The sequence below is a fragment of the Gilliamella sp. ESL0441 genome, from assembly GCF_019469185.1.
Classification (GTDB): Bacteria; Pseudomonadota; Gammaproteobacteria; order Enterobacterales; family Orbaceae; genus Gilliamella.
Map to the genome: position 1 here is coordinate 1,036,608 of NZ_CP048264.1, position 230,686 is coordinate 1,267,293.

Here is a 230,686-nt window from a genome sequence, read left to right on the forward strand (position 1 = left end):
CGGCTACCTTCTTCTTCTGCCATTGAGATGAGTTCTAGTGTTCGTAACGGTTGACCATAATGTTGATGTAAGTATTGCATGGCAAGTAACGCAGCAATAATACCAAGTTGCCCGTCAAGTTTGCCACCGTTAACAACGGTATCAACATGCGACCCAGACATAATGACTTCATTCGGATATTTGCTACCTTTGAATCGTCCATAAAGATTGCCTATTTCATCAAAGTCGCTTTCCATACCGATTTGCGTCATTCTGTCTTTTAAGGCATTTTGGGCGGCCAGCCATTCTGGTGTATATAGCAGTCGGGTGGTACCGCCTTGTTCAAGCCCCCCAAAACTCGATATCCATTTAACTGCATTAGCCACATCATCATACAAGATATTCATAAGCGTTTACCTATCATTAACCATTCGTTTAGAAAAATTGCTTTAACTCTTTTTAACTACTCGTTTTTAATTAGGCTTTTAGTTATGGAACAAATTCGATAATTGTTTATTTGCCGTTTAGACTATCTATTAATAGCAGAGAATAATGTGATCAAACTAACTATTTTAGATTTATAAAATTTAATTAAATTAATGGGTTATTATTATAAAAAATTTTTTAATAATAATTTATCTTCATGATTATATTCATATTTATTTAATGATATAGATGATTGTTTTGTGACTTATGACCTATTTATTCCGCTTTTTTTACGTAATATATAAATATAGTCTGATAGTTAGATTTAATAGGTTAACGCAATATTGTTGTTGTAAAACAGATTCAAAGCGGATAGCAGGGTATGACTGAGTAGGATAATTTATCGCGTCAATGAAAATGTCTTTTAACATCTAGCAAGCGCATATCTATTTATTTCCAATTACCATTACAGCATTTATTACAATAATTTAATAACTGAGAGGTCCAATTCTCATGATTCAATCTTTCATAAAAAAAGGTAGTTTTCAGGATTCTGTTAGCCTCATGTTGATATCTAAAAAGCTGAGTAACCTTGAAGAAGTCGATGAAGTTTCCGTTATGATGGGAACACCAGCCAATAAATCATTGCTTGTCGCCACGGGATTTTGGAGTGATACTTTCAATCAAGCAACGCCTAATGATATCTGTGTAGCAATTAAAACGCATGATGATGCTAGCGATGCCATAGATTTAATTCGTTCACAACTTGAAGAGGCTTTAAAAAATATTGCTCAGCAACAGCAGGGGGGCAGTAAATTACTTAAAGCAAGGCGTTTTGCAACCGCTAATCGAAAACTCCCTGATGCTAATTTGGTGCTTATTTCAATTGCCGGTGAATATGCGGCAGAATTGGCAGAACAAGCGTTAGATGAAAATAAAAATGTCATGATATTTTCCGATAATGTGTCGCTTGAAGATGAAATCCGTTTGAAAAAAAGCGCAGCAGCAAAAGATCTTATTGTCATGGGGCCGGATTGTGGAACGGCAATCATCGCTGGGGCGCCATTGGCATTTTCTAACGTGATACCTAAGGGTAACATTGGGGTGATTGGGGCATCGGGAACCGGTATTCAAGAAGTGATTTCACAAATTGCATTACTCAATCAGGGAATTACACAAGCAATTGGACTTGGCGGACGTGATTTATCGCAAGCAGTAGGGGGGATTAGCGCATTAACCGCATTAACTATGCTGGCGGCTGATAAGCAAACGCAAGTCATTACTTTTATTTCTAAACCGCCAGCTGAAAGTGTCCGTATAAAAGTGATTAATGCAATGAAGCAAATAGCTAAACCTATTGTGGCGCTCTTTTTAGGTTCCCGTATTGATAAACGGCAAGACGATAATATCTTTTTTGCCAGCACGTTAGATGAAGCAGCTAGATTAGCTTGTTTATTAGCCAAAGTTGAAAGTGCGATGAGCACGTTGCCTAGTGTGGCTCATCAAACCATTATGGGATTATATACCGGTGGTACATTAGCATCGGAAGCCGCAATGTTGCTGGCTAATCAACTCAATCTTTTGCTCAGTGATAATCACGACAAAGGCATCATGTTCGATCAGCAAGGTCATAAAATTATTGATCTGGGCGATGACTTTTATACCGTTGGGCGCCCACATCCCATGATTGACCCATCCATACGTGAACATGCAATAGCACAATTGGGCGAGCAAACAGGGGTGGGGGTATTGTTACTGGATCTGGTCATAGGCTATGGCGCAAATGCGAATCCGGCTGAATCAATAATCACAGGTTACAACAAGGCTATCGCTAAACGATCTTCTCATCATCCCTTAATTGCTATTGCCACGGTGACAGGATCTGAATCCGATCCACAATGTCGTAGTAAGCAAATTGCAGCACTTCAATCGGCAGGTATTACCGTAATGGATAATTTACCCGAAGCCATTTTATTAGCCACAAAATTAATTACGCCAGCAAATAAGATTGATTGCTTAAAACCTTACCCTTTACTTGATCATATCAGTGTGATTAATGCCGGTTTGCGGAGTTTTGCTGAAGATCTGCAATCATCAAATATTCCTGTGGTGCATTATCAATGGGCACCGATAGCTGGTGGCAATCAAAAATTAGCGGCTATTTTGAAAAAATTAAACTAAGAGGTTGTAACAATGAACTCATCAATTAATGAAGCAAATCAGGCCATTATTGAAATAATTAAAGCGGCAAGACCGCATTGGGTTGGTGTTATTGCTGCTAAAGAAGTGATCCCGACTTTGGCACAAGGTTACAAATTATTACATGCAGGCCCACCGATTATATGGCAGGACATGACTGGACCAATGCAAGGTGCCTGTATTGGTGGCTGTTTATTTGAAGGCTGGGCGCAAAATGAAGAACAGGCACTAGCTTTGCTAACGACAGGTAAAGTGGAATTTATACCTTGTCATTCGGTTCATGCTGTTGGCCCTATGGGTGGTATTACTTCGGCAAATATGCCTGTTGTTGTGGTTGAAAATATTACTCATGGCAACCGAGCTTACTGCAATTTGAATGAAGGTATTGGGAAAGTCATGCGTTTTGGTGCCTATGGGCAAGAGGTGTTAAATCGTCATCACTGGATGAAAACGTCATTAGCGCCGGCGCTTAATGAAGCATTAAAATTATTTGAAAAAGGAATCGACTTAACCGCACTGATGGCTCAAGCCATTTCAATGGGGGATGAATTTCATCAACGCAATATTGCTGCATCGGCATTATTACTTCGTACCTTATCACCTAAATTAGCTCTGCTTAATCGTAGTAAAGAAGAAATGGCGAAGATTTTTGATTTTTTAAGTGTCACCGACCAATTCTTTTTGAATTTAGCCATGGCATATTGTAAATCAGTTATGGATAGCGCAGCACAGATCCAAGCCGGCACTATTATTACTGCGATGACACGTAATGGTAAAGATTTTGGCATTAAAGTCAGTGGACTGGGTGATGAATGGTTTACTGCACCCGTTAACACACCACAAGGACTTTTCTTTACCGGATACTCCCAAAAGGATGCGAACCCCGATATTGGTGATAGTGCAATTACTGAAACATTTGGTATTGGTGGGGCGGCAATGGTTGCTGCACCAGGGGTAACCCGTTTTGTTGGCGCAGGTGGCGCGGATGTTGCATATGAAGTATCAGAAGAGATGAGCGAAATCTTTTTAGAACATAATATGCAACTACAAATACCGTCTTGGAACTTTCAAGGATGTTGTATGGGATTAGATCTGCGTCTGATTGTAGAAACCGGTATTACGCCCTTAATTAATACAGGAATTGCCCATAAACAAGCAGGTGTGGGGCAAATTGGTGCAGGAACGGTGCGTGCGCCGTTAGCCTGTTTTGAAAAAGCGCTTGAGGCATTAGCGATAAAATTGAAAGTGTAATTTATGAATCAGGAACTTGCCGATTGTCATCGTACCGATAAACAAGCTGAAAATCAGCAATGGCTCTTACCATTCTCTGCCGATTTTAATCGGCAGGGACTTTGCCATACATCAAAACGTATTACGCAATCTATAAAGCCATTGCTTAAAAGTGCCCATGTACCAATTACTGTGAGTGACTTAACACTATTTAGTCTGCATGAACATACCATTAATCTGATTAATAATGCAAAGCAGCTTATCACTTTATACCGTTATGGTCACGGTTTGTCGCCAATGGGTTGGGTACTAAAAAGTGCTCAATTTGATTTAATCAAACAGACACTAACTCAACGTCATAAACCAATCGAACAATTAGCAACGGGTGACTTAATTATCGGACATATTCAAATTAGTGCGAAAACACACATCTGCTCTTTGCAATTACTTCCTTATCCGCTTACCAATTATGATAAAAATGGAGTTGCTCAATTATTCAAGCAGATCGATAATCCTACAGGATTGTTTGGCGAGTTAAGACAAAATATTACTGAAGAAAGGGCGCCTGAATTGTGCCAATTTTGTGACATAATTGACGCATTATTAAATGGATATTCTGATGATATTACCCCTTTTATTGGTCTAGGAGCAGGATTAACCCCCAGCTTTGATGATATTTTGATTGGCATGATTGCAGTACTATTAAGTGATCAGCGTTTTTATCGTCGATGTAACTTGTTACAACGTGCCATACTTAAGCTTGATCTTGATTCTTTAACGACAACTATTAGTGCGACTTTTTTACGTCATGCCCTGCAAGGAAGATTTTCATTACAAGTACTGCAAGTAATAACCGCACTCAATCAACAAAAATATCAACATCGATCTTTGGCTGAGATATCAAATTATGGTCATACTTCAGGGGCTGATCTGTTGCTTGGTATTTGGCTTGGTATCGATCGTTTTGTCATAAGGGATTGAAGTATGTTAGATACAGAAACCATGCGCACATTTACTAAAGTTGTTGAGTGTAACAGTTTTTCTAAAGCCGCAAAGTTATTATATAAAACCCCAGCCGCAATTAGCTATCGAATAAAATCATTAGAAGCTGAACTCAACACTCAGCTATTTGAACGAACCACTCGAACGGTTTCACTTACGCTTGCCGGTCAACACCTTTATGAGCACTGTAGTCAGTGGTTATTATGGTTAAATTCAATGCCCGAAGAGTTACAACAAATTCGTGATGGCGTTGAACGTAGAGTCAATTTAACCATTAATAACCTATTATATGACAGCGACGCTATTACAGAACTGCTAGATTATCTACTGGAAAAATTTCCTTTTACCCATTTTACGATTAATCGCCAAGTTTATATGGGGGTGTGGGATTCATTGTTACATGGAGAATGTCATCTTGCTATTGGGGCAACAGGCACGGAATCACTGGATAATATGATTAATATCTTCCCATTAGGCGAAATAACTTGGGCATTTGTAGCAGCTAAGCATCATCCTATCACTCGTATAGATACTCCTTTATCAAATGATGCACTGCGTAAATATCCTGCAATCAATGTTGAAGACACCTCTATTCACATGAATAAACGTGTGGCATGGTTATTGCCAAGTCAGACCGAAATCATCGTACCGGATATTTCAACTAAATTGGCTTGTCATTTAAAAGGGCTTGGTATTGGATTTTTGCCTCGCTCTTTGTGTCAACCCTATTTGGACACGGGGGAATTAATTGAATGCAAAGTGATTAATGAACGCAAACCCTCACCACTTTCGTTAGCATGGAAAAAATCGAATATGGGTAAAGTGATGAATGAAATCGTCAATTTGTTTAAATATCATCATCCTATTGCGCTTCGTTTTTTAAAAAACATTGATAAAAAAAGGTAATCCAATTCGTTCTTAAAGTAGACATTGTTAATTAACAAATTTGATATTAATAAAGGAAAAATAATATGTTAGACCTAGATAAGTATGATCAAATTAATCCGCCAATGCGTTTACTCATGGGACCGGGGCCAATTAATGCCGATCCAAGAGTGACCCGTGCTATGGCTGCGCCATTAATTGGTCAATTTGATCCAGTTATGACGGATTATATGAATCAAACAATGGCACTGTATCGAGATATTTTCAAAACCACCAATGAGCAAACTTTTGTGATTGATGGCACAGCACGAGCAGGAATTGAAGCGGTCTTAATCTCAACGATTCGTCCGGGTGATAAAGTTTTGGTACCGGTTTTTGGTCGGTTTGGATTATTGCTATGCGAGATTGCCCATCGTTGTCGGGCACAAGTCCACACGATTGAAGTACCATGGGGTGAAGTGTTTGATCCTAATGTGATTGAAGATGCGATCAAAAAAGTGAAACCGAGATTATTACTTTGTGTTCAGGGCGATACTTCGACAACGTTACTTCAACCGCTTGATAAAATCGGTGAAATTTGTCGCCGACATGGTGTGTTGTCGTATGTTGATGCGACAGCTTCAATCGTCGGTAATACTTTGGAAGTGGATAAATGGCAACTCGATGGGGTATCAGTCAGTTTACAAAAATGTTTAAGTGGCCCACCGGGTGTTGCACCATTAACCTTAAGTCCTGCGATGGTCGACGTTATTCAAGCTCGCAAATGCGTTGAATTAGGCATTCGTGCAGAGGGTGATACCAGTGGCAATGACGAAATCATCTATTCTAACTATTTTGACATCGATATGATCATCCGCTATTGGGGGGTGGAACGCATTAATCATCACACAGAAGCAACTTCGATGCTTTACGCTGCAAGAGAGTGTGCCCGTATTGTGTTACAAGAAGGACTAGATAATGTTATTGAACGTCATCGTATTAATGGCGAGGCAATGGTCGCAGGTTTGCAAGCGATGGGGCTTAAACTTTTTGGCGATCTTAAATACAAAATGAATAATGTGGTTGGGGTTATGCGTCCTGAAAATATCGACGACCAACAAGTTCGTAACCTAATGCTGAATGATTTCGGTATCGAAATAGGGGCATCTTTTGGCCCACTTAAAGGGAATGTTTGGCGCATTGGCACAATGGGATATAACGCCAGAAAACAGTGTGTTTTACAAACCTTGACCGCATTTGAAGCCGTGTTAAACCGTCTTGGCTTTAAAACCATACAAGGTGCTGGTCTTCAAGCTGCCTGGAACATTTATCAAAATTCGTAATATATCGTCATCGTTATAAAGCTCACTAAGGTGAGCTGATCTTATGACTATTAAAAGTATTAGATACACCATTTATATCGAAAAGTAAGTTAGTTGTTATTGGTTGCAATAAAAGCAGATTATCAAATTAGCGTCTAAAAGCGTTGTGATTCGTTGCTCATTGATTTGAGTGATGGAGGACAATAGCCTAATTATACTTAAGGAAATGCTATGAGTATCTTAACAAATAAAGAGCCGACATCGGGATATCATCCTAAAAAGTGGAAAGGTCGTTATAGTATCCTGTTGTTATTATGGTCTGCTTGGTTAGTATCATTTCTCGATCGAATGGTGATGAATGTATCGCTTCCCTTTATTGGTGACGATTTAGGGTTGGATAAAATAGAACAAGCATCAATTATCAGTGCTTTTTTTATTGGTTATGCCCTTTTTCAAATACCGGGCGGGTATTTATCCGATAGATTTGGATCCCGTAAAGTCATGGCATTCGCCATCATTTGGTGGTCAGTTTTTACTTTTTTTACAGGTCTAATCTATATTCTGCCTTTAATGTTATTAGTCAGATTTCTGTTTGGTCTAGGAGAAGGCGGGTTTCCTGCTTCATCATGGAAAACCATTGCCACTTATTTTCCTACTAAAGAACGAGGTCGAGCCACTGCGATTCAATCTTCTGTCAATACATTAGGGCCTGCTATTTCGGTCATCGTTGCGGTGACAATTATCGAATGGTTAGGTTGGCGTGCCGTTTTCATTCTGTTGAGCCTGCCCGGATTAGTATTAGGTTATCTTATCTACCGTTTGATACACAATCATCCTGCTGAAAATCCCTTAATCAAGCCTGAAGAACTGCATGAACTACAAGAATGCAATGACAATTTTAATCCCCCTAATCATAACGTCAATTTGCGCAATAATAGCCAGTCGCTAGCGGATGTGTTGAAAATGCCTTTATTATGGAAGCTGTCGCTAATTTGGTTTTTATTTGATATTACTTTTTGGGGATTTACGACTTGGTTACCCAGTTATTTACTGGAAGCAAGAGGATTATCGTTATCTAAGACTGGGATATGGGCCGCTATCCCATTTTTATTTGGTGCAGTAGGTACCTTGATCGGTGGCTATCTTGCCGATAAATTTGTACAACGACTCAAAATTATTTATGGCGTTACCGCAATCTTATCTGCTAGTTTTTTATTTCTCATGTTTAACGTTGAAAATCTTGATGCAGCCATTGCTTTTCAATGTATTTCAGCGTTGTTTATGTTTATTGCCTTTGCTATTTTTTGGGGAATGTTAATGCAACTTATTCCAACGGTCATTATGGGTAAAGCTTCCAGTATCGTTAATTTTGGCGGACAAGTTGCCGGAATCATTTCACCCTTTATCATCGGTTTTTTAATTGAAAAATCAGATGGTGGATACCAAAATGGTTTTTTATTTATGGTGCTATCACTGATTGCATCGGCAATTTTAACGCTATTCATTCAAAAAATAACACGTTAAAAAAGTAGAGCAATGCGCTGCTTTTTGTTATTGCTATTCAATTAATTAATATGGTTGCCATAAGGTTTGATTAAACAAGTGGAATAAAAATAGTCAGAATAACTAAGAAGAAATCTATAAGATTAACCTAATCGGAAAAGTAAAATTATTTTATTTTCTCTAAAAATCATCGTATTGTAAAAGAGATAAAAGTATCTGCGAGATTTATTGATTACTATTTGATTCAAAAATAAGTCAGGTTAAAGTCACGCATTAATTAGTTAACCAATGAAAATAGGATAATTATAAAAGGAATGTTAGCGATATTTTTGAACGTGAATAAAAAAACCGTTCCAAAGAGAACGGTTTTTATTTAACTAAAACACCAGACTAAGCTTTATATTTTTTCATGACAATTGAAGCGTTAGTCCCACCAAATCCAAAGCTATTCGACATGACTGTCGTTAATTCACGCTCGGTTGGTTCAGTGATGATGTTCATGCCAATAGCGGCTTCATCCAGTTCATCAATGTTAATACTTGGCGTAATAAAGCCATGTTCTAACATTAATAATGAATAAATTAATTCTTGTGCACCTGTCGCACTTAACGAGTGACCAGTCATTGATTTAGTGGATGAAATCGCCGGGATATTATCACCAAATACTTGCTTGATAGCCCATAGCTCTTTAACGTCACCAACAGGTGTTGATGTACCGTGTGTATTAATATAATCCACAGGCACATCTAAATCTTGGATCGCAAGTTGCATACAACGCATTGCACCTTCACCAGATGGGGCTACCATGTCATAACCGTCAGATGTAGCAGCATAACCAACCAGTTCACCGTAGATATGGGCACCACGAGCAAGCGCATGCTCTAACTCTTCAACTACAACCATACCAGCACCGCCGGCTATAACAAATCCATCACGGTTGGCATCATAGGCACGAGATGCTTTTTCAGGTGTATCATTGTATTTAGTTGATAACGCACCCATTGCATCAAATTCACATGACATTTCCCAACAAAGTTCTTCACCACCACCGGCAAAAACGATATCTTGCTTACCGAGTTGAATCAGCTCAGCAGCATGACCAATACAGTGTACAGACGTTGCACAAGCTGACGTCATCGAATAGCTAATCCCTTTGATTTTAAAAGGTGTTGCTAAACAAGCTGAAATTGCTGATGACATTGATTTTGTCACCGCATAAGGCCCCACGCCACGTAACCCCTTTTCTTTCATACCTGCAACGACATTATATTGAGTTTTGGTTGAACCACCATAGCCAGCAATTAAACCAGTTCGAGGATTTGAGACTTGTTCAGGAGTCAATTTTGCATCATCAATAGCTTGTTGAAGAGCAAGATAACCATAGATAGAAGCATCATTCATAAAGCGCACGATTTTGCGATCGATAAGCCCTGTAGTATCTAATTTAACATTACCGCAAACATGGCTTCGCATTCCGCTATCTTTCATTTCTTGAGAAAAAGTGATTCCGCTACGTCCAACTTTTAACGATTCTAAAACCTCTTTAGTATTGTTTCCAATACTCGAAAGAATACCTAATCCGGTAATAACAACTCGTTTCATTTAATATTCTGCTCCTAAATTATCTGGCTTCATAAGAAAAATTGATGTGATTATAGCGTACACTTGTAAGCTGAACAATACCTTACGTATCTATTTTATTTGTTTTAGTGAATTTATTTATTTCAATAAATAAAAAAAATCTAGCAATTATACTTTCGGTTAGATCCATTATTACCCATTCACAGCTTAAGATTAAAGGCTTTTTCGATACTAAAATTACACTTTTCTGATTGTTTATTTACTTGCTAATTAAAAAGTGATTAGTATAATACTGTTCGTTTATACAGTATTAGGGGTTGGCTATGAATGAAAAGATGATATCAAAGCTTGAAATATTAGCTGAATCAGCAAAGTATGATATTTCTTGTGCTTCCAGTGGCTCATCTCGAACTAATAAAAATAAAGGGATTGGTAGTGCTCATCGCTGTGGAATATGTCATTCATTCACTGCTGATGGCCGTTGTGTCTCCTTGCTAAAAATCATGTTAACCAACTATTGCATGTTTGATTGTGCTTATTGTATAAATCGCCAAAGTAATGATATTCCTCGAGCAGGATTTACGCCCAAAGAATTAGCCGATTTAACCATTGAATTTTATCGTCGCAACTATATTGAAGGACTTTTCTTAAGTTCTGGCATCGTCAGAAGCCCTGATCACACGATGGAAAAAATGATTAGAGTCGTAAAAATATTGCGTAATGAACATGGATTCAATGGCTACATCCATATGAAAGCGATTCCTGGTGCCAGTAATGATCTTATTGTTCAGGCTGGTTTGTTGGTTGATCGAATGAGTGTTAACTTAGAAATCCCAACAGAAAAAAATCTAAAGTTATTAGCGCCCGATAAAGATCATCAAAGTATTTATCAGCCAATGCGACATATTCATCAAAACTTACTTGAAAATATTGAAGATCGAAAAAAAATTAAGTCTACGCCAAAATTTGTCCCAGCAGGGCAGAGCACTCAAGTCATTATCGGGGCAACAGATGAGACAGACAGCCAGATTTTACAACTAACGGCTAAACTTTATAAACGACCAAGTATGAAGCGAGTTTATTATTCAGGTTTTATTCCTGTTAATGGTTATGATAAAAGATTACCCGTATTGCAAGAAGTACCAAGAGTGCGAGAAAATCGCCTTTATCAAGCTGATTGGTTATTGCGGTTCTACGATTTTAGTGTCGATGAAATTGTCAATGATCAATATCCTGATCTTGATTTAACTGTTGATCCTAAACTGGCTTGGGCTATTCGAAATCCCCAATTCTTTCCAGTCGATATAAACCGTGATAGTTATCAAAAAATTTTACGAGTACCCGGTATTGGTGTTAAATCGGCAAAATTAATTGTTTTAGCAAGGCGACACCGTAAACTAAATTTAGAAGCGCTTAAACGTATTGGCGTTGTACTAAAAAGAGCCCAATTTTTTATTATTTGCCATGAAATGCGAAAATTTAAATTGCTAGATTCATCCGAAGAGTATATTCGGCTTTCCTTGCAAGAAAAACCGTTGCTTGAAGTCAAAAACGATCATATTCCTCAGCAATTAGTGATGGGTTGGTAAATCATGTTAGCTTTTCAATATGATAAGAGTTTTGAAGGATTGCTATGCGCAGTGTTTGATGCGTTTGAGCAAAAAAAGATGCCCGATTGTTTGTTGGCGCATAATGAGCTTGTGCCTTTGTTAGTATCCGATACGCATCATGTGGAACTGCGTAACAGTAAATATGAACGGGTACAAGCAGCCTTGAACAAAAAGTTATCTCACGTTGCGCTTAATCAATTAAAGTATGTTTGGCTTTCTGAATTACCAGAAAGTGATTTTGTTATTTTTCGTTATATCTGTAAAGTTTTCAAATCAAAGCATGCTATTGAAACCGATTTTGGTGATCCTGATGTACTAACCGTTCATGACATAGCTAAAAAAGTGAGTCGGGAACGGCATCATTTAATGCAATTTGTTCGCTTCAATACAATTGAAAACCCAATTGATAATCTCAATGAGAGACAAAGTGAAAAGATCTATTTTTCGGTTATTGCTCCTATCTATAACGCCTTGCCTTTAGTCTTAAATTTTTTTAAAGATCGTTATGCCGATCAGAAATGGGCGATTTACGATGAAAAACGTAAATATGGTTACTTTTATGATCTCGACAAACTTGAAAAAATTTCTTTGGTTGATCATGATGAGTTGATCGTAGATAGTCAAGTGAATCAACAGTATCTCACCAAAGATGAAAAACTGTTTCAAACCCTATGGCATCGTTACTTTAATGCGTTATCTATTAAAGAAAGAGAAAATCCTAAATTACAACGTCAACAAATGCCAAAACGATTTTGGCACAATTTACCTGAAATGAAGGGCAAATAAAAAACCGCTATTTAAACAGCGGTTTTGTATTTATATATTATGATGAAACAAGTTATTGTGAATCGATATCATTAATAAAGCTATCGATACTTTCTTCACGTTTTTGTTGTTTCTTTTGGTCGACCTTTCCACCTGAAGCATTAAAATCATTACGTTGGAAGTAAGCATTACGCATAAAGTTATAAGGATCATCACTATTTTTTATCAGATCTTCATATTCAATAGCCGCAGCACGAGCCTCAATACCATCAAATACTCCTCGTGCTAATGCCCATTGCCAATCTAACCATGCTAAAGGTGGATAAAGCGTATCGACTAAGTCGCCACCTTCTTGTCTAAGTGTCGCAGAGCCATAGAAAGGTAGAACTACATATGGGCCATAAGGTACTTCGTAGTGACCAAGTACATCACCAAAAGAGCGTTTATTCCCTTTTTGTAATTGAGGATCGGCTAAACTTGCCACATCAAATAAGCCCGCAAAACCAAAAACAGTGTTTAAAAAGAATCTTGCTAAATGTTTACCTGCTTGTTGAACCTCACCTTGTAGAAGGTTATTTACCATTGAAGCTGGTTCAGAAAGATTCGAAGAAAAGTTTACAAATCCTTTACGAATTGGCGAAGGAACATGATCTTTCCAAACGACAGCAGCCGGACGCAAAATATAAGGATCTAATGCATAGTAGTTGACGTTAAACATTGCTTTATTAAATCCAGATAGCGGATCACTGTATGAATTGCTTTCAGGATCATATGATGCGCAACTTGTAAGCGTCATAACAGAGAAGAGCATAGCAATTATTTTTTTCTTCATAGGATTTTCAACTAAAAATAATTCAGGTTATTGATTTCGTTATTGTATCATGTTTACACATAATACAAAATTTTTCGTTATTTAAATGGCATTATTTTTTTAAATTTATTAAAATAAACGCCCTTTATGACCTCATAGTTAAATGGATATAACGAGCCCCTCCTAAGGGCTAGTTGCAGGTTCGATTCCTGCTGGGGTCGAATATATTTCTAAAACTTTCATTCAATAATAGCAATTAAAAAAACCATATAATCAATAAGTTAATGACTTGTCATACTCTATCTTGAATCGTTTATCATTAATTTGTTGGGTGTACTTTATTAAATTTTTGTTACCTCTACAACTATAATTATCATGTTAAAATTTTAAAATCTATAATAATTTGCTCATATTGCATCAATTTAACGTGTATGAAAAAAGAAGATTATTGTCAGTTTCTTGATATTATGAAGATTTTATTGAATGATTGCGCTATTGAATAAGCTTTATTGAGCGATACGCTGGTTTAGAAAAAATTTTCTTATGAGTGGATTGGAAAAAAGATTATTTTACTAATCATTTTTATACACTGTCTTGACCAACCTCAGGATGCTTTTTCGTCTTTTTTAGCTTGTATTAGGCTCTGTTTAAGTAAGTCATCTTCTTATCGGACAATTAGTTTTATACGATCGATCCGAACTATTTTTATCTTGTATGGGGGGATCTTTAGTGGATTATATTTCTGACATGAACCCATTTAAAAATAGGTACTATAAAGTCTAATGCTTTAAAGTGAAGCAACACTAGCAACATCTTTTATCATAATCATTAAATGGTTTATTGTTATGATTTTAATGTCAGGGGACATAATATTATTGAACATTTATTTCACTGCTATGAATAAGGTAATATTTAGGTAATTTAAGATTTGCACACTAACGTTATTTAATTTTAATTTAATAGGATTGATTACTAACTTTCTTAATAATCCTAATAATACTTTCTGTGAGAATAGATAATCAGAAAAGAAACATATCTAATATAAAAATTAACTTTACAAACTATCTAGTTTTTTAAATTAGAGTAAAGTTTAAAAATCTAGCAATTTATCCCTATGTATATAGGGAACACTGTGGTAATTTGAGCTTGATTACAATTTGCCATAAATATAAGCGGTAGTATAAAGATGATTCTAGGTATTAATTTCAATGTATTCACCTTTCTAATTTTTTTCTCTGTTTTACTATAAACTAATTTTTACGCATATATGCTCCTGTTTGAGCTTTAAGTGATTCATTTTTTGGTTCAATTGGATTTTCTCCCCTAATCCAGCCAACCATAGTATCTCGGTCATCGAAATCGTTAATTTGAATGCTCGTACTTAAGTATCGATCGGGTAAGTGATAGCAGTAATAGTGTAAATCAAATTTTTCTCGATACTCTCTTTCCATTTTCTCGCTCATTAAATTATCTTCTAAATATTGGCTGTTTTTTTCGTGAAAATCTTCTATTGCACTTTTAACCCATTTCGTAGGTGCCTTTATTTCTCCTGTATAAGAATAGATAGTACCGTTCAAATCAGTGATGATTATTATCCTATCTAATTTGACATTTTTTTTGTAGAAATAATAATCTTCATCAGCTAATCGAACTAAAATATAAGTATAACCAATCATCTCATCATCATCAGGTGATGTCATTTTTCCTAAAGGTTCTTTGTAGTATTTACCCTTAAACTCAGACAAAAGAGTATCGATAGGGACGGAAAAATCGAGGTGTCTAATATCAAAAGGTTTTCCACTGATGATTTTAGAACTTTGTGGCTGTTCGGCTTGATTGCATCCGATCATTAAAAATACTGATATACAAATTATAAGTTTTTTAAGCAGCTTCAATGTATTCTTTTCCTGAATTATAAATTTCGCTTTCATTAAATAATGTTAATGTGTTTTTTGTTTATCCCTGTGTATACAAGAAATACATTATATCGTATATATTGTTTTATATCGATTCCAGTTTATCCCTATGTATATAGGGAACACACCAAGAGAAGACATCATCGAAGCCGCATAGCCGGTTTATCCCTATGTATATAGGGAACACAGAGAGATTATAAAATTTATTATAAAATAAAACGGTTTATCCCTATGTATATAGGGAACACAATGTCGAGCTAATAACATCAATCAAAAATGACGGTTTATCCCTATGTATATAGGGAACACAGGGAATGCTAGTCGTACATTTTGGAGTTTTACGGTTTATCCCTATGTATATAGGGAACACTCTAATTATAACTCATTGTTTATTAATTAAAATAGGGAAGATAAAATTTCTACCGTTTCTTTTGCTGTCTTTTTAGACAAATGATGTTTTTGCATCTTAATCTTAAATCTATATAATTATCAATTAGTTATACTAAAATAATAAAAACTTTTTACGGTATCCATCCAGATGATTTTTCAACGCACCGCCAACTTCTGGTCATTACATGCTTCTTTTGCTTGATTAATGTTCTATGACTATTAATTTAGACTGATAAATTTAACCAAAAAAGAGTTTGGTGTTAAGAAGCGTTTTTCAGACTTATAATCGATCGTGCCCCCAACTATTTATAGAGACACATAAAAAACAAATGCTAAGGATTATATTTACTATTTATGCTGTGGATTCGGAGGAATATCGAATTAATTATATAAAATTTAACTGATTCTATTAAAATTAAAAAAATAATTGCTATAATTTGCTTCTATTTAACCTATTATTTTGATTTAAAAAATTCTGCATAGACAGATAAAAAGCATTTGTTCTAAGTTCATTAAACCTATTCTATTATGCAAGGAAGTTAAAATAACCTCATGAAAAAGTTACTTACAATCCTAATTTTAATCATGTCTATGATACCCTCCAGCTACTCTCAATCCATGAAAGATTTTGACCTTTATACCAAAACGTTTGACTTAAAAACATTCAAAGAAAAAATCAAAAACACTAATAGAGATAGTTATATCTATTATTTAGATAATAATATTTGCGTTTATCAATACATAGAGCCAGATCATTATATAAGAGAAATTATTGATCAAGAAGGAAGTCCTTATCGTATTGAAAGAAGATATTATCCTAATGGAAAATTATTTACAACGGTTAGACAATTTTACGGCTTTGATATTGGGGATTTTGTATCATTTTATGAAAATGGTAATCGCAAAAATGTGATTAATTGTGATTATCTGTATTCTTTTACGGTAGAGGATTTGATACAAAAAATGAAATCCTTATACGGCATTGATTTAAGCGTTAGAACAGAAGGAATTTTTGTTGCCAAACATCTAACTTCTCCTAAAGATGATATTAAACCTTTGTACGCCGTGTATTATTCCATAATAGAAAAAGATTCCATTTATCGAGACGGAGCTATAGTTAAAGATCGAACCTTTTATATAGACGGCAGTAATGGAAAGGTAACGATAGAAGATTACGTTGAATTGAATAGTTATTTAGAAACAGAAGGAGAAAAAAAAGGTTTGTACGTAACCGCTCGGTATTATACATTTAATGAAAAATGGAGACCTATAAAAATCATAGAAAAAAAATTATACTGGTATGGCAGTAAAGTGATGGGACCGGAAATTTTGGAAGAAAAGAAGATTTTCGAATCATACAGCCAATAAGGAAGGTAACCAAATTTATGTAATAAAGCTATATAATAGAACAGTAATGTAAATGTAAAGAAGATTAAGAATTAATAATTTAAAATTATTTGCTTATGAAATCTAATGGATTTTCCTTAGACGAAAAGAATTTTTTCACTAATATTTTTAACCGACTGCAAGACATTCTGGTGTTAATATCACATTAAGCTTAGATGTAAAAGTCAATGGTTTTAAACAACAAAGAAGAAGACTAAATTTTTATTAAGGAAGGAAAACTTGAGATTGATGAAAAATATTATCTACATGATTAGCCGTAACATAATTATATTACTGCTCACAAGTTTTATTTCATTGGCATTCGCAACAAGTAATAATGAAATAGAAAAAATTAGCTTGAAACATGCTTAAAATTCCACTATAAATAATTTCGAAAATAGACCTTATTATCTAATAAATGTAAAGAGTTATGCTGTTAATTTTGATATAAGAGTGAATGATTTACCTTTATTAAAATTTTTTGAAAAGTCTGGTGGAATGAATATGGAGTTTCCAATAAATACAGGGATATTGGAGTCTGGTGATCAGATTTTAACAATAAAGGTATACCCTCTCAAAGATAATAACACGATATTACCAAATAGTTATTTTTCATTAGAATTAAATAAAAAGATAGATGCATGGTCATTTACTAACAAAAGAGAAATTATTTTAAAAATACCTGATATGATAGTTCCTAAAGAAGGACTGCCTTATTGGGAGTTTCAAACCAAATTTAGCGTTTATGTCCCTTATCAATTAACAGGATGGAAAAATTCAGAATCTATTGAAAATACTGAAAATATTAAAAAAGAATTAAATATAGCATATGAAAAAATAATAAATGCTATTGAAAAGAAAGATAATTCTGCTTTTAGGTTATTAGTTAAAAATAAAATTTTCGAAGAATCAGTATCATTATATGAAAAACAAGATGACGAAATAACGCCTTTCCCAGAAGAAAAAATATTACCATTTACGAATTGTGAAATAAGGTTTTATGGTAATGGTAAATTGGCTAGATTAGAAGATAATAATGGTGAATCATGTTTAAAAAGTGAAATAATTAAGAATGGAAAATCTGTAATTTATACTTATCCATTATTTTATCATAAGCCAAAAAACTCCAGTGAACTAGAAATAATAAGGTAAATAAAAGAGTAGGAAATTTTATGTCAATGATTAATAGATATTTATTTATAATATTAATAATTTTTAATTTTTCTTGTAATGCAGGAAAAAATAATATTGACTTTAAAGATAACATAATGAAAGATAATGTTTTTTATTTTATAGAATATGACTACAATAATAAATGTGGTTTTGAAATATATATTAATGATATTTTAGTTAAAAGTTATTTAAAACCAGTGAATATTGATAACTACATAACTCCAATTAATCCATATATTATAAATTCGGGAAAACAAGAAGTTAAGATAATTTTATATTCCTACGACAATAAAGAAATACCTAATGATACTGATTTTACGCTAAAAGTATTTAGTGTAGTAAATAATGATAATAATGTTATAACTTCATCAAATCAAGGAAAGATAATTTATGTATTACCAAAACTTACAATAAATAAAAATTTAAGTAGTTGGAATATTATAGATTCTTTTGATATAAATAATTTACCTTATACCGTTGAAGGCTGGAAACATTCCAAAGATTTAACTAAAATCAATGATATTGAACAAAAAGTAAAAGATAAATTTTTATTCCTAAAAAGTACTATTGATAATAACGATTCAAATCTATTTATAAAAATGTTTAAAAAGAGTATATCTGAATCAAAAAGATTCTATTATTTAACTGATCAGCAAGAAAAAAATAGTATAACAGAAATTAAACAATTAATATCCAAAACCAATATCCATTGTGAATCCATTAGTAATACATTAATTAAGTTTTATGCTAATGGTCGATTAGTTACTTTGGAAACTCAAGATCAAAAACCTGCTTTAAGATTAATTGAAAAAGGAGAAAATTACTCATCTGAGAGTAATTTCCCTATTCTACTGCATATACCCGAAGGCTCTGACGAATTAGAGGTAATAAGATAAACAATTAATTTATAATAAAATTAAAGCAGATCGTTATTTTAAAATTACTGCTAATCCTAATTTCGATTGGGATAATAAAGTTGATTGGAAAACGGGAATTTTCAGGATTAATGGTCACCGTATACTATAGGGGTTTCAAGAAAGAGGATCTCATGACAAACCAAAAGAATTAAATCCAATTAAACTTATTCCAAGTTACAAGAACTCAACTGCAACAACCTATAAAATGGATTAAATTTTATTATTATGAATAAAACAATGAGTATAATTTTTGCTTTTTTATTATTAATTAATATCTCTTGTAGCAAAGCACAAGATAAATTGAAACCAATAATAAATTCAAAAACAATGAATGAACAACCTATCTATACTTTAAAAGTTACTTCCAGTAATCCGTATGAATCTTACATAAATAACATGGTTCTGGAAAAAGATTATTTAACTGGTTCGAGTGATAGTGAATTAATTATTAATGATCTTATACTAAAATCGGGAAAACAAAAATTACAAATTGTCTTATTACCAAATGATGGAAATAAAACGGTAGATAAATTGGGTATTGATTACCTAACATTAAGTATTTATAGATATAATAATGGATATTCATCTTATGTAGAACGAAAATCTACTTTAATTTACGAATTCAAATTGGATGATCCACATGTAGAAATGCCACTAATTACCAAAGAATGGATTTTCAATATTGATGTTCCGTACAAACTAAAAAATTGGGAACACAGCATAGATTTGAGAAAAGAAGATGAGGATAAATTACTTAAAGAAGTCGTAGATTATTATAACCATTTAGCTAATATAATTAATAAAGGCGATAAAAAATCTTTCTTGACCATTATGAAAGTTAGAAATTCCGAAGTCTTTAAATCATTCTATAATGATGCTGAATTAATTAAAGAAGATGAACGATATATAGACAATAAATTATCTAAAAGTATAGGAAATATACAACCGCTCGAAAATTATAACATTATGTTTTATGGAAATGGAAGAATAGTAACATTAGAAGACAAAAAAGGCGAAACTCCGCTGTTTGCAGAAGATAAAAATGATATTTACTCATATCAAATCTATCTCCATCGCCCTTATCCTAATGCACCATTAGAAGTAATACGATAGGTTAGTAATGAAAAATTAATCAATGTGTTTTTATTTAGTCGTTTTCAATTTTTGCGGACAAGAAAAACAAAAGTATGAAATAAAGAAGATTAAAATTTAACTAATTAACTATGCCATAAAGACATTAAGTGCTATAATTTGTTTTTCTTTAACCTATTATTTTGATTTAAAAAATTCTGCATAGACGGATAAAAGCGTTTGTTTTAAGTTCATTAAACCTATTTTATGCAAGGAAGTTAAAAATAAAATCATGAAAAAGTTACTTACAACCCTAATTTTAATCATATCTATGACAGCTCCCGTCTACTCTCAATTCATGAAAGATTTTGACCTCTTAACAAAAACGTTTGATTTAAAAACATTCAAAGAAAAAATCAAAAACACTAATAGAGATAGTTATATCTATTATTTAGATAATAATATTTGCGTTTATCAATATAACGAAGGAGATAATTTTATTAGAGAAATTATTGATCAAGAAGGAAGTCCTTATCGCATTGAAAGAAGATATTATCCTAATGGAAAATTATTTACAACGGTTAAACAATTTTATGACTTTAATATTGGGGATTTTGTATCTTTTGATGAAAATGGTAATCGTGAAGAAAATATTAATTGTGATTATCTGTATTCTTTTACGGTAGACGATTTAATCCAAAAAATGAAATCCTTATACGGGATTGATTTAAGCGTTAGAATAGAAGAAATTTTTGTTGCCAAACATCTAACTTCTCCTAAGAAAGATATTAAACCTTTGTATACTGTGTATTATCCCATAATAGAAAAAGATTCCATTTATCGAGACGGCGCTATAGTTAAAGAGCGAACCTTTTATATAGACGGCAGTAATGGAAAGGTAACGATAGAAGATTACGTTGAATTGAATAGTTATTTAGAAACAGAAGGAGAAAAAAAAGGTTTGTACGTAACCGCTCGGTATTATACATTTAATGAAAAATGGGGAACTATAAAAATCATAGAAAAAAAATTATACTGGTATGGCAGTAAAGTGATGGGACCGGAAATTTTGGAAGAAAAGAAGATTTTCGAATCACACAGCAATAAAGATGATTAAAAAATATAGTAAAAGCATATTTCAATTTGTAGCTAAAGTTAAGGTCGGATGACAAACCGTAAATAGCAATGGATAAAGCCAGTATCTAATATGACCACGCAGTTCTACCGTGATAAGCTTACGTTATATGTTAACGTAGAATCTGAATGCAAACTGATATTTTGTGATGTCCCCTTATTGATTAGATTATCATTATGAACCTAACCGCTCTATTTACTAAAAATATTAGATGGTTAGAGTGAAGTGACTGATATGCTCAATATAAATGAGTATTTTAATCTTTAACCTATCCAAAATAACTCTTCTCAACAAATCTTTTTATTCTAAATAAAAACTACACTGTAGTAATCAAATAACTTTTTTCGAGACTTATGTCACATAAATGAATTTATTTATACCTGAAGTTAACAAATGATAATATCATGAACTAATGATCATTTGGTTAAATTAAAGGAGAATATTATGAAGCCCATAGCAATTGGCGCAGACGATGCAGCATTTGAATTTAGAAATAGTATTGTTGAATATTTGAATAATCAATGTATTGAGATTATTGATTATAGTAGCGATAAACAGTCACATAATCCTTTGTATCCTGATGTTGCTCACGCTGTTGCATGTTCAATAAAAGCGGGTAAGCATGAGCGTGGTATCTTGATTTGCGGTACTGGAATTGGGGTAGCGATAGCTGCAAATAAAGTACCGGGTATTCGTGCTGCTCAATGCCACGATATATTTTCAGCTGAGCGAGCAAGAAAAAGTAATAATGCTCAAATTATGACAATGGGAGCAAGAGTAATTGGTATTGAATTAGCAAAAAAATTGGTTCAAGCATGGCTGCAATCGGAGTTTGAAGGAGGGGGATCAACGCCAAAAGTTGAGCGAATCAATTATTATGATGAACTTTATAGCAAATAATAGTAACACATTTTAAAACGACTTTTTCAAATATTAATGTTATAGGATAACAGTATGAATCAATTAGAAGAATTTAAAAAAATAACCATTGTTGTTGCCGATACAGGTGATATCGATTCCATTAAGCAGTTTTCTCCTGAAGATGCCACGACTAACCCTTCTTTAGTTTTAAAAGCTGCTCAACTTCCACAATATCGTTATCTGATTGATTCTGCTGTTGAGACAGCAAAAAAATTAGGGGGTAGCAAAGAACAACAATTAATTAATGCTTGTGACCAAGTTGCGGTTAATATCGGTGCTGAAATATTAAAAACGGTACCGGGACGTATTTCGACTGAAGTGGATGCCCGTTTATCTTTTGATACACAAGCTTGTATCGAAAAAGCCCGCCGAATTATAGAGCTTTACCAGCAAAAAGGTATCGATAAATCACGAATTCTGATAAAAATTGCATCCACATGGGAAGGGATAAAAGCTGCCGAAGTTCTCGAAAAAGAAGGTATTAATTGTAAGTTAACGTTACTCTTTTCATTTGCTCAGGCACGTGCTTGTGCAGAAGCGAATGTCTTTCTTATCTCGCCTTTTGTTGGTCGTATTTATGATTGGTATCAAGCTAAAAAAACGATTGACCCTTATATTGCCGATCAAGATCCAGGAGTGGTATCAGTACGTAATATTTATAACTATTATAAACAACATGGTTATAAAACAATCGTCATGGGGGCAAGTTTCCGTAAAGTTGAGCAAATTTTAGCATTAGCCGGTTGTGACCGATTAACGATTGCGCCAAATTTATTGGCTGAAATGCAACAATCAAGCGCTCCAGTAGTGCAAAAACTTAATCCTAATCAAACCGTCATAGAAAGACCTGCACCGATTACCGAATCTGAATTTAGATGGCAACACAATAGTGATGCCATGGCAGTAGAAAAACTAGCTGAAGGGATTCGTGCCTTTGCAGTGGATCAAGGTAAATTAGAAGAGATGATCTGCACATTATTATAATTTAGGGGAGCAAGCTCCCCATTATCCTCTTTTTGATAGTTAATCATCTGAATCAAATCTGCTGTTAAAGTCTATTTTTCTATTAGAAGTATCCCTCTATCTATCTTTTTGTTTAAAAATCTTAAATAGTCAAAATAATTATTTAATATCTTTAATATTTAAATATTTAGATCTAAGTCACAAATTCATGACAAAACAATTTTCTCAGCTAGTTTATCCGTTATAATCGAACAAAAGATAGGTTGTTAAACATTTGTTCGGAGGCTTCATGGTTAGTATAGTTTTAGTATCGCACAGTAGAAAAATCACCGATGGATTAAAAGAAATGATAGAAGAAATGGTTGATACAACCGGTGATGTAAAAATTTATTCCGCAGGTGGTACAGATGATGGTCGGTTAGGTACCGATTCGGTTGCAATATATAACATCATTCAACAATCTAAAAATCACCAAAATATACTTATATTTGCTGATATTGGTAGTGCTATTTTAAGCACAGAAACTGCAATTGATTTAATTGAAGATGATGATTTAAAAAATAAGGTCACTTTAGTTGATGCACCATTAGTTGAAGGTGCTTTTGTTGCTTCGATTCAAGCCATGGTTGATAACGATGTTGAAGGTATCTTAGCTGAATTACAAAATATTTAGAAAGAGAGAATTGCGATGAAATTTTTTCGAAGCTTTATTGGTTACGGAATAGCAGGAATGATTGTTATGTCCGTTTGGTCTCAGTTAGGTGCTTATGGAATTTTTGGCGGATTCCTCGCCGCAATAATTATAATTGGACCCATGTGGTATATGAACCATTACATCAATTTAACCGGTAATGAGGATGATGCCGCCTTTGTTGATATGGGATTAGCGATCGCTGTTTGCGGAATAATGCGGGATACTTTTCTTCAAGGTGGTAATGCACTTGTTTCTTCTTTGCCGACGATTTTGTTAGTGAGTGTTGGAGCAGTGTTAGGGGGGATTACTGCCGCATATATTGAAAAAGATATGGCTAAAAAGAAAGAATTTATTAATGAAAATCCAAGAGAACCAGGGTTAAGGCGTACAGATTTTGAGAAATTGAAAGACGCGAAAGAAAAAATTTTACGTAGCAAACAAATAAAAGTTTTCCAAAAAAAACGATGAATATGGGAATGTAAGGAGTGAATGGTTATGTCAATAAATTATGCTATCGCAACATTGATGGGTGGTTTTATCTTTCCATTTGTTATTCGAATGACTTGGGGACGCATGGTTGATAATTGGGGACCAATTGGTGGTTGGATGGCAGCTGCATTTGTGGTTGGAACGGTATGGTGTATTAATCATGGTATTGCCACGCCAATGATTACACAGAGTGGTTCAGTATGGGTTGATCAAGGGCTAGCAGCAGGGGTTGGTGTTTGGGTCGCATCAGCATTAACTGGAGGTAATAAACGAAAATCAATAAAAAATATTCTTGCTGCTGTAGTCTCAGGTGTTGTTGGTGGTTTTATATTGTCACTTTTTTTAGTTGGATAAGAGATACTGTAAGAATTTGTCGTTTAAAGGATAGATAGGGGTTATAAAATGAGAAGATTAATAAATGATGGGTATGACGTTGTTGAAGAAATGTTAGAAGGCTATTGCTTAGCACACAGTGAATATGTCGAACTTAAAGAAGACTGTCATCGTGTTGTGGTAAGTAAAAAGATCAGTAAAGAACCCCGAGTAAGAATAATCATTGGTGGTGGGTCGGGACATGAACCTGCTTTTTTAGGTTATGTGGGTCAAGATTTTGCTGATGCAGCAGCGGTTGGTAATGTTAATACTTCCCCTTCTCCGGAATATTGTTATGAGGCGGTAAAAGCGGTTGATTCAGGTAAAGGATGCCTGTTTGTTTATGGTAATTATGCTGGTGATGTCATGAACTTTGATATGGCAGTTGAACTAGCAGCAGATGAGGGTATTCGTGTTGAAACGGTAACTGTGACGGATGATATTTATTCATCTAAAAACATCAGTGACCGCCGAGGAGTCGCTGGCGATGTATTTGTATTCAAAGTTGCCGCGAGTGCTGCCGCAAAAGGTTATGATTTAGATAAAGTTAAAGCACTTACTCAAAAAGCAAATGCAAATACTTATTCTATGGGCGTTGCATTGTCATCTTGTACTTTACCTGTGACGGGTGAACCCATATTCGAAATGCATGATGGCGATATGGAAGTCGGTATGGGAATTCATGGTGAACCCGGTATTGAAAGAACTAAATTAGCAAAAGCCGATTTTGTCGTTAGCCAATTAGTTGACCATTTGCTACAAGAATCAAAAATACAATCGGGTGACGAAGTACAACTACTTATTAATGGATTAGGGGGCTTAGCTTTGATGGATCAATATATCTGTTATCGAAAAGCTCATCTTTTATTGGCACAAAAAGGAATAAAAATCTATAAACCATTGGTGGGTAATTATGTCACTTCAATGGATATGGTTGGAATGTCCATTTCGCTTATTAAGCTTGATGATGAACTAAAACAGTTATTAGCTCATCCATGTGATGCTCCTTATTTTAAAATTACCAATTAAATTTCAAGGAGAATGTTGATGAGTGAACGGATGTTAGAAAAATCGTTTTTTATTGAGACCTTTAAAAAAATTGCGATCATGGCTGAAGAAAATCGTGATCATTTGAGTAAATTGGATTCGGATATTGGTGATGGTGATCATGGTATCAATTTGACCATTGGTTTTCGTGAAGTCGAAAAACAACTTCCAGCTTTGACCGATTCAACCGCAGATATAGCAGAATTAATGAAAAAAGTCGGTATGATTTTGTTGAGTAAAGTAGGGGGAGCATCAGGCCCTTTATATGGTAGTTTTTTTATGAAAATGGCTAATCATACTGTAGGCAAACAAGCGGTAACATTTAAAGAGTTTTGTCAAATGTTCCAAGATGGTGTAGAAGCCGTACAAATGCGAGGAAAAGCGGAACTTAACGATAAAACGATGATTGATGCACTAATTCCTGGACTTGATGTTTTGAAGAATTATCAAGCGTCCGATGATCCAATCACGACCTTACAAAAATGTGTTGATGAAATGAAAAAAGGTTCAGACAACACCATTGCGCTTGTTGCTAAAAAAGGACGTTCAATGCGATTAGGTGAAAGAGCAATCGGGCATCGAGATGCCGGTTCTGAATCAGCATGGATGATAATGAATCAATTTTTAGAACAATTGAAACTGGAGAAGTAAAAAAGTTTTTAAGCAATGTGTCGATCATTATTTAATTTCTGATAATGATCAGTAAGTCAAAAAAGTGTATAAGAGGTAATTACGATGGATAAGGTATTTGTGAGTCCAAACAGGTATGTGCAAGGTAAAGATTTGCTTACACGAGCTGAAGGGTATGTTAAACCTTTTGGAACAAATTTTTTAATTCTTGCAGATAAAAATATTTGGAATATTGCTGCTAATCAGCTTGCTGATTCATTGCAAAAATCGGGATTAGAAATTACCAAAGCTGTCTTTAACGGCGAATGTTCAATGATTGAAATTAATAGACTATTTGATGAATATAAGGATAAAAAATTTGATGCAATTATTGGTGTGGGTGGTGGAAAAACGTTAGATACGGCAAAAGCATTAGCTGCAAAATATAACCTACCAAAAGTCTGTGTACCGACGACAGCTTCAACAGATGCACCAACTGCGAAAGTTTCAGTTGTGTATACTGAAGATGGGGTTTTTGATTTCCTATGGCATCATTATAAAAATCCTGATTTAGTTTTAGTGGACACACGCATAATTGCCAATGCACCAGTAAGATCGTTGAAATCGGGTATTGCCGATGGACTTGCAACTTGGGTTGAAGCCAGAACCTCAATTCGTAGTTGCCATAAAACAGATGCCGGTGGAATAGCAACAATTGCTGGGGAAGCGATTGCCAGAGAATGTGAAAAAACAATTTTTGATTATGCCTTGTTAGCGGTAGAAGCGAATGAGAAAAAATTAGTTATCCCTGCACTAGAAGCGGTAGTTGAAGCCAATACGTTATTAAGTGGATTGGGGTTTGAGAATGGTGGATTAGGTGCAGCTCATGCTATACACAATGGTTTTACTGCTGTTTCGGGGGATGTCCATCATTTAACACATGGGGAAAAAGTTGCTTATGGCACAATAGCTCAACTAGTATTAGAAGGGCGTCCAATTGCTGAACTGGAGCGGTATATTGATCTATATATTAAACTCGGTTTACCCATTACCTTAGAAGAAGTTCATTTAGATAAAATTACTGAAGAAGAGTTTCAATTAATCGGTAATAAAGCAGTAGATCCTGTCGAAACTATTCATAGCTTACCTTTCAAAGTTACTGCAGATGATGTAATACAAGCTATTAAAGCGACGGATTATCATGTAAAAAACTACAAAAAACGTTTAGGAATTAAATAAACATCTCACAGCACTTCTTTCTAGCATTGTTTAAGTTGCTTGAAAGAAGTGTTACATAGCTGATAATGCAGTTTTTAATGATGTATTTAACCACTATTATTTAAACCCCTTCTCTGATTATCGACAGGAAAAATTATGAAGAAAATATTCATAGGTACCAGCTGGAAGATGAATAAAACACTAGCAGAAGCACTATTATTTTGTGAACAATTAAAAACGTTTTATCCTGAGAGTTTGAACAATCATATTCAACCTTTTGTTATACCCCCTTTTACCTGTGTTCGTGAGGTTGCCGGTTATATGGCAACAAATAAAATGAACTGTCTAACAGGTGTGCAAAATATGCATTATGAAGATTCAGGGGCGTTTACCGGTGAAATTTCACCAATAATGGTCAAAGATACCGGTGCAACGATAGTTGAGATAGGGCATTCTGAACGCAGAGAATATTTTGGCGAAAATGATTTAGCTATCAATAAAAAAGTAAAAGCAGCACTAAAACACGGATTGACGCCATTAGTATGTATTGGTGATAGTCGTGACGAAAAATCGTGGGGGGTGTCTGCTGAAGCGGTGATTAAACAGATGAAAATAGCCTTGTCTGGTATTGATAAACAGCAAGCCACACAAGTCATTATTGCTTATGAACCTATTTGGGCAATAGGTGAACATGGCACTCCAGCGACGCCGACAGAAGCGGAATTAATACATCTTAAACTTAGATCGGCATTAATAGAATTGTATGGTGAAACTATCGCAAATCAGATGATTTTACTTTATGGTGGTAGTGTTAATCTTGAAAATTCAACATTACTCATTACTAAACCTAATATTGATGGATTATTTATTGGTCGTAGTGCATGGCAAGCAAAAGGTTTTTGTAATATATTATCGGCTATTAATCAGCAAAGTTAATATTTTTACGAAAGGCTATACGAATGGATGGATTTAAAAACAAGCAAGAATCAGAGCTGCTAACTGAAATTGCGGTTGCTTATTATGAGTACGAGCAAACTCAAGAAGAGATAGCCAAACGGTTTGGTATCTCAAGAATTAAAGTTGGTCGATTACTTAAAAAAGCAAGGTCTGAAGGAATTGTTGAAATTAATGTTAAATATCATCCTATTTTTAGTTCGCAAATGGAACTTCAATTTGTCAATAATTTTGGCATCAAACGCGCCTTGATCGCTTTAGATCACCAAGATGAAGATGAACAGCGTAGACAAGTTGCGGCATTGGTAACCAATTATTTATCAAGCACTTTAAAAAATGGTATGACGGTTGCGGTTGGTCAGGGGCGAAATGTTGCCGCTGTTGCAAGTCACGTTGGTATATTCCCTGAAAAACAATGTAAATTTATTTGTGGAATTGGAGGGACATTACGTGTCGGTGAGTTAATTGATGCCGATCATATTAGTCGAAGTTTAGCCAGAAAATTTAACGCCACGAGTGAAACGCTTTATGCGCCTGCTTATGTTGAAAATCGAGAACTTAAGCAAGCTTTTATTCAAAATCGTGTTATAAAAGATACCTTAGAACGAGCCGCGAAAGCCGATATTGCATTGGTTGGACTTGGAGATATGAACGAAAATTGCTATATGGTGCAATTAGGTTGGTTTACACCACAAGAAGTCACTTTTGCAACTTTGCAACAAGGTGTCGTTGGCGATATTGCTGGTTACGGTTTTTTTGATATCAATGGCATGCCTGTTGATACCGTCATGAACGATCGTGTTATAGGTCTAAGTATTGAGGAGTTACGCAATATTCCATGTGTTATTGCTATTGCTTCGGAAAATACTAAAGCGACAGCTATACTAGGCGCACTACGCTCTGGCGTTATTGATATCATTGCAACGAGTGCTTCAAATGCCAGAACGGTGCTAAGCTTGCAACAAAATAGAAACTGATGATGAATATCTCGTCAAACCTTTGAAGCTATAAAGATTAGATTTAACTAAAATCATTTATTGCTATTTTTAAATGATTTTTAAATTTTACTCTTTATAGCTTGTTTTTAGTTGATGCTTTACTTACTGTTTATCGCTTATTTCTTTATAATAAGCGTTTAATAATTCGATCAACTCGTATGCGGGTTAATCTTTTAATTAATTTATGGACATGATTTGGATAAAATTGACTTGCTTGAATTTGTTGAAAATGCGTAACTAATGTTGTTTTTTCACGAATTGTATCAAGCTCTTTATTAAACTGATCTTTTAGTTCTTGATTCGGATCGTGTATTAAGATACCGTTTTCAAGATCTAGTCGCCAAGCTCTTGGATTTAGATTATTCCCTGTAATTAAATACCATTCCTCATCTACCCAAATCCCCTTAAGATGATAAGTCTGTTCTCCATCTTTCCATAAACGAATAATAAGTTGCTCTTTATCAATAAAAGACTGAAGCCGTTCTATAAAATTTCGTAAATTAATTTCGTATAAATAAGGTAATCCACCCGAAATATTGAATGGTTTATCTTCTGGAATATAAAAATCATTAGCCGTTTTATCGCCAATAATGATTTCGACTTGACGACCTTTTCGTAATAGACGAATGATATCCCGAACTAAAATATTGGGTAAATTAAAATACGGAGTACAAAAAACAATTTTTTGTTGAGTCGCATTAATTAAATGGTGGATGGTTTTGTTCAGTAAATTATTATTACGACCTAAACCAGAAATTGGAGCTACTGAAAGCGATTGGTTATCTGCATCCCCATTATATTGATAATTAGCATTCATCAATTGTTGACGGAGCGATTTAATCTCAGGTTTAATTTGCTTTCTCGTTTTGTGTGTTTGACCATCTAACCGTTGCAAACCATTTTTCGCAAGAAAATAGGTATCAATATAGTCAACCATACTGTCTGCCAATAGTTTGTTGGTGATAAAATGATATCTATCATATCGGTATTTATCGAATTTATGTAAATAAACATTATTAATGCTTGCTCCACTATAAATCACCGTGTCGTCAATAATAAAGCCTTTAAGGTGTAGGACACCAAGTACTTCACGGTGATTAACAGGAACACCATAAATCGGAATATCGATATGAGGGTTTTCTTGTTTGAATTGATAATAAAAACGGGCATTTGTTTTGCTTTTATCTTCGCCAATTCGCCCACGTTGAGCTCGGTGCCAATCGACAAATATTTTTATATCTAGATTTGGTCGTTGTTGTTTCGCGTCATAAAGTGCTTTAAGTATTTCAGTTCCTGCTTCATCTTGCTCTAAATATAATGCAACAATATAGATGCGTTTTTTTGCTTTATCGATTGCATCAAGTAAAGCAAGACGATAAGTTTGAGGATCATAGACAATACGATATTGATCGGCTTGTTGAGGAATTTTAGCAAATTCTTCAAGTTGCTTTTTATGATTATATCTTATAAAAGGTATTCGCATGATTTTTATATTATTAAATCTGACACACATCCTAAAAAATAGAGTGTTTGTCAGATAAATAAATCTCCTTTTTATACAACACATTAAAATCTAACTTAGAAAATTATTTCAATTAAAAATATAATGTTTCTGTTTATATATGTTTAAGATTGCTCACTAACCCAAGTCTGAATGATTTTGTAGGTTAAGGCTAGTACTACCGGGCCGATAAATAATCCCATCATACCAAAACCAAGTAAACCGCCAATAACACCAAATAATATCAACAAAAATGGTAAATCCGCACCTTTTTTAATTAAATATGCACGCATAACACTATCAAGTGTTGTTAATACAATAGCGACGATAATTAAGATAATACCCGCTACAGTGTGACCATTCCAAAATTGCCAAATAATACAGCCTAGCATGACAATGACAGGGCCAATTTGAGCCACACAACAAATAAATAAGATCAGTGTTAAAATACCAGCTAACGGCATCTTAGTTAACATAAAACTTAAGCCACCGATTAATGCTAAAGTAATTGCCGTTACTACTACGCCCAGCGCGACAGCACGAATTGATTGTCCAGCTAACGTTATTGTCGTTTCGCCATATTGTTTTGATAAACGATTAGCAAACACATAAACATTTTTAGTAATACTCTCTCCTTTTAAGAAGAGTAATAAACTAAAAGTAATCATTATACCAGCATGGAAAATAAATATACCAATATTAGTTACTTGTGCAATAAGCCATTTTATCATTGTACCGATATAAGGTTGAATGGTTGTGATCAAATCTGAACCATCCGTTTTGATTAAATCTAGCCATTTTTGATGGAGTTCTTCCCCGAACATTGGTATATTATTTAACCAATCTAAAGTTGGTAATTCATGATGAGATAACGTTTTCGCCCATTCAATAAGATAGTGACTATTTTGAGCAACACTACTAAAAATTAAAATAAACGGAATGACACAAACAATTGCCAATATTAATGCCATAACTAGCAAAGACAACCATCTTTTGTTAAAGAGTTTCTTTTGAATTTTTTTCATTAATGGCCAAGTCGTAATGACGACCATTACAGCCCAAAAAAAACCGAATAAAAAAACCTCAACTATTCGGTAAGTTATAATAATAAATAATCCGATTATTAGAAGATTTAGAATTAACTTCAATAAATCACTATTATTTTTTTCTGTTTGCATTTTCTGTCCATAGTAATTAACAAATAAAATGTTATTATACGCATAATAACTGAAAAAGCATATTATGCATTATTAATGAATTAAGTTACATTGGAGATCTATAAATGAAAAAATTGATGCTTGTTTTGCTAACATCAGCTGTTCTTACAGCTTGTTCTACAACACCAACTTTACCGCAAACTGTACAAAATGCTAACGACATTGCGCCTTATCCTCAAGCAAGTGAAGGTTATGTGCGTTATGCGATAAATTTACCTCCTTTAGCTAATGAAAATAATGCCCGAGTTGAACTATTAATAGGAAAAGAGATAAATGTTGATTGTAATGTTAAACGCTTAACTGGAACAATCAAGCAAGAAGAATTAAAAGGTTGGGGATACTCTTATTACGTGGTTGAAAATGTTAATAGCGGTATATCAACGATGATGGCGTGTCTTGAAAGTACTAATAAGACTGAATTTGTTACAGTGGATCATAATTTAGGATGGCTAGATTATAATAGTCGGCTACCAATCATGATTTATGCGCCAAATGATATCCAAGTTAAATATCGTATATGGCAACCAGATTCTAAAGTATTGCCAGCCAGAGTTGAATAAAGTTTAGCTACGTTAAGCAGACAATTTAATCGAAGAAATGAGTGGATAAAATATAGCCATTTAAGCTTAAAATGTAAGATATTTTACATTTTAGATGGACTTCTTTAAAAAAAAAGGTATTTTATCCCACGTAATGCAAGGAATGCACCTATACCCAGTTGTATGTTAATGGTAAGTTGTTTCTTGCTTACCTCGGTTTCGCCAAACTATTTATATAGGTTGTTGGTAAAATTTGGGGGTCCATTATGTTTTTCAATGGGCTTGTGTTTAACATGTAATATCCCTATTTTAGAGGAGAAGTGGTGAGCATGTTTACTCAACGTAAAACAATTCTTTCAATTATTGCTGGTGTTGCACTAGCGTTATCTCATTCTGCTATAGCTAAAGATCGTGTCGTACATTTTTATAATTGGGCCGGTCAAATTGGTCATGAAACTATCAACGATTTTGAAAAATCAACGGGTATCAAACTTGTTTATGATGTTTATGATTCTAATGAAGCGCTTGAAGGAAAATTAATGGCCGGTCATTCAGGCTTTGATGTCGTTTCACCTTCAGATAGTTTTTTAGCAAGGCAGATCAAATCAGGTATTTATCTACCGTTAGATAAAAGTAAATTACCAAATTGGAAAAATCTTGATCCTAATTTAATGAAATTAATGGCGACCCACGATCCAGATAATACTTATGCGATTCCTTATGTGTGGATGACAACGGGTATAGGATATAACATCGATAAAGTTAAAGAACGTTTAGGTGATGATGCGCCAGTAAATAGCTGGGATTTAGTGTTTAAACCTGAAAATATGGAAAAACTAAAAGATTGTGGTGTGGCATTTTTAGATGCGCCTACTGAAATTTTTGCCAGTGCGTTACAATATTTAGGTAAAGATCCTAATAGCACTGATGCCAAAGATTATACTGGTGCGGCTTATGATCTTTTAGCAAAAGTAAGACCGAATATTCGTTATTTTCATTCATCTCAATATATAACTGATCTTGCTAATGGTGATATTTGTGTCATTTTAGGTTGGTCTGGTGATATTTTACAGGCTCGAGATCGTGCAAATGAAGCTAGAAATGGCGTTCATATCGGTTATCAAATACCTAAAGAAGGGGCGTTAGTCTTTTTTGATACTTTTGCTATCCCAAAAGATGCAGCTAATGTCGATGAAGCTCATGAATTTTTAAACTTTATCATGAAGCCAGAAATTGCTGCGCAAGTCACAAATGATGTCAATTTTGCGAGTGCAAATAAAGAAGCAAATGACAATTTTGTTAAGCCGAGAATTAAAAATGATCCTGCTATTTATCCTTCACCAGAAGTGATGGAAAAATTGTTTACATTAAAAGTTAAAGAACCTAAACTTGAACGCGTGATTACTCGTACGTGGACAAAACTTAAAACTGGTCGATAAAGTTTTAATAAACAATTGATTATCTAGTGTTATTTATTATAGACGGAGAGATTGATTTAATCTTTCCGTTTCGTTTTTTATGGCTTGTTGTTATGAGGAAAAAAGAGTGAATAATAAAACAACAATTCAGGTTCAGCCTAAAAAAAAGATGGTTACTCCGCTATTGGAGATCAAAAATTTAACCAAAGTTTTTAATGATGATTATTATGCCGTTGATGATATTAATCTCACTATCTATACCGGTGAAATTTTTGCCTTGCTTGGTGCTTCAGGAAGTGGTAAATCGACACTTTTACGTATGTTAGCTGGATTTGAACAACCAACATCTGGGCAAATTATTTTAGATGGTAAAGATTTATCACAAGTACCACCTTATAATCGTCCAATTAATATGATGTTTCAATCGTATGCTCTCTTTCCTCACATGACGGTTGAGCAAAATATCGCTTTTGGTCTTAAACAAGATAGATTAGATAATAAAGAGATCAAACATCGCGTTGAAGAAATGCTAGCGCTTGTTCATATGGAACAATTTGGAAAACGTAAGCCACATCAATTATCAGGTGGTCAAAGACAACGCGTTGCCTTAGCTCGTAGCTTGGCAAAACGTCCAAAATTATTGCTACTTGATGAACCAATGGGGGCGTTAGATAAACAACTTCGTGACCGCATGCAACTTGAAGTTGTGAGTATTTTAGAACAAGTTGGCGCAACTTGTGTGATGGTTACCCATGATCAAGAAGAAGCCATGACTATGGCTGGACGTATCGCTATCATGAATAAAGGGCAATTCGTTCAAATTGGTGAACCGGAAGAAATTTATGAACATCCAAATAGCCGTTATAGTGCGGAGTTTATTGGATCGGTAAATGTGTTTGATGGCATCTTGCAAGAAACACTTGAAGACGGCTTGGTTATTAGTTGTCCGATGATTAAGCATCCATTAAAAGTTGATTACGATTCCCCTGCGGTGGAAGGTGTTCCTATTCAAGTTGCACTTCGTCCCGAGAAAATCAAATTATGTGACGATATTCCTGAAGACGGCTATAACGTTGCGACTGGTGAAGTGGTTGAAATTGCCTATTTAGGTGATTTATCGATTTATCATGTTAAGTTATCAAGTGGGCAAATTATTATTGCACAACTACAAAATGAGCACCGTTATCGAAAAGGAATGCCGACTTGGGGGGATACCGTTAACCTAAGTTGGGATGTTGATAGCTGTGTGGTTCTAACCGAATAAACAAAAGAGGATATAACGATGCGTTCCATTTTTTGGAGTGTAGTATTAAATGCATTTGTCTTGCTCTGTGTTTATTGGCGTTTTGTCACCACAGATGCATTTGATAACTTATTTTTAGATGCGGTATTTAGTGCATTAATATTAAGCTTTTTAACATCATGTTTTGGTTTATTTTTAGCAAATTATAAGCCTTCTAAACTTGCTTATCGAATGATTATTGCTGGGAGTATTTTATTTATACCAGCCGGTTTAGTTGCTATCTATTTTGCTGTTAAAAAAATTCAAAAACAGCCTGAAGATACAGATTTGATGACACTTTATGGTCGCTTAACTGTCATTGCCATTCCTTATTTATGGATGCTGTTACTGTTTTTATTACCATTTTTGATTGTTTTTAGAATTAGTTTTTCTGAAATAGCTTCCGCTGTACCGCCATATACGGATTTATTAAGCTTTGAAGATGGCTTGTTAAATATTACGTTGAATTTTGGTAATTATCTCAATTTACTGACCGATACCATTTACTTTGATTCTTATTTGCAGTCATTAAAAATTGCAGCTATATCAACAATTTTATGTATTTTAATTGGTTACCCATTGGCTTGGGCAATTTCACAATGTAAACCGTCAACGCGAAATATTTTGTTGTTACTGATTATTTTACCTTCGTGGACATCATTTTTAATTCGTGTTTACGCATGGATAGGTATTTTAAATCCTAATGGACTATTGAATCATTTTTTAATGTGGTTAGGGGTCATCGATCAGCCATTAATCATTATGAAAACGTATTTTGCTGTGTACATAGGGATTGTTTATTCTTATTTGCCTTTTGTTGTTTTACCGATTTATACATCGCTAACCAAAGTTGATTCAACATTAATTGAAGCGTCGTTGGATTTAGGGTGCAAACCGATTAAAACCTTCTTTAAAATTATTGTGCCATTAACCAAAAATGGGGTAATAGCAGGGGGAATGTTAGTCTTCATTCCTGCCGTCGGTGAATATGTTATACCAGAATTATTGGGGCCATCTGAAGGTATTATGATAGGAACTCAATTATGGACAGAATTCTTTAATAATCATGATTGGCCAGCAGCGTCAGCGGTGGCATCAGTGATGTTATTGATATTAATCGTCCCTATTTATTATTTTAATAAGTTTCAAAACCGACAAATGGGGGGCAAATAAATGAATAATTTATCAATTATCATTCGGTCTGCCTTGATTGTATTTGTCTCATTGTTGATCGGTTCTATTATATTAACTGTTTTGATTTCATCTTCAGGATTTGAACTCTTAACTCATGGCAGTTTGTACTTTGGCTGTTTTGTTTTCAGCTTGATTGTCACTATTATCGTAACTTTAGCATTATTTTTCCGAAGCCTTAAAGGACTTATTTTATTGGTGGTATTCTCTTTTTTATATATCCCAATGATTATTTTGATTATTTATTCATTTAATAGTTCTCGTTTAGTCACCGTTTGGGCGGAGTTTTCAACAAAATGGTACTTTGAATTAATTCATAATCAAACCTTACTTAAGGCTGTTGGTCTAAGTTTAACCATTGCGGCTTGCGCAGCAACATTTGCGATTGTACTTGGTACCTTGGCTGCTTTTGCCGTTATTCGTTTTAGACGATTCCGTGGTTCAAATCTGTTTTCTTTTATGACAACAGCACCATTGGTTATGCCTGATGTAATAACGGGTTTAGCATTGCTATTGCTCTTTGTTGGAATGGGGCAGGTGCTAGGTTGGCCAAAAGATCGGGGTGCTATCACGATTTGGATGGCACATACAACCTTCTGTACTGCCTATGTGACAGTAGTAATCAGTGCAAGATTAAGAGAATTGGATAAATCTATCGAAGAAGCTGCATTAGATTTAGGCGCAAATCCATTAAAAGTCTTTTTTGTAATAACGTTACCAATGATAGCACCTGCTTTAGTATCGGGTTGGTTGCTCGCATTTACATTATCACTTGATGATGTGGTTATTGCTAATTTTGTGACTGGACCTGGTGCCATGACCTTACCAAAACTCATCTTCTCTAAAGTTCGGTTGGGTGTTGATCCTCAAGTTAATGCACTTGCCACAATTATTCTATTAATTGTTGGCATTATAGGGTTTATTTCATGGTTATGGATGCGTAAGTCAGAACGTCGTCGATTGCGTGAAACACGTATGCATTAAATCCTTTTACATTCCATATTGCCGCATTATGCGGCAATATTTTTCTTTTTAAAATATCCGTGTTTTTTTCTTCAGTTTTGTATTATAGTGTCGAGTGTTAGTTAACTAACAAAATTCTCAGGGCGGGGTGTAAGTCCCCACCGGTGGTATAGCCCACGAGCGCTTAATATTTGGGTCAGCAAATATAAAATTATTTCCATTGTTTGGCGAAATGATTTGACGTGTATTTGAGGATGATTAATTTATATTAAGGTCTAGCAGATTTGGTGAAATTCCAAAGCCGACAGTTAAAGTCTGGATAAAAGAGAGTTGCTTATCTTTTCTTAATTTGCTATTTGTTGCATATTTTGCTACTTAGCAATATCACTATGGTCAAGCACAGCCCTGATTCTGGTATTGAGTTTATTTTTATTTAAATTAGCTTGAAATTCAATTGATGAGTATTCATCTTGGATTATTAAGATAATTTAGAAAATAATAAATATATTGAAAAAGGATCTAGGTATTTACCATGAATCAGTTTAATTTAAATGAATTTGGAACACCACTAGAACGTGTCAAAAAAGCGATTGAATCCATTCAAGCAGGGCAAGGTGTATTAGTTTTGGATGATGAAGATCGAGAAAATGAAGGCGATATTATTTGGGCTGCACAAACCATAACCCCAGAGCAAATGGCACTTACTATCCGTTATGGAAGTGGGATAGTTTGCTTATGTATGCCAAAACAACAGTGTGATAAATTGAATCTACCCATGATGGTATCAAATAATACCAGTAAAAATCACACAGCTTTTACAATTTCAATTGAAGCGGCTAAAGGTGTTTCAACTGGCGTATCAGCGGTAGATCGCGTTACGACAATTAAAGCCGCTGTTGCTGATGAGGCTAAGCCAAGTGATTTAAATCATCCTGGGCATGTTTTTCCGCTGGTTGCTAAAGAGGGCGGAGTACTTGCTCGACGAGGACATACCGAAGCATCTGTCGATTTGGTCAAATTAGCTGGATTCAAACCTGCTGCGGTAATTTGTGAATTAACCAATGATGACGGTTCGATGGCAAGAGCACCACAAGTGGTTGAATTTGCTAAACAGCATCATCTTCCAGTAGTGACGATCGAAGATATTGCAAGTTACTTAAAATCATTATCGAAATAAACTAATTTCCCCCTTTTATATGGGGGAGTAAATGTAATTTAAAACATAAATGATTAAGTTAGTTTAGTTGCATTAACCGTTTTCAATAAGGATAATCTCCGCCATCAATAATAAAAGTCAAATTATTGAATAATCATTGTTGACCTTGCCATTTAAATATCTTCATTATAGAATTGTAAAAGATAAGCAAAGTAAATTAGTAGCTAATTATCAAAATGTTTTAGTGCGACTTAAGCTAGTTTAATATTAAACCACGTATTTTTCTGCATAAACATTATGATCTTTCGGTGGCAAAACTTCATGTTTGCGAACCATCCTTTTTTTTAACCATATACATCGGTAGAAAAAGCAAAATCAAGCAATAAATAAAATGATAGCAGTGAGGTAGCTATGTTTAGCATTAATAAAGAGTGGGGATTTGTTATATTAACCTGCTTTTTTGAAGTATGTTGGATTCTAGGATTCAGTCTTGCAACTGAATTTTGGCATTGGATAATTATTATCGCATTAATTATTGTCGATTTTTCATTTTTAACGAATGCTTGTAAAACCATTCCAACCGGGACGGTTTATGCCATATTTTCTGGCGTGGGTGCAGTTGGTGCAACAGTGATAGATATGGTGTTTTTTGGAAAAGAGATCAAATTGATGCAACTCTTTTTTGTAGCACTAATTATTATTGGTGTTGTGCAACTTAAACGTACAGACAGCTAATCGACAAAATTGAGGATTATTTTATGGGATGGCTTTTAATTTTAACTGCATCATTTTTTGAGGTAATCGGTGCAATTGGGCTAAAGCTCTACTCTCAGCAAAAAAAAGCGATAAGATTGATGTTATATTGGGGGGGATTTTTTGTTTCTTTTGTTCTTTTCTATTTTTCCCTTCATTACCTTGAATTAAGTATTGTTTATCCAGTTTGGGTTGGACTCGGTACATCCGGAGCAGTATTTGCCAATATGTTCTTTTTTAATGAACCCAAAAATTCAGCTCGATTATTGGGCTTGATTATCATTATTATTGGGGTTGTAGGGTTACATATGACGATGTAAATACCTTGCTAAAAGGTTATTGGGAATTGTGCCACTTTAATATCTGATACCCTTCTGGAATAAGGGATTGTTTTAAATTAATGAGTAGTATTTCAAACGAGTTGACTTAAAGCTTCAGAACTTGTTTAAATTCGAAACTAAGCTTATTCAATAAAAAAACCGGAGTGTTTCCCCGGTTAATTAAGATAAATTGAACTGAATTTGTTTAAAATGATTAAAGTTCGTTAGCGTGTTGTTTTAAATAGCTCGCCACGCCATTTGGATTGCCTTGCATACCTTGTTTGCCTTTAGTCCATTGTGCAGGACAAACTTCACCATGTTCTTCATGGAATTGGAAAGCATCAATAATGCGAATCATTTCATCAATGTTACGTCCAATTGGTAAATCATTGATCGTTTCGTGACGAACAACTCCTGATTTATCAATAAAGAATGATGCACGAAGCGCAACGCCTGCTTCTGGATGCTCAACGCCATAAGCTTGCATAATCGTGTGTTTGATATCAGCAACAATTGGGAATTTAACTTCACCAATACCACCTTTATCTTGTGGTGTGTTACGCCATGCGTTATGAACATATTCTGAATCCATAGAAACACCTATAACCTCAACGCCACGTTTTTTAAACTCTTCTAGACGGTGATCGAAGGCAATAATTTCTGATGGACAAACAAAAGTGAAGTCCATAGGCCAAAAGAATACGACAGCATATTTACCTTGAATATGTTGAGCCAAGTTGAAGTTATTTACAATCTCACCAGACCCCAATACTGCTGAAGAGGTAAAATCTGGTGCTTTGCGAGTGACTAATGTCATGATGTTTCTCCTTGTTTAAAACTTAAAAATCAAATCAAAATTTGAATTCATTATAGCAATTAACACTAATAGTCCAAGTCATTATGAACAATCGATTTCATAAGTTTAAACTATAAAGATTATATTTTTTATTTAATTTGTATAATTATAAATCTTTAAGGGCTTGTTTTTTAGGCTTTCCTTTGTTTTTAGTATCTCGCAATCTTTGTTTAACTTTTTTCTTTTTCGATTCTTCAGATTTTTTTATTGAGCTTTTTGATTTAGCTTTTTGTGATGGTTTTTTCTTCGTAACCGGTTTTGGCGCTTTTGTTTTTGGACGTAGCTCATCAATTGTTCTTAGCTTAATTGGTTCTTGAATATAACGTTCAATTTTTTGTAATAATTGGTTATCATGCGCTTCGACAAGCATGATGGCGGTGCCTTTTTTTCCTGCTCTAGCTGTTCGACCAATTCGATGCAAGTAAACATCAGCTGTTTTAGGAGCATCAAAATTAATAACATGTGTTACATCATCAATATCAATACCGCGAGCAGCCACATCGGTGGCAACAAGTACATTAACTGTATTATTGCTGATCCTTTTTATCGCTTCATTCCGTTTAGCTTGAACCATTTCGCCTTCTAAATAGCAACTTTGAATACCGGTTTGATGTAACCAAGAGACTAATTCATGAACTCGTTCACGTTTGCGTACAAAAACAATACTTTTCTTGAACTCATCTTGCTTGAGTAAATGGGTTAATAAGGCTACTTTATGAGTTAGATCGTCTGCTCGATAATAAAACTGCAATATTTTTTTTCGTTCTTTACGTGATGGCTCTGCATTGATCTCAACAGGATTATTTAAAATACGTCCAGCAAAATTATATAACCCTTCTCCTTCAAGCGTTGCAGAAAAGAGTAAAGTTTGTTTACGCCAACGTGTTTCAGCGGAAATAGTTTCGACATCCTGTGAAAAGCCCATGTCTAACATGCGATCGGCTTCATCTAAGATCAACATTTCAACCGCACGACAGTCAAAATTTTCTTCTTTAATATATTGTAATAATCTTCCGGTTGTCGCAATAACGATATCTTGGTTTTTACTGAATATCTCAGCATGATTCATATAGGCGACACCACCAGTAATGGTGGCAATACTTAAATGGGTTGATTGAGTTAGATTCTTTGCTTGTTCCGCAATTTGCATAGCCAGTTCACGGGTTGGTGTTAAGATTAAAATTCTTGGTGGCCCAGGCTTTCGACGTGGAAAATCTAACAGATGTTGGACAGCAGGAATTAAAAAAGCCAGCGTTTTGCCTGTTCCCGTTGGAGCGGAACCTAATATATCTTTACCATCTAAAGCTACAGGAATAGTTTTTGATTGAATAACAGTAGGTGAAGTAATATTTTGGGCTTCGAGATTATGAATTAATACATCGTCTAACTCTAAATCAGAAAAAGTTTGCGTTGTCATAATGACCTTTATAACTAGAAATTTGAAACACATTATAACGGCAATCATTATAACTACAACCTTATAACGACAATCGTTATCATTCTAAATGTATTCAGGCGATAGTTATCGATCTATTTTATCCAAAAAATGGGCTAGTCTTATCGTTAATTTAATATTCGCAACACATAAAAATTAGATTGATTATGTGATATTTTATTTGAGATTCAAGCCTCATTAACTTCAGTACTAATTAAAACGTTTTACGACATAACAATAGTGAAGTTAATAAATTATTTAAATTTACTTAATATCAGTTGATCATAGCGATTCGTACACACTGTCACATTCAAGCCTAGTGCTTATCAAAAAAAGTGGTTTATGTTAGAATTAACGATAAAAGTGAATTTATATAAATTTTGATATTGATGGATAGAGTTAATTAGCTTTTAAATATCATAATTTTGTTGATAGCCTTTATTTAGATTGGCTAAATTTCTTGTACTCAATAATATTCCCAATAATCTAATTGATCTGATAATGAAAATGACAAACTGTTTTTCAACCGATATATATCATCAACAACTTGAAAAAAAAGCAGCAAATTTAAAAGCGCTTTTATCCGATTTTTCACTCCCTGAGTTAACGGTGTTTTCGTCGCCGATTAGTCATTATCGAATGCGAGCAGAATTTAGAATATGGCATGATAAGGATGATCTTTATCATATTATGTTTGATAAACAAACAAAAAAACGTATCAAAGTAGATACTTTTCCTATAGCAACAACCTTAATTAATGATGCTATGCAGGCAATAATACCGCTATTAAAGGATAATGCATTACTTCGGCATTTACTGTTTCAAATTGATTATTTTTCTACGTTAAGTGGTCAACTACTCATTACTCTTTTGTATCATAAAAAATTAAGTGATGAGTGGCGAGAAGAAGCTAGAAAGTTGAAGCTCTTATTAGCTCAACAAGGAATTGAATGTAATATTATTGGTAGAGCAAGTAATCAAAAAATCACAATTGATGTAGATTATGTCGATGAAATATTGCCTGTAATGGGTAAAAATCTTATTTATCGCCAAGTCGAAAATAGTTTCACTCAACCTAATGCAGCCGTCAATATTAAAATGCTTGAATGGGCTATATCAGTTACTAAGGGGTTATCAGGGGATCTTTTAGAGTTTTATTGTGGAAACGGAAACTTTTCGATTGCTTTAGCACAAAACTTTCGAAGAGTGTTAGCAACTGAAATAGCTAAAGCCTCTGTTTATTCAGCACAACATAATATTTCAGTTAATCATATTGATAATCTTATTATTGCTCGTTTATCAGCAGAAGAGTTTACTTCTGCTATAAAAAAAGAAAGGAGTTTTAATCGATTAAAAGGTATTAATCTTGACGAATATCAATGTGATACGGTGCTTGTTGATCCCCCTAGGGCAGGGCTTGATGATGCTACGATAAATAACCTTAAAAATTATAAAACAATTATTTATATTTCTTGTAATCCGCATTCATTGTATGACAATCTTCAACAGTTAACTCAAACGCATTCTGTAAGTCATTTTGCTATGTTTGATCAGTTTCCCTATACGGAACATGTTGAAACAGGTATTGTTTTGAATAAAAAGTAAGTGAATCTGATATTCAAAATACTTTAATTTTGTTAAAATACTTGGAATTTACGCCAATTGGTTATTATTTCGAGTATTTTTCTGGTTTTCATTTTTTATAGTTAAAAAAAAACCCTAGGTAAACTAGGGCTGCATTAAATTGCAAGGAATGGATGAAAGGAAATAAAACAATGAAACAATAATGTCTAGCCTCATGAATCATTGTGTGGATACTATAACAAACATATCCAAACCAATTAATGACAGAAAGATTACAAAATAGTCATTGAATTATCATGAATGTTTTTGCACTTTTCCTATATTATAGGAAAGCTATTATGCAAGTTAGATAACCAGATATATTGGCATAGGAAATACTCAAAATGAAATTGTTAGTTGTTGAAGATGAACAAAAGACCGGGGAGTATCTTCGTCAAGGTTTAGTCGAATCTGGCTTTATTGTTGATCTAACCAAAAATGGTTTAGATGGTTACCATAGAGCAATGACAGAAGATTATGATTTAATAATATTAGATGTAATGTTGCCCGATATTGTCGGTTGGAAAATTGTTCAATCACTTCGAGAAGCAGGTAAAGATACCCAGATTATAATGTTAACAGCTATGGGTAGTGTAGAAGACAAAGTTAAAGGGCTAAATTTAGGCGCAGACGATTATTTAGTTAAACCATTTTCATTTGCTGAGTTATTAGCAAGAATCAAATCATTATTAAGAAGAAATGTTCCTCAAGTTAATAATTATCAACTAAGTATAGCAGATTTAGTCATGGATTTACCCAAACGTACTGTGACTCGCTCTGATAAGCGCATCGACCTAACAAATAAAGAGTTTCTTTTATTGGAATATTTTTTACGATATCCTGGTGAAGTGTTACCCCGCTCATTAATTGCTTCACAAGTTTGGGACATGAATTTTGATAGTGATACCAATGTGATAGATGTCGCTATCAGACGTTTACGTAATAAAATTGATGCTGGATTTGAACCGAAACTTATCCATACAGTGCGTGGTATGGGCTACAAGATAGATGTATTGGATGAAGCAGAATAAATTAATATCATTTCGTTTACCGCTTATAGTTTGCCTGCTTACTTGTGGGCTACTTTATTGTTTTAGTCATTTGATTGAGCGATCGTTTGAAAAGTTTTCCATCAGGCAAAATGTGACTGAACTCAATTCCGTTATCACATCTATCGAACGTGAGCTCACTTATTATTCTCCAAGTGATAATCGTGATGAATTTATTCAAAACCTTTTATTAATTCTTACCGGTCATCATCATTTATTTGTTTATATTATTGATGATATGGGAAAAATCGTTTATCGCACACGCGGTCCTAATTTAGCGATTGCCCTTACTCATGAAGAATTTGAACGCATCATTGAAGATGAAAGTACTTCGATTGAAAATATTGATAAGTCTTCGTATCGAATTGCAGCATCAAGAGTAACAGGGGAAAATGGTCAGCAGTTTACCACTATTGTGGCCGTTCGTCGTGATGTACAACTGGAGTTTATCAGCCGATTAAGAAACGGTTTAGGGTTATTAATTGTTATATCCTGTGTGTTAGCATTAATTGGCTCTTTAATTAGTATCTATTACACTCAAAAACCGATTAATCGTTTGATAAGGAAAATAGAGAGAATTAGTTTAAAAAATCTAAACTATCGTATACCAACATCATCCGTACCCGTTAAATATGTTAGCTTGGTAAAAGCTTTTAATAATATGCTAAATCGTATGGAAGATGTTTTTTCTCGTCAGCGAAACTTTACGGCAGATATCGCTCATGAAATGCGAACACCAATTACAAATCTGACAACTCAAACACAAATTGTATTAAATAACGCTCGTACTACAGAAGAATATCGTGAAATTTTATATTCTAATCTTGAAGAATATGAAAAGATGTCACAAATGATTTCTGATATGTTATTTCTTGCACAAGCTGATAATAGACAATTGGTACCGAAACTGATTGATATTGACCTACAAAATATGATTCTTATGATGTGTGATTATTTTGAACCATTGACGGACGAAAAAAATATCACACTTAAGCTTGAAGGGAATTGTTCACATATACAAGGCGATAAAATGATGTTAGGTCGAGCAATCGGTAATATTTTATCGAATGCTATTCGTTATACTCCTGTTAATCAGATTATAACGATAACGTTAAGCCAAATGAGCGAAAAACGTATTAAAATTGTTATATCAAACCCAGGTGAAAAAATCGATAAAAAACATTTGCCCCATCTTTTTGAACGATTTTACCGTGTTGATGAATCTCGTCATCGTAGTGATAGCTCAGGTACTGGTATTGGTCTTGCAATTGTTAAATCAATTATTGAAGCGCATAAAGGAACTATTTATGTTGAATCGGATGATGTATCAACGCGATTCATCATTAATTTACCAACCGCTATTTAATATCATAATCACTCATTAATAAATTAGCCGCTGCATAAGCGGCTTTTAGTTTGAGCTCATCTGGAACGTTTTCATTTATTGCCACTTCATTTAAAACTTGCATAACGGCACCTAAAGCATCATCAAGGTAACCAAGTTCATTACTACCAATTTGAGCATATTTTTCACGTATAAGATCACAGTATTTGTTCATTAACTTGATTCCTTTAAATAATCTATTGTTTAAATTGAAATTATATAAATTCAGCTAATTGTTGATAAACTTCTTTAGCTGAAATAGTTTTCATATTTTGTTCAGGCGAGATAATACTAAATTGGTTTTTTCCATATCCCCCGATTAATTTTGGATCAGTTTCACCAAATAAAGTGATATTGGGTCGATCGAGCGCTGCGGTTAAGTGGCTTAAGCCCGTATCAACTGAAACCACTGCTTTTGCTCCAGCTAGTACCGAAGCAACTTGTGAAAGTGATAATTTGGGTAATACTTCGACATGTTCAAATCCTTCAGCTAAACGATTAGCTCGACGTTGTTCATGGGGCGCTCCCCAAGGTAATTTGATTTTTAATCCGGAAGGTTCAACTAATTCGATTAAATCCCGCCATGCATTTTCAGTCCAGTGTTTTTCAGGCCTGGTTGTCGCATGTAAAAATACCAAATACTGTCCATGATCTAAGGGTAAGTCGGTTAAAAAATGGCGTGCTATAGCATAATCCCCGATTTTTTCGGGTAAGGTATAACCAAGACTTTTTGCAAAAAGTAATCTTACACGTTCAATGGCGTGCATGGATTTAGGAACATTATGTTTAACATCATAAAACCAACTAGCTATGGGTTCTTTAATGCTTTTTCGATCTAAGCCGTGTTTAGTTCCTAATGCTTTATGAGTAATTAAGAAAGCACTTTTTATTAGTCCTTGTGCATCGATAATACAGTCGTATTCACGTTCTCGGAGTAATTTTATGAATTGATGGCGCTCTTGACGGATAGATTTAGAAAACCAATTTTTGCGCCAACGTCGAATAGCGACAGGAATAACGTTATCTACTGCAAAATGCCAAGCAGGAATTTGCGCAAAATTTTCTTCAACAACCCAATCAAATGTAATATCAGGTAAGCAATTGAATGCATCAGTTAAAGCGGGGAGGGTATGAAGTACATCTCCCATAGATGACGTTTTGACAACAAGTACACGCATAATTAGTTACTCTTTTCACATCGAGCAATAAGTTTCATTAAGGTTTCAAAAACACTTTCAGGCTTGATATCGATTAAACTTTGGTGATAACCATGTTCAGCATCTCCTTTACGAACTCTGTGATAACCCGTAATTAAACGTATTATTTCTGCTTTTTCGGTTAAAGGAGGCGTAAAATCCGGACTACTTGGACCATAAAGTGCAACAAGCGGTCGGTCTAAAGCTGCTGCGATATGCATAAGCCCCGAATCATTAGTCACGATTGCTTTACAAGCCGCAATTAAATTCACAGCTTGCTCTAGTGTGGTTTTACCTGCTAAATTGATGCACGCATCGCCATGAGCCATTTGTGCAATGATTCTTTCACCAACAAGACGATCATTGTCAGAGCCAAAAATGATAATTTTGGCATGTTGCTTAACTAGCATGTCACCTAGCGCAGCATAATGATAGTCTGGCCAACGTTTAGCTGGCCCAAATTCAGCACCTGGGCAAAATCCAATTAAAGGTACATCATTAAGGATATTGAAACTTGCTAACGTTTCCGTTATTTCATTATGTTCAACGTTTAGTTTTGGCCATAAGAGAGGCTTGGGTAATTGATCTGCGTTTTGAATTTGATCTTTAGGGTAAGCAAGAGCAATATAGCGCTCAATCATCAGCGGATAAGCGAGTTTATCCAGCTTACGGAGATCATTTAATAAGCCATAACGCATTTCACCTTTCCAACCAGTGCGCTTAGGAATTTTCGCAAAAAAAGGAATTAATGCTGATTTAAAGGAGTTGGGTAAAACAATTGCCTGATCATAGTTATTTTTGCGTAATGATTTTCCTAATTGATAACGTTTAGATAAAGCAAATTCTCCATGACCTAATGGCATCTGAATGGTTTGACTCACTTCAGGCATTTTCTTTAATAATGCTTGACACCAAGCAGGAGCCATAACATCAATTTCAATATCGTCGTGAATCTGTTTTAAAGTACGATATAAACTTTGCGACATCATCATATCGCCAACCCATGATGGTCCAATAATCAGAGTTTTCATTAAACGCCCTTTTATTGTTCATTAAGCCATTTCATATATTCGCTTGTCCCTTCACTGACGGTTTTAAATTCAATAGGACACCCTGTTTGTCTAAATTTAGTTAAATCTGCTTGAGTAAAGGTTTGATAGTGACCTTGGAGATGAGCAGGGAAGGGAATATAATCAATTTCATTTGTTCGATGATAATTTAGCACGGCATTAGCAACGGATTGGAATGACTCAGCTCGACCAGTTCCACAATTGAAAATACCCGAAATTTTATTTTTCCAAAACCATAAATTTACATCTACAACATCATCAACATAGATAAAGTCTCGCTTGAAATTTTCACTGCCTTTAAACAGTTTTGGTTTTTCGCCATTTTTTATCTGGGTATTGAGATGAAAGGCAACACTTGCCATATTACCTTTATGGTTTTCATGAGGTCCATAAACATTAAAATAACGAAATCCACAAACTTGTGATTTAGCATGAGGTAATTTTTGTCTAACATATTGATCAAATAAGAATTTAGAGTAACCATACACATTTAGTGGTTTTTCATAGGCTCGCTCTTCGATAAAGTTATTTGTCCGACCACCATAAGTTGCTGCTGAAGAGGCATATAAAAAAGGAATACTTTGTTCTAAACAATAATCTAATAAAATTTTAGAGTAGTTGTAGTTATTTTCCATCATGAATTTGCCATTCCATTCAGTAGTGGAAGAGCAAGCCCCTTGATGAAATATGGCTTCTATCTCAAATGATTTACCAATCTTGTCAGATATGACAAACTCATCTTTATCTATATAATCGACAATATCTAAATCCACTAAGTTTGCAAACTTAGTCCCGTCAGTAAGATCATCAACAACAAGGATATCTTTAATGCCTTGTTTATTAAGTCCTCTGACAATATTGCTTCCAATAAATCCAGCGCCACCGGTTACCACGATCATAATGATTTTCCTTAACTCTTAAAATTAATTTTCATATCATACCGATTTATGTCTCATTTTTCGAGTGGAGTTTTTAAAAAAGCTTGTTTGGTACTGGTTTAATCCATTAATTTAGTTTTTTGCAGTAACTAAAATATATCTTGCTAAGTGTAAATAAGGTTCCGTTTTACAATATTGCTTTTCCAGTTCAAGTAATTGTGAAAAATGCGTTTCAATCTTAGCTTTATTATTAAGATAATCATGAAAAATACGAATTCCCGTTTTTTCAATAATTTGAAAATTGAGGTCAGTTAACCAATTATAGACTTGTTCAGGTATTCTTGGATAATCGGGTGATAATGTCTTTTTTTTGCGTTTAGCCAGACCTGATTGTGTATAACCAAAATTGCCAAGCGTCACTGTTTTGAACAACAAAGCATGATAGTTATAAAACATAAGTGATAAATAACCATCAGAATTAAGATATTTTTTTAATGACTGTAAAACATCAATTGGATCTGCCACCCATTCTAAAACGGCATGACAGATAACAATATCAAATTGACCTTCAATGACATTTTCAAGCTGCTGAATCGAACTGCAAATATAATTGATAGTTAAATTGTCTTCTTCAGCTTTTTTTCTAGCTAACTCAAGCATTTGTACTGAAATGTCACAAAGTGTAACCTGATGACCTAGTTTAGCCAATCGACAAGCTATTTGACCTTGTCCTCCTCCTGCATCAAGAATATTTAATGGTTTGTTTGCTGGAAAATGAGTTAAAATTTTCTCTAACTCATGCCAAACAATTGCTTCTCTAATTTTTCCTTTACTGGTGCCGTAAATATTTTGGGCAAATTTAAGACTGATATCATCAAAATTGCGGTCTTGGTTATTCATAAATTATTGTTGATTGTTTAGTTGTTGTACTTCTTTGTTTATTTGAGAGAGTTTGTCAGCCATTTTTTGATAACATTCTTCCATTAATGCTCTTGCATCTTCTTTGCGTAAAGACGCCGTTTCAATAGGGTCGAGCATTTCAACAATCATATGACCATTGTTTAAACGATTTAACTCGATATTGTTGGTATCAGAAACACAAATTGGCACAATAGGCACGCCTGCTGCGATAGCTGCTTTGAAGGCACCCGTTTTAAATGGTAATAATCCACGTCCACGGCTTCGTGTTCCTTCCGGAAACATCCAGATTGAGATGCCACGGTTTTTGATTTCTTTCACTACTTGCCCAATGGTGTCGTGAGCTTTTGATTTATTATTGCGATCTATTAAGATATTGCCTGTTAGATAATAGAGTTGACCAAAAAAGGGGATCCACGCCAAGCTTTTTTTACCTACTGTGACTGTTTTAGGTTGAACAATATCAGCCGCAACAATCATATCAAAATTATTCTGATGGTTTGCTATATAAACACAACTTCCTAATTTATCTATTCCAGAATAAAGACGAGTATCAACTTTTACGCCCAAAATAGGTTTGAAGAAAAAACTGAATAAATGTGCAAATCTTGCTACATTTTTTGGATTTCGAGGGTTGAATAAACAAAAAATGACGCCCAGTACGCAAACAATAATACCGATGATTACTACAGTAATTAAGCGGAAAAGAAAAACCATAATTTACCTCATAAATTGATTTAGCGTATTATATACGTAAACTGTGTCAATATACAGTTTGATCGACTTCAACTGAATAAAGAGGCGTCATGGAAAAATCGACAATTATTTGGAACGAAAACAATATTCCAATTTCTACTTATTACGATGATGTTTATTTTAATACTGAAGGTGCAATTGCCGAAACTAAATATGTCTTTATTGACGGGAATAGGTTATATGAACGTTTCATTGCGTATGAAAAAAATATTTTCATTGTTGGCGAAACAGGTTTTGGTTCTGGTTTGAATTTTTTGCTTTTATGGCAAACATTTTTGGAATTTAAACGACACTATCCTGACCATATTTTAGAGGGAATTAAATTTTTAAGCGTTGAAAAACATCCGCTATCACTTAATGAAATTAAAAAAATGCATGAAAAGGTAATCCCTAAAGAGAATGAACTTTATTCATTAGCTAAACAGTTACATGCTCAATTATATGAAAATAATAATGTGTTAAATAATATTGATCTAACCATACTGTATGATGATATTTGTTGTTTTCCCGATTTTTTAGCTCAACAAAATTTATTAGTTGATGCTTGGTTTTTTGATGGATTTTCGCCAGCTAAAAATCCAGATATGTGGTCTCAATCTTTATTTAAACCATGTTATAAATTTACAGCATTAAAAGGGACTTTTGCTACATTTACCTCTGCTGGATTTGTTCGTCGAAATTTGCAAGCAGCAGGATTTAATGTTTATAAACGAAAAGGATTTGGAATAAAACGCGAAATGTTGACAGGTTGTAAAAATGAAATAACCTTACCAAACTAATTGGTAAGGTTATTTTAATTCAAAATAGGAAATAGGTTAGAACTCAAATTGATAGATAAGATCTAAAGTTTGTGCCAGTCCTGATGTCGCTTCCAGATAAAGACTTGGAATCAAGCGATAACGTAAAGTGAATGTGGCTAATGAGTCAAAAATACCCACGCCATATTTAAGTTGTAAATGTGGCAAAATATAGCCACTGACTACCACTTTAGAATTGTTCCCCGCGCCTTGAGTATCCAAAGACAGATTTTTGATACCAAAAACATTTCCAATATCGCCAATATATTTGCCTGTTTTAGCCGTGCCAATACCGACTAATAATGCTGTCATCATATCGTTATCACTTTGGTCATTACTTTCAAGTCCTTGTCCTCGAATTAAATAGGATAACGCTTCTTGCTGTGACATGGCTGGATCTGAAAATATTTCAATTTTGGGTTCTTCTGATGATCCTGTAACTCGAATACCCGCTGTAATATTACTGTTTTCAATTGAGTCTGGATTGCGAATGGCTTCAATATCTAACAGTGCTTGGTCAGTGGGGCCTGAAAAGGTAATTATGCCTTTACGAATCACTAAATCTTGACCATAAGCATGAAATCTTCCTTTCGGAATTAACACTTCACCGTGAAGATCTAACCCCTTGTTGGTTTGTGCCACCATCAAATTCCCTTTTAATGAAGCGTTTAAACCAAACGCATCAACACTGACTTTATCACCGATAACAATTTCAAGATGGCTACTAATTTTAGTACCAAATTTTTGTGGTTCTATAACTTGGTAATTTTTATCCAGCATGACTTCATCAGGTGATACATCAACACTGGACGGTGGCAATGATTCTACTGTTATTTTTCCTTTAGGAATATTTACTTTACCGAATAGAATCAGCTCATCTTGTGATGCATTAATTTTAATGTCTGGAACAACTGTCATTACAATCATAGGAGGGACAGTTACTTCCATTGCTGCACCATTAATGGTCAGTTGAGCTTGCCATTTTTCAATGGTATTCCAACTGGCATTACCATTGATATTTATATTGCCTGATTGCGTGGTTAATGTCCCTTTTAAAGTGGATGATTTACCATTGAAATCAATATTAAGTTTTGCTGATTTCAAATCGATAGGAAGTTGGCTAGATTTAATTTCGCTATGTTGTAAGTCAATACCACCAGTTAAATAGGGATCCATTAATGATCCAGAAAACTTCACTGAGCCATCGATGGCACCTTTAGCATAATCATTTTTATCCAGTAATGGATTGATAATGGCTAAAGCGAGATGATCAATATTTAATTGCCCACTTAATTTTTTTTGTTCAATTGGATCGATAATTGTTAAATTACCACTGATTTTTCCCAATTGTTTTAAACTAAATAGCCAATCTAAATTAGCTTGTTGTTCATTAAATTCAGCATTGATATTAAATATATCAAAAGGGATAGGTAATGATTGTGATGTAATCATTTGCTGTACATATACCTTGTCGCCTTTAATATTTGCTTTGATAGTCGGTATTTTGTTATTACTTGTAAATTTAATATCAGCATGTCCATTGATGGTACCTGTAATTTTAGTTTCACCATCATTTGGAATTGGAAGCTTAGCAAGATCAATATCTTTTAAGGTTATACTTGTTTCGGTATTTGGTTTTAATGATAAGGCTTTATCTAAACAAATACTTGATTGATTATTATGCCAACAGTGTGCATCAATGGTAGGAATCTGTGTGGTAATATCATAAGACAAAGGTAATGATTTAGTTAATTGCCAATGATTTTTCTCACCTAACGTTAAGAGTGCTTGTGAGACATTACCAACCCATTTAGTCCGATTATTATTAATTTCGCCAATGAGCTTGGTGGAAAATGAGGCAGGGGTACCAGCAAGATTGATATCCAATATATGATGATTTTCATTTCCAGAAAGGTCAATATTTGCTTTTTTTATGATCTGATTAGGCAGTGAAATGTTTTGACCAGTTATCTTTAATTGACCGCTAACTTGCTGTTGATATTTAACTTTTCCGTTAATCATTGCCGATGCAATTGATATGTCTTGTAACATTAATTTATTAACAGTAAGATTGGTATTGATAATCGGATCATTAATATCACCATTGAATTTTATATTTCCAGCAATGGTACCTTGTAAATCATCTAAGAATAATGAAAGTGATGCCAGGTTAATTTTTGCTTCTAAATTTCCTTTATCAGAAGCTCCATCAATATTAATTCTGTTGTTTCCCCATAAAATTTCGAAGTTTTTAGCATTGATAACATTTTGAGAATTGATTTGTACATTTCCGTTTGATGCAAAATTGGCTTGTTTGATATTTCCCTTTAACTGAAAAATAGGCAGATTTAATTGCCATTTATTGCCTTCAAACATACCGGTGGTTTTCATTTTACCATTTAATCGAATTGGAAAATCGGGGAATTCTTTGGTGATATCAACATTGGACAACGTTATACTGCTGTCCCACTGAAGTGCTTTTTGCCAATCGATATTTCCAGAAATATCGATTTTGCCTTGTGGAAATTTTATCATGCCACGATCAAATGTTGCGGATTGATTTGTTCCATTTCCAGAAAAATCAAAGGATGTGTCAGGCAAATTTTGTCCTTTGATGTCACCATTAGCTACTAATTTATAACGTTGCACATTTCCATCTATCGATAAATCAAAATTGTTCAATTGATAGATTGAATTACCTTCGATTGGCCATTGAATATGCTTGCCGTTAATTTTTACCATAACTGGCAGATAGTTTTCGATAAAATTGATATTTCCATTAAGACTAACGTTGTTAACACCTTTAATCGACAGGTTAGTTGCCAATACGCCAAATAGTTTGCCAGAGAACTTTCCATCAAGTTGATCGTTTGCCGTGTTAACTTTAACTAAAGCATCTAAAGGCCAATCATTTCCAAGTGTAATTTTTCCTGAAACAAAAGCATGTCCATTGACAAAAGGTGTTTTGGCATCAGTATCAACCTGTTGAACAATAATATGATTATCCTTGATTTCAGTTTGAATGGTGACTTGATTGAATCGATAATCTTGTCCTCCAATATGGAGTAGCCAATTATCGCCAGTTAGGCGATTTACATTGATATTCAGTGGAATACTAATTTCCGGAAGAGATTCAATTAATGGTTGATTAAATAATTGATTAATCTTTTTATTAAGAGGGATATTATCCTCAACGGAGTGAGTGACCAAGGTATCTTGAGTTTGATCAGCAAAAATAGCACTTAAATCTTTGGCTACCGTTGGAAATACATAGATTTTTTCATTTACCCAAGTTGCTTCACCAGTCAAATCGGTCAAGCTAAATTGCATATCGTTCACGTTAACTTTAATATTTGTTAAATGTGTTTTTTTTAATTCAATTGGAATTGGGGTTTTAATCAGTTCACTCTTTTGTTCAATTGGTTCGTCAGGCGTTTTACTCAATTTTTCAGTATTTATCGAGACAGTTACACCATCAGTTTCAAAATTGTTAATGCAAACTTTAGTTTTTATCAAACACAATCCAGATAATTTTAATGATGCATCATTAACTTTAATATCGATACCAGGTAGTTCTAAACTCATTCCGTTAATATGTAAATCACTTAACGTGCCTTCTACTTTCTCAATTTTTAGTTCAGGAAGACTTTTTTCTAAAATAAAGGTCGTGATTTTTACACCCAAACTGGTGTAAAGCATCATAACAATAGATAGAATTAAAAATACAAAAATGGATAAAACCACAATACTTCGTTTTTTCCATTTACGTATACGCTTTATTTTTTTTATTTTTTTTTCTCTGATTGGATTTTTAGCCATATTATAATTCAGTTCCTAAACCAATATATAGGTGAACAGAACCAGTATCTTTTCGATTTAGCGGCGTCGCTAAATCAAATTTTATTGGTCCAACTGGTGAAGCCCAACGCACCCCAATACCACTGCCTGTATAAAATTTAGTTTTATCAACTTTATCAATCGCTTCGCCAGTATCAACAAAAACTGCTCCCCACCAAGCACCGGTAATATTATATTGATATTCGAATGATCCCGTAATAAGTTTAGAGGCACCTTTTAATTTACCATTTTTATCTTCAGGGGAAATGGATTGATAGCTATAACCACGTATAGAACGATCCCCACCAGCAAAAAATCTGAAAGATGGTGGCACACGATCAAAATTACTCGCTTGTATGATGCCAAAGTTGCCGCGCAGTATAAATCGGTGAGAATTATACAACGAACGAATCCAAGTTTGTTGAGCCTGAAAACGAATTAAATTGATGTCAGAACCTAATGCTTCACCAGCCGCTTCAACTGAATAACGTTGGGAGTCTCCCCACATTGCAAGGACGTTACCATCGCTTCGAATTCTGGAAAAACTAAGAGAAGGATAATATAAAAAAGTTTTAAAACTTGAATCTGCTTGAGTAAAATTATCTCGCAACATATTCAAACCTAGTGCGCTTTGCCATCCCTCAAAGTTATCCCAATTTCTGACAACACCAAATGTGTAAGATCGTGAATAGGTATCATTATTATCAATCTTTTTGTAACCACCTTGAATAGTATAATATTGTTCAAGAGGCGATTTTTTTAATGGTATTTTATAACTCATTGTAATGAGTTGTTCCGGCGATGAAAGTGATAGATTACTTTGAAAACTTTGTCCTCGGCTATTTATCCAAGGTTTATTCCAACCTATTTTGCCATGTACTCCGTTATCCGTTGAAAAACCAAGCCCTAAATCCATGTTATTTTTTTTTCGAGGCGTGGTAATAACATCAATAGGAAGTGATTTATCACTTGTCACATGAGGAAAATCAGGAGAGACCACAATAGAATTAAACCAATTTGTTAAGGCTAATCGTTTATTGAATAGCGATAATTGCTCGGCAGTATATTCTTCACCTTCTTTAAAAGGGACGATGTTTTTCAAATAGTCATCTCTAATTTTTGTATTGTGAAAATCAATTTTGCCAAATTTATAGCGTTGACCTGTATCGAAATCAATATTCCAAAAAGCTTGGTGGTAGTCAGTCGATACGGCTAATTGATGCTTAGTCATATTTGCATCAAAATACCCTTTTTTTAGGGCTAAATTTTGAAGACTTTTTTTGAAAGACTCATAAGTTCCATGATTTAAGATATCGCCAGTCTTAGGCAGATTATTATCAAGCAATTTTTGATAATCTTCATCTTGTTTGCCTTCGCCATCAATACTGATATTTAATTGTTTAATTTTTACCGGTTCACCCGGTAAAATGGTCACAGTCAGTATTTTAGGATTTTTCGTATCATATTGAAATATAGGGTTATAATAACCTAAAGCTCGCAGTGCTTTTTGGGCTTCACTTTCAAAATAGCGTTTGAAATTTGGTGTATCACTGACTTTATCGGGAGTGATTAACGAAATGCGAGCATCAACATTGTCAGCAAGTTCCCCTGATAACCCCTTAATAGATAACTTCATGTCAGCATAACTCGATGCTGAAACAAGTGTTACTGCTAAAAGTAAACAAAATGAACAGGAAAATCGTGACACAAAAACCTCGATATTTTAAAGTTTAATAATTATTATTTGAATGAGTATATAGGCTTGTTTAGATAACAAATTTACCATATTTAATGTTTGATCGTCTATGAAATGCTATGAAAATTAAGATTTATTGGATAAAAATTTCTCTAAAAAGTTTTATCTTAAATTTGTAAATCTAATCTTTTAAAAGATTAAATAAAATTATTTTTACATAACTCGATATTTTTTCTTAATTTTAGAATTGTTAGCTGATGTTTTCAATCTAAAATTAAGCTTCAATCAGGCATTAAAAAATTTAACTCTTTGATTGATGCTTGAAGCAGTGATAGTGAAAGACACGTTCTAATGAATAACAGATTTAAATAATTTTTTATCTAAAAAGTTTAACTCATTTAGAAAACCTAATATTTAAGCCTCTTTGTATTAGCGAAAAGGCTATTTTTTCTGAACAATAGACCTATGTTCAAAAATTGCGATTACTAGGCTACATGACTTTTATTTCATGAAATGCAGAACGATTAGTAATTAATTTTTAATGATGAAGCTGTCGATTTTGGTTAATTAATGCATTAATGTGCATTAGTTTCAAAGAAATCTACTAAATTAAATTTAGTAGATTTTCATCAATTTTGATTTAATCTTCAAGCAATGTTACCTGACCAATATAAGGTAAATGGCGATAATGTTGAGCGTAATCAATACCATAACCAACGACAAACTCATCAGGAATTGAAAAACCAATATATTTTACCGGTACAGCCACTTCACGACGGGAAGGCTTGTCTAAAAGCGTACAAATCTCAATACTACGAGGATGGCGTAATTTCAAAATAGCCATGACTTTACTTAACGTATTACCGGTATCAATAATATCTTCAACAATTAACACGTCTTTATCACGAATATCTTCATCCAAATCTTTCAATATTTTGACGTCTCGATTACTGACAACTGCATTACCATAACTTGATGCTGTCATAAAATCAACTTCATGACCGACAGTAATTGCACGGCTTAAATCTGCCATAAAAATAAACGAACCACGTAGCAGACCAACTAAAATAAGCTCATTTTGGCTATGTTTATAATCTTGGCTAATTTGTTGTCCTAGTTCTTTAATCCGTTTTTGAATATCATCCGTTGATATCATCATGTCTAAAGTGTGTTTCTTCATTACTAATACTCAAAAAATTTAAAAAATAAGTTAGATTTTAACAATTTTCATTGATAAAAAGAATAACCAAGCTTCTTTTTATCTGCTAAGTTTAAGGTTTGATAACCGGATGCTAATTAAAGCATACTTTTATTGATCAATTTATTAGCATCAATCTTGGCTGCTTTTTTTTCTAAGCGACGTTTTTTGAAAAATTGACTGAGTAGCAAGCTGCATTCATCAGCTAACACGCCCCCTTGCACTTGCGCAACGTGATTAATTCCTTGATAAGATAGAATATTAATAAACGAGCCAGCAGCCCCCGTTTTATAATCACTTGCTCCATATACCACTCGTTTAATTCGACTATGGATTATTGCACCAGCACACATAATACAGGGTTCAAGTGTGACAAAAAGCGTCGTATTGATTAAACGATAATTATTGATAGATTTACCTGCTTGCTCGATAGCAAGCATTTCCGCATGAGCGGTCGGATTATGGGTCAATATCGATTGGTTAAAACCTTCACCAATAACTTGATTATCTTGATCGACAATCACCGCACCAACCGGAATCTCACCTAAGGATTCAGCACGCTTGGCGAGCGTTAATGCGTATTGCATCCAATCTTCATCTGACATAGCCATCATTTATAAATTGTTCAAATTTAATACGTCTCGCATGTCGTAGAGTCCAACAGGCTGTTTTGCAAGCCATAGTGCAGCACGGACAGCACCATTGGCAAATGTCATACGACTAGATGCTTTATGGCTAATTTCAACACGTTCGCCTATATCGGCAAAAATTGCCGTATGTTCACCAACAATGTCTCCCGCTCGAATGGTTGAGAAACCAATTGCCCCTTTTGGTCTTTCACCGGTATGACCTTCACGACAATAAATTGCACGATCTTTCAAATTACAATTTAAAGCTTGCGCTATCGATTCGCCCATAGCAAGAGCCGTACCCGATGGGGCATCGACTTTATAACGATGATGAGCTTCAATAATTTCGATATCGGTATAATCACCCATGATTTTTGTGGCTTTTTCAAGTAATTTAAGGACTAAATTTACACCTACACTAAAATTCGCAGCAAAAACGATGGCAATCTTTTTTGCAGCATCCGTAATAGCTTGCTTACCTGCATCATCAAAACCTGTTGTTCCGATGATCATCATTTTTTTATGTTCAACACAAAAATTTAAATGAGCAAGCGTACCTTCTGGTCGGGTAAAATCAATTAACAAATCAAATTGATCCTTGGCGAGTTCTAAATTATCCGTGATAGTGACTCCACAAATCCCTATTCCAGCAAGTTCACCAGCATCGCTTCCAATCAGTGAAGAACCTTGTCTTTCAAATGCAGCACCTAGAGTTACCCCTTCGATTTGTGCCACAGATTGAATTAATTGACGTCCCATTTTTCCACCTGCGCCAGCAATAGCGATACGGATGAGGTTTGTTGACATAAAATTTTCCTTATCTTTTTTTGATATAATTTAAATATTATATCGGAAAACATAATACTTATACACTGCACAAAAATTAAAATGCCATAATTTAAATAACGTTTTGTAATAATTTAAATGAGCATTCTCATATATCGTTAATGATATTTGGGATGAAATATGATTGTCGCTGTTCTTAATTTCAGCAGTAGTTAACGTTAAAAGATTATTGCTATTGGCGTGCATTTTTCTGGCAAAAATTGGGTTAAAAAAGGACGCTTAAATGCGTCCAATCATTTTATAAAACTTTTAGTAATTCAACATCAAAAATCAAAGTACTGTAGGGTGGAATTGAGCCGCCCGCACCTTGTGCACCATAAGCAAGTTCTTGAGGAATATAAAGTCTCCATTTGGAACCTTCAGGCATCAGCTGTAATGCTTCAACCCACCCCTGGATAACGCCATTAACCGGAAACTCAGCGGGTTGTCCTCGTTGTACAGAGCTGTCAAAAACAGTTCCATCGATCAATTGTCCCGTATAATGAACTTGAACACGGTCTGTTGATTTAGGTAAAGCGCCAGTACCTTCGGTAATAATTTCATACTGTAGGCCTGATTCAGTTGATTTAATGCCATCTTTTTTGATATTTTCTGCTAAAAAATCTTTACCCGCTTGCGCAATTTTTTCAGCTTGTTTGGCTTTTTCTTCTGTGGCTTTTTCATGCATATGACGTAATGCGTCATGTAATTCATGTAATGGTAACGCTGGCTGATTATCGGCTAAAACGTCTTGCATTGCAGATTTTAATGCGTCAAGATCTAAATCATTTAAACCCGATTCCTTTAATTGTTGACCAATTTGTAATCCAATAGCATAACTTGCTTTTTGATTTATCGTTTCTAATTTCATTTTTTACCTTTTGAGTTGTAGTTTATAAATATATGTTAAAACTTTATTAAGTTTGTAGATACCAAGATAAATGTCAAGTAATAAATACCTTTATCTAATTAACATTACCTATTTATTACATAATTTATAAAGAATTTATTATTTTGGCTAGCGCTTAGTTAAAATATCAGCGATAATAGGTAACATTGTATTTTCAAAATGGATTAAGTTTAATGCAGTTACGTAAATTTACTTCGCTTGCAATTGTGACAAGTATTTTGTTAACCGGTTGTTCAACCATCGATCGTTTGGTTTATAGACCAGATATTAATCAAGGTAATTATGTGACACAAGATGCAGTTGATTTACTAAAAGTTGGACAAACGAAGGAACAGGTCGTATTTATAATGGGATCACCTATGTTAACGTCAGTTTTTGGTGATAATGTTTGGTACTATGTTTTCCGTCAACAACCACAGCATGGCAGTGTCAGCCAAATTACTTATTCTATTTATTTTAACGAAATGGGTACAGTTTCTGATATCAAAACTTCTTCATTAGAAGGTTCGAAGACTTTACAAGAAATGGATAAACAAGAATCGTCTGAACAAGTTGATTCGAATACAGATAGTGAAAACGTAGAATAAATTACTCAGTTATTATGTGAAATATAAAAACCTCGCCATTTGACGAGGTTTTTTGTTAAGTGAGTTATATTTCTTTAGGGGATATTTTTTCAACTATTATGCTAAAAATATAATAAAAAGTTACAGAACTGAAAGTATCTACGATAAAATTTCTAAAATGATTTTAAATTGATTGCATTAACTAAATTATTTTACCCTTTGAGACAAAATATTTACTCATAGGATAAAATAGGGGAGATTACATGCCAGATTTGTTAATCCTATGAAGAAATTATTTTCTATTTATCAACGTTTAATATTAGTGAAAAACTTCATCAGCAAAACGCCTTTTTTATGATAAAATAACTCAAAAGTGATTAATCTAAAATTCAGTTATTCAATAAGTTAGGGATTCGTAAAAACAGAACTAACCTAAAGTAAATGAAAGAATAGGATGAAAAATCCTATATACTCTATTAAAAATTCAATTCCTCTATTAACACTGGTATATCAATGAATTCAACACTAAATAAATTTTCTGTAGCGCCTATGTTAGATTGGACCGATAAACATTGTCGGTATTTTCATCGGATATTGACCAAACAAACTTTACTGTATACCGAAATGGTAACAACAGGAGCAATCTTATTTGGTAAAGGGAATTATCTTGATTTTAATGTCGATGAACATCCTATTGCTTTACAACTTGGCGGAAGTGATCCCAATGCATTAGCACAGTGCGCTAAATTAGCTCAAAATCATGGTTATGATGAAATAAATCTTAATGTTGGCTGCCCTTCAGATCGCGTTCAAAATGGCATGTTTGGTGCGTGCTTAATGGGAAATGCTGATTTAGTGGCTAAATGTGTTGCGTCAATGCAAGAACAAATTGATATCCCCGTAACGGTTAAAACCCGAATCGGGATCGATGATTTAGATAGCTATGCTTTTTTATGCCAATTTATTGAAACAGTTCTACCTTATACTAACACGTTTATTGTACATGCACGTAAAGCATGGTTATCGGGACTTAGCCCTAAAGAAAACCGTGAAGTTCCGCCACTTGATTATGAACGAGTTTATCAACTCAAACGAGATTATCCTAACTTAACCATTGCCATCAATGGTGGTGTTAAAACGATTGACGAAATAAAGCACCATTTAAATTATGTTGATGGCGTCATGGTGGGACGAGAAGCCTATCAGAATCCCATGTTATTAGCACACATTGATTCCCAAATCTTTGGTTTAGATACGCAACCCATAGATCCAATAAAGGCAATACGTTGCCTTTATCCCTATATTGAACAACAACTTTTACAAGGTGCTCAACTTAATCACATTATGCGCCATACATTGGGTATTTTTAATGGACAAAAAGGTGCAAAACAATGGCGACGCTATCTTAGCGAAAATGCACATAAAAAAGGGGCAGGGATTGAAGTTGTCGAACAAGCTTTGAACTTTATTCAGTAACATTGCCAGCGTCATCCTGTTGTTATGTTTGTTTAAAAATCAAGCATAATTGCAGGTAACGAGCAAATCGTTATATACTATTAAGCCATTTTCATAAAGGTTTAAATTCTGTGCGGTTAAATAAAAGTCAGCAACAAGCTGTTGAATATGTTTCTGGCCCGTGCCTGGTCTTAGCCGGTGCAGGCTCGGGAAAAACTCGGGTTATAATAAACAAAATTGCTTACTTAATTCGTGTTAAGGAATATTTGCCACGCCACATTGTTGCTGTAACCTTTACCAACAAAGCCGCGCGTGAAATGAAAGAGCGTATTGCTCAATCACTCAGCAAACAAGAGGCAAGAGGGCTTAAAATCTCGACTTTTCATACACTGGGTTTGGATATCGTTCGTCGAGAATATAAACATCTTGGCATCAAAGCTAACTTTTCTTTATTTGATGATCATGATCAAACGGCATTACTCAAAGAACTGACTCAACAATGGTTAGATGGCGATAAAGATCTCATTAACCAACTACGTTCAACTATTTCGAATTGGAAAAATGATATTGTCGACTCAACAATAGCCATGGCTAGGGCACAAACCAATAAAGAAAAATTATTTGCTCATTGTTATCAGCTTTATGAAAAACAATTAAAAGCTTGCAGTATATTGGATTTTGATGATCTTATCTTATTGCCTACCTTATTATTAAAAAATAATGAAGAAGTTCGAGAAAAATGGCAAAATCGAGTTCGTTATCTACTCATTGATGAATATCAAGATACTAATACCAGTCAATATGAATTCATTAAATTATTAGTCGGTAATCGAGCCAAATTTACTGTTGTAGGCGATGATGATCAATCGATCTACTCATGGCGAGGAGCCCGCCCTAAAAATTTAGTTTTACTCCAACAAGATTTTCCTAATCTAGAAGTTATAAAACTCGAACAAAATTATCGATCTTCCGGGCGAATTTTAAAAGTTGCCAATATTTTAATTGAAAATAATCCCCATATATTTGAAAAAAAACTATTTTCAGAACTGGGTTATGGTGAAGAGCTTAAAGTTATCTCTGCCGATAGCGAAGAGTCCGAAGCGGAAAAGGTGATCAATGATTTAATTGGTCATCGATTTGCGAATAACAGCCAATATGGTCAATATGCAATTTTATATCGTGGAAATCATCAAGCCAGATTGATCGAAAAAATGTTAATGCAATACCGGATTCCTTATCGAATTTCGGGGGGGACTTCCTTTTTTGCTCGAACTGAAATTAAAGATCTCATGGCCTACTTGCGATTATTGACAAATCCCGATGATGATAATGCGTTCATACGCATTATCAATACGCCAAAACGTGAAATAGGGCCAGTCACGATCCAAAAACTAGGGGAATGGGCAAATCATCGAGCTGTCAGTTTATATCAAGCAAGTCATGATATGGGACTTACGGAAGTATTATCTGGCAAACGAATGGAAACGCTACAACTCTTTATTCAATGGTTTGATTCACTAATTCAAAAATCCCATAATGAACCCATGGAAGCCATTCACGAGTTACTGCATGGAATCCATTATGAAAGTTGGATTTATGAAACATCACCTTCACCAACCGCAGGACAAATGCGAATGCGCAATGTAGAGCAATTAATCAGTTGGTTAAATGATATGTTACAGGGTGATGACATTGACGAGGGTATGACACTTGAACAAGCCGTAGCAAGATTTACCTTACGGGATATGCTAGAACGTAACGAATCTGAAGAAGAACTCGATCAAGTTCAGCTTATGACACTTCATGCATCTAAAGGATTAGAATTCCCTTATGTCTATTTGGTTGGCATGTCTGAAGGCGTTTTACCGCATCAAAACAGTATTGATGAGGACAATATAGAAGAGGAGCGTCGTCTTGCTTATGTTGGCATTACCCGTGCACAACAAGAACTCACTTTTTCCTTTAGTCGTCAACGCAAACAATTTGGCGAAACAGTTTACGTAGAGCCAAGCCGTTTTTTGCTGGAACTCCCTCAAGATGATCTCAATTGGACGGATGAACGAACAAAATTATCCCCAGAGAAGAATATGCAACAAGGACAAAGCAGGCTTGCTATGTTAAAAGCGCAGATAGCCAATGCTAAATAAATATCAATTACAATTAAACTTAATTCGAAAAAATTTAAAAACAGGCGGAAAGAATAAGCAGATAGAAATTTAGAATTAAAATTTCCAAATGGAAAATGTTTAAGTGATCGATAGAAGTTAAATAAAACCAATAAACAGATAACCTACAAATACCGTTATAACGATTAGCAAATATAGACAAATAAAACGATAAATTGATGATATTTTGATAATCTAAGCAGACAAACGACTAAAAATCATTGACGGATCGAAATAGCTTTATATAATACACAGCGTTAAATCAACAAATCAATGATAACATGTCTCCTTAGCTCAGCTGGATAGAGCAACGGCCTTCTAAGCCGTAGGTCACAGGTTCGAATCCTGTAGGGGACGCCATTTCATCAATGACTCACAATACCCGACCAAGATTAAATCCCATTTTTGCTTGATTTTTAGAATTTTTAACACGATCTAATATGATTCTATAGGATTGACAACACCAATCTATTAACAGTGTCGTTACGGTATATTCTAATACAGCAATAAAAAATACCGTAAAAGCCATTGAATCTGCAAAACCCAAGACAAACATCCGGTAGAACAAGCCAAATAATCCACCTAAATTCACCACGTATGTGCAAAGTAAGGCAAAAATTAATTTCGCAGTTTATTAACTCATAAATTTTCTAAAACCTATCTTTGATTTTCACATTAACAAAATTTTTATTAATCATAATCACATCTAAAAAGCCTTATAAAGAGGACAAAGTATATAGGATGCTCGCCTTTTCGAGTTATCAGTATTCATAAATTCACCCGTAAATAATTTTGTGAATAATGTATTTGGCTGTATATTGTATTTTATTTATACACGAGAAATAGATATGAATATATTTAAGAGATTAGTGAAAGGCGATCTAGGCCTAGCTGTAACTTTTTGGGTGTTCGGTGTTTTATTTAGTGTGATTTTAGCTGCAATTTTCTTTGCAATGACTTTTATTTTCAACGCATATCACGTTCCAACATCGTTTAGAATTAGCGTAATCTTATTTATTTATTCAATTAATTTTTTAAATTCGATTCTGGTTCTTGTCGGTTTATTTAATTTATTAAAAAATGGTGGCGTTACTTATTGGAGAGTGATAGCTTTGGTTGTTTGGTTATGTGCGACAGCATATTCAGTCTATGATGATAGCTGCGATATACTACATTTAGTTACGCAGTAGCCTTGCAACTGTTTACATCTGTATTTTTTAACCTGTAAGCACATTAAAGTGTTATAAATCGCAATTACAAGCAGTTCCCTAAAATATTAAGCCAACAGTTGAGGCTGATTGACTGGTGTTAATTTTGGTCCACCGAGCTATTTGGTGCATGAATTTGCGTTTTTCTTCAATGATAATACAGTGATAAGGTCATTATTACCTATTTATCGTTATTAGAGAAAATAATCGATATTCCTTCGATGGCTAATTGTGTATAATTACAAAAAAATCAATTAACAAAAGGAAATTATACATGTTCAAGAAGTTACTAGCTGTATTTGTTGTTAGTTTTGTTTTAGTTGGATGTGGTGATGGTTCACCTAAAGTTGACGCTTCATCTAAGTCAGCATTTCAAGCATCAATGAAAGAAATATCTGAAACTTTAAAGGGAGAGGATAGCGATAATTTCAAAAAAGCAATATTGAAGATTGTTTTAGCTGCTAGTTTTGAAACTGGAGGTGATGAAGCTAAAATTCAGCAAATATTGGAAGAAAAACTTGATGGTAAAACGGCAAAAGAAATCCTAAAAGAGTATAGCAAAAGTCAACCATAGTAAAAGATTAAAAGCTCGTTAAATGCGAGCTTTTTTTGGCAAAATAAAGGACTAAAAAGTAAAAATATATAATTTTTTCATGATTACCTATCTTATTACCTCTAATTCGTCAGAGCCTTCGGGTATATGGAAACGGAATAAATAATTTCCAGTAGTCTCCTTTTTATCTTCTTTAACAATTGCTTTAAATTTGATTCCGTCTGTAAAACTATCCCCGTTTTTTTGTCTTAATTTTACAAGCCTATTATTGGGTTCAAGTATTATCTGATAGTCTTCAATCGGTAAAATTTGTATATCATCAAATATCTTTGAAAACTCCCCACTGGTTAAAGAGTATTCTTGAAAATAATTTTCAATTTCTTGTTGTGTCGCATATAAACAGATAAATTTTTCTTTCAATTTAGGCATAACTGCTTGAAAGTAAGCTTCTGTATCCTTATTTTCTAAAATAGTACGCAACGCCTCTATTTTTTTAACTACTTTTTGTTCCAAATCGGGGACTTTGGTTAAATCTTTAGATTTTGTCCAACCTGTCATTTGATAAGGCACTTCCGCTTCAAATTCAAACGATTTTTCAAAATAAGGTAAATCTTTAGTCTGTTCATAAGGCAGTTCGAAGTTTAGTATATGGATTTCAGGAATTTCTTTATCCCTAAAATTTTTTCTATAATATAATCTCATTCTAAAAGAGGCATATTTGCCCAAAACAGCCTGTTCATTCGGGGGATAAATGCGAAAGGTTATTTTTTGTTTACCACTGCCCAATATTCGATAGTTTAATGGGACAATGGGGCTGGTAATTTTACCTTGATAATGGGCAAACATTTGTACATCATTAACAAATAGTTCCCATTTAATATTAGCGCTGTAAATTCCGACATAATAGGCAGGTTCTTGTTTGTACTGCTTTGGCACTTCAATTGCTTGCATAGTTTCTTGAATTATTTGTTTATCTGTTTTTTGTGCTTGTCCGCAAGAAAACAGAAAACAACTAAGTAAAAATAAACTGATTAATTTTTTCATCATTACCATACCTTTAACGCATTGCTACCTTGTGGCATATATAAGAAAATACGATCACCTCCTTCTATATCTCTTTCTTCTCCTTCATCATTTTTTATATGTGCTTTCATATAAAGCATTGGACGTAGATTTTTTTGCCAAAGAGCCGCAATTTTACCGTTGGCATAATATTGAATAGTATAGTTTTCGATCGGAATGAATTCCCGATGTAATATTCGAGGGTCATTATCCACAACACCCATTGTCTTTTCGGTGCTTTTCTTAATTTCACTATATGTATTATTGTATAGTACATTTGAAAAATGTCCCGCAGTATGAATTAATTCTTTTAAAAAACCTATTTGATCTAAGTTAATACATAATTGTCTTAATTTTTCATATTTTTCGACAATTTTTTGTTCGATATTTGGGACATTTTTTAAATTAATAGATGTAGCAAGCTCCTGATCGTAAGTAAAGGGTACATCGACATCAATCATCAATTTAGCTTCATAATAAGGTAACTTTTGCTCTTCCAACCCTTGTGGCAAGTTAAATTCGGCAATTTTTTGATACTCACTTAAAGAAGTATCCTTGTCGGCTGCTCGGAAAATGGTAACAGATGCATTAGCATATTTGGTTATATACTCTTCTCCATCTCTCGGGAAGATTTTGATAATGACAATTTTTTTGCCGGCATTAAGTAATAATAAGTTTAATGGCAACATGGTTGATTGACCTGTATTATCTACGAATCTATAATCGGTACTTCCTTCTACTTCAATAATAAGTTTGCAACCGTTTTTAGTTACTTGTGCGCCGAATGCTGGACGATGATTATAGGTATGTGTTAACTTTAATCTTTGTTGTATAAATCCTTCCATTTGTTTTTCTTGGTTTTCTTGTCCGCAAGAAAACAGAAAACAACTAAGTAAAAATAAACTGATTAATTTTTTCATCATTACCATACCTTCAACTCATTGCTACCTTGTGGCATATATAAGAATATAGGTCGACCTCCTTCTATATTTCTTTCTTCTCCTTCATCATTTTTTACATGGGCTTTCATATAAAGCATTGGGCGTAGATTTTTTTGCCACAGTGCCACAATTTTACCATTCGCATAGTATTGAATCTGGTAATTTTCGATCGGTAAAAATTCACGATTCGTTATTCTAGAATTCGAATCGGTTAACATAGGCTTTCTTTTATATGAATTTTTTATTTCCTCATAAGTATTTTCGTAGGTTGTGTTTGATACAATACTTGAAGGATGTATAGATTCCTTATAGTACTTAATTTCATCTTTGTTAATGCATATTGTTCTTATTTGATTATATTTTTCGACAATTTTTTGTTCGATATTTGGGACATTTTTTAAATTAATAGATGTAGCAAGCTCCTGATCGTAAGTAAAGGGTACATCGACATCAATCATCAATTTAGCTTCATAATAAGGTAACTTTTGCTCTTCCAACCCTTGTGGTAAGTTAAATTCAGCAATTTTTTGATAATCTTTTAAAGAAGTATCCTTGTCGGCTGCTCGGTAAATGGTAACAGATGCATTAGCGTATTTAGTTAGATAGTCTTCTCCATCTCTCGGGTAAACTTTGATGATGACATTTTTTTTACCGGCATTGAATAATAAAAAATTTAAAGGCAACATGGTTGATTGTCCAGTATCATCAGTAAATCGATAATCTTGTGATCCCTCGACTTCAATAATAAGTTTGCATCCGTTTTTGGTAACTTGTGCGCCGAATGCCGGGCGATGTGTGTAATTTTGCGTTAAGGCTAATTCTTGTTGTATGATTTCTTCCATTTGTTTTTCTTGTCCGCAAGAAAACAGAAAACAACTTAATAAAAACAAGCTGATTAATTTTTTCATGATTACCTATCTTATTACCTCTAATTCGTCAGAGCCTTCGGGTATATGGAAACTGAATAAATAACTTCCATTAATCTCTTGTTTATCTTCTTTATCAATTGCTATAAATTTAATTCCGTCTATATAATTATTATTTTTATTTTTCTGTCTTAATTTTACAATCCTATTATTGGGATCAATTATTATTTGATAGTCTGTGATCGGTAAAATTTGTATATTATTAAATAATTTTGAAATTTCCCCACTGGTTAAAGATTTTTCTTGAAGATAATTTTCAATTTCTTCTTGAGTGGCATATAAACAGATAAATTTTTCTTTCAACTTAGGCATAACTGCTTGAAAGTAAGCTTCTGTATCCTTATTTTCTAAAATAGTACGCAACTCCTCTATTTTTTTAACTACTTTTTGTTCCAAATCGGGGACTTTGGTTAAATCTTTAGATTTTGTCCAACCTGTCATTTGGTAAGGCACTTGCGCTTCAAATTCAAACGATTTTTCAAAATAAGGTAAATCTTTAGTCTGTTCATAAGGCAGTTCGAAGTTTAGTATAGGGATTTCAGGATCTTCCTTATCCCTAAAATTTTTATTGAAAAATAATCTCATTCTAAAAGCGGCATACTTGCCTAAAACAGCCTGTCCATTCGGGGGATAAATGCGAAAGGTTATTTTTTGTTTACCACTGCCCAATATTCGATAGTTTAATGGGACAATGGGACTGGTAATTTTACCTTGATAATGGGCAAACATTTGTACATCATTAACAAATAGTTCCCATTTAATATTAGCGCTGTAAATTCCGACATAATAGAACGGTTCTTGCTTGTACTGCTTTGGCACTTCAATTGCTTGCATAGTTTCTTGAATTATTTGTTTATCTGTTTTTTGTGCTTGTCCGCAAGAAAACAGAAAACAACTAAGTAAAAACACGTTTATTAATTTTTTCATGATTACCTATCTTATTACCTCTAATTCGTCAGAGCCTTCGGGGATATGGAAACGGAATAAATAACTTCCATTAGACTCCTTATTATTTTCTTTAAAAATTGCTTTAAATTTAATTCCGTCAGAAAAATCATCTTTGTCTTTTTGTCTTAATTTTACAATCCTATTATTGGGTTCAATTATTATCTGATAATCTTCAATCGGTAAAATTTGTATATCATCAAATATCTTTGAAAACTCCCCATTGGTTAAAGAACTTTCTTGAAGATAATTTTCAATTTCTTGTTGAGTGGCATATAAACAGATAAATTTTTCTTTCTCTCTGGGCATGATTGCTTGAAAGTAAGCTTCTGTATTATTTTTCTCTAAAATAGTACGCAACGCCTCTATTTTTTTAACTACTTTTTGTTCCAAATCGGGGACTTTGGTTAAATCTTTAGATTTTGTCCAACCTGTCATTTGATAAGGCACTTGCGCTTCAAATTCAAACGATTTTTCAAAATAAGGTAAATCTTTAGTCTCTTCATAAGGCAGTTCGAAATCTAGTATATGGATTTCTGGATCTTCCTTATCTCTAAAATTTTTATTGTAAAATAATCTCATTCTAAAAGCGGCATATTTGCCTAAAACAGCCTGTCCATTCGGGGGATAAATGCGAAAGGTTATTTTTTGTTTACCACTGCCCAGTATATTATAATTTAGTGGGACAATGGGACTGGTAATTTTACCCTGATAATGATCAAACGCTTGTGTATCATTAATAAATAGTTCCCATTTAACATGTGAACTGTAAATCCCGACATAATAGGCAGGTTCTTGCTTGTACTGCTTTGGTACTTCAATTGCTTGCATAGTTTCTTGAATTATTTGTTTATCTGTTTTTTGTGCTTGTCCGCAAGAAAACAAAAAACAACTAACTAAAAATAAACTGATTAATTTTTTCATCATTACCATACCTTCAACTCATTGCTACCTTGTGGCAAATATAAGAAAATACCTCATCCTCATAAGGAGACGAAATTTTTTCTAAAGATTCTTAATTATAATTACCCTTAAATTTAGATGAAAAGATATCGATAGGAACGAAAAAACCGAGGTGTCTAATATCAAAAGGTTTTCCATTGATGATTTTAAAACTTTTTGGTTGTAGGACTTGATTGCATCCGATCCTCAAAATAAAGTCATACAAATAATAAGTTTTTTTAAGTAGCTTCAATGTATTCTTTTCCGGAATTATAAATTTCTCTTTCATCATATAATGTAATTTGTTTTCTTTATATAAGTCATATGTTTTCCTTACTCATTTGTATATTTTTATCGTTATTTTAGTTCTCCCCAAATTATTGTCTGGTTTAATTGTTTATCAATTTTATTTTAACTTAACTGACTCATGATCATCATTCTCTAAGAAAAAGCGGAAATTAAATTTCCGCTTTTTTGATAAATCAACCACTTTATAATTTTAATGCCTGTACACTTTGTACTAAGTCAGCTAATTGGGTAACAATTTGGTTTCCGGTATTCGCTTCGTCACCACCTAGTGTTTTATTGCGCATAAAGTCAGCTTTGATTTGTTGCCAACGTTTAGTTTGTTCTTTTGTTAACACACCTCGAATTTCAGCAAGTTTAAGCAGATTTTCTTCTGCGCCGTTGGTCAGCAGTTGTGCCTCGCCCAAGTAGTGATCTTCAATAATTTGATTGAGTTCTTCATCATTCATTACTGAAGAGACTTTTTCAGCAAGTTTGTTCATGTTTCGATAACTACCTTGTAACTTGAACGGCGGTTCTGTTCGGTATTTATCTGATTGCGCTGCACTAATAATATATTGCTGATTGACTTTAAAGACGACTTCTCGAATTTTCAGTAAATGACGCAGTACGGCTACAATTTCGCTAATTTCCGCTTGGCTATAGGCATAGCTAAGTTCATTGCTGTTTAACGGTTTTCCTTGCGCATGGTCGATAAATTGATATAAGTCATTAAGATCACGCAGTGCCAATGGCGATAATACCGGATTTGATGTTAAGCAGTTTTCAATATAACTTGATGCGAACACTTCATCCATGCCACCTAAAACTTCCCCTAAGTTGTAAATATCTGCACGGTTGGCTAGCATGTCAGGGATTTTGAAAACCTCACCTGATTCGGTATAAGGGTTACCCGCCATAATGACACAGAATTTTTTACCTCGAAGATCATAAGTTTTGGTTTTATTTTTCCAAACCCCTTCAATACGACGAGAACCATCACATAATGAAATAAATTTTTGTAAAAATTCAGGATTAGTATGTTGAATATCGTCAACATATAACATGACATTATTACCCATTTCCAGCGCTAAATTCAGCTTTTCAAGTTCCTGGCGAGCGGTAGCATTTGGCGCTTGCTGAGGATCAAATGATAACACGCTGTGTCCTAGTGCTGGGCCGTTAATTTTCATAAAAATTAAGCCGAGCCGATTTGCAACATACTCCATGAGAGTTGTTTTACCGTAACCTGGCGGAGAGATGAGTAATAATAAGCCCATTAAGTCAGTACGACGACTTTCTCCAACTGTTCCCATCTGTTTGGCTAGATTGTCACCTATAATAGGTAGGTAAACTTGGTTAATCAACTTATTACGTACAAATGAGCTTAGAGGTTTTGCTTTGAATTCATCTAAGTGTAAAAAGTCTCGTTGTTCATCTAGTACTTCTTGACGAAGGCTTTGATAATGTTGGAATTCTGGAATGATGACTCTAGATTGCTTACGCATACGGCTAAAGAAGTCATCTAAATTAATATTTAACACGCCTTGAGAAATACTTGAGTGTTCACCTAATAAGTCATTAACTGTAATATCAAGCTCAATTTCGCTAATTTCCAAGGCTATATTACTTTCTTTATCAAACATGCATAAGATCGTTGCTTCAGCAATATACCCTGATAACTTTTGATAATCTGGAAGGGTACAGAGTCCTTTAAACCAGCTTTCAATCAGATTCCAACGATCCGCTAGTCGTTTTTTAAGATTGCATTGAGATTGGTTAAAGTCTCCGAGTATGTGAGATTCTTCAAGTCGAGCTTTTAATCCTTCATACAAATAGCTACTATATTTACTTAAAGTAAATTGTAGAGGCGTTTCAGCTAAAACATAACTTAGGTACTCAGTTGCTTGTTTGATATGATAATGCTCATGTTGAATTGGATATTTTTCCAAAAATTGAGAGAGTTCAACTGACATTTCAGCTTGTAAGTTTTTTAATCCTTCATCATGACCAAATAAAGCTTGAATATCTTTACAGGTTTTTGCTCGTTCAGGCCATAATTTAGCGATATCATTTTTTTGATTATTATGCCAAAAGAGCATTGCTAAGCTACGTGCAAGAGGGTTATAGCGTAGTAATCCAGCCGCTTCACCTAAAGGAATTAATTTTGATAATATTTTTACCGCATCATGATCATGAATACCTTTTTCGTAGCCTTCACGATATCGCATCGCTGCATAGTCACGAACGGTTTTATTTAACATATCAGGTTGAGTTAACTGACTGGATAAATCTTCGTAACTAAAATTATGTTCCTTTTTTAGCGCCGAATTGATAATTGAGTAGGCTAGGTACTCTGCTCGGTATACAGTTGGGGATTCCGATTCTAATGAAATTGTCCAGAAAGGTTTAAAACTTTCTAATTTTGGATGGTCAATTTTTTCTTGATAATCTGTACCTGTTAATTGTAAGTAAAGATGATGTTCTTTAGGTACAATAGTAAGATCGAGCTCTTGAGTGTTAACGCTAAATTTATGTCTTGGACCAAGTTTAATGACATTACCACCCGATTCAAAAATTTCAGATTTGTCACGTAAAGAACGTATTGCTTGATCTCTAGCACTTTTGAATCGAGATTCAATATCATCAGCTTTGACATTATCAAAAAGCGCACGTAATTTTTCAACTATTTCACGAATTTTGAGCGCTAAAGGATCGGCAACAAAAAATGCATTAAGTTCGTTTTGATCTGAAAATTTTGCTGTTCGTCGTGGAATACTGTCTAAAATTCTGTCAGCAGCAGTCAGTAATGTTTCGGTTCGTCTTGTTCGATCTTCAAGTAGCGCTTGTTTGTGCGTTTCGAATGATTCTAAGATTTCTTCACGTTTAGCCAGTATGTCATTTAAGAACTCTTCACTTTCGCTAAATTGGTTTTCGAGTTCTTCAAGTTGAACTAATAGCCTTGATAGTTCATCGTCACATTTTTCAGGTGTCGTGGCTAAGCTTAATGCGCTGGCAATACTTTGACTAAAGAGTTTGAATTGAGCACCAAATTGCGCCACCATTTCAACGCTGGAAAGATTTTTCCGTTTTTGGTTAATGCGTGCTTTCGTTTGGTTGAGTTTGGCATAAACTTCGGCGATCGATTCAATGATTTTTGTTTGTAATGTGACATCATCAAATTTTAATGACGCCATTAATTGAGAAAGCATATCTAAGTTTTCTGACATTTGGTCAGCGGTTTTTATCGGTTCGACAAGTTTGGCAACTGTGTCCGCTTTAGTAAGATACTTTTCAATTTCCTCTATTTTAGATATGAATGGTTCTAATGCTTTATCACTGCCTAAAAATTTGGCTGTTGCTAATGAAACTAAAGTTTGACGTTCTTTTAGCTCATTTTCCATTATATCTATTTGATTTAAATCTATATATCGATATGTTTGTAATGTAACCAAACTACCTAATTGCAATTTTATCGCATTAAGTGCATCGACGTATTCATGAGTTTCATGCCAACTATCTGGATATAATTTTGCTAATAAGTCTTGTTGATTGGTGATCGCTTCACGCATCGCACTATCCGATTGACGGCGTATGCTTTCAACTTTTTCATATTCATCAAGGACTAATTCACTTGTTTGCGAGATATTACGTAAAATTGGAGAGAATGATAAATTCTTTTCATCAGAAAGCCAGAAATAGCTATCAAAAAGTCGTTTAGTATCCTCACTTAATTTGCTATAAAGTTGAGATGAAACAGATTGGTTATCTATTTCACGCGATATAAAGTAAAGATCAGATATACCGCGTACTAATTCAGCGTTACCGATTTTACCTAAAAAGCTGTTATTTGTTGGTTGCGTCGCAGCATATTCGTCACTATAAAAAGGCGTTTGCCAAATTTGCATTGGATGAACTCGTGTTGGTTCATTATTTTCGCCTTCAAATACGACCATCCTTCCATCTTCAAAAACTGCATAACCGTGACCTAGAATAGGGTTATCAAGTTTTCGTTCAATCATGTTGTAATTAAATAATGCTAAACGACCAGAATTTGGATCATAAAATATATAAAGAACATCTTCACCGTTTGGTGAGCGCCTGATGCGTCTAAATCGCATACCTGACATAGACTGATCAAAGGTTTTATATTCACCATTTTGCAAATAATAACCACCAGGAAAGATTACACCATGATCTTCAGGTAGCTGAATACAAGCTTGTCCAATAAAATCAATTCGTTGGGCTTTTTGGGTGAGGGTGTTATAGATTAAATAACGCCAGTTTTCTTCACGATAAGGTAGAACTTTGATTAGAATTAATGATCCAACTTTTGCGTATTCAATTTTTGCATCGTTGATCGATTGGTTTTTATCAAGCACTTCTTCACGATAAATTCCTAGTCCATCATTCGTATTGTTTTCACATTTGATGGTTAGGTCACCACCAATAGTTTCAACAAAAACAGTATCTAAGATATTAATATGTGGAAATCGACCATTGACAATATTTTCTCGTGTGGTTTCTATCCATTCAAAATCATAAGCAGGAGGAAGTGCAATATCACGTTCACCACGATTATCAATATAATTAATGGTTTTTTTATCGCTCGAAATTGACCATCGGAAAACCCGAATATCGCTGACTCGTTCACCAATCTGGAAACTTGCAAGTAGTTTTCCATCGCGTTCCACTAACTGGAGTAATTGAGCGTTTTTATAATAAGTATAAAGTTCATTAAAATCTTGAACAAATCGATCAATATTTAAAAATGTATTAGATAGATCAACTGAATCGGCTTCATAATTTCCATCCCGCTCAACAAGTTGATAAAGTGAAAATACATCTTCAATTTTGGTTTCTTTTTTTAATCCTAGAAAAACGTTATAACCGAAAAGTAACCAATCACCAAAACGGACAATATCTCTTGCTATACAGTTATTTTCAGTTCTTATACGAATTCGTCCAATAATGGACATATCACTTTTACCAAATTCAGTAAGACGCTGTAGATTTAACGCTTCTGTTTTTTGATTTAATTCTTGTCCTAATGAGGTTAGACGTTTTCGAAGGATCTCATAAGCTCCGCCTTCAGCGACCGCTTTATCAAGTGTTGTTTGTTGTTCGTTTTCTTGTTCTATTTCTGCCATTTTAAACTCATTGATCATTATACAGAAAGGGAAGCTGTTTTCGATAGAAACGTATTTTCTACCGAAAACAGATGATAGTGATAATCATTATGTACGATTATCTTTAAAGTGAAGCGTTATTCACTATCACTTTGTTTTTTATTACTATCGGATGGTAAAAATTGTTGTGCTAACGCTTTTAGATCAGTATTTTTTAGCGTTTCTTTTAAATTGATATCTTTATTGCCTGATAAGCGTGATAGCACAGATTGCAATGCTGATTGAAGGACAGGGCTTTGATTAACAGTTCCTTCAATTGCTTTACCAACACTAATTGCTTTGGAGAAACTATTAAAGAAGTTGTCATTACCTCCAACAATTTCAATGTTTGCTTTACTGAATGCAGCAGCAAGAACTTCAGCTTGTTCTCTAGCAATTTCTTTATTAGCAGCAATTGCAGCCATAGCTTGTTCAAAGCCTTTTTCAAGTGCCAAGCGGAACTCTTCATGATTTTTAGATTGCTCATTCATTGTGCCCATTGCTTGGAATTTCTCAACTAAACCATTCGCTTCAGCAGTTAGGCGTTCACGAATAACTAAAGCTTCGGCAAGACCTTGCTCTTTGGTAGCAGCTGCTTTAGCAAAACCAATTCGCTCATCACCACGAGCTTGAGCTGATAGTTTTTCTTCAAGAACTTTTGCCTCAGTTAAACCTTGTTTTTCGGTCGCTAAAGCTTTTGCTTCAATCACTTTTGCTTCGGATAATCCTTTTTCTTGATTTCCTCTGGCTTCTGCTAATAAGGTTTCGGCTGTAATGTTAGCTTTGACTAATCCTTCTTTTTCTTCAGCTTCTGCACGTGCTTTACGTACTTTTGCTTCAGCAAGTCCAATTGCGGCTTCTTCTGCTTCAATTCCTTGAGCAAGTTGTTTTTTAGCTTCAGCTTGTTTAGCAGCAGCTTCAAGCTCTGCTTGAGCCATAGTACTAATTTCAATAGCACGATGTTTTGAAGATTGCTCATCGGCTTCTGCTTGTTTAACTTGTCTTACTAATTCTTGTTCAGCTCTAGCTTCAGCTTCAATAATTGTGGTTTGTTTATCACGATCTGCTTTTGAAACTTCACGGACTTCTTTAATATTTTCTTCTTCAACGGCTACTGTTTTTTCAACAGCGACACGTTCACGAATAACGTTAGCAATTATTTTCTTTTCTTCTTCAAGAACTTTGTCTTTTTCGATACGTTGTAATTCAACTTCTCGTTCACGAGCAACAACTTCTAATGATCGCGCTCGTTCTACACGTTCTTCTTCAATTGCGATTGCTCTTAGGCGATTTTGTTGAGCAACTTCAACTTCACGCAAACGATTTTCTTCACGCACTTCAATTTCTTGTTGTGATTGAATTCTAGCTTGTTCTGCTTTTAAACGTTCTTCTTCTTGAACTTTAAGTGTTTCAGCTTGTTCACGGGCACGGATTGTTTCGATTTCACGTTTTTGACGAGCCTCGGCATCTGCTTGTTGGCGTTCAAGTTCCAATTTAGCTTCAATTGTTTCGGTATCTTTCTTTTTTAAAGCTAACTCCAAATCTCTTTCACGCTTATTTGTTTCGTCTTTATGAACAGCAGTGATAGCGGTAATTTTATTAATACCTTCAGCATCAAATATATTATCTGGATCAAGTGATTTGATAGGTGTTTGTTCTAAGTAATCAATAGCAACATCTTCTAAAGCATAACCGTTAAGATCTTTACCAATGACGTCTATAATACGTTCACGGAAATTCATACGATCTTCAAAAAGTTTCGCTAATTCAAATTGTTTACCAACTGTTTTTAATGCTTCAGAGAATTTAGCACTGAATAGGGTACTAACCGCTTTTTGATCAGATGCACGATCTACACCAATCGATTTTGCTACTTTTAATACATCTTCAGTGGTTTCATTTACACGAAGGTAGAATGCAACACAAATATCTGCTCGAAGGTTATCTTTACAGATTAATCCATCTTTACCACGACGTTCTACATCGAAAGTAATTAATGAAATTTTCATAAATTCTTTTTTGTAGATGACAGGATAAACTAAAGCACCGGTAAAATGTACTTTAGGCTTTGAGGTCATATCATTTACGATAAGAGCGGTACCTTGTGGAACTTTTATATAAAATGCTTTAAATAATAAGAAAAATCCGATAATTACAAGGAATGCTATTCCTACAACTACCAGAAAAAACATTATAGTATCAGAATCGATTGACATAATTTACTTTCTCCAAAAAAATATACTTTACTAACCATTAAATTCTTCTATGCTAATTATTTCATAGCTGTTATTTGTTTGATCATAACGCAATAAGATGGCTTTATCTCCTCGTTTGAATTGATGAGAATCATGACATCTTACTTGCAGAATTAGACCAGCTCCTCCGTCTTCATAAATAGCTTCACCTTTGGTTTCATTCACAGAACTTGTACGAATTTCAACGGTTTGACCCAATAATGATTTGTGATCATTGGCAATATTAAGTTTAGTAAAAATGGGACGGAGAGGTTTTATGATATAAGCAGTAAGATAAACTGCAGAAATAAAGGCAATTATGAAAATGAAGGTACCCATTATGTAATAGTACAATGTAATATGACATAGCGGTAGGACTAAAAAACGAAAGGAAAAATAACTAATAGAAAAGCCTAACAAAGATATTAGTGTAATTACTAATGTCATTGGAACTTCATTAAATCCAAATTTCATTAATAAACCACCAAATCCTGATGTTGGCATATCAGTTGGCAGATCATCTATATCAAAATCAAAGTCGAAATCTAAACAATCGACACTTAATATACCAATTGCCGCGACTAACCAATACAAGACACAAAGTGTTAATAGCCCACTAAAGATAATCACAGGAAAAGAAAAAAATATTCCCCAGAAAAGCTCCATTGTAATTCCTTATATTTATTTCCAAATTAGCTAAAAAACTTAGTTAATTATATAATTGCTTTTTGTATTCTAACTTAAAAATTATCTTTGCTAAATAACTTATTTAGCTTGCTTTTCTTTTAATCTAGCTAATATAGCTGCTGCATTTTGATTACCAGGTTTTATTCCTGCTGCTTCAAGTTTATTATCTAGTGAGCTTTTGTTTTCATCAACAGCCAGTTCATTTTTTGCTTCAATAATTGCTGCTGTTTTTTCTTGACGTTTTTTGATACGTTCTAAAGAATCTAAAGCAGTTTGTAATTTAGCTGTAGAACCACCATAACGCTGTGCAATAGCTGACTGCGCTTTTTGTACACTTTCAGTTGCTTTGACGATATCCACTTGTTGTTTTAAATTACGGATGTTAATTTCAGTTTGTGAAATTGTTTGACGTAAATTTTTAGCATTTTCAGTAAAATAAGTTGCTTGTTTTTTGTGGTTATCATATTCATTTTCAAGAATCGATAATTTTTCAGCTACTTCTAAAGCTAATTCTTCATTTCCTGAATCTAAAGCTTTTAAAGCGTAGCTTTCGTATTCAGCAATTTTCTCTTGAGATTTTTTAACTTCTCTATCGGCTAATTTTTGTTGAGCAAGTATATTAGCAAGAGACTCTTTTGCTTGTTTTAATTCGTTGTCAGCATCACGAATTTCTTGATCAAGTATACGTAAAGCTTGTGAATCGACAATTGATTCTCCAGCCTCATTAATACCACCTCGAAGTGCTGTTACCAGTTTTTTGAAGATAGTCATTGTTAATCTCCTTATTAATAAATTCAGTTAATTAGTTAATATTAATGTAATGATCATAAGCTTCAGTGGCTTTGATTACATTATCAGATAATGTTTCTAATTCGTAAATGATGTTACTAAGTAATGAAGACGAACTTAAAGCACCATACATAATGTAGTTCACCGATCCATCACCAGAATTTTCAATAGCAATAGTTGATAAAGGGAAGAGTTTTCGAGAATGTAAAACCTCTTCATTAAATTTTGTTTGCTCTTTTATAACTTTAGTCGACCAGAGTAACGCTTCAACAATTATTTGTTGATTTGAAACACTTAAAAATAATGGTAAATCGCCATATTCATGCATAATAATATGTAAACATGCATCAACACCATCTATAATTTCAACGGTTGCATAACCTTGCTTAACTAATTCAGAATTATTCAGTTCTTCATAAAGATCTGTAATTAACCAAATTTCTTTTTTCTTCATTTCATTATATTCCTGTATATCATTTTTAAAACACTGGTTGTTTACTAACAAAGGTTCACGAAATTTTTTTTCAATTTCTAGTAACTTTGACGTATTTTCTGGCAAAATCCAAACTTCCTTTTTTATAAAACCTTGGTTGCGCAGTCGCTCACGATACTGCTGTTGGTAAAATGCTGAACTTTTGGTTTCTTTAGTTTTTTTCATAAAATTGATTTTGGATTTATTTCATTAATATTGACTATATGTTAACAGAAAAATATCACATGTAAATATTACATGTGATATTTTTATTGTTTAATTAGACTGAATAATTTCATTAAATCTTCAATCAATTACCCGATAGATGTTGAATTGATATTTCAATTTAGGTTATGGCACTAACGGACTTACGCAATCTTAACATAAAATTAAAAGATTTTTTAACTAAATTTAAGTTCTGTAAAGATGTGGTGTATGAATGAAGATAAAATAGTCAAAATAGTTTCATGGCAAGCCCAGCTAAGTGGGCTAGTTAGAGTGAATTAGGTTTGATTTAAAAATCAATATCTAACCCAATTTGGAAAGTTCTACCTGGTGCAGTGAAAAGATCGAGATATTTGTGATCTGAGTTACGATACAATTTATTATTACTTAAATAATCCCAATATTTTTGATCTGTAACGTTATACACACCACCATTTAATCTTATGTTTTTAGTTACGTTAACATAACCTGTAAAATCAATAACACCATGTCCTGCTATTCGGAAGTATTCTTCTTTTGAATCAGTAATTGGTTTGCCTTCGTTGTTATAGGATTCACGTGAAGTTGGCTTGGTCTTTTTACCTTTTTGGAAAGTTGCAGTTAAGGCCAATCCATAATATTTATTAGGATCATCCCACGCTAGTCCTATGGTACTTTTTAATGGAGCAATGCTATCCATTTCTATATATTTATCACCTAAATAGCTTGATTTTGATTTACCTTGATTATAACCAATTCCCAATCTTGCACTTAGACCATTTACTTGTTCAAACCATGATCCAAAGTTAAATTCACTACTCAATTCTGCACCATATATATATGCTTTATCACGGTTTTCAGCTTGATACACAAGTCGGTTGCCAGTTCCAACAAAATCTTTTTTATACCGTGTATAAGCGATAAAATTTTTGTATTTATTGTAAAAAGCCGCTGTTGATAAGGTTATCCCTGTTATTGGATGACCCTTCAGACCTAGTTCAAAATTATCACTTGTCTCTGTTTTAAGATTCGAATCACCTACTAGAACATACATGGTGCTATGAGCTAAGTATGAACCGTATAATTGATTCTGATTAGGCATCTGAGCACTTCGTTTGTATTGCAGATAAGCGGTAAAAGTCGGATTGATGTCATACATCAATGCTAAAGATGGTAAAAGTTGAAAATCACTATTACTGTTATATTGCTTACCTAATTTAGAAGCATCAGCGATAGTAACTGCCATGTTTTCTAAATTTCGAGGTTTAGTGTTTTGATATATTGCTCGAATGCCAGGCACGAGGTAATAATTATGATCTCCATTGAAATTGAAACTTATTCTATCTTCAAAAAAACCACCTATTTGATAAGTACGACTGTCAGCTTGTGGTTTGGTATAATCACCATCAGGGAAAAGCTTTCCATACCTTGGTTTAGCAGAAGTATAAAAAGGGGATTCATCTTCACTCCATTTTGCATTCAAACCAGCACTAATTCTATGATTATCCTGGTTTTTTAGCAGTGTGGAAATAAAATTATACGCTTTGGTATTATAATTAGTTTGAATGTTATAGTTACCATTAGTCGTATGTCGAAGATACGTGCTGTCATACACATTAGTACGTTGATAATTAAATTGAGTCGTTAGACTATCGATCCAGCTAATGTTAGTTGGAATCCATTGATCTTTGATTGCTAAATTAAAACGGTTATTTTTACTACGTTGGTGATCGTAGGATTCAATTTTTTTACCATACTTATCCCATGTATCATAATGGGAATTTTTTGTTTTATTGTTGTAATCAATAGTGGCATTTAAAAGATGCTCATCAGTCATTTGCCATCCAAAACCAGCAAGTATTGAATTAGAATGCCAATTTTCAGGATAATTATTAATTGAATCACCATGATTTCTACCTTGTTGTCCATCACGACGACTTAAAACAATAATACCGTTTAGATAATCATCTCCGCCTGCCATCGTTATTCCTTGATGATAACTTCTATCGGAGCTGTCATAGTTATTTAGAAAACCAAAATAGCTCGTTTTTCCAGGATAGAGATAATAACTTGCTGTTTTAGTTTGGAACGAAACCGACCCCCCAAGCGCATTGTTTGCGTTACTAACAGAAGTAGCGCCCGATTGAATATCAACTTTGTTATACATATAGGTATCGATGTAATCACGTCCTATCCCATAGGATCCAAAACCGGCTCGACCAACTGAATTTACACGACCTTGTGCAATGGGTAATGGCATACCATCAATATCGATAGATACACGGTTTGCATCTAACCCTCGAATGTTGTAACCCGTAAATCCACCTCTATCCCAGCTACTTTTGCCACTGCCTGAGCCAGATATGTTACCTGGAGCTGATATCAAAGGTTGATAGCGCATGAGGGTACCGAAATTTGTACCACCATTTCGTCTGATATCATTTTCAGAAATTTCGGTATTGGTACCCGGTTGTTTAATCGATTCATGTGCTGTAATTGTCATGATATCGCTAATTTTTTCATCATCATGTTTTTCAGTCGCTAATGCTGGCATTGTTAGTGTTAGACCTAAAGCTAACGTGCCAGTTTTTTTCAAATTTTTAATGTATAACATTTTTAACCTTCAATCTTAAAAACTAAATAAACTAAATTTTTTCAATATTTCATACAGATTTGATAATGTATTTAACTTAGCTGTATTGATTTTCTAATCGTTAATTAAATTTCACTTAAAATTTTTTTAACTTTTGGATTATTTATTTTCTGGGTAAAAACTTTGATAAAGTATATCTGCAACTTGATCCACTCTAGGTCCAATACCAAAAAGATAGCTGTCATCAATTGCTTTAATTCTCTGATTTTTATATGCTGAAGTTTCAGTTATTCCTGGTATAGTCTCTATTTTGTCAATTCCACCTAATTGCGTAATGGAATGAGAATTAAGTAAAATAACGTCAGGATTCATCTTGATTAACGATTCAGCACTGAATGTTTTGTAGCTATTGTGCTTGGCTAAGTTTTCGCCTCCAGCAATGGTTATGAGGGCATCAGCAGTGGTATTTTTTCCTGCAACAGAGTTACTTCCCCCCATACTCATCATAAATAATACTTTGGGCTTTTGAGGGTGAGCTGAGATTTTGTTTTCTAGCTGAGAAAGATTTGTTTTTATTTTTGTAATAAGTTGTTTACCTTCATTTTGCTTATTCAACTTTTCTGATATTTTTTCAATGTTTTGGTAAAGTAAATCAACTGTTCCTGGCACTCGTTGTAATGAAAGTATATCGACGTTGGTTTGAGATAATTGAGAAAATATGTAGTCTGGCTCAATATCGTTAAATGCAATAAATAAAGTTGGGTTAAGAGAGAGAATTCCTTCAATATTGAGTAGTTTCCAATAACCGATCTGAGGTAAATTTTTTGTTTCACTTGGATAATTACTGGTTTTATCTACGCCAATAACTTGATTACCATCGCCTAATGCAAAAACAATTTCAGTTAATGAACCACCCGCAATAACAATCCTTTCCTTGGCATAACTTACATTAAAAAAGCCGTTAAGAGTAACAACAAGTAAAGCTAGACAAAAGGTTGTATATATTTTTTTAATCATTACAAAATCCTTATCACAAAAATACATCTATATAACACTATATTGAAAATGAGAACTATTATCAATAGAATTCTGATGATATTTTTATGATTTTTTTCGTTAGTCTTAACTTAGAATTGAAAGCTTGCTTCAAATTTCAGGAAAAAAATAATTTTGGAGATTTTTTAAGCGCTAAAAAACAGACGAACCGTTTAAAAATTAGTTTATACTCTTGAAAACACCGATTGGTATACTAGTAATAATCATCAAAATATCAAGTAATTACAAAATAATCAATAAAATATATTGATAAATGATAATAATTATTATTTAATCTTTACAGTTTTTTTAATTAAAATGGTTGTTATGAAATCACTTGATGTTAGTCCTTTTTATGCGTTAAATTCCGCTCTTCCTTTCAAAGATCGCTGGGCAGTAATGCCTTTACAAGCTAGTTTACCTATAGCTCCCCCTGATATTGAACAAAATTGGCAAATTATTCAAAATGCAGATTTAAGTGGGCGAAAACGACTTATTTACATTCACATTCCTTTTTGTGATATTCATTGTCAATTTTGTGGCTTTTATCAAAATCCTCTACGCAAATTCGACACCAAAACTTATATTGACTATTTGTTACAAGAGATATCACTTGAGATTAATAATAATGCAATGCAATCGGCGCCAATACATGCGATTTATTTTGGTGGTGGCACTCCCTCAGCCTTAGCCGCAGGGCAATTAGCACGAGTCATTCGTTATTTGAAGCAACATGCACCATTAGCGCCTGACTGTGAAATCACTGTAGAGGGACGAATTTCGGATTTTGATGATGAAAAGGTGGATAGTTATATTGAGGCTGGTGCCAATCGTTTTTCAATTGGCATACAAACTTTCAATACGACTATCAGACAAAAGTTAGGACGCCAATCTACAGAACAAGAAATTATCAAAAATTTTGAGCGTATAGCCTCACGTGATAGCGTTGCGTTGGTGTGCGATTTAATGTTTGGATTACCTAATCAAACCGTTGAGACTTGGCAACGTGATTTAGAAATAGCAAACAATCTTCCTTTAGATGGTGTCGATCTTTATTCACTAAATTTACTTCCAACTACGCCGTTAGCAAAAGGTGTCGAAAATAAACGGATTGAATTACCATCAGTGAGTGATAAATGTAATTTTTATCATCAAGGTGCAGAATTTTTAGCAAAACAAGGTTGGGTTCATTTGACGAATGCTCATTGGTCTAAAACTAGTCGAGAACGAAATTTATATAATTTCTTAATTAAGCAGGGCTCACATTTTTTTGGTTTTGGTTCGTGTGCAGGAGGAAAATTAGATACACATTCTTATATGTTACACCGTGATTTAAATCAATATTACGCCCAACTTGATCAAGGTAAAAAGCCAATAATGATGTTAACCGGAAAATCATTATTAGGTGATTGGTTACATCAGCTACAAGCAGGTATTGAGAAGGGGAGAGTAGATCTGACTAAATTGACAAATTGTGCAGATTTATTTGATCCATTAATTAAGCAATGGCATCAAGTTGGTTTGTTGCAAGATGAAGATCATTGTTTACGCCTAACATTATCTGGACGTTTTTGGTCAAGTAATATTTTACAGGCTCTACAACAATTACTACTACAACTCAACAATCCAGAACATATTGAGTTACAGCAAAAAATGGCTCAGGCAAAACAAGCTATGAAGGGGCATCCTGTTATGCCTGGTGCGCATTCTGACAAGAAAAATAATCAACATATTTCACATCAATAAAGGATAATAAAATGGTAGATAAGCAAACTCATCTCACTAATCTTTCAACTTATATGCAAACTAATCCAGAGGAATTATTGGAAAAAATTGCTCAAGATTATCAGGTAACGTTAACGCAAGTTATTCAAGCCTTACCAGATGCTAAAATTGTTGATGGTTCTAATTTTGATATGATTTGGGAAGAGGTGACTACTTGGGGAGATGTGCTGTTTTTAATACATACTGGTGATATCATTGCTGAAATCTCGGGTGAATTACCACCAGGTAATCACAGCCAAAAATATTTTAACTTACGTCATCAAAAAGGATTAAGTGGGCATATTAAAGCTGAGCATTGTCAATATATTGCTTTCATTGAACGTAAATTTATGAAGATGTCAACAGCATCAATGATTTTTCTAAATCATATGGGACAATCAATGTTTAAGATTTTTGTTGGTCGTGATGAAAAACATCAATTAAAACCTGAGCAATTAGAAAAATTTAGAGCTCTAGCCCAAAAAGTCAATTAATTTTGAGATGATAATAGAATGAAAACAGTATTAGTTTTTGGCGTAAGTCCAAAATTAGGAACAGGTTATCAGATTTGTCAGTTAGTTAAACAGTGCCAACCAAGTTGGCGTTGTATTGCATTGGTACGAGACGAAACATTTGCCAAACAGTTAACTCAAGAAGGTATTGAATGTCACGTCGGTGATGCGACCGATTCATCCATGGTTAGCCAGCTTTGTGCATTAGCCGGATCTGAAGCTACAATTATTTCAACGTTGGGGGGAGAAACCGGAAATTATCTAGCACAACGTATCATTATTGATTGTGCTGAACAAGCCAATATAAAGCAGATGGTATTAGTTACATCATTAGGTTGTGGTGAAACATGGTCAACATTATCTCAGCGAGCCAAACACGCTTTTGGACATGCTGTACGTGAAAAATCATTAGCTGAAGTTTGGTTACAAACTAGTGCACTGAATTTTGTAATATTAAGACCAGGTGGATTACAAAATGGTGAGCTGACAGGAAATGCAAAATGCTACTATCAACAAGAAGTTCATGGACTGATTCATCGTATTGATTTAGCGAAAATTATCATCGAGAAAATAGCCAACCAACAATTTGATAATAAGGCTTATAGTGTTATTGATCCCAATCTTAAATTTGAACGTTAAAACAAGATGAGTGTAATTACAACAATATTATCGGAGAGGATAGTTAGTGCAGCGTTATAGTCATCGTTTTTTGTTATGGGGACTATTTGTCATTCTTTTGGTCTTAATCATTATTTCATCTAATGCTGGACCATTGAAATCTCCATTTTCACAATTATCTTCATTATCATTGGATTTTAATTCATTAAACATCTGGCTAAATATACGTTTACCTCGCATCCTTTTAGCCGTGATTGTCGGTATGGCATTGGCAACCTCGGGTGCTGTTATGCAAGGATTATTTCGTAATCCTTTAGCAGATTCTGGTTTGTTGGGTATAAGTAGTGGGGCTGGATTGATGGTCGGTTTGTCAATTTTGTTCCCGGCAATCTTTCCTCCAATTATGATGTTATATGGGAAAATGGTTGCTGCTTTTTTAGGCAGTTTATTCATCTGTTTACTCATCTATATCTATAGTCTCAACGCCCAGTGCAATTTGGCAAAAATGGTATTATTAGGTGTGGCAATAAATGCAATCCTTGGCGCTGTTATGGGATGTCTTAGTTATATCAGTGACGAAGCTCAATTACGTCAAATATCATTGTGGTCGATGGGGCATTTGGGCAAGGGATCTTGGGAATTGGTTTTTGTTGCCGCATCTTTAATTATTCCTGCCTTATGCGTAGTTTTTTTGCTTTCTCATCAACTTAATATCTTACAGTTAGGAGATGAAGATGCCCATTACTTAGGTGTTAATGTCCTTCGCCTAAAACGATATTTATTGGTGCTAAGTGCTATATTGATAGGAACTTCGGTTGCAGTAAGTGGCAGTATTGCCTTTGTTGGTTTAGTGGTTCCTCATATGATTCGTTTACGTATTGGTGCAAATCACGCTGTGTTATTGCCTGCGTCTGCACTTGCTGGTGCAAGTTTGCTTTTATTAGCCGATACTCTGGCTCGAACAGTGGTTGCACCCACTGAAATACCCGTAGGACTATTGACAAGTTTAATTGGTGGTCCCTATTTTCTTTGGCTTATTTTAAGACATAAATAACGGTTAAAAGTAAAAGATGTTAACAGCTAAAAATATAACGTTTTGTTCAAGTAATCGCCGATTGATTGATGACGTTTCTTTAGAAATCAAAGCAGGAGAGATAGTCATTATTATTGGTCCAAATGGTGCAGGAAAATCAACCTTATTACGCCTTTTAACCGGTTATCAAATGCCATCATCTGGCGAAATTTACCTACTCGATAAAGCTGTATCACAATGGCGAGCCAAGCAACTTGCAAAAGTGCGAACGGTAATGTTACAAAATAGCCAATTGACCTTTCCTTTCAGCGTAAAAGAGGTGGTCGCTATGGGGCGAGCACCTTATGGTAGGTTGCATTGTGATAAAGCTATTAACGAAACCATGAAGCAAACGGATTGCTTAAAATTGGCAAACCGTGATTACCGTAGCTTGTCTGGCGGTGAACAGCAACGCGTACAATTAGCTCGAGTGCTTGCTCAATTATGGCAACCCGAACCTTCGGAAAAACTATTGTTTTTAGATGAACCTACTTCTGCATTAGATCTGTATCATCAACAACACACGTTGCGATTATTGAAACAACTTGCTAAAGACCAAAGATTAGCTGTTTGCTGTGTATTGCATGATCTTAATCTTGCAGCATTGTATGCGGATAAAATAATTTTACTAAATCAAGGCAAAATAGTTGAACATGGTACACCTTCTGAAGTATTGACCGTTGAAAAAATTAATCGTTGGTATGGGGTCGAATTAGGTATTATTCCTCACCCTAATAATGCTTTGACTCCGCAGCTCTATTTAATGCCTTAATTTTGATAAATTAAGTTAATCAATCGCTCCATTTTTAAGCAATTTCAGTATATAATTAAGAAAACTTAACAAATGGGGCTTATAATGACGAATGAAAATAGTGAAAATTCCGTTCCTGTTTCAGATCTTATATCAGCAAAACCTGTTTTTAGTTGTCAATTTGATGGTAAAGGTAAAGCCAATCCTTTAAGTAATGATTGCCAAGCAACGGTGCAAAAGCCTTGTTGGATCCATCTGGATTTTGCTAAATCCGAAACAATAAAGTGGATTAATCAGACAAAATTGATTCCAGATTTAGTTAAAAATGAGTTAATTAAACCCAACCAAATATCAAAAGAAATCCGTTTTGATACAGGTATTTTAGTCGTATTAAAAGGTGTAAATTATACGCCAAATGAATTACCCGATCCGATTGTTACTTTCCGTTTTTACATTACCGATAATTTAATTGTTTCGACCCGACATCAACAAATCGATGCGATTTTCCAATTAAAAGATAATTTAGAAAAAGGGATAGGGCCGGTTGATGTTGCTGATTGGTTAATCCAAGTATCCGAACTTATAAGTGATCAAGTCAATTTATCCTTTGATAGTGTACATAACAAGATTGTTAAACTTGAAGATTTAGTATTAAATCAACGGATTCTTTCACATAAAGAAATTGGTCGAGTACGTAGACAGTTGATTATACTTCGTCGATTATTATCACCGCAGCGGGATATTTTTGTAAAAATCTCAACCGAAAGGATTTCTTGGATTGATGATAACGATCGCCAACGTCTACATGATATATCAAATCAACAAAGCCATTATGTGTCTGATATTGACAGTTGTTTATTACGTTTAGCATCGATTATGGAACAGATTAATAGCTTCTTAGCCGAATCGACCAATAAACGAATCTATTTAATGTCACTGTTTACCATTATATTCACACCAATCACTTTTATAACGAGCTTACTGGGTGTCAATCTTGCTGGTATACCGTTTAGTGAGCATCCGTGGTCTTTTGTTGGATTGATTTTAATTCTTATTGTTATTTCCATCGTTTCTGCCATTTGGCTTAAGTACAAAAAATGGTGGTAGAAGTAATGGATTATTTTTTAACATGAATGAATAAAAACAATCTTATTTAACATTACTGATAATCAAATTAGTAACGTCATTGTGGATGTTTTTAATCAAACTTAATTGCAAACTTATAGGCAAAAAACATTATTTATGCATTCATCTGTATTTTTTTACAACCGAGTTTAGTAAGTGAACTAACTTGGCTATTTCTAGTTTGATGGGATGATTAATCAGGATTGGTTTAACCCTGTAATAGTCTCAGATAATAACCATTTTGCTTATTTGTTTGTAAATAATGAACACTATCATCAATAGATTATTACGCTTGAATGTGCTAAAGACTTATGTAACAATTTTCAACTTCATTTAGCATTTGTGACACTGTCATCAGGATTAATAATTATAAAGGATAATATGATATTTTATAGTGCGTTAACTTATTTGGCATATCACTATCGTATTGAATTTGAACGGGCAAAAGTTATACCAAAAAGCCAAAAACAACTGGTTGCAATTTGCTTTTCAAAACTAATTTCAAATTGTCTGTATCGTCAAAATTTGGCTTACTTGAATGGTTATAATAAGTTTTCCATGAAGATAGATTATAGACTGAATAAATCCTGTTAAGCTTATAAAGCTTGAATTTTATGATTAAGAATAATAATTATGCAATCTAATCAATCCTATCGTCTGTTTATTGCAGAAAAGCCTAGTCTAGCTAGGGCAATTGCCGATGTTTTGCCTAAACCGCATCAAAAAGGAACGGGTTTTATCAAAGCCGCTAATGGCGATATTGTGAGTTGGTGTATTGGACATCTTTTAGAACAAGCGACTCCTGAGGTATATGATGAGCGCTTTAAAAAATGGGTGATTGATGATCTGCCCATTGTTCCAGAAAAATGGGTCTTGATGCCAAAAGGCAGTACAAAAAGCCAATTTGATATTTTGGTTGAGTTGATTAAATCTGCCGATCAGATTGTACATGCAGGTGATCCAGACAGGGAAGGGCAATTATTAGTTGATGAAGTTTTAAATTATTGTCAATTACCACCAGATAAACGCAAAGCAATTAAGCGTTGCTTGATTAGTGATTTAAATGCCAGCGCAGTTGAAAAATCACTTGAACAATTACGTTGCAATCAAGATTTTATTCCGCTCTCTACGTCAGCGCTAGCAAGAGCCCGTGCTGATTGGTTGTATGGTATTAATATGAGCCGTCTTTGTACATTGGTGGGGCAACGAGGTGGGTATCGAGGGGTATTATCCATTGGGCGTGTACAAACGCCTATTCTTGGTTTAGTAGTAAGGCGTGATTTAGATATCGAAAAGTTTGTGCCAAAGCCGTTTTATGAAGTTTTTGCTATTCTTCAAACTCAGCATAATGAAACATTTAAGGCTAAGTGGCAACCTAGCGAAGCCTGTGCACCCTATCAAGATGAAGAAGGGCGAGTTTTAGTTAAAGCATTAGCCGAAAATGTTTGTAGAAGAATTAAAGATCAGACAGGTATTGTTGAAAAAGTCAGTAACAAAAAGAAAGAGGTTGCACCGCCAATGCCATTTAATTTATCCGCTCTGCAAATTGAGATGGCTAAAAAAAATGGGTTAAGTGCACAAGATGTACTGGATATTTGCCAGTCATTATATGAAAAGCATAAACTAATCACTTACCCGAGATCTGATTGTCGTTTTTTACCTGAAGAACATCTTACCCAAATAACCAGTGTAAAATCAGCCATTGAAAATAATTGCTCTGATTTGAAGTCTGCTATTGAAAATGCTGATTTTAGTTTGCGTACCAAAGCTTGGAACGATAAGAAAGTTGAAGCGCATCATGCCATAATTCCAACACAGCGCAAGGCAAGAATGGAAAATTTAAATGATAATGAAAAATTAGTTTATCAAGTGATTGCAACCCAATATTTAGCACAATTTTATCCCGTATATAAATACGCTGAACTCCAAATTGATGTCGATATCCAAGGCGGAAAATTTATTGCTAGAGCTACGCAAATGCTTGATGCAGGCTGGAAAGTGTTGTTTGGAACGAAAACTTTACAAACTGATCAAGCCGAAGCGGATTTAGAGAATAATGGATTGTTAACTAAATTAGTGAAAAAAGGGGAGGCAGTACAATGTATTGATGCTGAACTAATCAGCAAAGAAACTCAACCGCCTAAACCCTTTAATGATGCAACCTTACTTTCTGCAATGACGGGCATTGCAAGATTTGTTAAAGATCCGGAGATCAAAAAAATATTACGTGAAACTGATGGTTTAGGCACAGAAGCAACTCGAGCAGGTATAATAGAACTGTTATTTAAACGTCAATTTTTAACACGACAAGGCAAATCGATTCGTGCCACCCCTGTTGGACGTAAATTAATTTTATCTTTACCGGATATTATGTCTATTCCAGACATGACCGCGCATTGGGAACGGCAATTGGATGAGATTAGTAAAAAGGCATTTTCTTATCAACAATTTATGGGGCAGTTAAATCATTCCTTACTTGATCTTGTTGAAAAGCTTAAAAATACACGATTGAATATTCGTTCTTAATACCCATATAAAAGGATGACTTAGTCATTGTCTTACCTTGTCATCCTTATAATACTTATTAATAATGAAAAAAGTTACTTTTAAGACTATTAATCTTGTTGTTTTGTGTCTTGTTCATTCATTGCGTCATCACTTGTGACTTCATCAGAAATCAAAGGTGTAACTTGGTTACATTCTTCAATTATCATCGATAATTGAACGTTTGCTCGCTTTAGAAAATCACGATCTTTCAAAATTAACCAATATGTTTTAAGTCTTTTCAACGGGCTAATACTAAATAATCCCGCTATCACAGTGACTATAAGTATTGTGATTATTGCAATGACAATGTTTACTAAATCTGTCGATCTAAATAACATTTTTAGATTTGAGATAATAATCAACACTCCCAATAGCAATGCTATACCCCCGAAAAGTACTTCTTTTATCAAAAAAAGGTTAATTGGGATGATTTTATTTTGTTTTATTTTAAAGTACTGTGTAAGTAAATTTAATTGTGGTAAAGCAATAATATTATGCATATCTGCATTGATTAACGATATCGCAATTCTTTCTTTATTGATGTTACCTGATTGATAAAAACAAACCTTTTCCCAAAGTAACTTCTTCTTAAGATTATTGATATAATCTTTTTGATATTTTGGCTGTGGTGTTTTTTCTAGAATATCGGCGTATTTAATAATATTGTCAAAATATTGTTTTTTTGTCCTTTTTCTGTAAACAAACCCGATAAATGAAAGTACAAAAATTATAATCAAATTTAATGCGTTATCATTCAATAATGTTGTTATGTCCATTTTTTATATTCCTAATTTTCCAATGAGATGATAATTGTAACTGATATTCGATAAAACATGTATTAATTCTAGACAAAATAGAACTTTGTTGGGGCTTTAAGTGCTTTTTTTAAGCATTTACAGGGGATATTTAGGATATTGGGTTGACATGTTTTGTTTAAAGGCGTATAAATTGCCCGCCTTTGAGCTTTTCTTACTTTTTTAACTATTAGGTGGTTAAAAATGAGGGCTGAGAAAAGTTGAAATACAAAGTGTTGAGTTCAATTTTACAGGAGAACTATGGACGCTCAATCGGGTCACCCCATATATGGGGAGATAAATTCAAAAACAAATCATTATCGGTTAATGAACCTGTCTAAATAATCATTTTTTCAGTTCACGGGCCGAAATTGATCGAACGGTAATGGTGAACGATATGCAATTTTTTTCACGCTATCACACAAATTCAAAACATCATTGCGCACACATTTTAATGTTGTGTTCATTACATATTTCAGAAAAGCATTTAGAACCACCGAGTTGTATCTAATTCTTAATTACTCTTTTTGCTAATTTAATTTTTTTAAGCTCAGCAATTGTTTTTTGAGCAAGCTCTGCTTTGCATTAAATCCTTAGCAAATTTACTCATTTAAGTTCTTGTTGTTATTAATTAACAATGAGTAGGCATATTTTTGTCTAAAATATTATGAATATAGGTACATAAAATGACCAAAAACACAACCAATGTTAACACAGAAGATCGTTTAGAAATAAAAGCGATTACTGAAGCTCAAAACAGCTTAGATAGTATTTTATCTAAATTTCAATCTAGCTTATCAGGCTTAACCCAAGAAAACGCCAAATCCAGATTAGAACAATATGGCAAAAACGAAGTAGCTAGAGAAAAAGTTCCATCAGTTTTAATACAATTACTGATGGCTTTTAATAACCCCTTCATTTTTGTTTTATTAATACTTGCTATTGTCAGCTTCTTTACTGATTTTTGGTTACCTTTACAAAAGGGAGAAGAGACAGATCTTACCAGTATTATCATTATTCTAACGATGGTTTCGTTGAGTGGTTTGCTTCGTTTCTGGCAAGAGTTTCGTTCAAACAAAGCTGCTGAAGCACTTAAATCCATGATTCGGACAACTGCAACTGTATTAAGACGTCCACACAAAGATGTGAATCCTGAACACATTGAAATTCCGTTAAGCGAAATTGTCCCAGGTGATATCGTTTATTTATCTGCCGGCGATATGATTCCAGCAGATATTCGATTGATTGAGTCTCGAGATCTTTTTGTTAGCCAAGCCGTACTGACAGGCGAATCCATACCTGTTGAAAAATATGATACTTTAGGTGCGGTATCCCAAAAAACAACGGAAGAAGTTAATGTCTCGAACATAAATAAAGACAATATCTTAGACGTGAATAATGTCTGTTTTATGGGGACAAATGTTGTCAGTGGAACGGCTAAAGCAATTGTCGTTGCAACCGGAGCCGATACACATTTTGGTTCGTTGGCAAAATCGATCGTAGGTTCACGTGCAGAAACATCGTTTGATCGCGGCGTTAATAGTGTCAGTTGGTTACTGATTCGCTTTATGCTTATTATGGTGCCAATCGTTTTTGTTATTAATGGTATTTCGAAAGGGGATTGGGGTGATGCAGCCTTGTTTGCCTTAGCCGTTGCAGTAGGCTTAACACCTGAAATGCTACCTATGATTGTCAGCGCAAATCTTGCAAAAGGTGCGGTTGCGATGGCTAAACGTAAAGTGGTGGTTAAACGATTAAATGCCATTCAAAATTTTGGTGCTATGGACATTTTGTGTACTGATAAAACAGGCACATTGACCCAAGATAAAATCATATTAGAGCACCATCTTGATATTAACGGGCAAGTGGATCCCGCTGTGTTGGAATATGCATGGTTAAATAGTTATTATCAAAGCGGTATGAAGAATCTTATGGATAAAGCGATTATTCGTTTTACAGAAGAAAAAACCAGTGTCAAAAAAGTTGGAATTGGACTCTATAAAAAAATTGATGAACTGCCATTTGATTTTGTGCGTCGTCGTTTATCTGTTGTTGTTCAAAATGGAGATGATAACCATTTAATGATTTGTAAAGGGGCAGTTGAAGAAATGCTGTCGATTTCAAGTTATATTTATGAAAATGGTGAGTATTTGCCACTAGATGAGCAACGAAAACAGGCATTAATTGAACTTGCACATAATTATAATAAAGATGGTTTCAGAGTTTTAGCCGTTGGTTTAAAAAATATTCCTGCATCACAAACTAAAACACAATATAGTGTTCAAGATGAACAAGCGCTTGCAATACGCGGATTTTTAACCTTTTTAGATCCCCCTAAAGAGAGTGCTTATGAAGCTATTTCTGCGTTGAATGAGCATGGTGTCGGGGTAAAAGTACTCACTGGTGATAATGAAATTATCACGATTAAAGTCTGTCGAGAAGTCGGCTTGGAACCCGGTATTCCACTTCTGGGTACTGAAATTGAAAAAATGGATGATGATGAACTCAAAGAACAAATTGAGCAACGTACTATTTTTGCTAAATTAACACCTTTACAAAAATCACGAATCATCCGTTTATTACAAGAAAATGGTCATACAGTAGGCTTTTTAGGCGATGGTATTAATGATGCGCCAGCATTACGTGATGCTGATGTTGGGATTTCGGTTGATACAGCAACTGATATTGCAAAAGAATCCGCTGATATTATTTTACTTGAAAAGAGTTTAATGGTTTTAGAAGAGGGTGTAGTTTGTGGTCGAGAGACTTTTGGAAACATTATGAAATATCTCAATATGACTGCAAGCTCAAACTTTGGAAATATTTTTTCTGTCTTAGTTGCTAGTGCATTTTTACCCTTTTTGCCAATGCTTGCTATTCATCTGTTAATACAAAACCTATTATATGATATTTCCCAATTATCATTGCCATGGGATAAAATGGATGATGAGTTTTTACAAAAGCCACGCAAATGGGATGCGCAAAATATCAAAAGATTTATGATTTGGATTGGACCAACTTCATCTATTTTTGATATCACAACTTATGCATTAATGTGGTTTGTTTTCAGTGCAAATAGTATTGAAGCACAATCATTATTCCACTCTGGTTGGTTTATTGAAGGGTTACTTTCACAAACATTAGTGGTGCATATGCTAAGGACACAAAAAATTCCATTTATACAAAGTACAGCCGCTTTCCCGGTTATTGTGATGACCATACTTATTATGGCTATAGGAATTTATATTCCATTCTCACCAATAGGAAATTTAATTGGACTACAGCCTTTACCTTGGTCTTATTTCCCATGGTTAATTGCAACACTATTGTCTTACTGTTTTGTTGCTCAGTTCATGAAGCGAATCTATGTGAAACGCTTTGGTCAATGGTTCTAACTTCCATTATTAAAAGTAAAACGACAGGGATGTCGTTTATAAAATCGTCAAAATAATTGGTAATGTCTAAAATTTATGCTAAAGTAACCGCCAGCTAAAAATTATTGGAATTTAATAAAGAGTTCTCGCGTTAGAGAAAGCTAATAACTTTTTTTGAAAACCAAAATCTGGTGGTGTAATAATAACAACAAAAAGAGGAAATCTAATAATGAAAACTCCACACAAAAATATTATTGTATTAATTAAAAGCCGTAAGAAAAAAAGTACGCAAGCGGAAAAAAATTAATCACAAGTTCGAATTTTTTCAAGTCAATTATAATTAAGTTAGTTAGATTATATAAATAAACCCCTTTTTGGGGTTTATTTTTATAAAAGGTCAAATTTAAGTAATTTTAATCACTTTAAATGTGCTAAATTACCCAATAATAGTGTTCAGCTAAAAGTCCTTAAATAAAAGCATAAAATACCTATTCATTATTTTTTAAGATAGCGTGTATTTCATCTTTAAGTTTTAATTTCTGTTTTTTTAGATTTTCAATTGATTCTGATGTATCGACTTCAATCCCAGATTCAATATTTTTTATTTTCTGATCTAAAGCATTATGTTGATCAAACAGTTTTTGAAAACGTAAATCATTATTTTTCAATTTAGAAATTAATTCTCGATATTCTGGAAACATAGTCACTCCTTATGTTGGCTAACAAATGATTAAATAGAAGTTACTGCTATTTAAGCTTACAGTATTACTGATTGTTTTAATAGCAATTTTAATGAGGATTTAATATATGACTGAATCTATCGTGATTGCCAAAAGTAATGGTAAAGACCTATCTATTATAACCGCCTTAGCTAATCGTCATGGTTTAATTTCAGGGGCGACGGGCACTGGCAAAACAGTGACGCTTCAAAAGATGGCGGAAAGCTTTTCTAATATAGGTGTGCCAGTATTTTTGGCCGATGTTAAAGGAGACCTTACCGGTTTAGGAGAAGAAGGGATTTTAACTGATAAACTTAAAGATAGGTTAATCAATATTGGTGTCACTAATTGGCAACCAAAATCATCGCCAATCGAATTATGGGATGTTTTTGGAGAAAAAGGAATTCCTGTTCGAAGTACGGTATCAGACATTGGTCCTATCTTACTAGCTCGTCTTCTCAATCTTAATGATATTCAATCAGATGTATTACAATTAGTTTTTAAAATATCGGATGACAATAATCTATCTTTACTTGATTTTAAAGATTTACGTGCCTTAGTGCAGTTTATTGGTGATAATGCAAAAAAATTTACTTCGGAATATGGCAATATTTCGCTATCATCGATTGGCGCCATTCAACGTAGTTTGTTATCGCTTGATCAAGAAGGAGCTGAATATTTTTTAGGCGAACCAATGCTAGATATTCAGGATCTGATGCAAACCAATACTGATGGGCGCGGTATGATCAATATTTTATCAGCTGATAGATTATATAATTCCCCAAAATTATATTCAGTTTTCCTTTTATGGTTATTATCAGAACTGTTTGAACATATGCCTGAAATTGGCGATCCAGATAAACCAAAATTAGTGTTCTTTTTTGATGAAGCCCATTTATTGTTTAACGATATTTCACCTGCTTTACTTCAAAAGATTGAGCAGGTGGTAAGATTAATTCGTTCTAAAGGGGTTGGCATTTATTTTGTTACTCAAAATCCTACCGACATTCCAGACACTGTCTTGGGGCAACTTGGTAATCGTGTACAACATGCTCTAAGGGCATTCACCCCTAAGGATCAAAAAGCGGTAAAAGCAGCAGCCCAAACAATGAGAGCTAATCCTGATTTGGATACCGAAAAAGTGATTATGGAATTAGCTGTCGGTGAAGCGTTGATCTCTTTTTTAGATGAGAAAGGGCGCCCTAATATGGTAGAGCGAGGCTTTGTGATTGCACCAAATTCGAAAATAGGCCCAATTTCACCTGAAAAAATTCCAGAAATTATTCATCAATCGCCATATTACAGTAAATATGCTAATACCATTGATCGGCAATCCGCTTATGAACGAATAAAAGCGGGATTTACATTAAATGAGGGGAGTGAGACTCAATCATCAGATAATGAAAACTCGACAACATCCACAGAAAAATCAAGTAGCGGTAATTGGTTAAATATGTTAAGTTCTCTTTTTTTTGGGACTAAAGGACCACGAGGTGGGCAACAAGATGGTTTTGCCCAGAAAGTTGCAAAAAGTGCAACAAGACAAGTCGCTAATGAAATAGGTAGACGGATTACACGTGGTATTTTAGGGGGATTTAAAAAATAAATTAACCCTATCTTAGGATTAATCCGATATAGATATTAATTAAAGTAGAAGCAAAATAGGAGTGTTTGCAATGTTTAAATTATTCTTGGACTGGTATAAAAGACGATTCAGTGATCCTCATGTAGTCTCTTTGATTATGGTCATTGTTTGCCTTTTTTTTGTCCTTTATTTTTTTAATAAAATACTATTACCCGTTTTAATTGCCATTGTCCTGTCCTATTTGCTTGATACACCTGTTAATTACCTACACAAAAAAAGAATTCCAAGAACGTTGGCAGTCATTATTGTATTGTTTGTTTTTCTGTTTTTTGTTTTAGCTGGATTTATGATACTTGTTCCTTTAGTTTGGAATCAAAGTATTAGCTTAATAACGAATATTCCGAAAATGTTAAATTTTGCCAATAACTTCCTCAGTTCACTGCCCGAACACTATCCGGAACTTATTGACGTAAAATTATTTGATTCTATGATTCAAGGAATAACCAGCAAAGTGGTACAAACGGGTAATTCTTTATTACAATTCTCTATCGTTTCACTTTTTGGGCTTGTTTCGGTTGCAATCAATGCTGTTCTTGTGCCGATTATGATGTTTTTCTTTTTGAAAGATAAAGCAAAAATATGGGGTTATTGTTCTCGCCTCCTTCCTAAAAATCGTGGTGTCTTAAATAAAGTCGCCGCAGAAATGGATACGCAAATTGCTAATTATATTGTAGGCAATGTCTTGCATATTCTTATTCTCGGGATTAGCGTGTATATTCCATTTTGGTTTTTTGGTTTAGATTATGGATTATTATTAGCCGTGATTGTTGGGCTATCGGTTCTGATTCCTTATATTGGCATAATTATTTCCAGTATTCCGGTTGTTCTTATTGCGCTGTTTCAATGGGGAATTAGTCCTGAATTTGGATATTTAATGCTCTTTTATGTATTGATTCAAGCTTTAGATGGTAACTTGTTAGTGCCTTGTCTGTTTTCTGAAAAATTGAATCTTCATCCTTTAGTGATAATTTTAGCAGTCATTGTTTTTGGTGGGTTATGGGGATTTTGGGGAATATTCTTTGCAATCCCTCTGGCTACTTTGGTCAAAGCCATTATAAATGCATGGCCTAATCCGGATGAAATAAATAGTCGTAATAAGGTAAAAGCAGATTAGGCTAATCTGCTTTTGCAAATTTTATTTTGGGTGGTTTTTGAGATAATCTAAAACCACTTCATGATGATTACTGGTTTTGAAATCATCAAAAACTTGTTCGATTTTTCCATCTGTATCAATTAAGAAACTGATACGGTGAATACCATCATAAGTTTTTCCCATAAACTCTTTTTGACCCCAAGTACCAAAAGCCTCACATAATTCGTGATTTTCATCAGAAAGCAAAGTAAAGTTTAAAAGCTCTTTTTCTGAAAATCTTGATAATTTTTCGGGCTTATCTGTACTAATACCAATGATTACAACATTATATTTTTTTAAATCCTCGGCACAGTCTCGTAAATTACAGGCTTGCACGGTGCACCCTGGTGTCATGGCTTTGGGATAGAAATAGATCAACATACGCTGACCTTTAAAGTCTTTAGAGCTTATTTGCTCTCCATCTTGGTCAGGCAACGAAAATTGAGGTGCTTTTTCACCTTTTTTAAGTGGATTAACCATAAATTAATTACCTATGTTAATAGTTTAATATTCTAATCGCTAAAGGTATCAAAACTTTGTGTCATCAATTTAACTTATCTTACTAAAAAAACGACTTGCTGCTTCAATCGTATGATTGATTTCTTTATCTGAGTGCATAAGTGACATGAAACCTGCTTCAAAAGCTGATGGTGCAAAGTAAACACCTTCAGTGAGCATATGATGATAGAATTTTTTGAATAATTCAATATCACAATTCATTACATCTTGATAACTGCTTACTTCGAAAGCATTTGTAAAGAAAAATCCGAACATAGCACCAGCTTGATTGACAACAAAAGGGATTTTATGCTGTTTGGCAGCCGATAAAAGCCCATTGGTTAGCGTTTTGGTTTTCTCCTCTAATTCTTGATAAATACCTACATCCATTAATTTGGTTAAGGTTGCATAACCTGCTGCCATAGCCACTGGATTACCCGAGAGCGTGCCTGCTTGATAAATTGGGCCTGTCGGGGCAAGTTGTTGCATAATATCGGCTCGACCACCAAAAGCGCCAACCGGCATCCCTCCACCAATAATTTTACCTAGACAAGTCAAATCGGGGACAATGTCATAATAATCTTGCGCTCCACCTAGTGCTACCCTAAATCCTGTCATCACTTCATCAATAATTAACAATGCCCCATATTCATCACAAAGCGCTCTTAATCCTTGTAAAAACGATTTTTTAGCAGGTATGCAATTCATGTTGCCGGCTACAGGCTCAATAATAATTGCTGCAATATCATTTGGGTATTGTTCGAATTGCTTTTTGACCGATTCAAGATTGTTATAATCACATACTAAAGTATGTTTTACAAAATCATTAGGAACACCAGGTGAAGTAGGGTGACCGAAAGTAAGCGCTCCTGATCCAGCTTTGACTAATAGATAATCTGCATGTCCATGATAACAGCCTTCAAATTTAATGATTTTATCTCGCCCCGTAAAGCCTCGAGCCACACGTATTGCGCTCATTGTTGCTTCGGTACCAGAGTTTACCATACGGAGCATTTCAATCGATGGCATAATCTCTGTGACTAAATTTGCAACTTTAGTTTCGATTTCGGTTGGTGCACCAAAACTGAGTCCATGATGAACAGCTTGAATAACTGCGTTAGCAACATCAGGATCATTGTGTCCAAGAATCATTGGTCCCCATGAACCTACATAATCGATATAAGCATTTTGATCAACGTCATATATATAAGCACCATTGGCACGTTCAATAAATAATGGCGTTCCACCAACACCATTGAAAGCCCGTACCGGTGAATTTACTCCACCAGGCAAAACAGATAAAGCTTGGTGAAAATATTTTTCGGATTTTAATGACTTTGTTAACATATTCTGTGTTCTCATTGAAGAAATATGGTGGTATTTATTCATAGTTTTAAAATTATTTCAAGCAACCTAACAAAAATTTAAATAATAGAATTTTTCATTTTGTAATTTCATTTTTGGACAGTATATAATAAGCAGATCTAGATAGTAGGAGAAGAAAATGAGCAATGCTTTACCAATTAACTTTACTGATGCTGCTGCAAATAAAGTAAAGACTCTAATTACTGAAGAGGAAAACCCAAATCTTAAGTTAAGAGTCTATATCACTGGTGGTGGATGTAGTGGGTTTCAGTATGGTTTTACATTTGACGAAAAAGTAAATGAAGATGATTTGGCGATCGAAAAAAATGGTGTCTCATTAGTTATCGATCCTATGAGTTTACAATACTTAGTTGGCGGAACAATAGATTACGTAGAAGGTCTACAAGGTTCACGCTTTGTTGTCGATAATCCTAATGCAACAACGACTTGTGGTTGTGGCTCTTCATTTAGTGTCTAATGACTAGACTACTTGTATTGAATTTTCTAATCAAATTTATAAAACATTGATTCAGAAAAGTGACAATGTCACATTTGACTGGTTATCTATTCAAATTTTATCTCATATCAACTGCCATATGGCAGTTTAGCCAAAGTTTATTAAGTTTTCATCCAGTAATTAAAGTAAATTTTGTAGGATAACTTAAAGCGAATGGTTATGGGCAGCGCTGTTTTCTTAGAAGAATTAAATGTAATCAATATCTAAATAGTGATTACAAATATTCGCAAACAGATAGACACCACCTTACAAATAGAACCGGAAGACGAAACCATTTAAATCACCGCCGCCCCCTTTTTACACAAAAGATGGCTGGAAAGACGCCACCGACCTCACCGAACAAGACCAAATACAAACCAAAAATAAAAAATGGTATCGTGTAAAAGGGCAAAACTTTCTTTATACTAAGAAAAAAGTCTATAATTTTGAAGTTGAAGATTGGCACACCTACTTTGTCGGCAAACTCGCTTGGCTGGTGCATAATGCTAAGCCTTGTTTTTCTACAATGATAAGAGAATCCCAAACATGGTATCTCTTGGTGATAAGGTTTACCTCCATGTAGATAATATGAAGGGTTATCGGGGGATATTTTAAAATATGCATCTAAAAAGGTGTAAGTATAATTGATGATATTTCAGTATTATTCGAAAAGTGATTAATGATGAGCAAATATAACTTTCAGTTTAAAGAATACAATTGGATAAAAAAGAGTTTAAATTCAGAAGAAAACACACTCAACAATATCAAAGAAAACTATTTAGATAATAATCTTAACAAAGAAGAATTAGAGTTAATTAAAAATCCTAAAAAATGGGCTGAATATGCCTTTTCAAGCCACAATCATCAACAATATTATGTGACAATCTTAGCCGGAGAAACTCCCTTAGCTTGCATAAACAATTCATTTTATGGAATTGACATTAGCTTTTTAGAATATAATCACGAAGGAGAATTGGTAAAATATTTATGGATGGTATACAACAGATACAATATGGATTTATATTTTAAAACAAATAAATTAATAAATTGGGATGATAATAATTTATTTTTATCTCAAGTGGAGGTAACAAAAGAAGATACAAAAAATAAAATCCATAATAAAGCATTATTTAAGTATAGTAAAAAATTGCTAAAATGGACATCAGTTCTTAATAATAAACAAGATGGTACTTATAAACGAGAAGATAAAGAAACAAAAGTCAATTTGACTGGTAATTTTATTCGTTCACCTAAACATTATTTAGATTACGAATATTTATTAGATTATCAAAACATTTTAAAACCTGAATATTTAAATTTACCATAATATTTTATTGTGCATTCTTTTAGTTATTAAAAAAACCGAACGTAATGCGGAAAAATTTTCAAAGAAGTTTTAAAATGAACTAAAAAGAATTAAGAAAATCATTATGATAAAGGTTGAAAATTTAATAGGATTATCCATAACGCAGTTTTTCTGTAAAAAATTTGATTCCAATTCGACAGGTTATACTGAAATAGTCGTGCAAATATCAAACTATTATCTACAAATTACTGTGAATGATGATACTGATGAACTTATCGTTCATATTCCTTCCCTAATAGAAACTAACCAATATTTTATTCCAGATTGATCAAATAATTTAACAAATAAATCCCTAATGCAACTTTGGGGCATTGAAAATGAAAAAAGATATTCTGATTTACTCTGTCTAGGTATTGATGAAGTCATACCTAGTATCGTATTTTCATCTTTAGCTTCTGAAATAAAAGTCGGATTAGTCAATTATGGTTCAGTTTAATGACAGCAATTAAAGAACTGATAAATAATACAAAAACTGAATTTTATTTCCTCGATCAGCCACTAAAGTGATTTTGGAGAAGAAAGATCATCACCTTTCAATAATAATATATAATGATAAGAAAAATTTTGAATTTCTTAATCCTTTTAGGACACCAGTTGTATGAATATAGAAGAATTAAAAGCGAAGTATGAAAAATACATTGGAACAGATGAGTTTATGGATCATGTTTTTGAATTAAAAAAAGATTTGTTAGCGTCAGATTCCAATGAATTTTTAGAATATCATTATTTATTAATGAACAATAAGAATTTGGATAGTGGTGAAAGAGACTTAATAAAATCTTTCTTTTACTCAGAAGTCGTTAATGAAAGAGATAAAACTAAAGTCGGTGAGTTTCTATTAAAAAAATTTGAACAAGAAAAAACACACCAAAAGCAAGCAGAATTGATTAAAATTTTAGGACATCTAAGATATTCTAAAGTCAAAAAACTCGCCATCCAAGAAATAAAATCGCCTGAATATGAGTTACGCTTTGCCAGTATCATTGTATTGGGCTGGATTGGTAATTCAAAAGACTTAGGGTATTTGAATGAACGTATGTTAAATGATCCGGAAGGAACATTACGTCAATGTGGCGCTGCTGCGATGAGGCAAATTTGGTTTCGTCATAAATCAACGAAATTAAAAATAACCCAATATATCAATAGTGCGATAAGAAATGAAACAAATCCCGATGCTTTAACCGGCATGATTATCACGATTCAAGATTTATATAGAAAGAAATTAGGAATTAAAGAAAGTCATTATGGCGATCTATCGGGAGATGTTACCAAAGCAAAAGAAAAATGTATTAAAGAGTTAGATAAAATTGAGTTAAAGATGAAATTATTTTTATATGACATTGAAACAGAAGAAGAAATAGAACCCGAAGAATATACATTAGATGAAGCATTAGATGAATTTTATTACCTGTCGGAAGAGGAAGACTCTTTTTTAGGAATTATAGATGATGAAGATAGATGTATTCAGTTTCTATTTGTTTCCGACAATAAATGGTTGGTAGACATTCCGCGAGTTGCTGAAAATTATACCCTACAAAAATATGCAGATTATGATGAATGTGTAGATATGATTGAAAAAGTATATGAATTAAAAGAAATAGTCCAGTTTTCGGGAATGAAAAAAGTAGAATTAAGGAAAATCAATGATTAACCTTATATTAAATACATCATTATGAAATTTGATTTAATCATTGAAAAACCATTAACGAAGCTAACTGACTTTAAGTTTGAGTTATATGATAAAGATTCCTTAACAGAGGCACTTTCTATCATTGACGATGCTATTTATGAAACTCATAAAATAAAGTTTTATTTCAATTCACTAGGTGAAGTATGGAACGTTACTGTATTTGGAGATCTCTCTGTTTTTCTGGAACAATTAGCTGATATATTAAAAGTCACAAAAGGTATTAAAAAACAACATATCTTAGATTTTTACGAAGTAGGAACAAATAGAAAATTACTTTTAATTCATGATAAAAAAATAGTTGAAATTAAAAACATTTCAACTACTGGTTGGACCCCTTCTATAACCGCTGAAACACAAGATAATTTAGATATTCAAATATTATTTTTTGTTAACAAATTGAAAAGTATTATAGAAATAATATGCCCAGAAGTGAATCAAATAGCTAAAATAAAAGAATGGTATAATTCATTTCAATAAAATGAAAATACAAAACATAAAATATATTGATGAACTCACTAATAAATATGCTTCCGGTACGGTTATTTAAAATACCGAACATAATGCGGGAAAAATTCTGGAGAAGTTTTAAAATGTGCTAAAAAGAATTAAGAAAATCATTATGATAAAAATCGAAAACTTAATAGGATTATCCATAACTCAGTTTTACTGTAAAAAATTTGATTCCAATACCACAGGTTATATTGAAATAGTAGTACAAATATCCAAATATTTTTTACAAATTACTGTGAATGATGATACCGATGAACTTATTGTTCATATTCCTTCCCTAATAGAAACTAACCAATATTTTATTCCAGATTGGGCAAATAATTTTACAAATAAATCCCTCATGCAACTTTGGGGCATTGAAAATGAAAAAGGATATTCTGATTTACTCTGTCTAGGTATTGATGAAGTAATACCTAGTATCGTATTTTCATCTTTAGCTTCTGAAATAAAAGTCGGATTAGTCAATTATGAAATTGAGAATTGTAAAATTAAATGAGACAAGTAGAAAATTGGCATACCTACTTTGTCGGCAAACTCGCTTACCCGGTAAAAACAGCAAAACCGGCAGGGAGGTATTTGAAAGGATGATGCAAGGATTAGAAAGGCAGGAAATCAGCGAATTAAAGAATTTTGGGATAAACATTCAAATATATGGAGAAATAAAAAAGAAGCAGATATGTCCCATAAAGTAGACGCCGTAAGTTGGTGGAACAGAGTAGGACGAAAATTTGGCGCCAAAAGCAAAGAAGTACGCAAATGGATGTTAGACAGCAAAAATTACGAACTCGAATATTATAGAATTAACCGTAGCAGGGGAGGAATGTTAAACGAAACGTATAAACCTCCGCTAAAATAAAAACAGAAATAAAAATTATGGCAAGTATAGAATTACCGGAAGAACTACAAAGTAAAATTAATACATTAGTTTTAAAAGCAAGAGATAGCATACAAAAGAAACACTATTCAGAATTTATCAAATTCCAATATGAAAAGTGGGATCTATTACCTGAACATAAAAGTCAATGGGAAAAAAGTTATAGAATAGCAAAAACAATGATTACATTTTTCATAAAATATAATATTAATTTTTCAGAAGCTAAAAAATGGTTAATGACGTTAAAAAAACTAGATGATATCCAAAAACAACATCCAGGTGAATTTTTTTTAATGAAAGGTAAAATTGAATATGAGGAAAAAAAATATGATGAAGCTTTTAAATCTTTTTCTATTGCTTTTACAAAATCAGAAGGTCATTGTTTTGGACAAGAAGATGGAATTTATCAAGAGTTTTATTTAGAATACAAGAAGTAGTAACAAATATACCTACAAACCTCCGCTAAAATAAAAAAGGGATAAAAATTATGGCAGTATTGGACAAAAAATTACAGGATGAAATTGAAACATTAACCGATTTGGCCTATGAAAAGTTTCTAAACAATGAAATTGAAGAATCTTTTATTTTATCAGAACAAGCATGGGACTTATATCCAGATCCCAAAGAAAATTGGAATGAGGCTTATAATACAGCTAGTTCAATTGTTGATGATTGTCTTAAAATTAAAGATTTTGAACGTGCAAAAAAATGGCTTAATAATATGATTATGGTTAATAACAACTTGCATCTTAATGATGAAGACTTAAATTTCTATCTTGGAAAGTATTTTTTTGAAATAGGTGATTATTTAAAAGCTAAAGAAGAATGGGATAATGCTGTATCTTTAGCAGGATATAGAGTTTTTGAAGGTGAAGACCCTAGATACATAGATTTTTACCGACATCCTGAAAAGTATTTAAAAAATTAAACATATAAAGGATATAAACGATATGGAATTAACAGATGAATTATACATTCAAATTGTTTCTGAATTAGAAGAAGGAGACCTATACGCCGAAGCAGGAAAATTTAAAAAAGCGATTGAAAAATACGAATCTGCTTTAAATTTAGTTCCTCTCCAAAAAGAAGACTGGGAAATTAGTTTACATATTTACACGGCAATGGCAGATAGTTATTTCAATCTAGGCAATTTTCAACAAGCCAATAACAACTATGAACAAGCTTTAAAATGTCCTGACGGATTAAGAAACGGCTATGTATGGTTAGGGCTTGGAGAAACGTATTATGAATTAAATAATATAGATAAAGCTAAAGATGCATTGATGAGCGCTTATATGCTTGAAGGAAAAGAAATATTTGAAGACGAAGACAATAAATACTTTTCTCTAATACAAGATGATATTTGATAAATAATTTGTTTATTAAACTCTGGTAAATGGTAATTCTAAAAAATAAGAATAAAGACCATAAACTAAATGTAGAAGATTATGGTTATCCATTTTCCAGAGAATATTGGGATTCTAATTGGCTCAGTATTAATATTGAAATTAAAGATTTCAAGACAATCTTTTTTTGATAATAAAGACAATTGTCTTTTAACAATAGAATTAGTTAAATTAAAAGAATGGTTAAGTTATTTGAAAAATATTAATTTTGATGAAGCTGATGAAATTCATTTTATGGAACCCATCTTATCGATTAAATTTAAGAATAATCAGTTTGAAATAGTTTTAAGGTATAAATTAAACCCTAAATACATAGAGGATTTTGATTCGGAATATTCATTGTTCTTTAGCGTTAATCAAAAAGAAATACTGAATATCATTGTACAACTAGAACGCTATATTAAAAAATATCCGGAAAAACAAATATGAACTATTCAGAATTTAAAGAAAACCTAAAAAAATAACGAATTAAAATGTACCCGTATTTGTACCCGTAAAAAATTTAGATTGATAGAAAAGTGATTAAATGGATTAGGATAGTCGAAATCTACAACGCTTTATATAATATAAGTTTTGCAGAGATATGAATAAAAGTGAAGAAAAATAAGAAAATTATAATGGTGCCCGGGGCGAGACTTGAACTCGCACGGCCAAAAAGGCCGAGGGATTTTAAATCCCTTGTGTCTACCGATTTCACCACCCGGGCTCAAAACTGATTACTAAAAAGTAAATGCGTTTTGAATGGAGAGCATTTTACCCATCTTAATTTTAACGTCAATAGAAAAATTAAAAAAATTGATTAATTGCACAATGTTTATCATTATTTCGGTTAAGGATTGAAGAATTTTCTAATCTGGTTGAATTTATCAGCGATAAAAACAGATGAACGATGTTAAGGAAAATAAACAATAGCTTTCTAACGAACAAAAGAATGGCAAAATAAAAAAATGAGTTTTTGAACTTTAGTAATTGAAAGTGTCATCAATTATAAATATTTATTGAAACTATAGTTATTTTGAACCTATTCATCGAGTGATTTAACTATAAATAATCGAGAGTAAAGTATATACTTCTAAAAAATTTATATTATTCCAGCTTGTAAATTATCATTGTTCAACAAGGATCAATAAATATGATTATAGGTAATATTGACCATTTAAATTTAGTCCCTTATTTGCCCGCTAAAATAAAACAATCGATCGAATATATCAAAGATAATGTTAATCAAAATACGCCTATTGGACGTTATGAAATTGACGGTGATAAAATATTTTTTATGCTATCAGATAGTACAACACGTCACATTGATCAGGCTAACCCTGAATATCATCAAAAATATATTGATGTACAAATTGTTCTAGATGGTCCGGAAGGTATGGCGATTAATACCTTACCACCTTATACCAACATGCTCGATGATCAACTTACAACCAATGATATTGCATTTGTTGAAACGCCGAAGGAAGAAACATTACTCGTTTTGCATTCAAACGATTTTATTATCTTTTTTCCTAATGAGGTACATAAGCCTTTGTGTGCGTTGGTCAATGAAATCACCAACGTACGTAAAGTTGTAATTAAAATAGCCTTAGATTGTCTCTAAATTAGGATTAATGCTCTAAATTGAAATTTATTTGGAGCAGGCTAATATCAGATGACTACTTAAACCTCATCTAAACAGATAAATTTATGATATAGAGATAGCGCGTTAAATATTATGTTAAGCACGGAAAATAAGCTTATATAGGCACATTTAGCTTAAATGTTTAGATACGATTATCTTATTATGAAATTTAGCATTGTGTATTGCATATTGATTTTATTTATTAAATTAGTTGTTCAAATATAGATTTTGCATTGCATATTAACTTATCAAATATCAATTAGTACTATATTTCATCACTCATTACTGGTATAATATACAGTTAATTTTTCATTTCAATTGTTCAAAAAACATACTTAAGAAGAGATCTATGTCAATTAAAGATATCGATATTCGAGGTGCGAGAACGCACAACTTAAAAAATATTAATGTCATTATTCCACGCGATAAACTTGTCGTTATTACCGGGCTTTCAGGTTCTGGTAAATCTTCATTAGCATTTGATACGCTTTATGCAGAAGGGCAACGGCGTTATGTCGAGTCGCTATCTGCTTACGCACGACAGTTTTTATCATTAATGGAAAAACCCGATGTTGATCACATTGAAGGATTATCACCAGCGATTTCAATTGAACAAAAATCTACATCGCATAATCCACGTTCAACGGTCGGTACGATTACTGAAATTTATGATTATCTCAGGTTACTTTTTGCCCGAATAGGGGAACCTCGTTGTCCGAATCATAATTTACCGTTAGCAGCGCAAACAGTATCGCAAATGGTCGATAGCATTATGGCATTACCAGTTGAAAATCGTTATATGCTGCTCGCACCGGTGGTGACTGAACGTAAAGGTGAATTTGTTAAGCTATTTGAACAACTTTCAGCAAGTGGCTATATACGGGTAAGGGTAGACGGTGATGTATATGATTTATCTGATCCTCCACAACTTGAATTACAAAAGAAACACACTATTGAAGTTGTCGTCGACCGTTTTCGTATTCGTGACGATCTAAAATTACGTCTGGCAGAATCAATTGAAACAGCATTATCCATTACCAATGGTATAGTTAAAGTAGCCAACTTGGATGATCCAAAAGCTGAAGAAAAAATATTTTCGGCTAATTTTGCCTGCCCTATCTGTGGTTACAGCATTTCTGAATTAGAACCTCGTTTATTTTCATTTAATAATCCAGCAGGTGCATGTCCAGAATGTGATGGTTTAGGTGTTCAACAGTACTTTGATCCTAAACGCATTGTACAAATGCCTGAAGTTTCATTAGCTGCGGGGGCAATAAAAGGATGGGATCGTCGTAACTTCTACTATTTTCAGATGTTAAAATCGTTAGCAGATCACTATAAATTTGATATTGATAAGCCTTACGAAAAATTACCTGAAAAAATAAAAGATATTTTATTAAATGGTTCAGGTAGTACCGAAATTACGTTTGTTTATACCAATGATCGTGGTGATGTTGTTAAACGTAAACATACTTTTGAAGGTATTATAAATAACTTAACGCGTCGCTACAAAGAAACCGAATCACAAACGATTCGTGAAGAGTTAGCTAAATACATCAGTAACCGCCCATGTCCTTGTTGTCATGGTTCAAGGTTATGTACAACCGCAAGACATGTATTTATTAACGATACAAATTTACCGACAATTAGTGATTTAAGTACTCAACAAGCAAAAGAATTTTTTGACAACTTAGTGTTAACAGGTCAACGCGCCCAAATTGCAGAAAAAATTCTGAAAGAAATTAATGACCGATTGCAGTTTTTAATTAATGTTGGACTTAATTATTTAACGTTATCACGTTCGGCAGAAACCTTATCCGGCGGTGAAGCGCAACGTATTCGCTTAGCCAGTCAAATCGGTGCCGGTTTAGTTGGCGTAATGTATGTACTTGATGAGCCTTCTATCGGTCTCCATCAGCGTGATAATACTCGCTTAATTGATACATTGACTCATTTACGTGATTTAGGTAATACCGTCATTGTGGTTGAACACGATGAAGAAGCGATTATGGCTGCCGATTACGTGATTGATATTGGTCCAGGGGCAGGGGTTCACGGGGGCGAAGTTGTGGCTCAAGGCACACCTAAACAAATTATGGAAAATAATGCATCGCTAACAGGAAAATATTTATCCGGTAAAGAAAAAATCGAAATCCCCGCAACACGTACTAAAGTTGATAAAAAACGGATGTTATCGCTTATTGGGGCAACGGGTAATAATCTTAAAGATGTCACATTAAATATTCCGGTCGGACTTTTTACCTGTATCACTGGGGTATCGGGATCGGGCAAATCCACTTTAATTAATGATACTTTATACCCACTCGCTCAAAATGAACTCAATGGCGCTGAAAAAAGTGATATTGCACCTTATAAATCCATTAAAGGTCTTAACTTTTTTGATAAAGTTATCGCGATAGATCAAAGCCCGATTGGACGAACGCCACGTTCAAATCCTGCTACTTATACCGGATTTTTTACATCGATTCGTGAGCTTTATGCAGGGGTACCTGAAGCACGAGCCAGAGGGTATAATCCGGGGCGATTTAGCTTTAATGTAAAAGGTGGACGTTGTGAGGCTTGTCAAGGCGATGGCTTAATTAAAGTTGAGATGCACTTTTTACCTGATATTTATGTGCCATGTGATCAATGTCATGGTGCACGCTATAATCGTGAAACGCTTGAGATCAAATACAAAGGTAAATCTATCAACGAAATTTTAAATATGACCGTTGAAGAAGGGCGTGAATTTTTTGATGCGGTTCCAATGATCTCTCGAAAATTACAAACCCTGATTGATGTTGGTTTGGCTTACATTACCATTGGTCAATCAGCAACGACATTATCGGGTGGGGAAGCTCAGCGAGTTAAATTAGCTAAAGAACTATCAAAACGTGACACCGGTAGTACGCTCTACATTTTAGATGAGCCAACAACTGGTTTGCACTTTGCCGATGTTAAACAATTACTTGCACAATTGCATACTTTACGTGACAAAGGTAATACTATTGTCGTCATTGAACATAATTTAGATGTCGTCAAAACCGCTGATTGGATCGTGGATCTTGGGCCAGAAGGGGGAAATGGTGGCGGTGAAATAATTGCCGAAGGTACACCAGAAGAGGTTGCAAAATCGAAAATATCTTACACAGGACAATATTTAAAACCTCTGTTAGAAAAACAAAAAAATAAGTAAAATAGTCTGAACATAACTTAAAGTATTTATCAAAGTTGGGCGTTTCAACCCAACTTTGTTTTTTTGTTAATGTGAATATTAGGCTTATAATGAACAGTATTGATTGATTGTGTTATAGCTTGTAATTTTATATTTTATTTGAAAGTTGTTATATCTAAGGAGGGGTAATTTGACTTTGCAAGTTTTAATAATGATTATGATTGCTTATTTTTGTGGTTCCCTTTCTGGTGCTTTGATTGTTAGTCGCATCATGAAACTTCCTAATCCTCTCCAACATGGATCGCATAATCCAGGCGCTACCAATATTTTGCGGTTAAATGGAAAACTACCAGCCATAATTGTATTATTATTCGACATGCTTAAAGGCTCCATTCCAGTCTATATTGCTTATCGATTAAATATCTCACCTTTCTTTTTAGGTATTATTGGTATTGCTGCCTGTCTTGGTCATATATTCCCTTGTTTTTTTCAATTTCATGGTGGTAAAGGAGTGGCGACTGCTTTGGGAATTATGATGCCGATAGGTCTTGATTTTTCAGGGTGCTTTATTCTTACATGGGTACTAGCTTTAATCATTACAGGATATTCATCTGTTGCTGCAATTGTTGGGTTTTTATTAGCACCATTTTATGTTTGGTTGTTTAAACCTGAGCTTACCTTACCTGTAACAATGCTTTCGTGTTTAATCATTATTCGTCATAGTAGTAATATTTTACGGTTATCTCGAGGTGAAGAACCGAAAAGTAAGTTTTTTAAAAAACACTAACCGTGTTCTAGAAAACTTGTTTAACAATATCATTATTCAAAGAGTATCATCTTCCATTTCTAATTCAATCGCTTTAATCGCTCGTTCACACCGGTAAATACGGTTATCGAGAGTCGCAATTTTGACAGGGTCTATAGACTCAGCAGAAAGTTCAAATTCGTATTTCATCTCTTGTAATCGTCGTAAATAATCTAAGTGTCTCGAATGTTTTTCATAGAGGGTTTCTTGAAATGATAGTTTAGATTTCTCTTCTTTGCGAAGTTGATGTGTCGCTAATTCACGAGTCAGGGCGGTGATTTGATTAACTATCATTTCAGATAAATAAGTAATTTGTTCATCTTTTTGAGACATTACATTATTGACTAATGACTGATAAGTTTGTTTGATTTTTTCTAAATAAAATGTGTTATCAGCGGTAATTTTGGTGGTATTAAACAAATGTTCATCAAAATAGTGTTCATGATAATTTTGTCGTTCGGATATATTGACTTGTTGTTCAAGTATATCAATTTGTTTTTTTAATGATGCCAGCTGTTTCTGCATGAATATTGATCTTAATTGTGAGTTTCTGAATTATCATCTTGAGCAAAGTAGTTGCCAAAATGCTTTTTGGATAAATTTATCAGCTTCATAAAAGATTCAAAGGTTAATTTTTCGTTCGTTTCTTTATTTTCTACCAAAATCTTTTTTTCAATTAGTTTTGATTGAATATGATTATAGCTATCGACTAAATTGAGTGGTAATGGAGATTGTGAACGTTTACCTAACCAATAGATCCCCTGAATGGGTAAACTTAACGCAAACAAGATAGTGATAACTGTCACGGCTAATTGTGCTGGCATATAATATTGCCAAACAGCTAACGCAATAATTATTGGTGGTAAATACTTTTTCGCGGTTTTTATGTGGTTTATGATTTTTAATTCCGGAAATGAATACGAAAGCGCTTTATCTTTTGGACAAAGTTCCATATATCGTTGACCAGACTTAAATGCTTTAATTAAATTCATAAATTTGTGATTCCTCGACATTCACCTATTATTGTCTTAAAATAGTGCCATCCAAATTAGGGGCTTTCTTTATTTTATCTCAAAATGCAGAATATCAGAAGCCACCTTGTATATTCACATCGATTATTAAATCATGTGTAGAGTTACCAATTTTGATTGGTATATATCTTTTTATTCAATTTATAGGAATTACTATGTCGTCAAGTAACAATGTTCTTGTTCTAAATTGCGGAAGCTCATCTTTAAAATTTGCTATTATCAATCCTGAAAATGGCGATGAATTTTTATCTGGGTTAGCTGAATGTTTTAATCTTCCTGATGCACGTATTAAGTGGAAACTTGATGGAAGCAAAAACGAAGCATCTTTAGGCGCAGGAGCTGCACATAGCGAAGCAATTAAATTTATTGTTAATAGCATCTTCCCACAAAAACCAGAATTATTAGATAGTATTAAATCTATTGGGCATCGAATCGTTCACGGTGGCGAAAAATACACGCAATCAGTTGTAATTGATGATTCTGTTCTAAAAGGAATTGAAGAAGCATCAGCATTTGCACCATTACATAATCCAGCGCATTTAATCGGTATTCGTGAAGCATTTGCTGCATTTCCTCATTTAAAAAATAAAAATGTAGCTGTGTTTGATACGGCATTCCATACAACCATGCCAAAAGAAGCTTATTTATATGCAATTCCTAACGAATTATATACTAAACATGGTGTTCGCCGTTACGGTGCTCATGGTACAAGTCATTACTATGTTAGCCGTGAAGCTGCAAAATTATTAAATAAACCAGTTGATCAAACCAATGTGATCACTTGTCACTTAGGTAACGGTGCGTCAATCACAGCAGTTAAAAATGGTAAATGTGTTGAAACCTCAATGGGTCTAACTCCGTTAGAAGGTTTAGTGATGGGAACTCGTAGTGGCGATATCGACCCTGCAATTATGTTCTTCTTACACGACAATTTAAAAATGTCTGTTGCTGATATCAATAACTTGTTAAATAAAAAATCAGGTTTATTAGGTTTAACTGGTGTAAGTAGCGATTGCCGTTATGTGACAGATCACTATGATACTGATGAAAATGCGAAAAATGCCCTAGATGTATTTGTTCATCGTTTAGTCAAATACATTGGTGGATATGCAATGTTATTAGATGGTCGTTTAGATGCGATTATCTTTACAGGTGGTATCGGTGAAAATGCTGAAGAAGTTCGTCGTATGGCGCTTCAAAAATTATCAATTTTAGGATTTGAACTTGACCAAGAACGCAATTTAGCTGCACGTTTTGGTAAAGGTGGCACAATCACTAAAGATGGTTCAGCAATTGCAATGGTTATTCCTACAAATGAAGAACTCGTCATTGCTCAAGATGCTGCGCGTCTAACAGCTTAAAAGACAAATAAAACCGCCTTTATGGCGGTTTGTTTTTATATTTAATAAAGAATTAAGAGGAAATTGATTATGTCTCGTACTATTATGCTAATCCCAACCGGAACCAACGTCGGGTTAACAGGTGTGAGTCTTGGTGTTATTCGAGCAATGGAGCGTCAAGGAATTAACTTAAATGTATTCAAACCTGTTGCTCAACCAAGAGCAGGTGGGGATGCGCCCGATAACACCACCACTTTAGTGAGCAGCAACACATCTATACCAGCATTAAAACCACTAAAAATGAGCCATGTTGAAAATCTATTAGGTTTAAATCAACAAGATGTGTTAATGGAAGAAATTGTCGCGCTATATGCTGAAAATACCAAAGGGGCAGATGTTGTTTTAGTTGAAGGTATTGTGCCTACCAGTGATTATCCTTTTGCTAACGAACTAAATAATAATATTGCTAAAACATTAGGCGCTGAGATTATTTTTGTTGTTAATATGGGTAAAGATACTCCAGAACAATTAAAAGAACGAATCGAAATTGCTCGTTCTAATTTTGGCGGTATTAAAAATGAAAAAATCGTAGGTGTTATTGTCAATAAAGTGAATGCACCCGTTGAAGAACAAAGCCTTGCACGTCCAGATGTGGCAGAAATTTATCACACACCAAAATTTGATGATAAAAAAATCACAATCGACGATTTAAATGCGCACAGTCCTTTACCGGTACTTGGTTGCATTCCTTGGAACATGGATTTAAGTGCATGTCGTGCAATTGATATCGCCAAACATTTCGATGCAAAAATCATTAATGAAGGTGGGATCAAAAACCGTCGTATAAAACACATCTCATTCTGTTCTCGCAGTGTGCCAAATATCGTTAACCATCTACAACCAAATGCATTACTTGTCACATCAGCTGACCGTGTAGATGTTTTAGTTGCAATCAGTTTAGCTGCAATGAATGGTGTGGCAATTGGGGGGGTATTATTAACAGGTGGTTATGAAATAGATGAAAAAATCTATAAATTATGCCAACCTGCATTTGATACAGGCTTACCGGTATTTACGGTGAAAACCAATACATTCCAAACTTCAATCAGTTTACAACAGTTTAATTTAGAAATCCCTGTTGATGATAAAGAGCGTATGGAAAACACGCAAAACTTTGTTGCTGATCATATTGATAGCAATTGGATCAAATCGCTAAATCAAGTGGTTAATTCTGTTCGTCGCTTATCTCCTCCAGCATTCCGTTATCAATTAACTGAACTTGCACGTAATGCGAAAAAAGTGGTGGTATTACCAGAAGGTGATGAACCAAGAACAGTTAAAGCAGCTGCTATTTGTGCGGAGCGTGGCATTGCAAAATGTGTATTAATTGGTAATCCAGATGATGTACGTAAAGTTGCTGCTTCACAGGGAGTGACATTAGGTGAAGCTGTTGAAATTGTCGATCCTGAAAATATTCGTGAAAAATATGTTCCGCGTTTAGTTGAGTTACGTAAAAACAAAGGTATGACCGAAGTGATTGCGCGAGAACAATTGGCTGATAACGTTGTGCTTGGAACCATGATGCTTGAAGCAAACGAAGTTGACGGCTTAGTGTCTGGTGCAGTACATACTACAGCGAATACAATTCGTCCACCATTACAATTAATTAAAACAGCACCAGGTAGCTCTTTAGTCTCTTCAGTATTCTTTATGTTAATGCCTGACCAAGTATACATTTACGGTGACTGTGCAATTAATCCGGATCCGAATGCGCAAGAACTGGCTGAAATCGCAATTCAATCAGCAGATACTGCTATTGCCTTTGGTATTGAACCAAGAGTTGCAATGATCTCTTATTCAACCGGTAGTTCAGGTCAAGGTGCTGATGTTGAAAAAGTGAAAGAAGCAACCCGAATTGCTCAAGAAAAACGTCCAGATCTCATGATTGACGGGCCTTTGCAATATGATGCGGCTGTCATGCCTGATGTAGCTAAATCAAAAGCACCTAACTCTCAAGTTGCAGGTAAAGCAACTGTATTTATCTTCCCAGATCTTAATACAGGTAACACGACTTATAAAGCCGTACAACGTTCTGCTGATCTTGTTTCAATTGGCCCTATGCTTCAAGGTATGCGTAAACCTGTTAATGACTTGTCTCGTGGTGCATTAGTGGATGATATCGTTTATACCATTGCATTAACGGCGATCCAATCAGCACAAGAACAAAACGTCACTAAATAAGCGTTGTTTTAAGTTCTAACCACAAAAAGAGGTGATTATGTATTGCCTCTTTTCTTATCATTTAAGTGAAAAAGTTTTTATAAAAAAAGCACATCAAATCGTTTTATTACTATTCAAATAATCAATTTTAAGGGAATTGTGTGCTATTTATAATAGTGTAGGTAGACAAAAGATAATTTGTCATCTTATGTAAACAGTAAAAATAAGTTCTATTTTAATCTATATAATAATTGGTTTTTTCAGACCAACTAATAAAATGCTTCCAAAACCAAAGTGCTATTACTCTGCGCTTTTTATCCTTTTTAAACAATTTTTTTCTATAATCTGAACGTTGTTTGATAACAGGTGCTCTGTCAGTATGTAGTGAAGAGTTTAAAAGATTTTTATCACTACTTGATATAAGATATGGTAATGTTGCATATAATTTGATGTTTGCACATAGTCTAAATATTTTAAACATATCTGCTTCATAACGAATCGGTAGTAGAAAATTAATTAGTTTTTTTGCTGCATCATTAGTTATGATATAACCGTTAGCTCTAACAGCTTTGGTCACCTTAACAATTTCGAAATTATCCAATTCATAACTACGATTAACAAGATAATGAAAATCTGCCGTTAATAAAAAAATTCCTTTTTTAGTATTTTGGGTTTCAAAACTATGTAAAAAATTGGGCAATTTTTCATCTAATAATGCATCATCCTCAAGAATTAACGCATAGGCTAAGTTATCTTCAACAATTTTTTTATAGATATTGTAATGGCTAAGCGCACACCCAACTTCGCCTTTAGTTAAAAAACTATTAGAGAAATCATAGACATTATTCTCAATGAATTTATCTGACAGCTTATTTCCATCTATAGCCTCAAAAAATTCAAAATTTAAACGATATGTTTCGCACTGTTTTCTTATTTTATTGCGTTTTTCCAAGTCACTAGCTAAATTAATGATAAAAACTTTCATTATTTTCTATTTTTTTACTTAAATTGTGCAAAGTATAGCATATTAAAAAAAATGTGTAATTTATAAAAATTAAAGAGATAACAGCATAAGATATTTAGGAATTACAACTTAACAGGTTTGAAAACAGTCTAATATCTTTTAGGATTTTAATGATCATGAGTTTTGCTATTAATCCAAAGTAAAAACCTTTAGTTAATTACATGAAAATAAGAACAAAAAATAAATTGATGAATTTTTATCTTTTATGTAATACAATTGTATGTAAATGTTAACAAAGGTAAAGCTATATGAAAAGTCTTGAGCAAGACTTGATTAGAGTTATCGCGCCGAGTTTATATCATGATACCTCATGGAATGAAGCTGAGGTATTAGGGGCTATGATCTGGTTATGGAATCGAAACCCTGAATACAAAAAAGCGGAATTAAACTCTGCTTTAACCATTTTGTTACCTATTATCCAGTCCAAAAATTTTGCTCTATTTATTCACAATAACCAACCGCTAGGTTATTTAAATTGGGCTTATCTCAATCGAGAACAAGAGCAACTCTATTTAAACAAAAAAAAGCCTTATATCAATTTTGTTCAATGCAATCAGCCAATGGAATCTACACGCTTGTGGATATTATCTTTTTTTTGCCCATTTGGACTGCATGAAGTGTTGTTAACCAAATCGTTAGGAAAAAAAGTCCTCAAAAATAATCTTTGTTTTTTTGGCTATCATAAGTCAAAAACAGAAACAGTCGTTAAAAAAGTTCAATGCTAATCATTAATATGCAGTTTAAATCTGTTTTTTCTCTATAGTTTCAGATGGTTCTTAAATAAATCGTTGTCATTCTCGATAGTAATTTGTGGTCGTACTTATTTTTTATCGTTAATTTGAAGGAAATTAATATGAACCAAATTTATCAAACGAAATTTAATGTTATCACGGGTACTACTATAGTGTGTTCTGAATTAGTACGACGAGCAAGTAAAGCAATGATAACGGTATGCGTTTTAGTTACCTCTGCTTCTTCGTTTGCTTTAGACTGTACCGCCAGTGCCGATGGCTCTTACTTGGTCGGTCAAAATAGCCCAAGCTGTAATAATATTAATGCAGCGACCGTTAACCAATCGGGTAATGCCAGTTTTTATATTCTTACTCGAAGCCGATTACATGAACAACTCAATGTCGGTGATACAACGCTTACCGCCAATGTAAACGGTGATTACACTGGTCTGGCTAATCAATATACCTATGGCGTGTCGGGCGGCTCAATTAATGCAGGTAATTTAAATTTTACATTGAATAACAACGGTAACATGCTAGGTCTTGCCACTTATCACAATGTTAATCTGACTGCAAAAAATGTGGAATTAAATATCAATGATAACTATACGCGTGGTGGCAATTCAAGTGGCACGGTTGCCTCTTATGGTTTATTAGCTGGTTCGTCCGTTAATGCCGGTGAGAGAGATACGTATAATGGTAAATACAGTACAATCACAGTGGATAGTTTGAAAATTAATCAAACAGCAAAGGGGGGCAAAACCCAGCCAATTTTAAACAACGGTATTCGAGCAATTCAAGGCGCCTATGATAATTCAGGCGATGGTTCAGCAGGACAAGTTATTATCAATGATAATTTAGATATGACATTAACGGGAAATCGCTCAATCGGTATTTATGTTTCGGGCAATCCAACCAATCATGGGGTTGCAGAAAATAAAGGACGAAACGGTCAGTTAACCCCAAAAGTAATTTTGAAAGGAGAGAAAAACACTATCATCATTAATAAAGGTAATGATAGCTCAAGGTTAAACTGGGATAGTGTGGGGATTAAACTGGGTAAAACCCGTAATACAGGTGAGGGGCCAGGTATTTTAGAATCACATGGGGAGTTGACTATTGATACCACTAACGCTTTAAATGGTAGTGGTATCAAAATGGTTAGGAATTCTTCATTAACAGCAAATTTTGATAATAGTAAAACGATCATTAAAACCAATGGTTATGCATTGGAAATTGGTACCCATGATGATGCGACTTCAAGTGGACAATTTGAACAAGCTGCATCACACAATATGAGTATCAGTTTAAAAAATGCAATATTTACCACAACAGGAACAAGTGCTGATCCCGTAATTGAAGGTTCTGTTGCACGCAAAGATTTAATTTTTGTTGATCAAGGTCAACAAAATGTTAATTTTATAATTATGGGTGAAGAAACCGATCTCCATGCTCATCAAGACGGTTATATTCTCAACGTCAGCGGTAATTACACTGCACCTAATTATCAATTTTTTTCTAATACGTATGATGCTAACGGTGTTGAACAAGGACATGAAAACTATGAAGTTTCCTCTGTCAGCTTTAATGCTTATGGTAAAGGAAGTATGACTGGGTTAATTTCCAAAGGGCAAGTAAAAGCGGAGGAGGGTCAAGTTCTTGATGCAAATACAGAACCAGGAGTTTGGTTAGATTTAGCTTATGACTTTCGTTGGAATTTGCAAAAAAAAGGTAATGATAATATATCAAAATTAGATACGATTCTAATTGAATCTGGTGGAACAATCAATGCAGCTTATAATGATGATGGTGGTAATGATTTTATCATACAAGCTGATGTTTATAGCAATTCAGGCATTATTAATTTAGATAATTCCTCTCATCAAAAATATAATGATATATTAACTATCGATGGTAACTATACCGGATCTAATGATGCTCAAATAAGATTAAACACATCGTGGAATAATGCCAGCGATACTTATGCGATGAATTCACAATCTGATGTGTTAAAAATCACAGGTAATGCATCTGGTTGGACTAAAGTGATACCGATAGATGCGAATGGCACAGAAAACGTGATTGATGGTAATATAAGCCAAATTGACGCAGTGATAAATACTGTTCCCGTGATTTATGTAGGACAAAGTAAAAGTGAACTTAATTTTCATGGTGAAGCGCACACAAACGGCGCGACTGAAATTCAACTAGCAAAACGTCAAACAGCTGATGGTGACGAATATTTCTGGACTATGCAAGCAGGTATAACACCACCGCCGCCACCGCCGCCACCGCCACCGCCGCCACCTCCACCGCCACCGCCACCGCCGCCACCTCCACCGCCACCGCCGCCACCGCCACCGCCGCCGCCGCCAGAACCGCCGACGCCAGAACCACCGACGCCAGAACCACCGACGCCGCCAGAACCGCCGACGCCAATTAAACCTAAACCCATTTTTGCCAGTCCGGTAGCAGGCTATGTTGCTATGGCGAGAGTCAATCAGGAACAAGGATTGTTAAGTATTGGTTCTTTACATGAACGTCGGGGAGAATACACCAATTTTGATTTAGCAAATTGTAATACTTGTGACGAGTTTTTAATTGAAACTTGGGGAAGGATTTTAGGCAAACATATAAAACAAGATGGCAAAGATCGATTAAATTTAGAGAGCGATATATATGGATTCCAATTCGGTCATGATTTGCTGAATAATGTAAGTGATGATGGAAGCCATAATTATACAGGTATCTACTTAACCTATAGCAAAGCGTATACCGACTTTTCCGATAAATATCGAGCTGTACATGGGATAATTGACCATAATAAACGAACAGGAAAAGGCAAATCAGAATCATTGAGCTTGGGATTAACCAATACTTATTTTTCAGTAGAGAATAACTATTTAGATTTAGTTGGACAGTTTTCCTATTTACGTAATAAATATGAAGCTCGTAATGGTAATAATCCACATACTCAAAATGGGTGGGCATTTGCCATTTCGGCGGAAGCTGGGCACACCTTTAAAATAAATCAGAATGATCTTGATAAAGACTATTGGATAGTTGAGCCTCAAGTTCAATTAGTGTACCAATATGTTGATTTAGATAGTTTTAAAGATAAATATCGTCGTGTTGATCAAAATAATCAGGATCTATTACGGGGTAGAATCGGTATTCGTTTGGGTAATAATAACCGAGCAACAGTTGAGCAGCATACCACATTCTATGCAATTGGTAATATTCTGCATGACTTTATCAAGCCAAGCCAAGTTACCATAGGTAGAGATAAACTGCGTGAAAATTATGCTCGTACATGGGGAGAATTGGGCGTTGGGTTAAAAACGCCTTTATTTGAAAAGACTTATCTTTATGGCGATGCTCGCTACGAACACGATTTTGGAAATACCAAACGGCAAGGTTATCGAGGAAATATCGGTATTGAACATAAATGGTAAGTGTAAATTAATAATGTAAATTATGATTTAGTTTCAAATTGTTATCAATGTTACACTCATCTTATACGTAATGGCTTGTTTAGCATTACGTATATTTTTTATCTAACATAATAGTCAGTTACATAATAAAAAATATTGATTTTTTTAGACTTATTAATCAACTAAGTTTGCAGCAAGATAACTCAATAATCATAATGAATAGCTTAAAAAAGCAAATACTTAAATTTTTAACTCAAGCTATTCTTCAATCAGTTTGGTTTTTTAAGAGTGTTAAAAGCATCGTCATAAAGTGCTTTTTATCCTCTTTTAATATTGAAAAAAATTCATGATCCATTTGTTCAACTAAAGGAACGGTTTCATTTGCCTTATCAAGCCCTTTTTGCGTTAATACAATTGATTTTGCACGACTATCTTTGATAGAACAAGTGCGTTTAATGTAATCTTTTTTTTCTAAATTCTCTAATATTTGAGAAATAGTCATGACATCAATATTCGTTTTATGGGATAGAATAACTTGTGTTATCTCATCAGGATATTGAGATAAATAAGCTAGGGTCGCTAGCACAATAAATTGGGGATGTGTGATAGACTGCTTTTTTAAACAATTTTTTATATTTGTATGCCAGGACGAATAAGTTTTCATAAAAAGAAAACCAACAGAGTCGGAATCAGATTGGAATTGCGTCAAAAACTTATTGTCCTTTGCCATGACTTACCCTTCAACTAAACTATTTAATTTGTATGTTTTATCAATAATATCATCCGAAATCTGTTTAATAAAATTATAAGATGCATGAGTATCCAATTTCGAATCCGGTTTTAATGAAATTTCTGACTTCAATGCATATTGATTATGCGATAATTCAATAATTTGATGTGAAAAATAGAGTAAACCTATGTCAGGCATATCAAATTGTTCGGTAAATTCTTGTTCATTAATTATTTTAGATAACGTCACGTCCATTTCTGGCATATTTTGTAATTTAAAAATACCTTTAGAACCAGTTTTTAACTCGCCAGTGATACGAAAATCTTCAAGATCGGTTTCCCATAATTTTCTGAAATTAAGATCTGTATAGTATGGCCATATTTTAGAAGGTTTAGCCTTTGTTGGTAGTACAAAAGAAATTGAAATAGTATTCATCGTTTTTTCCTCTTTTTGATAAGTTAGCTTATTATAAGTATACTTATTAAATAAGTAAAGAAATTTTATTTTATTAAAAAAAATTTATATTCATTATTAAAATCAGTTGGTTAATTCAAAAAGAAAATAATTAAGATCTGACTAATTCATATAAGGATTGTCGTTTTATCAACAAAATAAAATGCCATATCAGGATATGTTGAAACTTGCAAAGTTAAAATATTTACAATTGTTTTTTTATTTAATCCGTTCAATTTAGTCGGTAAATGATACAATACCACCTTGATTTTGTAATAGACCATAGTTTAGGAACAAATTTGATGAAAAATGACATCCACCAGCAACGTATTTTAATTCTTGATTTTGGTTCACAAGTTACCCAATTAATTGCACGTCGGATTCGTGAAATTGGTGTTTATTGTGAGCTTTGGCCGTGGGATGTATCGGAAGAAAAAATTAAACAATTCAATCCTAAAGGGATTATTTTATCGGGTGGGCCAGAAAGTACGACAGCACAAAATAGCCCAAGAGCCCCCGAATATGTTTTTAACGCAGGTGTACCTGTTTTAGGTATCTGTTATGGTATGCAAACTATGGCAATTCAAGTTGGTCAAGGTGGACAAGTCACCGCTTCAAATCAACGTGAGTTTGGTTATGCTAAAGTCGACATTATCGGACGCTCAAAATTAACTGACGGCATTTTAGATAGTACTAACAACGATGGTATAGATCAACTTGATGTCTGGATGAGTCATGGTGATAAAGTCACAACTTTACCGGATAGTTTTACGGTCATTGGTCGAACAGAAACCTGCCCATTTGCCATCATGGCTAATGATGAAAAGCAATTTTATGGCGTTCAGTTTCACCCCGAAGTCACTCATACAATAAAAGGGTTTGAGTTGCTCCAACGGTTTGTAATCGATATTTGTCATTGTGAAAAGCTATGGACACCATCTTCTATTATTACCGATGCAATTACCCGAATAAAAGAAAAAGTCGGCAAAGATAAAGTATTACTAGGGTTATCGGGTGGCGTTGACTCTTCTGTTACGGCATTATTACTCCATCAAGCCATTGGTGATCAGCTGACCTGTGTTTTTGTCGATCATGGTTTATTACGTTTGAACGAAGCGCAGCAAGTTATGGACATGTTCGGCAATAAATTTGGGTTAAATATTATAGCCGTGAATGCCGAAGACCGCTTTTTAGCAGCCCTAAAAGGGGAGGCCGATCCCGAAGCTAAACGCAAGATTATAGGGCGTGAATTTGTTGCTGTGTTTGATGAAGAAGCGGCAAAACTCAAAGATGTGAAATGGTTAGCACAAGGTACTATTTATCCTGATGTGATCGAATCTGCGGCAGCTGATACCGGTAAAGCACATGTGATTAAATCGCATCATAATGTCGGTGGTTTGCCAGAAGAGATGAAAATGGGGTTAGTGGAACCACTACGAGAACTTTTTAAAGATGAAGTACGTAAAGTTGGGTTAGAGTTAGGTTTACCATATTACATGTTATATCGTCATCCATTCCCTGGACCTGGTTTAGGCGTTCGAGTACTTGGCGAAGTGAAAAAAGAGTATTGTGACTTACTCCGTCAAGCTGATGCGATCTTTATCGAAGAACTGTATAAAGCCGACCTATACCACAAAGTCAGCCAAGCTTTCACCGTATTTTTACCGGTACGTTCAGTCGGTGTAATGGGGGATGGGCGTAAATACGACTGGGTTGTCTCGTTACGTGCAGTTGAGACTATCGACTTTATGACCGCTCACTGGGCTCATCTGCCATATGACTTCTTAGGACGAGTATCAAATCGGATCATTAATGAAGTAAACGGAATATCTCGCGTTGTCTATGACATCAGCGGTAAACCGCCAGCGACGATTGAGTGGGAATAAAGCCCGATACTTTTATTCACATCTTTTAAAATTTATAAAAGCCAGTGATATCTATTTTGTCACTGGCTTTTTTTGTCCGCAAAAATGCGTCTTGTTTTAGTGAAATAATTAATTTTTACCGTTTAGTATTAGGGTAAAAAATTAAATAGCATTTAGGCAAGTATCTAAGTGTTAGCAGAAACCAAATTGTAGCGAATAAATAGGAAAAATAAAGTTTATCAAAACCTATATTGTATTCATTATCTTTTAGCGTTGAAAAGTCAGGTTTAGTAACATTAGGTTTGATTTAAAAAAATAAACGGCATATCACTTGAATATTTGGTGAGTACCATTTATTTCTTTAGTTGAGATGAGGAAGTAGCTCGATAACTGATAAGTAATGTTTGCCTAAACCTGCTCTTTATGGAAAGCAATGCATAATAAATCAGGAAAGTTTTGTCTATAAGTTGAAGTGATTTTCCCCCAACTCCTTTCATTATAAAAGCAGAAAAAGGGGGGATTGGTTTAGCTAAGATTGAGCTTTTTAACCTCTATTTTAGAGAATATGATAAAAAAGTAAGCTAAAGTTATGCTATTTAAGATAGTTATTAGAATCCCATAAATGAATCTAAATTTACCCAAAATTTTACTTTTAACGATTAATGATATTGAGTAAATTGTTTTCCTGATTCATCATTTACTAAAAATAGTGTCGTATCACTGGCTAACACCGCTTGATGCAAACGTATTTTATCTTGTTCATTAAGATGCTTAATGCAAGCAACAACATAGCTACAATTTTTATTTTGTAAGGCTTTTTCAATAGTTGCTATTAGGTTTTCATTTTTGATATTGGTAATATGGATCACTTTTTGCTTATCTAAACCTGCAAAGTTAATCCAAGATCGTTTTAACATCGGTCTATCAGATAACCAAAGTTGCCATTTTTTTGCTTTATTAAATGATCGTAATAGCGGGCGTTGTTGTTGTATGACTTGTTGAAAAGGAGATTCAAACTCAAACGCCATCATTTGTTGTGTTGATTGTTCAATAAGCATAACGCCCTCTTAACTGTATTAATATACAGTGTATATTAATACAGTATTTTTAGGTTGTAAATATAATTTGTGGTAATTAATTATAACTAGCATTATGATTACGATCGAAAATATTGAAAAGTCAATATTCCTAAAAAAGTCATCAACACAGAACCAACAACATGAATACCTATTGTGGCTAGTCCCCAGGCTATTCGTCCTTCTTGCAATAGATTAACAATTTCAGCGGAAAAACTAGAAAAAGTTGATAATCCACCACAAAAGCCAGTGACAATTAGTAAACGCCATTCAGGAGGAAGATTTGAATGATTAAAAAAAGCGATGGCAAAACCAATAATATAGCCAGCAATTAAATTAGATAATAGTGTCCCTAATGGAATAGTAAAGGCAATCACATTGCATTTAAGCGATAAAAACCATCGAAGTAAACCACCCGCTACAGAACCGAATGAAATGGCTAAAATAAGTTTTAGCATCAACAATCCTTAATAAAATGTGAGAAATAATCATTACTCAGTTAGAGAGAATGTCATTATAGAATGACTTAATGAATATTGGCTAGTTCTTGTCAAACAAAATCTAAAAACGCTACTTAAACAACTGAATTTCAATAGGATATCAAAAAAATAGAGTCGTTAGGGTATATCCAATAGTCATTAACATATGTTATTCAAAACTATCTTAACCGATTAAATTGATTTGTTAAGGAATGAATGATAATCATAGAAATTTATTATTAGATTACGATAGAATGGAGATCTCAAAAGATTCAAACGGAAATAATATGTTTACGGGTATTGTACAAGGTGTTGGTCAAATAATTGATATTAACGATCAAGATAAATTACGAACTTATAAAGTTAAACTTCCAAGTCAGCTAACGCAAAATATTGAAATTGGTGCGTCAATTGCGAATGATGGATGTTGTTTAACGGTAACCGGTTTTGCAGATGATTGGGTCTCATTTGATATCATGCAAGAAACGCTAGCTTTAACCACATTAGGCGATAAAAAACTGAATGATTATGTCAATATAGAACGTAGTGCAAAATATGGTGATGAAGTCGGTGGACATATCATGTCTGGACACATCTCTTGTTCAGCAACGATTGTTGATATTCAAAAAACGGCAACCAATTGCCAGATGCAACTCACACTACCCAAGCAGTTTATAAAGTATGTTTTATATAAAGGTTTTATCGGCATTGATGGCGCAAGTTTAACCGTGGGCGAAGTAGATGAAAATAGTTTTAAAATTCACCTTATTCCTGAAACATTAGCGATAACAACGTTTAAACATAAAAAAGTTGGTGATAAAGTCAATATTGAAATTGATTCACAGACTCAAGCGATAGTTGATACGGTTGAGCGAGTATTAGCAACTAAGTTTAAATGAGGTTGAAATAGAACATTGTGATGTAAACTGTCGATTAGTCAATAAGTTGGTTATTTATTTTATTCATTTAAAACATAAGGAGTAAACATGCGTCATTCTACTAAATTGAAACCCTTGTTTTACGGAGTATTATTGTTATTTACTAGTTACAGTTATGCATCTGAAATGCAGATATCCAGTCCTGACCTAAATAAAAATGGTTTTACAGATCAATTTATTTACAATCAATTTGGTTGTCAGGGTAAGAACCTTTCGCCAAGCATTGTATGGAATAATGTACCTAAAGAAGCAAAAAGTTTAGCATTCACCATGTATGATCCTGATGCGCCAACCGGATCAGGATGGTGGCATTGGACGGTTGTCAATATTCCGGTTGATACAACAGAGTTAAAGCAATCAGCAGGTAATCATATTGATTTATTGCCTAAGGGAAGTCAGCAAGTTCGTAATGATTTTGGTACGGCAAATTATGGCGGACCTTGCCCACCAGAAAACTCTAATCACCGTTATCAATTTACACTCTATGCACTTGATATAGACAATATCAATGTTGATGATAAAACAACCCCGGCTTTAGTTGGTTTTATCATCAATTCGCATCAAATTGCTAAAGCATCCATTACCTTTAATTACGGTCGTTGATGAGAAAGTTATTAATCAACATATAGCCTTATATTGGTTGAAAAATATAAAAGAAAAGGTTGATAATAGTAAAATCAACTAATCAAAAGAAAGTATACAAAATCAACATTATTTGGTTTTGTATACTAACTAAAAAGAAAAATTTTATTTGTCTTGCAGGAATCTAGCAATATTAGCAATATCATTAGGCGTGGTTTGACAACAACCACCAATTAATTTAGCGCCAGATTCTATCCAGTTTGTTAACTGATTAGCAAAGGTACAATTATGTTGCGAGTTAGGGTGCCATTGCTTGGTTAAAGGATCATATACTTCGCCAGAATTTGGGTAAACGATTAATGGTTTTGATGTGAGTTTATTTAACACATTTAGTGACGATGTCACTTTTTCTAATGCAATGCAATTGATGCCTACACTGGCAATTTGCTCAATATTATTTAAATATTCGACAACTAAAGATAACGGTGTTCCATCACTGAGATGCTGATCATCTTTCAGTGTAAATGAAAACCAGCAACTTATTTTAGGAAATTGTTTAATCACCTTTGTTAATGCTTTTATTTCAGTAAAAGAAGGCAGGGTTTCACAAGCGAGTAAATCCACATTGGCATCGATAAGTGCTTTTATGCGGACATAATGAAACTCCATAAAGGCTTCTTCACTCAGTTGATAGTTGCCCGTATATTCGGAACCGTCAGCTAAATAGGCGCCATAAGGCCCAACAGACCCCGCTATGAGTAAAGGTCTAGGTTGGACTAATTCGCTTAAATACTGTTGCTTAGCTTGTTGTGCAAGTTCAACACTTTTTTGTATTAACGCAATAGAATCATTGAGATTAATCCCTTTTTTGGAAAATCCTAAGGGTGTTGCTTGATAGCTTGCTGTAATGGCACAGTCTGCGCCAGCTTTAAAATAGTCATAATGAACTTGCTGAATCAATTCAGGCTGCTCAAATAATACTTTTGCTGACCATAAACTATCATTTAAATCACATCCACGACGTTGTAACTCGCTGGCAAGTGCACCGTCAACAATGATAAAGTTTTTTTGGTTTAATAAATTCTTAAAAGGATTGTTATTAATCATTTTGAGTTACTCGAGTTTGATACTTATGCGTAAAATGGTAAGCAATAAAACAAACAATGACAAAAGGGATGCCACAATATAGCGCTATTCGTTGCTCAGGATCAAAAGCCAATCCAATACAGGCAATCACGCACAAAATCGTGCCTAGAATCGGGACTAAAGGGTAGTAGGGCGCTTTATATTTTAAATTAATGATTTGTTCTTGAGAAAGCTTTTGTCTAAAAAAGTAATGTGATACACAAATACTTAACCAAACAGCAACCACGGCAAAACCTGAAATAGCCGTTAATGCAACAAAGACTGTATCAGGTGCAATCACACTGGAGAACAGCGCCAGTAATCCACCTAACATACTCACTGTTATTGCGGTGGTTGGAATCCCTTTAGCGGTTAATCTTGAAAAACATTTTGGCAAGGTACCTTGATTTGATAACGACCATAACATTCGACCCGATGCATAAAGTCCTGAATTAGCCGCAGATAAAATGGCAGTTAAAATCACAAAATTAAAGATATCGGCAGCATATGGGATACCAATATTTTCAAAAACCATCACAAAAGGACTCTTAATGACGCCTGCTTGTTCCATGGGTAATAAAGCCGCCAGTACAAAAATAGTGCCAACAAAAAAGATGATTAACCGTAAAATGGTTGTTTTTATGGCTAAAGGAATACTTTTTTCAGGCTGCTTAGTTTCACCCGCGGCAATACCGATTAGTTCAGTACCAGAAAAGGCAAAATTAACCGATACCATTGTCATGATGATAGGTGTCAATCCATGTGGAAACCAACCATTATCTGTAATATTGTGTAGAAATGGGGCTGGCATATCGTTTTTCATCGGTATAAAACCAAAAATAGCTGCGCTGCCCGCAATAATAAAAACAATAATCGTGATGACTTTGATTATTGAAAACCAAAATTCACTTTCCGCAAAAAATTGTGCAGTCACAATATTCAAAACAAATATAACTGCACAAAAAATTAAACACCAAACCCAAACAGAAATACTCGGAAACCAATACTGCATACACATACCCGCAGCGGTTAGACTTGAACCCAAAGCAACTGTCCAGGTTAGCCAATATAACCAAGCAACGGTATAGCCAGTAGCGGGGCTAATGAAACGGGAAGCATAGGTATGAAAAGCACCGGTTTCGGGCATAGCAACCGCAAGTTCGCCAAGGCACAACATGACTAAAAAAACGACCAAAGCACCAATTAAATAGGCAATAATCGCTCCCACGGCTCCAGCGGTTGCAATAATATAACCGGTATTAAAAAATAATCCTGTGCCAATAACGCCACCTAACGATAACATAATTAAATGCCGAGTTTGCATAGTACGTTTAAATTGATTCTCAGGTGATTTAGGTAGATGATTGTTCATAACATGATATGTCCGCTAACGTATTAAAAAATTATTTATTGTCTCAATTCACATCAAAAATGAGTGAAAAAATAGTTTTCACTATAAATTTTACCATTCACTTCTGCTTGATGTGTATCACTTGAATAGTTGGCATCTGAATATATCCCTTCCATTCCATTTTTTTCAAAAGTGAAAAGAATTGATCCATCTAACCACGATTTTATATCATTTCCTAATACTATTTTATCAATTTGTTCTTGTGTAACAATGTTTTGTTGATAATTTTCAAATTGAGCTGCAATATAATTTATAACGTCAAATGGCATATCAAGTTTAAGTTTGAAAAGATGAAAATTATCGTCACTAGATAATCCACGAAAACTCTCATTACTATCATAATCAATTAATAAATCAGCATTAATATCGCCGACATTAGTATGCCAATTAAATTTATAGGACATGCTCCTATTAAGTTTATCAGGATTAACATAATGAGGATCGCTCGATTCGAATCCATATCCAAATTTGCCTAATACAAACGACAGCATACTGATTCCATCCATATTTATAAATTCATTATTCGATGAGATTGAACCAAGGTTTTGGTTTCCATACGTTAATGAGCCTATTTTAAAGTTTATTGAATCATAATAATTCTCATCAGTTTGATTTACGGATTGATTTATTAATATTTGGTTTAATATAGCGGTTGCGTTGTCATTGAAAATATTCTGGGATATAACTTTATTAATGGCTAAATTGTTTTGTAATATTCCATTTTTGAAATCACCATTTCTGACAGCTTTCACATCCTGAAAATTTAGCTCTTTTTTATATGTCATTTCATTTTTATTATTTCTGTCAACAAGATCATAATTTTCTTCTGAATAATAAAGATTTTTCAATTCCAATACATAATTTAAAGAGTTATGACTGCTTTCGGGCTCAGTTTTGATAGAAACTTGATCAAGTTTTAAGGATAGGTTTCTGAATTCCGATGTTAATTCTAATTTGTCCCAATGTGAATTTATGCTGACAGTTGAAAAATCTTTAGAAACGTTGAAAAAGCATTCACCTTCAGATAGGTAGAAATTATTTTCGCCAAACACATGATTGACCAGATTTATATTAATAGGGTTATTTTTCAAATAAATATTGAACTCTTTTTGAAAACTTAAACTGGCATGACCAGTGATGAATGATTGGTTATTCGACCATTTCCAAAGCTCGGGAAATGCTTTTTCAGTCATTTGATAATCTATCGTTGCGACTTGAGGCGTGAAATCACCTTTTGCGATATTGACGAAAGGAAAAGGGCCGTGATAAATCGTAATATCATCACTAAAGAGGATATTTTTATTATTATCAAGCTCCGTTTGATAATCTAATGATTCGGTGATAGTCAGGTGTAATTTCGTTGAAAATAGACCTTTATCATAATGACTTTTGGTTATATTGATCTTACTCATATCATTGCTGCTATTAATGTTTTCACTAATTAATGACAGGGTATTATCAATTTCTTTTTCAATTTTATTGCCAATGTACCAAGTTGAACCTAAATATCCTATGCTTAAAACTGTCACTATTCCTATCGTAAATTTAATTTTTTTCATTGTTTTCTCGCTTTAATTGCAATAATAACTGTTTATTATTGCATCGTTTATATTAATCTTGAACACAGAATAATAGTAGTTAATTCTAATGGATATGGTTGATATAACCTAATGATTTATTATAGCCTAAAGTATGAATAATTGAGGAATGATAAGTTGAAAAGAAGTTATTACAAAAAAGTATTTGCAATAACTTACAAGAAAAGAAATAGATTAGGTTTGCCCAAATTATTTAAATTAAACTAGTTACTATCAACAAAAATCTTACTGCTAATATCACTTTGCTGAATCTAAAATTGTAACCAATTTATTGGCTACATGTTAGTCACTGACTCATTAAGGCAGACGTTTGTTAAGATTGTTAAAAAAATCATGTTTACTTATTTCCTTTCCATTAATTAAGACCTCTTCACGGTTTTGGTCATAATCAATATCAGTATAAAACCCTTTATCGTTATCATTATTACTGAAAACTAAAAAAGGATTTTTTCGAAGAAAAATTATTTCCATTAATGTCAAATTTCGATATGTTTTCTTAAATTCTTCAGGAGAGATATTTTCATCACTATAATACTGAAATTGAGTTAGCAGGCGAGCTAATACTTTAAACGGTACATCAAATTTTAATTTAAACGTTTTAAGTTGGTTAAAATCGGTATTTAACGTTAATTTTTTATTATCTAGCAACTCAATATAAGCTTTAGCTTGTATGTCGCCTTCATCATTATGCCAATTAAAATTATCTAATGAAAATTTAAAATCAACGGGGGAATTAGTCGCTGATTCCTCTTTTTCAGAAGATGAAAAGATGGGATAGCCCATAAATGTCTTCTCTATTCCTTCATAATTTAGTGATAAAACTCCCGCTCCTAAATTTTGTTTACCCATACTTAACGAGCCAATATTAGTATTTATCAATCCGTTTATGCTATTTTGTGAATTTAAATAATTGTCCTGAGTGATTGATAAATTATCTATTTCAACCGCAGGTAGTTTAATGAAAGGTAAATTTGTTGAGTTGATTTTTATTTTATCAATACTTGTTTTGCTATTAGCAGTTAAAATATCTTTATTGTTTAAAGTATAGTTTCCATTGTTTTCAAAATTTTGGATTTCCAAACCAGAGATGTAATATTCAAGGATGTTAGCTTGTATCTTTTCAGCTGATATTTTATAACTTACCCCAGAACCATCTGGAGTAGGGGCTGTTGAAATATTAAAAGAATCTAATGAAATATAGTTATCATTATTTAGCATATAATTTAATTTATCAAATTTTGCTGTCGAAACAAAAGTTTGTTTTGGATTCGCTTCAACAATAAAATCTCCTTCTGAAATATCCAGTTTTCCTTCTAATGCATCTAACTCTGATTTTGTTGCGCTAATGGCTTTATTCATTAATTTTATCGTTAGATAATTTCCATAACTAAGACCACCATGCGCTGTAATAAAAGGTTTGTTACCGGATAATTTCCAAAGTATAGGAGATGTTTGTTCTTCCATCTCGTATTCGAACCAAGCCATTTTAGGTGTAAAAGACCCTTTAGCAAGTGCTGCAATCGGAAAAGGTCCATGATAAATGCTGATATTATCATCAAATATTTTTTGATGATGTTCCTTAGCATCGTTTGGATCAATGAAGGTAAGTGTCACTGTCAGATGAGATGTCGTCGAAAATAAACTTCTTTCATAATGATTTTTCGATATATCGATACTAAATAAATGTTGATTGTCATTAATTTTTTGTGTTGTTTCTTGCAATAAATGATCAAAATTTTTTTCAATAACATTTCCTGTATACCAAGATGCACTAATATATCCTAAACTTAATAATGTAACTATTCCTAGTGCTAACCTACTTTTCTTCATTCATCATCCCTTATTTCGCTATTTAATATATTTGCGATGGTTATCATAATGTAACCGTCTATTTAATAATTAAAATTGTGACATATTATTTGCCAAATCGTATGGTTAATTATTGTAATAGAATATGTAAGGATAATCGAACAAATTTAAATGAATGATCTGAATATGCCTATTTTATTGTTACTCAAACAAAATAGGCATGTAATAAGCGTATCTGATTAGTTTAAATGTTGTAATCCCCTAAAGAAATTCTCTTTATTGATATGTTTTCCGTTAAGAATAACTTCTTCTCGATCTTTCGCATATTCTAACTGTAAAGATAAATTTTTATCTTCATCCCCCTTGATATCGATATAAGGATTATTACCTAGAACCATTTTTGCCATCATGACAAGATTATTGTACTCATTGGCCATCTTTTCTGCGCTTACATCATCAAGATCTTGGTTCGTGCTGTCTAGTTGGGCATTAAGACGAGCTAGTACTTTAAAAGGGATATTTAAGTCAATACTTAAATTTTTTAATTTCTCGATATCGAATTCTTCTGAGAAATTAATATCATTTTGTGCAATTATGTTTGTTTTAGCGTTAATACTTCCTTCAGCATTTTTCCATCTAAAATAATCTAAGGATACTTTTATATCTTCATTGGAAGGGGGATTTAAAATGTATTTATCTTTAGGATCTAATGCATAGCCTATTTTCTGAGCATCAATGCCGGAATAAGCAAGTGCTAATTCTCCAGAACCTAAATTTTGTTTACCATAATAAACTGATTCAATATCCGATCTTATTGATGCATTGATAGTATTATTTTCATTTAGTCTATAATCTTGATCGAATGACATATTATTTATTTCAACTGAATGTTGCTTTGATGGAGTAATGCTAAATTTTTCCATTTTGGTGTTGACTCTAATATTTTTAAATTTATAAATTCCTTTTAAATCAATATCGATATCATAAAAACCATTTATGTTTAAATTATTTATTTTGGCTTGAGCATTCATATCGTTATTTACATCGATATCAATATTATCAACTCCAGCATTTAATTTCACCTGATTGACTGAATCATTTTGGCTTAGTTCATAAATTGCATTAATATTATTCAATACTACATTTGTTTTATCTTCTGAATGATATTCTAATTTATCAACTGTTAATGTAAAAATTGGTAACGTTTGGATTTCATCTTTCTTTATCGTAAACATCAAACTACCTTTTGAAATATCTAACGTATGTTTAATGTTGCTTTTATTATCAAGAATCTTTATAGGTTTTGACTCAAACTTACTGGTAATAAGACCATCATAATTAATACTGATATAACCACTATAAAAAGGTTGGTTTCCAGCAAGTTCCCATAGTTTTGGTGATGTTTGTTGTTTCATTTCATTTTCAATCCAAACCATTTGTGGGGAAAATGTGCCTTTTAATAAAGCCGCCAATGGGAATGGACCATGGTGAATAGTGATTTCTTCATTCGTTAAAATATCAATTTTTTCATCAGGATTATTTTTAGGGATAAGCTCGATGTTTAAATTCAATTTAGTGGAAAAAATGTTTTTTTGATAATTATTTTTTTTAATTACAATATCAAAATCTTTTTGTTTACGACTCAACTGCTCATTAAATTGCTCAATAGATGTATCAACATTTTCTTCAATAACATTACCTGTATGCCATGATAGTCCAGTATATCCAATTCCTAACAATGCAATAATGCCAATAGCGAGTTTACTTTTCTTCATCGATTTTCTCTTTTAATTCATTATATTTAAATTATTGTTTCTAATTCAAAAACAAGTTTTATTAATATTATTCAGAACCTAATTTTCATTAGGGGGGTTAAGTTTAATCGATTTTTATGGGATAAGCGACAATTTATGTAGGTGAAAAAGGTTTATCTATTGACATGTTAATGATGGTTAATTTTTAACTAATACATGGTGTGAGTATATTTATGCTAAATACTAAATACTAAAGCGGCACTATTGATAATTTTCAATTAACAAATTTATAGCATTTTATCTGATAAATCCTATTTCCAAGTTATACTAAAACAGGTTGACTAATTAGGTTGCAATTAATCACCAAATTCTTATTATAAAACTTTAGACAAATAGCATTTAATAAGAATTTGGTTAATTATTGATTTTCGATCACTCTTTTCTATCTTGGTGCGCTGCAAAATCTGATAACAAACTTTTAATGTATTCAATGCGCTCGGTACGTTGTAAACCGGATTTTTGTAGTTTTAAACGGTTAGATCCCTCAAGACGGTAATTTTTTGGTTCTTTTTGAATTATTTCGATCAAATAATCTATTGATATTGTATTTTTGCTACCAAATTCGATGAATCCACCTTTTTCACCAAATTCAATCTTAATAATGCCTAACTCTTTGGCACAATAGCGAATTTTGGTTGTTTCTAATAAAAATAGGACTGCATCCGGTAATTGTCCAAAGCGATCACGCATTTCAACTTGTATATCGGTCAGTTCATCTAAATGGTCAATGCTGGCAATTCGTTTATATAGTGACAAACGAGTGTTAACATCAGGAATAAAATCATCTGGAATTAATGTAGGTAAGCGTAATTCAACTTCCGTTTGCTGACTGGTCAGTAATGATTCAAGAGTTGGTTCTTTTCCTTCTTTCAACGATTTTACTGCATCTTCAAGTAGTTCAATATAAAGGTTAAATCCGATAGTTTCGATTTGCCCACTTTGATCGCTGCCTAACAATTCACCCGCACCTCGAATCTCAAGATCGTGCGTAGCTAAAGCAAAACCAGCACCTAAATCTTCCAAAGAGGCAATCGCATCAAGACGTTTTTTTGCATCTTTACTTAATAATTTAGGGTGAGGTGTTAATAAATAAGCATACGCTTGGTGATATGAACGACCGACCCGACCACGCAACTGATGCAATTGCGCTAAACCAAATTTATCTGCACGCTCGATAATAATCGTATTAGCGTTAGGAATATCAATGCCGGTTTCAACAATGGTGGTACAAACCAAAATATTAAAACGTTGATGATGAAAATCATTCATCACTCGCTCTAAATCCCGTTCATGCATTTGACCATGACCAACAGCAATACGAGCTTCTGGCACCAATTCGGCTAACTTTTCACTTACGGTATTTATATCAGAGACATCATTATGCAAATAATAAATTTGCCCACCACGCAAAATTTCACGTAATATTGCTTCTCGAATGACTAAATCATCGTATTCCCTGACAAAGGTTTTTACTGCTAATCGACGAGCAGGTGGGGTAGCAATGATTGAAAGATCACGCATGCCACTCATCGCCATATTCAATGTTCGAGGAATAGGGGTAGCAGTTAGAGTCAAAATATCGATATTGGCTCGCATTGCTTTGATACGTTCTTTTTGACGAACACCAAAGCGATGCTCTTCGTCAACGATTAATAGCCCGAGATCTTTCCATTTCACATCTTCTTGCAACAATTTATGCGTGCCAATAATGATATCAATTTTGCCTTCACTAAGCGCCTGAATAATGGATTGTTGTTGTTTCGCTGTTTTGAAACGTGACAAGCATTCAATTCTTATTGGCCAATTGGCAAATCGGTCACAAAAACTTTCATAATGTTGTTGGGCAAGTAAAGTTGTTGGCACCAAAACTGCGGCTTGTTTTTGATTAATAACGGCTAAAAAGGCAGCTCGAATTGCAACCTCAGTTTTACCAAAACCAACGTCACCACAAACTAACCGATCCATAGCATAAGGCGAACACATATCACCAATAACAGCGCCAATAGCATTTTGCTGATCTTCTGTTTCTTGGTAAGGAAATGCTTGGCAAAACAACTCATATTGATCCCGATCTTGCTTAAATTCATAGCCCGGTTTCGTTTCACGTTCAGCATAAATATCCAATAGTTCAGCGGCGACATCACGCACTTTTTCGGCTGCTTTTTGTCTGGCTTTACTCCAAGCATCGGTTCCTAACTTATTTAACGGAGCATTTTCTTCATCGCCTCCTGAGTAACGACTGATTAAATTAAGTGATGAAACAGGCACATAAAGCTTTGTATCGTTGGCATAGAGCAAAATAAGATATTCAGCTGTAATTCCCCCTGTTTCTAAAGTCGTTAATCCCGCATATCTTCCTACGCCATGTTCTAAATGTACTACGGGTTTACCGGGAGTAAGCTCTGCTAAGCTACGAATTAAACTGTCGGTATTAATGGCTTGTTTACTCTCTTTTTTACGACGGATGACGCGTCGCCCAAAGAGTTCATTTTCAGTAATAAAAGCATAATGATGATGTTGATCAATAAAACCTTGTTCGCTGGCACCAATCATAACGCAAAAGCGATTATCTACATTATTTAGTTCATCCAATTGGTGAATTTGAGTAGGATGTATACGAATTCGACCTAGAATTTCCTGTAGTGCTTCTTTGCGACCTTCTGATTCGACCGAAAAGATGATTTTCCCATTAAATTGCTCAGTAAATTGGTTAAATTGTCGATAAGGATCTTTTTGTTGGATCTCAATTGCGATATCCGGTAAAGCAACAAATGGTAAATTGATACTTTTTGTTGATTCTTTGATTGATGAACTAGATAGGATCATCCGCGGATAATGTTTAAATTTGGCAAAAATTTCATCTGTTTTAGACCAAATGACTGAGGGAGCAAGAAGCGGTCGCATTGGATCAACTTTACGACTTTCAAATCGCTGATTAATATCTTGCCAATATTTGTTAGCAAATCGCTCAATATCAATTGTATTGATGATAAGTGTATTATCTAAAAAATAAGAAAAAAGCATTGTTAGCGGTTCGTTAAAAAACAGTGCTTGCCAATATTCTATACCGGTCGGTAAAATATGCTTACTTACTTGTTGATAAATACTTTCGGGTTCTAATCTTACTTCAAATTTTTCACGCCATTGACTGCGAAATAGCTCGATTGCTGCTCTATCAAATGGAAATTCGTGAGCAGGTAAAAGTTCAATTTTTGTGATTTCTTCAAGTGTTCGTTGGCTGTCTACATCAAACGTTCGGATGCTATCAATTTCATCATCAAAAAAATCAATACGATAAGGTCTATTGCTACCCATTGGAAAAATATCAAAAAGTGCGCCACGAGTTGCATATTCACCGTGCTCCATAACTTGACTTACAGAACGATAACCCGCATTTTCCAATTGCATTCTTAAATGTTCACGGCTAATTTGTAAACCCTTTTCCATGATAAAAACATGCCCACCTAAATAACTTTTTGGGCAAACTTTTTGCATCAAAGTATTAATCGGTAAAATCAGAGCGCCTTTCTTTAAATGCGAAAGATGATAAAGACAAGAAAGGCGTTCAGATACAATATCTTGATGAGGTGAAAAACTATCATAAGGTAAGGTTTCCCAATCAGGAAATGTAAAAGCCGTAAAATCGCTAAATTGTTTTAACTCTTCATAAATACGAGTAGTTTGTTGCATATCATCTGTGATAATGACAACTAATCCATCATATGCAGCAATAGCTTGTGCACATACTTGTGAAAGCGATGATCCTACAAGTTGACCAAACTGTTTTATTTCACCTGATTTTTGTGGAATAAGATCTGAAATATTAAGTATTTTCGACATGATAAGTTTTATTGATTTCGCAGCAAAATTATTGTTAGATTATAACGTAATTACTTGGTTGTTTTCTATAACTGTTTAATCCTGTATGATAAGCATCTTGCATTTAACTAGCAAAACTTTATTAAAAGTTTTAGGTATATAAATAATTTATGTCAAAAATATTTCGTCCATTAGCCTTTTATATCGGTCTTCGTTATGTTTACGGTCAAAAAACTGATGGTTTTGGTCGCTTTGTTTCATGGTTATCTATGATTGGTATTTTGCTGGGATCATTAGGTTTAATTTTAGTTTTATCGGTAATGAATGGTCTTGAAGATCAGATGCAAAATAGTATTTTGAAATTTTTACCACAAGCGCAAATTACGACTTCTCAAGGAAGGGTTAATGTTAATAACACGCCGAGTACGCCATTTGAAAAACTTAAAGGCGTTGTTCATGTCACAGAATTAGTTACCAGTGATGTTGTTTTACAAAGTGAGCACAGTATCACCGTCAGTACCTTAATGGGCATTAAACCTAACGAAGGTGATCCTATCACTGATTTTATTTACAGCGGTTCGATTTCTGATTTACAAGCTGGAAAGTATAATGTCATTTTAGGGCAAACATTAGCCAATCAACTTGGTGTTAGTGTGGGGGATAAAATCCGTTTAATGGTTACTGATGCAAGTCAAGTCACTCCGGTTGGGCGTATACCTTCTCAACGTCTTTTTAATGTTGCAGGTTTGTTTTCAGTCAATCATGATATCAATCAAGCGCTAATTTATGTTAATCAATATGATGCAAAAAATTTGCTACGGTATCCGGCCGATACAATTACCAGCTGGCGATTATTTTTAGAAAAACCGCTAAAAATTGCTGAAGTAACAAATTCCTCTTTACCCGAAGGGTTACAATTTAAAGATTGGCGAGTAAAACGAGGTGAATTATTTCAAGCGATCAAGATGGAGAAAAATGTAATGGGGCTTCTTATTAGTCTCATTGTAATAGTTGCTGCTTTTAACATTATCACTTCCTTAAGTTTACTGGTAATGGAAAAACAGGGCGAAGTGGCTATTTTAAAAACACAAGGTCTTTCTCGGTTTCAAATTATGTCGATTTTTATGATTCAAGGGGCTACATCTGGTGTAATTGGAACTATATTAGGTAGCGTTTTGGGTCTTCTTCTTGCTTATTACTTGAATGAAATTATGCAAGCGTTAGGTCTGTCATTTGCAGGGATAAAACTACCATCATTGATAGAACCAACGCAAATTGTGTTTATTATTATTGGATTACTTATGTTATCACTATTATCAACTTTATATCCTGCATATCGTGCAGCCAAAATTCAACCAGCCGAGGCTTTACGTTATGAATGATTTGCAACCGCTTCTTTCAGCAAAAAATCTTTATAAGACTTATAATGAAGGCAAAATGGTGACAGAGGTTTTAAAAGACGTTTCATTTGATATTCATCCTCAATCATTATTAGCCATTATTGGTAGTTCCGGCTCAGGAAAAAGTACACTTTTACATCTGCTTGGCGGGTTGGATAAACCAACATCTGGCGAGATTACTTTTCAATCACAGCATTTAAGTCAACTTACTGAAAAAGAAAAAGCTCGATTACGCAATCAAAAAATTGGTTTTGTTTATCAGTTTCATCATTTATTACCCGACTTTACCGCACTCGAAAATATTGTTATGCCATTGTTGATAGGGGGGGTATCGCCTAATGAGGCTAAAAAACGCGCAATGGCAATGTTGGAATCGGTTAATTTGGTTAACCGTGCTAATCATCGACCCTCTGAACTATCTGGTGGTGAGCGTCAACGTGTAGCAATTGGGCGAGCTTTAATTAACAATCCTGCACTAGTGATGGCTGATGAGCCGACAGGTAATTTAGATAAATCAACTGCAGATTCAATTTTTGATTTGCTAATAAAATTAAATCGAGAACAAGGTACAGCATTTTTAGTTGTAACACATGATTTGAATTTAGCTAAAAAGTTAGATAAACAACTCGTTATGAGCGATGGAAAACTTTCCGAGAGTAAATTAACAGACAACCTATTTTAGCGGATAAGCATTATGAATTTATCTTTAATGACGGCAATACGATTTCGTAAAGGACGCCGCAAGAGTGGTATGGTTTCTTTAATATCGATTATCTCAACGCTAAGTATTGCGATTGGTATCGCTGCACTTATCATAGGTTTAAGTGCGATGAATGGTTTTGAGAAAGAATTGAACAATCGTGTATTATCAGTAGTGCCACACGCTCAACTATATTCACAATATGGTAATTTGGATGATTGGAAACATATTCAAAAGGAGTTGAAAGGTGCCAAAAATATTGTTTCATCAGCTCCGTTTGTCAGTTTTACTGGGCTTATTGAAAATGGAAGCAAACTAGCTGCTGTTGAAGTTCAAGGCGTTGATCCTGAACAGGAGAAAGCAATCAGTACCTTGCCTAATTTTGTACTGAATAACAAATGGCAAGCTTTTAAAGCAGATAACCAACAAGTTATTATTGGTTCAGGTTTAGCCAATACTTTATCTGTGAAAGAAGGCGGATGGGTATCATTACTGATTCCTGTTTCAAGTAATCCCAATCAACTAAAACCCCCTAAACGAGTGCGATTACAGGTAATTGGTATTTTGGATTTGAATGGTAGCTTAAGTAATAATGTGGCTTTAGTACCATTATCAGATGCGCAAAAATTATTAAACATAGGTGACAGTGTCACGGGGTTAATGGTTAATGTTGAACACGTTTATCAAGCTAGCCAAATTATTGGTCGAGCTGTTTTAAATCTTGATGAAGATATCTCATTCACCAGTTGGGAAAACTCTTATGGTTTTATGTATCGCGATATCCAAATGATAAGGCAAATAATGTATTTAGCTATGATAGTCGTTATTGGAGTAGCATGTTTTAATATTGTGTCGACATTAGTTATTGCTGTAAAAGATAAACAACGTGATATTGCAATATTAAAAACGCTAGGCGCAACAAATGGCTTAATTAGAAATATTTTTATTTGGTATGGGGTCATATCAGGATTAGTGGGAAGTTTACTTGGCGTAATCCTGGGAGTATTGTCAGCCTGGCAACTTTCAAACATTATGAAATGTGTTGAATCCCTTTTGGGTCATAAGTTTTTAAACAGTAATATCTATTTTGTGGATTTTCTTCCTTCCCAAATTTATTTTTTTGATGTCGTAATTGTTTTTGTTACTGCAATGTTACTAAGTTTAATTGCTAGTTATTATCCGGCAAGAAGGGCATGTAAAATAGAACCAGCCAAAATATTAAATAGTTTTTGATTGGTGTTTTTGTCCTTTAAATCAAGGCGCTGGGTTTCATAATACTATCAGCGCCTAACAGTTTTTAGTTATATATTTGTTGAATTATCTCTGGCAGTTTAAAATGTTCATACACCAGATAAATACATCCTGTAGTAGCAATAAACACTATACTAATAAGAAAAGATGTTAATTTTGTAGAAAAGTAGAACCATTTTATCAATAATGATATCAGAGCCCCTAGAATAAATCCTGCAAGTGCACCACCTAAGTGAGCCATGTTATTTATTGATGGCAGTAAACCTAATCCAGCGGTAAGAATTAAGCTTACTATGATTGCTCTAACTGGCATCTCTTTCAAACTTTCTCGATTAACCAGACTGTAAGCTAATAAAGCAGAAATAATGCCTAAAATTGCGCCTGATGCTCCACAACTAATTACATTGTTATTAATGGTTGCGATATCACTGGTTAAACTACTGATTATGCCAGATAAGATATAAATTCCAAGAAAAGCAAACCAAGGTATTTGTCTTTCTAAGATGTTACCAACACTGAATAGTGCAAGCATATTCATTGCCAGATGAGTAATACTTACATGCATAAAAAGGCAGGTAAACATTCGCCAATATTGACCGGAAAATGTTAATTGTGAGACATCTGCTCCCCACCGAATAAAAAAAATGCCGTTCAATGAATCGACAAAACTCAAGGGGTAAGATAAACGAGATATCGCAAACCATACAATATTAATAATGATTAATAAACTTGTAACTTTGGTTTGACGTCCTAAATAAATTAGATTTTTTAAAATGGTCATTTAAACTTGTATCCTCTAAATAAATTGAAAAACTTATTTGTTATGTACAACGTTTAGATAAGTGATTTCCCTAAAATGATTAAATCACGCTTAATACCATCAAGTTCGGCAACTTTTGGAAAAAATCCCCATTGTTGATACTGCATTTTATTAAAAAGACCAATACTAGGAATATTATGTCCAAATACATAACTTAATATTACGTTGATACCGATTTTGCGGGCATATTCTTCAATTTGAGCAAGCATATATTGCCCAATTTTTTTTCCTCGAAAATGTTCATGTATATATAAACTTACTTCAACCGTGCCAGAATATGCGGGTCGCCCATAAAACGAAGATAAACTAATCCAACCACAAGACTGATTTTGATATTTAATTAACCAAAGAGGTCGGTTATTCGAATTGTGTTGATGAAACCATGCCAATTTACTTTCTAAAGAAACAGGGGAAGTATCCGCAGTAACCATCCGACTGGCAATAGTGGAATTGTAGACATCAACAATGAAAGGTAAATCATCTAAATTTGCATCGCAATAAGTGATCATAAATATTATGTGTCAATGGATAAGGGAAGGTATTGTAATGAGATTAAGTACAACAGACAACAAATTAATTATCACAATAGAATCAATTGTCATTTGGGTGAACTTAAAAAAGAATAACAAAACAATACGGGAAAACAGCGGAGATAAGGTACTTCTTTTACGCAGGGATAACCGTTTTTTGAATGATCAAAAAAATTAATATATTGATCAAACTCCAAACTATTTTTTTACTATCACTTCTGTCAGCGTGTTAATAGTTATAACGTTCAGTATAGAGCTAATAAAACAGAGGAACAATGGTGAGATCAACCTTCAGTAGTTCGTTAAAATCAACCGTCAAAAATTAATATGTTACGTTGTTATGAAAAATTGCTCGGTACATTGGAAAAGTTGCCAAAGAGAGTACCGGTAAAAAACTACGAAAGTGAAATTAACTATATGATAAATATAAAATTATATCTCTAGTGCGAATTAAAAATAATCGCCTAAAAAAGCAACAAAAAATCGGTAGAATTTTACACCCTCCTATTTTAATTATTAAACAATAGGTTATAATTAGAGTGTTCCCTGTATACACAGGGATAAGCCGATCAATGGTTCAAAGATCCTAACCCTGTTCAAGATAGTATAAATAAAAAGAAAACTAAATTAAGGAGAAATCAAAAATGAGTATTAAAGCTATTCTTTTTTCGATTATATATATAAGTATTGCGGGGGGGGTGATATGGTACTTAATTTTTAATAAAAAACATCCTTTATCTGTTAAAAAACAAGAAGATAATTGGATTAAAGAAAATGATTTTCCTCATCCTGATTCTATGTTCTCAAAATATTATATGAGAGAGGAAATTTTACCTAAGTCTGATATAGAAAATCCACCTAGTACAACAGATATATTAGATCATTAGGAATAAAAATAAATGAGTTTTAACAATAAACACTTAACTCAAGGTGGGCAAGTCATCTTTTATATGATAAGCATGTTCTTGCAAATAAATAAAATCATATTTAGTGTTTCCTATATACACAGAGATAAACCAGCAAACGAATGAAAAACACATTCTATATCGCTTTATTTCTTGCTTGCTCAGAGTATAGAGTTATCGGTAGTGCTCAGTGATAACTTAAGAATTTCATAGCAACCATTTTTTAATAAAAAAACTTTAGCAATATTAGAAAAAGAGTGATGTTATGACTATGTTTACATTCAACAAAAATTAATAGGATTTATACTGGTATTATCACTCTACCACGAGTAATATCACTGATGCTTTTTTGTAGCGAAAGCAATTTGTCTTGCGTAATGGCAATATTGACGTTTACCCCAATGGCATCAAAATCTTGATTTTCAATCAGTGCACCCAGTTCTTTTAAGCGATTTTCTATAATTGACCATTCATTATAATAGCAGTGAAACTGCAAAGGTATTCGGGCAATAAGTTCAATCAATTCTGCTTGTTGTAGACAATGACTTGCTGACCCACCATAGGCTCGTATCAAGCCTCCTGTGCCAAGTTTGATTCCGCCAAAATAACGAGTTACCACCACCACTACTTGATCACAATCTTGTCCTTCAATCGCTGATAGAATTGGACGTCCTGCGGTGCTGGTTGGTTCGCCATCATCATTAAATCGATACTGTTGACCGATTTTCCATGCCCAACAATTATGTGTTGCGTTAGGATCGCTAATTTGATCGATAAAATCCGTTGCTTGCTGGGCATTAATAACGGGCGCCGCATTGACAATAAAGCGGCTTTTTTTAATTTCTTCTGTCAGTTCGGTCGGATTTGCTAATGTATATGGCATACTAATTCTGGTAAAATCATTTTATTGCCGTTAATAATACTCAGCAGAAAGAAAATGTCTATTAATTTAGAACAATTGAAACTAACCCAGCAGCAATTAGCTGAACAAGTAAACCTAACCGATGATTTTAATACATCAATCACTTTAATTGGTGGTACCGACGTAGGCTTTGAAGATGAAGGCAAAATCACCCGAGCCGCTATTGTGATCTTAACGTATCCGGATTTTCATGTGGTTGAATATCATGTCGCGCGATTAAAAACCGAGTTTCCTTATATCCCTGGTTATTTATCTTTTCGGGAGTATCCTGCTTTACTTTCTGCTTGGGAGCAGGTCGAACATAAACCTGATTTATTGTTGGTTGATGGTCAAGGCGTTGCGCATCCAAGGCGATTAGGTATTGCCAGTCATCTTGGTTTACTATTGGATATGCCAACCATTGGTGTCGCTAAAAAACGTCTTTGCGGTCATTATAATCCATTACCTAAAGTCGCCGGTCAAATGACACCACTCACCGATAAGCAGCAACAGATTGGTTGGGTATTACAAAGCAAGAATAATTGTAATCCGTTATTTATTTCATCGGGTCATCGTATCAGCCAAGATAGTGCGTTGAAATGGGTCAATTTATGTTTACGTGGTTATCGTTTGCCTGAACCTACACGCTGGGCGGATGCGGTGGCGTCGAATAAACCGTTATTTAAAAAATTTATCCATGCAAAATAAATCACAATCGTTAAAAAAAGGGGGCTTTACGTTTAAGCGCTTTTTTGTTGCGCATGACAAAAGTCCGATGAAAATCACCACTGATAGTTGTTTACTTGGGGCATGGGCTCCGATCTTTTCTTCAACTCATAAGGTGCTTGATATCGGTTGTGGTTGTGGCGTGATTGCGTTAATGCTTGCACAACGCCTTGAACATCAAGCTTGTCAAATTGATGCTATCGATATTGATGTACAAGCCGTTAACCAATGTCAACAAAATAGCCAACAAGCAGGCTTTCAATCCATATCAACAATACAAGGGGATGTGAATCATTTTAATAGGGATGATGCCAATAGCTATGATTTGATTGTGACCAATCCACCTTATTTTGAGTCGGCCGTGGATTGTCGAACGAACCAAAGGCAATTAGCCCGTTATACAGAAAGTTTAAACTACACACAGCTTATTGATTCAGTCAAACGATTATTAAAGCCAGACGGTCTATTCTGTTTGGTGCTGCCTTATCATTTAGCAGATCAATTTAGGCAATTATGCGAATCAAATCATCTATTTTTACAACAATTGTTGCAGGTAAAATACATGGCAGATAAAGAGTTTTCTTTATCATTAATGGCGTTTGCTACAAAGCCTAATGCTCATGTCATTGAACAACAACTGTGTATGCGTTGTGATGATGGGCAGTATTCGCCTGCTTTTAGAGCGCTATTAGCAGATTTTTATTTGTTCCAAAAATAGCACCAAGGGTTAGTTAATCCAGTATGACATAAAAATACATAACGGCAATAATGGCTAATATTATGATTGCGATTGAATAGATTTTGTCATGAACATAACTGAAGGCAGATAGGGATCGCTGCTTGCGTGCGTATAAATAAAATAGGAGTCCTATCGCATACAGTATCATTGATAATAATAGGTAAGACATCCCGCCAGCATAAATTAACCATACCCCATAAATCGATCCCGCAGCCCCAATAAAAATTAGGTAAGCTTTGCGAGATTTTATGGCTAATTTAAAGACGAATAGTGCTGATAATAAATAGGGTATCAGTACCATTGAAGTCGATAATTGGATTAAAGTGTTATAACCCGAATGGTAGAAATGTGCAAGCACAATCAATAGGCTGATCAAGCTTGATGTTAAGTATAATGCATTGGCAGGCGTGCCATTTTTATTTAATTTGCCAAAACAGCGTGCAACGGTATGATTATTGCCTTGTCCGGTTAAAAATAGCATTTCTGCGGCAAGCATTAACCAGGATAATAATCCACCACTAACCGAAACAATCAGCCCAATATTAATTAACGTTGCTCCCCAACTGCCAACTACATGCTCAATGACTAAAGCCATTGAAGGATTTTTCATTGCAGCCAGTTCTTGTTGAGGAACAATACCCAGCGACAAAACAGACACACAGATGAGCAATAAACTGGTAATCGCAAAACCAAAAAAAGTTGCCCGGCTTATGCTTAAAATGTTTTTGGCTCGTGAAGCATAAACAGTTGCGCTTTCGATACCTAAGTAAACCCAAACGGTATAAAGCATAGTATGCTTTATTTGATCCACGATTGAGCCAAGTTGTGGCGTTCCCCAAAAGTCAATTTTGAATGTTGAAACCTTGAAAGCAAGAATAATGCAGACAATAAATAGACCAATCGGGACAATTTTTGCTAATGTAACTAAGCAATTTAATAAGAAAGCATGATAAATCCCTTTTAGAACAAGGGCATTAACCAGCCATAAAAAGATAAGTCCGACTATGACTGCTGGCAAGGTTGTGCCATTACCAAAATAACTAAAACAATCAAATGATCCTAACGCGCTAAATAGGATAACTAAATAACTGGCACACGACATCCATGCAGATATCCAGTATCCCCAAGCTGCGTTGAATCCTATATAATCACCAAAGCCTTCACGGACATAACCATATAAACCATCATTAATCTTATAAAAACGAATCGAAAGATACTGAAATATCCGTGTCAGCATTAACATGCCAAAAAGCGTTATGATCCACGCAATTAAAATAGCGCCGGCACCAGACGCTTCAGCCATGTTTTGCGGTAAACTAAAAATACCACTTCCAACAATACTGCCAACCACAAGTAAGGTTAAAGGAAGTATGCCTAGTTTTGTACGGGTAGGTGTATTCATAATTTTGTCTTATTTTGCGTTTTATTCGGCTTTGGCAGCGTTTAATTAAAATCGTAATGACATGCAGCTAACACCACCATCGACTTTGCGATATTCTGATGTATCCACCTCAATCACTTGATAACCTAAAGCTTCGATTTTAGCTTTAGTGATTGGATAACCAGCAGGCATGATGACCCGATCATTAACCCAAATACAGTTAGCGGCATAGCTTTCTTGTTCAGGAATTTCAATAATGTTCAGATGTTGAAATTCGGGTTTGGTAATAAATTCGCCGGCTGCTAATAAATTGTTGTTTTCCAGATAAGCCAATCCTGTTTTTAGGTGTAGAACTTTTTCAAGCGTGACCACCGAACCGGTTAAGCCATATTTTTGTAATATAGCAATCATTTGATTAGCTCCTTCTTGATTAGTACGTGCCGATAATCCGATATAATAGTGATTTTCCACCATCATAATATCACCGGCTTCAACCGTGCCCGGAGCCGTAATCTTTTCGACTTTATTTGGGTAAAATCGTTCAATGGTATCGATGATGATTTCAGTCTCGTTACGTCTACTTTCTGCCCCTGGTCTGGTAATAATGGCACAGTGTGGCGTACACAGAGCAACATCTTCAACAAAGACCGAATCTGGAAAACGTTCATCGGCGGGTAATAGGGTGATATCAACATCACATTGCTGTAAGGCTCGGATATAGTTATTGTGTTGGTCTAAGGCTTTTTGATAATCAGGCTTGCCTAAATTTGCTGAAGTTAATCCATGAATCAGGGATTTGGCAGGCGTTCTGGCAATGATATGGCTAAATTTTTTCATGTTTGATTTATTTCCCATTTAATAATTATGCGATATTTTTGAATAATAATTCACATTAAAATGTAAATCAAGCATTAAGTTGATTTTTTATTCACTTTTTGATGGCGTCTTTTTTAGGCGTGTGGTCGATTTAAATGGAGTATTATTGCGTAGCGTCAGTTGTGGTAGTTGGCGATCAGTATTGAATAAAAACGAAGTTGATATACAACATGGACAAAAAGTGAAGGGAGGAGTTAGCTCGTAGCATGAGTAGGGCGACAACATCGCCCCAGTAGACTAAGATTATTCACCGGCAAAATCAACGAGGGTAAAACAGTTGATACCCAGATCGGTTAATTTTGTTTTACCATGCAGATCAGGTAAATTAATAACAAATGCGGCATCTTCTGCTATACCACCTGCTTTTTGAATTAATTTAGCGGTTGCAGCAACCGTTCCACCTGTTGCAAGTAAATCATCAATAATCAGTACTCGTTCATTTGGTTTAATTGCATCTGAATGGATTTCAAGTGTATCGGTTCCGTATTCAAGTTGATACTCTTCTTTAAATACGTGACGTGGTAACTTATTGGGTTTTCGAACTGGCACAAAACCAACGCCTAACGCTAATGCAATTGGTGCTGCAAAAATAAAACCACGCGCTTCAGTACCGACAACTTTATCGATTTTTTTATCTCGATAGTGATCGATTAACAATTCGACCGAAGTTCTAAATGCGACAGGATCTTCAAGCAGACTGGTAATATCACGAAATAAAATTCCTTGCTTAGGATAGTCTGGAATGGTGATAATGCTGTTTTTGATAAGCGCAAGTTTTTCTTGTAACTGAGTCATATTAAATGTTCTCTAAATATTCTCTTTTTAAGAATGGCTAATTTTGTATTATATACCTTCGTTCTTTGTGCTTGCAATAAACAAACCGTAACAATGCAGTAAAATCGGTCGATTGTTCATCATTTGATTGATATATTGCAAGTGGGGATGAGATGATCTGTTTTTTTATAAAAGAAAATTTTATTGGCGTTTTCCTGTTCTAAAATGGTATTTTTTACAACTTTTTACAATTAAATACAACTATCTGACAGTTTGAATGATCAAATCAATATAATGACATAAACTTTTTATATAAGGAAAAACAATGAAATTAATTAAAACAGTCCTATTAGCAGGGCTTTCAATATTAAGTTTATGCAGTCATGCACAAGTCAATAAGCAAATTGAAATTCGCTCGGAACTTGCATCGCCAATTGTTATGCAAAATACCCAAGAGAAAAATTATTTAAAAATTTCGTTAACCGGCCATGAATTTGATTCTGCAAAACGGGTTCCCATTAATTTGGCAATAGTAATTGATCGCTCAGGCTCGATGTCAGGTGATCGTATTGTTAAAGCAAAAGAGGCGGCTATCTTTGCCATTAACATGCTTAATGAGAATGACACTTTATCTGTCGTTGCTTATGATAATGATGCAAAGGTAATTATTCCTTCTACCAAAGTTAACAATAAACAAAAATTGATTAATTTAATAAAAGAAAATATTGTTGCAGGTGGTGGCACAGCGTTATTTGCCGGATTAAGTAAAGGTATCTATCAAGTTGAAAAACAGTTGTCTAAAGATAATGTGAATCGCATTATTTTATTATCGGACGGGCAGGCGAATATTGGTCCGACATCTGTTCAAGAACTTTCTGAACTTGCCATTATTGCCGCCAAAAAGAATATTTCTGTCAGTACCTTTGGTATCGGTGAGGATTATAATGAATTATTGATGTCATCAATTGCCAGTTATAGTGATGGTAATCATGTATTTGTTAATGATTCTTTAGATCTTGAAAATGTATTTGTTCGTGAGTTCAAGGATGTAATGTCAACGGTTGCCCAAGATGTTATGATCAATATCTATTTAAAAGATGGGGTAAAACCGGTTCGTTTATTAGGTAGAGATGGCATAATCAAAGGTAATCAAGTAACGGTAACAATGAATCAAATTTATTCTAATCAAGAAAAGTATATTTTGTTAGAGGTCGAGCAACCACAAGGTAAAGTAGGCGAAGAAAGAACAATAGCGGAAATTGATTTAGTGTATGATGATTTGTTAGATAAGAAAACTCAAAAAGAAAAACAATCAGTAAAACTTGCTTATACCGATAATCTGGAAGCCGTAAAAAAAGCCTTGCGCCAAGATGTCGTTACTGAGATTGAAATACAAGAAGTGAATGAAAATAGCGTTAAAGCATTAGAACTCTATAATAAAGGCGATCGAAAAGCTGCGCAGAAAATTCTAGAGGATAACAGTTATAGGCTTGGAGTAGTTGCTGATATGTATCCAGAATATGCGGATAGAGTGCTAGATGATATAAAATGGAATAAAAAAATGGCAGCAGATGCAGTTAATGAAAATGCGAATAGCAAAGCTTATCGTAAAGGAATGACCGAAAAGCAACAAAATACTAAACTGGGTGTAATTAAAAAATAACGAAAGTATGAAAAAATTAGCAGCGATTCTCTCTTGTATAATATTTGTAATGGCACTTAGCTATCTTGGTTGGCGTAGTATTGAACATGAAGTTTTAATGCGTCAACATCAGCAAAGATCGTTAGCACAAAGCCGATTGGAGAATATAAAATCATCGATTGAATCGCTGTTAAATCAGCGTTCCGTTTATTTGATTAGCTTAATTCAACTTTTGGAAAAGGGCGCCGGTACGTTTGATAATCTGTTACAATCGCAATCAGATATTAAAAATGCTTTCGAAATTCGCCATAATAACATTGTTTATATCAGTAATAGTAACGATCTGCAATGGGTTAAATTTGTTGAGTCGATTAAGTATGATAATGCAATTTTAATCAACCCCAATTCGTCGAATGAATTATCTCTGCCAACCTCGGGTTGGTATCAGTCTTATGATCATCTGATTTTTTGGTCTAAAAAGGGTAACATTATCAAGGGATTTGAGTTATCAACGATTAAATTTGCGTTAGATATTATTCGGTTATTTGAAGATCAATCTATCGATGATAATTTCAGTCTCTATGAGGGTTCAAAACAAATCTATGCTCATGGTCACTCGACAATCAATGACATTAATGTGATGCTTGACTATCCACTACAGAATTGGCAATTAACTTATTATTATTCATCACCAAACTTTGTTACCTTTTATTGGTTAGGGGGTGGAATATTATTTTTGTTTATTGTGTTAGTTATTGGTATCGTTTGTTATGTTTATCGAGAATATACACGAGCGATTCGTTTAGCTAAACAACAAGTTAGCTTTGTTGGGCAAGTTTCACATGAGTTTAAAACGCCATTAACTAATATCACACTTTATTCAGAAATGTTAAAAGAACAGTTAACCGATGAACCTTTCCCTGTACCTGAATATTTGGATGTGATCACCAGTGAAAGTCAGCGATTAACTCGCTTAGTGCAAAATGTACTTAATTTAAGCAAGCCAGCTAAACAGAATTTTAAAGCCGTTAATTTAACGTTGCTCATTGAGCGAGTTTATCAAACTTTCAATCCCGTTCTTAAAACAAAATCTTTACAACTGAATTTGATTTTAAATTCGAATAAAAATCACACTATCTTTACCGATGAAGATAGTGTGATGCAAATCATAAGTAATTTTTTAAGCAATGCAGAAAAATATGCTGTAGATGGCAAAAAAGTTGATTTATCACTGACGACCCAAAATAATCAGACTATTATCACCGTGCGGGATTATGGTCGTGGTATTCCTAAGCATCTATTAAAGAAAATTTTTAACCCCTTTTATCGGATAAATTCATCCATTACCGAAGGCGTTTCGGGAACAGGAATTGGGCTTACTATTGCCAACCAATTAGCGCAGCAATTGCAGGGTACTATCAAGGTAACCAATGAAAATCCGGGTACTGCGTTTTCATTAATTTTAACGGAGCATGTGCATGAAGATTTTAATCGCTGAGGATGATCATAACATTCGTAAAGGAATGTCGGATCTTTTACAACAAGAAGGTTATACCATTCTTCAAGCTGAAAATGGGAAAACTGCGCTTAAATTGTTTAAACATGATAAACCTGATTTTATCATTTTAGATATTATGATGCCCGAAATGGATGGGTATTGTGTTTGTCGTGAGATTCGAAAATTAGATGATGATATACCGATTCTTTTTTTATCGGCTAAAGATGAAGAAATCGATCGCGTTATTGGTTTAGAGCTTGGCGCTGATGACTATATGAGTAAGCCTTTTGGCATTCATGAACTACGAGCAAGAATCAAAGCCATCGCTAAACGCTATTTAAAATCAAAACATGCTAACCATATAAACGATGAATTTTTTTATTTTGGTGATTTGACGGTTTATCCAATCGAGTTATGTGCAAAACGTAATCAACAAGTAATCGAGCTTTCACTTCGAGAAATCAAAATTATATCGTGCCTGTATCAACATCAAAATCAAGTTGTGACAAGGGACATGCTTTTTGATTATGTATGGGGATATGATTATTCACCAAATAGTCGAACACTTGATCAGCATATCTCTAAATTACGTAAACAAATTGAACTCGATCCATTGAATCCTGTTTTAATTAAAACCATTCATGGCGTCGGTTATCGACATTAAAATCGGGTGATTTATTAAATCGTTTTGCCTGAATTGAAATTTAAAAGCGATGTAATTGTTGTTTTATCAAAGCTTGAAAAGAGGTATTATTAACGCTAAATGTATTTATTTTGATAACTAAACGAATTTATGCAAATTAGCCCATTATTAGAATCACTCATGGAAGCATTACGTTGCTTACCTGGCGTTGGTCCCAAATCTGCACAACGGATGGCTTTCCATTTATTACAGCGTAATCGACAAGGCGGTATTAAATTGGCTCATGTACTTCATGAAGCGATGATTAATATCGGTCATTGCCAAGAGTGCCGAACTTTTACGGAACAATCCATTTGTACCATTTGTGCCAATGCTCGTCGTCAAAGTAGCGGTCAACTCTGTGTTGTTGAAACCCCAGCAGATATTGTTGCTATTGAACAAACCGGTCAATACAGCGGTCGTTATTTTGTATTGTTAGGTCATCTTTCTCCTTTAGATGGTATTGGTCCAAGTGATATTGGTCTGGATCTATTAAAGCACAAACTATCTTCAGAAACGATCAGTGAGGTTATTTTAGCGACGAACCCAACAGTTGAAGGGGATGCAACCGCCAACTATATTGCTCAAATGTGTGCAGAGTTTGATGTAACGGCAACCCGTATCGCTCATGGCGTGCCAGTTGGTGGAGAACTTGAAATGGTAGACGGTACAACGTTATCGCACTCGTTTGTTGGTCGTCAAAAAATTGAATGGTAAATCAGTTGTAGATTAAGCATTAGTGTTTGCTAATTAGTTACCAAATCATTCGTTAAATTAGCCAAAATCGAATGATGTAAAAGGGTGTAGGAATCGTTATTTGAAGATAGAAAGAGGAATAAAATGAAGTATAAAGCCGTTGCCTTTGATATGGATGGTACTTTACTTGCCAGTAATCGTCTAATTTTACCTGAGACAGTTTCGATGATTGAAAAAATCAGTGCCAAAGGTGTTAAAGTTATTTTAGTTTCTGGTCGTCACCATTCTGTTATTTATCCGTATTATTATCAACTTAAATTATCAACACCTGCTATTTGTTGTAATGGATCTTACCTGTATGATTTTGAAAAACAGCAATCATTTGCCGGTAAACCCATGACAAAAGAGCAAGCAAAAACATTGCTTAATATGGTCAATCAATATGGTATTCATACGCTTATTTACACTGACCAAATGATGACTTATGAAGTGCTCGATGATCATTTAGAAGGTTTTTTTAAATGGGTAAATTCGTTGCCATCATTTTTACAACCTGAGATTAAAAAAGTAGATAGCTTTGATAAGGTAATTGACGAAGCAGGAGCGGTTTACAAATTTGCCACAAGTAGTCATGATCTGCCTGCATTACGACAATTTTCGGATGCTGTTGAAGCACTTAATCAATTTTCGTGCGAATGGTCTTGGTCGAATCGCGCTGATGTCGCCGTGAAGGGCAATACTAAAGGAAATGGATTAATGCATTGGGCTAAACACGAAAATATCGATCTTAGTGAAATAGTCGCATTTGGTGATAGCTATAATGATATTTCAATGTTGACGTTGGCGGGGCTGGGTATTGCGATGGGCAACGCAGATGAAGAGGTGAAAGCCAAAGCCGACCATGTTATTGGTGACAATAACAGTACCAGTATTGCGAGTGAACTTGAAAAACTGTTTTTATAGTATTTGTTAAATAATGTTCGAAATTCTTTATCAAGATGATGCTTTAATTGCGATTAACAAGCCATCCGGTTGGCTTGTGCATCGCAGTTGGTTAGATAAACATGAAACAACGGTCGTCATGCAAACTTTGAGAGATCAGATTGGGCAACATGTGTTTCCTATTCATCGCTTGGATCGTCCTACATCTGGGGTATTAATGTTTGCTTTATCTAGTGAAACTGCTCGCTTAATGTCACAACAGTTTGCAACTAAACAGATTGAAAAAACGTATCATGCGATTGTTCGGGGTTATGTTGAAGGTGAAGCGATTATTGATTATCCATTAGTTGAAGAGCTGGATAAAATTGCCGATAAGTTCTCGACACCGAATAAACCCGCACAAGATGCAATTACTTTTTATCGAGGCATCAGTAAGATCGAAGTACCGATTAAAGTTGGTAAATTTGATACAGCAAGATTTAGTTTTGTGGAATTAAAACCCCAAACCGGTCGAAAACATCAATTACGCCGCCACATGAAGCATATATTTCATCCTATTTTAGGTGATAGTAAACATGGTGATCTTCATCAAAATCGAGCTTTTACTGCTTACTTTGGTATTAAAAGACTAATGTTACATGCAAGTTCGCTTAATATTATTCACCCTCTAAATCATTCACCAATAACCATAAAAGCTGAGTTGGATCACAATTGGCAAAGTATTTTGGAAAATTTTAATTAAACGCTTAAATTTCTTTATTAAATATAAATTAGTTATTATTATTTATAATGCTTTAATTGATAATTTAAAGTAGAGTAAATCACAACGTTTATTGATCAATTTAAATAGGAAAACTAATAATGAAAATAGCCTCTAAGATAATTGGATTGTTTTTATTTGCATTTGTGCTTATCGCTTGTTCAACAGCCGAAAGTACACCAGAAAAATTAGCGGAAACATATGTAAAGGCTATGTTTGATGGTGATGCAGATAAAGTTTATAAATTACTATACATTCAAAAGAATGATGACAATTCAGAAACAAAAACCTTTATTAAAGGTAAACTCTCCCAGATGATAGCGAAGACAGCAGAACAAGCAAAAAAACATGGCGGTTTTGATAAAACTGAAATATTAAATGTCAATTACCGAAACGAAGCGAAAGATGCTGCTATAGTTATCACATCTATCATTTTTAAAGATGGTACAAAAAAGGAAGAAAGAATAAAGGTTATTAAAATTGATGACAAATGGTTACTTAATTTTTAATTAAATCTTTTCAAAATTAAAATGTCATTTTAGTTTTGATAAAACAGTTTCAATTTAATAACTTTCAATATAGAGTTCTTCAAACAAAGGGTAAGAAAAGTTACCCTTATTTTAAATAAAAAATTTTTATTTAAACCAAATAATAAGCGGATCATTCTAAAAAAGCTACTTTAAAAAAAAATGATTAAATAGTATTATTTTCATGCCTTTTCTTAATTTATAAATATAGGGAAAAGCCAATTAACTATAATCAAAAAAGGGTAAAGAAAAAATGAAATTAGCATTAAAATATTTAAGTATTTTTTTATTAGCTATTATTGTTACAGCATGTTCTTCCGATAATAAACCTGAATTGGTCGCTCAAGAATTTGTAAAAGCTGGTTATGATGGCGATTTAGATAAACTTTTAAAGTTACTGTACATCGATGAAAAACAAAAATTCGATGAAATTGACACTAAAGAGTTAATGAAAAGCAAATTTAAAGAGGTTATTAAAGAAGCTCAAGCTATTTCTAAATTACATGGTGGTCTAGATAAAATTGAAAATTCATCAGTAAATTATAAAAGTAATAAAACTGAAGCAGATGTTGAATCAGTTATTCTTTTTAAAGACGGATTTAAAGCTGATTCTAAATTATCTTTAATTAAGATCAATGATGACTGGCTTATCAATTTTTACTAAGTATTTAGAAAGTTCTCATCAGCTAAAAAGGGTAAATGAAACAATAATACCCTTTTTAATTAACACATTAGTTAAATTTAAATATGCTATCTAGTCGCTATCTTTTTATTGTTCTTTTTTTGGGGATTTCATCTGTTTTTGCCAATCCGCCCAGCAATGTTTTTGATAAAACTTTCGACTATCGTTCGAAAATAAGAGTGGGAGATTGGATTTTTAGAAAAGGGGTGAATATTGATAGTATGATCATTAATCAATTAGGGGGCGGAGAATTTTCCCATATTGGTATGGTCATTTCGGTTGAGGATGAAATTAAAATAATTCATGCGACAACAGATGATGATGGAAATAACATAAATCAAGTTATTATATCAACGCTAGCAGAATTTATAACGCCAGAACTTGCACAAAAATATGCAATAGCAAGACCTAATTTTATTTCAGATACACAATTTGAGCAAATTATTGCTGAACTAGTTAGCAAACAAGGCGCACCATTTATTTTAGCGCCTCGTGATAAAGAACATTTATACTGTACGACTTTCCTTTATGACGCTATTATTAAATTTCAACCTAATTTTAAAGTCGAATGGAAATATGCAAATTTCCCATTACTTAACGGTGTTTATCTTTTTCCAAGCGCATTTGCTAATCACGAAAATATTTCGTGGATCTACCGATATCCAGAAGAAAATCAATAACAAAGTACTTGTTTAATCTTTGTATTAAATAGGAACTTATATATTATGTCTTCAAATTTTAAATCATGCTCAATGATTAACCTAACTGAATTGTCAATTCATGTCTATTTTGTGTCAGGATAAGTGCGAAAAATGACTAATTATGTTATAAGATAAATGATTGCTGTAATTATAATCTAATTGATCTTGACGTATAAACATGCCAATGCTAATATTTGCCACCTATTCAGTTAGACCTCAACGGCGCGTTGGCAGAGTGGCCATGCTGCGGATTGCAAATCCGTCTACCTCAGTTCGATTCTGGGACGCGCCTCCATTAAATTCCTAAAAAACCCATATCCCTTTCAAACTTAATCTTACGTTATTTTATTAAATTTTATTTTAAACTAATTGCTATATTGTTTAAAAAAGAGTACAAATAATAGTCAATTATAGGTATTCTTTAGTTGACTAACTATGAGCTACTTTAATTATCATGCAAAAGCAAAAAAATTAATCAAAGATGGTTTTCTTCTTGGCTATGAGTTTGTAGATAATTGGAATGGAATTAAACCCGCTTTGGTGTTGTATTTTGTGAACGAGAAGCCTATGCCAATCAGAGAGTATCGCTGGGAAGAGTATTTCCCCCTTATTGATAAAGAAATCTAAAACGGTTAGTGGTTAGCCAGATAGCTATCCATTCACTGTTATATGATTGGTAAAATAATAATTACATTTGGTTGGAAAATTTAATAATTGCGTATTTAAATAATCAGCTATGAATTTAATCGTATTTTTAATGAAATTCCCTTTTAAATTCTATCAAGTTAGGATTTGTTAAGTTCATCTTTAAATAAATTTGCCAAGCTCTAGCCTAAAGCGTAAAATGCCCACCTATTTTTGCTTAACCTATTACTGCTGAGTAATACTGACTTGAAATCAGAGGCATTTTTTAATGACAAATTTATACCCAAAACCTGAGTTACTTTCGCCTGCCGGTTCTCTTAAAAATATGCGTTATGCGTTTGCTTATGGTGCAGATGCTGTTTATGCCGGTCAACCTCGTTATAGTTTGCGTGTTCGCAATAATGAATTTAATCATGAAAACTTAGCTATCGGGATTAACGAAGCCCACGCACAGGGTAAAAAGTTTTATGTGGTTGTGAATATTGCACCACATAATTCAAAACTCAAAACGTTTATTCGTGATCTTGAACCCATTGTTAATATGAAACCCGATGCCTTTATTATGTCTGATCCGGGGTTAATTATGCTTGTTCGTGAGCATTTTCCAGAAATGGAGATTCACTTATCGGTGCAATCCAATGCTGTGAACTGGGCAACGGTCAAATTTTGGCACAAAATGGGATTAACACGTGTTGTGTTATCTCGAGAACTGTCTCTTGATGAGATTGCCGAAATACGTGAAAAAGTTCCTGAGATGGAATTAGAAGTGTTTATTCATGGTGCACTTTGTATGGCGTATTCTGGGCGTTGTCTGTTATCAGGTTATATTAATAAACGTGATTCTAACCAAGGTACATGTACTAACGCATGCCGTTGGGAATACAAAGTTGCCGAAGGAAAAGAAGATGAAGTAGGGCAGATCGTTCATAAATGTGAACCCATACCGGTACAACAAGTTGAACCTACACTTGGCATTGGTCAAACAACAAATAAAGTATTTATGTTAGAAGAATCAGGTCGACCGGGTGAATACATGCAAGCATTCGAAGATGAGCATGGAACTTATATCATGAATTCTAAAGATTTAAGAGCGGTAGAACTAGTAGAAGATTTGACTAAAATAGGTGTCCACTCATTGAAAATTGAGGGGCGTACCAAGTCCTTTTATTACTGTGCAAGAACGGCACAAGTGTATCGTCAAGCGATAGATGCTGCAAGCGAAGGTAAGCCATTTGATCCTCGTTTGTTGGCTGAACTTGATTCTTTAGCGCATCGCGGTTATACCGAAGGCTTTTTGCGTCGTCATAAGCATGAAGATATGCAAAATTATGTTCACAGTCATTCTGTATCCGACAGACAACAGTTTGTGGGGGAATTTAGTGGTGAACGTCTAAATGGTTTAGCAGAAATTATTGTTAAGAATAAGTTCTCAGTGGGTGATAGTGTTGAGATGATGACACCAAAAGGTAACATGACTTTTACTATTGAACGTATGGAGAATAAAAAAGGGCAACCAGTACCTGCGGGATTAGGTGATGGGCATATTGTTTATATCCCTATCCCAGAAGAAATCGATTTAAATTATGCATTATTAATGCGTAATTTTGACTAAATATTGAAGTATCAACTGTCAGGTGTTACTGAACAGTTGATACAGATTTATTGACGAATTAAATCATCCCCAATACCTATCCACTTATAGGTTGTTAATGCTTCAAGTCCCATAGGGCCTCTGGCATGTAATTTTTGAGTACTTACAGCCACTTCAGCGCCTAAGCCAAATTGTCCACCGTCGGTAAAACGTGTCGAGGCGTTGACATATACCGCTGCTGCATCGACTTGATTAACAAATTGTTCAGCATTAGTTAAGTTACGGGTTAAGATTGATTCTGAATGACCACTTCCATATTCTCGTATATGTTCTATTGCATTTTCGAGAGAATCGACGATAACAACATTAAGGTCTTTTGATAGCCATTCTTGACGTAACTCTTCATCTTTTATCGGAAATACATGAGCTTTATTTGAGTTTAACATTTCAATTGTGCGCTTATCTGCATGTAAGGTAACCTCATTATCCGTCATTATTTGACTGAATATCGGCATGAACATTGGCGCAATTTTATGATGAACTAATAATGTTTCCAGTGTATTACAAGTACTAGGCCGCTGTGTTTTGGCATTAATAATAATGGCTAAAGCTTTATCAAAATCAGCACTTTCATCAACAAAAATATGACAGACACCAATACCACCTGTAATGACAGGGATAGTAGATTGCTCACGGCATAACTGATGGAGTGCCATGCCACCTCTCGGAATAATCATATCAATGTACTTATCGAGTTTAAGTAATTCGTTAATATATTTTCGGTCAGGATTGTCTATATATTGTATGGCGGTTTGTGGTAATCCAACTTGTGATAAGGCTTGTTGAATAACGTCAATAATCGCTATATTAGTTTTGAGCGTTTCTTTGCCGCCTCTGAGTATCGCTGCGTTACCTGTTTTTAAGCAAAGCGTTGCGATATCTATGGTTACATTTGGACGAGCTTCATAAATTACACCAATTACACCTAATGGCACTCTGTGACGTTGTAACTTTAAACCACTGTCTAACGTTGACCCATCAATAATTTCACCTATAGGATCCTTCAATGTGATAACTTTACGAACATCATTGGCAATCGATGATAATCGTTCAGGGGTTAGCAGTAGTCGATCAACAATGGCATCACTTAAACCTTGTTCTTTTGCTAATTTTATATCGTGCGCATTAGCTGTTAGAATCAGGGTACTTTGTGCTTCTAATAAATCGGCAATGACCGTAAGTACTTTATTTTTCGTAGCAGTAGGGCATTGTGCTAATTGGTATGCAGCTTGTTTTGCTGATTTTCCGATTTTATTTAACATTCATTAGACCTTTAAAGATTACTTTTTAAACTTTGCTTTATAAGCTCAACTTTTTGCAAAAACAATTGTTTTTCATCGTCTAACATCATATCAAGATCAACTGAGTAAAGTTGAGCTTCATTATTAACAAAATGATGAATGATTATTTCATTGCGATTTATATTATCAATATCAATAATATTTTTAAATAAGATACAACTCATTTTATTTTTATTTGAACTATTAATAAAAATATAAACTATAAAAAACAGGGTAAAGAGTAATAAATCGATTAATCTAAACCTATTATCATTAATTGTTATAAATGTATCACCTAAAATAATATATTTTTCCGTCCAGCGTAATAGTAAATAAATTATCATTAAAATAATGATATAACCAAATTGTATGGATATTTTTATAAATGGTGCAACCAAAAAGAAAATGACATATAACGCAATCAAAATTATGATAAAAGTTTTAATATATCGACGTCGGTAGAATATTATATCTTTTCCATCTTTTTGCCAATTTTCACGATAACTATCAATTTGAATACTCATTTGATATAACCTTATTTGATTATTTTTATAGAAAATTAAACTAAAAATAATGCTAACAATATACTCTATTTATACAATATTTTTGATAGTCAATGAAAAAAGAAAAGATAACTAAATATTCTGATATAGTGATTGGAATATAATTAATTTTTCCAGTAAAGATTAGTTGTTCTTTACTGGAAAGCATTTATTTTATACTTCTTTATCTTTGAAAATGGTATGTAAAGTCTCTAAAAACTCTTGTCTGTCATCTTTTTTCAGCACTTGTAAAGATATTTTCAAAGTTGATTCTTCACCAGTTATTTTATTACAATAATCTATAAACACTTTTTTGGGGTCATATCTAACTGATTTTACTTCATCAAAAAGCACACTTGTTTTTCCTCTTGCAATTCCTGGTTGATGAGAAATGAAGTCTTTATCTATAATGACATATTCCATAAAATATTGTACAATCAGTAAAATTAAAACTATTATGAATATAACAGTATTAAACCATAGCTCTGGGGCAATGCTTAGTAAAAAAAACATAGCAATTAAGATAAATATAATGCGGAATATAACTAAGTTTCGTGCATAAAAGTATTTTATATTTTGATCTTTGGTTTCCATTAGTATCCTCCTTTTCTAATAATATCCTTATTAATCCTAAATATTGCGTCGTTCATCTAAGGATTTGTCAACTCCTTGATTGAAAATCTTTTTACCACCGAATACACCTATTAATCCTAAAGGAATGAAAAAAATACTGCCAATAATGATTAATGTACCACTTAATTTTTTATTGCTTCCGGCTAGAAATATCCCGATTGTGCTGATTGTTGCAAATATTAATGCTATAGGTGTTATAGCCCTATGTAAATCATTAAACTCCCCATTTAATGCAATTATTAATGTACCAAACCAATTCACTATTAATCCTGCTATAGCTAATCCCATAATTTTATTTCCTTATTGTAATTATCTGATAATCATATCATTCCGATTTACGGTGACTGATCCATATTTATAGCCAATAATCTGGCAAATTTTTTGTGAGTGTTGCCCTGCATTCTGTCTTAATATATCGCAGCTATAAAAGCTCACAAAACGAGCAACATTTTCTATTAATTTATTATAATTATCAATAAGTTTCTAAAAATTCTTCTCTATATTGATAATACATCTAAGTGATAATGCACGGTTATCGGGCTTGTTTTCTTAACTTTTTCGATTTTAGAGGTGGTAATCAATTTCAATACAAAATTTTATAGTCTTTTAATATAATCTATCTTCTTTATCACTAAATACGCAGTGTAAGATATTCAAAAAGTCAGTTTTCGTTTTATTTATTAAATTAATTATAGAGAGGCTAAATGTGAAATATTTTATATGTTTAATTTAATAATCATATCATTTCGATGAACGGCAACTGAACCATATTCATAGCCAATAATTTGGCTAATTTCCAATGAGTGATGTCCTGCGATCTGTTGTAGTGCATCGCTATTATAACGACTGACTCCTCGGGCAATGGATTTGCCTGATTTATCACATATATCAACCACTTCACCACGTGAAAAGGTTTGTGCAACTTTTGTAATTCCTTTTGGTAAAAGCGAACTACCATTATTTAAAATTGCATTAACTGCACCATCATCCAATATAAGTTTTCCTGCTATCGGTGCACCAAATATCCAATGTTTGCGATGTTCTAATGGTGTTTTTTGAGCAAGAAAACGAGTGCCGACCGATTTATTATTCATGATATCGATAATTACATTGGGTCTGTTTCCTGCCGCTATAACAACTTCGATACCGGCACTTCCTGCGACTTCGGCAGCTTGTATTTTTGTGCTCATTCCACCGGTACCTAACCCTGAAACACTATCGCCTGCGATACTACGCAAATGATCGTCGATCTGTTCGATTTCTGAAATTAATTTAGCGTTTTTATCTGATCTAGGATCGGCAGTATATAAACCTTCGATATCAGTTAATAAAATAAGTTTATCGGCTTCTGCTAAAATAGCCGCAAGTGCAGATAAATTATCATTATCGCCAACTTTAATTTCTGCTGTTGCTACCGCATCATTTTCATTGATAACGGGTACAATTTGGTTATCCAACATTGCTTTTAACACATCTTGAGCATTTAGGAATCTTTCACGATCTTCTAAATCTGCACGTGTTAATAGCATTTGACCAATGTAAATTTTATAAATTGAAAACAGTTGTTCCCAAAGTTGGATGAGTTTACTTTGACCTACAGAAGCAAGTAATTGTTTTGATGCAACCGTATTAGGTAGGTTAGGGTAGTTTAAATACTCTCGTCCGGCAGCAATCGCACCTGACGTTACAATAATAACTTTATGACCTTCTTGATGTAAGATTGCACATTGTCGTATTAATTCTACTATCCGTGCACGATCTAGCTGTTTTGTCCCACTTGTTAATACGCTTGTACCCAATTTAACCACGACAACTTGCTGTTTTATGTTAGTCATAACAATACTCATTTTATACTGGTATTACAAAATAGACTTCATCCATGTTACTGATTGTGTTAATGCTTGATGTAAACTTTTTTGTAATGGTGTTTTTGGAATAGTGATAATTTTATTTTGCTTAGCTGAATGTACAAGTTTTGCTTCAGTTAAGGTACTAAGCTTATCATTTTCGAAAATAATATTCATCACAGGAACTGGGCAAGCTCGAGTTAAAAGACCCTGATTTTTCAGTGAGAAATAATTTAATTCGGCGGCTAATTGTTGGTTGGATATTAGCGGTAATCCCAAACGACTAGCTAGCATATCTTTGTAGCTATTAGGTAGATTCTTTTGTAGTTCTTTATCAGTGAAAATTTGATGAACAAAAGGTGTAAAATTAAATAATCCTTTGATTTTATTGGGCATCAAATAGGTTAATCGTGTTGCAATATGCGAACCAAAACGAAAACCTGCCACAATTAAACGATTATTATCCACCCAAGGCACGGTAGAAAGTTGCTCAATAATGGCTTGATGAATCTGACTACTATTTTGAGTTAAAGTGAAGTTACGACTGTATCCAACACTGGGTAAATCCACAGTTAACATCGCAATGCCTTGCGGTGCTAAATATTCACTAAAATATCGATAAAAATCAATTTGCAAATTACCAAGTGCATTACAGATCACAACGACAGGGCATGTACCTTCAGTTTTAGGTAAATGAAGTAGCGTTTTGACATTACGATCTTCAACTTTGAATTCAAGTTCTTTAATCTTATAAGGGGAATAATTGAGTGCTTTTGTATAAGCTTGATATGCACATGTTTGGGCATACATCGCTAACTCGTCATTTTTAAAATGAGGATAGCTTGCAATACTTGCATATTCGCTTGCAATCAAATAAAAAGTATTTAGGTTTTTTTTATCGTCTTCGCTTAAATTTGTGGGATCGATTGCATCGGCTTTTGCTGACCATTCAGCAGCTTGATTCAAAAATTCGTAAATCCAATTACCAGGTTGATAACCAATAACTGAATCTAACCATTTATCATTGGTGTGTTTTTTAGTTGAAGCAGCAATTCGTGATATAACTGCTTCAACTTCAAGCTTTGGCAAACCACGCCAAAACCACAAAATGGGATTGATAATTCTATACCATCTTGAATCTAGGTCGCCGTCTAACGGACTAATACTACTACCGTCACTGTAATCAATACGATTAATAAGCCCCGAAGTTTCTGGATAATCATATTGCTGTTTAAATATCTGTTCTGATAGATTTTTAGTCGCTGACATAACAGCCAATTATCCCTTATGGTAGATTAATTATTCATGATCACTAATTGGTTTAACAAACATGACACCGGTATCCCAAGGCTGTTCAATCCAAGTATCTTGTTCAATATCTACAACATAATCATCAACAAGAGGTTTACCAGCCGGTTTTGCAAAAATAGTGACAAATCGTGCTTTAGGATACATATCACGAATGGTGTGAGCGGTGTTACCGGTATCAACTAAATCATCAACAACAATAAAACCTTCACCATCACCGTTAGCTTGTTTAAGAATCAGTTTTTCACGCTGATGATCATGATCATAGCTTGAAATACAGACAGTATCAACATAACGAATGCTTAATTCTCGAGCAAGAATCGCAGCTGGAACTAAACCACCACGGCTTACTGCAATAATGCCTTTCCATTGATTTGCGGGTAATAAACGTTTTGAAAGTTGACGTCCATAGGCTTGTAACATTTCCCAGGTAACGTTGAATTTTTCTTTTTCAGCGATGATTTCAGCTTTATGCTGTTTTTTAGCTTTAATTTCTTCTTCAGTTAAATTTTGTTCTATTGACATGAGTAACTCGCAATTTTAATCGAATGTGTAAATATAATAAATTAATATTAATGGACTAAAAATAGATGTAAAATTGCACCTTATTATAGAGCGATTACACAAAAAAAACCACTCATTAATTAATTACTCACTTAATATTGAGGATATATTATGCTTTCCACATTAGAGCCAAAATTTACTTGGCAGATTTTTAATGATATTTGTAAAATTCCACATCCTTCGCATCATGAACAAATGATAACTAAATATATTGTTGATTTTGCCAATTCTCATCATATTGCTTATCAAATCGATAAAGCAGGGAATATTTTGTTAACAAAACCAGCAACCAAAGGTTTGGAACATTGTCCTTCAATTGCGTTACAAGCCCATATGGATATGGTTCCTCAAAAAAATGAAGGCACAGTACACGATTTTTTGACTGATCCTATTCAAGCTTATGTTGACGGTGAATGGGTCAAAGCTAAAGGAACAACTTTAGGAGCTGATAATGGTGTTGGGCTGGCTTCCGCATTAGCTGTTTTAATTGATCCGACTGTTGAGCATGGGCCGTTAGAAGTGCTTGTTACCACATCAGAAGAGACCGGTATGCACGGGGCATTTGGTCTTCAACCTAATTGGCTTAAAAGCAAATACTTAATTAATACCGATTCTGAAGATGAAGGTGAAATATTTACAGGATGCGCTGGAGGCGTTGATTTTACCACAACGTTCGCGATTACTTATGCTGTTATGCCAGAAAAACATGATTGTTATATGCGTATCTCATTAAAAGGTTTAAAAGGTGGGCATTCTGGGTGTGATATTCATCTTGGGCGAGGTAATGCCATTAAACTTATGGCAAGGTTTTTGGCGGAGTATGCTCAGGATTTTTCATTTCGATTGGCGGATATACAAGGTGGATCATTACGAAATGCAATCCCAAGAGAAGCATTTGCCGAAATTTCATTGAATAAACAAGATTTACCTAAGCTTGAGTCAATCATTCAGCAATACAAATCGACCTTAAAAAACGAATTAGGTAGCGTTGAACCAAATATTGAAATAAATTTGAGTGATGTTGATGAAACTAAAGTTAGACGTGTATTAACAACCGAGCATCAAAACAAAATCATCAATTGGTTGAACTCAGCACCAAATGGTGTGGTGAGAATGAGTAATCAAATACATGGCGTCGTTGAAACATCTTTAAATTTAGGCATTGTGAATATCAAAGAGAATCAACTCTATGTAAATTTCTTAATCCGTTCACAAGTAGATTCTGCTAAAGATGCGGTTGTTTCGACCTTAATTTCATTGAGTCAATTAGTCAATTCAAATTATGAAATTAGTGGCGGTTATTCTGGTTGGGAACCGAAATTAGATTCTAGTTTGTTGCAACTTGCAAAAGACAAATATCATGAACTTTTTTCGCAAAAAGCAAAAATTATGGTAATACATGCTGGGCTAGAATGTGGTCTATTTAAGCAATCTTATCCTGATATGGATATGATTTCGATTGGGCCAACAATTGTATCTCCTCATTCTCCTGATGAAAAAGTGAATATTCAAAGCGTTCATCGTTATTGGGATCTACTTATTGCAATTTTAAAATCAGCAACACTTTTAAAATAGTATCAATTTAAAAAACCTGCGGATCGTTGTCGGCAGGTTTTTAACTGTCTTAAACATTACTTTAAATCGATAAATGAAATTAAATTCACAAAAAGTGAATAAAAATTCATTTTAGGGCTTGTGTCGGTTTAATAAATAACCTACTATATATTCATTATTTAATAATAAATTATAGGAATGGTATGTTAAAAGCGGTTATTGTTGGAGCGAGTGGTTATGCAGGTGCAAAATTAGCCTATTACTTGACTAAACACCCACATGTTGAACTTGTTGCTTTAACGGTTTCAGAAAATAGTCAAGATGGGGGAAAGCTTATCTCAGACTATAATCTTCATCCTCAATTAAAAGGGGTGGTTGATTTACCCTTGATTGCAACCTCAGATTATTCTTTTTTAATTAATGATATCGATTTGGTATTTTTGGCAACTGAGCATGCTGTTAGTCATGCTATCGCCCCTTATTTTTTAGAGCACGACTGTACGGTTTTTGATTTGTCGGGTGCTTTTCGTGTTAATTCTTCCTCATTTTATCAAGATTTTTATGGTTTTACTCATCAACATCAACAATGGTTAGACCAAGCGATTTATGGTTTAGCCGAATGGAATTTTAAGGCAATTAAACAAGCAAAATTAATTGCCGTTCCCGGTTGTTATCCAACGGCCAGTTTGTTACCTTTAAAACCATTAATAGAAGAAGATTTAATAGATAAATCGCAATTACCTGTCATCAATGCGGTAAGTGGCGTGAGTGGTGCAGGGCGTAAACCTTCACATAATAATTTATTTTGTGAAGTCAGCTTACATGCCTATGGATTGTTTACTCATCGTCATCAACCTGAAATTGCAACGCATCTAGGTCAAGAGGTCATTTTTACCCCTCATTTAGGATGTTTTAAACAAGGTATTCATGCAACGATAACCTGCCTTGTAAAAGCCAATGTGTCTTCTAATGATATTCTTTCGGCTTTAAATAAGTATTACAGCGATAAGCCTTTAGTTAGAGTTTATCAAAAAGATTGGCCAGCTTTAAAAGCTGTCATTGGATTACCTTATTGTGATATAGGATTTGTTTTAAAAGGACGACATTTAATTTTAATTTCAGTGGAAGATAACTTATTAAAAGGTGCAGCAGCACAAGCTGTGCAGTGTATGAATATTCGATTTGGTTTTGATGAAACAACGGCGTTACTTTGAAAATTGGGATATTTATCGATAAATTAAGATGAATAGCGGTTAACGATAATCTAAGTTAATAGGGAATTGAAATGAAACCATTAATTATTAAGCTTGGCGGCGTACTACTCGATAATAAAGATGCACTCAATAAATTGTTTGTAGTTATTCGTGATTATAAACAGAATTTTAACCGTCCTTTAATTATTGTACACGGTGGGGGCAGTGTCGTTGATTCCTTAATGGATAGGTTATCGATCCCCGTTGTTCGTCGTAATGGATTGAGGGTTACACCGGCAGATCAAATTGATGTGATTGTTGGTAGTCTTGCTGGTAGCGCAAATACCACTTTACTCTCTGAAGCTAAAAAACAGCATATACCAAGTATAGGGCTCTGTTTAGCGGACGGTGATAGCGTCAAAGTTAAGCAGATTTCGGAAGAGCTTGGGTATGTTGGTGAAGCTCAGGCTGGGGATCCAACTTTAGTGAATCTTCTAATAAAAAATGGTTATTTGCCGATCGTAAGTTCAATTGGTATAACAGATGAAGGCCAAATGATGAATGTTAACGCTGATCATGCAGCAGTGGCGTTAGCTAAAACATTAGATGCTGATTTAATTTTGCTTTCTGATGTAGTTGGCGTTTTAGATGAGAATAAACAGCGCATTGAATCATTAACACAATCACAAGCTGATCAACTTATCGCTAATGGGGTGATTACTGATGGCATGATAGTTAAAGTTAATTCTGCATTTGAAGCTGCTGAAGCGTTAGGCAGGGGAATTGATATAGCAAGTTGGAAAGAACCGGATAAACTGATTGAATTATTTAATGGAAAATCCGGTATAACGGGCACAAGAATTATTGCTTAAATAGCGATCAAATATTATATTACATCGGTTATCATTATAACTGTTTTAAGAAAAAAAGTGATGTAGGTTTCAAGATTTTTTAACTTATTCGTCGATCGTCGTTCATTAAGAAAGGGTATAACATGAAAAAAAGTAGCACAAAAAAGGTCGTTTTAGCCTATTCAGGTGGTTTAGATACATCCGCTATTATTCCTTGGTTAAAAGAAAATTATGGTGGATGTGAAGTTTATGCGTTAGTGGCTAATGTCGGTCAAGATCCAAAAGAATTGAAAGATGTAGAAAAGAAAGCCAAAGCTTCTGGCGCTGTAGCATGTAAAGTGGTCGATTTACGAGAAGAATTTGTTAAAGATTATGTTTACCCAGTCTTAAAAACCGGTGCTTTATACGAAGGAACTTATTATCTTGGTACATCAATGGCACGTCCAATTATTGCTAAAGCACAAGTCGAATATGCGATAGAAGTTGGCGCCGATACGCTTTGCCATGGTGCGACAGGCAAAGGTAATGACCAAGTCCGTTTTGAAACAACTTATACAGCGCTTGCTCCCCAATTAAAAGTGATAGCACCTTGGCGTGAGTGGGATTTACGCTCACGTGAAGCCTTAATTGATTATTTAAAAGTAAGAAAAATACCAACAACCGCAACGGTCGAAAAAATTTACAGCCGTGATGAAAATGCATGGCATATCTCAACCGAAGGTGGCGTTCTTGAAAGTACTTGGAATCAAGCAAACGCAGATTGTTGGGCTTGGACGGTTTCTCCTGAAGATGCACCAAATAAACCTGAACTTGTGACTATTGGTATTGAAAAAGGTGAGGTAGTTTCAGTTAATGGTAAAAAACTTTCGCCTTACAACTGTGTTGCCACATTGAATAAAATTGGTGCTAAACATGGAGTAGGTCGGGTCGATATTATTGAAAATCGTTTAGTAGGAATCAAATCACGTGGTTGTTATGAAACGCCTGGTGGTACCATTATGATGACCGCTTTGCGAGGGCTTGAGCAGTTGATTTTAGATCGTGATAGTTTCAAATGGCGTGAGCAGTTAGGTCTTGAAATGGCTTATGTTGTTTATGATGGTCGTTGGTTTGCCCCTTATCGTCGCTCTATTCAAGCAGCAGCCGATGTGTTAGCTGAGGATATGACAGGTGAAGTTGTGGTGAAGCTTTATAAAGGCAGTGCTACCGCAGTGCAGAAAAAATCACCGAATAGCTTATATAGCGAAGAGTTTGCTACATTCGGCGAAGATGAGGTTTATGATCACAGCCATGCTGGTGGTTTTATTCGATTATTTTCTTTATCTTCACGCATTCGAGCATTGAATGAAGAGAAGAAAAAACAGCCAGCTAAAAAAGCTAAAGCTGCTACAAAAACATCTGATTCACCAAAAAAGGTAAAAACGGAGAGTAAAGCTAAAGCAGCAACCAAAGAAGTAACTAAATCTAAAACAACAAAAAAATCGGAAAAGTAATTTTTTGATATTGATCTAGATAAGTGAGATAAAAGATATATATAGGCTATGTCCTGTATATATCTCTTTTATAGTCTGTTAGCTATTTTATTCAAAATAAGAACAATAAATTCAGATTGTTTAGCAATTAAAATTGATTAATAAATATTTGAGGTAGGTATGGCATTATGGGGTGGGCGTTTTAGCCAAGCAGCAGATCAACGTTTTAAACATTTTAATGATTCTTTGCGCTTTGATTATCGTCTTGCTGAGCAAGATATTATTGGATCTATAGCTTGGTCTAAAGCATTAGTCACGGTTAGTGTCTTATCCTATGATGAGCAAAAAAAACTCGAAAAAGCCTTAAATGAATTATTAGTCAGTGTTCAACACAATCCTCATCAAATTTTAGAAAGTGATGCTGAAGATATTCACAGTTGGGTCGAACAAAAATTAATTGAAAAAGTGGGTGATCTTGGTAAAAAATTACACACAGGACGAAGTCGTAATGACCAATCCACTACTGATTTAAAATTATGGTGCAAATCTGAAATTCAACAGTTGATTTCAGCCATTAATCACTTAAGACAATCTTTAGTTAATACGGCTGATAAGCATCAAGAGACTGTGATGCCAGGTTACACCCATTTACAACGAGCACAACCCATTACATTTGCGCATTGGTGCCTTGCTTATTATGAGATGTTAACGCGTGATGTAAGCCGTTTACAAGATACGTTAACACGTTTGGATGTGAGTCCATTAGGTAGTGGGGCACTAGCCGGTACCGCTTATCCAATGGATCGGGAGGAGCTTGCAAGCTGGTTAGGGTTTGCTCAAGCAACAAATAACAGTTTAGACGCTGTTTCTGACCGTGACCATATTCTGGAATTATTAAATAACGCTTCAATTGGTATGGTACATCTATCACGTTTTGCAGAAGATTTGATTATTTTTAATAGCGGTGAAGCTAATTTTGTTGAATTGTCTGATCGTGTTACATCGGGTTCTTCATTGATGCCTCAAAAGAAAAATCCGGATGCTTTAGAGTTAATTCGAGGAAAAGTCGGGCGAGTTGTGGGGGCTTTAACTGGTGCAATGGTCACTTTTAAAGGATTACCGCTTGCTTATAATAAAGATCTACAAGAAGATAAAGAACATCTGTTTGATGCTCTAGATACATGGCTTGAATGCTTAGATATGGCCGCTTTAGTATTGGAAGATATCAAAATTAATAACGATAGATGTCGAGAAGCCGCCAAACAAGGTTATTCAAATGCGACTGAACTGGCAGATTATTTAGTTGCTAAAGGTATACCATTTCGTGAAGCCCATCATATTGTGGGTGAGGCCGTGGTCGGTGCTATCGCTAAACAAAAAGCTTTAGAAGAACTCTCATTAGAAGAACTAAAAGCGTTTAGTTCGGTAATCGACAATGATGTTTACCCAATTTTGTCTTTGGCATCTTGTCTTGCCAAACGTTGTGCAAAAGGGGGCGTATCACCAGACCAAGTAAAAATGGCGATTGAAAATGCTAAACGACAATTAGCAATTTAATTGTTCATCTCACCTGTTTAGCCAGTATTTTGCTGGCTTTTTATATTATCACTGTTTTTATTACTCAATAATCTTATCAAATATACAAAACAAATTTGACGGCAATTATTCAAAAAATCTTGATAAAAATCTGATTGTATATCTTGCCAGACAGTGTAAAAATGTATGTCTATTTTTTGAAGGATTAAAGTGAATTGCAATGAGTAAGAGTTATAACTTTAGTGCAGGTCCGGCTAAAATACCTGCTGATGTTTTACAACAAGCACAGGCTGAATTATTAAATTGGCAAAATACGGGCGCTTCGGTGATGGAATTAAGTCATCGAGGCAAAGAGTTTGATCAATGTGCGATTGAAGCAACCAATGATCTGCGTGATATTTTAAAAGTACCCAATAATTATAAAATATTATTTTGTCAGGGTGGGGCTCGCGCACAATTTGCAGCTGTTCCTTTAAACATTTTAGGGAATAAAACCAGTGCTGATTACATCAATAGTGGATATTGGAGTGAATGTGCAGCTAAAGAAGCAAAAAAATATTGCAATGTTATCGAACAAAATATTGTTATTAAACAGGCAGGTATCACATCGGTTAAACCTATGTCTGATTGGCATTTAAATAGTGATTCGGCTTATGTCCATTATTGCCCAAATGAAACCATTGATGGTATCGAAATATTTGAAGAACCTAATTTTGGCGATAAAATTGTAGTGGCTGATTTTTCTTCTTGTATTCTATCTCAACCTATTGATGTTAGCCGTTATGGTATCATTTATGCAGGTGCCCAAAAAAATATAGGTCCTTCAGGTATTACCATTGTTATTGTCCGAGAAGATCTTCTTGGTCATGCTAAATCTATTCTGCCTTCCGTTTTAGACTATAAAGTGTTGAACGATTACGATTCTATGTTTAATACTCCGCCAACCTTTGCTTGGTATATGTCAGGTCTAGTTTTTAAATGGATTAAAAAACTTGGCGGATTAGAAGCGATGGCAAAACGCAATCATACTAAAGCGCAACAACTTTATCAATTTATTGATCAGTCAGACTTTTATCGAAACACTGTGGCTAAAAATAATCGATCCATCATGAATGTAACGTTTTTATCACCCAATGAAGAGTTAGATAAAAAGTTTGTCAGTGAAGCAACGCAAGCCAATATTATTGGTATAAAAGGGCATCGTATTGCCGGTGGAATGCGAGCATCAATTTATAATGCGATGGATATTGAAGGTGTGAATTACTTAATTGAGTTTATGAAACAATTTGAAGCTCAAAATGGATAATTAAAATTTATTTTGTGAATAAAAAAGGGGAGTACTTCCCCTTTTAATCAATCTTAATTACAACGATAAACATCACCAACCATAATCGCATCAGTTGGTGCAACATCTGAAATATATTGTAATGATGCATCTTGAGCATCATATATCACATTTCCCCCCATAGCGGCAGCTTTGTTCATCAAATCAGATGCAGCATCACGTATCAGTTCGCTATGTGTTTTTGTACCAGAAAAAAATGTTCCACGACGTCCTTCTGCTTTACCTAACAGTTGACAATTAGCCGTTGGTTTAGTATCAACAAACTGAACTTGACGCCCAGCTTGGGTAAGCTCATATTGAGAATTACTACATGCATTTAAAAATAACGCTGTAGACACTGTTAAACTAACTAATAATAATTTTTTGCAAGACATAATATTTCCTCAGCCATTAGAACAACAGAACATTAATTATAACCTAAAACATTGTAACAGGTTAATGGGTTTAAAAATATCAGTTATTAAAATCCAAAGTATCCAATAGATTAAAGATTAAGAAATAAGCAAACCGACTTAATTTATGCATTTAACTATAGCAAAATCGATTTAAGTCTATTATAATCGCAACCCTACTAACTTAGTAGCACATCACTAAAGGCCCCTTAGCTCAGTTGGTCAGAGCAGTCGACTCATAATCGATTGGTCACTGGTTCAAGTCCAGTAGGGGCCACCATCATAAGAATCAAGCAAATTTATAAACGTTCAAAAAAACATTATTTATTAAGTCATCCATATCTAACTGTAAAAGCATCCATCTTTTTTATCAATTCTGATTCGAAAGTTAGAACTTTAAGTTGAATCATTAAAAATTATTAAAGTGAGCTTTATCGGCAATTTATTTTTAGCATAAACGAAAATTGAACTTATGTTTAAAAAATTATTTTATTAATTTAATATATTTATAATCATATAGTTATCTATTTTATTTTAATGAGACATATGTATTTTTAATTAAATAAAACCGATAATTTAGCTTGATTAATTGACACCGTACATTTTTGGTGTATAATTAACCTAAACTAAGATAATTTTATTTAAAGCCCCGCTATAAATAGTGGGGCTTTTTTATTTCTCGAAAACATTAATGGGTTACTAAAATAATAATTTCCCGTTTTTTAGTTGATAGAAATGAAATTGATAGTTTATAAAATATTTCAGATTTATTTTTTATATGATCAATGCCAAATTATTTAAAAAGGAGGTTTTCAAAAAACGTAAACAAATAATTAATTTTATCTTACTAACAGTGTCATCAGTATAAAAAAGATGTTATATCTTTTCTTACAACTTTTTAAGTTAACATAAGTAACGTTTTCAATTTTTAGATTTAAACCTTAAACATCATCTCCATCGTGAGTTTATTCAAACTCTCAATAACTTTCTAATAATACAATCTCAAAAAATTAAATCAGAAATCTCATCAGTATATTAGATGAATTGATAGCCTCAATTCTAACGATTTATTTAGAAATTCTGATAATCAACCACCGCAAAATAGCAATATTTTCAATTGTTATTTTGCAAATACAACTAAAACATTTAATTAATTAGGAAATAATATGAATACAACAAAAACAATTGACAGTAATGTTACAAGTTTATACATCGCAGAAGAAGATGATTTAAAAATACTTCCTAGCAATCCTGTTTGGCATGGTATCGAAGTAAATAGCTATAGTGATTTCGGCGGTTCTACAACCTTACTACAGCGAGAAACGATCAATCCTTCACGACAAAATCAAAAGGGTAAAATTGTTGATATTGATGCTTCAGCAGGTTTTAGCCTTGATATGACTAAAAATATTTTTCCATGGCTAATGCGAGGCTTCATGTTTGCAGAAGCAAGAGAAAAATTTACAACTCAATCACTTAGCGGTAAAACATTACCTATTAAGAGTGTATCAAAAGGTTATAATTTTCCAGATAGTCATAAATTACCGCAAAAATTACTGACCGGCACGATTATTCATGCTTCAGGGTTTAGCAATTTTGCAAACAATGGTTTAAAAATTGTATCTTCTTGCTCTGATAACAATATTTCAACTAACTCAAGTACACCACAAATAGAAGAATTGAATCCGCCAGCTAGCGCAAAAATTTCTGCTGTAGGTTTTAAATTCAGCTCTGGTAGTTGTTCAATGGAAGTTAAAAAAGGAACATTACCTAAATTAGTTTCTACTTCGACTGATTTAACTAAGCTCGGATTAATTGAAGGTGAATGGATTTGGGTTGGTGGTGATGCATCGGACTCTTATTTTCCAAAAAATAGAGGTTGGGCAAGAATAACCGAAATTACTGCGAAAACAATAACTTTTGATGATACCGACTTTGTGCCTGAAAATGATACCGGTGCTAATATTAAATTAGAAATCTATTTTGGAACGGTAATTAAAAATGAAAAAGAACAAAATAAAATTGTTAAAAAAACCTATTGTTTTGAACGAACACTCGGTTCAGTTAATAACGAAATTCAAGCCCAATACGTAAATGGGGCAGTTGCAAATGAATTAACCATTAATATGGGTTCAGCGCAATATGTTACTGCAGATTTGAATTATGTTGGATGTAATTCTTTCACGAAAAAAGGGAAGGATCGAATTATAGGTGAACGTTTAGAATGTGATAAATCATCACCTTTTAACGCAACTTCTAATATTTATCGACAAAAATTAAGTATCAATGATACGAAAAGTTCAACACCAAGTGCTTTATTTGCTTATGTTACTGATTCCAGTTTAGCTATTTCTAATGGTGTTACAGGAGTTAAAGGACTTGGAATTTTAGGAAGCTTTGATGTATCTGTTGGTAATTTTAGTGTAACCGGATCAATTACCGCATACTTTTCTTCGGTTGATGCGATAGAAGCGATTCGAAACAACGCAGATGTTGGCTTTTCGACAATTTTAGCTGCGGAAAATTCAGGTGTCATTTTTGACATTCCTTTATTAGCATTAAGTGGTGGTATGCCTAATATAGAAAAAGATCAGAAAATTACGATACCACTTGAGAAAACAGGGGCGGAAAACAAACATGGTTACACAATGATGTATCAAACATTTGAATACCTTCCTGATTCAGCAATGCCATATGTTAACGTTTAATTATATTAATCATAATTGTGCTTTTTAGGAGAAGAAAATGAGTTTATTTGAACAATTTGAAACAGATAGAAATAAAGAAAAAGATGGGGTTCCAGTGACTTATGGAGCCAATAAAGATGGAACAATTCCAACGTTCTATTTAGCCCGAATGGGAGGCGTAAATTCTAAATACTCGATGTTAATCAAAAAACTAACTAAACAATACAAAAGACAAATACAGTTAGATTCTTTGCCAGAAGATAAAGTCATTGAAATTTCGATGCAAGCTTTTGTTGGTGGTGTACTAAGAGGCTGGGAAAACATACAAGGACGTGACAATAAAATTATACCGTTCACTTCTGAAAATGCCATCAAACTTTTAACTCAATTGCCTGATTTATTTAATGATTTAATTGCACAAGCAAGTGATATTGATTTATTTAAAACGGTTGAGCTGGAAAAAGATATAAAAAACTAATTGAAGTCCTTGAATATCAACTTGATATGAATGGAAAGGACGAAGATATCATCAGAATGTCTCAACAAATGGGACAAGCACTTCCAGATAAAATCAAAAATAAACCCGAACTTGACGAACATCTTGAATTTTACTATCAAGCTTTTCTCGATTTAGATACGACACGTTCACATTCAATGGGCCCAACACCTATTTCATGGTTAGCAATCATTGAATACGCTCGGTTTTATCAATTAGATAATGAAGATACGAATGATTTTGTTTATCTAATACGTGAAATGGATAAGGTAAATTTAAAATATGTTAATCGGGCTTTTAAATCAAAAAACTAAGTAACATTTTTTAAAAGTAGATGATTATTCATCTTTATTAAGCTTAGTTCATTAAATTTTTTATTGAAAATAGAGTGGTTATATAAGGCTAAAATGAACTTGTATAACTACTACTATTTTGTAAAAAGTTTACCTATAAATAATTTAAATCAGCGCTTTAAAAATATATCAACATGAGAGACAGACTTATTAGTTAATAAATATTGTACCTCAATTTGATTATATTCAGGCAAAAAAGGGGTTTATATGGCAATTGAAACATTACAGTTTTCAGAGAATATTCCTTCCTCAATCAAAACAAAGCTAAAAGGTATCGATAGTGCTTCAGTTTCAGCAAGAATAAATTTAAACAAATTAAAAACATTGTTAAAAAATAGTTGGAATACAGATCCGTTTAAGAAAGCTGAAGATAGTATTAAAAACTTAAGTAACGAAATATTAAAAAGCTTTGAGGTTGTAATAAATCGTACAAAAGTATTGAAGAATCCAAATGAAAATTTCAATACATTGACGACAAAAACAAAAAATACTGGGATAGCACAACATCAATCAACAGCTAAAAATACAGATAACACATTAATAACTCCAGATGAACAACTTTTACTAAGTTCGTTAAATCCAATAAATGATAAACTAAGCGAATTCAACAAAAAACAATCAGAATTGGCAGGCATCTATCAAAAAGCAGCAATTAGTCAAAATGAGTACAATGACTATATGACATTATTGAATCAGCAATATGATGAATCAATAGATCCACTTGGTAATTATAATAAAGAGTTAGGGCGAACATGGGAACTGATGAAACTCTCTTCTCAAGAAAGGGCTATAGAAAATGAATTTAATCGTATCACCCTAGATCTGATGAATAAAGGTTTAATATTAAATCAACAGCAAAATGCTGAATTAAGAAAAACAATCGAATTGAATCAGGAGTATTTGAGAATACTTGCGATTAAAGACGGCTTAGAGAACAATTCAAAAAAACAAAAGCAACAAGATTTTGGTGATTTGGTTAATGCTTTAAGTCTGTCCGAATTAGATGATAATGAAATAATCAACGTGTTGAACACAGATAGTCGAAGTCCATTTACAGGAATGTTCGAAAACTCTTGGAGCTTATTAAGTTTGCAGATTGAACAATATCAATCGATGTATGATCAAATAAATGTTCTTACAGAAAAATTCAATCTTGATCAGTCGGTTGCCGCATCATTAAGAGCACAAGTTTGGGCCAAACAAAATGATGTTATTTTAAGTCAGGCAGATAAATTTTTTGGCAATGTGGCAAAATTACAAAGTTCAAATAATGCTACGATGGCTAAAGTTGGTAAAGCAGCAGCGATTGCACAGGCCATTGTAAATACTTATCAATCTGCTAATGCTGCCTATGCATCTATGGCAGGTATTCCTTATATAGGCCCGGCTCTGGGTGCAGCAGCTGCGGCGGCGGCTATTACTTCCGGTATGGCGAATGTCGCAGCCATTCGATCTCAATCAACAGGCTTTATGAAAGGTGGTTATACGGGGAACCTGGCACGAACTCAGGTAGCAGGTCTAGTACATGGTCAAGAATTTGTGATGAATGCGTCAGCAACGCAACGAATAGGGGTTAATAACCTTGAAGCCTTACAACGTGGAGATATGAGTAGCATACAAGTTCCTCAAATTACAAATCAAAGTTCAACATCTGAAAAAGCTGAAAGTAGCTTACAAACTATTGCCCCAATCATTAATATTGCTTTAGTCAATGACAATGACAGTGCACAGCAATGGTTATCTACTCAAGAAGGTGTCAAGCGAATAATGCAAATAAATCGAGAAAATGGTGATGAACTAGCAACAATAGTGAAAGCTTGTTAATTAAAATGTCTAAGTAAGACCAAATTGCATCAAAATTGAAAATCCCAAATGATATAGTTATAAGATCAAAGTGGATTTAAAACTTGAGTAACTAATAAAATTAAGCGCCTCAATTGGCGCTTTTTCTTTATAAACATTCAAGAACAAATTAACAAAAGCGCATTTAGCTAGCCTTTCACCATTGTCAACATATCAAAAATTGCTTAATTCTTATTTTAAAGAAGGCCAACATGTCAAATATCATTACAGAACAACCCATAAAAGGGGCTAAAGAAACATTTTCCTGGCTAACTGATATCATCGAAACAAAAAACGGTAGAGAGCACAGAATAGGTTTACGTGCTTTACCACGAGTTTCTTATGAATACTCATTTTTAACTCATATTCATAATCGTAACTATTATTTAAATTCACTCAGAAATAATTTTACTGAGATATGGTTGATACCAGATTGGTTGTCAGGAATATATCTTGGGGAACTAGAATTAGGTCAGAAAACTATACCTAATATCTTAAATCAAAAAGTGGGTGATAAGTTTTTGATTTATCAGAATGCTGAACATAGTGAAGTAAATGAATGGCTACAATTACCAAAACAAAAGCCATTAGAATTTGTTTTCATAGAACCCAAAAAAACCAAATTAGTGTTTGAACTAAAAAAAAGAGTTCCTGTTGAAAAGCAGGTCAATATAAAACCGATAAATTATCATTATAAAGCAGCGTATATTCTTCCATTAATGCCATGTTATCTTACTAATACTAAATACACGACTTCAGGGTATGAAAGTCAAATAGATATTAGTGTTGAGCTAAGTCATGAATTGAATTTTAGCAGCGGCGCTAATTATGGTATCAAGTATCTTGGATTAGAAGTATTGCATAATTGTTATGGAGTGAATGAATCAACAATTCAAAAAGATATTGAAATTGTTGATTATGATCTAGGTAAAATTACCCGAATTGAGAATTGGCAATATTCAAAGCTGTCTCGATCTTTGACTTTTTACCTTGATGGACTGAAAGAAATCCAGGCTTTTAAAAAATTTATTTATCGAATCGAAGGAAAACTTAACGCATTTTGGTTATGTGATAACGATGAAAATCTTGTTAAAACACATATATTAGGCGATAAGATTTATATAGAAAATCAATCATTTAACCCATCATTCAAATATTTAGCATTATTTCATCCAGATAGTGTTTCGTATGTGAAAATTATCAATATTAAAAATACGGGTAAAAGTATTCAATTAACGATTGATCAAGTTATCACTAAGCCTATAACAAAAATTAGTCACTTAATGTTATGTCGTTTTGACACCGATGATATACAAATTGAATACGATACCTATTTACAAGCTCAATCTAACATTCCAATAATCGAGGTTTTCGATGATCAATATTTTTAAACAAGCTGAATTATATGTTTTTAATGATGGAATCAATACATATCGTTATACCAATGGTATGCGTGAACTAAATATTGATAATCAGACATATAAAAAAGAGTCCATCAATCGCACAGCGATAAAACGGGATGCCGCTATTTCCAAAAATAAAATTGATATAACCATGCCAATTACTAATGAAGTCGTGAAATCATGGATAAACCCGGATATCACGAAGCATTTACTTGTTGATATCTATATTCTCGATAAAAAAAATATGACTACGATGTCATGGAGTGGGCGTTTAACTCAGACATCAACATCAGAAAAAGAGATGGTGATGACATTTGAATTATTGATTACACGCTCAGGGCAAACTGGTGTAAATGAAAAAATTCAGCGTAATTGTCGTTATTCTCTTTATGGCGAACATTGTGGTCTAAATAGAGAGGATTTTAAGGTAAAAGGCACTGTGTTAGCTTATGAAAATGATATCGTCACGGTTGAATTTGAACGTGAAATTGAAAATGGTTATTTCACGGCAGGTATTTTAAGGACGCCTGAAGGCGAACAGACGTTTATTAAAGAACATAATCAATCATCAATAGTCCTAATCAGAAAAAATCAGCAATTGTTGGACAATTTAAATAAAGGGATATTACAAATTACGCTGTACAAAGGTTGTTTAAGAACCCTAAATTCTTGTCATTCATTCAATAACACCATCAATTATGGTGGATTTCCTTATTTACCTTTAGAACCGTTAAATAACGGTAATTCAATTGTTTAGGAGCGAAATATGTTTTTTTTAATTTCTGCATTAGTTGCTGTTGTTGTTGGAATGGTCGTTGGGATGGTGTCTTCAAAGGGCAAAGCAAATCAACAAAAAATAGAAGCTGATGAATTTAAAACGGGAACTTCAACAGAAGGAACGGGAATACCCATTGTATTTGGTACCGTTAAGATAACCAATCCAATTTATACCTGGATTGGAGATAAAAAAACGTCAGCTATTAGAAAAAAAGGTGGCAAAAAATAATGAAAATAATTGTAACCAGAGACGATATGATTGCAGTAAAACAATGTAGTCGTGGTGGACGGGAGTTTTTTAAACGTCATGGACTCGATTGGAACCAATTTTTGAAAGAAGGAATAGATGCTGAAATTTTAAAATCAACCAATGATGCAATGGCAAATCAAGTTATAGAACATGCGGAGCGTAGAACATGGGCGGAAGTAAGAAAAAGCAAACTGTAGGTTATAAATATTACGCTGGAGTCAGTATGGTTTTGTGTCAAGGCACTATCGATAAATTGACTAATATTAGCGTAGCAGACAGGACAGCATGGCGAGGTGCTGTGCAAGATGGACAAATAGCCATAAATAAACAAGGATTATTCGGTGGTGACAAAAGGGAAGGTGGTGTATCAGGTACAGTTGATGTGTATTCAGGTCATCATCAACATAATCGAAATAGTTATTTGGCAAGTAAATTATCAGCTATTGTACCGGCTTATCGTCATGTCGCGGGTCTTGTATTCCGACAATTTTATTGGGGAAATAACCCTTATATGAAAGATATTTCGGCAGTTGTTCAGCGGATTCATTATCAAGACTCCAAAAAAACACGACAATGGTATGACAGTAAAGCAGAGATAAAAACTGAAAATGGAAGTGCAAATACAGCTATCCATTTTATATTGGATACTTCAATGAGTATGAGTGGAGGGCGAATCCAAGCACTTAAATCAGCGATGAAACGTGCTATACAAAATCTTTCAACTTCAATCGATTTGATGACATTAAGATTAGATATTCTGATAACCACTTATCAAGGCGGAAATCCACAAACAAAACTAGTTAGAAAAGTTTCTCAAAACGATATTGTAGGTCTTTTATCTTTTATTGATAATTTAAAAATTGTTGGCGGAGAAAATCTTGAAAATGTGTTATCTCATTCTATAAATTTCTTTAAAGACACATTCAATCAAACAATGAATCGATGTTGTATTTTTGTTAGTGATGGTGAATTAGAAAATGCTGACCATATCAAAAATGAAGAAATTCATAATATGATTGATAAAAAAGGGCAATTTAATGAACAAGATGAACATGATGTCAAAATATTTTGTATCAATGTTGATAATACCAATAAATCATTAAGTTCAAAAATTGATAATACGCCAGAAGATGGGATACCAGTAATAAAGGGAACCGATTCGAACATTATTTATGATACCATCATGAATGCAATCAATAATCTCAATGCAGATATGAATCCCGCCCACATACTAAGAGAATTAGTACTTAATCAGCAAAATGGTTTTAATTCGAGCCTAATCAAGAACAGCATTAACGAAGATTCATTTAGACAAGCTGCTGATCTCTTTTATCGAGAAAAACTTGGTCTTTCTTATATATGGAATGATCAAAGTAAGTTTGAAGATTTGAAGAAAAATATTGAAAATACTGCAAACTGTGTTTTATATCAAAATGCTAAAACAAATCAATTTGAAATAAAAGTAATTCGAAATGACTACCATATTGAAAAATTACCTCTTTTTGATAAAACGAATATAGTCAAAATTTCCGATATTAAAAAAAATATCATCACTGAGATGATTAACTCGGTTACCGTCAATTTTATAGACAGAACAAATGACTATAAACAAGGTTCGGTGACTGTTCGGGATGATGCTTTAATTTTGATGGCTGGACGTGAAAATAATACGACTGTTACTTATGATATGGTTTACAATCGTTCATTAGCTTCTAGACTAGCACTTCGTGATTTAGCCGCATTATCTTCAGATTTAGCTTCTGTTTCATTAACCCTTAATTTAGACGGAAGAATGCTTAATCGTGGTGATGTTTTTGTATTGGATATGCCACAGCTAGGGCTAAATAGAGCCGTAATGCGTGTAACTTCACTTGATTACGGTACTCAGAAAAGTAATCAAGTTACCGTTGAATGCATGAGAGATGTGTTTTCATTGCCATCATCGACAGTGGTAAGTAATCAACCCGTCATTATACCCACAACCGATATAAATTTAGCTAAACCAGCTAAACATTACGCTATTATGGAATGTCCCTATTATGAACTGGTTTATAATTACGGGCAAAGAGAAGTTGATTTTATGATTCAAGATGATAAGTCGATCGGTCAAATAGCTGCAACAATTGCATCGCCACCAGAGGGGACTTTTCATAGTGAGTTGGTTACATCTCTTTCGAATACTTTTGAGAATCCAGAAAATATCATAGATTGTGAAATGAGATTAATAGAGCATGAACTTGATCAAGTTACATCAATTATTACACTCAACTTTAATCCACCAGAACAAGACTATAACTGGATCTTGATTGGAAACGAAATTTTATATGTTCAATCTTTTTCTAACAATCAGCTGACCGTCAAAAGAGGGTGTCTTGACACATTACCAGAAAAACATGAAAAAGGGAGTAAAGTCTATTTTTGTGGGGGACAATTATCATTAAAAAGTGATGAATATTATCAAGGTGATAAAGTTGATTGCCGAATTATTACAAATACTTCTACTGATTCATTAGATCCTTCATTAGCGACAGGTGCAATGATTAATATTCAAGGTCGAGCTGCAAAACCTTATCCTCCTGCAAATATTACGATAAATAATTTTTATTTTCCCGATAAACTTAGTACCGACCAACTCTACATCAAATGGTCATCGAGAAATCGACTTCAACAAACATCAGGAGAACTTATTGGATGGTATGAAAGCGATATTACACCAGAAAGTGGTGTTAAATATCATCTGACCATCAAACTCAATAAAAGAATAATTGTAGATCAAATTATTGATGTTACTGCATTTGAATTGGATGTTTCTGAATATCTTCAGGGAACGCTAGATATTCAAATATCAAGTATTGTCGATAATATTTATTGTTTTACACCATTTTCTCATTCGATTGAACTTCATAATGACTTAATTTTTAAAATTCATGAAGAACAATCAGCAATTGATAAAAATAATCTACTAGTCAAAATTAAATAGGAAAAATTATGGCAAAAATAGCAATTATATCTAATAGCACCTCTCGACAAGACATCAAGAATGTATTTGAAGGGTTAGGTCACCAAGTTGATTATCTGATAGATGACAATATAACTTATAATCAATTGATGACCTACGATTTAATCGTATCAACAAACCAATATTCGCGTAAAGAGGTAATTAAACAGTGTGTGGATAATGGTATTCCTGCAATTGTAGCGGAAGGAAATTCATCGTCAGTTTCTTTAGGTAAAGATTTAGGTATGTTTGATCAAAATGAACATCAAGTTCGTGATTGGAATTACTTAAGACCATTAAAAATATCTTTAATAACACAAAAGATCCCTAAATTGGGTTGTGCCCCTTATTTGAAACCAACATGGTGTACGTCTTTTCCTCTTTCTTCAATGGCACCTGGGGGTGAAGCACTGTGCGCCTTGTATCATGACCGTGATGATTTTATCATTTGTGCACAATTTAAAAAAGGAACGGTCGATAAATATGGGGGAACTTTTGGCGCAAATTGTATTTTTATGTCATTCTTAGATCGTGAATATTTAACAAGAAATGCGATAAAAATGCTCGATAATGCTATCAATTTTTGTTTTCAGAATTATACAACCCTATCGGGGAAAGTGGTGGATGAAACAGATCAACCAATCTCAAGAGAGGTAAAAATATATGATCAGAAAACAGGAGAATTAGTTTCGGAAATAACAAGTAATGAAGACGGTTTATTTTCTGCTGAAGTATTTTCTGGACAAAGCTACTATGTCATTGCATTTGATAAAGATAATGGAAAGAAAAATGCAGTAATTATAGATAATATCAAAGTTTGATTAATCATAATAATAACAAATCAATATAAGTCCCATAAAATTAACCTATTAAATAATTTTAAATAATACTTAAAACCGAAATTCTAATCTAACCAACTATAACTTCTCAATTTAACCATTCATTTTATCACGATATTAAAACGACGTTTAGAACTAAAAATCACTTGTACATGCTAATAATAGATTTTCAATGAATGGTTAATTGTTTTTATCAATCTTTTAAATTTTATAATTACGTTTTTCAGGAGGTCAAAATGGCCAAAATTGTTATATGCAGTGAAGAACTTATAAGAGTACAATCAATGATAGATGCACTAAATCCATATCATGACATTACTTTTTGTATAGCAAGCTCGACAGATTACAATGAACAGTATTTATCGACATTCGATCTAATTATGGATTATCGAAATGGAACAGAATATACCACATCATTTTGCATTAAAAACTGCTCTAAAAAGGGTATTCCAGTTATAGCGGGTGGAACCAGAAATAGTACGGGCAGTATTATGTCACTGGGAATGACCAAAAAACCTATGTATTATTCAAGTGGAAATTTAAATAGGATAATCAATGTTAGCGACGTATTAACCTGTGATAAAAAAATCGAAACAGGCGCAATTATCAATAGCGGTGACACGTTTATGATAAGAGAAGATTTAAAAATAGAGTATGGAATCGAAATTTTATCAGTGAATCAGATGGTCAATGGGGTTTATGATATTAATACCGCCATATTCCGCCAAGGCAGTTTAAATGTCAATGGTGAAGTTTTTGGTAGCGATTGTGCTTTTATCGGTTTTCCTTTTAGCCGCCCCTTAACGGAAGAAGCAATACAGATTGTCAATGATATTATTAGTTGGCTTGTTAATCGTAAAGATGTTGTCGCACAGGTAAAAGATGAAGAGGGTAACCTTTTATCGCATTACGAAATTCAGCTTTGTTTAAGAAAAACGGGAGAAGTCATGATGACTTATACCACAGATGAAAATGGTCAAGTGAGTTTAAGAATAAGACCTAATCATGAATATTATGCCGTGGCCTTTGATCAAGCAACCGGTAATAAAAATGCCGCTATTATAGATAATATTAAGGTTTGAGCCAAAGAATATAGAGTATTTTTTATAAATCAAATTAATCAATTAAATAATAAATTAGCCTCAACACGAGGCTGTTTTTATCATTAAGCATACATAGAAATTGTTACTTAGCTAAATTAAGTTTTATCACTGTTCATCTTTTAATCGTTAACGTATTAAGTTCATTCGAATCAAATGCGGTTATCTCTCATGAAGTTCTATAAAAAATAAAAATACAATGCAATATATTTATTTGTTTTATATTTAAAACATTGTATTAACAAATACGTGCGTAAATTTAACTTAAAAGTAAAAATATATCTAATTTAGATAACAAAAACATTGACTATTGAAAAAATAATATTATTTTATGTTTAGCTATTTATATTTTATTAAATATTTGTATGCTAATGTTTATTGGTTTTTGAATGAGTAAAAAGAAGTTATATAGATTCAAACAGGGATTGGAATTAGATATAGGGATAATAGATTTGATGGTAATTTGCTTTACCATTGAAATAAAAAATTTGTAGTTTAGTAATGATTTTTGAATAAATGATAATATTTTATATTTTAAATCAATAGGTAAAATTATTTACATATACGGTTAATTTAATTGAAATTAATGTTGATTTGCCAAACTGATTAAAATAGAAAATATTTGAATTAATTTCATAATAGGTAAACGCAGATAATATAGTCTTCGCAAATAGAAATTTTCCTTCTAAAAGCTTATATAAAATTAGCATGTTATAAAGTTTTGGTGAAATAAAGGAAGATTTTTAATGCTAAAAAAACCAAGAAAAAAATTAATTTGTGATTTCCCCAAAGCCAGTTCAGCCGTGGAAACCCCGTCTTCAAGTTGTTTAAAAAAATTTATCATTAATTTCAGAAGACCTGACAACATTAAGCAAAAAAATAATGTTCCCTATGATGGTGAATATGGGTTTGATTGGTTACGAGATGAATATATCTATCCGATTGAAATGGTTTATAACCGATTTGGTGTGAATTTGGGGAAATACTTACCCGTATGTCTTGAACCTTTACGAATTCGTCAAGAATATTTGAAAGATGTAAAAAATCCCATAAAACCTTATAAAAAGGATTACTATCCTGCTTGGCTATCCATTTTTGCTTGCGGAGTAAAATCCAATGCTGCTTCTAATATGCATAGTAAAGGTGTTGATTTAAACTTGCAATTAGATGAAATTGATGTGATTCATAACGATGAAACTGAAATTATTTTAGAATCAAATAATCCTTTTTTAAAAATAAAACCGAAAACAATTCCCATATCAGAATTTTTAAAAACAAAGCGTAGAACGAGATATCTAAATGAGTTTGGTAGTGCAAAGATCAATTATTATGAACTTGAAAATGCCGTAAATGTCCTTTGTCATGGCGGTTTACTAAAAGAACATGAAGAGATAAAAGTATTTGCTAAATTAGGTCAATGCAAGGTAGAAGTTGGTAAACTTATGGTTTATAAAAATAGCCATGTACCTAAAATGAAAATTGGTATAATCGATGTAATAACAGAACGTGATGACGAAGGCAATAAGATCCGACCGATAGATCAAATCATATCACTAAGCAATTTATTGAAACGTCATGCATTTAATCAAGCACTAATACAGCCTGAAATAATTGTTCAGGAACTTGATTTATTGGCGTTAAAAAATCAACAAGATGACTACGTTGACGGTTTTTTTAAGCAAATTGAAGATCGAAAATTTATGAATGGTGATTATGATAAGTTGTTAGGATTTTCAGTTGTAAGGGGACTTTTAATCCAATTGAACCATATTTACGATGATGAGATTTCAAAAATTAATAATTCAGAACAAAAAAACAATACGCCAAATTTTTATGAACATGAAGATATTATTCCAACTTTTTTAACCACATTAAAACCTTACTTTGGTATAGTTAATGGGGTAACAAGCTTTGACAAAAATAAAAGTCTTATTCTTGAAAATAAAGTTTTCCCAAGTAAGCCATCAAATCGTGCGGATATTATTTTTTTTAAAAATGCATTAAACAAAAATCACACAATTATTCATGAAGTAGGTCATGCATTATATTTAGAACATATATTTGATACTGAAGAAGCAAAACCTGGAGTGTTACGTACATTTAGTTGGTTCAATGTTGATTTTCCGATAACTAATGCTCTCATTCAACCTAAACATTATACTTTTTATCAAGGTTATACTGATAATGCAATGGATTATACGTACAAATTTAAAAATATGAAGGATGAAAATAATAAACTTAATTTTGAAGAAGTATCAAGTAAATTTGAAAAGCAAATGAATTCATTTTATAAATGGCAATGGGATATTATGAGATCATATCCTTTTTTAATAAACGAATAAATAAGCCTCTGTTAAATGAATTCAAATAAAAGTTTATACAAAACAATTATATATTTTTGATATAGTTACGTTCAAGAAACTTATTTACATTGTTCATTCTAGATACTATGATGTCTTAGGTGACAAAATAAATGATTTAATTTAAAAAGTAATAATCAGTTATGAAAAAGAATTTTGAATTTTTGCCTGTAAAAATAATTGCTTCAGCGATAGCTTTGCCTAATCTGAAAGTAACATCAGAACAAATTGATAAAAAACTTAATAAGTCAATTGGTTATTGTTACAAAAGGTCTGGTATAGAGTATCGATATCATGCGGATTTGCAAATTCAACAATCAGACTTGGCGGCACAAGCTATTGCTAATGCTTTGAATTGTCACCAGATTTCTCCAGATTCGGTCGATTTACTCATTTCTGCAAGCGCTATACCTGTTCAAGCCCTTCCATATACTGCATCTCATATTTTACAAGCGAGCTGTTTACCACAAGGTATTGCCACTTTAGATATAAACGTTAGTTGTGTTAGTTTTCTCGCTGCATTAAATATCGCAGCCAGTTTATTGAATTCTAATACTTATCGACGTATTGTCATTGTATCTGCTGATTTGGCATCACGAGGCTTAGATTGGCAAGATGAAGAGTCGTCATTTATTTTTGGCGATGGGGCAGCTTGTGTCGTTGTGGAAAAAGGTGATGGGCAAAGTGGAATAATAAGTTATCTTCTAGAAACATATACAGACGGTATAAATTATTGTGAAATAAGAGCAGGAGGAACACGCTGTAACTTTCATACTGGTTTAGAAAATGATGATTTATTATTTCATATGCAAGGTAAACCATTGTTTAAAATGGCATCTGCAATTGTAGAACCTTTCATTGAACGTTTACTTGCTTTGGCAGATATGTCAATAAATGACATTGCGACAGTAATACCTCATCAAGCAAGCCATCTTTCTTTAGAACATATGCGAAAACGATTAAATCTTTCAGAAGAAACAATAATCAATATATATCGTTTTAGAGGCAATCAAGTGGCAGCATCAATACCAAGTGCTTTGCATGAAGCTATCATTACTGAACGATTTAAAGCTGACTTACCTGTCATGCTTATAGGTACTGCAGCGGGATTAACTTTAGGTGGAATGATTTTATTACCATGAGATTTCTTGTTACCGGAGCTACGAGTGGTTTAGGCCGAAATGCTGTTGAATGGCTTTTAAAACAGGGTTTTGAAGTTCATGCTACTGGTCGGAATAAGTTTGTAGGAAAAGAACTTATGGACTTGGGAGCACGTTTTACTGAACTTGACTTAGTTGATGCCGACGAACATGATTTGCGTAATTTATTGAAAGATTGTGATATTATATGGCATTGTGCCGCTCTTTCATCACCTTGGGGTAAATATAAATGGTTTTATCAGGCAAATGTGGCTGTAACAGCTAAATTAGCCTATTGGGCTGGAAAACTGGCTATTAAACGATTTATACACGTATCAACGCCTTCTATCTATTTTGATTTCCAATCACATATCGATATTCCTGAAACTTATTTGGCAAATAAATTTGTAAACCATTATGCTGCAACAAAATATTTGGCCGAACAAAATATTCAGCAAAATGTAATTAATTTTCCTAATACGACTTATCTTATTTTACGACCTCGAGGCATTTTTGGACCACATGACCGAGTCGTATTCCCTAGAGTTTTAGCTCAAATAAAAAGTCGTAATGGTGTTTTACCGTTACCCAATGGGGGACGAGCATGTATAGACCTAACTTTTGTTCTGAATGTTGTCTATGCTTTATTTCTTGCAACAACTAATAATTCTTTGTCATCCGGTGAAGTATTTAATATCAGTAATCAGCAACCTTCTTATCTTTATGAAATGACTGAAAAGTTATTCAAAGATAATCTTAAAATGGACTATAACATCCGATCAATACCATATTCTTTTTTGTATAGTATTGCGACTGTATTAGAATTGAGTTCTAAATTCACTGGTCAGGAACCGTTGTTAACTCGATACAGTGTCGGTACCATTTATTTTGATATGACGCTGAACCAACAAAAAGCAATAAATCGACTTGGCTATAGACCAATGTATACTCTAAATCAAGGCTTTGAAATAACCGCTAATTGGTTACGCAACAATTTGGATGACTTGAATGGCTAAAGTGACGACATTTGAAGCAGGTTATTGTACCCATCTAGCTTGTATGGCTCAAAAAGGGGCTGGATTTAATGTTTGTAAATTTCCAGCGCGTGCTTGGCTAATCGAAATAGGCATCCATCGTTGGTTATGGGATACTGGTTATGCTGACCATTTTGAACGTTATACTCAATCAGGTATTTTCAAGCTTTACCGCAAAGTTACTCCTGTTTATTTAAATGAAGGGGAATCTTTAAAACAACAATTCTTATCTAACGGTATCGACTTAGCAAGTATTGAGCATATTATTTTATCCCATTTTCATGGCGATCATATTGCTGGATTAAAAGATTTTTCGTTTAGTTCATTCATATGCTCACACAAAGGATGGCAAAAGATTAAAACATTACGAGGTTTTTCTGCTTTAATGCAAGGCTTTGTGCCAGATTTAATACCTGATAATTTTGAGCAAAAACTGACGTTTATCGAAAGCTTTGAAAAATGTAATTTACCGTTGGATTTAGCTCCATTTACAGAAGGATATATCGTACCCAATAGTCAAAAACAGATAATACTAGTTGATTTACCAGGTCATGCAATTGGTCATATTGGTGCATTTATTGAAACGGATCAAGGTTGGCTCCTATTAGCAAGTGATGCAGCATGGACACCCGCCAATTATAAGCAACTTAAAGGACCGGCACAATTAGCTAATTTTATTATGGATGATCCCATTGCCTATTATCAAACGCTGTCCAAACTTAACCAATTATCACTTAATCCAAATGTGACCATTTATTTAAGCCATGAGGGATATTTATGAGTTTATTTAACCTGTTATGGTCTTATTTTAAAACTAAGCGGTTAAAATTTAAAACTCGTCAAGCGTTGGAAGCTTACCAATTAAAGCAATGGAAAAAATTCAAAAATAAAGTATTAATTAAAAGTTCGTACTTTAAACGTTTTATTGATCTTCCTTTAGAGCAATGGCCTTTGATGGATAAGCAAATCATGATGACGTTTTTTGATGATATGAATACTGCTCAACTCAAATGTAAACAGTTGATAGCTTGCGCAATTGAGAGCGAATCTTCAAAGGATTTTAGTCCAAAAGTAGGGAAATTTAGTGTTGGTCTTTCATCTGGTACTTCAGGTCAACGAGGAGTCTTTGTGGTTAGTCCTAAAGAGCAATCAATCTGGGCTGGGGGAATGCTTGCCAAAATGTTACCTCGTGGACTTATGGCTAAAGAGCGAGTTGCTTTATTTTTAAGATCGGATAATAATCTTTATCAAAGTGTAAATAATCGTTGGCTAACGCTAAAATATTTTGGTCTATTTGAAAATTTTCAATTATTGTTGTCTTCCCTTATAGAGTTTAAACCGACTATTATTGTCGCACCGGCTCAAGTACTAACAACAATTGCACACGAAAAACTAGCGAAAAATTTACCGATAAATCCATATCAAGTCATCTCAGTTGCCGAAGTATTGGAACCTCAAGATAAGCAGGTTTTGAAAAAAGCATTTGAACGGATTGGTGAAGTGTATCAGGCAACAGAGGGATTTTTAGGGGCAAGTTGTCCTAATGGTGTATTACATCTGAATGAAGAGTTTTTACTTGTTGAACAAGAATGGCTGGATGAAGAGCGTTTTATTCCGATTATTACTGATTTTACTCGACAAACTCAGCCTATAATTCGCTATCGCTTAAATGATGTGTTAGTAAAACGAAAAGAACCTTGTTCTTGCGGTCGTCAAGGCATGGCAATTTCACATATTGAAGGGCGTCAAGATGATCAGATCATTTTAAATGACGGGCAGGGAAAACCTATCACCATCTTCGCAGATTATTGCAGTCGTATTATTGCAAACACCTTACCCTTAACTTGTGATTATCGCTTAATACAACGCTCATCAACTGTTTTCGAATTGATTGGATGCTGTGAATCACTGTATTTAGAAAAGTTAAAAAACCAGCTAATGAAACATTTTGAGCAGCAAGGAGCAAATACTGAACATTTAAGTTGGAATATCAATGCTGTTAACAAACTTCCCGATGAATTTAACCAGTTTTTGCTAAAGCGCCGTCGAATACTTCGTCAAAGGCATTAATATGAGTGAGCTACTTAAACGTTTAGCATATTTAGTAAGTGGATGGACTTGTGTTGGTTTAGTTTATTGTGGCTCGCTTCTTTTACAAGGTAAGCCTACTTTAATAAACTATAGTCAAATTGATTTACTCATTCCTTTTAATTATCACGTTGTATGGATATATCTCTCTTTTTTTGTGATTATTCCATTTGGCTTTTTTTATGCGCCTTATACAAAAGTTCGTTGGATGTGTTTTAGTTTCATTGCAATTGCATTCATAACAGGTTTATGTTTTATAATTTATCCTACAGTGATAATGGTACCGCCTGTTGATACTTCCTTTTCATTAAGCAGCAAAGTATATCAGCAATTAATTGAATTTGATGTCAATCAGAACTGTTTCCCTTCATTACACGTTTCATTAACAACAATTGCTGTTTGGGGGGTATTAAATATAAAACATCCTATAATCACAATTGTAATGATAATCTGGGGGACAATGATTTGTCTTTCAGTTATCCAATTACGCCGTCATGTATTTATGGATTTAGTTGGCGGTATCATGCTAGCCATCATTTTAGGATGGTTGATCCACTGTTGGTTGAAAAAACATTAGGAAATGAATTTATAAAAGGAATTGAGAATATGGAATTAATCGTACCTATCATTATAATGTTAATCATGGTTACAGCAGAAGCTTTGATACTACAATTTGTCAAAAAACAGACTGTAAATTGGACAGATATTATTTTTAATTTAAATTCAGGTCATTTGGTATTATGGTTGTTTCGCGGTTTAGAATTAATCTGTTATCAATATGTTTTTTCACACTTTAGTTTTGATTTGTTTATAAATATTCCTGATTATTTCCTTTGGATCTTTGCTATTTTAGCTTGGGACTTAGGCTTTTATTGGGAACACCGCTTAATTCATAAAATTCCTTTTTTATGGGCTGTGCATATTGTTCATCATCAAGGTGAGCATTTTAATTTATCTTTAGCGGTTCGTAACTCTTGGTATTCTTCATTAACTTCAATTCCTTTTTTTGCTATATTAGCAATTATTGGTGTGCCAACACCTGTTTTCTTTGCCGTTTCATTGTTTCATTACAGCATTCAATTTTTTAATCATAATGCGTTAACACCCAAATTAGGAATATTAGAATATATTTTTGTCACTCCTCAGCATCATCGAGTACATCATTTGAAAAACGAGTATTATTCAAATCATAATTTTTCTGGCTCATTTATTTTCTGGGATAAATTATTTGCCAGTTTTGCACCGCACCCTAAAGATGAAATTAATCATTATGGCAGTTCAGGAGTAATTTCTTTAAATCCTTTTTGGGCGAATAATCTACCTTTCATGAAATTGCTGAACATTAAATTTCGTCCGATAGAAAATCGAAGTTATTGTATTTCAAATCTAGCTTTAGTCACTGGAGGACTACTGCTGTTTGCCTTGACTATTTGTTATATCTATGACTATGGATATGGGTATCATGATGTAAATTTAGATCAATATTTATTATTTATAGTTCTAGTGCTCGGTACGATAGCATTAGGGGGAGTATCAGAAGGTAGAAACTGGGGAATTTATTGTTGGTTATGTGTTAGTTGGTTTTTACCACTTTATTTTATTTTACATCAACATTGGGGCGCTTGTTATTGGCTAATATGTATGTGGCTAATAGCGATGCACAGTATTTTTATTTTGATAATGTGGTTTAAAAACAAATAACTAGTAGCAAAGTTATAAGCTGTCGAGAGATAATGGTATGCGAAAATTAACCTCATTACAATTCGATGATCAGCAAGATCAAGCATTACTTAAAGATATTCAGGATGCGGCAACAAATTATTTAATCAATAATCATGATCATCGTTATGCAGATGTTGGTATGTTTGCTAAGTTAATATTATTGAGCCTTTTAACTTGTGGGTTTTATGTTGCATGTTTATTGTGTGAACACGCCTTATGGTACTTTGTAATCTATTATTTTTTATTTATTTTTATGGCAATGCTTTTAGCGGTTAATGTTGTTCATGATGCTTCACACAATGTTTTTTTTAAAACACCTCAAGCAAATCGATGGCTAAATCGAATTATTACCATACCGCTAGGTATTGATCCAGATTGTTGGCAAGTAAGACACGTTGCTCAACATCATCCTTATACTAATATCGAACACTATGACTTTGATATTGACTATAATGGTTTTCTTAGACAAACACCTTATCAACGCCGTCATTGGTATATGCGTTATCAACAGTATTATTGGCCTTTTATTGCAGCAATGACCTTTCCTACAATTATTTGGTTCTTTGATTGGCAAGATAGACTGGGAATTAAATTTGAAAAAAATAAATTTACTGAAAATGGTGCTTATAATGGACTAGTTGGTTGGTTGTTATTTTTTATCCCTAAAATGTTACATTTAACTATCACGATTATTTTGCCGATTTTAGTCTGTGAATGGTTAAACTTAGGGATAATGTTGATTATATATTTGCTAAGCCAAATGTTCTCTTCAATGATATTTGTGATGTTATTACTTGGTACGCATTGGGCTAAAGCGACATTTTATCCCATTCCCAAAGACGGAAAAATGCAACATAGTCAAGTTAGGCATACGTTTGATACCTCGCTAAATTGGCGTTTAAAGCATCCGTTATTTGAGTATTGGATTGGTGGCTTAAATTTACATTTAACTCACCATCTTTATCCAGGATTTTGTCATCGTCACTATTTTGAGTTAACGATTATCATTCATCAAATAGCTAAAAAGCACGGTATCCCTTGTCAGGATATTACCTTATCAGAACTCTTTTATTACCAACAAAAATTTTTAAAAAATATGGGTAAAAAGCAGCAATAGATTTAACCAAATTTCTAACTAACTATAGCGTAGTAAAAATGATACTATCGTTTATAAAGATACTCGCGACCAGAGATCTAAAAAAATGATTAAATTCATAGGGAGATAGGTAAAAATGAAACATTGTCTATTATTTTTGACGATATTAAGCTGTTTTAGTACTTCCAATTTTGCAAACGCCAATGATAACGAACGTTGCCAAACATTAGTAAACCTTAAATTTGATGATGCTAAAATTATCAAAACAGAACTTATTGCCGGTCATTTTACACCGCCGTCTAATTTAGCTGATTCATTGCGCAATGCGGATACAAAAGAGATATCTCAACTTCCTCAGCTTTGTCGGATTGAATTGGTGATTCAACCTAAGATCAACGTTGAAGTTTGGTTGCCAACTCAATGGAATCATCGTTTACAAGCGATTGGAGGAGGGGGATATGCTGGTTTTATTCCTTTTGACGAATTAGCTGTTGCAGTTCAAGGAGGGTACGCAGCAATGGGAACAGATACCGGACATCGTGGGAATCTGTTTGAAGGTGATTTTGTATTCAAGAATAATCAGTTACAAGCCGATACGATAGCGGATTTTGCTTATCGTAGTGTTCATGAAATGACAATTAAAACTAAACACATTATTCAAGCGTATTATGGTAAACCAGCTGACTATTCTTATTGGAATGGTTGTTCAACGGGAGGGCGACAAGGATTAATGGAGGCGCAAAGATTTCCCGCTGATTATGACGGTATCTATATTGTGGCACCAGCAATTCAATGGGACAAATTTATCCCTTCTGAATTGTGGCCTCAAGTTGTTATGCAAAAGGAGTTAGGGCATCCGATTGATACTCATAAACTTATAATGTTACGAAAGGCAATAATTCAATTAGCTGATGAACAAGATGGAATTAAAGACGGTATAATCAATGATCCAACAGCATTAGAAATTTTTGATAACTTTTTAAAAGAACATAGTTTTAATGATGCTGAAATTATAGCATTACGAAAAATTTGGCAAGGTCCGACGAATCAACTTGGAGAATCCTTATGGTTTGGTGTGGAAAAAACCGCACCGCAAGAGGCACTTGCTGGTAGTGAACCATTTCCAATCCCTGTTGATTATCTAAAATATTGGATAGCACAGAATCCAAATCTTGATTGGAAAAACATGGACTACCAAAGCTTTGTCGATTATTTTAATGAATCAGTCGATTTATTCAGACCTATTATGGGTACGGATAATCCAGATTTGAGTCAGTTTAAAAAATCTGGTGGAAAAATGATTATTTGGCATGGTTGGGATGATCGTTTAATCCCACCAAAAGGGACGATTCATTATTACAATCACGTTGTAAAATTAATGGGGGGACAGAAACACACGGATGAATTTGTTAAGCTTTATATGGCACCTGGCGTTGATCATTGTAATGGTGGTGATGGTGCAGACCAGATCAATGGTTTTGAATCACTGGTAAATTGGGTCGAAAAACAACAACCGCCAAAAAACCTAACAGCCAAAAAAATAGAGAATGGTAATCTTACTTTGCAACGACCATTATGTGCATATCCACAAAAAACAGTTTACAAAGGTGAGGGTAATACCAATAATCCTGCTAATTTTGAATGTCAGTAAATGCCTTAGTAGTTCTATATAGGTCTAGAAATTGACTTAATGACATAAGTTTAATCTAACAGTTAGCTTTTTCTATAAGCGCTCTGTTAGATTAAATCCCATCTTTTTAAACAATCCAGAAACTTTCACTCCTTTTTAACAGCTATCATCCATGATATTTAATATATTAGTGATTTCAATAGTTGCTAGTTTTTTTGTTCTTTTAATAATTTGATAATTCCCATTGTTTGATTTGGTTAAATCTTTCCCTAGCGATATATTTAAAAAAACAATTTATTATCTTGTTTAGCGAATAAGTATTTGGCTAACACTCCTCTCGGTGATTTTGAAGAAGGATCCAATATATCCATATCACCAAAGACTAAAAAGCTATCTTTTGCCCGTGAAATTGCCACATTCAACATGCTCGGTTTATCATCAATAAAATTACCATTGGCATGTTTTGAGTAAACTGTTGAAAAGATAATGATCTTTCTTTCTGCTCCCTGTAAGGAGTGAATTGTACCGACAGTTAATGAATCCTCTTCATCATCAACGTTGATTCCACATTCTGACTCCTTAATCACTCTCTTTATTTCTGCAACTTGTGCTCCAAAGGGGGTAACAATGCCAACAATTTTATTTATTGGTTCTTTATACTGATTTTCTAAAATGTTTTTATTTTCGACAAGCCATTTCGCAATAACTGTCGCCTCCAATTTATTGAAACGACTGCCGGTATGGGCCTTTTGACAGACACCATCAATATGCAAATAACCTAACGCCGGAAGGTTTGCTTTTTCAGGTGAGCTACCCCGCATTGGTTTGAGTTTTCCTTTATAGACTAATTCGTTACAAAAACCAATGATTTCATCGTAACATCGGCGATGCTCATATAAGAACATTCCGGGCTCCATATCTGGATCATAATGATAATTGGAAGCTTGTTGTGCAATTCTCATCACACTACCGAAGGATGCCGTTTTTCCTAGTTTTTTAAGATGCTCATACTCCTCTTCAATATCTGAACTGCAAATAATTTTAGCCTTTTGCAAATTACCAATATCGACTTTAGGAGGGACAGACCATATAGGTTCAATTTGGAATGTATCACCAATAACCAGTGCTTTTTTACTTAAAGAAAATGATGCCCCTGCAACCTCGGGTAATACCTGACCAGCCTCATCCACAATAAGTAAATCTGCAAAGCTATATAAGTAATTTTTCTTATATTCTGCTCCGGTGTAGATAAATTTAGCTGGTAACATAAAAAATGTGGAAACAATACAGGGTGTTAACTTCATACGTAAATGCCAACGCTTTTTAGTTGGTGCAGCACCATTTTTTCTTTTCCAATTTTCTAGGTCTGGAAGCAGCTCTTCCATATCCATTAACCAACGTCCTTCCCAATAATGGGTTGTCAGTAAGAATACATGAAAGCGAATTTTAATATCTGTAAGCTTATCAACTTGAGTGAATGTTATTTCTTGGTCTTTATCAGTTATACCCAAAGGCTGTAATGCAATATGCCAATCATTCAAAGATTGATTTAACTTTAAAATAATATGATCTATCTCTTTGAGCGTTTTTTGATTTTTTTGTATTGTTAGTTCGAGTGTGTTAAGTTTATTTTCAACAAATTGGGAAATACTATTTATCGTTTGCCATTGTTGTTTTTGTTCGGCCGGCCATATTTTTTTAAGGTGAAGTTTGGCGTTTGATAAGCGTTTTTGAGCTACTGCCGGTATCCATGAAAATAGTGGAAGCCATATGCTTTCATTCGCAAGATATTGTAGCCAAGATGTTTCCACATTTTGCCAAAGACTTTTGCTTGCTTGTTCAGTTTGTAACTGTTGATCATATTTATTTTTTGTATCTGTTAGAGAATCTCCATAAAGCTGCTTTACCTCTTGGCGTAGGTTGGATAAGTTTTGCCATGATTTTTCAATATATTCTAATTTATTCGCTTCTTTTTTTAATGCTTGGTGGAGTTTATTTACGATATCTTTGACAGAGCAATCTTTTAAATCTAACTCAGGGAAGGCTTGTAGCGCACAATTTATATAGTGTTGTTTTGCTTTTTCATAGTATTGTTGAGTTTCAATTTGAGTAAAAAAAGATTCGGTTTGATATGTTTTTTCAGCTTTCTCTGATTTACTTCGAGAAGGGTAATAGGCACCAAAGCTAGCAATATCAGGTAACCATCTACCTGCAAAAACGCCTTCTCCTATAGAAAAGTCTTTCCCAAACGCATCTATAACGTTAGTAACGGCTTGATTGTTGGTGGAAGCAGCTACAATGACGGGAGGTTCACTTTCATCCAGTGCATGTTGTGCCCATATTGAGGCCACCACAGAAAGTAGCATGGTTGTTTTTCCTGTTCCGGGTGGGCCATTTACTGCTAATATTTCACCATTTTCAGTACTTAACAAATGATTCAATGCATCTCGTTGCGCATCTGCTAAAGGAAATTGATCACCTGAGTGAGCCAACCGTTTTGAAAAAAGACTATTGTCTGCTAAACAAGGTTGTTTCTTCGTTGAATGTATTGAGGCGAATTTGCTAAAAAGAGGGATGTCATCTGTAGAATCACCTAACTTGTCATATAAAGAAACTATGTGCATAGCTGCATTTTTGATAACATCTTTTTTGATGATATAGCCGTAATTTAATGACTCAAAAGTATTATCACTTTCAAGCCAATCCTTAGCGATGGCTTTAAGCAGTGAATCACAATCTTTTAAATAGGTTTTCCAAGCTACGGTATATTCTTCTTCTGTTAATTCACAATTTCCTTGCTCATCTTCCTGATAATTAATACCCGACACAATATTAGAGGTTAAATAGCGGTCAAGGTTATCTACCGAACCTACTGAAAATGATCCCTTTACCAGTGGCTCTAAAATATCACGAGATATAATAGTTTCATTGTTCAAGGGGTATAGTCTGCCATTTTTTGCTAATAATGCATTGGTTGCTACTGGTACAACAAACTCAGGAATATTTTTTTTGGCAAAAGTATGTTCAATTATATTTCGATAAACTTTAGGTCTTAAAACGACCTCAATAATTTTGCGATCTTCTGGCTCATTTTGAAAAAGTTGTTGAGTTAATTCACTGCTAATTTGACCGTTTTCCAATACCTCCGAGTCACATATTAAAAACTGTTCAATGTCTTTGCTATCCAAGCCACCTTTTGCGAAAATAGAATCCACTAAAGAATTGCGCCAATAATCGGCAAAAAATTGAGCATTTTTGTCCATAATTTATCCCTTATTATTTCGCTTCCATTAAAAAATATCTACGATAGTAGATAAACTTTATTATTTATCATAATTAGCAAGTTATCTATTAGGTTAGATATCAATAATTTTTGAAGAATGTAAATATATTCATTTTTATAATTTAGAGCTTCGAGAATTCGTTTTCTGTGCCTTTAGCCTCATCATATCCCAAAAGCTTTTCCGTAATTATAAACACTTTAAGTTATCTGTTTATATAACTATTAGGTTTGTTGTTCGACAACAATCTATATCTTAATTTTTAGAGTTTTTTTACAAAAAAAGATAATAATTATTATTCTATACCGTATTAAATTTATATGATATTAACTATCAGATCTAATGTAAAGAGTATAAAACTCGATATCTTTTGGCTTTTTTAAAAGTCGTTTTGTTTAATGTTATTTGAATCTAATTGGAATAATTAGGTATATCCGATTGAATAATGAAAAGAGGGGGCTTAATTATACTTTTAGTATCTGTCAATATGTACTAGGGTAAAGTCTTGATATAATTTTATTGAATTTGATAAGTTTATCTATTTTTATGGATATTGAAATTGGAACGGAAAACGAGGTATGAATTAAACTTTATAACTTATTATATATAAAATATTTATACCGACACCAATATTGCTTTTGCTAACGGTCTAGTTTCTTGTGGTACTCAATTGACTTTCACGGACTTGAATTACCATAACAACTCATTGATGATAAGTTATTTAATAGAACAATTTGACATCAATGAATTGACCGATTTTTTATAAGATTTAACTAATTTTTCCGCTCGTTCAACCAGTTTGTGACGTATATGCTCAGGCTCTAAACAAATACATTGATGACCTAAGCTCAGCAAAATGCCATAACTGTAGTCATCATCAATAAAGTCAAAATTTACAAGATATTGTTGTTCGTTTAATTTCTTAATATCTTTTTCGTCACAAAAATCTAAAATACGTTCCAAAATCGATTCATCTATTAATAATTTTATTTTAAAAATCTTTTTTTTCATTTTGGTTTGGAATAAAGAAAATGCTTCAGGCGTTGTTTGCCTAATAAATTTAGTGTTTGTTTTTCTAATGTTTGACATTTTTGACAATTTAAATACACGAAACTACGGAGAAACCTATACCGTCTTAAAATGCAACTACAGCATTAAAATGCCGACTGACTTCACTACCAAGCGATTTTTTAGATGAATAGGTGCTTTACAAGTAGGGGCTTTAATTATTGGCTCATTCATTATCTAAAATATCCTAGCCTATCTAAGAATAGCATATTACTTAATAGTATCAGATAATCTTCTAAGTAGAAATTAAGCATTTTTCTTTACATTCTGTAATTAATATTAATGACATAAAATGTCAGCCAATTTCCTCTCACGCACTAAGTAGTTTTATTTAAGTAGTATCAACATTACATATCTTTAATTATTAAGGCTAGTTATATCAATATGTTTCTATATAATATATGGTAGTGATTATTGGAGGTTTATTATTAAAGGATTTGGGCATGACTTATCAGTTTAATAAGCCACGCTGGATGCGTGATTTAATTAGGTTTTTACATTTAAAGAGCCAGTTTGTATTGTCAGGTAATATCAGGGATTTACAAGCGTGTGAAGTAGCTCCTGGGGTTATTACACCACAAACATTTGAGTTGGCGTTATATCGTGCTCTCCGCGATGTAGGGTATAGTCAAGTACTGATTTGGGATCCTTTATCGGGGTTTTATGGTTTACAAACGCCAGATTTACCAGCTATTGATATTGATAAATTATTACAACAAGTAGGATTAACGCCAGAAAAAGGGCGGGCTGCTGCAGGCATTGATTTATTGGGAAATGCATTAGAAAATTTTGTTAATCTTAATGACGAGCCTGTTGCATTAATTATTGATTTTGCCTCACAACTGACCATTCGTGCAGATAACTTAAGTGCAGCAGAACATCAGCTGTTTACGCGGGCATTAGTACTCTCTCATCGAGTGAATGCAAGACCAGCTGGTACAAATCGTACGCCCTTTTTTAATACTGTACTTTGGTTGCTAGAAAAAGAAGGGGATTTACCTGACTGGTTATTAGTAAATAATCCACGAATTCGTCATATTCCAGTTTCTAAACCAGACAGCGCTGCTCGTCGAGCATTAGCCTCTGGATTAATAAAAGGTATTTCTGGTTCGCAACAAACTTCGCCAGAATTGCTGGCAAAAGCGGAAACAACCTTTGTTAACAGTACAGAGGGGATGTTATTGCTGGATATGAATGCTATTACGACATTGGCAAGAGTAGAGAAATTGAGCATTGATGATATCAATGATGCCGTAAGGCGCTATAAAGTAGGTGTAACGGAAGATCCATGGCAGAAAATTGATCGTGAAAAAATAGCACAAGCAGATAACTTTGTGTATCAACGAGTTAAAGGACAAAATCATGCGGTTGTCCATATGCTCGATATTATAAAGCGAGCAATTACGGGTATTGGTGCTAACCGAAAAGGTAATAGACCTCGTGGCGTAGTTTTTTTAGCAGGTCCAACAGGTGTAGGTAAAACAGAGCTTGCCAAAACAGTTACCAGTTTGCTCTTTAATGATGAAAGCGCATACATTCGCTTTGATATGTCTGAGTTTAGTTCAGAATTTTCCGATCAGCGTTTAATTGGTTCACCTCCCGGCTATGTGGGCTATGATGTAGGAGGGGAGCTAACCAATGCAATACGAGAAAAACCGTTTAGTGTCGTATTATTTGATGAGATTGAAAAAGCTCATCCTCGGGTTATGGATAAATTTTTACAAATTTTAGATGATGGTGTTCTAACTTCTGGTCGAGGTGAGCGTGTTTATTTTTCAGAGGCACTCATCATTTTTACATCCAATCTTGGAATTTATAAACTGACCGAAACAGGTGAGCGCATTCCTAACGTTACTGCTAATGTTCAATTTGATGATGTTCAAGCAAAAGTAAAAAATGAAATTGAGCGGCATTTTAAATTTGTTTTAAATCGCCCCGAAATATTGAATAGGATAGGCGAAAATATTATTGTCTTTGACTTTATTCGTCCTGATGTGGCGGAGCAAATATTCCAACAAATGATCGATGGTGTGATTGAAGATTTACAATCACAAGGGTTAATTTTATCCTTTACCCCAGAAGCATTAGACAGTTTGAGAAACATTGCTTTAGCTGATTTATCAAATGGTGGTCGAGGAATACGTAATCACATTGAGGCTTATTTATTAAATCCATTGGCTCGTGAGTTGTTTAAGTTAAACCCTCAAAAAGGTCAAACATTAGTGGTAACTCAGTTGCAAATAGGACAATTAATTTTGGAGTAAATGGTGTTAACAGTTGGTATCTCGCGTATTCATTTTCCAGTAACAACACTAGGACCAGGTAGGCGACTTGGTATTTGGTTTCAAGGTTGTAGTTTACGTTGTGAGGGTTGTATTTCAGTTGATACATGGGCAACAGCAAAAACGTTAATTCCAATTGAACAACTGATGATGAAGCTTTCCTCTTACCTACCTTTGATTGATGGGATTACTATCTCTGGCGGGGAACCGTTCGATCAATTTGAGGCGTTATTGGCTATTGTGGTTCAGTTACGCGAAAGAACAAAGGTCGATATTTTAGTGTACACAGGGTATGCCGTTGAAGATATTACCGACCAGTTACAGCAAATTAAACCTTACATTGATGTGTTAATCAGTGACCCCTTTCAACGGCAGAGTTCACAAACTTTAAGGTTAAGAGGTAGTGATAATCAACGTTTACATTGTTTTACTTCACAAGCTGTAGAAAAATTTGCCTATTATCAGCAAGCAGTTACAACTGAGGATAAAGTATTAGATGTCATGTTTGATGCAGAAGGTGTTGTCTGGTTTGCCGGCATTCCTAGGCGCGATGATTTCGTAAAATTACATAATCTTTTAAAGCAACAAGGGCACCAGATAAAAGTGACCGCTGATAAAACAAAGTATTAAGGATTTTAGAATGGCAATGATGCGGTTTTGTCCTAATTGTCAAACAGAGCGATCTCTTCATGAGATTTTCTGTGAAGGGACTATTAACGATGAACCCTGTGGTTGGGATTTGTCATCAGTAACTATTAGTGAAACAGGATGGCGCCCCCAGAGCGTTGTAACGGTCAATGATGTGTTGCCAGAAATCACTGTTTCACATTGTGTTAATGGCCATATCATGGATACAGGTGATTTAATTTGCATGGAGTGCGGTGCTGATTTAGCCGAGATAGATAATTCAGAAAATCCAGAACGAATATCTTCTAACCATGAAGAAACCATAACAGAGTCTGATATTACCACCATTGATGATTGGCAGTTACTGCAACTTATTAGTCAAACAGATGGCGTGCGTGAACGTTATTTGGTCAAAAGATTACATGATGAAAAACGTGCAGTTCTAACGCTCTATCATACTGGTGCTGAGCCAAATATTGATGTATATGAAGTCTTGCGTAACCTTCCTCGTGAGCATGTGCCAGAAATTATTACTAAAGGTCGTTGGAACGACCAAGCTTATGTTGTGGCTGAAGAATTAACAGGTGGAGTATTAGCTGATCTGGGGATGGTCATTAATGATATGGATACTATTCGCCATGTCATGACAGAGCTAGGTCAAGCACTAAATGCTTTTACCGCAGCCGGTTTACGTCATTGTGATTTAAGACCTAATAACTTATTAGTGCGAACAAAAGAACCTCTGGATTTAGTGATTACTGGGTTTGGTTCAGCAAGGCTCTCAGAGTTTGATCTAGAAGTCATATCGCCTTTGGCAACTACTTTTTATACTGCGCCAGAAGTTGTAGCAGGTGGTGTGAGTGTCGCTTCTGATTGGTGGAGCTTGGGCGTTATTCTACTAGAGCAATTGACACAAGGTAAATGCTTTGAGGGCGTAAATACACAAGCGTTTATCATTCAAGTACTGGCTAGTGGTGTAGATATTCCAACCACATTAGACCCTCGGTTACAGTTGCTATTAAGAGGGCTATTGGCTAAAGATCATCATCGTCGCTGGCAATGGTCTGAAGTTCAAGCATGGATTAACGGCGAGGATGTAGCTGCTCCCGAAATGGTGCAAGCGGCTGCGCAAGAAGTTGATCTCGATAAGAGTATTTCCTTAGGTGGAAAAAGTTACCATAGAGTTAAATTATTTGCATTAAATGCAGCTAACCCTGTTAATTGGCAAGAGGCGACAGAGCTTTTGTCTCGAGGTAATTTGGTGACATGGTTAGAGCAAGCAGATTTTGACGCCACGAGTCTAGCCACTATCAGAGAGGTTATGCGTAGGCCGGATTTAACATCGGATATGCAATTGATGGTGGTATTAAAGATTTTAAATCCTGACATCCCACTCATTATAGCCGGTAATATTGTGACGCCAAATTGGTTATTGCAACATCCTAGTGATGGATACCAGCTTATTTCAGGGGTTATTCCAAGTTTACTAAAAGCGTCTGAGGTGTGGTTATGGCATTTACATGAGCGAGCTAATACAGTTCGTCAGCGTGCTTTGAACTTACAAATAAAACTTGATGAGGAAGTTTTAAGAATCCATTTGTTATCTGCTTCTCGAGCCCAATTAGCAGCCATATGGTCGGAAAAAAGTGCCCTGTTTCCGGATGCAAATAATGCAGGGCTACTGTCATTATTAGAGCGACGTATCATTAGCGAAGAGGATTTTATTGTTTTACTCAGTGCTGAGCTTGGACAGTTTAAATCATTAGATACAGTACTTAAAGAGTCACTCAAATTAGGAAAGAAATTAAACATTGATATGGTTGATGATGAGGCGTTAAGAAGGTTAATCGCGCAACCACGTTTGACTCTTTATCAACAGTTAAATGAACGAATAGAGGGGTTTGCCAGCACGGGGGTGGATGAAGTCGACCAATGGGCAGAACAATACCGTCTTGAAAAACGCATGCCATTACCGAAATTGTTGGTTTTATTAAGTATTGGACCTGAAAAATGGGTTAAGCCCCATAAACGGCAGTATACCTCTCAGATTATTGATTTTTTCCATAAAAAAGTCACTACGTCTATATTAAAAGGCCCTTTAGTGAGAATGCGTCTAGGAATGTACACTGCGCGTGTCGATATTAATTTATTAGGTACAGAAAGAACGTCTGCCAATAAATTGTTAGATCATATTGTACAGCGCAATAGCCGACCGCAAGCTATTGATCTGGAAGCCTTTCAAGCCAACAACTTTATCGAGTATCAATTGCGTAATTTATACCGTCAATCTAATCTCTGTAGAAGAGATACGGGGATTAATGGATTGTACATGGGATTCCCTTTTTTGCTTTATCAAGAGCCTAATAGCAATCGATTACCTCGTATTGCTCCGCTATTACTTTGGCCCATTACACTTAATTATGATATGGGCGTTCCCAATCGTATTACTTTAGCATTTGATAATGAACGTGAAGAAATCAGGGTTAATCCTGCATTAGAAGGTATGTTGGGAAAGGCGTTGTATGAAGATTGGAAAAGCGTTATAGATGAGTTATTAGCGAGATCTGCGCTGACGACACTCGAAGTTATGGATACATTAACTAATTTGGGGAGTGTATCGTCTCGGCAAGTGCAAAATCTACCTATTAATTTTGACACTGAACTTAGTGAAGTCTGCTTTGCATGTTCGGCTGTGTTATTTGATGTAAACTTTTTAGGTCAATCCATCGGTGAAGAACTTAACCGTTTAAAGAAATTATCACCTGTTAATACTGCGTTAGAAACAGCACTGCGTTTAAAGCCTTATCAAGCAGTTGCTGAAATTCCTGAAAAGCCGGCAGAGTTAGATCGCTATTTTTCAGTGTCCAGTGACCCATCGCAAGAAAATGCCGTTTTGCAAGCACGACAAGACTCAGGACTCTTAATTGAGGGGCCTCCAGGGACTGGGAAAAGCCAAACCATTGTAAATATGGTGGGCGATGCGATTGGTCGAAATAAAACTGTGTTGATTGTTTGCCAAAAAAAAGCTGCCTTAGAGGTGGTATATAAACGCTTAGCTGCTGAGGGGCTAGATTCTCGAAGTATTATGGTCAATGATGTTAATGCAAATAGAAATTCGGTGATTAGTAGTATACGAGAACAACTGGGATTATTATTTAAATTTCCTGAAAGAACGGATTGGATCGAAAAGCGTAAGCGAGTTGCAGCCAAAATTACAGATTTAGAAAATCGTTTAGATAGTCATCACGAGGCACTACATCAACAAGATCCTCAAACGGGGTTAAGCTATAGAGAATTGATTGCTGATTTAATAGGTGTTAATAAAAACTATCAGTTATTTGCAGCTCCTCAAATAAGATCAGTGATAAGTGATTGCGATCCACAACAGTTAATAGCATTAGAAAATGAGTGTGCGCCGCTAGTGCGTTTTTGGTTGCCATCCTGTTATGAAAATAGTCCTCTAATTCATTTAAAAGCATTTTCCCATGATTTAGCGACACTAGAAGATTTTAAAAAATTCTTTACCCATTTTTTAAGTGTTGAACAGCTAAGAATGGGTAAGTTAACTCATTGTACGCGCTTTGAAGTAGACAACCCAAAACCCTACCAGCAATGGATTGAAGCAGAGGGGGATCATTTTCTGACGATCTCAGAAAGTATTCGCGCACGTTTAGTAAAATGGTTGACTTTTTTTAAGTTGGGTGTTGATTCTTCCGCTGTATTAGAAGGCGATTTACTGATTAACCAACTGACTCTATTGAAAGAGCGCTTAGCACTGTTAAATGAAAGCTGTTGGTGTGATTTATCCCTTAAACTTTGTTTGTTAGAGTTAGATGAATTAAATGATTTATCAAATAAAGCTCGACTGATGTTAATGCCTAGGCCATGGTATAGTTTCTTAAGTATTAAACATTATAGATCAAAACAGGCGTTATTAGCATTTTTAGCATCACAAGGCGAACTGCCGAATTTGGAGGGCATTCCTAAGCTTTATAATGCATTGGTGCTTGAGCAAGAATATCGCCCCATTCGTCAAGAAATACAGACTATATGCGCTAGACTACAATTGCCTGTGCCTGATAACCGTACAAACCTTAATATAAAAAATGTCGTCAATGAAACATTAACAAGTTTGCAAGAGGTAAAAGAATGGGCTAAAAGAATTATGTCAGCACCTCACTGTGAAGAAGTTGAAAAGTCAGTCCTACAAGGTAAAGTGGCATTCGAACACTTATTAAATGATTATCATACCGCTTTTGAAAGATATGCTTCACGTAAAGCTTCTTTAGAGGCATTATTGCCGTTAGTGAGTTATTTTGAAGATACTCTCTATGGAAACTGCAAAACGTCCATCGAAAAAAATGAAATTTCTCCGCTGTTGCTGATAGAAATTAACCGTGTACTCGATACCATGGAAGCTTACCAATATTTTAGAAAACGTGTTCCACAATTATCAACCAAGGCTATTAAGTTGTTTGAACGTTTAAGGCTCTATCAGGAAGAATTAACTCATTTACCCACTACAGCCCTTGATAAAAGTTTTAGACAATTATTAAATTATGAGGCTAAACAGACATGGAAAGCACGTATTGAGCAAGATAATCCTGTACTGCTAACCAATGAGGATGAAATTCAACAACAAATTCAGGCTTTAGCCTCAGCTGATGAAGAGATCCGTGAATTAAATAAAACCTTATTTACGCACAATATTCCTGTCGGTAAGTTAGCGAGCGCTAGAGAATGGGAAGATATTACCCGATTAACCGGGCAGCGTGCGAGAAGATTGCGCGAGTTTGTAGAACAAGGTGTGCAGTTAGGGCTTATGAGCTTAAGACCCATTTGGTTAATGAATCCTGATATTGTGAGTCGGCTATTACCTTTAAAAGCAGGCTTGTTCGATGTGGTCATTTTTGATGAGGCTTCACAAATGCCTGTCGAATATGCTTTACCTTCACTTTATCGCAGTCAAGTGGCTGTCGTGAGTGGGGATGAAAAGCAAATGCCACCTAGCTCTTTCTTTAGTGCTCAAGTAGAGCTTGAGGAAGATTTAGATCTTAATTTAAGCGCTGAATTAACCGATGAAGAACAACAAGAAATATTACAAGGCACATGGGACTCAAAAGAAATTACGAATTGTCCTGATTTACTACAACTTGCTCGTTCAGTATTACCAACAACAGGCCTGCAAATTCACTATCGTTCGGAATATCGAGAGTTAATTGATTATTCGAATGCTGCTTTCTATATGAATCAACTAAATATACCCGTTCGGCATCCGTTAGATATGATTAAACAAGCACAGCCTATAGAGTATATATGGGCTAATGGAGTATATGAACAACAAACAAATTTAAAAGAGGCCAAAAAAGTTGTTCAAGTGGTGGGCAATATTTGGCAGCAGTCCTCGGGCAAACCTCCTTCTATAGGCGTGGTTACATTTAATAAAAAACAAGCAGACTTAATTGAAAAGTTTTTTTATGAAAAAGCAGCTGAAAATGAAACGTTTGCCGACATCTTCAAAGAAGAAAATCAACGTATGGACAACGGCGAAGATATGTCCATTTTTATTAAAAATGTTGAAAATGTACAAGGCGATGAACGGGACATTATTGTGTTCTCGACAACTTTCGGATGCAATGAGAAAGGAGTCTTTAGACGTAATTTCGGCGTATTAGGCCAACAAGGTGGAGAAAGGCGACTTAATGTGGCCATTACACGAGCTCGAAAAAAAGTAATTTTAGTCTCCTCGATGCCGATAGACGCTATTTCTGATATGTTATCTGGCAAACAGAGCCCAACTACACCTAGAGATTATTTACAGTGCTATTTAGCCTATGCTAAAGCATTGTCAGAAGGTAAATTTGATTACAGTAAAGATCTACTTAATCGGGTTACGGGTTATAGCCAGTTGGTTATTGATAGAACAGAGACTAAGCAACAAGATGCTTTTCTTGATGATGTAGAAGCCTTTATCCAGTCTTTGGGGGTAGGGTATATGCGTCAATCAGGTAATGGTGTATTCGCGTTAGATTTTGCGATTGAAGACCCAGCAACGAAACTATACAGTATTGGGATTGAATGTGATGCACCAATTCACTCATTGTTAAATCATGCCAGATCACGTGAAATCTGGCGACAATCGGTTTTAAAACGTGCAATTCCTAATATTTTACGTATTTCATCACATAAGTGGTATGAAAATAGCGAGCATGAAAAGAAACGTCTAAAAACGTTGGTTGAAACTGTATTAGCACCTGAGGTTAGTCAATGAGTGGCCCAAAAGTTGTTAAAATTGTTACGCTAGAAGAATTGACGGCTACCAGCAAAGGCTATTTGGCCCGTCTGGATCAATCAATTAAGCAATGGCAAAAAGCAATGGATAAGCTGAATGAAACAGATGAAAAGTTTTATGAAACAATCATTGCAAAACGAAAAACCTTTGATCAAATGTTAGAAGAGCAACGTTTCTCAGACATACAAAGACTTGTACCGATTGAAATAACCAGTCTAAGTGACGATATCGCACAACGTCGACAATTAAAGGTCGCTGCAAAAAGTCAGCAAGCTATTGAAGAAAAGCAAGCAAAAGAAAATATCAAAGCTCTCATTAATTTATTAAATAATAAACAAGTTGTACTCACCGATCAATTCAATAACGAATTACAGCAAGCGATTAAAGGTAAATATCAGGGGAATGTTAATCAGCTTTTAACGAAAGCCTTTAATTTACTCACGCCTAAAAACACCAAAGAACTTTCAGAAAAGCAACAAGCTTTGCTGGATCGTATGGTGGTTGATGACACCACGCAAACCTTTGCAAGCTGGTTAGAACAACAAAATATTGAATTGCAAAAAGACCCTTATATACAAAAAATTGAACACTATCTTGCAGAATTATCACTTGAACAAAAAGAAGTTTATGATGTATTTATTGAGCGCTTAAACAACATTGAGCAGGAGTTACAACCTAGCCGTAAGAAACTACTACTTGATAGTATTATTCTTGACTTAGCTCAAGCGATTAATGAGGCCAAGGAACGTGGAGTTTTACAAGCACAATTGGAATTATTAATCGCTGAATTACAACAAAAAACAACGGAGCCTTTAGATTTTGATTTTAATAAACTTGACACGATGAGTGTTAAAGAATTGAAAATATTAATAGATAATTGCGAACATACGCTGGCAAAAATCACAGAAAAAACAGAAGCGATGTACAGACAACAAGTTATTTTACAGGGACTGGCTAGCTTAGGATATGAAGTACGACACGGAATGGATACACAGTGGGCGAAAGATGGGCGATTAGTTTTGCGTAATCCTTCTAAACCTGGTTACGGCATAGAGTTAGCCGCTAACGCTGAGGTGGCACGCATGCAGGTACGAGCAGTTAAATTGACTTCCGAAAACAATCAACAACGTGATAGTGATATTGAAACCCTTTGGTGTAGTGATTTTACCAAGTTACAGCAATGGTTAGCCAAACAAGGTTCTGACTTAATTATTGAAAAAGCATTGCCGGTTGGTGCCGTTCCTCTAAAATCTGTTATATCAGAGGAAATTGATTCTTTACAAAAAACGACGGAGCAAAAAACTTTATCTTCTAAAAAAATCTAAAAACAGTATCTTCTGGAAAGTTATTTTGTTTTTGTGGCAAGTTGAACATTAGGTAAATTACTAGATAATTCTGAAGATTTTTGGGTTTATGATGATAATACAAATACGGTTCAATAAATGAAAAACTATGGAAAATGCAAAAAAAATAATTTTTATATTAATGTTACTAACTATTTCATGTAACACCTGTTCGAATGATACAAAAACACAAAAAATACATTTAGAACAAGTGAATTCTGACTATATTCAGGTAAAAGATATCCTATATAAAGATAAACAAGGTAATTATTACTTACAATATAAACATCCTGGATATCCCAGAGAAACAATTGCTTATGGTTATCAAAATAGAGTTTACGATTTACACTTTCCTGAATTGAAAATAAAATTACTCAATGATGTTTTGAATGAAAGTAGTTTTCATCGTATAGATTCAACTGAATATTTTTCTGATAATAAAAATATATATGCTATTGCTGATTTTGCTACAGATATTAATGTCTACATCTTACCTCTGCAATTTTCAAACTATAAAGTTGTAGGGCAATATATTAAAGATAGCCAGACCGTTTTTTGGAATGCAAGACAGTTATTAGACGTTGAAGCTAAATATTTTAATGTTATATCAGCAAATGCGAATCATCCAGAATTAGGTTATGATGAAAAATATCTTTATATAAGGAATGAACGATTATCCTATTCTGAATTTAATTCTTTAGATATAGAAAGTACTATTAAAATTAAGTTAAAACAACAATATTTTCCAGAAGAGAACTAATCTATTAGCAGCTAATCCAAATAATTTTTCATTATCATATAAAAAGGGAACGAATGACTATTATTGTAAATGATATTAATAAAAGATTAGGATACAATTTATATTAAAATTCTGTACTAAACGATATACATGTATTGATTTTTATTAATTGATAGTACTGATTTTTGTAATGTACAATTTGAAGTGTTTGATCAAGGCACTCTGTGGAAAACTGAAACAAAGAAAATTATTAATGCAATAGACAATTACTTTTTAGAAAGTACTATTAGTTTATTTAAAAGGGCTGCTAATAATATTATAAGGCTAGCTGAAATTAAAAACATTATGAAATCAATATATTATATTTTAATCAGTTGTTTGCTCCTTTTTTCATGTGAAAAAAAAACTGTGCCAGTTATTACAAATACTTTAGAAAGTCATCAATATATTTTGATAAAAGATGATCTTTTATTTAAAGATAATATTAACAATATTTATTTAAGAGTGAATGAAGTCTTTCCTGGTACAGATTCTTTATATTCAGCGTATTATGATTACCTTACTAAAGATGGTCATTATTTTTCTCTTAAAGATATCATTGATATCGACTCATTTCACCAGATTGATAATACACAATATTTTAAAGATAAACGTGCTGTTTATGCATATCAACAATTCCCTCCCAGATTTGATCCAATTACCATTATTGAAATTAATCCTGAAAAGTTTGAGTTGTTACCTGATAATTACATTAAAGATGATAAAAACGTCTATTGGTTAACCAAAAAACTTGATGCTGATGCTAAACAGTTTCATGTTATAAAGTTTGGTAATATGATGCTAGGCGTTGATAATAATCATCTTTTTTGGTCTCAAGGCGATATTATGGAATATAAAGATTTTGAGCCACTAAAAAATATATTAAACGCGACTAAGTTTGAAAAATTAAAACAACAATATTTTCCAGAAGAAAACTAATCTATTCCTAAATGTGATGAAAACTTCTTACGCTATTCTTGCCCATCTTATTAGTATCTTGTCATCTAAGCGAAGAAGTAGTATTGATAAAAGATGATCTCTTTCAAGATAAAACCGGAAATCTAGATATACTTTCACACAATAATGATCTTAAATCCCGCTATTTATCAACTATTACCCATAATGAGACCAACATCCATTAAAAGATAATATCGATACAGAGAGTTATGAACATTTAGGTGCGTACTTTTATGCTCAAGATAATCATCACTTTTATTATAATAATGGCAATAGTTTAAAAACGGTCACAAAGATACCTTGCTTAAAAGAAAGTGCCGATTATAAAAAAATTAAAGATAATTTATATCGTAATATGAATAATAATTTATTTATTCGTTCAGTAGATTCCACCACAGTATCATGCCCCAAATGTGTCTATATAGAAGTGAGTAATATCGATGCCAACTCATATGAAAAACTTGAAAATAGCAATTATTTTAAAGAAAACAGCAGGTTAATTATCTTCAAGAGACATTAGCAGGGGGATACATAAAAAATGTAGCAAAAACTAATCCAAATGATTTTTCCTTATCATATAAAAAGGGAATTTGGTTTGGTAAAATGGAAAGAATGACTATTATCAAGGAGAGATATTTAATATCAACCAATTATGAAAAATAAAAAAATAATCTTCTATTTTCTATCCATTTTTTGGTAACAGCCTGCGATAATGCTGATACAAAAACTCTTTCTACATTTCTTATCAAGAATGGTAACGAATGGAATATTCAAATTCCTAATTCATGGTGTGCAAAAAAAACAACAGATACACTCGATTATTCAACAATTTATAATTTAAAAACGAAAATGTATCAACCAGTAAGCAAAACAATTGATATAGAAACGTTTGATTTGCTGTTTAATGACATAGAGGATAGAAAAAAGATTAATAATGATTACTGGTTAAGATATAACGAAGGTATGCAAAGTAAGTATTATTTCAAAGATAAACACCATATCTATATTTATACCTGCCATTCTCAAGTCAATAGTGAACTTTTTATAGCTGGCTCATCTTCAGATTATGCGGTGTTAGGAGGAAATTACTTACGTGTTGAAAATGCAATCTACTACGATGGAAAAAAAATAGACGGTGCCGATGTTAATACGTTTAGAACGAAAAATGAGATCCGACATGATTCAGAATGGGACGAAACGATTGGTTTAGATAAAAATTATATTTATATTAATGATAAGCCTATAAAAAGTCGTGAAGAGTTTGATAAAAAATTTGACGATAGTTGTCTTTTTACAGATCCAGCATTGAGAGAACAATATTTTGGAGATAGAAAATAACATTTCTTACATTAATAAAAATTTCCGCAGACAGAAAAAAACGTAAAATGCTCTATTTATCAATGAATTAAAGATATATTGAGATTTGTTTATACGCGATATTGGAGCGGGAAACGAGGTTCGAACTCGCGACCTCAACCTTGGCAAGGTTGCGCTCTACCAACTGAGCTATTCCCGCATAAGAGAAGTGTTGTAAATGGTGCCCGGGGCGAGACTTGAACTCGCACGGCCAAAAAGGCCGAGGGATTTTAAATCCCTTGTGTCTACCGATTTCACCACCCGGGCTCAAAACTTAGTTACCTAAAGGTAATTGCGTTTCGGATGCTGTGCATTTTACCTGTCTTATCATTTCAGTCAATAGAAATTTTAGATAAATTGTTTGATTGATTAATGTTTAACTTTATTCTGAATGCAAATTGCACCATTGCGTTAATAATCATCAAAATAAGCCGTTTTATAATGATAAATTGCTTTAATCATTTATTCCTTGAAACGACCAGTTTGAAACCTATTAATTATCGAAAAAGTCATTGTGCGCAATCCATAAATATTGCACCATTGATATTAACGTTAAAACTGTAGCAATAAGTAGAGCGACAAGTCCAGCATATATTACAATATCACAAGGTCGCCAAAGGAGCCACGTTAGGGCTGTCATTTGGGCGATAGTTTTATACTTCCCTATAGATGAAACTGCGACATTACTCCGTTTTCCAACCTCAGCCATCCATTCACGCAAAGCAGAGATAATGATTTCACGTGAAATGATAATTATAGCAGCAATAGAAATCCACCATGCTTGATAATATTGAGTGATCAGAATTAGGGCTATTGTGACAATAATTTTATCTGCAACTGGATCTAGAAACGCCCCAAACTTGGTCGTTTGTCCTAAACGTCTAGCTAAATAACCATCAAACACATCGGTTATTGCTGCAATTAGAAAAATTAATGCCGAAAAAAAACCAGACCATTCAGTTGGAAATAAGTAAAAAGCTAGCACAAAAAAAGGAATTAAAATAACTCGAAATAACGTTAATAAAGTAGGAAGATTGATTTTCATGTGACATAAGCTCTTTTTTTGTTTAATTAATCAATAGATTAACAAAAATTAAAAAAACGGGGTTTCTTAATGCTTATGTTGCCTGAAATATCATAATTTTTCAATGTGTTATTGTTGTAAATTTAAATAAATTTTTTCAGCTAACGATTTAGAGATTCCTTGCACTTGGGCTATTTCATCAATACTGGCATTTTTTAATTCTCTTAAACCACCAAAGTGTTTAAGTAATGCTTGCCGTCTTTTTGAACCGATTCCTTCAATATGTTCTAAAGCACTATCTGTAAGCTGTTTTACACCTTTTTTACGTTGCCCCACAATGGCATGATCGTGTGATGCATTACGAATTTGTTGAATAAGCAATAAAGCAGGCGAATGGTCATCAAGATAATGTCCGGTTCCATGCGCTTCAAAAAACAATGTTTCAAGTCCTTCTTTGCGCTCAGCGCCTTTTGCCACCCCCACAAGAATAGGGTGATGTTTATCCCAATTAACATTGAGTCCTTCAAATACTTGTAAGGCTTGGTTTAACTGTCCTTTACCACCATCAATAAAAATAACATCAGGTATTTTTTCATCGGGCAGATCTTTTTTATTGTAACGTCTTGTTAATACTTGTTCCATTGCTGCATAGTCATCACCCGGTGTAATACCCGTAATATTGTAGCGGCGAAATTCCGATTTGACCGGACCTTTATCATCAAAGACAACGCAAGAGGCTATTGTGTTTTTCCCCATGAAATGACTGATATCAAAACATTCCATACGATTGATTTTATCAATGCCCAAAAAGGTTTTAAGTGCATCGTAACGTTGTTTATTTGTCGAATTGGTTAATAATTTATTCTTCACTTCAGTTTGCGCATTGACGGTTGCAATATTGAGTAACTTTAAATTATCGCCTTTGGGCTCATCAACCAATTTGACTTGATGCTCAGCAATAAGTGACAGTGTCTCTTCCATGGGTTGTTTATCCGACAACGAAAAATTGAGTAGGATCTTTTTCGGAATATTACGATTTTGGTTGCCTTGCAGATAAAATTGCCCTAAAAAGGTTTCTATTACTTCTTCCAATTCAGTATTTGATGGTACTTTAGGAAAATAAGAGCGATGCCCAAAGGTTTGTCCATTTCGGATAAATAATACATAGATACACGCTATACCAAACTCGTAGTGGAAACCAATAACATCTAAATTATCATTATTGTTGTAAATGGCTTGTTTTTCGTTGATATGTTTGATGGCTTGTAACTGATCGCGTAATGCTGCCGCTTTTTCAAAATTGAGTTCATCACTTGCTTTTAGCATATCTTCAGTGATTTTTTGTAAGATCTGATCGGATTGTCCAGATAAAAATAATCTCACATAATTGACTTGTTCGTTATAATCTTCATCACTCACTAATCCAGGCACACAAGGTCCTAAACAGCGTTTAATCTGATATTGCAGGCAGGGGCGAGTTCTGTTCCGATAGGTGGTGTTCAAGCACTGTCTAATCGGAAACGTTTTTTGTAATAGCGATAAAATCTGTTTAACCGCATAACCACTAGGGTAAGGACCAAAAAACTCATCTTTTTTGCGATTAATCGCCCCACGATAAAGTGACAATTGTGGATGTCTTTCTTTACTTAATTTTATAAAAGGATAGCTTTTATCGTCTTTTAAAAGAACATTATAACGTGGTTGATGTTTTTTAATGTAAGTCTGTTCTAATAGTAGGGCTTCGGTTTCGGTATTCGTAATCGTAAATTCAATACGATGGATATGGCTAACTAACATATCCGTTTTCAGTGTTTTTTTACTACTATTAAAATAGCTTTTTAGTCGGTTATTCAGATCTTTAGCTTTACCCACATAAATAATCGTCTCTTTATCATTAAACATCTGATAAATGCCCGGTTTATGTGGGACTGTTTTTAAAAAAGATGTTGAATCAAATTGGCTCATATTAGTTTTCAAATGTGAGGGCTTTTTTCTCTATTATCCTCATAATGGTGCTTAATAACCCATTTATCAAGAGGTAAACGAATCCTGCAACAATAAATATAGAAAAATCGTAATAATCACCATTAAGCTGATTACTATACCCCATAATATCCATTACCGGAATCATCGAGGCTAGGGCGGTGCCTTTGACAACAAAAACGACTTCATTGGAATAGGTGGATAAGGCACGTTTTAATGCATAAGGCATGACAATTTTTAAGGTTTGTCGTTTATTCATACCAAGAGCCTCACAAGCTTGCCATTGTCCTTGTGGAACGGATTTTAATGCACCATAAAAAATTTGTGTGGTATACGCAGCACTATTTAGCGTTAAAGCTAAATAAGCACAAAACCAAGGCGAAGATATGAGATCATATAATCTCGGATATTGGCTTAAAAAGTCAGCAAACTGTGAAGGTCCATAATAAATTAAAAATAACTGAACTAATAGGGGAGAACCCGTAAAAATAATAATATAGGTACGTATAACTTTCGTTAATACAAAATGATTAAGTGACAATAAGCATGAAAAAACGATAGCCAAAAGCCCCGCAGTTAAAATACCTAAAATTCCCAGACTTAACGTGTCAGGAAGACCTTGTAGGATGATTTTAAGATAATAAACAAAATTATCAGACATAATGTAACCTTACAAACTTTTGGCAGAAGAGGGTTGTTCAAAATAAGTCGCACGTTTTTCAATTCGTTCAATCACTTTTTGACTTAAGATTGAAATAATCAAATAGATTACCATTGCGATCGCATACCATAGAAATGGTTGATTGGTTCGTGCAATAATCGTTTTGGTTTGCATCATTAGATCATTAATTGCAATGGCTGAGACTAGAGCGGTATCTTTTAATAATATCAACCATTGATTACTTAATCCTGGTATAGCATGGCGCCACATTTGTGGCATGATAATACGAAAGAACGTTCTAAATTTACTTAAACCAAGCACTTGAGCGGCCTGTTTTTGTCCGCTTGGTATTGCTTTAAATGCACCTCTGAGCGTTTGGGATGCATAAACTGCATAAAGTAGCGATAATGCAATGACACCACATAAAAACGGATCGGGCTGAGTATTGGCAATATGTATTTGGATATGAATTGAGGTAAATATCAATGACATATCAAATCCATCATCTAGTGCCATTAAAAGAAATGGTAAACCATTATAGATTGCAACGACAATTAATAATTCAGGTAGTGCTCGAATCGTAAGGCTAATTAAAGACATTAGCCATGCAACAGGTTTAAATGGAACGGATTCTAGAATTGTGAAAATAAAGGCAAAAACTATACCAACAATCATTGATACAAAAGCTAATGACAATGTGATGGATGTTGCTTTTGTTAAAGGCACGATAAAGCCGTCCATTGAGGACATTACCCAGTTTATTATATATGTTGCTAAAAAATCTGACATAAAAAAACCGCATTTAAATTAAAAAATAAATTCGCCGCATTTTAAGCGGCGAGTTCACAACAGTATCAAATTTGATAGTGTATTTGCTATTTGTTAAACCATTTTTTATAAATGGCATCAAGTTCGCCATTTGATTTCAATTTATCAAGAGCTTGATTAAACTGTTCTCTTAACTGATCATTACCTTTACGTAAGGCAATGCCTAAACCTTCTCCAAAAAAATCATGATCGGTAATTTTATCACCTAAAGCAACAATATCTGTTTCCTTACTTAACCAATCACCCGCAACAAAAGAGCTGGCTACAATCGCATCGATTCGTTTAGCTTTTAAATCTAAAAATGCGTACTGATAGCTATCATAACTAACAGGTTTAACGTCAGGATATTTTTCATTCAAATATTTTAAATAGGTTGTTCCTTTTTGGATACCAATTCGCTTACCTTTTAGTTGTTCAAGATCTGTTAAAGTGTCTTTCAATGTAATAAATTGAATTGAGCTATCATCATAATAAATGTTCGTAAAATCAACTTGCTTTTGACGTTCAGGCGTGATGTCTATCCCAGCAATTGCCGCATCGATTCGACGCGTTTTTAAACTAGGAATTAATCCATCAAAAGATTGATTAACAATTTTACAAGAAGCGTTAATCTCTTCACAAATTTTGTTGATCACATCAATATCAAATCCGACAATTTCATTTTTGTCATTGGTGAATTCGAATGGTGCATAAGTGGCTTCTGTACCGATAGTTAAATTTTCAGATGCTTGAGATGTCATTGCAACGCTGGCAAGCAAAATAGCAAATAATGTTTTTTTCATATTTCCACCCAATTTTATAATCATTAATGTGATAAATAAGCTTTAAATTCTTCGGTTTTAGGATGAGCAAAACATTCTAGTTGACCTTGCTCAATAATTTCACCGTGTTCCATATAAATCACTTGTGAAGCGACTTTACGAGCAAAATCAACTTCGTGAGTTACAATGATCTGCGTTATTCCTGTTTGTGAAAGTTCGTTAATAATTTCAGCTACTTGCGATGTAATAGCCGGATCTAATGCAGCTGTAGGTTCATCAAACAACAAAATTTGTGGTTCCATCATCAGCGCTCTGGCTATAGCTACTCGTTGCTGTTGACCGCCTGAAAGGTGCAGGGGATAGCGATGAGCCATTTCATCGATTTGCAAACGTTGCAATATCAACATTGCTTTATCGGTCGCTTCTTTTTTAGATAAATTCAGTACTTGGCAAGGTGCTTCAATTAAGTTTTCGAGCACCGTTAAATGGGGCCATAAATTGTAGTTTTGGAAAACCATACCCACATTTTTACGTAAATGTCTGATGGTGGCATCACTGATTTTTTTCGAAAAATCAAAATGTGAATTAGCTATTGTCATTTCACCTGATGTTGGAATTTCAAGTAAATTAAATACTTTTAATAAAGAGCTTTTTCCGGCACCACTTTGACCTAATAATACAATGGTCTCACCTAGAGGGTAGCTAAGTGAAACATCTTTCAATGCATGATGAGTACCATAAAAACAGTTAATATGGCTTAATTCAATATTCATTATAAATTTTGGCTAAATTAAAAAAATTGACTAAATATTACTTTTTTTTGCATAAAAATGCAATCTAAAATATTAGACAAAGATGACTTAAAGGCATTTTTTAGCAAACTTCAAGAAGTTTATGATTTTTATTTATTGATATCACTAATTATTATTTGAAATAATCGGAATAACAGGGCCTAAATATTTGGGTTCTTTTTTTAAAATATATAAATCAATAAAAGCACCGACTCGAGCTAATGTCTCACGAATTCTAATTAATTTCATGCTATTTGGTGCAGGAACAGCAAAACATTGTGCTTGAATATTTTGTGCTAAAGCGATAAAAATAGCTCTTTCGCAATGAAACTCTTGAGTGATGATAGTGAAGTCATTTGCGTCAAACACTCTATTTGCTCTAACGACAGAATCTAATGTTCGAAATCCAGCAAAATCTAATACAATTGCTTCACGAGGTATACCAGCTTTTATAAGATCTTTTTGCATGGTAATTGGTTCATTATAGCTCTGTAAAGCATTATCACCACTCAGTAATAAATAGTCTACCTTTCCTTGAGAATAAAGTGAAATTGCTCCATCAATGCGATTACGATAAAAATCATTAATACCGCCACCTCTGACATATTTTGACGTTCCAAGTACCACGCCAATAGCTCGGTAAGGCACTTTATTTTCATCATGGTAAATATAAGGTTTAGTTTTATAACTTATCCATAAATCTAGACAAATAATTACACTTATCATGACAGTGCAAATAGCAAGAAAATAGGTAATCAGTCTTTTAAAATTCATGTTAAAGCCAATCAAAAATAAATACCATTATTGGAAATATAAAAGGAGCGGTTAATGATGTCATAATACCACATAATACTAAAGATAAAGAACTATAAGCACCTTCATTGTAATCAACTTCAATGCATCGAGCAGTACCGACTGCATGTGAAACTGCACCTATTGATAATCCTCTAGCCGAAGCGGATTTTATTTTTGCTATATTTAATATTTGATGACCAAAAATCCCCCCTAATGTGCCTACTAATATAACACAAAGGGCAGCGATTGAAGGCACACCTCCTTCGTTATTGGCAATCGTCACTGCAATAGCCGTAGTGACTGATTTGGGTAAAACCGACGCAGCTATTTCGGTATTTCCACCTAACCAAAATACAATACTGACACCAGTTATCATTGAAGCGATTGATGCGCTAAAGGTGATAATGATAATTGACTTCCAACGAGCTTTAATTTGTGGAATGAGTTCGTAAAGCGGAAAGGCTAAAGCGACAACGGAATAAGGTAATAATTTATTTATGATATCGACATTATTAACATATTCTGAATAACTGGTCTGACTCATTATCATAATGGGAACAAGCACCATTACCGAAATGACCAAAGGATTAAATAACGGAGTTTTTATTTTAAAAGCAAGTTTTCGAATAATTAGAAATACACATACAGTTAACGGTAGCATCCAAATCATAGCGGTTGTTCCTCATTACTTTCTGATAACAAGGCAGTTTTGGTTGTTTTTTTATGAAGTTTTTCTGTTAACCAAGCTGTTAAAAGCAATACCAACAATGAACTACCAATACTTCCAAAAATGATGGGTACCCAATTATTTAATAGCAATGTGTAATTATCCATTATCCCCATTGCAGCAGGAATAAATAGTAACGTCATATAGCGCATAAATAAATTACAACTGTTTTTTATCCAACAAGTGGGGATGATTTGAAAAGCTAATAAGAAAAACAGAATTAATAGACCGATAATGCTACCAGGGATCATGATAGGTAATCTTTCAGAGATGAAATTACCTGCCCAAAGACTAAGCGTTAAAATTAATAATCCTCGACCATAACTAAACAAAGTATAGTATAAAGAATATAATCGATGTTTGATTGTGGCATGTTTAGCTAAAAAATGTTTCATAGTCTAAAGTTTAATAACTTGTTTGATTGTTTGTATAAGACTTGTTTGTTTGACGTCTATAATACGCCCCTCAATTTTAATTATCCAACTAAATAATGACAGTAATGATAAAGCTGTTTTAATAAAGCCAATTTTTCAGGTTGTTGAATATAAGTTTCAGCAAGTAATTCTAAAGTTAAGATGTAATCTTGAATCTTATGGGTATTTAGTTTATCGCGGCAATAGTCTTTCCAGATCAGCTCTTCATGATGTTTTAGAATTTGTGGAAAGTTTCGAGCTTTGTATCGAAAAAAAAGTGTGCTTAAACGAGGATCTTCAAATTTTAGAGATAAACTATCTAATAACTGTATTGGCGTTGTTTGTACCGTTTCACAATGAAGCTTATCTTGATTGTTCAAAAATCCATTATATATTTGTGCATCCACATCCGTACTGACAGGATAATCATGACTTAGACTAAATAAGTCTCGCATTTTATCTTGTAATAGAATTTGATTTTGTAATAGTTTTTGTTGTTTGTTTAAACATTCTTCTATATTAATTTCAAATCGATTTGCATTTTCAGGCAGTAAAGTTTTAATCGGAGCAAGGATAGGGCATTTATTAATATGGACTAGTTTTAATGGAATGCGAGACTCATCAAGTTCAAGATCTTCTGTTTTAGTATATAGCTTTTCACGTATTATGCTTACTGGCAAATCAATAATAGAATCAATATCGCCAGTGAGATCACAAACAATGACGGCATTATTTTGTTGTGGATGCCAAGCAATAGGGCATACCAATGACATATTTCCTCGATAACTCCCTAACATACCAGAGACATGTACCAGTGGGGTCATATTGATAATATCAATAAGTTCGGCAACCTTATTTTTATTACGTAATGAAAAAAAATAGTTAAATAATTTTGGTTGTTTTTCTTTAATTAATTTTGCTATGGCGATAGTGGCATACACATCTGACATTGCATCATGAGCATGTTCATGCTTAATATTATTTGCTTTGGTTAAATGTTCTAAACGAAAACTTGGAAAACCCGAATCGTTAGTTGGCCAATGAATGCCTTCAGGCCGAAGAGCATAACACGCTCTTACAACATCTAAAAGATCCCATCTTGAATTACCATTTTGCCAACTGTAAGCGTAAGGGTCATAAAAATTACGGTAAAGGATATTACGGGTAACTTCATCATCGAAACGAATATTATTATAACCTAAAATGCAAGTATTTGGCTCACTGAATGCTTGATGAATTAATTTGGTAAATTCAGCTTCATTCACTCCTTTCTGATTTGCTTCTTGGGGAGTGATGCCGGTAATGAGAACCGCTTCAGGATTAGGCAAATAGTCAGGTGCCAGCTTACAATATATAACTAAAGGTTCTTCAATAATATTTAGTTCAGCATCTGTACGGACACCGGCAAATTGAGCAGGTCTATCCAAAGCAGGATTAATACCAAATGTTTCATAATCGTGAAAGTAAAAAGTAGGTTGTTTGGTGTTATTTTTCATTTTATCATTTTACTCGTGATTATCTTTGATGAGTGAATTTAAATAAACTATAACAACATTTTACTTAATTTAATTGAAATTAAATAACATTATTTATTTTAGAATTAAAACAAACTAATTTTTAAGACTTATATATTTCTTGTCATAATAATTATTTTGATGAAATTAATCATGATGTTAAGATTGATCTTAAAGCATGAATATAACGATTCTAAACAATTGATATTTTGTATTAACCAATCAGTGGAGTAATAATCATCCATTTATGAAGATTCTAGAAATAAAAATTGCATAATATAATAACAAAAGGGGAATCAAATTCCCCTAAAATATTTAAAAACAAAAACTAATCTTTTGGCGCAGACTCTATAATATTCGCTAATTTTTCAAGCGTAAGTCTTAATAATTTAGGCATTGATTCCAGTTCTATTGAGTCCATCAGATTTTTTACATAAAGCCCTAACTCTGTATCTCCTTCAACGATTAATCGGCGTTGAAAGAATAGGGTATCAGGATCTTGTCGCCGAGTGGCTATCATTATCAAATCGTTTGCATTACCAATAAAACTTACATCAGCAATTTCTTCCCGACTTACAACCAATTTATTATCTATCAAGCTAACAAACCAAGTAAGTTGAAGATCAGTAACTTCAATTTTTAACCAACGATTTTCTAAAAAATCGAGATCGCCATCTTCTAAAGAATGTTTAAATTGTAGTTGTAATAATTGTTCAATTGCCTGTTTTTTCAAATTGAACGGAATACAACGTAAAGTTAGCCCCAATATATGAGGGGCTTTGTCAACAAACTGTGAATGAATATGGCCAAAAAACTGATGCTTGTTTGCTATCATTTATGAATCTCCAGATATCATTTTTTCATAAATATCGAGGTCAGTATTTAAATGCTCAAATGTTTCTTCACTCACTTCATTACGAACTTTCATTTGT

The 230,686-nt window shown here is 33.9% G+C and carries 196 protein-coding genes, 7 tRNA genes, 6 pseudogenes, 1 CRISPR repeat array and 1 riboswitch (2 of these 211 only partly in view); of the genes and pseudogenes, 128 read left to right on the forward strand and 81 right to left on the reverse strand.

The window, feature by feature from the left end; all coding sequences use genetic code 11:
• Nucleotides 1-386: the 5' portion of an allantoate deiminase gene (gene allC, locus GYM75_RS04575; RefSeq protein ID WP_220216986.1), read on the reverse strand. 841 nt of this gene lie to the left of the window's left edge; only the first 386 of its 1,227 coding nucleotides appear in the window; its start codon is at nt 384-386; the stop codon falls past the left edge of the window.
• A gap of 532 nt (nt 387-918) precedes the next feature.
• Here allC and fdrA point away from each other — a divergent pair.
• From fdrA to GYM75_RS04605, 6 genes are all read left to right on the forward strand, one after another.
• Nucleotides 919-2,586: an acyl-CoA synthetase FdrA gene (gene fdrA, locus GYM75_RS04580; protein WP_220216987.1), complete on the forward strand. Its 1,668-nt coding sequence runs from the start codon at nt 919-921 to the stop codon at nt 2,584-2,586.
• A 12-nt stretch (nt 2,587-2,598) separates the two neighbouring features.
• Complete coding sequence (locus GYM75_RS04585) at nt 2,599-3,855, forward strand: DUF1116 domain-containing protein (RefSeq protein ID WP_220216988.1); 1,257 nt, start codon at nt 2,599-2,601, stop codon at nt 3,853-3,855.
• A 3-nt stretch (nt 3,856-3,858) separates the two neighbouring features.
• The gene (locus tag GYM75_RS04590; protein WP_220216989.1) at nt 3,859-4,815 is read left to right on the forward strand and encodes a DUF2877 domain-containing protein; all 957 of its coding nucleotides are present in this window, start codon (nt 3,859-3,861) and stop codon (nt 4,813-4,815) included.
• Nucleotides 4,816-4,818: 3 nt separating this feature from the next.
• Nucleotides 4,819-5,742 (forward strand): HTH-type transcriptional activator AllS, encoded by a 924-nt coding sequence (gene allS, locus GYM75_RS04595; RefSeq protein WP_220216990.1) that lies wholly within the window; start codon nt 4,819-4,821, stop codon nt 5,740-5,742.
• Nucleotides 5,743-5,807: 65 nt separating this feature from the next.
• A complete protein-coding gene (locus tag GYM75_RS04600) occupies nt 5,808-7,043 on the forward strand; it encodes an alanine--glyoxylate aminotransferase family protein (protein ID WP_220216991.1) in 1,236 nt (411 codons plus the stop codon).
• 210 nt (nt 7,044-7,253) lie between these two features.
• Nucleotides 7,254-8,546: an MFS transporter gene (locus GYM75_RS04605; RefSeq protein WP_220216992.1), complete on the forward strand. Its 1,293-nt coding sequence runs from the start codon at nt 7,254-7,256 to the stop codon at nt 8,544-8,546.
• A gap of 369 nt (nt 8,547-8,915) precedes the next feature.
• Here the strand turns inward: GYM75_RS04605 and fabB are convergent, their stop codons facing one another.
• Nucleotides 8,916-10,127 carry a beta-ketoacyl-ACP synthase I gene (gene fabB, locus GYM75_RS04610; RefSeq protein WP_065559433.1) on the reverse strand — a complete coding sequence of 404 codons (1,212 nt, stop codon included), beginning with the start codon at nt 10,125-10,127 and terminating at the stop codon, nt 8,916-8,918.
• 302 nt (nt 10,128-10,429) lie between these two features.
• On the opposite strand from fabB, the gene GYM75_RS04615 reads away from it, so the two are divergent.
• Both GYM75_RS04615 and GYM75_RS04620 read left to right on the forward strand, forming a co-directional pair.
• A complete protein-coding gene (locus tag GYM75_RS04615) occupies nt 10,430-11,695 on the forward strand; it encodes a putative DNA modification/repair radical SAM protein (RefSeq protein WP_220216993.1) in 1,266 nt (421 codons plus the stop codon).
• Between the two features lie 3 nt (nt 11,696-11,698).
• Nucleotides 11,699-12,502: a TIGR03915 family putative DNA repair protein gene (locus GYM75_RS04620; protein WP_220216994.1), complete on the forward strand. Its 804-nt coding sequence runs from the start codon at nt 11,699-11,701 to the stop codon at nt 12,500-12,502.
• A gap of 52 nt (nt 12,503-12,554) precedes the next feature.
• Here the strand turns inward: GYM75_RS04620 and GYM75_RS04625 are convergent, their stop codons facing one another.
• A complete protein-coding gene (locus tag GYM75_RS04625) occupies nt 12,555-13,313 on the reverse strand; it encodes an MlaA family lipoprotein (RefSeq protein ID WP_220216995.1) in 759 nt (252 codons plus the stop codon).
• A 128-nt stretch (nt 13,314-13,441) separates the two neighbouring features.
• On the opposite strand from GYM75_RS04625, the gene GYM75_RS04630 reads away from it, so the two are divergent.
• Nucleotides 13,442-13,513: transfer RNA gene (locus GYM75_RS04630), tRNA-Arg, on the forward strand.
• Nucleotides 13,514-14,542: 1,029 nt separating this feature from the next.
• Here the strand turns inward: GYM75_RS04630 and GYM75_RS04635 are convergent.
• A complete protein-coding gene (locus GYM75_RS04635; RefSeq protein ID WP_220216996.1) occupies nt 14,543-15,142 on the reverse strand; it encodes a hypothetical protein in 600 nt (199 codons plus the stop codon).
• Between the two features lie 102 nt (nt 15,143-15,244).
• Nucleotides 15,245-15,579: a CRISPR direct-repeat array (repeat unit 28 nt; unit sequence GTTTATCCCTATGTATATAGGGAACACA).
• A 571-nt stretch (nt 15,580-16,150) separates the two neighbouring features.
• Here GYM75_RS04635 and GYM75_RS04640 point away from each other — a divergent pair.
• The 15 genes from GYM75_RS04640 (at nt 16,151) to GYM75_RS04710 (ending at nt 29,524) form a co-directional block, all read left to right on the forward strand.
• The gene (locus tag GYM75_RS04640) at nt 16,151-16,966 is read left to right on the forward strand and encodes a hypothetical protein (RefSeq protein ID WP_220216997.1); all 816 of its coding nucleotides are present in this window, start codon (nt 16,151-16,153) and stop codon (nt 16,964-16,966) included.
• 471 nt (nt 16,967-17,437) lie between these two features.
• Nucleotides 17,438-18,136, forward strand: a complete 699-nt coding sequence (locus GYM75_RS04645) for a hypothetical protein (RefSeq protein WP_220216998.1) — start codon at nt 17,438-17,440, stop codon at nt 18,134-18,136.
• A gap of 20 nt (nt 18,137-18,156) precedes the next feature.
• On the forward strand, nt 18,157-19,053 hold the full coding sequence (locus GYM75_RS04650) for a hypothetical protein (protein WP_220216999.1): 897 nt from the start codon (nt 18,157-18,159) through the stop codon (nt 19,051-19,053).
• A 246-nt stretch (nt 19,054-19,299) separates the two neighbouring features.
• Complete coding sequence (locus GYM75_RS04655) at nt 19,300-20,187, forward strand: hypothetical protein (protein WP_220217000.1); 888 nt, start codon at nt 19,300-19,302, stop codon at nt 20,185-20,187.
• A 250-nt stretch (nt 20,188-20,437) separates the two neighbouring features.
• On the forward strand, nt 20,438-21,262 hold the full coding sequence (locus GYM75_RS04660; RefSeq protein WP_220217001.1) for a hypothetical protein: 825 nt from the start codon (nt 20,438-20,440) through the stop codon (nt 21,260-21,262).
• Nucleotides 21,263-21,724: 462 nt separating this feature from the next.
• Nucleotides 21,725-22,180, forward strand: coding sequence for a ribose 5-phosphate isomerase B (gene rpiB, locus GYM75_RS04665; RefSeq protein ID WP_220217002.1), 456 nt, complete (start codon nt 21,725-21,727; stop codon nt 22,178-22,180).
• Between the two features lie 54 nt (nt 22,181-22,234).
• The gene (tal, locus tag GYM75_RS04670; RefSeq protein ID WP_220217003.1) at nt 22,235-23,185 is read left to right on the forward strand and encodes a transaldolase; all 951 of its coding nucleotides are present in this window, start codon (nt 22,235-22,237) and stop codon (nt 23,183-23,185) included.
• Between the two features lie 268 nt (nt 23,186-23,453).
• Nucleotides 23,454-23,837: a dihydroxyacetone kinase phosphoryl donor subunit DhaM gene (gene dhaM / locus GYM75_RS04675; RefSeq protein WP_220217004.1), complete on the forward strand. Its 384-nt coding sequence runs from the start codon at nt 23,454-23,456 to the stop codon at nt 23,835-23,837.
• 15 nt (nt 23,838-23,852) lie between these two features.
• A complete protein-coding gene (locus GYM75_RS04680; protein WP_220217005.1) occupies nt 23,853-24,326 on the forward strand; it encodes a hypothetical protein in 474 nt (157 codons plus the stop codon).
• A 27-nt stretch (nt 24,327-24,353) separates the two neighbouring features.
• On the forward strand, nt 24,354-24,701 hold the full coding sequence (locus GYM75_RS04685) for a hypothetical protein (RefSeq protein WP_220217006.1): 348 nt from the start codon (nt 24,354-24,356) through the stop codon (nt 24,699-24,701).
• A 48-nt stretch (nt 24,702-24,749) separates the two neighbouring features.
• Nucleotides 24,750-25,748, forward strand: coding sequence for a dihydroxyacetone kinase subunit DhaK (locus GYM75_RS04690; protein WP_220217007.1), 999 nt, complete (start codon nt 24,750-24,752; stop codon nt 25,746-25,748).
• An 18-nt stretch (nt 25,749-25,766) separates the two neighbouring features.
• Nucleotides 25,767-26,417 carry a dihydroxyacetone kinase subunit DhaL gene (dhaL, locus tag GYM75_RS04695; RefSeq protein ID WP_220217008.1) on the forward strand — a complete coding sequence of 217 codons (651 nt, stop codon included), beginning with the start codon at nt 25,767-25,769 and terminating at the stop codon, nt 26,415-26,417.
• Between the two features lie 84 nt (nt 26,418-26,501).
• The gene (locus tag GYM75_RS04700) at nt 26,502-27,614 is read left to right on the forward strand and encodes a glycerol dehydrogenase (protein WP_220217009.1); all 1,113 of its coding nucleotides are present in this window, start codon (nt 26,502-26,504) and stop codon (nt 27,612-27,614) included.
• A gap of 135 nt (nt 27,615-27,749) precedes the next feature.
• Entirely contained in the window at nt 27,750-28,529 is a 780-nt protein-coding gene (locus GYM75_RS04705; protein ID WP_220217010.1) for a triose-phosphate isomerase, read from the forward strand.
• Between the two features lie 23 nt (nt 28,530-28,552).
• Nucleotides 28,553-29,524 carry a sugar-binding transcriptional regulator gene (locus tag GYM75_RS04710; RefSeq protein ID WP_220217011.1) on the forward strand — a complete coding sequence of 324 codons (972 nt, stop codon included), beginning with the start codon at nt 28,553-28,555 and terminating at the stop codon, nt 29,522-29,524.
• 145 nt (nt 29,525-29,669) lie between these two features.
• Here GYM75_RS04710 and pssA read toward each other — a convergent pair whose 3' ends face one another.
• A complete protein-coding gene (gene pssA, locus GYM75_RS04715; protein WP_220217012.1) occupies nt 29,670-31,028 on the reverse strand; it encodes a CDP-diacylglycerol--serine O-phosphatidyltransferase in 1,359 nt (452 codons plus the stop codon).
• A 143-nt stretch (nt 31,029-31,171) separates the two neighbouring features.
• The gene (gene ydiK, locus GYM75_RS04720) at nt 31,172-32,224 is read right to left on the reverse strand and encodes an AI-2E family transporter YdiK (protein ID WP_220217013.1); all 1,053 of its coding nucleotides are present in this window, start codon (nt 32,222-32,224) and stop codon (nt 31,172-31,174) included.
• 104 nt (nt 32,225-32,328) lie between these two features.
• On the opposite strand from ydiK, the gene eco reads away from it, so the two are divergent.
• From eco to GYM75_RS04760, 8 genes and pseudogenes are all read left to right on the forward strand, one after another.
• Nucleotides 32,329-32,823 carry a serine protease inhibitor ecotin gene (gene eco, locus GYM75_RS04725; protein WP_220217014.1) on the forward strand — a complete coding sequence of 165 codons (495 nt, stop codon included), beginning with the start codon at nt 32,329-32,331 and terminating at the stop codon, nt 32,821-32,823.
• Nucleotides 32,824-33,131: 308 nt separating this feature from the next.
• Entirely contained in the window at nt 33,132-34,241 is a 1,110-nt protein-coding gene (locus GYM75_RS04730) for an extracellular solute-binding protein (protein ID WP_220217283.1), read from the forward strand.
• A gap of 148 nt (nt 34,242-34,389) precedes the next feature.
• Nucleotides 34,390-35,484, forward strand: a complete 1,095-nt coding sequence (gene potG / locus GYM75_RS04735; protein WP_363317358.1) for a putrescine ABC transporter ATP-binding subunit PotG — start codon at nt 34,390-34,392, stop codon at nt 35,482-35,484.
• A gap of 321 nt (nt 35,485-35,805) precedes the next feature.
• Nucleotides 35,806-36,675: pseudogene (gene potH / locus GYM75_RS04740) on the forward strand (putrescine ABC transporter permease PotH); the annotation flags it as partial.
• A gap of 243 nt (nt 36,676-36,918) precedes the next feature.
• Nucleotides 36,919-37,677: an ABC transporter permease subunit gene (locus GYM75_RS04745; protein WP_363317359.1), complete on the forward strand. Its 759-nt coding sequence runs from the start codon at nt 36,919-36,921 to the stop codon at nt 37,675-37,677.
• Nucleotides 37,678-37,786: 109 nt separating this feature from the next.
• Nucleotides 37,787-37,991, forward strand: a riboswitch (FMN riboswitch).
• Nucleotides 37,992-38,188: 197 nt separating this feature from the next.
• The gene (gene ribB / locus GYM75_RS04750) at nt 38,189-38,833 is read left to right on the forward strand and encodes a 3,4-dihydroxy-2-butanone-4-phosphate synthase (RefSeq protein WP_220217017.1); all 645 of its coding nucleotides are present in this window, start codon (nt 38,189-38,191) and stop codon (nt 38,831-38,833) included.
• Between the two features lie 390 nt (nt 38,834-39,223).
• Nucleotides 39,224-39,547 carry a multidrug efflux SMR transporter gene (locus GYM75_RS04755; protein WP_220217018.1) on the forward strand — a complete coding sequence of 108 codons (324 nt, stop codon included), beginning with the start codon at nt 39,224-39,226 and terminating at the stop codon, nt 39,545-39,547.
• A gap of 23 nt (nt 39,548-39,570) precedes the next feature.
• Nucleotides 39,571-39,885, forward strand: a complete 315-nt coding sequence (locus tag GYM75_RS04760) for a multidrug efflux SMR transporter (RefSeq protein WP_220217019.1) — start codon at nt 39,571-39,573, stop codon at nt 39,883-39,885.
• A gap of 214 nt (nt 39,886-40,099) precedes the next feature.
• Here GYM75_RS04760 and GYM75_RS04765 read toward each other — a convergent pair whose 3' ends face one another.
• Both GYM75_RS04765 and srmB read right to left on the reverse strand, forming a co-directional pair.
• On the reverse strand, nt 40,100-40,702 hold the full coding sequence (locus GYM75_RS04765) for a peroxiredoxin C (protein ID WP_255556853.1): 603 nt from the start codon (nt 40,700-40,702) through the stop codon (nt 40,100-40,102).
• Between the two features lie 145 nt (nt 40,703-40,847).
• Complete coding sequence (srmB, locus tag GYM75_RS04770) at nt 40,848-42,158, reverse strand: ATP-dependent RNA helicase SrmB (RefSeq protein WP_220217020.1); 1,311 nt, start codon at nt 42,156-42,158, stop codon at nt 40,848-40,850.
• 525 nt (nt 42,159-42,683) lie between these two features.
• Between srmB and trmA the strand changes: the two genes are divergently transcribed.
• The 3 genes from trmA to GYM75_RS04785 all read left to right on the forward strand — a co-directional run bounded on the left by trmA (nt 42,684) and on the right by GYM75_RS04785 (nt 46,214).
• Nucleotides 42,684-43,781, forward strand: a complete 1,098-nt coding sequence (gene trmA / locus GYM75_RS04775) for a tRNA (uridine(54)-C5)-methyltransferase TrmA (RefSeq protein WP_220217286.1) — start codon at nt 42,684-42,686, stop codon at nt 43,779-43,781.
• Between the two features lie 362 nt (nt 43,782-44,143).
• A complete protein-coding gene (locus tag GYM75_RS04780; protein WP_220217021.1) occupies nt 44,144-44,830 on the forward strand; it encodes a heavy metal response regulator transcription factor in 687 nt (228 codons plus the stop codon).
• Nucleotides 44,817-46,214: a heavy metal sensor histidine kinase gene (locus GYM75_RS04785; RefSeq protein ID WP_220217022.1), complete on the forward strand. Its 1,398-nt coding sequence runs from the start codon at nt 44,817-44,819 to the stop codon at nt 46,212-46,214. The genes GYM75_RS04780 and GYM75_RS04785 overlap by 14 nt, the downstream gene beginning before the upstream one ends.
• Here the strand turns inward: GYM75_RS04785 and GYM75_RS04790 are convergent.
• The 6 genes from GYM75_RS04790 to GYM75_RS04815 all read right to left on the reverse strand — a co-directional run bounded on the left by GYM75_RS04790 (nt 46,207) and on the right by GYM75_RS04815 (nt 51,011).
• Entirely contained in the window at nt 46,207-46,407 is a 201-nt protein-coding gene (locus GYM75_RS04790) for a YaeP family protein (protein ID WP_220217023.1), read from the reverse strand. The two genes, GYM75_RS04785 and GYM75_RS04790, sit on opposite strands and share 8 nt — an antisense overlap.
• A gap of 40 nt (nt 46,408-46,447) precedes the next feature.
• Complete coding sequence (gene rfaC / locus GYM75_RS04795; RefSeq protein WP_220217024.1) at nt 46,448-47,410, reverse strand: lipopolysaccharide heptosyltransferase RfaC; 963 nt, start codon at nt 47,408-47,410, stop codon at nt 46,448-46,450.
• Nucleotides 47,411-47,412: 2 nt separating this feature from the next.
• Entirely contained in the window at nt 47,413-48,459 is a 1,047-nt protein-coding gene (gene rfaF / locus GYM75_RS04800; protein WP_220217025.1) for an ADP-heptose--LPS heptosyltransferase RfaF, read from the reverse strand.
• Nucleotides 48,460-48,470: 11 nt separating this feature from the next.
• Entirely contained in the window at nt 48,471-49,397 is a 927-nt protein-coding gene (gene rfaD, locus GYM75_RS04805) for an ADP-glyceromanno-heptose 6-epimerase (protein WP_220217026.1), read from the reverse strand.
• A gap of 111 nt (nt 49,398-49,508) precedes the next feature.
• A complete protein-coding gene (locus GYM75_RS04810; protein WP_220217027.1) occupies nt 49,509-50,276 on the reverse strand; it encodes a methyltransferase domain-containing protein in 768 nt (255 codons plus the stop codon).
• Between the two features lie 3 nt (nt 50,277-50,279).
• Nucleotides 50,280-51,011, reverse strand: a complete 732-nt coding sequence (locus tag GYM75_RS04815; RefSeq protein WP_220217028.1) for a 1-acylglycerol-3-phosphate O-acyltransferase — start codon at nt 51,009-51,011, stop codon at nt 50,280-50,282.
• Between the two features lie 89 nt (nt 51,012-51,100).
• Between GYM75_RS04815 and mnmD the strand changes: the two genes are divergently transcribed.
• Nucleotides 51,101-51,829, forward strand: a complete 729-nt coding sequence (mnmD, locus tag GYM75_RS04820) for a tRNA (5-methylaminomethyl-2-thiouridine)(34)-methyltransferase MnmD (protein ID WP_220217029.1) — start codon at nt 51,101-51,103, stop codon at nt 51,827-51,829.
• Between the two features lie 36 nt (nt 51,830-51,865).
• Here mnmD and GYM75_RS04825 read toward each other — a convergent pair whose 3' ends face one another.
• From GYM75_RS04825 to GYM75_RS04850, 6 genes are all read right to left on the reverse strand, one after another.
• Complete coding sequence (locus GYM75_RS04825; protein ID WP_220217030.1) at nt 51,866-55,666, reverse strand: translocation/assembly module TamB domain-containing protein; 3,801 nt, start codon at nt 55,664-55,666, stop codon at nt 51,866-51,868.
• A 1-nt stretch (nt 55,667) separates the two neighbouring features.
• Complete coding sequence (locus GYM75_RS04830) at nt 55,668-57,392, reverse strand: autotransporter assembly complex family protein (RefSeq protein ID WP_220217031.1); 1,725 nt, start codon at nt 57,390-57,392, stop codon at nt 55,668-55,670.
• 628 nt (nt 57,393-58,020) lie between these two features.
• Nucleotides 58,021-58,560 carry a hypoxanthine phosphoribosyltransferase gene (gene hpt, locus GYM75_RS04835; protein WP_220217032.1) on the reverse strand — a complete coding sequence of 180 codons (540 nt, stop codon included), beginning with the start codon at nt 58,558-58,560 and terminating at the stop codon, nt 58,021-58,023.
• 116 nt (nt 58,561-58,676) lie between these two features.
• The gene (gene tadA, locus GYM75_RS04840; RefSeq protein ID WP_220217033.1) at nt 58,677-59,192 is read right to left on the reverse strand and encodes a tRNA adenosine(34) deaminase TadA; all 516 of its coding nucleotides are present in this window, start codon (nt 59,190-59,192) and stop codon (nt 58,677-58,679) included.
• Entirely contained in the window at nt 59,193-60,014 is an 822-nt protein-coding gene (gene dapB / locus GYM75_RS04845; protein ID WP_220217034.1) for a 4-hydroxy-tetrahydrodipicolinate reductase, read from the reverse strand.
• A 277-nt stretch (nt 60,015-60,291) separates the two neighbouring features.
• The gene (locus GYM75_RS04850; protein WP_220217035.1) at nt 60,292-60,903 is read right to left on the reverse strand and encodes an FKBP-type peptidyl-prolyl cis-trans isomerase; all 612 of its coding nucleotides are present in this window, start codon (nt 60,901-60,903) and stop codon (nt 60,292-60,294) included.
• A 212-nt stretch (nt 60,904-61,115) separates the two neighbouring features.
• Between GYM75_RS04850 and bamE the strand changes: the two genes are divergently transcribed.
• The 4 genes from bamE (at nt 61,116) to GYM75_RS04870 (ending at nt 65,488) form a co-directional block, all read left to right on the forward strand.
• Complete coding sequence (bamE, locus tag GYM75_RS04855; protein ID WP_220217036.1) at nt 61,116-61,529, forward strand: outer membrane protein assembly factor BamE; 414 nt, start codon at nt 61,116-61,118, stop codon at nt 61,527-61,529.
• Nucleotides 61,530-62,021: 492 nt separating this feature from the next.
• Entirely contained in the window at nt 62,022-62,984 is a 963-nt protein-coding gene (dusA, locus tag GYM75_RS04860; protein ID WP_220217037.1) for a tRNA dihydrouridine(20/20a) synthase DusA, read from the forward strand.
• A 110-nt stretch (nt 62,985-63,094) separates the two neighbouring features.
• Nucleotides 63,095-65,110, forward strand: a complete 2,016-nt coding sequence (gene rep / locus GYM75_RS04865; protein ID WP_220217038.1) for a DNA helicase Rep — start codon at nt 63,095-63,097, stop codon at nt 65,108-65,110.
• A gap of 301 nt (nt 65,111-65,411) precedes the next feature.
• A tRNA-Arg gene (locus tag GYM75_RS04870) sits at nt 65,412-65,488 on the forward strand.
• 13 nt (nt 65,489-65,501) lie between these two features.
• Here GYM75_RS04870 and GYM75_RS04875 read toward each other — a convergent pair.
• On the reverse strand, nt 65,502-65,723 hold the full coding sequence (locus GYM75_RS04875; protein ID WP_220217039.1) for a hypothetical protein: 222 nt from the start codon (nt 65,721-65,723) through the stop codon (nt 65,502-65,504).
• 253 nt (nt 65,724-65,976) lie between these two features.
• Between GYM75_RS04875 and GYM75_RS04880 the strand changes: the two genes are divergently transcribed.
• Nucleotides 65,977-66,318 (forward strand): hypothetical protein, encoded by a 342-nt coding sequence (locus GYM75_RS04880; RefSeq protein ID WP_220217040.1) that lies wholly within the window; start codon nt 65,977-65,979, stop codon nt 66,316-66,318.
• 292 nt (nt 66,319-66,610) lie between these two features.
• Nucleotides 66,611-66,910, forward strand: a complete 300-nt coding sequence (locus GYM75_RS04885) for a DUF6694 family lipoprotein (protein WP_220217041.1) — start codon at nt 66,611-66,613, stop codon at nt 66,908-66,910.
• A gap of 87 nt (nt 66,911-66,997) precedes the next feature.
• Here GYM75_RS04885 and GYM75_RS04890 read toward each other — a convergent pair whose 3' ends face one another.
• The 12 genes from GYM75_RS04890 to GYM75_RS04945 all read right to left on the reverse strand — a co-directional run bounded on the left by GYM75_RS04890 (nt 66,998) and on the right by GYM75_RS04945 (nt 85,154).
• Entirely contained in the window at nt 66,998-67,936 is a 939-nt protein-coding gene (locus GYM75_RS04890; RefSeq protein WP_220217042.1) for a hypothetical protein, read from the reverse strand.
• Entirely contained in the window at nt 67,936-68,874 is a 939-nt protein-coding gene (locus GYM75_RS04895; protein ID WP_220217043.1) for a hypothetical protein, read from the reverse strand. The genes GYM75_RS04890 and GYM75_RS04895 overlap by 1 nt, the downstream gene beginning before the upstream one ends.
• Nucleotides 68,874-69,800 carry a hypothetical protein gene (locus tag GYM75_RS04900; RefSeq protein WP_220217044.1) on the reverse strand — a complete coding sequence of 309 codons (927 nt, stop codon included), beginning with the start codon at nt 69,798-69,800 and terminating at the stop codon, nt 68,874-68,876. Before GYM75_RS04900 ends, GYM75_RS04895 begins: the two co-directional genes overlap by 1 nt.
• Before the next feature lie 6 nt (nt 69,801-69,806).
• Nucleotides 69,807-70,745, reverse strand: a complete 939-nt coding sequence (locus GYM75_RS04905; RefSeq protein WP_220217045.1) for a hypothetical protein — start codon at nt 70,743-70,745, stop codon at nt 69,807-69,809.
• A 6-nt stretch (nt 70,746-70,751) separates the two neighbouring features.
• Entirely contained in the window at nt 70,752-71,690 is a 939-nt protein-coding gene (locus GYM75_RS04910; RefSeq protein ID WP_220217046.1) for a hypothetical protein, read from the reverse strand.
• Nucleotides 71,691-72,196: 506 nt separating this feature from the next.
• Nucleotides 72,197-77,140: a DNA repair ATPase gene (locus GYM75_RS04915; RefSeq protein ID WP_220217047.1), complete on the reverse strand. Its 4,944-nt coding sequence runs from the start codon at nt 77,138-77,140 to the stop codon at nt 72,197-72,199.
• A gap of 116 nt (nt 77,141-77,256) precedes the next feature.
• Entirely contained in the window at nt 77,257-79,350 is a 2,094-nt protein-coding gene (locus GYM75_RS04920) for a hypothetical protein (RefSeq protein ID WP_370632159.1), read from the reverse strand.
• 54 nt (nt 79,351-79,404) lie between these two features.
• Nucleotides 79,405-80,058, reverse strand: coding sequence for an OB-fold-containig protein (locus GYM75_RS04925; protein ID WP_220217049.1), 654 nt, complete (start codon nt 80,056-80,058; stop codon nt 79,405-79,407).
• A gap of 99 nt (nt 80,059-80,157) precedes the next feature.
• On the reverse strand, nt 80,158-80,850 hold the full coding sequence (locus GYM75_RS04930) for a PspA/IM30 family protein (protein ID WP_220217050.1): 693 nt from the start codon (nt 80,848-80,850) through the stop codon (nt 80,158-80,160).
• Nucleotides 80,851-80,881: 31 nt separating this feature from the next.
• Complete coding sequence (locus GYM75_RS04935) at nt 80,882-81,526, reverse strand: YjfI family protein (protein WP_220217051.1); 645 nt, start codon at nt 81,524-81,526, stop codon at nt 80,882-80,884.
• A 328-nt stretch (nt 81,527-81,854) separates the two neighbouring features.
• Complete coding sequence (locus GYM75_RS04940; protein WP_220217052.1) at nt 81,855-84,158, reverse strand: TonB-dependent receptor domain-containing protein; 2,304 nt, start codon at nt 84,156-84,158, stop codon at nt 81,855-81,857.
• 138 nt (nt 84,159-84,296) lie between these two features.
• The gene (locus tag GYM75_RS04945) at nt 84,297-85,154 is read right to left on the reverse strand and encodes a hemin ABC transporter substrate-binding protein (RefSeq protein ID WP_220217053.1); all 858 of its coding nucleotides are present in this window, start codon (nt 85,152-85,154) and stop codon (nt 84,297-84,299) included.
• 345 nt (nt 85,155-85,499) lie between these two features.
• Here GYM75_RS04945 and hutW point away from each other — a divergent pair.
• From hutW to GYM75_RS04985, 8 genes and pseudogenes are all read left to right on the forward strand, one after another.
• Nucleotides 85,500-86,804, forward strand: a pseudogene (gene hutW / locus GYM75_RS04950) (heme anaerobic degradation radical SAM methyltransferase ChuW/HutW); the annotation flags it as partial.
• Between the two features lie 125 nt (nt 86,805-86,929).
• Nucleotides 86,930-87,430 (forward strand): heme utilization cystosolic carrier protein HutX, encoded by a 501-nt coding sequence (gene hutX, locus GYM75_RS04955; RefSeq protein WP_220217055.1) that lies wholly within the window; start codon nt 86,930-86,932, stop codon nt 87,428-87,430.
• Nucleotides 87,431-87,448: 18 nt separating this feature from the next.
• A complete protein-coding gene (locus GYM75_RS04960; RefSeq protein WP_220217056.1) occupies nt 87,449-88,087 on the forward strand; it encodes an NAD(P)H-binding protein in 639 nt (212 codons plus the stop codon).
• A 46-nt stretch (nt 88,088-88,133) separates the two neighbouring features.
• Nucleotides 88,134-89,120 (forward strand): iron ABC transporter permease, encoded by a 987-nt coding sequence (locus GYM75_RS04965; protein WP_220217057.1) that lies wholly within the window; start codon nt 88,134-88,136, stop codon nt 89,118-89,120.
• A 16-nt stretch (nt 89,121-89,136) separates the two neighbouring features.
• A complete protein-coding gene (locus GYM75_RS04970) occupies nt 89,137-89,910 on the forward strand; it encodes a heme ABC transporter ATP-binding protein (protein ID WP_220217058.1) in 774 nt (257 codons plus the stop codon).
• Between the two features lie 84 nt (nt 89,911-89,994).
• Nucleotides 89,995-90,996, forward strand: coding sequence for a zinc transporter ZntB (gene zntB, locus GYM75_RS04975; protein ID WP_220217059.1), 1,002 nt, complete (start codon nt 89,995-89,997; stop codon nt 90,994-90,996).
• A 303-nt stretch (nt 90,997-91,299) separates the two neighbouring features.
• Entirely contained in the window at nt 91,300-91,608 is a 309-nt protein-coding gene (locus tag GYM75_RS12370; RefSeq protein WP_370632160.1) for a GNAT family N-acetyltransferase, read from the forward strand.
• A 39-nt stretch (nt 91,609-91,647) separates the two neighbouring features.
• Complete coding sequence (locus GYM75_RS04985; RefSeq protein WP_220217060.1) at nt 91,648-93,540, forward strand: DNA topoisomerase III; 1,893 nt, start codon at nt 91,648-91,650, stop codon at nt 93,538-93,540.
• An 89-nt stretch (nt 93,541-93,629) separates the two neighbouring features.
• Here the strand turns inward: GYM75_RS04985 and GYM75_RS04990 are convergent, their stop codons facing one another.
• The gene (locus GYM75_RS04990; protein WP_220217061.1) at nt 93,630-94,337 is read right to left on the reverse strand and encodes a hypothetical protein; all 708 of its coding nucleotides are present in this window, start codon (nt 94,335-94,337) and stop codon (nt 93,630-93,632) included.
• Between the two features lie 704 nt (nt 94,338-95,041).
• Between GYM75_RS04990 and mgtA the strand changes: the two genes are divergently transcribed.
• Nucleotides 95,042-97,750, forward strand: coding sequence for a magnesium-translocating P-type ATPase (mgtA, locus tag GYM75_RS04995; protein ID WP_220217062.1), 2,709 nt, complete (start codon nt 95,042-95,044; stop codon nt 97,748-97,750).
• Between the two features lie 467 nt (nt 97,751-98,217).
• Here the strand turns inward: mgtA and GYM75_RS05000 are convergent, their stop codons facing one another.
• Nucleotides 98,218-98,430, reverse strand: a complete 213-nt coding sequence (locus tag GYM75_RS05000) for a YdcH family protein (RefSeq protein ID WP_220217063.1) — start codon at nt 98,428-98,430, stop codon at nt 98,218-98,220.
• Nucleotides 98,431-98,536: 106 nt separating this feature from the next.
• On the opposite strand from GYM75_RS05000, the gene GYM75_RS05005 reads away from it, so the two are divergent.
• Both GYM75_RS05005 and GYM75_RS05010 read left to right on the forward strand, forming a co-directional pair.
• Entirely contained in the window at nt 98,537-100,054 is a 1,518-nt protein-coding gene (locus GYM75_RS05005) for a helicase HerA-like C-terminal domain-containing protein (protein ID WP_220217064.1), read from the forward strand.
• 70 nt (nt 100,055-100,124) lie between these two features.
• On the forward strand, nt 100,125-101,207 hold the full coding sequence (locus tag GYM75_RS05010) for an AI-2E family transporter (protein WP_220217065.1): 1,083 nt from the start codon (nt 100,125-100,127) through the stop codon (nt 101,205-101,207).
• Between the two features lie 21 nt (nt 101,208-101,228).
• Here GYM75_RS05010 and bcp read toward each other — a convergent pair whose 3' ends face one another.
• Together bcp and hemL are read right to left on the reverse strand one after the other, a co-directional pair.
• The gene (bcp, locus tag GYM75_RS05015) at nt 101,229-101,705 is read right to left on the reverse strand and encodes a thioredoxin-dependent thiol peroxidase (RefSeq protein WP_220217066.1); all 477 of its coding nucleotides are present in this window, start codon (nt 101,703-101,705) and stop codon (nt 101,229-101,231) included.
• A gap of 69 nt (nt 101,706-101,774) precedes the next feature.
• Complete coding sequence (gene hemL, locus GYM75_RS05020; protein WP_220217067.1) at nt 101,775-103,070, reverse strand: glutamate-1-semialdehyde 2,1-aminomutase; 1,296 nt, start codon at nt 103,068-103,070, stop codon at nt 101,775-101,777.
• 157 nt (nt 103,071-103,227) lie between these two features.
• Here hemL and erpA point away from each other — a divergent pair, with 157 nt between their 5' ends.
• The 13 genes and pseudogenes from erpA (at nt 103,228) to GYM75_RS05085 (ending at nt 109,859) form a co-directional block, all read left to right on the forward strand.
• Complete coding sequence (gene erpA, locus GYM75_RS05025; protein ID WP_220217068.1) at nt 103,228-103,566, forward strand: iron-sulfur cluster insertion protein ErpA; 339 nt, start codon at nt 103,228-103,230, stop codon at nt 103,564-103,566.
• Between the two features lie 343 nt (nt 103,567-103,909).
• Nucleotides 103,910-104,167 (forward strand): annotated as a pseudogene (locus GYM75_RS12375) (polymorphic toxin-type HINT domain-containing protein); the annotation flags it as partial.
• A gap of 96 nt (nt 104,168-104,263) precedes the next feature.
• Entirely contained in the window at nt 104,264-104,911 is a 648-nt protein-coding gene (locus GYM75_RS05035; RefSeq protein WP_220217069.1) for a hypothetical protein, read from the forward strand.
• 103 nt (nt 104,912-105,014) lie between these two features.
• A complete protein-coding gene (locus tag GYM75_RS05040) occupies nt 105,015-105,218 on the forward strand; it encodes a hypothetical protein (protein WP_220217070.1) in 204 nt (67 codons plus the stop codon).
• Between the two features lie 21 nt (nt 105,219-105,239).
• Nucleotides 105,240-105,386, forward strand: a pseudogene (locus tag GYM75_RS05045) (DUF6334 family protein); the annotation flags it as partial.
• A 162-nt stretch (nt 105,387-105,548) separates the two neighbouring features.
• A complete protein-coding gene (locus GYM75_RS05050; protein WP_220217072.1) occupies nt 105,549-106,601 on the forward strand; it encodes a HEAT repeat domain-containing protein in 1,053 nt (350 codons plus the stop codon).
• A gap of 21 nt (nt 106,602-106,622) precedes the next feature.
• Complete coding sequence (locus tag GYM75_RS05055; protein WP_220217073.1) at nt 106,623-107,117, forward strand: hypothetical protein; 495 nt, start codon at nt 106,623-106,625, stop codon at nt 107,115-107,117.
• Nucleotides 107,118-107,259: 142 nt separating this feature from the next.
• Nucleotides 107,260-107,646, forward strand: coding sequence for a DUF6334 family protein (locus GYM75_RS05060; protein ID WP_220217074.1), 387 nt, complete (start codon nt 107,260-107,262; stop codon nt 107,644-107,646).
• A 180-nt stretch (nt 107,647-107,826) separates the two neighbouring features.
• On the forward strand, nt 107,827-108,006 hold the full coding sequence (locus GYM75_RS12380) for a GH-E family nuclease (protein ID WP_220217075.1): 180 nt from the start codon (nt 107,827-107,829) through the stop codon (nt 108,004-108,006).
• Between the two features lie 17 nt (nt 108,007-108,023).
• Complete coding sequence (locus tag GYM75_RS05070; RefSeq protein ID WP_220217076.1) at nt 108,024-108,461, forward strand: hypothetical protein; 438 nt, start codon at nt 108,024-108,026, stop codon at nt 108,459-108,461.
• Between the two features lie 50 nt (nt 108,462-108,511).
• Nucleotides 108,512-108,952: a hypothetical protein gene (locus GYM75_RS05075; protein ID WP_220217077.1), complete on the forward strand. Its 441-nt coding sequence runs from the start codon at nt 108,512-108,514 to the stop codon at nt 108,950-108,952.
• Between the two features lie 22 nt (nt 108,953-108,974).
• A complete protein-coding gene (locus tag GYM75_RS05080; protein ID WP_220217078.1) occupies nt 108,975-109,391 on the forward strand; it encodes a tol-pal system YbgF family protein in 417 nt (138 codons plus the stop codon).
• An 81-nt stretch (nt 109,392-109,472) separates the two neighbouring features.
• Nucleotides 109,473-109,859: a hypothetical protein gene (locus tag GYM75_RS05085; RefSeq protein WP_220217079.1), complete on the forward strand. Its 387-nt coding sequence runs from the start codon at nt 109,473-109,475 to the stop codon at nt 109,857-109,859.
• 189 nt (nt 109,860-110,048) lie between these two features.
• Here the strand turns inward: GYM75_RS05085 and GYM75_RS05090 are convergent.
• A tRNA-Leu gene (locus tag GYM75_RS05090) sits at nt 110,049-110,136 on the reverse strand.
• Nucleotides 110,137-110,562: 426 nt separating this feature from the next.
• On the opposite strand from GYM75_RS05090, the gene GYM75_RS05095 reads away from it, so the two are divergent.
• From GYM75_RS05095 to plsY, 3 genes are all read left to right on the forward strand, one after another.
• Nucleotides 110,563-111,033 carry a YhcH/YjgK/YiaL family protein gene (locus GYM75_RS05095; RefSeq protein ID WP_220217080.1) on the forward strand — a complete coding sequence of 157 codons (471 nt, stop codon included), beginning with the start codon at nt 110,563-110,565 and terminating at the stop codon, nt 111,031-111,033.
• Between the two features lie 376 nt (nt 111,034-111,409).
• On the forward strand, nt 111,410-114,250 hold the full coding sequence (uvrA, locus tag GYM75_RS05100; protein ID WP_363317434.1) for an excinuclease ABC subunit UvrA: 2,841 nt from the start codon (nt 111,410-111,412) through the stop codon (nt 114,248-114,250).
• Between the two features lie 169 nt (nt 114,251-114,419).
• Nucleotides 114,420-115,016, forward strand: a complete 597-nt coding sequence (gene plsY, locus GYM75_RS05105) for a glycerol-3-phosphate 1-O-acyltransferase PlsY (RefSeq protein WP_220217082.1) — start codon at nt 114,420-114,422, stop codon at nt 115,014-115,016.
• A gap of 36 nt (nt 115,017-115,052) precedes the next feature.
• On the opposite strand, the gene priC is transcribed toward plsY, so the two are convergent.
• Nucleotides 115,053-115,559, reverse strand: coding sequence for a primosomal replication protein PriC (gene priC, locus GYM75_RS05110; RefSeq protein WP_220217083.1), 507 nt, complete (start codon nt 115,557-115,559; stop codon nt 115,053-115,055).
• Nucleotides 115,560-115,570: 11 nt separating this feature from the next.
• On the reverse strand, nt 115,571-116,026 hold the full coding sequence (yfbV, locus tag GYM75_RS05115; RefSeq protein WP_220217084.1) for a terminus macrodomain insulation protein YfbV: 456 nt from the start codon (nt 116,024-116,026) through the stop codon (nt 115,571-115,573).
• A gap of 194 nt (nt 116,027-116,220) precedes the next feature.
• On the opposite strand from yfbV, the gene GYM75_RS05120 reads away from it, so the two are divergent.
• Together GYM75_RS05120 and pta are read left to right on the forward strand one after the other, a co-directional pair.
• Nucleotides 116,221-117,426: an acetate kinase gene (locus tag GYM75_RS05120; RefSeq protein ID WP_220217085.1), complete on the forward strand. Its 1,206-nt coding sequence runs from the start codon at nt 116,221-116,223 to the stop codon at nt 117,424-117,426.
• Nucleotides 117,427-117,495: 69 nt separating this feature from the next.
• The gene (gene pta, locus GYM75_RS05125) at nt 117,496-119,646 is read left to right on the forward strand and encodes a phosphate acetyltransferase (protein ID WP_220217086.1); all 2,151 of its coding nucleotides are present in this window, start codon (nt 117,496-117,498) and stop codon (nt 119,644-119,646) included.
• Between the two features lie 214 nt (nt 119,647-119,860).
• On the opposite strand, the gene GYM75_RS05130 is transcribed toward pta, so the two are convergent.
• Nucleotides 119,861-120,610, reverse strand: a complete 750-nt coding sequence (locus tag GYM75_RS05130; RefSeq protein WP_220217087.1) for a glycosyltransferase family 25 protein — start codon at nt 120,608-120,610, stop codon at nt 119,861-119,863.
• A gap of 287 nt (nt 120,611-120,897) precedes the next feature.
• On the opposite strand from GYM75_RS05130, the gene GYM75_RS05135 reads away from it, so the two are divergent.
• Both GYM75_RS05135 and GYM75_RS05140 read left to right on the forward strand, forming a co-directional pair.
• Complete coding sequence (locus GYM75_RS05135) at nt 120,898-121,374, forward strand: toxin-activating lysine-acyltransferase (protein ID WP_220217088.1); 477 nt, start codon at nt 120,898-120,900, stop codon at nt 121,372-121,374.
• A 128-nt stretch (nt 121,375-121,502) separates the two neighbouring features.
• Nucleotides 121,503-124,835, forward strand: coding sequence for an autotransporter outer membrane beta-barrel domain-containing protein (locus GYM75_RS05140; RefSeq protein ID WP_220217089.1), 3,333 nt, complete (start codon nt 121,503-121,505; stop codon nt 124,833-124,835).
• Nucleotides 124,836-125,079: 244 nt separating this feature from the next.
• Here the strand turns inward: GYM75_RS05140 and GYM75_RS05145 are convergent, their stop codons facing one another.
• Together GYM75_RS05145 and GYM75_RS05150 are read right to left on the reverse strand one after the other, a co-directional pair.
• Entirely contained in the window at nt 125,080-125,544 is a 465-nt protein-coding gene (locus GYM75_RS05145) for a MarR family winged helix-turn-helix transcriptional regulator (protein WP_220217090.1), read from the reverse strand.
• A 3-nt stretch (nt 125,545-125,547) separates the two neighbouring features.
• Nucleotides 125,548-125,979, reverse strand: coding sequence for a hypothetical protein (locus GYM75_RS05150; RefSeq protein WP_220217091.1), 432 nt, complete (start codon nt 125,977-125,979; stop codon nt 125,548-125,550).
• 320 nt (nt 125,980-126,299) lie between these two features.
• On the opposite strand from GYM75_RS05150, the gene guaA reads away from it, so the two are divergent.
• Nucleotides 126,300-127,883 (forward strand): glutamine-hydrolyzing GMP synthase, encoded by a 1,584-nt coding sequence (gene guaA / locus GYM75_RS05155; protein ID WP_220217092.1) that lies wholly within the window; start codon nt 126,300-126,302, stop codon nt 127,881-127,883.
• Between the two features lie 638 nt (nt 127,884-128,521).
• On the opposite strand, the gene GYM75_RS05160 is transcribed toward guaA, so the two are convergent.
• Together GYM75_RS05160 and crcB are read right to left on the reverse strand one after the other, a co-directional pair.
• Nucleotides 128,522-128,920 (reverse strand): cell division inhibitor SulA, encoded by a 399-nt coding sequence (locus tag GYM75_RS05160; RefSeq protein ID WP_220217093.1) that lies wholly within the window; start codon nt 128,918-128,920, stop codon nt 128,522-128,524.
• A 98-nt stretch (nt 128,921-129,018) separates the two neighbouring features.
• Complete coding sequence (crcB, locus tag GYM75_RS05165; RefSeq protein ID WP_220217094.1) at nt 129,019-129,396, reverse strand: fluoride efflux transporter CrcB; 378 nt, start codon at nt 129,394-129,396, stop codon at nt 129,019-129,021.
• A gap of 308 nt (nt 129,397-129,704) precedes the next feature.
• Here crcB and GYM75_RS05170 point away from each other — a divergent pair, with 308 nt between their 5' ends.
• Together GYM75_RS05170 and GYM75_RS05175 are read left to right on the forward strand one after the other, a co-directional pair.
• Nucleotides 129,705-130,316 (forward strand): riboflavin synthase subunit alpha, encoded by a 612-nt coding sequence (locus GYM75_RS05170; protein WP_220217095.1) that lies wholly within the window; start codon nt 129,705-129,707, stop codon nt 130,314-130,316.
• Nucleotides 130,317-130,403: 87 nt separating this feature from the next.
• The gene (locus GYM75_RS05175; protein ID WP_220217096.1) at nt 130,404-130,958 is read left to right on the forward strand and encodes a YbhB/YbcL family Raf kinase inhibitor-like protein; all 555 of its coding nucleotides are present in this window, start codon (nt 130,404-130,406) and stop codon (nt 130,956-130,958) included.
• A gap of 144 nt (nt 130,959-131,102) precedes the next feature.
• Here the strand turns inward: GYM75_RS05175 and mmuM are convergent, their stop codons facing one another.
• The 6 genes from mmuM to mfd all read right to left on the reverse strand — a co-directional run bounded on the left by mmuM (nt 131,103) and on the right by mfd (nt 142,534).
• The gene (gene mmuM / locus GYM75_RS05180) at nt 131,103-132,044 is read right to left on the reverse strand and encodes a homocysteine S-methyltransferase (protein ID WP_220217097.1); all 942 of its coding nucleotides are present in this window, start codon (nt 132,042-132,044) and stop codon (nt 131,103-131,105) included.
• Nucleotides 132,037-133,434, reverse strand: a complete 1,398-nt coding sequence (mmuP, locus tag GYM75_RS05185) for an S-methylmethionine permease (protein WP_220217098.1) — start codon at nt 133,432-133,434, stop codon at nt 132,037-132,039. The genes mmuM and mmuP overlap by 8 nt, the downstream gene beginning before the upstream one ends.
• 53 nt (nt 133,435-133,487) lie before the next feature.
• Entirely contained in the window at nt 133,488-135,032 is a 1,545-nt protein-coding gene (locus GYM75_RS05190; RefSeq protein ID WP_220217099.1) for a DUF945 family protein, read from the reverse strand.
• Between the two features lie 336 nt (nt 135,033-135,368).
• On the reverse strand, nt 135,369-136,901 hold the full coding sequence (locus tag GYM75_RS05195; RefSeq protein ID WP_220217100.1) for a DUF945 family protein: 1,533 nt from the start codon (nt 136,899-136,901) through the stop codon (nt 135,369-135,371).
• Between the two features lie 218 nt (nt 136,902-137,119).
• On the reverse strand, nt 137,120-138,655 hold the full coding sequence (locus GYM75_RS05200) for a YdgA family protein (protein ID WP_220217101.1): 1,536 nt from the start codon (nt 138,653-138,655) through the stop codon (nt 137,120-137,122).
• A gap of 411 nt (nt 138,656-139,066) precedes the next feature.
• Complete coding sequence (mfd, locus tag GYM75_RS05205; protein ID WP_220217102.1) at nt 139,067-142,534, reverse strand: transcription-repair coupling factor; 3,468 nt, start codon at nt 142,532-142,534, stop codon at nt 139,067-139,069.
• 158 nt (nt 142,535-142,692) lie between these two features.
• On the opposite strand from mfd, the gene lolC reads away from it, so the two are divergent.
• Genes lolC through lolE form a run of 3 tightly spaced genes read left to right on the forward strand, consistent with a single transcriptional unit; the run spans nt 142,693 to nt 145,846 of the window.
• Nucleotides 142,693-143,895 (forward strand): lipoprotein-releasing ABC transporter permease subunit LolC, encoded by a 1,203-nt coding sequence (gene lolC / locus GYM75_RS05210; protein WP_370632161.1) that lies wholly within the window; start codon nt 142,693-142,695, stop codon nt 143,893-143,895.
• Nucleotides 143,888-144,595, forward strand: coding sequence for a lipoprotein-releasing ABC transporter ATP-binding protein LolD (gene lolD, locus GYM75_RS05215; RefSeq protein WP_220217104.1), 708 nt, complete (start codon nt 143,888-143,890; stop codon nt 144,593-144,595). Before lolC ends, lolD begins: the two co-directional genes overlap by 8 nt.
• 3 nt (nt 144,596-144,598) lie before the next feature.
• On the forward strand, nt 144,599-145,846 hold the full coding sequence (gene lolE, locus GYM75_RS05220) for a lipoprotein-releasing ABC transporter permease subunit LolE (protein WP_363317370.1): 1,248 nt from the start codon (nt 144,599-144,601) through the stop codon (nt 145,844-145,846).
• 64 nt (nt 145,847-145,910) lie between these two features.
• Here lolE and GYM75_RS05225 read toward each other — a convergent pair whose 3' ends face one another.
• Together GYM75_RS05225 and GYM75_RS05230 are read right to left on the reverse strand one after the other, a co-directional pair.
• Complete coding sequence (locus GYM75_RS05225; protein ID WP_220217106.1) at nt 145,911-146,645, reverse strand: rhomboid family intramembrane serine protease; 735 nt, start codon at nt 146,643-146,645, stop codon at nt 145,911-145,913.
• Nucleotides 146,646-146,698: 53 nt separating this feature from the next.
• Nucleotides 146,699-147,193: a GNAT family N-acetyltransferase gene (locus GYM75_RS05230; RefSeq protein WP_220217107.1), complete on the reverse strand. Its 495-nt coding sequence runs from the start codon at nt 147,191-147,193 to the stop codon at nt 146,699-146,701.
• A 665-nt stretch (nt 147,194-147,858) separates the two neighbouring features.
• Between GYM75_RS05230 and GYM75_RS05235 the strand changes: the two genes are divergently transcribed.
• Nucleotides 147,859-148,101 carry a hypothetical protein gene (locus GYM75_RS05235; protein WP_220217108.1) on the forward strand — a complete coding sequence of 81 codons (243 nt, stop codon included), beginning with the start codon at nt 147,859-147,861 and terminating at the stop codon, nt 148,099-148,101.
• Between the two features lie 319 nt (nt 148,102-148,420).
• Here GYM75_RS05235 and GYM75_RS05240 read toward each other — a convergent pair whose 3' ends face one another.
• Nucleotides 148,421-149,002, reverse strand: coding sequence for a YigZ family protein (locus GYM75_RS05240; RefSeq protein WP_220217109.1), 582 nt, complete (start codon nt 149,000-149,002; stop codon nt 148,421-148,423).
• A 54-nt stretch (nt 149,003-149,056) separates the two neighbouring features.
• Here GYM75_RS05240 and nfi point away from each other — a divergent pair, with 54 nt between their 5' ends.
• Both nfi and GYM75_RS05250 read left to right on the forward strand, forming a co-directional pair.
• Nucleotides 149,057-149,728: a deoxyribonuclease V gene (gene nfi, locus GYM75_RS05245; protein ID WP_255556869.1), complete on the forward strand. Its 672-nt coding sequence runs from the start codon at nt 149,057-149,059 to the stop codon at nt 149,726-149,728.
• The gene (locus GYM75_RS05250) at nt 149,718-150,464 is read left to right on the forward strand and encodes a tRNA1(Val) (adenine(37)-N6)-methyltransferase (protein WP_220217110.1); all 747 of its coding nucleotides are present in this window, start codon (nt 149,718-149,720) and stop codon (nt 150,462-150,464) included. Before nfi ends, GYM75_RS05250 begins: the two co-directional genes overlap by 11 nt.
• Nucleotides 150,465-150,477: 13 nt before the next feature.
• On the opposite strand, the gene GYM75_RS05255 is transcribed toward GYM75_RS05250, so the two are convergent.
• From GYM75_RS05255 to apt, 3 genes are all read right to left on the reverse strand, one after another.
• Nucleotides 150,478-151,887 carry a basic amino acid/polyamine antiporter gene (locus GYM75_RS05255; RefSeq protein ID WP_220217111.1) on the reverse strand — a complete coding sequence of 470 codons (1,410 nt, stop codon included), beginning with the start codon at nt 151,885-151,887 and terminating at the stop codon, nt 150,478-150,480.
• Nucleotides 151,888-151,932: 45 nt separating this feature from the next.
• The gene (ddaH, locus tag GYM75_RS05260; RefSeq protein WP_220217112.1) at nt 151,933-152,703 is read right to left on the reverse strand and encodes a dimethylargininase; all 771 of its coding nucleotides are present in this window, start codon (nt 152,701-152,703) and stop codon (nt 151,933-151,935) included.
• A gap of 282 nt (nt 152,704-152,985) precedes the next feature.
• Nucleotides 152,986-153,537 (reverse strand): adenine phosphoribosyltransferase, encoded by a 552-nt coding sequence (gene apt, locus GYM75_RS05265; RefSeq protein ID WP_220217113.1) that lies wholly within the window; start codon nt 153,535-153,537, stop codon nt 152,986-152,988.
• 304 nt (nt 153,538-153,841) lie between these two features.
• Between apt and GYM75_RS05270 the strand changes: the two genes are divergently transcribed.
• From GYM75_RS05270 to yegQ, 12 genes are all read left to right on the forward strand, one after another.
• Nucleotides 153,842-155,179, forward strand: a complete 1,338-nt coding sequence (locus tag GYM75_RS05270) for a VWA domain-containing protein (RefSeq protein WP_220217114.1) — start codon at nt 153,842-153,844, stop codon at nt 155,177-155,179.
• A gap of 7 nt (nt 155,180-155,186) precedes the next feature.
• On the forward strand, nt 155,187-156,656 hold the full coding sequence (locus GYM75_RS05275; RefSeq protein WP_220217115.1) for a cell wall metabolism sensor histidine kinase WalK: 1,470 nt from the start codon (nt 155,187-155,189) through the stop codon (nt 156,654-156,656).
• Nucleotides 156,637-157,320 carry a response regulator transcription factor gene (locus GYM75_RS05280; protein ID WP_220217116.1) on the forward strand — a complete coding sequence of 228 codons (684 nt, stop codon included), beginning with the start codon at nt 156,637-156,639 and terminating at the stop codon, nt 157,318-157,320. The genes GYM75_RS05275 and GYM75_RS05280 overlap by 20 nt, the downstream gene beginning before the upstream one ends.
• A gap of 129 nt (nt 157,321-157,449) precedes the next feature.
• Entirely contained in the window at nt 157,450-158,055 is a 606-nt protein-coding gene (gene recR, locus GYM75_RS05285) for a recombination mediator RecR (protein WP_220217117.1), read from the forward strand.
• A 123-nt stretch (nt 158,056-158,178) separates the two neighbouring features.
• On the forward strand, nt 158,179-158,997 hold the full coding sequence (locus GYM75_RS05290; RefSeq protein WP_220217118.1) for a pyridoxal phosphatase: 819 nt from the start codon (nt 158,179-158,181) through the stop codon (nt 158,995-158,997).
• 13 nt (nt 158,998-159,010) lie between these two features.
• Nucleotides 159,011-159,718: a tRNA pseudouridine(65) synthase TruC gene (gene truC / locus GYM75_RS05295; protein ID WP_220217119.1), complete on the forward strand. Its 708-nt coding sequence runs from the start codon at nt 159,011-159,013 to the stop codon at nt 159,716-159,718.
• A 119-nt stretch (nt 159,719-159,837) separates the two neighbouring features.
• Complete coding sequence (locus GYM75_RS05300) at nt 159,838-160,245, forward strand: DUF4878 domain-containing protein (protein ID WP_220217120.1); 408 nt, start codon at nt 159,838-159,840, stop codon at nt 160,243-160,245.
• 271 nt (nt 160,246-160,516) lie between these two features.
• Nucleotides 160,517-160,927, forward strand: a complete 411-nt coding sequence (locus tag GYM75_RS05305; protein WP_220217121.1) for a DUF4878 domain-containing protein — start codon at nt 160,517-160,519, stop codon at nt 160,925-160,927.
• An 83-nt stretch (nt 160,928-161,010) separates the two neighbouring features.
• Nucleotides 161,011-161,625 carry a YiiX/YebB-like N1pC/P60 family cysteine hydrolase gene (locus GYM75_RS05310; RefSeq protein ID WP_220217122.1) on the forward strand — a complete coding sequence of 205 codons (615 nt, stop codon included), beginning with the start codon at nt 161,011-161,013 and terminating at the stop codon, nt 161,623-161,625.
• 242 nt (nt 161,626-161,867) lie between these two features.
• Nucleotides 161,868-161,941 (forward strand) — tRNA-Cys (locus GYM75_RS05315).
• Nucleotides 161,942-162,081: 140 nt separating this feature from the next.
• Nucleotides 162,082-162,273 carry a hypothetical protein gene (locus tag GYM75_RS05320; protein WP_220217123.1) on the forward strand — a complete coding sequence of 64 codons (192 nt, stop codon included), beginning with the start codon at nt 162,082-162,084 and terminating at the stop codon, nt 162,271-162,273.
• A gap of 286 nt (nt 162,274-162,559) precedes the next feature.
• Entirely contained in the window at nt 162,560-163,903 is a 1,344-nt protein-coding gene (yegQ, locus tag GYM75_RS05325) for a tRNA 5-hydroxyuridine modification protein YegQ (protein WP_220217124.1), read from the forward strand.
• Nucleotides 163,904-163,950: 47 nt separating this feature from the next.
• On the opposite strand, the gene proA is transcribed toward yegQ, so the two are convergent.
• The 7 genes from proA to gpt form a co-directional block, all read right to left on the reverse strand.
• Nucleotides 163,951-165,204, reverse strand: a complete 1,254-nt coding sequence (proA, locus tag GYM75_RS05330) for a glutamate-5-semialdehyde dehydrogenase (protein WP_220217125.1) — start codon at nt 165,202-165,204, stop codon at nt 163,951-163,953.
• 11 nt (nt 165,205-165,215) lie between these two features.
• Nucleotides 165,216-165,746 (reverse strand): hypothetical protein, encoded by a 531-nt coding sequence (locus tag GYM75_RS05335; protein WP_220217126.1) that lies wholly within the window; start codon nt 165,744-165,746, stop codon nt 165,216-165,218.
• Between the two features lie 192 nt (nt 165,747-165,938).
• Complete coding sequence (locus GYM75_RS05340) at nt 165,939-166,358, reverse strand: hypothetical protein (RefSeq protein WP_220217127.1); 420 nt, start codon at nt 166,356-166,358, stop codon at nt 165,939-165,941.
• 36 nt (nt 166,359-166,394) lie between these two features.
• Nucleotides 166,395-166,685, reverse strand: coding sequence for a hypothetical protein (locus tag GYM75_RS05345; RefSeq protein WP_220217128.1), 291 nt, complete (start codon nt 166,683-166,685; stop codon nt 166,395-166,397).
• Between the two features lie 428 nt (nt 166,686-167,113).
• Nucleotides 167,114-168,232, reverse strand: coding sequence for a glutamate 5-kinase (gene proB, locus GYM75_RS05350; protein WP_220217129.1), 1,119 nt, complete (start codon nt 168,230-168,232; stop codon nt 167,114-167,116).
• A 24-nt stretch (nt 168,233-168,256) separates the two neighbouring features.
• Nucleotides 168,257-169,513, reverse strand: coding sequence for an esterase FrsA (frsA, locus tag GYM75_RS05355; RefSeq protein WP_220217130.1), 1,257 nt, complete (start codon nt 169,511-169,513; stop codon nt 168,257-168,259).
• Nucleotides 169,514-169,543: 30 nt separating this feature from the next.
• Nucleotides 169,544-170,077 (reverse strand): xanthine phosphoribosyltransferase, encoded by a 534-nt coding sequence (gene gpt, locus GYM75_RS05360; protein WP_220217131.1) that lies wholly within the window; start codon nt 170,075-170,077, stop codon nt 169,544-169,546.
• A gap of 150 nt (nt 170,078-170,227) precedes the next feature.
• Between gpt and GYM75_RS05365 the strand changes: the two genes are divergently transcribed.
• The 6 genes and pseudogenes from GYM75_RS05365 to serC all read left to right on the forward strand — a co-directional run bounded on the left by GYM75_RS05365 (nt 170,228) and on the right by serC (nt 178,028).
• Nucleotides 170,228-171,691: an aminoacyl-histidine dipeptidase gene (locus tag GYM75_RS05365; protein ID WP_220217132.1), complete on the forward strand. Its 1,464-nt coding sequence runs from the start codon at nt 170,228-170,230 to the stop codon at nt 171,689-171,691.
• Between the two features lie 182 nt (nt 171,692-171,873).
• Nucleotides 171,874-172,884, forward strand: coding sequence for an N-acetyl-gamma-glutamyl-phosphate reductase (gene argC, locus GYM75_RS05370; RefSeq protein WP_220217133.1), 1,011 nt, complete (start codon nt 171,874-171,876; stop codon nt 172,882-172,884).
• 71 nt (nt 172,885-172,955) lie between these two features.
• Nucleotides 172,956-173,735 carry an acetylglutamate kinase gene (gene argB, locus GYM75_RS05375; protein ID WP_220217134.1) on the forward strand — a complete coding sequence of 260 codons (780 nt, stop codon included), beginning with the start codon at nt 172,956-172,958 and terminating at the stop codon, nt 173,733-173,735.
• Between the two features lie 122 nt (nt 173,736-173,857).
• Nucleotides 173,858-175,075, forward strand: a pseudogene (locus tag GYM75_RS05380) (argininosuccinate synthase); the annotation flags it as partial.
• 291 nt (nt 175,076-175,366) lie between these two features.
• Nucleotides 175,367-176,743: an argininosuccinate lyase gene (gene argH, locus GYM75_RS05385; protein ID WP_220217136.1), complete on the forward strand. Its 1,377-nt coding sequence runs from the start codon at nt 175,367-175,369 to the stop codon at nt 176,741-176,743.
• Between the two features lie 199 nt (nt 176,744-176,942).
• Entirely contained in the window at nt 176,943-178,028 is a 1,086-nt protein-coding gene (serC, locus tag GYM75_RS05390) for a 3-phosphoserine/phosphohydroxythreonine transaminase (RefSeq protein WP_220217137.1), read from the forward strand.
• Nucleotides 178,029-178,081: 53 nt separating this feature from the next.
• Here serC and GYM75_RS05395 read toward each other — a convergent pair whose 3' ends face one another.
• Entirely contained in the window at nt 178,082-178,441 is a 360-nt protein-coding gene (locus GYM75_RS05395) for a DUF4156 domain-containing protein (protein WP_220217138.1), read from the reverse strand.
• Between the two features lie 221 nt (nt 178,442-178,662).
• Between GYM75_RS05395 and GYM75_RS05400 the strand changes: the two genes are divergently transcribed.
• The 21 genes from GYM75_RS05400 to GYM75_RS05500 all read left to right on the forward strand — a co-directional run bounded on the left by GYM75_RS05400 (nt 178,663) and on the right by GYM75_RS05500 (nt 202,294).
• Nucleotides 178,663-178,739, forward strand: a tRNA-Ile gene (locus GYM75_RS05400).
• Nucleotides 178,740-179,625: 886 nt separating this feature from the next.
• Nucleotides 179,626-181,167 (forward strand): phage tail tube protein, encoded by a 1,542-nt coding sequence (locus GYM75_RS05405; RefSeq protein ID WP_220217139.1) that lies wholly within the window; start codon nt 179,626-179,628, stop codon nt 181,165-181,167.
• Nucleotides 181,168-181,204: 37 nt separating this feature from the next.
• Nucleotides 181,205-181,624, forward strand: a complete 420-nt coding sequence (locus tag GYM75_RS05410) for a hypothetical protein (protein ID WP_065557711.1) — start codon at nt 181,205-181,207, stop codon at nt 181,622-181,624.
• Nucleotides 181,625-181,650: 26 nt separating this feature from the next.
• Nucleotides 181,651-181,956, forward strand: a complete 306-nt coding sequence (locus tag GYM75_RS05415; RefSeq protein ID WP_220217140.1) for a hypothetical protein — start codon at nt 181,651-181,653, stop codon at nt 181,954-181,956.
• Nucleotides 181,957-182,202: 246 nt separating this feature from the next.
• The gene (locus tag GYM75_RS05420) at nt 182,203-183,819 is read left to right on the forward strand and encodes a hypothetical protein (protein ID WP_220217141.1); all 1,617 of its coding nucleotides are present in this window, start codon (nt 182,203-182,205) and stop codon (nt 183,817-183,819) included.
• 230 nt (nt 183,820-184,049) lie between these two features.
• Complete coding sequence (locus tag GYM75_RS05425) at nt 184,050-185,228, forward strand: hypothetical protein (protein WP_220217142.1); 1,179 nt, start codon at nt 184,050-184,052, stop codon at nt 185,226-185,228.
• Nucleotides 185,212-185,997: a phage BR0599 family protein gene (locus GYM75_RS05430; protein ID WP_220217143.1), complete on the forward strand. Its 786-nt coding sequence runs from the start codon at nt 185,212-185,214 to the stop codon at nt 185,995-185,997. Before GYM75_RS05425 ends, GYM75_RS05430 begins: the two co-directional genes overlap by 17 nt.
• A gap of 9 nt (nt 185,998-186,006) precedes the next feature.
• Nucleotides 186,007-186,246 carry a hypothetical protein gene (locus GYM75_RS05435; protein ID WP_065557716.1) on the forward strand — a complete coding sequence of 80 codons (240 nt, stop codon included), beginning with the start codon at nt 186,007-186,009 and terminating at the stop codon, nt 186,244-186,246.
• A complete protein-coding gene (locus GYM75_RS05440) occupies nt 186,246-186,464 on the forward strand; it encodes a hypothetical protein (RefSeq protein ID WP_220217144.1) in 219 nt (72 codons plus the stop codon). Before GYM75_RS05435 ends, GYM75_RS05440 begins: the two co-directional genes overlap by 1 nt.
• Entirely contained in the window at nt 186,434-189,247 is a 2,814-nt protein-coding gene (locus GYM75_RS05445) for a phage tail protein (protein ID WP_220217145.1), read from the forward strand. Before GYM75_RS05440 ends, GYM75_RS05445 begins: the two co-directional genes overlap by 31 nt.
• Nucleotides 189,248-189,255: 8 nt before the next feature.
• The gene (locus GYM75_RS05450) at nt 189,256-190,086 is read left to right on the forward strand and encodes a carboxypeptidase-like regulatory domain-containing protein (RefSeq protein WP_220217146.1); all 831 of its coding nucleotides are present in this window, start codon (nt 189,256-189,258) and stop codon (nt 190,084-190,086) included.
• Between the two features lie 254 nt (nt 190,087-190,340).
• The gene (locus GYM75_RS05455; protein WP_220217147.1) at nt 190,341-191,186 is read left to right on the forward strand and encodes a hypothetical protein; all 846 of its coding nucleotides are present in this window, start codon (nt 190,341-190,343) and stop codon (nt 191,184-191,186) included.
• Between the two features lie 764 nt (nt 191,187-191,950).
• Nucleotides 191,951-193,546 carry a hypothetical protein gene (locus GYM75_RS05460; protein ID WP_220217148.1) on the forward strand — a complete coding sequence of 532 codons (1,596 nt, stop codon included), beginning with the start codon at nt 191,951-191,953 and terminating at the stop codon, nt 193,544-193,546.
• Between the two features lie 161 nt (nt 193,547-193,707).
• On the forward strand, nt 193,708-194,706 hold the full coding sequence (locus tag GYM75_RS05465) for a 3-oxoacyl-[acyl-carrier-protein] synthase III C-terminal domain-containing protein (protein ID WP_220217149.1): 999 nt from the start codon (nt 193,708-193,710) through the stop codon (nt 194,704-194,706).
• Nucleotides 194,703-195,719 carry an NAD(P)-dependent oxidoreductase gene (locus tag GYM75_RS05470; protein ID WP_220217150.1) on the forward strand — a complete coding sequence of 339 codons (1,017 nt, stop codon included), beginning with the start codon at nt 194,703-194,705 and terminating at the stop codon, nt 195,717-195,719. Before GYM75_RS05465 ends, GYM75_RS05470 begins: the two co-directional genes overlap by 4 nt.
• Nucleotides 195,712-196,518 (forward strand): MBL fold metallo-hydrolase, encoded by an 807-nt coding sequence (locus GYM75_RS05475; protein ID WP_220217151.1) that lies wholly within the window; start codon nt 195,712-195,714, stop codon nt 196,516-196,518. Before GYM75_RS05470 ends, GYM75_RS05475 begins: the two co-directional genes overlap by 8 nt.
• The gene (locus GYM75_RS05480; protein ID WP_220217152.1) at nt 196,515-197,807 is read left to right on the forward strand and encodes a F390 synthetase-related protein; all 1,293 of its coding nucleotides are present in this window, start codon (nt 196,515-196,517) and stop codon (nt 197,805-197,807) included. Before GYM75_RS05475 ends, GYM75_RS05480 begins: the two co-directional genes overlap by 4 nt.
• Before the next feature lies 1 nt (nt 197,808).
• Nucleotides 197,809-198,402: a phosphatase PAP2 family protein gene (locus GYM75_RS05485; RefSeq protein WP_220217153.1), complete on the forward strand. Its 594-nt coding sequence runs from the start codon at nt 197,809-197,811 to the stop codon at nt 198,400-198,402.
• 29 nt (nt 198,403-198,431) lie between these two features.
• Nucleotides 198,432-199,526, forward strand: a complete 1,095-nt coding sequence (locus GYM75_RS05490) for a sterol desaturase family protein (protein ID WP_220217154.1) — start codon at nt 198,432-198,434, stop codon at nt 199,524-199,526.
• Nucleotides 199,527-199,563: 37 nt separating this feature from the next.
• The gene (locus GYM75_RS05495) at nt 199,564-200,664 is read left to right on the forward strand and encodes an acyl-CoA desaturase (protein ID WP_220217155.1); all 1,101 of its coding nucleotides are present in this window, start codon (nt 199,564-199,566) and stop codon (nt 200,662-200,664) included.
• A gap of 115 nt (nt 200,665-200,779) precedes the next feature.
• Nucleotides 200,780-202,294, forward strand: a complete 1,515-nt coding sequence (locus GYM75_RS05500) for a tannase/feruloyl esterase family alpha/beta hydrolase (RefSeq protein ID WP_220217156.1) — start codon at nt 200,780-200,782, stop codon at nt 202,292-202,294.
• Between the two features lie 260 nt (nt 202,295-202,554).
• On the opposite strand, the gene GYM75_RS05505 is transcribed toward GYM75_RS05500, so the two are convergent.
• Nucleotides 202,555-205,536, reverse strand: a complete 2,982-nt coding sequence (locus GYM75_RS05505; RefSeq protein ID WP_220217157.1) for an ATP-binding protein — start codon at nt 205,534-205,536, stop codon at nt 202,555-202,557.
• Between the two features lie 735 nt (nt 205,537-206,271).
• Nucleotides 206,272-206,655, reverse strand: a pseudogene (locus GYM75_RS05510) (WYL domain-containing protein); the annotation flags it as partial.
• A gap of 410 nt (nt 206,656-207,065) precedes the next feature.
• Between GYM75_RS05510 and GYM75_RS05515 the strand changes: the two are divergent.
• The 7 genes from GYM75_RS05515 (at nt 207,066) to GYM75_RS05545 (ending at nt 220,239) form a co-directional block, all read left to right on the forward strand.
• The gene (locus GYM75_RS05515) at nt 207,066-208,886 is read left to right on the forward strand and encodes an AAA family ATPase (RefSeq protein WP_220217159.1); all 1,821 of its coding nucleotides are present in this window, start codon (nt 207,066-207,068) and stop codon (nt 208,884-208,886) included.
• The gene (locus GYM75_RS05520; protein ID WP_220217160.1) at nt 208,887-209,534 is read left to right on the forward strand and encodes a 4Fe-4S single cluster domain-containing protein; all 648 of its coding nucleotides are present in this window, start codon (nt 208,887-208,889) and stop codon (nt 209,532-209,534) included.
• A gap of 16 nt (nt 209,535-209,550) precedes the next feature.
• Nucleotides 209,551-215,802 carry an AAA domain-containing protein gene (locus GYM75_RS05525; RefSeq protein ID WP_370632162.1) on the forward strand — a complete coding sequence of 2,084 codons (6,252 nt, stop codon included), beginning with the start codon at nt 209,551-209,553 and terminating at the stop codon, nt 215,800-215,802.
• Complete coding sequence (locus GYM75_RS05530; protein WP_220217162.1) at nt 215,799-217,148, forward strand: hypothetical protein; 1,350 nt, start codon at nt 215,799-215,801, stop codon at nt 217,146-217,148. Before GYM75_RS05525 ends, GYM75_RS05530 begins: the two co-directional genes overlap by 4 nt.
• A 127-nt stretch (nt 217,149-217,275) precedes the next feature.
• The gene (locus GYM75_RS05535; RefSeq protein WP_220217163.1) at nt 217,276-217,926 is read left to right on the forward strand and encodes a hypothetical protein; all 651 of its coding nucleotides are present in this window, start codon (nt 217,276-217,278) and stop codon (nt 217,924-217,926) included.
• Nucleotides 217,927-218,313: 387 nt separating this feature from the next.
• Nucleotides 218,314-218,883, forward strand: coding sequence for a DKNYY domain-containing protein (locus GYM75_RS05540; protein ID WP_370632141.1), 570 nt, complete (start codon nt 218,314-218,316; stop codon nt 218,881-218,883).
• Between the two features lie 711 nt (nt 218,884-219,594).
• Entirely contained in the window at nt 219,595-220,239 is a 645-nt protein-coding gene (locus GYM75_RS05545; protein WP_370632142.1) for a DKNYY domain-containing protein, read from the forward strand.
• 102 nt (nt 220,240-220,341) lie between these two features.
• Here GYM75_RS05545 and GYM75_RS05550 read toward each other — a convergent pair.
• From GYM75_RS05550 to GYM75_RS05615, 14 genes are all read right to left on the reverse strand, one after another.
• Nucleotides 220,342-220,417 (reverse strand) — tRNA-Gly (locus tag GYM75_RS05550).
• Nucleotides 220,418-220,436: 19 nt separating this feature from the next.
• A tRNA-Leu gene (locus tag GYM75_RS05555) sits at nt 220,437-220,524 on the reverse strand.
• 226 nt (nt 220,525-220,750) lie between these two features.
• Nucleotides 220,751-221,302 carry a CDP-diacylglycerol--glycerol-3-phosphate 3-phosphatidyltransferase gene (gene pgsA / locus GYM75_RS05560; RefSeq protein ID WP_220217166.1) on the reverse strand — a complete coding sequence of 184 codons (552 nt, stop codon included), beginning with the start codon at nt 221,300-221,302 and terminating at the stop codon, nt 220,751-220,753.
• 108 nt (nt 221,303-221,410) lie between these two features.
• Entirely contained in the window at nt 221,411-223,246 is a 1,836-nt protein-coding gene (gene uvrC / locus GYM75_RS05565) for an excinuclease ABC subunit UvrC (RefSeq protein WP_220217167.1), read from the reverse strand.
• Between the two features lies 1 nt (nt 223,247).
• Entirely contained in the window at nt 223,248-223,925 is a 678-nt protein-coding gene (gene artM, locus GYM75_RS05570; RefSeq protein WP_220217168.1) for an arginine ABC transporter permease ArtM, read from the reverse strand.
• Nucleotides 223,926-223,934: 9 nt separating this feature from the next.
• The gene (artQ, locus tag GYM75_RS05575; protein ID WP_370632163.1) at nt 223,935-224,666 is read right to left on the reverse strand and encodes an arginine ABC transporter permease ArtQ; all 732 of its coding nucleotides are present in this window, start codon (nt 224,664-224,666) and stop codon (nt 223,935-223,937) included.
• 134 nt (nt 224,667-224,800) lie between these two features.
• Nucleotides 224,801-225,535 carry a transporter substrate-binding domain-containing protein gene (locus GYM75_RS05580; RefSeq protein WP_220217170.1) on the reverse strand — a complete coding sequence of 245 codons (735 nt, stop codon included), beginning with the start codon at nt 225,533-225,535 and terminating at the stop codon, nt 224,801-224,803.
• A 23-nt stretch (nt 225,536-225,558) separates the two neighbouring features.
• On the reverse strand, nt 225,559-226,287 hold the full coding sequence (artP, locus tag GYM75_RS05585; protein WP_220217171.1) for an arginine ABC transporter ATP-binding protein ArtP: 729 nt from the start codon (nt 226,285-226,287) through the stop codon (nt 225,559-225,561).
• Between the two features lie 144 nt (nt 226,288-226,431).
• Nucleotides 226,432-227,079: an ElyC/SanA/YdcF family protein gene (locus GYM75_RS05590; protein WP_220217172.1), complete on the reverse strand. Its 648-nt coding sequence runs from the start codon at nt 227,077-227,079 to the stop codon at nt 226,432-226,434.
• Nucleotide 227,080: 1 nt separating this feature from the next.
• On the reverse strand, nt 227,081-227,770 hold the full coding sequence (locus tag GYM75_RS05595) for a CidB/LrgB family autolysis modulator (protein ID WP_220217173.1): 690 nt from the start codon (nt 227,768-227,770) through the stop codon (nt 227,081-227,083).
• Nucleotides 227,767-228,222 (reverse strand): CidA/LrgA family protein, encoded by a 456-nt coding sequence (locus GYM75_RS05600; protein ID WP_220217174.1) that lies wholly within the window; start codon nt 228,220-228,222, stop codon nt 227,767-227,769. Before GYM75_RS05600 ends, GYM75_RS05595 begins: the two co-directional genes overlap by 4 nt.
• Nucleotides 228,223-228,302: 80 nt before the next feature.
• A complete protein-coding gene (sbcB, locus tag GYM75_RS05605; RefSeq protein WP_220217175.1) occupies nt 228,303-229,736 on the reverse strand; it encodes an exodeoxyribonuclease I in 1,434 nt (477 codons plus the stop codon).
• 346 nt (nt 229,737-230,082) lie between these two features.
• On the reverse strand, nt 230,083-230,589 hold the full coding sequence (locus GYM75_RS05610) for an SCP2 domain-containing protein (RefSeq protein ID WP_220217176.1): 507 nt from the start codon (nt 230,587-230,589) through the stop codon (nt 230,083-230,085).
• A protein-coding gene (locus GYM75_RS05615) for a Na+/H+ antiporter (RefSeq protein WP_220217177.1) crosses the window boundary here: on the reverse strand, nt 230,590-230,686 show its final stretch. The gene runs 1,532 nt beyond the window's last position; only the last 97 of its 1,629 coding nucleotides appear in the window; its start codon lies off the right edge, out of view; it ends in the stop codon at nt 230,590-230,592.

What these genes read in the sequence shown, in the direction of transcription:
- GYM75_RS05440 (WP_220217144.1), top strand. Translation starts at nt 186,246, where the DNA reads ATGAAAATAATTGTAACCAGAGACGATATGATTGCAGTAAAACAATGT.
- rpiB (WP_220217002.1), top strand. Translation starts at nt 21,725, where the DNA reads ATGAAGCCCATAGCAATTGGCGCAGACGATGCAGCATTTGAATTTAGA.
- GYM75_RS04905 (WP_220217045.1), bottom strand. Translation starts at nt 70,745, where the DNA reads ATGAAAAAATTAATAAACGTGTTTTTACTTAGTTGTTTTCTGTTTTCT.
- GYM75_RS04985 (WP_220217060.1), top strand. Translation starts at nt 91,648, where the DNA reads ATGCAATCTAATCAATCCTATCGTCTGTTTATTGCAGAAAAGCCTAGT.
- serC (WP_220217137.1), top strand. Translation starts at nt 176,943, where the DNA reads ATGAGTAAGAGTTATAACTTTAGTGCAGGTCCGGCTAAAATACCTGCT.
- GYM75_RS05345 (WP_220217128.1), bottom strand. Translation starts at nt 166,685, where the DNA reads ATGGGATTAGCTATAGCAGGATTAATAGTGAATTGGTTTGGTACATTA.
- uvrC (WP_220217167.1), bottom strand. Translation starts at nt 223,246, where the DNA reads ATGAGCCAATTTGATTCAACATCTTTTTTAAAAACAGTCCCACATAAA.
- GYM75_RS04685 (WP_220217006.1), top strand. Translation starts at nt 24,354, where the DNA reads ATGTCAATAAATTATGCTATCGCAACATTGATGGGTGGTTTTATCTTT.
- GYM75_RS05595 (WP_220217173.1), bottom strand. Translation starts at nt 227,770, where the DNA reads ATGATTTGGATGCTACCGTTAACTGTATGTGTATTTCTAATTATTCGA.
- GYM75_RS04915 (WP_220217047.1), bottom strand. Translation starts at nt 77,140, where the DNA reads ATGGCAGAAATAGAACAAGAAAACGAACAACAAACAACACTTGATAAA.
- GYM75_RS04910 (WP_220217046.1), bottom strand. Translation starts at nt 71,690, where the DNA reads ATGATGAAAAAATTAATCAGTTTATTTTTAGTTAGTTGTTTTTTGTTT.
- GYM75_RS04680 (WP_220217005.1), top strand. Translation starts at nt 23,853, where the DNA reads ATGAAATTTTTTCGAAGCTTTATTGGTTACGGAATAGCAGGAATGATT.
- truC (WP_220217119.1), top strand. Translation starts at nt 159,011, where the DNA reads ATGTTCGAAATTCTTTATCAAGATGATGCTTTAATTGCGATTAACAAG.
- GYM75_RS04890 (WP_220217042.1), bottom strand. Translation starts at nt 67,936, where the DNA reads ATGATGAAAAAATTAATCAGTTTATTTTTACTTAGTTGTTTTCTGTTT.
- GYM75_RS05475 (WP_220217151.1), top strand. Translation starts at nt 195,712, where the DNA reads ATGGCTAAAGTGACGACATTTGAAGCAGGTTATTGTACCCATCTAGCT.
- tal (WP_220217003.1), top strand. Translation starts at nt 22,235, where the DNA reads ATGAATCAATTAGAAGAATTTAAAAAAATAACCATTGTTGTTGCCGAT.
- dapB (WP_220217034.1), bottom strand. Translation starts at nt 60,014, where the DNA reads ATGTCAACAAACCTCATCCGTATCGCTATTGCTGGCGCAGGTGGAAAA.
- GYM75_RS05005 (WP_220217064.1), top strand. Translation starts at nt 98,537, where the DNA reads ATGACTGAATCTATCGTGATTGCCAAAAGTAATGGTAAAGACCTATCT.
- GYM75_RS05310 (WP_220217122.1), top strand. Translation starts at nt 161,011, where the DNA reads ATGCTATCTAGTCGCTATCTTTTTATTGTTCTTTTTTTGGGGATTTCA.
- GYM75_RS05300 (WP_220217120.1), top strand. Translation starts at nt 159,838, where the DNA reads ATGAAAATAGCCTCTAAGATAATTGGATTGTTTTTATTTGCATTTGTG.
- GYM75_RS05135 (WP_220217088.1), top strand. Translation starts at nt 120,898, where the DNA reads ATGAAAAGTCTTGAGCAAGACTTGATTAGAGTTATCGCGCCGAGTTTA.
- dusA (WP_220217037.1), top strand. Translation starts at nt 62,022, where the DNA reads ATGAATTCAACACTAAATAAATTTTCTGTAGCGCCTATGTTAGATTGG.
- tadA (WP_220217033.1), bottom strand. Translation starts at nt 59,192, where the DNA reads ATGATGGCTATGTCAGATGAAGATTGGATGCAATACGCATTAACGCTC.
- erpA (WP_220217068.1), top strand. Translation starts at nt 103,228, where the DNA reads ATGAGCAATGCTTTACCAATTAACTTTACTGATGCTGCTGCAAATAAA.
- proA (WP_220217125.1), bottom strand. Translation starts at nt 165,204, where the DNA reads ATGTTAAATAAAATCGGAAAATCAGCAAAACAAGCTGCATACCAATTA.
- GYM75_RS04585 (WP_220216988.1), top strand. Translation starts at nt 2,599, where the DNA reads ATGAACTCATCAATTAATGAAGCAAATCAGGCCATTATTGAAATAATT.
- pta (WP_220217086.1), top strand. Translation starts at nt 117,496, where the DNA reads ATGTCTCGTACTATTATGCTAATCCCAACCGGAACCAACGTCGGGTTA.
- GYM75_RS04660 (WP_220217001.1), top strand. Translation starts at nt 20,438, where the DNA reads ATGAAAAAGTTACTTACAACCCTAATTTTAATCATATCTATGACAGCT.
- GYM75_RS05425 (WP_220217142.1), top strand. Translation starts at nt 184,050, where the DNA reads ATGTCAAATATCATTACAGAACAACCCATAAAAGGGGCTAAAGAAACA.
- hpt (WP_220217032.1), bottom strand. Translation starts at nt 58,560, where the DNA reads ATGAAGAAACACACTTTAGACATGATGATATCAACGGATGATATTCAA.
- GYM75_RS04825 (WP_220217030.1), bottom strand. Translation starts at nt 55,666, where the DNA reads ATGGCTAAAAATCCAATCAGAGAAAAAAAAATAAAAAAAATAAAGCGT.
- GYM75_RS05430 (WP_220217143.1), top strand. Translation starts at nt 185,212, where the DNA reads ATGATCAATATTTTTAAACAAGCTGAATTATATGTTTTTAATGATGGA.
- rfaF (WP_220217025.1), bottom strand. Translation starts at nt 48,459, where the DNA reads ATGAAAACTCTGATTATTGGACCATCATGGGTTGGCGATATGATGATG.
- GYM75_RS04810 (WP_220217027.1), bottom strand. Translation starts at nt 50,276, where the DNA reads ATGAATAACCAAGACCGCAATTTTGATGATATCAGTCTTAAATTTGCC.
- GYM75_RS04885 (WP_220217041.1), top strand. Translation starts at nt 66,611, where the DNA reads ATGTTCAAGAAGTTACTAGCTGTATTTGTTGTTAGTTTTGTTTTAGTT.
- hemL (WP_220217067.1), bottom strand. Translation starts at nt 103,070, where the DNA reads ATGTTAACAAAGTCATTAAAATCCGAAAAATATTTTCACCAAGCTTTA.
- GYM75_RS05535 (WP_220217163.1), top strand. Translation starts at nt 217,276, where the DNA reads ATGGAAAATGCAAAAAAAATAATTTTTATATTAATGTTACTAACTATT.
- GYM75_RS05240 (WP_220217109.1), bottom strand. Translation starts at nt 149,002, where the DNA reads ATGCCATATACATTAGCAAATCCGACCGAACTGACAGAAGAAATTAAA.
- GYM75_RS05530 (WP_220217162.1), top strand. Translation starts at nt 215,799, where the DNA reads ATGAGTGGCCCAAAAGTTGTTAAAATTGTTACGCTAGAAGAATTGACG.
- GYM75_RS04730 (WP_220217283.1), top strand. Translation starts at nt 33,132, where the DNA reads ATGTTTACTCAACGTAAAACAATTCTTTCAATTATTGCTGGTGTTGCA.
- GYM75_RS05275 (WP_220217115.1), top strand. Translation starts at nt 155,187, where the DNA reads ATGAAAAAATTAGCAGCGATTCTCTCTTGTATAATATTTGTAATGGCA.
- GYM75_RS04960 (WP_220217056.1), top strand. Translation starts at nt 87,449, where the DNA reads ATGAAAACAGTATTAGTTTTTGGCGTAAGTCCAAAATTAGGAACAGGT.
- GYM75_RS05480 (WP_220217152.1), top strand. Translation starts at nt 196,515, where the DNA reads ATGAGTTTATTTAACCTGTTATGGTCTTATTTTAAAACTAAGCGGTTA.
- GYM75_RS05455 (WP_220217147.1), top strand. Translation starts at nt 190,341, where the DNA reads ATGGCCAAAATTGTTATATGCAGTGAAGAACTTATAAGAGTACAATCA.
- GYM75_RS05230 (WP_220217107.1), bottom strand. Translation starts at nt 147,193, where the DNA reads ATGATCACTTATTGCGATGCAAATTTAGATGATTTACCTTTCATTGTT.
- gpt (WP_220217131.1), bottom strand. Translation starts at nt 170,077, where the DNA reads ATGTCAATAGAACAAAATTTAACTGAAGAAGAAATTAAAGCTAAAAAA.
- GYM75_RS05270 (WP_220217114.1), top strand. Translation starts at nt 153,842, where the DNA reads ATGAAATTAATTAAAACAGTCCTATTAGCAGGGCTTTCAATATTAAGT.
- argB (WP_220217134.1), top strand. Translation starts at nt 172,956, where the DNA reads ATGAAACCATTAATTATTAAGCTTGGCGGCGTACTACTCGATAATAAA.
- GYM75_RS05190 (WP_220217099.1), bottom strand. Translation starts at nt 135,032, where the DNA reads ATGAAAAAAATTAAATTTACGATAGGAATAGTGACAGTTTTAAGCATA.
- lolD (WP_220217104.1), top strand. Translation starts at nt 143,888, where the DNA reads ATGAATGATTTGCAACCGCTTCTTTCAGCAAAAAATCTTTATAAGACT.
- yfbV (WP_220217084.1), bottom strand. Translation starts at nt 116,026, where the DNA reads ATGAATTTAATTAAAGCATTTAAGTCTGGTCAACGATATATGGAACTT.
- GYM75_RS04710 (WP_220217011.1), top strand. Translation starts at nt 28,553, where the DNA reads ATGGATGGATTTAAAAACAAGCAAGAATCAGAGCTGCTAACTGAAATT.
- proB (WP_220217129.1), bottom strand. Translation starts at nt 168,232, where the DNA reads ATGACTAACATAAAACAGCAAGTTGTCGTGGTTAAATTGGGTACAAGC.
- GYM75_RS04930 (WP_220217050.1), bottom strand. Translation starts at nt 80,850, where the DNA reads ATGACTATCTTCAAAAAACTGGTAACAGCACTTCGAGGTGGTATTAAT.
- priC (WP_220217083.1), bottom strand. Translation starts at nt 115,559, where the DNA reads ATGCAGAAACAGCTGGCATCATTAAAAAAACAAATTGATATACTTGAA.
- GYM75_RS05580 (WP_220217170.1), bottom strand. Translation starts at nt 225,535, where the DNA reads ATGAAAAAAACATTATTTGCTATTTTGCTTGCCAGCGTTGCAATGACA.
- GYM75_RS04690 (WP_220217007.1), top strand. Translation starts at nt 24,750, where the DNA reads ATGAGAAGATTAATAAATGATGGGTATGACGTTGTTGAAGAAATGTTA.
- GYM75_RS05435 (WP_065557716.1), top strand. Translation starts at nt 186,007, where the DNA reads ATGTTTTTTTTAATTTCTGCATTAGTTGCTGTTGTTGTTGGAATGGTC.
- GYM75_RS05485 (WP_220217153.1), top strand. Translation starts at nt 197,809, where the DNA reads ATGAGTGAGCTACTTAAACGTTTAGCATATTTAGTAAGTGGATGGACT.
- GYM75_RS05140 (WP_220217089.1), top strand. Translation starts at nt 121,503, where the DNA reads ATGAACCAAATTTATCAAACGAAATTTAATGTTATCACGGGTACTACT.
- GYM75_RS04935 (WP_220217051.1), bottom strand. Translation starts at nt 81,526, where the DNA reads ATGAAAAAAACTAAAGAAACCAAAAGTTCAGCATTTTACCAACAGCAG.
- GYM75_RS05305 (WP_220217121.1), top strand. Translation starts at nt 160,517, where the DNA reads ATGAAATTAGCATTAAAATATTTAAGTATTTTTTTATTAGCTATTATT.
- eco (WP_220217014.1), top strand. Translation starts at nt 32,329, where the DNA reads ATGAAAAAATTGATGCTTGTTTTGCTAACATCAGCTGTTCTTACAGCT.
- GYM75_RS05365 (WP_220217132.1), top strand. Translation starts at nt 170,228, where the DNA reads ATGCTTTCCACATTAGAGCCAAAATTTACTTGGCAGATTTTTAATGAT.
- fabB (WP_065559433.1), bottom strand. Translation starts at nt 10,127, where the DNA reads ATGAAACGAGTTGTTATTACCGGATTAGGTATTCTTTCGAGTATTGGA.
- srmB (WP_220217020.1), bottom strand. Translation starts at nt 42,158, where the DNA reads ATGACAACGCAAACTTTTTCTGATTTAGAGTTAGACGATGTATTAATT.
- GYM75_RS05320 (WP_220217123.1), top strand. Translation starts at nt 162,082, where the DNA reads ATGAGCTACTTTAATTATCATGCAAAAGCAAAAAAATTAATCAAAGAT.
- GYM75_RS05080 (WP_220217078.1), top strand. Translation starts at nt 108,975, where the DNA reads ATGGAATTAACAGATGAATTATACATTCAAATTGTTTCTGAATTAGAA.
- GYM75_RS05070 (WP_220217076.1), top strand. Translation starts at nt 108,024, where the DNA reads ATGGCAAGTATAGAATTACCGGAAGAACTACAAAGTAAAATTAATACA.
- GYM75_RS05145 (WP_220217090.1), bottom strand. Translation starts at nt 125,544, where the DNA reads ATGGCAAAGGACAATAAGTTTTTGACGCAATTCCAATCTGATTCCGAC.
- GYM75_RS04640 (WP_220216997.1), top strand. Translation starts at nt 16,151, where the DNA reads ATGAAAAAGTTACTTACAATCCTAATTTTAATCATGTCTATGATACCC.
- GYM75_RS04850 (WP_220217035.1), bottom strand. Translation starts at nt 60,903, where the DNA reads ATGAAATTAGAAACGATAAATCAAAAAGCAAGTTATGCTATTGGATTA.
- GYM75_RS05040 (WP_220217070.1), top strand. Translation starts at nt 105,015, where the DNA reads ATGATAAAGGTTGAAAATTTAATAGGATTATCCATAACGCAGTTTTTC.
- yegQ (WP_220217124.1), top strand. Translation starts at nt 162,560, where the DNA reads ATGACAAATTTATACCCAAAACCTGAGTTACTTTCGCCTGCCGGTTCT.
- GYM75_RS05600 (WP_220217174.1), bottom strand. Translation starts at nt 228,222, where the DNA reads ATGAAACATTTTTTAGCTAAACATGCCACAATCAAACATCGATTATAT.
- GYM75_RS04600 (WP_220216991.1), top strand. Translation starts at nt 5,808, where the DNA reads ATGTTAGACCTAGATAAGTATGATCAAATTAATCCGCCAATGCGTTTA.
- artP (WP_220217171.1), bottom strand. Translation starts at nt 226,287, where the DNA reads ATGAATATTGAATTAAGCCATATTAACTGTTTTTATGGTACTCATCAT.
- GYM75_RS04590 (WP_220216989.1), top strand. Translation starts at nt 3,859, where the DNA reads ATGAATCAGGAACTTGCCGATTGTCATCGTACCGATAAACAAGCTGAA.
- GYM75_RS05255 (WP_220217111.1), bottom strand. Translation starts at nt 151,887, where the DNA reads ATGAATACACCTACCCGTACAAAACTAGGCATACTTCCTTTAACCTTA.
- GYM75_RS04760 (WP_220217019.1), top strand. Translation starts at nt 39,571, where the DNA reads ATGGGATGGCTTTTAATTTTAACTGCATCATTTTTTGAGGTAATCGGT.
- GYM75_RS05225 (WP_220217106.1), bottom strand. Translation starts at nt 146,645, where the DNA reads ATGACCATTTTAAAAAATCTAATTTATTTAGGACGTCAAACCAAAGTT.
- fdrA (WP_220216987.1), top strand. Translation starts at nt 919, where the DNA reads ATGATTCAATCTTTCATAAAAAAAGGTAGTTTTCAGGATTCTGTTAGC.
- GYM75_RS04635 (WP_220216996.1), bottom strand. Translation starts at nt 15,142, where the DNA reads ATGATCGGATGCAATCAAGCCGAACAGCCACAAAGTTCTAAAATCATC.
- GYM75_RS04925 (WP_220217049.1), bottom strand. Translation starts at nt 80,058, where the DNA reads ATGGAGCTTTTCTGGGGAATATTTTTTTCTTTTCCTGTGATTATCTTT.
- GYM75_RS04780 (WP_220217021.1), top strand. Translation starts at nt 44,144, where the DNA reads ATGAAATTGTTAGTTGTTGAAGATGAACAAAAGACCGGGGAGTATCTT.
- GYM75_RS05095 (WP_220217080.1), top strand. Translation starts at nt 110,563, where the DNA reads ATGATTATAGGTAATATTGACCATTTAAATTTAGTCCCTTATTTGCCC.
- GYM75_RS04745 (WP_363317359.1), top strand. Translation starts at nt 36,919, where the DNA reads ATGATTATTTTGATTATTTATTCATTTAATAGTTCTCGTTTAGTCACC.
- ydiK (WP_220217013.1), bottom strand. Translation starts at nt 32,224, where the DNA reads ATGCAAACAGAAAAAAATAATAGTGATTTATTGAAGTTAATTCTAAAT.
- nfi (WP_255556869.1), top strand. Translation starts at nt 149,057, where the DNA reads ATGTCTATTAATTTAGAACAATTGAAACTAACCCAGCAGCAATTAGCT.
- GYM75_RS04945 (WP_220217053.1), bottom strand. Translation starts at nt 85,154, where the DNA reads ATGATTAAAAAAATATATACAACCTTTTGTCTAGCTTTACTTGTTGTT.
- GYM75_RS04920 (WP_370632159.1), bottom strand. Translation starts at nt 79,350, where the DNA reads ATGTTTTTTCTGGTAGTTGTAGGAATAGCATTCCTTGTAATTATCGGA.
- GYM75_RS05250 (WP_220217110.1), top strand. Translation starts at nt 149,718, where the DNA reads ATGCAAAATAAATCACAATCGTTAAAAAAAGGGGGCTTTACGTTTAAG.
- artQ (WP_370632163.1), bottom strand. Translation starts at nt 224,666, where the DNA reads ATGGACGGCTTTATCGTGCCTTTAACAAAAGCAACATCCATCACATTG.
- GYM75_RS04705 (WP_220217010.1), top strand. Translation starts at nt 27,750, where the DNA reads ATGAAGAAAATATTCATAGGTACCAGCTGGAAGATGAATAAAACACTA.
- mgtA (WP_220217062.1), top strand. Translation starts at nt 95,042, where the DNA reads ATGACCAAAAACACAACCAATGTTAACACAGAAGATCGTTTAGAAATA.
- GYM75_RS05610 (WP_220217176.1), bottom strand. Translation starts at nt 230,589, where the DNA reads ATGATAGCAAACAAGCATCAGTTTTTTGGCCATATTCATTCACAGTTT.
- GYM75_RS05490 (WP_220217154.1), top strand. Translation starts at nt 198,432, where the DNA reads ATGGAATTAATCGTACCTATCATTATAATGTTAATCATGGTTACAGCA.
- GYM75_RS04620 (WP_220216994.1), top strand. Translation starts at nt 11,699, where the DNA reads ATGTTAGCTTTTCAATATGATAAGAGTTTTGAAGGATTGCTATGCGCA.
- crcB (WP_220217094.1), bottom strand. Translation starts at nt 129,396, where the DNA reads ATGCTAAAACTTATTTTAGCCATTTCATTCGGTTCTGTAGCGGGTGGT.
- GYM75_RS05175 (WP_220217096.1), top strand. Translation starts at nt 130,404, where the DNA reads ATGCGTCATTCTACTAAATTGAAACCCTTGTTTTACGGAGTATTATTG.
- GYM75_RS05160 (WP_220217093.1), bottom strand. Translation starts at nt 128,920, where the DNA reads ATGCTTATTGAACAATCAACACAACAAATGATGGCGTTTGAGTTTGAA.
- GYM75_RS05200 (WP_220217101.1), bottom strand. Translation starts at nt 138,655, where the DNA reads ATGAAGAAAAGTAAACTCGCTATTGGCATTATTGCATTGTTAGGAATT.
- GYM75_RS12380 (WP_220217075.1), top strand. Translation starts at nt 107,827, where the DNA reads ATGTCCCATAAAGTAGACGCCGTAAGTTGGTGGAACAGAGTAGGACGA.
- GYM75_RS05445 (WP_220217145.1), top strand. Translation starts at nt 186,434, where the DNA reads ATGGGCGGAAGTAAGAAAAAGCAAACTGTAGGTTATAAATATTACGCT.
- GYM75_RS05460 (WP_220217148.1), top strand. Translation starts at nt 191,951, where the DNA reads ATGCTAAAAAAACCAAGAAAAAAATTAATTTGTGATTTCCCCAAAGCC.
- GYM75_RS05055 (WP_220217073.1), top strand. Translation starts at nt 106,623, where the DNA reads ATGAAATTTGATTTAATCATTGAAAAACCATTAACGAAGCTAACTGAC.
- dhaM (WP_220217004.1), top strand. Translation starts at nt 23,454, where the DNA reads ATGGTTAGTATAGTTTTAGTATCGCACAGTAGAAAAATCACCGATGGA.
- GYM75_RS04970 (WP_220217058.1), top strand. Translation starts at nt 89,137, where the DNA reads ATGTTAACAGCTAAAAATATAACGTTTTGTTCAAGTAATCGCCGATTG.
- GYM75_RS04790 (WP_220217023.1), bottom strand. Translation starts at nt 46,407, where the DNA reads ATGAACAAATACTGTGATCTTATACGTGAAAAATATGCTCAAATTGGT.
- GYM75_RS04895 (WP_220217043.1), bottom strand. Translation starts at nt 68,874, where the DNA reads ATGATGAAAAAATTAATCAGTTTATTTTTACTTAGTTGTTTTCTGTTT.
- GYM75_RS05515 (WP_220217159.1), top strand. Translation starts at nt 207,066, where the DNA reads ATGACTTATCAGTTTAATAAGCCACGCTGGATGCGTGATTTAATTAGG.
- ribB (WP_220217017.1), top strand. Translation starts at nt 38,189, where the DNA reads ATGAATCAGTTTAATTTAAATGAATTTGGAACACCACTAGAACGTGTC.
- recR (WP_220217117.1), top strand. Translation starts at nt 157,450, where the DNA reads ATGCAAATTAGCCCATTATTAGAATCACTCATGGAAGCATTACGTTGC.
- GYM75_RS05415 (WP_220217140.1), top strand. Translation starts at nt 181,651, where the DNA reads ATGAATGGAAAGGACGAAGATATCATCAGAATGTCTCAACAAATGGGA.
- GYM75_RS05340 (WP_220217127.1), bottom strand. Translation starts at nt 166,358, where the DNA reads ATGGAAACCAAAGATCAAAATATAAAATACTTTTATGCACGAAACTTA.
- apt (WP_220217113.1), bottom strand. Translation starts at nt 153,537, where the DNA reads ATGACTCAGTTACAAGAAAAACTTGCGCTTATCAAAAACAGCATTATC.
- GYM75_RS04990 (WP_220217061.1), bottom strand. Translation starts at nt 94,337, where the DNA reads ATGGACATAACAACATTATTGAATGATAACGCATTAAATTTGATTATA.
- GYM75_RS04700 (WP_220217009.1), top strand. Translation starts at nt 26,502, where the DNA reads ATGGATAAGGTATTTGTGAGTCCAAACAGGTATGTGCAAGGTAAAGAT.
- mmuM (WP_220217097.1), bottom strand. Translation starts at nt 132,044, where the DNA reads ATGATTAATAACAATCCTTTTAAGAATTTATTAAACCAAAAAAACTTT.
- mnmD (WP_220217029.1), top strand. Translation starts at nt 51,101, where the DNA reads ATGGAAAAATCGACAATTATTTGGAACGAAAACAATATTCCAATTTCT.
- GYM75_RS04815 (WP_220217028.1), bottom strand. Translation starts at nt 51,011, where the DNA reads ATGGTTTTTCTTTTCCGCTTAATTACTGTAGTAATCATCGGTATTATT.
- GYM75_RS05450 (WP_220217146.1), top strand. Translation starts at nt 189,256, where the DNA reads ATGGCAAAAATAGCAATTATATCTAATAGCACCTCTCGACAAGACATC.
- ddaH (WP_220217112.1), bottom strand. Translation starts at nt 152,703, where the DNA reads ATGAAAAAATTTAGCCATATCATTGCCAGAACGCCTGCCAAATCCCTG.
- GYM75_RS05085 (WP_220217079.1), top strand. Translation starts at nt 109,473, where the DNA reads ATGGTTATCCATTTTCCAGAGAATATTGGGATTCTAATTGGCTCAGTA.
- GYM75_RS05170 (WP_220217095.1), top strand. Translation starts at nt 129,705, where the DNA reads ATGTTTACGGGTATTGTACAAGGTGTTGGTCAAATAATTGATATTAAC.
- rfaD (WP_220217026.1), bottom strand. Translation starts at nt 49,397, where the DNA reads ATGATCGTGGTAACCGGTGGCGCTGGATTTATTGGAAGCAATATTGTC.
- GYM75_RS05525 (WP_370632162.1), top strand. Translation starts at nt 209,551, where the DNA reads ATGATGCGGTTTTGTCCTAATTGTCAAACAGAGCGATCTCTTCATGAG.
- pssA (WP_220217012.1), bottom strand. Translation starts at nt 31,028, where the DNA reads ATGCGAATACCTTTTATAAGATATAATCATAAAAAGCAACTTGAAGAA.
- trmA (WP_220217286.1), top strand. Translation starts at nt 42,684, where the DNA reads ATGACAAACTGTTTTTCAACCGATATATATCATCAACAACTTGAAAAA.
- GYM75_RS05395 (WP_220217138.1), bottom strand. Translation starts at nt 178,441, where the DNA reads ATGTCTTGCAAAAAATTATTATTAGTTAGTTTAACAGTGTCTACAGCG.
- rfaC (WP_220217024.1), bottom strand. Translation starts at nt 47,410, where the DNA reads ATGCGTGTACTTGTTGTCAAAACGTCATCTATGGGAGATGTACTTCAT.
- GYM75_RS04785 (WP_220217022.1), top strand. Translation starts at nt 44,817, where the DNA reads ATGAAGCAGAATAAATTAATATCATTTCGTTTACCGCTTATAGTTTGC.
- GYM75_RS05235 (WP_220217108.1), top strand. Translation starts at nt 147,859, where the DNA reads ATGAGTATTAAAGCTATTCTTTTTTCGATTATATATATAAGTATTGCG.
- GYM75_RS04900 (WP_220217044.1), bottom strand. Translation starts at nt 69,800, where the DNA reads ATGAAAAAATTAATCAGCTTGTTTTTATTAAGTTGTTTTCTGTTTTCT.
- pgsA (WP_220217166.1), bottom strand. Translation starts at nt 221,302, where the DNA reads ATGAAAATCAATCTTCCTACTTTATTAACGTTATTTCGAGTTATTTTA.
- GYM75_RS05195 (WP_220217100.1), bottom strand. Translation starts at nt 136,901, where the DNA reads ATGAAGAAAAGTAGGTTAGCACTAGGAATAGTTACATTATTAAGTTTA.
- zntB (WP_220217059.1), top strand. Translation starts at nt 89,995, where the DNA reads ATGACGAATGAAAATAGTGAAAATTCCGTTCCTGTTTCAGATCTTATA.
- GYM75_RS05420 (WP_220217141.1), top strand. Translation starts at nt 182,203, where the DNA reads ATGGCAATTGAAACATTACAGTTTTCAGAGAATATTCCTTCCTCAATC.
- allS (WP_220216990.1), top strand. Translation starts at nt 4,819, where the DNA reads ATGTTAGATACAGAAACCATGCGCACATTTACTAAAGTTGTTGAGTGT.
- GYM75_RS04655 (WP_220217000.1), top strand. Translation starts at nt 19,300, where the DNA reads ATGAATAAAACAATGAGTATAATTTTTGCTTTTTTATTATTAATTAAT.
- potG (WP_363317358.1), top strand. Translation starts at nt 34,390, where the DNA reads ATGGTTACTCCGCTATTGGAGATCAAAAATTTAACCAAAGTTTTTAAT.
- GYM75_RS04940 (WP_220217052.1), bottom strand. Translation starts at nt 84,158, where the DNA reads ATGTTATACATTAAAAATTTGAAAAAAACTGGCACGTTAGCTTTAGGT.
- GYM75_RS05590 (WP_220217172.1), bottom strand. Translation starts at nt 227,079, where the DNA reads ATGAATTTTAAAAGACTGATTACCTATTTTCTTGCTATTTGCACTGTC.
- mfd (WP_220217102.1), bottom strand. Translation starts at nt 142,534, where the DNA reads ATGTCGAAAATACTTAATATTTCAGATCTTATTCCACAAAAATCAGGT.
- argH (WP_220217136.1), top strand. Translation starts at nt 175,367, where the DNA reads ATGGCATTATGGGGTGGGCGTTTTAGCCAAGCAGCAGATCAACGTTTT.
- GYM75_RS04755 (WP_220217018.1), top strand. Translation starts at nt 39,224, where the DNA reads ATGTTTAGCATTAATAAAGAGTGGGGATTTGTTATATTAACCTGCTTT.
- argC (WP_220217133.1), top strand. Translation starts at nt 171,874, where the DNA reads ATGTTAAAAGCGGTTATTGTTGGAGCGAGTGGTTATGCAGGTGCAAAA.
- GYM75_RS05335 (WP_220217126.1), bottom strand. Translation starts at nt 165,746, where the DNA reads ATGAGTATTCAAATTGATAGTTATCGTGAAAATTGGCAAAAAGATGGA.
- sbcB (WP_220217175.1), bottom strand. Translation starts at nt 229,736, where the DNA reads ATGAAAAATAACACCAAACAACCTACTTTTTACTTTCACGATTATGAA.
- GYM75_RS05000 (WP_220217063.1), bottom strand. Translation starts at nt 98,430, where the DNA reads ATGTTTCCAGAATATCGAGAATTAATTTCTAAATTGAAAAATAATGAT.
- GYM75_RS05075 (WP_220217077.1), top strand. Translation starts at nt 108,512, where the DNA reads ATGGCAGTATTGGACAAAAAATTACAGGATGAAATTGAAACATTAACC.
- mmuP (WP_220217098.1), bottom strand. Translation starts at nt 133,434, where the DNA reads ATGAACAATCATCTACCTAAATCACCTGAGAATCAATTTAAACGTACT.
- GYM75_RS04880 (WP_220217040.1), top strand. Translation starts at nt 65,977, where the DNA reads ATGAATATATTTAAGAGATTAGTGAAAGGCGATCTAGGCCTAGCTGTA.
- hutX (WP_220217055.1), top strand. Translation starts at nt 86,930, where the DNA reads ATGGTAGATAAGCAAACTCATCTCACTAATCTTTCAACTTATATGCAA.
- GYM75_RS04765 (WP_255556853.1), bottom strand. Translation starts at nt 40,702, where the DNA reads ATGACATTAGTCACTCGCAAAGCACCAGATTTTACCTCTTCAGCAGTA.
- GYM75_RS04615 (WP_220216993.1), top strand. Translation starts at nt 10,430, where the DNA reads ATGAATGAAAAGATGATATCAAAGCTTGAAATATTAGCTGAATCAGCA.
- GYM75_RS04605 (WP_220216992.1), top strand. Translation starts at nt 7,254, where the DNA reads ATGAGTATCTTAACAAATAAAGAGCCGACATCGGGATATCATCCTAAA.
- artM (WP_220217168.1), bottom strand. Translation starts at nt 223,925, where the DNA reads ATGTCTGATAATTTTGTTTATTATCTTAAAATCATCCTACAAGGTCTT.
- guaA (WP_220217092.1), top strand. Translation starts at nt 126,300, where the DNA reads ATGAAAAATGACATCCACCAGCAACGTATTTTAATTCTTGATTTTGGT.
- GYM75_RS05465 (WP_220217149.1), top strand. Translation starts at nt 193,708, where the DNA reads ATGAAAAAGAATTTTGAATTTTTGCCTGTAAAAATAATTGCTTCAGCG.
- GYM75_RS05405 (WP_220217139.1), top strand. Translation starts at nt 179,626, where the DNA reads ATGAATACAACAAAAACAATTGACAGTAATGTTACAAGTTTATACATC.
- GYM75_RS04650 (WP_220216999.1), top strand. Translation starts at nt 18,157, where the DNA reads ATGTCAATGATTAATAGATATTTATTTATAATATTAATAATTTTTAAT.
- frsA (WP_220217130.1), bottom strand. Translation starts at nt 169,513, where the DNA reads ATGTCAGCGACTAAAAATCTATCAGAACAGATATTTAAACAGCAATAT.
- dhaL (WP_220217008.1), top strand. Translation starts at nt 25,767, where the DNA reads ATGAGTGAACGGATGTTAGAAAAATCGTTTTTTATTGAGACCTTTAAA.
- GYM75_RS05470 (WP_220217150.1), top strand. Translation starts at nt 194,703, where the DNA reads ATGAGATTTCTTGTTACCGGAGCTACGAGTGGTTTAGGCCGAAATGCT.
- GYM75_RS05010 (WP_220217065.1), top strand. Translation starts at nt 100,125, where the DNA reads ATGTTTAAATTATTCTTGGACTGGTATAAAAGACGATTCAGTGATCCT.
- bcp (WP_220217066.1), bottom strand. Translation starts at nt 101,705, where the DNA reads ATGGTTAATCCACTTAAAAAAGGTGAAAAAGCACCTCAATTTTCGTTG.
- GYM75_RS05290 (WP_220217118.1), top strand. Translation starts at nt 158,179, where the DNA reads ATGAAGTATAAAGCCGTTGCCTTTGATATGGATGGTACTTTACTTGCC.
- GYM75_RS05060 (WP_220217074.1), top strand. Translation starts at nt 107,260, where the DNA reads ATGATAAAAATCGAAAACTTAATAGGATTATCCATAACTCAGTTTTAC.
- GYM75_RS05505 (WP_220217157.1), bottom strand. Translation starts at nt 205,536, where the DNA reads ATGGACAAAAATGCTCAATTTTTTGCCGATTATTGGCGCAATTCTTTA.
- GYM75_RS05120 (WP_220217085.1), top strand. Translation starts at nt 116,221, where the DNA reads ATGTCGTCAAGTAACAATGTTCTTGTTCTAAATTGCGGAAGCTCATCT.
- GYM75_RS05150 (WP_220217091.1), bottom strand. Translation starts at nt 125,979, where the DNA reads ATGAATACTATTTCAATTTCTTTTGTACTACCAACAAAGGCTAAACCT.
- GYM75_RS05495 (WP_220217155.1), top strand. Translation starts at nt 199,564, where the DNA reads ATGCGAAAATTAACCTCATTACAATTCGATGATCAGCAAGATCAAGCA.
- GYM75_RS05520 (WP_220217160.1), top strand. Translation starts at nt 208,887, where the DNA reads ATGGTGTTAACAGTTGGTATCTCGCGTATTCATTTTCCAGTAACAACA.
- GYM75_RS05500 (WP_220217156.1), top strand. Translation starts at nt 200,780, where the DNA reads ATGAAACATTGTCTATTATTTTTGACGATATTAAGCTGTTTTAGTACT.
- GYM75_RS04625 (WP_220216995.1), bottom strand. Translation starts at nt 13,313, where the DNA reads ATGAAGAAAAAAATAATTGCTATGCTCTTCTCTGTTATGACGCTTACA.
- GYM75_RS05410 (WP_065557711.1), top strand. Translation starts at nt 181,205, where the DNA reads ATGAGTTTATTTGAACAATTTGAAACAGATAGAAATAAAGAAAAAGAT.
- GYM75_RS05130 (WP_220217087.1), bottom strand. Translation starts at nt 120,610, where the DNA reads ATGAAAGTTTTTATCATTAATTTAGCTAGTGACTTGGAAAAACGCAAT.
- GYM75_RS05280 (WP_220217116.1), top strand. Translation starts at nt 156,637, where the DNA reads ATGAAGATTTTAATCGCTGAGGATGATCATAACATTCGTAAAGGAATG.
- bamE (WP_220217036.1), top strand. Translation starts at nt 61,116, where the DNA reads ATGCAGTTACGTAAATTTACTTCGCTTGCAATTGTGACAAGTATTTTG.
- GYM75_RS05035 (WP_220217069.1), top strand. Translation starts at nt 104,264, where the DNA reads ATGATGAGCAAATATAACTTTCAGTTTAAAGAATACAATTGGATAAAA.
- GYM75_RS05050 (WP_220217072.1), top strand. Translation starts at nt 105,549, where the DNA reads ATGAATATAGAAGAATTAAAAGCGAAGTATGAAAAATACATTGGAACA.